Source organism: Leptospira saintgironsiae (assembly GCF_002811765.1).
GTDB lineage: Bacteria > Spirochaetota > Leptospiria > Leptospirales > Leptospiraceae > Leptospira_B > Leptospira_B saintgironsiae.
The window spans coordinates 576,714-807,399 of the sequence record NZ_NPDR01000001.1; the positions used below are offsets into that span (position 1 = coordinate 576,714).

Here is a 230,686-nt window from a genome sequence, read left to right on the forward strand (position 1 = left end):
ATGGCGACATGAAAACCTTAAACTCTGACTCTGAAGCAATTTTAGAAAAAAGATTAAGAAAGGATTTTTGTTTAGAAAAATTTAAAGAATCCAAAGTGTATACATTAGCAGCACAAGAACCTAAATTGGTTTTGAATAAGACTATTTCTTGTTTGAAAGCAGCAACGGAAGCAGATTGCCATTTAATCAAAAAAGGAGTATCTGAACTTTCGGAAGATTGTAAATGGTTACAAACTCTTCAAAACTCTAAAGAGTAAAAATATAAAGGTCTAAAAAGACCCGGGTTATAAAACCCATCCGTGGACAAAAGATACGATCTGAATTTTTCGGAGGCGAACCTTGCTCAGAGGTATCAAAAGACTGAATCGATACGAGAAAAGATTACTCAGGATCGCAAAACTGGGTGGCAAACTCGTAAAAATCAACCAAGCAGGTTTTTCCAGAAGGACTGACGAAGGTTTTCGATTTCCGATCTATAGTTTGGAGATAGGAACTAAAGAAGGTTTAGAAAAACATCCTGTAGGGATCACGGCAGGTGTACATGGATTGGAAACCATTGGCATCCAGATCCTGATCGATTTTTTAGAATATATCATTAGTCCTAAATCCACAGGTTATCTTCCTGAATTAAAAAAAGGTAAATTAGGATTAGTTATTATTCCAATCGTAAATCCAGGTGGGGTGGCTGCAAAAACCAGATCGAATCCTGGTGGAGTAGACCTGATGAGAAACTCAGGCATAGACGCAGAGAAGCCTCTTCCATTTTTTGGAGGCCAAAAGTTTTCCAATAAACTTCCTTATTTTAGAGGACATGGATTGGAGCCTGAGTCTAGAACACTTTCACGAACTGTTTTCGAAAGATTTTTTCATGTACAAGATTCTATTCTGCCAGTTTTAGACCTACATTCCGGATTTGGAACTGTGGATAATGTGTGGTGGCCATATGCTTATACACATAGGCCTTGTACAGATACTGCTTTGTACGAAAAGATAGCTTCTCACTTTAAAGATCATTGTGGTCATATCAATTTTGCTTATGGTCCTCAGAGCGCGAGTTATACAACTCATGGAGATCTTTGGGATAAATTTTACGATCATTACCAAGAATTGTATTCCGAACAAGAGAGTTGGAGTTCCAGATTTCTTCCTTTAACATTGGAAGTGGGAACTTGGTCTGATATTAAAGAAGAGCCTATGAAGTTATTTTCTAAAAAAGGAATATTTAGACCTGCTGAACATAATAAAAGCGAAGTTCTTACTAGATACAGAGGTTTCCTTAGAGACTTTGTACGCCTAGGTTTAACTAAGCCGAAAGATTGGATAGAAGCTCAGTAATTTCTGAGAGTTCAGAAGATAATTAAGAAGAAGGTCCCAGTTTTTCTAGAATTTCCTTGGGAGTTTCGTAAATTCCTTGGCTTTTATAGATCCAAGCAAGTCGATCCAGTTCTTTTAAATGTCCCAATACTTTAGAATCTTCTAAACTAGGATTTTTCCTTTTTAGTTTTTTCAGTTCTGTAAAGAAGGAAACATTATCTCGGTTTCTATTTAAAAGATGTCCTGATAATCCTATGCAAGGACATGCTTTATTATTATCTATCCACATCCCACATTCTTTGGATAAAAATTCGGATAGTTTCTTTTTGGAACGAGAAAGTTTTTGACGGAAGTTGTCGGAACTGATACTTAAAATTTCGGCTCCTTCTTCGCTACTCATACCATAAACTGAAGATAGAACGAATACTATCCTATCTGCAGAATTTAATTTTAATAAAACTGCATGTACGCATCCGAATCGGATCTCTTCTTCTAAAATTTTGTCTTCTACTTGGTCTTCTAAAGAGATAGAGTTTGGTTTAGATAGATATTCTTGTCGTATTCTACTTAAATGTACAATATTCTTAGGTCTTTTAATTGTGAGAAGATGGTTACTCGCGATAGAATATACCCAAGTAGTAAACTTACTCTCGAATCTAAACCCAGAAAGTTTATTAGAAATTTTGAGTAAGATCTCTTGGGTAGCATCTTCTGCTTCTTGAGGATCCCATAACATTCTTAACGAAAGATTAAAGATATAATCTTGGATCTTTTCTAAAAGAATTTCCATCGCTCTAGGTCTTCCCTCTAGAGCGATTCGGATTGTATCCGTAAACTCGTCTTGTATCGTTACGGATTTTTCCATTCTAAGCTGTTATCCCTTTTTTCCTAAGATAATGTTCTAAATTTCTGGCAGCTTCTGATCTTACCTTTCCTTGGACTAAAGGTGACCATCCCAAAAGAACTCCAGGAGTGCCTAATGCCATTCTGGTCCATTTCCAGAGAGGAAATCTATCCTTTTGTTTGACTACTTTTCCATTTTTAAATTGGAATTCGGATCTGATATGGTTCTGGACTTGCCTTCCTGTTTTTGAGAACAGATAAGTCGCCACCCAGTATGCTGTTCCTGAATCTGCGCTGGCGTTTGCCTCTACCAATTCTATCGTTGCATTTGGGTCCATTCTTTCTAAAAGCATAGACCACATACCAGATACTGCTCCGCCCTTTAATTTAGGAAATACTGGATCTGAAAATTCAACGTCTTGTGAATAGAAGTCTGCAATACTTGCAGAGTTTCTTGAATGAAAACTTTTATAAAAGTCTCTAATTTTGGCTTCGTTTGGATGCATGTGAATATCCTTTTTTGATTTCGCATGATAGGATCGAATTTGCGGATTTAGTGTGACTGGATTTCTGAAGAATTTTTAGAAAAAGATAAAAAAAGGCCCGCTAAAAAGCGGGCCTGAAAATCATTCGGACAAGCGGATTAAACTCGTCCGAGGCAAGGCGAATAGAAAACGCCGTCAAGGCGTTGGTGTAAACTCCAGTTAACGTTTATGAGTTAAGTAACAACTCATACTGGAGAGTAACATTTCGATAATATACTATATAGAATCGAAAATCGTTCGGAATTATATACATGAACGTTTTTTGTTTGCACCTAATTGAATTACGAAAAAATGTTTTTTAACGCATGATCCGAATTTCGATTTTTCTTCTCGTTCTAATTTCGAGTTTCGGTTCCATCTTCGCAAAAGAACTTCCGTTCAGTCTAAAAACAAACGAACATAATAAAAACATTACACCCGAACTTTATCTTTGGGAAAAAACCGATACAGAAAATATTCCTCCTCCATCGAATCAAAATGTTGGTTGGAAAAAAATTAGATCAAACGCCTTAAATTTCAATTTTTCCAAAAGATCGTATTGGTTAAAATTCCGAATTCGATTTCGCGAAGAAATTCGTGAAAATCTTTACTTCGTAATTCGTTGGAAGGCTCATGATTTAGCAGAATTATATACCCCAAATGGGGTAACTCCCTTACAAAGAGTTGGAGATACATTATCAAAAAGTAATTGGCCTGTTAAGAATGTTCTCTATCCAACCTTACTCTTGCAAGGAGAACCTGGAGAAGAAAAAGAATTTATCGTTCGGATCAAATCAGAATCCATTATGTCATTTCCAATTGATATTATGGATGAGGCTGGCGTTCGAGCCAATCTCGCTCTTGAAACTGGAGCGTTTTCACTTTCGGCCTGCTTGTATGGGATGCTTATCCTAGTTGCTTTATTCTATTATAGAGCAACGGAATATAAAGAATTTCTACTATATACCTGCTATGCTTTCTGTATGGGAGCTTCTTACGATGTAAATTATGGAAATGCGATAGAGCTTTTTTGGGAAGATTCCCCTCTTTGGACAGAAAAGGTGAATTATTTTTTCTTTAATTTGGGAGGCATTTTTGGATTCCAATTCATTCGAAAGTTTTTGGAAACAGAAACCTTTCTGCCTTGGGTAGATAGGACCTTATTCTTTTTTTCTGTTATTCTGGGTCTGACCCTTCCGCTCATTTTTACGATGGAAACGATTGCATATCTGACTCTGATCAACGAGATCATATATTCTATTTCTATTCCTATGATATTGATTGCTGGAATCTATCTTCGCGGCCGGGGAAATCGTAAATTAAATCTGTTTTTGGTCTCCTGGGGATTGTATCTTACTTTCGGATATATTAGTATTTTTTACTATATTGGGATTTTGGAATACGGGTTTTTTACTGTGTATTCAGTACCTCTTTTCTTTCCGGCGGATCTTCTCATTCTTCTTTATAATATTATCCAAAAGTATTCTCAAAACTTGGAAGAGAAGAATAGCCTTCTCGAGACATTGAGGGGTTTTATAAATAAGCCTAGATATGCTCGTTCTAAGATTTCAGGTTTGGATGTGGACGAATCATTGAATGCTCTGGAACATCTGATGAGCACTGAGAAATTATTCGCAGAGGAAGAAGTTACAATCCAGATGCTTGCTTCTAAGATCGGACTAAGCACTCACCAATTGTCTGAACTTTTGAATTCTAGACTTGGGATGGGATTTGCCGCTTATTTGAATTCTAAAAGAATAGAAGAAGCAAAACTTCTTTTGAAAAATGATACCGAGGACAATATTCTAAACATTGCATTTGCAGTGGGTTTTGGTTCTAAAACTTCTTTTAATGTGGAGTTTAAGAAGGCGACAGGCCTTACTCCTAAACAGTACAAAAGTTTCGTGCAAAAAGTGATTCTATAAGAACGCTGAGATTTTTTCGAGTCCAGACTGAAACAATTCAGTTTCAGAAATTAAACTGATAACTATACTTCCTGAATCTTCTTCGAATCCGAACATGGAACCTGGGTGAACCAGCACTTTCTCTTTTTCTAATAATCTAAAAGAGAATTCTTCATCGTTTAAGAAGGATGGAGATTGTAATACTGCATACCAGCCTCCTTTAGGAGATATGTAAGCAATATTTGGATGAGAAGAATGAAAACTTTCTAGAACCTGAAGATTTCTACCTATTCTTCTTAACACTTGGCTTTGGATCATATTTCTCCACTGAAATAATTCAGGAAGAGCGAGTTGGATAGGGGTTCCAACAGAAAGATAAGTATCTGAAATGATCTCTAATCTTTCCTTACATTCTTTTTTCCAGTTAGTGGGACCTCCAACATGGATCCAGGAAAGTTTCATTTGGGGAAGTGCAAGTATCTTAGAAACTCCATTTACTACGAACACCGGAAAATCAGTATGAAAAAAATCGATTTGATGAGGATTTTCTTTGTGAAGATAATCTGAGAATACCTCATCTAAAACCAATGTTATCTTTTTGGTTTTTGAAATGACTTTTAATTTTTCGAATTCTTCCGAGGTAAGCAGACTTCCTGTAGGGTTATTAGGCGAAACTAAGAACAGAATTTTAGTTTTATTAGTGATCTTAGAATTTAAATCTTCGAAATCTATTTTCCAACCTTCGCTTTGGTCTAGCTTATAAGAATTAAATTCTGCTCCATCAAGTAAGGATAAAAATTCAAAGAGTGGATATCCAGGAGAAGGGATGAGAACTTCTTCTCCCGGATTACATAATAATTTTATTAAATAAGAATACGCTTCGGAGGAAGAAGATGTTAAGAATAAATCTTCCTCTGAGATAGTATGACCTTTTTCTTTATAATAACTTGCGATCGATTTTCTAGCGTTGAGAGTTCCTTTCGGATCGGGATCATACTCTAGACTTTCCGGCTTTTCTAGTGAATGTAATATTGCTTCTCTTGGATAAACAAGCCCAACTTTTGTAGGATTGGAAATAGTAAGGTCGATCCAGTCTTGTCCGGCTTTTTTAAAAGATTCTAAGAGAGAATATAGATCATTCTCCCCAGGAATGAATTCAAATCGGTCGCTAAAGCGAGGAGCGTTTTCCAAATCCATACGTTTTTCTTAATGTATAAATCTGTTCCAAAGATACAGAAGAAGTGAAAGTCCGACGCTGATCAGAATAGAAGTTGCGAAAGGAAAATAGAATCTGAAATTTTCTCTTTCGATCTTGAAGTCTCCAGGTAGATTACCAAGAGAAGAGATAAATGGAAGTTTGGAGCCGAAAATGATAATGGCCCCAATAATCAGGAAGAATGCCCCGATCCAAAGAAATGTTTTACCTAGCGGTTCCATATTAGATCCACTGGAAACAAGAACTGGCGGAGAGGGGGGGATTCGAACCCCCGGTAGGTGTTACCCTACGCTTGCTTTCCAAGCAAGTACCATAAACCGCTCGGACACCTCTCCGGTTCTTGGTTGCGATTACGATGTTTTTCCAAGGAGCGGTCCGGTCAAGGAGATTCGACCCAAAAGTTCCGAGCATAGGCTCAGGACTTCTTCTCTGAAATAAATTGGGCAGCTCTTTTCGAGAATGCCATAATCGTATAGCTTGGGTCCACAGAAACCGCAGTAGGAAACACACTTGAATCGCTTACATATAAATTCGAAATTCCATGTACCTTATGTTTCCAATCCACAACTGAAGTTTTAGGATCTAATCCCATTCTACATCCTCCGGCAGGATGAGGAGCAGCCATCGCCATAGAAGCAGGAGTTAATGGAAGTGACTCCACAACATTTACTTCCTCTGGTTTAGTTAATACAGTTCTTTTTAGATCCGGAAGTATTACTTTGTAAGCGCCCGCTTTAAAGTTTAGAATGACTTGTTTGCGAATACAATCTTTAAGTATCTCTTTAGTAAGTGGTCCGAAACTGTATTGGACTTCTCTTTTACCACCTGACTTAATTTCTATTCTCCCTAACTCAGTATCCGGATCGTCTATCCAACCTATGGTTCCTCCTAGTCTAGGAAGTTCTTTCATGATCTCGAAATGTTCTTCTCCGAATCCTGGGACAAGTGCACCTATCGCTCCTGGTTGCAATTGATTGGCCATAATTAGATAGCCGCCTTCTCTATATGTTCCTCCTGCATAACGTGCGAGTCTAAATTCTTCTACCCCGTATGCAGATGGAATATTTCTCCATTGTATAATTGATTCTTTATAGAGAGCATGAACAAATGGAGAAGGATTGATTGCTAAAAATTCTCCTAATGCTGGTAACTTTTTCTTGAGTCCGTTTTTAAGAAGAAATGTAGAACTTCCAAATCCTCCGGCAGCAACGACAACTGTGTCCGCTTTAAAACGTAATTTCACTTCGGATTCTTTTTGAGAAGGTCTGTCGATTACAACTGCTTCTAGTCCGACAACCTTATCTCCTTCATATTCCAATTCTAATGCTTTAGTATCCGCGTAAAGATCTGCACCTAAAGCTATTGCCATCGGAATATGAGTGATTAGTTGGCTTTGTTTTGCTCCGAACATACAACCTTGCATACAATGCCCGGATTTTTGGCAGTTCTTACGAGCTTGTGGAACTGGATTTCCTTCCCAACCTAATTCTTTGGAAGCTTTACGAACCAATTGGTTCATTCTATTATAATTTTCTTCCTTGGCGGGATGGACATTTAGTGTGTCGTCTAACTCTTTCCAAAAAGGTTCTAGATCTTCTGCGCTATGACCTAGTATTCCAAATTTATCTTTCCAAAGTTCTAATCTGTCATTAGGAGTTCTATAACTATCAGCCCAATAATGGACTGATGCACCGCCTACATTTTTCCCATACACTATATTTACTGTTCCATCTGCAGTGGTGGCCATATTTCTTTCTGCAGAAACTTTGCCAGCCATATTCAATTCATGATTATCAAAGGATCCTGTATGGTAGTAACCTCCTTCTTCTATTAAGGTTACCTTCTTTCCCGCCTTAGCTAGTTCGTAAGCAACAGTTGCACCTCCACAACCTGTCCCGATCACTAAAACTTCAGTGCGGATCTCTTTGGATTCGCCTAAATTTTTCCATTCATAAATTTTACCCGACATCGGAACCTCCTACTAGTTTGCGATAATAGATCCTGGATTCGCTTAATTTTTCAGGAGGATTTAAAAAAGGTCCGTCATACGAAATTGTTTTAAAAGTGGACTCGTGTCCGTAATACATTAGAAAAATAGGCATTCTTAAATTTGCCCAAACTGCTCTTACAGTGTCTGAGTCAGAATGATTCAATTCTGATAAAAACTTTCTTCTGGATTCTAAAGAAAGTTTAGAGAATCTAGAAAACTTCCAATGAAAGAATGGAAGATACTCTAAAACCATTATTAAAGTTTTAAAATCATCGGATAAGAAAGGGTCTACGAAATAAAATTCTTCATCTAATCTTTCTAATACCTTTGCTTCCTTATATGTTGGAGCGTTAGCAGCTTCAGGTAAGATAGCTTCTGATAATGCAGCTAGGGTTTCTAATTCTGATTCGGAGAAGAATAGTGCTTTAGGCAGTTGCCTGGAAGATCTGTTTAAGATACAAATCGATCCCCCAAGTACTAGGGCTCCTGAACCTGCGAGTCCCAGTCTCAGGAATGTTCTGCGAGATAAACGCGGGGCTGAATTTGCCATTGCAGTGTTTTCCTTCGATTCTTGGACTTGTCAATCCTATCCTACCTGTTTCTATATAGAAAACCAACTTGACGTTCCAAACGTTCGATAATCCTTAGTATTCATGGCAGATAAGAATGACAAAGTTCCGGAAAACGTTCCGGGAAAATTCTATATTGATAATAGCTGTGTGCCTTGTAACGACTGCTTGGAAGAGGCTCCTCAACTTTTGAAATATACCGACGATGAGTCTAAGGTATATTTCCATAAACAGCCTGCCAGTCCGGAAGAAGCGGTTGCCGCTCGTAAAGCTATGGAAATCTGTCCAGTAGAAGCGATCGGAGACGACGGAGAATAATCAGGCCGAAGTTTTTCGGTCTTATCCAGATCGGAAAACTTCCCTTAATAAGCGAATTACGTTTTTTTAATTTACTTTTCCTCTTTTTAATTCTTCTAAAAGAGATAAAACCCACGCGAAAAATAGTTCTTTTTTCGGAACTGAACCCTCAAAAACAGACCACTCGTTCTAGGACAAAAGGTATAGTTCCGAGTGAAATTTGAAATCTTAGATCAGTTTATTTTGCGGAAATATATTCCTTACATTTTAGGATTTTGGGACTTTTTTATTCGCAATGTACTCGTATAAGTCGTCTTTTTATGTATTAGTTAATAGAGCAAGTTCTTGCAGTTTATGGAAGAAAGACTAGGTCAGGAAGGAATCAAATTGGATCAAAACCAAGATTTGTACCGGATCTTGATCGAAACAAGCCGAGAACTGATCTGCTTACATGACCCAGAAGGGATTTATCTTTATGTAAATCCTATCATCGAGACTCTTACTGGTTTTAAACCGGAAGAGATGTTAGGGCGTAATCCTTACGATTTTATTCATCCCGATGACAGAGAGCGTATCCTAAGAGATTCTCATAATCCTGCAAAAGAGGGAAGACCTACAGTCGCTTCCCAATATCGTTTTTTAAAAAAGAATGGTGACTACATTTGGTTCGAAACCTTAACTCAGCCATTACGAAATAAAGAAGGCAAAGTTACTCACTTAAATACTACTTCCAGAGATGTTACTGACCAAGTGCAACTAACGGAGAGTTTGCAGCAGGAAAAAAAATTCTCCTCCATCATGTCGGAACTTGCAAAGGTAGGGGCTTGGGAATCAAATATTGAAACAGGCCATTTGTATTGGTCTTCTGAAATTTATAAGATCTTGGAAAGAGATCCTTCTCTAGGAATTGATAGGGAAACTGTTTATCGAAAATATTCTTATGCAGAAGATATGGAAAAGTTAAGAGAGAATAACTTACGAGTCTACCAAAAAGGTGAGACTTATTCTGTAGAACATAGGATGGTAACAGAAACTGGAAGAGTAATTTGGGTTCGTACCCAAGGTAAGCCTGCATATTCTGAAGGAAGAATCGTAGGTGTATACGGTGCGATGCAAGACATCACTCTTTCTAAATTGGTAGAAGAAGAGATCCGCTTAAGTGAAAAAAAATTCTCGGAAGCATTTCATAGTTCCGGTAATGGGATCATTCTATTAGATAAGAACGGACACTTTTTAGAACTCAATCAATCCTTCGCTAAGATGATAGGATACGAACCTGACGAACTTCTTTTCAAATCTTTCCAAGATATTACTTATCCTGAGGACTTAAACGTAGGTGCAGAAGCATTTCGTAAAATTATCGATGGAGAAAGAAACGGCGCTCAATTCGCAAAAAGATACATCCACAGAAAAGGACATATAGTTTGGGTATTTATTACTGGAGTTGCAGTTCGAAAAGATTCTGGAGAACTGATGTTCATCGTTGCTCAGATCCAGGATATCTCTCGTAAACGGATCTTAGAAAATATCCTAAGGGAAAAAAATGCAAGGCTTAGATCAGTAGGCACTCATTTAAAAGAAAGGATCTCCCAACTAGAAGAATTTAACCAGATTGTGTCCCATAATATGAGATCTCCGATCGGTAACATCTCCACGCTAGTAAAGTTTTTAGAAGAAGCGGAAACGGAAGAAGAGAGAGTCGAATACATGGACTATCTCAAGACAACCTCTGACCAATTACTTACAACATTAAACGAAATCGTAGAAGTTATTAAAATAAGACAAAGTCCAAAGGTTGTTTCAGAAGAAATCTTATTCGAGTCGGTATTTTCTAGAGTAAAGGCCATGTTTTTAGGCCAAATATTGGAATGTGATGCAGAAATCATTGCGGATTTTTCCGAATCTCCTTCAATTGTCTACCCTCCGGTATATTTGGAGAGTATATTCTTAAACCTACTTTCTAATTCTTTGAAATATAGATGTGAATCCCCTCATCCGGTGATCCGATTTAGGACCTATTGGTCTCACGGAAATCACGTTTTGGAAGTGCAGGATAACGGTTTAGGAATTGACTTAAATAAACATGGGGATCAAATTTTTAAATTACACAAAAGATTTCACCGAAACACGGACGGAAGAGGTTTGGGTCTGTTTATGACCAAAAACCAAATCGAATCCTTGGGTGGAGAAATCCATGTGGAAAGTACTCCCGGACAGGGCACGAAATTTATAATTCATCTTTCTAAAGCAAATGAATTCGCTATCTAAAAAACAAAAACTTTTACTCGTAGATGATGATGCGATCTTTGTTGAGATCGCTAAAAGAACCATCGAAAAGACCGGCGCTGTCGAAAGTTTAAAAGTATTTCCGGATGGAGAAGGTGCTATTAGCTTTTTGAAAGAACACCAGAGCGAGCCTGATATCATTCCTGATTTTATCTTTTTGGATATCAACATGCCGTTTATGGATGGCTGGCAATTTTTAGATGAGTATGCAAACTTTGTGAATTCGCTTAGCAAAAAGCCTGAAATTTACATGGTTAGCTCTTCTGTAGATGATTCTGATCTAAGAAGAGCCAAAGAAATTCCATTAGTAAAAGATTATATAACTAAGCCTGTGTCCCTGGATTCGTTTAAAAGAATACTATCTAATCAACCTTAATTATTCTCCGCCACCTAAGGAAAATGCTCTTTTTCCTTGGAACTTATATAAATTATCCGTTTGGATACTGTCTAATCCAGCTTCTGAAATTCTAAGTAATAATTTTGCGATCTGTTCTGGTTGTATTTTTATAAAACCATCCCCTGATTCGCTATCTGGAGTTTCCGGATTTACGAATCTACATCTCCAATGATCTGTTAAAAAAGTTTCAGGAGCACCATTAGGATAAACTTTTACTCCTCTGTTGGTGATCATTCTGAGTTTTAAATCTCCAGAGACTGCACTTAGTTTTTTAGCGAGGTCCTCAGAAGTTCCAGGCTCCCAATCTAAAAATACATCCACGCCCACTAATTCTTTTTGAAGAGCTTTTCTTTTGTACTCTGGAATATGGATCGCCTTTGCTTTTCCGAAAGAGATTGGTTTGAATTTTTCTGGAAGATGACCAAGGTTTCCAATAACTGCTTCTCCGAATTCTTTAGTACCAACTTTGATACGACTTACTCCTGCTTTGTAAATATCTCCAGTATGAATTCCTTCTTCGATAGTGAGTAACCAAGCGTTTTGTATTTTAGCTGCGATATCAGGCTGTCCTAAGTGAACAAGCATCATCACTGCTGCATTAATAAGTCCACTTGGGTTTGCGATATTTTTTCCTGCGATGTCAGGAGCAGAACCGTGGATTGCTTCGAACATGGAGACAACTTCTCCAATATTTGCGGATCCTGCCATTCCAACTGATCCAGCTACTTGAGCGACTATATCAGATATGATATCTCCATATAAGTTTAATGTCACAACAACATCATAAACCTGAGGTCTTTCCGCTAAATGGGCCGCACCAATATCTATGATCTCACTTGCTGCTTCTAAATCAGGATATTCTTTTGCAATTTCTTTGAATATATCATGGAACAATCCATCGGACTGTTTCATGATATTGTCTTTTACCATTGCAGTTACTTTTTTTCTGCCATAAGCTTTAGCGTATTCAAAAGCATAACGTATGATCTTTTCTGATCCAGGTCTCGAGATCAGTTTTAAACATTGGACAGTGTCCGAAGTTTGTTTGTGTTCTATTCCAGTATAAAGATCTTCTTCATTTTCTCTTACGATGACTACATCTAATTTAGGATGTTTTGTATCTACATAAGGATAAAGTGAAATACAGGGTCTAACGTTAGCAAAAAGTCCTAAGGTGGTCCGAACGGTTACATTCAAACTTTTGTAGCCGCCTCCTTGAGGAGTAGTAATTGGAGCTTTAAAAAATACTTTTGTGTCGCGGAGAATGTCCCAAGACGCAGGTTCAATTCCTGCGCTATGGCCTTTTTTATAGACTTGTTCTCCGATATCTATAAAGACCGGTTCGATGCTCGCACCCGCCGCTTCTAAGACTTTAAGAGTGGCGTCCATAATTTCCGGACCGATCCCATCTCCCTTAGCAACAGCGATTTTTTTCTTCGAGCTCATACTGACCCTCCGATGTAGGAGTTCCTACAAAATGTTTTTGAGATAATTTACAGTCTTATTTCAATCGATGAGCTACCCTGCGTCAATCTGGATTAGGCCCAAGGATAGAATTCCAACAAATCTCCCTCATGCAGATTTTCCGTTTCGGAAAATTGGACTCCTAGTCCGTCCGAAAAAATTCCAGCTCGAATATCTCCGCTTCCGTTAAACTTCTTTTCAGATAAAAAGGTTTGGACTTTGGTCTCATAAGAAACCGGGAAGAACTCGGTCAGTTTGTTTTTCTTTTTTCTTTCTCCAGCAAAAGGCAGATAGATAGGTTTCTCTAAAGAAAGTCCTAAAAATTTTCGTATATATGCTTCTACAAAAATCCGGAAACAAACCTGGACACTGAACGGATTCCCAGGTAGACCAAAGACTGCCTGCTCATTCTTCTTACCAAACCATATTGGTTTTCCAGGTTTGATCTTTACTTTATGAAAAACTTCCTTCACTCCGGAAGTTTCTAGAATTTTCGGGACTAGGTCTAGGTTTCCCATGGAAACTCCACCTGAGAGAATGAGAAGATCAGAATCTAAACCTTCTTTTACTGCTTTTTCTAAAAGGATTGGATCGTCCCCCACACGAGTAACAGACAACGGAGTTATACCATATTTTTGTAATAAAGATCTGATAGAATATGAATTAGAATCTCTGATCTGCCAAGGTTTTGGAATTTCTCCAGGGCCTACGATTTCGTTTCCAGTAGAGATTACTCTCACTCTAGGAAGTTTAGAAGTTTGAATGGAATATTTTCCTAAAGAAGAAAGTAAAGAAAGAACAGGAGCACTGATCAATATTCCTTCGTTTAAGATTTCTTGATCTATTTTTAGGTCTTCTCCTTTGATTGCTATATTGGAGAAGGAGCTGGATTTTTCAGTTTTAAAGCGGACCTGCTTCTTTCCATTAGAAATTCCTAAATCTTCGGAATCTTCTATCTTAATAACTAGATCGAAACCTTCTGGAACAGGGGCGCCTGTCATTATGCGGATGGCTTCTTCTCCGCTTTCTAATTGGAAAGATTCTCCAGCATGTAATTCTCTTGTATAAGAATAAATTCGATCTTCTGAAAAACCTTCTGACTTTAAAGCAAATCCATCCATGGTTGCTCTATGAAAAGGAGGATAATCTCTATCCGCGTAGATCTTTTCTCTTAATACTTTACCAAGAGAATTTTCCAAGTTTGTATTTTCAGGAGAAGATTCACTAGCAGAAGATTCTACGAGTCTGAGTGCCTCTTGGACGGAGATCAATGTCCTTCTCCTCTCATCATTTTTTTTGCATGGAATACTGCGGGAAGAATTGCTTGTAAACTTTCAGTAGCACCATTCGTACTTCCCGGAACGGACACTATTAGTGTTTTGCCAATTCTGCCTGCGATGGATCTAGATAACATTGCAAATGGAGTTCTGTCTTGTCCGAAAGATCTCATTGCTTCTGCAATTCCAGGAATTTCCTGCTCTAAAATTTCTTTTATTGCTTCAGGAGTATTATCTCTGGGCCCAAGTCCCGTTCCACCAGTGGTAACGATAAGATCTAAGCCTAGTTTAGACCATTCTAATATTGTATTTCGTATTTGTTCAGGCTCATCAGGAAGAATTTCTGATTTAACAGTTTCTACATCATGTTCCTTTAATAGATTTAAAATAGCTTTTCCGGAACCATCTTCTCTTTTTCCTTGGAAAGTGGAATCAGAACAAACCAGAATGCCAGCTTTGGAGCCTGCTGCAAATTTTGTGATCTGTGAATCCGTTTTTCCACCCTTCTTTTCTAAAAGGCGAATAGAAGAAATTTCTAATTCTTTATCTATAGGTTTTAGTAAATCATAAATCACTAATGAAGCTACGCTTACACCTGTCAGAGCTTCCATCTCTATGCCCGTTTTTCCGATGGATTTGGCAGTGGTTAAAATGCGGACAGCGTTTTTGTCGGAAATAACTTCGAATTCAATTTGGAAAGAATCTATGGAAACAGGATGACAATGAGGTATTAGTTCAGAAGTCTTTTTAGAACCAAGAAGTGCGGCTGCCTTTGCCACTCCGAAAAGATCTCCCTTGGGAAGAGTATTTTCTTTGATCCTAATTATGGTTTCCGGTTTGCAGAATACAAAACCTTCTGCTTGGGCAGTTCTAAGAGTTGTCTTCTTTCCGGTAATATCGTTCATGCTTCCTCTTAGCGGGAATCCGCAGGAATCAATATAATTCCGCTAAGGAAAACTGCGAGTAGTTTTCCTAACAGTAGGAGATCTTACCTTCTTCTTTTAACCGTTGCAGCTCGGTGTAGAAATTTACGATTTCCCCGAAGATCAACAACGCGGGAGTCTTGATCTGGAATTCTTCTGCCTTTTCCAAACAGGTATCTATATTCGCTAAGATCAATCTTTGGTTGGGAAGAGTGGCATTTTCTATGAACGCCATAGGAGTGGAGCCAGAGTTTCCGGATTCTAATAAATTCTCCCGAATACTTTCCAAACTATTCAGCCCCATATAAACCAAAACGGTTTTACCTTCCAAGTTTAGGTCTTCGAAACTTTCTGGATTTTTACCGGTCTTTTTATGTCCGGATAAAAAAAGTATCTCTCTCGCGTATTCTCTATGAGTGAGTGGAATTCCTAAACTGGAGGCTGCTCCGGAAGCAGTTGTGACTCCAGCTAAAATTTCACATTCAATTCCTAAAGAAGCGAGATGTTCTATTTCTTCTCCAGCTCTTCCGTAAATAGAAGGATCGCCACCTTTCAAACGAACTATATTAGAATATTGTTTAGCATATTCTCCTAATTTTTGATTAATCTCTGTTTGAAGGCAGCTATGTTGTCCGATCCTTTTTCCTACGTATTCCAAGACTGCAGACTTTTTACAGTATTTTAAAACTCCTGCAGAAACAAGATCATCGTATAGAACTACATCTGCTTTTCTTAATAGTTTTACTGCTCGAACAGTGAGAAGGTCCGGATTTCCTGGACCAGCACCTACTAGATATACTTTTCCTGCGGCAGAATTCATGATCTCAACCCTGAGTTCCTGGACTTTCGATCCCGATATAAACTGTCCCGTCCTCGATATGAACAGGAAATGTTTTTATAGAATATTCTTCTCCGCTGATACAAGCACCGGTTCTAAGAGAGAAAGATTTTTTATGCATTGGGCATGCAACCTTAGGTTCTCCTTGAGAATCACCAATCATTCCTCTTGCTAAAACCATGTCTCCTGTATGAGGACATTTGTTCTCGCATGCAAACCATTCGTTTCTAGAACTGAAATGAAAGATCGCGATTTGTTCTCCGTAAACTTTAGCGCAGACTCCTCCGTCTTCCGGAAATTCACTAACTGTACTAACGGGTATCCAAACAGGTTCTTTTGTAGTTGTATTCATTTTTATCTCCTAGTTCGAAACCAATTCTTTTTTAGGCCAGTCTACTGGACGTTTTTGTCCTCTTTCTTCGATGAAACGAACTGTAGGATCTGAATCTTCGCTGTTTATGAAATGTTTATATTTCTTTTGTTTTTCAGGGTCATCTACTACGTCTTTCCATTCGCATACATAGGTCCCAACAAGATTGTCCATTTCTTCTTCTAACATTTTGTTGATACCAAGTCTGTCATTGATGATCACATCTTTCAGATATTCTATTCCACCCTCTAATTGTTCTAGCCAGGCAGAAGTTCTTACGAGTTTATCCGCAGTTCTGATATAAAACATCATGAACCTGTCTATGTATTTAACGCAGGTTTCTTCATCCAAATCAGCTGCGAGAAGGATTGCATGTTTAGGATTCACTCCTCCGTTTCCGCCAACATAAAGGTTCCAACCTTTTTCAGTAGCGATAATACCGAAGTCTTTACCTCTTGCTTCCGCACATTCTCTGATACAACCTGACACTGCTGATTTTAATTTATGAGGCGCTCTGATCCCTCTATATCGTTCTTCGATACGAATTGCGAATGCAGTACTGTCTTGCACTCCATATCTACACCAAGTAGAACCCACACAACTTTTAACGGTTCGCATCGCTTTACCGTAAGCGTGTCCACTTTCGAAACCTTCTTCTACTAGATCTTTCCAGATATCGGGAAGTTGATCCATTCTTGCACCAAGTAGATCTATTCTTTGACCCCCGGTGACCTTGCAGTAAAGATCGTACTTCTTCGCGATCTGACCGATCACGATCAATTTATCCGGAGTAATTTCTCCACCAGGAATGCGAGGAACAACGGAGTAAGTTCCACCTCTTTGGATGTTTGCAAGATACTTATCATTAGTATCTTGGATCTCTCTATACTTTTGGATTGGTTCGTTGTAAATACTTGCGATGATAGAAGCTACAGTAGGTTTACAAGACTCGCAACCATTTCCCATTCCATGAGTGCGGATCATCTCTTCGAAAGTTCGGATACCTTTTACCTTTGCGATCTGAAATAGCTCTTGCCTGGAATATTTAAAATGTTCGCATACATGTTCAGTAACCACTTTACCTTGAGCACGAAGTTCTTCCTTCAAGATTGAATTCATCTGAGGGATACAGCCACCACAACCAGTTCCAGACTTAGTACATTCTTTTAATCCTTTAAGATCAGAACAAGCACCCGAACGGATCACACCTAAAAGATCTCCCTTAGAAACGTTATTGCAAGAACAGATCTTTGCATCATCGGGAAGAGATCCTAATGCAGAACCTTCTTCTGATGGAGTTCCTACGATTAAGGATTCTGGCTCGGCAGGAAGTTCTACGTTATTCAAGTAAAGAGTGAGAAGGTTAGAATATGCATCTGCATCTCCTACCAGAATTCCTCCTTTTAGCTTTTTACCGTCTTGAGAAAGAACTAATTTTTTATACACGCCTGTGCGTGGATTTGTATAAGCAATTGGAAGGTGTTCAGTTTGACCTAAAGCATCTCCGAAAGACGCAACATCTACTCCGATCAGTTTCAGTTTTGTTGAAAGGTCTGAGCCCGCATAAGATTTTGTTTTTTGTCCAGGGCTACAAAGATTATAAGCGAGAGTCTCAGCCATCTCATAACCTGGAGCTACAAGTCCGTAGATCATTCCTTTATGAAGTGCTACTTCCCCGATTGCATAAACTCCGTAGACATTAGTTCTTAATTCGTCGTCTACGATGATCCCACCTCTTTGTCCGACTTCTATTCCAGAATTTTTTGCCAGTTCATCTCTGGGCCGGATACCAGCGGATACGATCAACATCTCTACATCTAAAACAGAACCATCTACAAATTCTAACCCTTGAAAGTTAGTTTCACCTAATGCTTGTTTGGTTTCTCTATTTAAATGAATACGAACCCCTAAAGATTCAATTTTGGATTTTAGAACGGAAGAAGCTGCCTCATCCAATTGTCTAGGCATCAAACGTGATGCGAATTCAACTACATGGCTTTCTTTTCCCATGTCTAATACTGCCTTAGCTGCTTCTAAACCTAATAAACCACCACCAAGTACCGCTACTTTGGAAACTTGTTTAGCATAAGACATGATCTTTTCTAGATCTTCAATAGTGCGATAAACGAAAACTCCCTGTTTATCTACACCTTCGAAATTCGGAACGAAAGCAGAAGAGCCAGTAGCAAGAACTAATTCATCAAAAGGTAATTCAGTTCCTGCAGAAGTGATTACTTTTCTAGAAACTGTATCCACAGAGATCGCTGGCTCAGAGAGTAGTAAGCGGATCCCATTGGTTCTGTACCAATCAGAAGGAGAAAGATAAAGAGAATCAGCGGATCTATTTGTGAAATATTCGGAAAGATGAACACGATCGTAAGCTCTTCTAGGTTCTTCTCCTAAAATTGTTACTTCAAATTTTTCTGTTCCACCGTACTCAGCGACTTTTTCGGCGAATCTATGGCCCACCATTCCATTTCCTAGAATTACTAACTTCCGTTTCATTTTTATCTATCTCCTTTCCCTTTTAAGGAGCCGGCTTAAGCCGACTCCAATTCTAAGGATTCGTTTTTTCTATTTCTTTCCCAAACATAAGTATTCATCATGAACAGAAGGAAGGCGGATAACGCAACTACCACCGACAATACTACGAATCCAACAGAGAAGCTCCCAGAAATCGCTTTCAAACTTCCTAATAGATTCGGAACGAAAAATCCTCCCAAACCACCGAATGCTCCTATAAAACCTGTGATGATCCCGATCTCCTTGCTGAATCTAAGTGGAACGAGTTGGAATACTGAACCATTTCCTAAACCTAAGAAGATCATTAAAGTGATGAAGGTAGGAAGTATGATATCTACAGAAGGTAACCAAGAGACTGCAATCAAACAAGAAGCAACTCCAGCGAATACTCCAAGTAGAACGGTAACTCCGCCAAATTTGTCCGAAAGATATCCGCCGATAGGGCGAACCAAACTTGCACCCAAGATACAATAAGAAGTATAAAATCCTGTAGTGACCTTATCCACACCGTACTGGTCATGAAAAAAGATAGGAAGGAAGCTTGCGATACCTACGAATCCACCGAACGTTACGCTATACAGCAAACAAAAGAATAAAGCGTCTCTGGATTTGATCGGTACCAAATATTGTTTTATAGGTTTTTTAGAAATTGTTCCAGGACAATCTTTTGCAAAGATTAAGAAGAATAAGAAAGTAAAAGCTAAAGGAATAAGGGCGATACCAAAAACAGAATGCCATCCGAAGTTTCTTGCAAGATCAGGAGCAAAGAATGTAGCGATCACTGATCCACTGTTCCCAGCCCCTGCAATTCCCATTACTAAGCCTTGGTGCTCTTTAGGATACCATCTGCTAGCTAAAGGAAGAGCAACTGCAAAGCTTGCTCCTGCAGTTCCTAATAGTAAACCAACAAGGATCACTTCAGAAAGAGTATGAGCGAATTTCCAACCCAACAACAGAGTGAGCATTGTGACGCCCATTCCGCAAAGACCAACGATCTTTGATCCGTAACGATCGGAAAGTAATCCCATTGGGATCCTTAATAGTGTTCCTCCTAATAAAGGGACAGAAACCAACATACCCTTTTGAGCAGGGCCTAATTTGAATTCTTCTGAAATAAAGACGCCTAAAGCGGCAAGGAGCATCCATACCATGAAGCTGAAGTCAAAGTATAGAAAGGAGCTCACGAGCGATGGAAAGTGACCTATAGATAGAAATTCACGAAATTTTTTCATTTAAAGCTCTCCGTTAACGAGCAGAAACGCTCACATATGCTTTTAGCAAAAGTCGTGCCAAATTATTGGAAGAGTTTTTGAAAAATATTATATTAAGATATAATCATACAAAAATTTAAATAAAGGCCTCCTTCTTCGACCTCACCTTAAAATCCTCATAGTATCGAATCAAAGAATAGAGGACAGAATTCCTAGAATTTACGCATATATCGTACAACATGCTTAATTAAAATACTCACAATTCAAAATAGCCTATTTTCTATTCGTAAATACTGCAAGATTAGATGAGTTGAACATAAAATTTACAAGTTGGCATAAAAATTGCTAATAATCGTTTGTGAATACAGAAAATGGATTTCGAAGCACCTGTTCTTACTGCGGAGTCGGATGTGGTGTATTAATTCAAAAAGAAAGCGAGACCAGTTTTACAGTCCAAGGAGATCCGGATCATCCTGCAAATAAAGGAATGCTCTGTTCCAAAGGGATGAATTTGCATCACACTGTTTTGGATAAAAGCGATAGGCTTTTATATCCAATGGCAAGAAATCCTAAAACAGGAGAATTGCAAAAGACAGATTGGGATTCTGCGTTAGGGGAGATCGCTTCTCGTTTTAAAAATTTAATTAAAGAATACGGACCTGATTCGGTAGGATTCTATGTTTCCGGACAATTATTAACGGAAGAATATTATGTGGTGAACAAACTCACCAAAGGTTTTTTAAATACAAATAATATAGATACAAACTCCAGACTCTGTATGAGTTCCGCCGTTGTAGGTTATAAGATGTCCTTGGGTGAGGACAGTGTTCCTATTTCATATGATGATATTGAAATTGCAGATTGTTTTTTGATTGCCGGAGCCAACCCAGCCTGGTGTCACCCGATTCTTTTTAGAAGGATAGAAGCCAGAAAAAATTCAAACCCAAACGTTAAGATCATCGTGGTCGATCCTAGAAAAACTGAAAGTTGTGAGAATGCGGACTTACATCTTCAGATTATACCTGGAACTGATATATTATTATTCAACGCAATTGCAAGAAGTCTTATAGAGACAAATTCCTTAGATCCTAATTTTATCAAATCGCATACAGAAGGTTTCGAAGAGCTGAAAGAAAAAGTATTTTCTATCAGTATGGAAGAATATGCGGACTCTTGCGGAGTTCCAAAAGACTCCATTAGAGAAGCAGCAAACCTGATCTCAAATTCAAAAGGATTTTTAACTCTTTGGGCGATGGGCCTGAACCAAAGTGTTGTAGGGGTAAATAAAAACTTAGCATTAATTAATTTGAATCTGATTACAGGTAAAATCGGTAAGCCGGGATCAGGTCCATTCTCTTTAACGGGGCAACCGAATGCCATGGGTGGAAGAGAAGTAGGCGGATTATGTAATCTTCTTCCTGCGCATAGAAATCTTGCAGATGAAAATCATAGAAAGGAAGTAGCAGATTTTTGGGGAGTGGAATCTATTCGGGACAAGCCTGGCTATTCTGCTACAGAGATGTTTGAAAATCTCAAAAACGGAAAGATGAAAGCTATATGGATTGTATGTACAAATCCAACGGTAAGTCTTCCGGATGCAAGGACAGTAGAGGCTGGACTTAGAAATGCAGAGTTAGTAGTTGTCCAAGATATTTCAAATAATCATGAGTCCATTCCATTTGCTAATTACGTTCTTCCTGCTGCAGGTTGGACAGAGAAACAAGGAACCATGACAAACTCAGATAGGAGAATAACGTATCTACCTAAAATTTTCAATCCTCCTGGAGATGCAAAGGCGGATACTTGGATACTAACAGAGTTTGCGGAGAAGATGGGATTTGGTCCTTCTTTCAATTATAAAAATGAAGAAGAAGTTTTTCTAGAACATTGTCTTCTTACTAAGGGTACAAATCTGGATATTGGGGGTTTGGATTATTCTATTTTACAAGAAAGAAGATCAGTGCAATGGCCTTTTCCTTCCAAGGATCACGAAGGAACCCCAAGATTATTTTCTGACGGAAAGTTTTATCGTCCTGGTGGAAAAGCAAAAATACATTCGGTGGAACCAGAAGATAGTTCAGAAAAAACAACTGAGAACTTTCCATTAATTCTTACCACGGGAAGGATCAGAGACCAATGGCATACAATGACTCGTACCGGGAAGGTACGAAAACTTAAAGAGCATAAGAAGGAACCATATTTAGAAATCCACCCGATTGATGCAAAAGAAAGAGAGATTATAGAATCCCAAATCGTAGAAGTTAAAAATGAAAGAGGAAGTGTTCGAGTCAGAGCTACGATCACTGAAAGTATCCGACAAGGGACTGTATTTTTACCTATGCATTGGGGAAGAAAGAATGGAAATGATGAAGCTAGAGCGAATAATCTTACTAGTTCTAAGTTTGATCCATTCTCTAAACAACCCGGTTTTAAAATTTCAGCAGTAGAAGTTCTTCCATACAAAAAACCTAAGGAAAAAATTCTGATAATAGGTGGTGGTAACGGAACTCTTGCTTTCCTCAGAAAATTTAGAGCGATCTCTCCAGCTGATGAGATCACTGTTTTATGCAAGGAAGAACATCCATTTTATAATCGTATTCTATTACCTGATCTGATCAGCGGCGATAAACAATTTTCTCAATTATCTGCAGTTAGCGAAGAAGAGATAGGATCTTGGAATATAGAAGTTAAATCATCTATTTCTGTTTCAGAGATACTTCCAGAAGGGAAGAAGGTTAGAGATTCCCAAGGTAATTTATATTCTTATAATAAACTGATTATTGCAACCGGAAGCAGGCCTTCTATCCCTAAATATATTCCAGAGAAGATGTTGGGGATTTTCAGCCTTCGTTCCAAAAACGATGCGGATCGGATCAAAGGATTTTTTGTTCCAAATACTCATGCTTTGATTGTAGGCGGAGGTTTACTTGGGCTAGAGCTTGCTGCTGCATTAAGATCTCTGCATGTAAATGTGACAGTTCTCGTAAGGACAGATCGATTGATGTCCAAACAATTGGATGAGATCTCTGGAGAAATTTTAAGAAAGGAAGTAGAAGCAAGAGGAATTCAGATCTTATTCGATACTGAAATTTCTAAAGTATATGGAACAGAAAGACTGGAAAGTGTTAAGTTCAGAGATGGTTCCAGTATTCGTCCGGATGGTATCGTGTTTGCCGTAGGTACAGTCCCTAATCTGGAATTAGCAAAAGAAGCGGGAATCAATTGTAAGTCTGGAATTTTAGTGAACGACTTCTTACAATCTAGTGATCCGGATATTTACGCAATAGGAGAAGTCGCTGAACATTCTACCGGAATGTACGGAACTGTTGCTGCTACAGAAGAGCAGGCTGAGTTTGCAGCTTGGCATATGTATGGATATAAGATTGGTTCTTACTCAGGATCGATGCATTCGAATCTGCTTAAAATACCTGGTTTAGAATTGGTCTCTTTGAGATTGCCAGATGTTCCAATGGATGAGGTAGGTCCTGAATATGAAGAGATTGTATTCTTCGATAAAAGAAAGGGACGTTATAAAAAATGTATTATCAAGGGAGATCGTTTAGTAGGAGCGATCTTAGTTGGAGACAAGTCTGAGTTTTCAGAATTCAAGGCGATGATCTCTTCCGGTATTGAGCTAGGAGATAAGAGAGATAGGCTTTTGACCGGATCTTCTCCGCTTAAACCTCCAATAGGTGCGTTGGTCTGTTCTTGTAATGGAGTAGGAAAAGGTAATATAGAAGAAGAGATACGAAATGGTGTCTGTGATCTTAAAACTATATCTGAAAAGACAGGAGCAGGAACAGGTTGCGGAAGCTGTAAGCCTGAGATAATGAAAATTTTAAGAGAGTCCGGAGCAGTTGCCACGGCTTAAAGAACTTTCGAAAGATAGAAGAAGGATTAGATTACTCAATATCCAGATCTATATCGGGTTTTTCCGCTATAAAATCGTCTTGGGAGTAGATCACTTCCAAAACATCGTCCATCCAATCAGGGGAGCCGTCGAACAAAGTGTCCTTTGTTCTATATTTTTCTATGATACGGCTATGCTTAATGATCTGCTCTTTGGTCACTGCGTTCATATTATTAGCTTCGGTCGAAACGGTGGTTATATTTCGCCTACGTTGGAAAAATAGAGAAAGATATTTCCAAAAAGTACAAGAAAAATTTGTTATAATCCTGAATTTTTTCTCCGACAAGAACGTCGATCAAGAAGGCTCTTTATATAGAACGAATGTTAGGTTGTTGTATATTAGAAGATAATAATAAAAAACCCGGTGGTCTTTTTAGGGACACCGGGTCTATAAAAGAAAGGATCGGTTCTATTAGAACAGTTCGTTTCCTTTGAAGAAGAAGCTGATCTCTAATGCAGCGTTATCATCTGAGTCAGAACCGTGCACAGCGTTTGCTTCTTTGCTCTCTGCAAATAGAGCTCTGATAGTGCCTGCAGCAGCTTCTTTAGGATCTGTAGCTCCAATTACATCTCTCCAGTGTTGAACTGCATTATCTCTTTCTAAAGCAGCAGCAACGATTGGTCCGGAAGACATATAGCTGCAAAGATCGTTATAGAAAGGACGAGCAGAATGCACTTTGTAGAATTGTTTTGCGTCTTCTAAAGAAAGTTTAAGATATTTAAGTCCTAAAATTTTGAATCCTTCTTTTTCGATTCTTTGTAGGATATCGCCGACATGTTTGTTTTTCACTCCGTCGGGTTTGATCATGATAAATGTTCTAGCCATTTTTATTCCTTAGTTACTTGTTGTATAATTTTTTAAGTAATGCTTTGCTAACGTGCTCCGGCACTTGAGCGGATACATCTCTTCCATGCCTTGCAACTTCTTTTACGATTGTAGAAGATACGAAAGAATAGTCGTTCGAGGACATTAGGAAGATCGATTCTATGTCAGGAGCAAGTTTCCTGTTCATTAGAGAAATCGCATATTCGTAATCAAAGTCAGTGACTGCTCTTAGTCCTCTGATGATACTTTTAGCTCCTCTCTTTTTACAATAATCTACAGTCAGTCCTTCGAAAGTATCTATCTCCAGATTTTCCCAACCTTTGGTTGCTTCTCTGATGAATTCTATTCTTTCTTCGATTGAAAAAAGAAAACTTTTATTGGAGTTTACCGCGACACCTATGATTACTTTATCAAATAGACCTATGGACCTATGGAGAATGTCCAAATGCCCTCTAGTTAAAGGATCGAAGGAGCCAGGATAAACAGCAATTCTTGTCATTTTTTTCTCAGCCTTGCAGCTTCTTTTGCAGGAAGTCCATATAGGTTAATAAAACCTTCGGCATCCTTTTGGTTATACAGTTCTTCTTTTTCGAAAGTTGCCATCTCAGGATTATAAAGTGAAACGGAGGATTTTCTTCCTACGATTATGCAGTTTCCTTTATATAGTTTCACTTTTACAGTTCCAGTTACGAATCTTTGGGTTTCGGAGATGAATGCTCTGACTGCGGCCATTCTGGAAGAGAACCAATGTCCGTTATAGATTAACTCAGCAAATTCTGAAGATAATTTATCTTTATGATGTTGTGTATCTCTATCGATTGTAATGGATTCCAAGTCCCTATGTGCATGGAATAGAATTGTTCCGCCTGGAGTTTCGTATACTCCTCTGGATTTAATTCCTACGAGTCTGTTTTCTACTATATCCACTCTTCCAATTCCGTGTTTTCCACCGATTGTATTTAGAGTGTCCACCACTTCGTAAGGATCCATTTTTTTACCGTTCACTGCTACACAATTTCCCTCAACAAAGTCGAGTTCTACGTATTCTGCGGAATCAGGCGCCTTCTCCGGAGAAACAGTAAGAAGGAACATATCCTCATTCGGTTCTCTATAAGGATCTTCTAATATTCCACCTTCGTAAGAAATATGCATTAGGTTCCTGTCCATAGAATATGGTTTGGAAGCTGTTACCGGTACTGGGATACCTTTTGATTTTGCGTATTCTATTAGGTCGGCTCTTCCTCCGAAGGACCAGGTCCTCCAAGGAGCTATAATTTCTTTTTCAGGAGCTAAGGATTTGAAAGCTAATTCGAAACGAACTTGGTCGTTTCCTTTTCCTGTTGCGCCGTGAGCGAAAGCATCTGCTCCTTCTTTCTTACCAACTTCTGCCATTGCTTTTGCGATTAATGGGCGCGCTAAGGAAGTTCCGAGTAAGTATCTCATCTCATAGATCGCGTTTCCTTGGATTGCAGGATAGATAAAGTCCCTTGCGAATTCTAAACGAAGATCTTCTATATAAACTTTGGAGGCTCCGGTCTTGATACCTTTTTCTTCCAGGCCTGTGAGCTCTTCTTTTTGGCCTACATCAGCGGTAAATGCTACCACTTCACAACCGTAGGTTTCCTTAAGCCAGGTAAGAATTACGGATGTGTCCAATCCGCCTGAATATGCTAATACGATTTTCTTTATGTTCTTTTGAGCCGCCATTCTAAGGATAGGGAAATCGCTGGACCCCTCCCGACAAGTCCGATTTTGGTTGGAATTCCTACGGAAGAATCGATCAGGAAGGATTTGTTATAATTTTTCTGGCCAGTTTAACTTCTCCGCTAAAGCCCTAAGGATTAGGATCAAAGCGTAGGTATCCATCTTGCAATAAGCAATCAGGTCTGACTCCACTCTTATTCTTTCCTGGTCCGAGACATTCTCAGTTTTGATCCTTAAAAATTCGGAGTTAGCGATATGACCCGCGTTGATCGTAAGTTCTTTGTAATTTGCGCCTGTAAGAACGGGGAGAACAACCTTTAAAGAAGTGGTCCCTCCTTGGGCGGGATGATAATAATCGTAGTCCCAAAATGGTTTTGCTAGATCCGAAAAATCAGGCTCTATGGATTGGAACCATTCCTTATATTTTGGATAAGCTTGGACTGATTCCTTCAAACAACGTTTTTCGAAACTATCATTGAATGCAAGAATGGTCCCTCCTGGTTTGATCTGAGAAGAGAGAGATTCTAAGATCCCAAGCCTTGGATCCTTTTCATGATCGTCTATATAAGTATATTCTTCTGGCTTTTCTTTTAGATCATTTCGGATCACATGCAAAGAATATAAAAAAGGAACATGTTGGAAAGGATGGGTATCCTTATAAACAGGAACAGGTGGATTGATTGTTTCAAAATCCAAACAATATAAAGGAAACTTTAATTTGTTAAGAAAAGCCAAAAGTGAATCTTTATCTAGATATTCTTTTCCGGTCTTTATAGCTTCTACTTGGATCTTTTGGCGATGAGTAAATTCAGAATCAGGCTCTACTTCGGAAAGGTTTCGGATCCCTTGATTCCAAAGAGTAAGAGTGAGATCTTTCCCTTCCCTTAATGTGAATAGATCTCCTGGAGGAGAATCTGAATAACAGGATTCTGGATGGATACAATTTCTGGGATGATCACAATGTTTGGAAGAGGTGATAGAAGGAATTTTATCTTTTTCTAATACTTCTAGGAGATTATATGCTTTTTCTTTGATATCTCCCAGATTTGCCAAAGTTTCCTTGCTACAATCTTTTTTATGAAATAATCGATTCGGATCTATTTCTGCTCCCGTATAAGAATATTCTGAACTTACTGTCCATACTTGGGTAGAACTTACCTTATATCCTGCTTCTTCCAAAACCATTCTGATAAAAGAAAGTTCCGAGATATGAGTTCTTTTAGCAGAAGAGGATGCTTTGATGATAATTGCCTGCCAACCTTCTTCATTAGGAATTAGAAAGTCAGCTCTTGTATCAAAAAATTTTGTTCTAACACAAGCGCCTTTGACAGGTTGTTTTGAATCTAGATACGATCTGGTTTTTGAATCTTTATATCCTGCATGTTTTGCATCTGGAAAAAGATTACCTGCAATATCTTTGAGTAAGGACTTTTGTTTGGGAGAAATGAACTGATTGGAAATATCGAATTCATAATTCGGCTCTTTTAGAAATTTCCAAAATTGTAATTCACAATATTGTCCTGTTTGGAAAGCGGATCTTCCTAAGAGAGGAAGTTCTTTTTCCCTGTAGGGAGCCAGAACATCGAATAGAAGTTTTCGTCTGAGTGTTTCCGGAAAGAGAAAAGACAACCGCCGAATCGAGGTTCTTAGTAATTTAGGAACCGAATCCATGGCGGAGTCTTTTCTTGTCCGAGGGGAAAAATTCCCGAGATCGGAAAGTTTAAGCCAAAAGTACCTTAATGTCTTTCGGGCTGGATGCGCTGTAAATTTTGTTCTCAGAAGTTCCCAAGTTTGCTTGGGTTAGTTTTTGAGAAACAACGCTTGGTCCAAAATCGATACCGACTAACTTAGGAGTTTTAACAAAAGTAGTCGTTGCTTTGTCCCAGTAAAGAGCTTTGATCAGAACTTCTCTGAATAAAGGTAAACTGATGTCCGCTTCGTTCTGGTAATTTCTTCCATCAAAGATAGAATAAACTGGGATTTTCAGATCAGAACCTTTATAGCTGAATCCGATTCTTTCCATATCTTTTGGAACAGTTTTTTCAGTCTCGTCCATGATAGGGCAATGGAAAGGAGCAGTAGTTCTTAAGTAGACGAATTTTACTTTTTTCTCATCCATCTCTGCTTTGAACTTTTTGCGTAGAGCAAGAAGAGCTTCTGGATTTCCAGAAACGATATTTGAATCAGGAGTATTGAATAGAGAAACATAAATTGCTTTAGTTCCGCTGAGCCCAAGCTCTGTATTTGTCTGTTGAACTCTTTCTGAAAGTTCAGCAGCACTATAACCGATGACTGCAACCATTGGAGCAGGCTGTTTGTCTCCGATCTCTTCGTTTCCTTTTAGAACTTCTTCAGAAGGATTAAAAATTCCATAAAGTTCCTGAGCTCTGTATCCAAGATATAGAACGAATTTCAAAAACTTAGTATATTCTTTGTAGAAGTCAGCGCCTTCTTTTCCTAATGCAATTAATACTGCAGGAATAATCCCTTGGCTATGACCGGTTGCTCCAGAAGCATTTGCGATTAATTCAGAAGTAGCGAAACCTTTGTTAACTAAAGAGACGTAATTTGCTGTTTGTGTAAGGAAGATACCTACGATAGAAACTGTAGCGCTGCAGAGATAGTTTTCGTCTGGAGCGGATTCTGGATTTTTGATCCAAGATTCGAAATCATATCCTTGAGAGATGATATCTTTTCTTAAGCTAGGAACTTCCTCTGCTAGAGCTTTGAAAGCTGTATCAAACAATTCTTTTAAAGAAGGATCTGTTTCGTAAAGTTTGGAAAGTTCCTTCAACCAAGGAGAACCTTGGCCCCCAAATTGCAAAAATAGTTTATTGCCTTGAGCTTTTGCTTCATTCAAAAAGTTTGCTACTGCCATACAATGCCTTGTTATAAGTCGTTAGAAGATGCTTTTCTTTCTAGCCTTGGGTTCGCAATTCTTTTTTAATGAGCTTTTTTGCCATCCGTTGCTGTTCGTAAAGAACGACCGTTCCATTAAACATCCGTTTATTCCCTTGAAATCTCTCAAAACCTTGTGGTTCGGTCTTTCTCCGGGAAAATGATTGACCTAGTCGGGTCCGCATGAGGTTATTCTTTCCGAAACCCTTCTAATTAGAAATATCTTCCAATCTCCGGTAGGACCGGACAGAAAACAATATGATAAAAGTAAGGAACCTTTCCAAATTTTACGGAGAGAAATTAGCCATTGATCGCCTGAATTTCGAACTCAAAGAGGGAGAAATTGTAGGCTTACTTGGCCTTAACGGTGCAGGAAAAACAACCACGATCCGGATACTCACTGGTTACCTAATGGCGACCGATGGGTTATGCGAGTTCAACGGACTTAACACATTCGAACATCCTATTGATGTAAAGAAGAAGATCGGTTATCTTCCGGAAACTCCTCCTTTGTATCCTGAATTAACTGTGAGTGAGTATCTCACTTTCGCAGCTCGGATCAAACAGATCTCAGAAGAAGATATTCCTTCCGAGCTGAATCGAGTTTTAGGTCTTACTGATCTTACTCAAGTAAAAGAAAAGGTGATCGAAACTCTTTCTTTAGGATTCAGAAAGAGGGTAGGGATTGCTCAGGCTATTTTAGGAAATCCTGAAATTATTATCATGGATGAACCTATTTCAGGCTTGGACCCGAAACAAATAGTAGAAATTCGTAATCTAATTCATGGTTTGAAGGAAAAGCATACAATTCTTCTTTCTAGCCATATTCTTCCTGAAGTTTACAAAACATGTAATCGATTCCTTTTCTTGCATAAAGGAAGATTGGTATACCAATGTGATCGCCAGGAATTGGAAAGAGAGATGGAAAATCTTTCTGGTCTCGAAGTAACCTTGTCCGGAAAATCCAGATCGGAAACCGAATCCTATTTGAGCGGTGTTGCAAGCAAGTTAGGTGCGACATTCAAATTCGTGGGAGAAGATTCGGTAGGTTCTACATTCTTGATCAACACTTCTTCCGAAAGAAAGTTTAAAGAAGAATTATATTCGGGAATTTCTTCTTCCGGTATCCTGCCTGAATTTATTCGCAAGCAGGATGTGACCTTAGAACAAATCTTTATGAACAAGGTTTAATTCATGTTTCGAAATATTAAATGGATCTTCTGGAAAGAAGTCAGGGTATTTTTTGGTACCTACTTGGCTCCTTTGGTTTTAGGCGGGACTGCGTTCTTAAATTCATTATTCGTATTGATCTTGAATTTTAACTCAGGAACAAATTATACCGAAACCACAATCATTACTTTTATCTCTTTTATGAGTACAATGTTGATCGCGATGTTGATCGTAGCAATGGGCTCTATCACGGAAGAAAAAAACAGAGGAACGTTGGAGTTCCTATTCACTGCTCCGATTTCAGATATGGAGATCGTAGTAGGTAAGTTTTTATTCGGAACATTTGTTTGTGCGATCATCTCAATCGCTGTGGATGGGCTCTTTCCTATGTTCCTTTATTTTTTCTGGAAAGCTCCTTTATATATCGTTGCTTCCGGAACTATCGGAGTCTTCTTACTCGGGTTATTTACTTTTGCAGTGGGATTATTCGGATCCAGTTTGGGCAAAAATCAAATGATCTCTCTTTTGATCTCAATTGCGATCTTGTTAACTCTATGGGTGATCGGATACTTCTCCCATTTATTCGACGCTGCAACAAGAAGTGTTTTATTTCACTTACATATATTCACTCACTTTATCAGTTTTTCAAAAGGAGTGCTCCCTTTGAGCAGTACCGTTTTCTTTATCAGCGGAACGATCTTCTTTTTGTATCTGACCGTAAAAGTTTTGGAATCTAGGAGATGGAGAGGATGAAATCAAATCTAATTTCCAGAATTCTTTCCTGGGCATCGATCGTATTATTATTACTCTTCTTCCCGATTTATGAATCTTTTTCAAGTGCGGGGCTCAGATGGGCGACTTCAATCATCGTTTTATCTGTCATTGCTGGATCTGGATTTTTATCCTATATAGGATCCAAAAAAGAAGATAAAGAAATCAATTTACTCATTTCTTCCGGACTCGGAATTATATCTTTGGGAATTTATTTCCTGAGAGTTTATCTGGAAGATCTTTCTTTGCAAAAAGGTGGAACAGCTCCTGTTTGGATCACAAACTTTAGAGAATTCCTTTTGGTATTCTTAGTTCTTTTTGTATTAGGAAGTGTATTCTTAGGAATATTAAGAGAATGGGAAAGAAGTTCTTTTGAGAATCAATCCAGTCTTAAGGGAAGAAAACAAAGCCTTGTTCGAGACTTTTTCCTCGGAACAGGGATACTTCTTCTTATTTTAATATTAGCGAATTATATTTCTGTAATGAGAAATCATAATTTCGATCTAAGCTCCAAGGGAGTTCATTCCTTCTCCATTGAAGCTAAAAAGATCTTAAAAGAAATTCCAGAAGGGGCAGAAGTAGACGTAATCGCTTTTTATCCACGCCCACTCGATAGCACTGCAAGAAATGCAGATGGAAGTTCTTCTTTAGCTCTAAAAAGAATTCGCCCCGATCTTGAAATTTTACTCAGCCAAATGGTTTCTATCCATCCTGGATTCAAAGTAAAATTTATCAATGCAGATGTGGAGTTGGACGAGATCGCTGAATTTGGACAAGTCTCCAATGGAAACATTTTGATACGTTTTCGTAAAGCGGGTGCAACAGCTGGACCTTATCCTGAACAAAAGGTCGGAGTAAAAGATAAATCCGAATTAGAAGATTTGGAAAGAAGATTAGTCCAGGCTTTTATGAACGTTACCACAAAGGAACGTAAAGTTTACTTCACAGAAGCGAATGGAGAGAGATATTCTCAGACTTTCCAAAATCTTCCGAATGAAAAACTAGTTCGTTTTGCAGATGCATTATCCTTTTTGAATTTTAAATCTACAGGGATTGGTTTCCAAAACAATTGGCCTTCTAAAATCCCGGATGATGCAGAATTTTTAGTTATAGCAGGACCTACTGTTCCATTCTCTCCAGAGGCAAAAGTTTCTATTTTAGATTTTGTTTTTAAGAAGAAGGGAAAACTTTTCATTACTATCGAACAAAGAGGCGGAGAAAGTTTTGATTGGCTCTTGCAAGAAGCAGGTTATTCTTTTGCAAAGGGAAATCTTTCTCAAAGTCCAGGTAGGGCTCCAGGTTTGATCCTTACAAAGGCATTCAGAGATCATGCGATCGAAGAATCACTTTCTAAAAAAGATACCGGTATCGTATTCCCTTACGGAGGATATTTCGAGCAGAAACCTTCTTCGAATCCTTCTGATATGAAGTTAGATGCCTCTATCCTTTTGGAAACGGGTGGAGATGTTTATATAGATAAGAACGGAAATGGAAAACAAGAGAAGGAAGAAGAGAAAAAAAATCTTCCGATCGCTTTGGTATTAAAGACTAAAGCAGCAGCTCCTGTTATTCCAGCTGCAGATCCGAATGCACCTCCTACGACCTTGCCTGAAACAAAATCAGAAGACGAGGGCAGGATCGTGATCTATTCGGGAACTTCTTGGATTACGAACCAATATATTCCTTATGAAGCAAACTATGAACTTGCTGGCGCTTCGGTGACTTGGATGTACCAAGATGTTAGTCTTCCTGCGATCGCTCCTAAAAAAGAAGAGATCGAAACAGTTTCTTTAACAGACGGACAGAAAAGAGCAGTTTGGATTTTGGGAATGTTCTTATTCCCTGGACTCATTGCAGGTCTTGGATCCATTTACGTAATTAAACGCAAAAAGGCCGGACAGAAAGATGCGAAATAAACTCTATCTACTCGGCCTAGTTGTTGTTTTACTATTTCTGGCCTTCTTCTTATTAGAAAAAACAAAAGAAGATTCAACTGAAATAGAATACTGGAAACTTTCTTTAGATCGTATCGAATACTATCCCCCTACCGAACAGTGGGTAGAAAGAACCGGAGACAAATTTTATTCTAAACCTTTTACGATCTTTGTGAAAGAAGGGATCAAGAAGAGAGAAAAATTTTTTTCAGTATTGAACAAAGATACTGAAACAGGAAAAGATATAGAATACGAAGGCGGTTATAATTCTGAAAATACCGTCAGAGATTTTGCGACTTATAGAGTAAAAGGAACGGAAGAAGTTTTAGAAGGAATTCAAATTAAAGAATCCTTACAATTAGGAGAGGACTCTCCTAAATTAGTTTTTTATTCCGGCAGTACTTCTAAAACTTTAAGGATCGGAAAAAAACATTCTTTAGGTTCTACTCGAGTGGTCTTGCATGAAGGGCAGATCCGTAATATTCTAACTTCTTCTTCTTATCTGTTTGATAGATTCCAAAAAGGTCCTCAGGATTTCCGTCAAAAAAGTATCCTGACCTTGAATAAGGAATATGTAAAAGAAATTTCTTATATAGATGAGAGCGGGACTTCTATCCGTATCGATAATACACCGTTCGAATCCAATAGTATCAAAAAGAATTTCTGGCGCAGACTTTCCGGAGAGATTATCTTACTAGAGCCAAAGCTTGGAGAAGATCTCTACAGATTTATGACCGGTTTAAAGGTAGAAACTTTTCCGGATGATGAGAATGGCGCGGGATTCGGTATTGGGAATATTCTAGCTCCAAACGCGGAGAAGTCTGAATTTTCTTTAGCGAGTGTAAAGGTTTTGATTTCCGATGGGAACGAGATCGTATATCGTTTTCATAAGGAAACAAGTATAGGAGATAAAAAACTAACTCCTGTGGTCCGAATTATAAATTCTAATTTTAAAGAACCTCCGGTTTATGTAATAGCAAATGCATTTACTCAGATCCAAGCTGCGGCAAACGCAATCAAAGATGCAAAGGCGATTGTAAAACCTGCTAAAGGCAAAACAGGAAATACTTCTCGGAAAAAATAATGTTTTTGATCACGCCGAACTCAGAACTTACTGAAGCAGAAAAGTCTAAACTTTCTCTTTTAGAGAAAATTTTCAGGGCTCCTACGGAAGCTTTTGATCTGTATCTTAGAAATGTTTCTCTAGGTAGAAAGGAATTATTAAGATTACATTATGCACTTTGGGTGCTTGCTCCGATTTCTAAAATCGCAGGTAATCTGATCAAAATTGTTTTGGATCTTGTTTTCGGAAATGAAGTGGATTTTAATCCATTATCCGGAGTGATCACTTCTCTTATTATCTATCCTGTTTTACTATTAGTAGTTTCGCAGTATGATGTGGTCCGAGTGTTTTATAGAAAAGTGGATCGTACAAAAGGCGAGAATTATCCTGCTGCGGATGTTCTAACTTTGGCATTTTTAGCATTCTCTGCGTCTTCTGTATTTTGGATCTTGCCAAGCCCGATTAACTTAGGGCTGATAGGAATTTCCTTTTTGTATTCGGTTTATCTTTCTTATATTGGAATGAAACGAGTCAGCGGCGTGGACTCTAAAGAAATTCTAATATTCTTTCTTTTTGGAAGTGCTTATCTTTTAAGTATTTCTTTAGTCTTTGTATTCATCTATAATATCATTAGGACATTATTAAATTGAAAATCCATCTGATAGGGATAGGCGGGATCGCAATGGGAAACCTGGCTTCTATGTTAAGAAGTCTAGGTCATGAAGTTTCCGGTTCTGATGCTGGAGTATATCCTCCGATGTCCGATAAATTAAAAGAGTGGGGAATTCCTTACTCCGAAGGTTTTGATGCAGAAAGAGTCAAAGGTAAAGATTTAATTGTAGTTGGAAACGCGATCTCCAGAGGAAACCCTGAGGTAGAAGAAGTCCTAAATTCAGGATTGGAATATGTTTCCATGTCCGCAGCATTAGAAAGATATATTCTTGCTGGAAAAAAAGTAGTAGTGGTTGCGGGAACTCATGGCAAGACAACGACCACATTCTTAATTCATCACTTACTGAAAGAAGTTGGATTGAATCCTGGATTATTCGTAGGTGGAATTCGTAAGGACGGATTTCCTGGTTTCGAATTTACAAACGGAAACTATTTCGTAATCGAAGGGGACGAATACGACACTGCATTTTTCGATAAGGCTTCTAAGTTTTTACATTATAGACCTACATATGCAGTGTTGAATGCATTAGATTTTGATCATGCAGATATATTCAAAGATATCGGAGAGATCGAAACAATGTTTTCTAGATTGCTCAGACTTGTACCTGGAAATGGAAAAGTATATTACTGGGCCGGTGCTTCAAATCTAAAACGAATTTGTGGAGAAGCTTCCAAATTCATAAAATCAGAAGCATTTGAATTTAACAAAAAGGATTCAATTCTCACTTGGAAGAAGGGAGAATTATACTCTGGAGAGAGACTTCTCCGCCCAGGATTTTTCGGAAATCATAATTATAGAAATGCAGAAGTTGCTCTCAGGGTTTGCGAAGAAATATTAAAAAAAGAGAATATTCCTAAAGCCAAGGAAAAACTGTTGGATGCCTTGGAATCCTTTCCAGGTGTAAAACGTAGACAAGAGATATTATTCGAATCTGCCAAAAGTATTCTGATCGAGGACTTTGCCCATCATCCTGTCGCGGTAGAAGAAACTATCCGTTCCGTTAAACAGAGATTTCCTGGTTTTAAAATTATCAGTTTGTTTGAGCCAAGAAGCGCTACTTCTCATCGAAACGTTTTTCAAAAGGAATATTCTTTTGCGTTTAAGGGTTCTGCGGTAACCATGATTACCGAAATTTATAATTTGAAAAAGGTCTCTAAAGATAGCCGTTTGGACGTGAAAAAGCTGATTCTGAAACTTCCAAAACATTCTGGTACCCTTCCATTTTACTGCAAGGACCCCAAGGATCTGGTCCAGAAAGTTCGGAAAATCCTTCCCCAATTCGAGAAGGATAAAATCCTGATCCTAGCCATGTCCAATGGGGCTTTCGGCGGAATTTATCCTTCATTGAAGGAATTGGTCGGATCTAGAAAATGAATCTATCGGAAGAATTAGACAAAATTTTTGAAGAAGCAAATCGTTTGATCGGATCTTCCGTAGACGAAGCGGATCTAGACAAAAATAAGAATGAGTACCTTGGTAAAAAAGGAAAGCTTACTTCAGTACTTAAAAACCTGGCTTCTTTATCTATAGAAGAAAAGAAAACTGTAGGTCAAAAGGCAAATGATCTTTCTAAAAGTTTGGAAGAGATTGTTTCGAAAACTAGAGAAAATCTAAAGACCAAAGGTTTTAAAGAACAATCTGAAAAAGAATGGTTCGATGTTCTTCGTCCTTTGGGTGAAGCTGAACCAGGCACATTACATCCTATTACAAAAATACAATATGAGATCGAGGACATTTTCACCTCGATGGGTTTTGAGATCTGGGATGGACCAGAAGTAGAAACAGATTTTAATAATTTTGGTGCCTTAAATTTTACTGATGATCACCCTGCTAGAGATATGCAGGATACTTTCTATTTAGAAAATGGAAACCTTCTCCGCACACATACTTCTGCGATCCAAGTTCGTGCATTAAGAAAATTGAAACCGCCTTTCAAGATCATTGGACCCGGTCGTGTATTCCGTTACGAAGAAGTGGACGCTTCTCATGAAACATCTTTCTATCAGATAGAAGGTATGGTAGTTGGGAAAGATATCTCCGCGGGCAATATGCTTTATACGATGGAAGTCCTACTTTCCAAAGTTTTTGAAAAAGAAGTAAAAACAAGATTAAGACCTGGATTTTTCCCATTCGTAGAACCTGCATTCGAGTTAGATATTAACTGTCAGGTTTGTGGAGGAAGTGGTTGCTCCGTATGTAAACAATCGGGTTGGTTAGAATTAATGCCTTGCGGTTTGGTTCACCCTAATGTTTTCAAACTGAACGGTTTAGATCCTCAAGAATGGACTGGATTTGCATTCGGACTCGGACTTGATAGATTGGTAATGATGAAATACGGAATTCATGATATCCGTTATTTACATTCAGGCAATCTAAGATTCTTAAAACAATTCTAATATGATTATCACTCCGATCCAAACCAGATGGAACGATTTGGATCCTTTCGCTCATGTGAATAATGCAAGATACATGTCTTATTTTGAAATAGGGCGAGTGGATTATTGTTCTAAAAAATTTAATACAAAAGATATTTATGATGTTCCATTCTTACTTGCGAGAATGGAAGTAGATATGCTCAAAGCGGTGGAACTATTTCATCCAATAGAAGTTTGGACCTGTGTTTCTAAAATAGGAAACAAGTCTTGGGATTTTACTTCTTTGATAAGACATTCGGAAACCAAAGAAATTTTTACCAAAGCAAAAACAGTCCAAGTATCTTACGATCATCGTAATAAAACTTCGATCCCGATCCCTGATTGGATCCGCAAAATTTTGGAAGAAGATTTGGAGATATTCAAAACATCTTTCGAAAAAGGGAATTGAATTCTCCATTTACAATCATACCTCAAACCTATATTCTTAATCTTCTCCCATAGGAAGTTCTAAAGGTTTTCCTGTTTCTGCTAAACTTTTCATAGAAGATAAAACTCTCGCCCATCCTCCATCTGCAGAACGTTCGTAAGAAGGATCTCCTTCTTTGATTTGATCGTTCACAAGTTTTAATCTGGTTAATTTACCATAAGGTTCCAAGCTATAAACTGTTCTGGATTCAAAGTTTTTATAATGTTCTCCGTATACAGAACCTACTAAAAGAGTCATTGATAGAATTTTGTTCGGAATAATTTCTAAAATTTTTCCTTCTACATGGACTGTTTTATCTCCCGAAAGTCCAGGGCCGATGTATGCGTAATTACTTCCTGTTTTGAAATCAGATTCGATCCCACATCCATGAAAAATTTTGCTACTTTCTTCTTTAGAAACTAAAATGTTCCAAACCTGTTCTGGTTTAGCTGCTATATAAATTTCGTATTTGATTTCCATATTATCTCGTTTAGTTCGATCCGATCGATCTTCTCCCATTTTTGTAGGAAGAAGAATAACAGAGCACTAAACAAAAAGATTGTAAAAACGCGACAAATGAGGAGAATTTGGAAGAAATAATTCCAGGGTTCTATCTTGAAAACAGACTTAAACAGACCGAGAGGGATCATCAAATCCATTACAGGAGAGAATTGGAGTTTAACAAGAAGTGCTCCTTCTAAGGGTTTAAGTTTTTTCGTAGAACATTATTGGTCTGTTCGTTGGGACATGAGAGAAGCAGGACCAATGGTACAAGAAAATCTTCCTCATCCTTCTGTTCATTTGGTATTTGAAAAAGAGAATACTAAAATTTTCGGAGTGGTTAGCGGTAGGTTCGCACAAAGGTTAGAAGGAGAAGGTAGTGTATTCGGGATTAAATTTAAACCCGGTGCATTCTATCCTTTTTATAAAAAATCAGTTTCTGAAATCACTGATAAAACAATTCGAATAGAAGAAGTTTTTGGAATTCCAACAGAACCTTTAGAAAGAGAAGTATTTGAATTAGATTCTGAATCAGATCGTGTACAATTTGCAGAAAATTTTTTATACGATAGGCTTCCAGAAGAAGATAAAACGATCACCTGGATTAACGAGCTAACCGAAAAAGTTTCCAATGATAGATCTATATTAAAAGTAGAAGATATGGTGAAACTTTCTGGAATGAATAAACGATCTTTGCAAAGGATATTCAACCAGTATGTGGGAGTTAGTCCTAAATGGGTGATCAATCGATATAGAATGTTCGAGATCTTGGATCGTATTACCAAAGATACGGACTGGGTCGAGTTAGCACTCGAATTGGGATACTTTGACCAGGCCCATTTTATAAAAGATTTCAAAAGAATGGTAGGTAAAAGTCCGGAAGAATATTCCAAAAGTATTCCCGAATCTTAAATAGATCTATAACCGAGCTACTCCACGCAGTTTACCTGGCATTCTGCTCCTGCTTTTTTTAGGATCTTAACTATATTAGGATTTTCGTATCGATTCTTTTGGACAGCCCAGTCCATAGGAGTCCAACCAATATTATCTTTTTCGTTTACTCTTGCGCCTGCTTGGATCAAAAGTTTTAAGGATTCAGGATCTCCACTTTCTGCAGCCTTATGAACGGGTGTCCAACCCTCATCATTCTTCATGTTTAGATCGGCTCCTCTTTGCAAAAGTAATCTTGTGATATCCGGGTATTGAACTGCTAGATGTAAAGGTGTCATTCCATCGTTTCTAGTTGCATTTGGATCTGCTCCAGATCTTAAGAATAAAGTGCATAACTCATAAAAACCATGAAGCACTGCTCTATGCAGAGGTGTTTCTCCTTCTCCGTTTTTGGAATTTAATTCTGCTCCAATCTGTAAGAGGAACGAAGATACTTCATAATATCCAAAACCCGCTGACTTATGCAAAGGAGTATTATCCATATAATCTTTTGTATTCGGATCTGAACCTCTTAGCACAAATCGATTGATATCATCAATTTTTCTTTGGCGAACAGATTCGAAAAAGTCTGAATCCAAACTTGGATTTGTTTTGAGAGAATTTCTTAAAATTTTCAAAGAATCGGGACTGATCAGGATCGTATCATTTTCCGCTAATCTTTGTGCAGCGTTTTTGCCTGATTCAGGTTGGATAGAATTCGGATTTGCTCCTAACTTGATGCATGTATCTACCTGTGTTTTGGATTTTTTATCGATTCCTTCATGAAGAAGAAGGTTCGCAGTTTCTTGATCGAATAAGTTTTTACCAACCTGAGGAGCTGCCTTGGTACGGAAATGATTGAAATACTTGATCTGCTCTTCTGAAACGAATTCCGACCTCGCTAAAACTTCAAGGATCTGTTTGAAACCTTCTCCTATCTTTTCTATATAATTTTTTTGACGATCCGGATCTGATTCTAATGCTTCTGCAAGAAATGATTTTTCTAAACTCTGATATAATCCGGAAAGTTTACTTTGTAGATAAGATCTTCCTGTAGTTTCAGAAGTTAAAATCTTTCTTTCTACTCTTGATTTTAATGCAGAAGATTCTGGTCCGGATTTTAATTTGACAAGTTCACTGCGAACAGATCTATAATTTAAGATAGCTCCTGTAAAATCGAAATCTGAGTAGAGTCTATCTCCTTCTTTCTCTTGGAGACCAAAGATCAGAAAATTTAATTTTTCGATCCGATCATCTAATGCTTTTTCAAATTCAGACAATCTAAAAGAAGAAGGTGTTTTGGTTATATATTCTTTTTTAAGATCCTTATATTGCTCATTTAATCTTTTTAAAAAAGAAACTTCTCCACCTTTCTGAGCAGATAGGTCCATTTCGGAAAACTTGTCCTTATATATTAGGAAATATGAATTAGATATTTTGCCTCGGATATTTTTTAGATAATCCGACATTTCCGTTTTGGATCTATCTGAAAGCCTTTGTTCTAATGCATTTAAGGTATCCACATATTCTGGAATAGATTTTTCGTAGAGTTTTTCTTTTACTAGATCATCTGCTTTAGAAAGTTTTGGTCTGATCGTTTCTATAAAACTTTTAGCACTTTGATCCTCTATTTTGAAATTCAGAACATTGATCTCACCTGTTTTGTCGTCTTGGACCTTAAAACTGGGAAATTCTACCTTCTCCACTACTCCAGGAAATGCGGCTGCAAAATTGATTGCATATCTTGGATCGATTAGTTTTCGTCCTGCTTCAGAAGAATAATAATCTATTTGGTATTCCGGAAATTCCAGATCGAAAGAAGTTTTGATCGTATAAGTTAGTGCAACTGAATCTCTTTTTTGAGATCTTAAATTTATCTTATAACCTTTATTCGAAAGAAAGATAGTACCTGAAATTAATTCATCTGCATCGATTGCATCTGCTATCTGTTTCATGCAGATCTCGTCGCTACAGTTTAACTTTTGGTTTAACTCTACTTGTTTAAGAAGTGCAGCTAAAGAATCATCGTCGGCTATATTATATTTTCCTTCAAAATTTTTTAATATAGAATTGATGATCCCGTTCCTAAATCTACTTTCTAAATATTTTGGAACTCCATTCTCTAATTTGAGTTTATGGATATAGATCTTCTGGACTGAATTTTCTTTGGCGAAAAGTTCTGAACCGGAGAGAAGGAAAATTAGAGAGATACAAGCAATTTTTAAAAAAGCGCCCCTTGTAGGAGTTACAACAACGCGAGGCTGCCTATTGACATTCTCTTTATAGTCAACCTTTACATAGGCCCGCGGCATTACAGAAATCTTTTCCAAAGGACTATCTCCTATTTTCCAGAACGGAAATCATTTTGGACCAGTTTTCTTTGGTGTATCCATATTCTTTGAATAGGACGTTTTTCTTTTGGACCACCATGGTTGTAGGAGTTCCAGGGAATTCTAAAATTCTCATGCTGGTTTGTAGACTATCAAAATATAAAGAGGCTTGTTTTTTGATCCCAAGTTCGTTTGCCAATTTGGAAACAGAACTTGGATCATCTCCTACAAAAACGATCCAAAGATGTAATTTTGTTTTTGGATGAGAGCCGTTCCATTTTTTAGAATATTCTAATAGATTTGGAACTTCTTCTTTGCAAGGAGGACAATCTGAACTTGTGAAATTTAGAATGACTAGATCTCCTTCTGGGATTTGGTTAAGCTCTTGGTATAATGTTTTTCTTTCTAGATCCAAGGAATATAAGGGAATATTCGGAATCTCGTTTTGATCTTTTGGACCTGCAGTTAAATTTCCGATAGAAAGTAATGAGATTAGAACCCAGAGGATCGTTTTCATACAAAAATCAAAAGAGATTTCCCTTTTGAAAATTGGACCCAGGTTAGTGAAGATTTACTCCCAGGGTTTTTAGATTTAGAATGAAGTTCTAAAAATTAGGAATGGATTTGGGACCAGTTAATCTTCTTCGCTTGTGAATGTGAAAACGAAAGAAGCTAATATACTTAGGACAGATTGGTAGAATACCCAAAGCCAAACCAGTTTTACAGGAAAGGCTCCCGTAAATTGGGAAATTGCTAGAGCGGGAGCTACAAAGGCAGCGATCGAAAAACAAATCCCAGTGAGCAATCCACCTAAAAGTCCGTAAGGTAATGCCGGTCTAACAAGAGATGCTAATATTCCAATGAAGAATACTTCTAAGACGTCCGCTACGATAGGTCCGATCCAAAATACTTGGGACATAGGAACGAAGAAGTTTTTTAAGTTTGGATCAAAATAGAAAGTAGAGAATAATAAAGTTCGAAGGGAAACAGAGGCTACTTCCCAAATTCCAAGAGCTACGAAAAACCTAAGTAAGAATTGATTCCAATCTTTTGCTGTGCGTAAACCCATATAAACGAAAAGCCCGGGAATACCGGGCTTTTCCATTCTTTTTTTGTAGAAAGAATTTATTTTCCGACTACGAAAACGTAATTGGTGGTTGCTGATCCTCCGATATTGAGCATCAGTCCATTTTTAGCGCCTTCTACTTGGTAATCACCTGCGGTTCCAGTAACTTGTTTGTAGATGTCTAACATCATTCTAACACCGGAAGCTCCAACAGGGTGTCCCGCTCCGATAAGTCCACCGGATGGGTTGATTGGTTTTTTACCGTGGAAGTCGATCACTCCGTCTTCGATTGCTTCGTGCTCTTTACCAGGTTGAGTGATCCCGAAAGCGGAGATCGCTGCATACTCGGAAGAAGTGAAACAGTCGTGAGTTTCGAAAACATCGATGTCCTTAGTATTCATACCAGAACGATCGAATGCATCTTTAACGGTTTGACGAGTCCAAGGAAGAACCCATTTGTCACCTTTAGATTCAGCAACTTTTGCTTCAAAAGTGATTGGAGCAACTCTATGTCCCCATCCTTTGATCTTAGGATAAGCAGAAAGTTTAGTTCCTTTTTTCTTAGCGAATTCTTCTGCGTAATTTTTGTTAGCAAGAACCACTAACGCAGCGCCATCAGTTACTTGAGAACAGTCGGTGATCGCAAGGCGTCCACCCACTGCCATATTAAACTCTCCACCTCTTGTGTTTGCATGTTCATTGTTCATGAACCAAGAGCGAGTTTGAGCTTTAGGGTTACGTTTCGCGTTTGCGTAATTAATTCTAGAAATTTCCGCAAGAGCTCCCATATAACGTTTTTCATCTAACTTATAACGCTCTAAAAGAACGTCTGCGAGTTTTCCGAAAAGTTTAGGGAACGGGAATTGAACTCCCTTCGCTTCTTTTTCGTAATAAGCTGCTGTTCCTAAGAAGTCTCCTCCAACGGAAGAAGAAACTGTCTTCATGATCTCCATACCAACAACGATCGCTACATCATAATCTTTAGCGCGAAGTTTAGTTTGAGCTGCATCAAGAGCAACAGATCCGGAAGCGCAAGCTGCCTCATAACGAGCGCCTGGAACTCCGAAGAAACAAGGATCTACTTCAGTTAAGAAAGCGCCCAAATGTCCTTGGACTGCATATTGTTCTGCATCGAAGTTTCCAACGAAAACACCAATACGATTTTGTTTGTTTAATTTTTTGATTTCGTCAGGAGTAAGACCAACTTTTTCTAGTCCGTCTTGAACGGCTTCCCTGAACAAGGACATGAAGGTTTTTCCTTCTTTAGTCCAGTTACGTTGGAAGTCTGTTTGCTCTCCGCCGAGTACGTAAACTGCATCTTTCATGTAATCTTTCCTCCCTTATTATCCTTTAAAAAGAGAACGAGCGTCTAAAATATCTTTCAGTTGATAGAAAGGTTTTCCCGCTTTCGCTTTTGCCAATACTTCCGGAACAGGAAGCTTTGCTTTAGTGATTAGACTGATTGCTTCCTTAGGTCCGCCTAAGAAGTCTACGAATGCGGATGCAGGAGCCCAGTTAAATCCGGTTCCCATTGCAAGATCGGTCATTTCTTTGCTTTCCACAACTTCTCCCACGAGAGAGAGAGAGTAGCTTACGTAACGGGCAATGAAGTAACGAGCGATGTCTGCTTCCAGACCTTTCGCTTCTTTTACGATATTCATCGCACCGATATAATCGGCTTCTCCGATCCTGCGGTTTGCTTCTTTGATGAAAGGAATATCAAATTTAGGTACCGGAACAAACAGGTCACCTTTGATATCATAATATAATTTTTCTTTCTTACCGTCAGGAGTTTTGGTCATTTTGTAAAGACCTTGTCCGGACTTTCTTCCTAAGTCACCTTTATCGATTAACTTTTGGAAATAACCAGGAAGTTTGAATGTAGAATGTGCAGCATCTTTAGTCATCTCATAGAGGTTGTCTACGATAGCCTTGTGAACATCTAAACCAACGAAGTCAGCAGTATCAAGAGGAGCCATTGCTCTTCCAGTGTAACCACTCATGATCGCGTCGATAAGTGCGATACCACCTTTGTCAGAATATTCTTCCGCTTTGATAGCAGCTTCATTGATCAACTGGAATCCGATCCTGTTACCTGCGAATGCTGGAGTATCATTCGTATAAACTACAGCGCGTCCCAGAGTTTTATCCAGATACTCGCCTAACTTTTTAGTAACTTTCTTATCGTTTCCTGCGTGAGTTACTAATTCACAAAGGATCATTTTATACGGAGGGTTGAAGAAGTGAGTTCCGTAATAATGTTTTTTACCGTCTTCGTCGAAAGCATCTGCTAGACGAGCGATAGAAAGACCAGAAGAAACAGTGGATACGATAGTGCCCGGTTTACGAGCTTTCGCGATCCTTTTGTTGATCGGTTCTTTTACTTCATAACTTTCTGCAACAAGCTCGAAAACCCAATCGGATTCAGAGACTGCTTTTTCCAGATCTTGGTCATAAGAACCTGGAATTAATCTAGGACGAATAGTGTCCGTTTTAATAGAAGAAATTGCTTTTTCGATCCCTTCTTTAGCCTTGTTTACGTCACGAGCCAACATATGGACTTTCGCTTTGCCGAAAGCTGCTACGATAGCTGCAGATCCGGCGCCCATTGTCCCATTTGCGCCAAGAACGGTTACGGTTTTGATTTCCCTCATGGAATTATACCAACATCTCGGTTTTTGTAGAGTTAAGTCCTTGTTTAAAACAGGCTTTTAAGAGGGAAAGGCTTTTTTCTCCTCCGAAGCCCCTGCTTTAGCCGTTATCTATAAGACTTTGTAGAACGGTCGTTACGTTCGAAATAAACACTGTTCTTCAAAAAAATTCAATTTTCTCTCAAATCCTAGGAAGTTTCAGGGTTTGGAGAAGTGGTCAAGGTCCCTTTAGCGATTAGAACTTACTCAAGTAGGGGACAAACTTTCGAGATATTTATCTACCTCTTTGTTACATTCTTCTGAGGTTTCCCGCTTGCGTCTTGTTAGATTAGAATAAAATGATTCCGATAATTTACATTGATAAGCGAAACATATACATCAGGAATCATTCGGGGGAACCTTTTCTATGATCTTAGAAAAGAGCTTATTAGATATACTTTGGGTCTTGGTATGTTCAGGACTGGTGCTAATCATGCAAGGCGGTTTCCTTGTATTAGAGTCCGGACTTACTAGAGCCAAGAACTCAATCAACGTTGCCATCAAGAATGTGGCGGACTTTGGAGTTGCCACTCTTCTTTTTTACACATTTGGATTCGGACTTATGTTCGGAGTCACTTGGAATGGCCTCATAGGAACTTCTTTATTTGCTCCTGTGTTTCCAGAAGGTAAGGCTTGGCCTCCGACCTTCTTCTTATTCCAATTAGTTTTTTGTGGAACTTCCGCTACTATCGTTTCGGGAGCAGTTGCAGAAAGATTAAAATTCCATTCTTACTTATTCGCTACGGCTCTTATCTCAGGAGTGATCTACCCGATCGCTGGACATTGGTGTTGGGGAGGAAGTTTGACCGATGAGAATCATGGTTGGCTAGCCGCCAGAGGATTTCATGATTTCGCAGGTTCTACTTTGGTTCATAGTGTTGGTGGTTGGGTATCACTTTCACTTCTTCTTATCGTGGGGGCAAGGATAGGAAGATTTCCGGAGAATGAACCACCTAAAGCGGTAACTGGAAGTAATTTGCCTATGGCGATGTTAGGCGGAATCCTTCTTTGGTTCGGATGGATGGGATTTAATGGGGGAAGTACTTTAGGTTTTAACGAAAAAGTTCCAGGCATTATTCTAAACACTATCATCTCTTCCGGATTTTCTCTCATGGTTGCGATGTTGGCAGCATGGTTGATCAAAGGATTTCCAGAAGCGACTGCACCATTAAACGGATCCTTGGCTGGACTAGTCGCTATCACTGCTGGAGCAGATTGTTTTACTCCAGTTCAGTCCGCGATCATTGGCAGTATCGCTGGCTCCTTTGTTCTTCCGGCTGAAAAACTTTTAGAAAAACTGAAGATAGACGATGCGGTTGGAGCAATTCCGGTCCACTTGATCGGAGGAATTTGGGGAACGATTGCTGTAGGAATTTTTGGCGATCTGAATCTGATCGGGCATAATGAAAGCCGGGTCTCTCTTCTTCTTACCCAGATATTAGGAATTGTTTCAGTGGGAGGATTTGCGTTTGGACTTTCTTTGCTGATCTTCTATCTGATTAACAAATTTTTCCCTCTCCGGGTAGATGGGGACGAAGAAAGAATGGGACTGAATATCTCAGAGCATAAAGCAACTACTGAGTTGATCGATCTGTTCTTAGCAATGGATTATCAGAGAAAAACTGGCGACCTGGCAGTGGATGTTCCTGTAGAACCATTCACAGAAGTAGGTCAAATTGCAGAACGTTACAATTTGGTTCTCGGAACAGTACGCTCTACGCTCGCAGACAATGAAAAAGCAAGAATAGAGATCGAAGAAGCTTATGAGAAGGTGCGTATCGAGCAGGATAAGGCGGAAAAATTACTGCTGAACATTCTTCCTGACTCTATTGCACAGGAATTGAAGTCGAACACGGGACTCATCGCAGATAGTTATCCGAATGTTTCTATACTTTTTGCAGATATTGTTGGTTTCACTAAAATTTCTGCAGTGATGAAGCCTGAATCCGTAGTACGCATCTTAAACGAAGTATTCTCTCATTTCGATATTCTAGCAGAAAAGTACGGTTTGGAGAAGATTAAGACCATCGGAGACGCGTATATGGCTGTAGGAGGCCTTCCTTTACCGAATGAGGCACATCCTTTGCTTGTAGCTCATATGGCTTGGGATATGAAAGAACTCCTTTCTAAATTCAAACTTAAGAAAATGGGTACTAAACTGCGCATGAGGATAGGGATTAATACTGGTCCAGTAGTCGCAGGAGTCATCGGAACTAAAAAATTCATCTACGATATATGGGGAGATGCAGTAAATCTTGCTAGTCGTATGGAATCTCATGGTGTTCCAGGAGAAATTCAGGTCACAGAATCCACTGCTGAACTAATTAAATCCGATTTTGCGTTAACAGAAAGAGGAGAGATCAAGGTGAAAGGAAAAGGTTTAGTCAAAACCTTCTTAATTAGCCATCGACTACGTTCTCCTGAAGAAAGTTTTACTGATCTAGGATACTCATTCAGCACAACTTAAGATAGAAATGAAACATTATGAAATGTTTTAGATTGCTTTAATGAAATAAAATGAAAAAAGGTTTTACTCTTTTGGCTCTAAGTCTTACGAGTGGAAATTTACTCTAGGAATAACGGAAAGATTCCCCAGATACAAGGAGTATCTACCATGGTAGCTAAGAAGAAAGCAAAGAAAAAAGTCGCACCTAAGAAGAAAGCGGCAAAGAAGAAAGTAGCGAAAAAAAAGGTCGTTAAAGCCACTAAGAAGAAAGCAGTTAAGAAGAAGTCTGCGCCTAAAAAGAAAGTAGTTAAGAAAAAAACTGCTCCAAAGAAACCGGCGCCTCGTCCTGCTGCTCCAGTTGCGACCCCAGAACCTACGCCTGCACCAAGCCTGTTCCCAACTGGCGGTTCCAGCGAAGGAGAGAGCAACATCTAATTGCTCTTTTTTCTGAAGAAACTGGTCCCGCTCCCTTTTGGGAGCGGGATATTACTCTACCTTCTACTCTTCTCCCCCCTCTTATACAGCCAAAACACTCCTCCAGTTTACGCAAAAGTACTCTGCATTAACTCTCCAGAAGGTTGTGAATGTAAATTTCCTGAAAAGGAACATGGCATCCGTATATTTCACGGAGAAGCTGTCATTTTAGAAGATCCATTCACCAAGTCAGAAACTTCTAAGATACGTCGCTCTAAAGAGTCCTGTCTCTATCCAAGGACTAATTTGAAACCTTTGGCATACCAACATGCGTTTCGACCCATGCAGACGTCTCTGGATCATTCTCCTAAGCCTTTAGAAAGATTTCTCTCCAATGATGACCTGGAACGTTTGTCGGAATTCCAACCAATGAGTCTAGGAGCTTATTATCCTACGTATTATCATTTAGCATTGGAAGAAGCATTTCCTGGAACGGAAGTGGCTGCTTATTCTCCTTCTGGAAAAGAAATTGGCCGAGCATCTGCTACATTCTTAGAACAAGTACGTTGGGAAGGTTCTGGGATCGCAAAAGATGGGAAGAAGTACCATTTCGCAGGAGAAGGAAAATACGAACTCTATGACTTGGAATGGGGTTGGGGTGCTGGATATAATTATCAGGTATTTCCTTACCGCACCTTGGCTGTGAGTTTTAAGGATCTATGCGAGAAGATTGGATCTAGAATTTCTTCCTGCAATAAATCCAAGGTGATAGGTACATTAGCTTTTATCTCTAAAATCAAAGAGAAGAAGATCAAAATGCAGAATGGGAAGTACCATGATGGCTACTTCTGCCTGAACGATACTGGATCGCCTTTGTACATTCGAGACGATAGGGTGGACATGTTCGTAGGAGTTCACGGGGGAGGGAGTCCTTACCAGCCTCAGGAACTTTCCAGGAACCTATTTTTAGACGCTGGGATTAATCCTCTATATCCTTTCGATTGGAAATTGTATAGCTCCGAAAAGGAAAGATTCTGGTGTCCTAAGGAAAAACTTCCCCGCAATCCTTTTTCACCTTCTGAATCAGAATGCAAATTGGATTATCATGCCCAGGCTCCGGAGAAGGGAATGGAGATGAAAATTTTCTTCCGCAAGGATGGAAGTCTGGTCCGTTGCAGGACTTGATCCTAAATCAATTATGGCTACAATATTCTCTCACCCGGCAGTTCCGATCTCCCTCTTCTTCTTTTTTGGAAAAAAGAAAATCCCTGTATTACTTGCGGTTTTTGGAATATTCTTTTCTATTCTTCCTGATCTCGACGTAGTCGCTTTTAAATTTGGGATTCCTTACGAAAGTGATTGGGGTCATAGGGGTTTTACTCATTCTATCTTATTTGCTTTGATAATGTCTTGCATAGTTGTATTCTTCAGAACTAGGCTGAAAGCAAACTGGCTTACTATCTTTTTATTTCTATTTGTATCTGCGATCTCTCACGGAGTGTTGGATGCGATGACGACGGGAGGTTTAGGAGTTGGATTCTTAATTCCTTGGAGTTCTGAAAGGATCTTTTTTGAATATAGGCCGATCAGAGTGTCTCCCATTGGTCCAAAGAATTTTTTTACGGAAAGAGGTTGGATCGTGATCCAATCAGAAATGATTTGGATTTGGCTTCCTGCGTTATCGGTTTCTTTAATTGGTGTTCTTATGCGGAGGCTTATTAAATATAGGAACCACGATGAAAATTAAACCTGTTTCGATTACTATTATAAGTTGGATATTGATTGTTCTGTCCGGAGTCGGGATGGTTTCGAGTATTGTAACCTATTCAGTGAACGAGCAAGCTATCGAAATTTTAAAACAGACTAGTCATATTCCTCTACAGATCCAATTTTTGATTGCTGGAACTGCACTTATCGTCCAAGCCATTTGTGGAATTGGTTTTTTACAAGGACTGAATTGGTCCAGGATCTTATTCGTTGTTTCCTCGATTGCAGGAATACTTTATTCGTATCTTACTTCTCCAATTAAAGTGACTTTGATTTTTAGCGTGGTCTTTTTTGGTGTTGTCTGTTTCTTTTTATTTCGACCTATTTCGAATAAATTTTTTGGAAATCAGAAAGAGACCTAAATGTTTATAAAGGTTATAAAAATACTGGCTTATATTTTTTCCGGGATTTTTGTCGCTGAAATTTGTACATTATCCTTTTTTAATATGGATTCATCTCCGGAAGGATTTGAATTTAAAATTTTTTCTATCTGCGTGACTTTATTCGTAGTTCCACTTCTGATTGGATTAGCAATAGACCGATTTCAATCATGGGAGAGAGATTCTGGGATTATTATTCTAAGCGCATCAATTCTCTCTTTTGTTGCAATGAGTAGCGCTTATTTAATTGTATTTGATCCGGAAATACAGAAACTTCTTCCTAAAAACCAAAAGCCACTTACTCGGGATATTTTTACATTTTTAACCGGAGTTATTGTTTCCTTCTCCTTTATTTCGATAGGAGGAATTCTTTTATGGCTTGGTTTAAGGAAGAAGTCTTAAGAAACTAATCATTGAACCACTAAAAGATCTATCTTTCCGTGTTTATTATATTTTACGAAAGCTTTTCCTTTTTCATAGTAGTCATGATACTCGCCTTGTTTTCTAAACTTAGAACCCAAAAGTTTTTCTGCAGCAGGCTTAGAAGATCCTACAGTGATTCCTTGTCCTAAACCTGGACTATTATCTCCTACTACATTTACTTGAACTACGGTTCCCATATCTAAGATAAAAGCAGTCTCTTTGTTATCGTATTCGAAATATTCCAGACCGCTTTTTTTATCTGTCTTGATACGTGTAGGTTTTCCCCAGTTTTTCAGAAGATCTTCTAGCTTATCTCCGGGACCAACTCCACCAACTTTAAATGCATTCACCTCATTTGCAGGAGTAGGAGCGGTTAGTTCAATCGTATGGATCTTTGCTAATACTTTTGCCCAACCAGAAGTAGAATCATAATTAGTTAAATAATAACTTGCGAGCCCTTTGGATTTTGGATCTACCGCAGAATAAGATTCTACTAGCGCAATATTTAAGATCGGAGTGAAATTCTCATAAATATAATCAGGATCCACTTGTTGTTTTTGCGCGGTAGACTGACCGATCGTTTTTAGATATTGAGCTATCTGTGGATTGTTTCCACTTTGATTTGCAAGAGTTCTGATCTTTTGATCGATAGAAAGTGCAAGACGATTGAAAAGTTCTTTAGCCTCTTCTCTTTTATCTGTCCAGAATAAAACGACTCCCAAGTTATTTGCTAAGGCAACAGTTCCTTCTGCTTGGAAAGCTTGGTTAGCAACATTGACAGCTACATCTAGATCTTTTTCGTCTGCAGAATAAGAAAGTAAAACTGCATAATTAGAAAGAAAGTATGGATCATCTGTTTTTACGATCACATCTCTATATGCTTTGAGTGCACGATTGTATGCTGCTTCATTTCCAGGAACAATCCTCATGACTGCACGTTTACTTTTGTCTGGAGGAAATACCATTGTGTCTCTGAAAGAAGGCATATCCAAAACTGGTTTCAGTTTTAATTCTTCATTAGAAGCTGTTGCCATCCAGATCTTATGCATACAAACTGCGAGTGCTTTGCTTAAGTAAGTGTTTTCTGGAAATTTTTTGATCCCATCTTCTAAATTAGATCTTGCTTCATCTAAATTTCTTCCTAGTTGGATATCATCAAAAGTTTTTTCCATCTTAGCTAAGAAGCTATACAACTCTTGTTTATCCGTTTTAAGCCTGGATAATCTTTCATTTGGAGAAGGATGGCTGGAAAAATAATGAGAACCGATTAGTTCAGGTCTAGTTTTATCTGCTTTAGAAGAAGCTAATGCTTCTTTATAAGATTGTTCCACTTCGTTCAGAGTTTGAAGAGTGATGAGCATGAAGTCGCCACCGTAACCAGCCTTATCCAATAAGAATAAACCTGTTTGGTCTGCATCCAACTCTTGCTCTTGGGAAAATTTACTATTTTCTAAAAATGCTTTTCCAGATGGTTCATCTTTAAGTGCGTAAAACTTTTTTACACTATTGAAAACATGTCTATTATAGAAGTGAGCTAACTCGTGAGACAATACTCCCGCGATATATCTTTCACGATGGAAGTCCAACTTCTGAGCTGCATCTGCTTCTTTTTGTTTGATGATCTCATCTAGAGAATCCAAAGCCCCTGAATGAATGCAGAATTGTCCTCCAGCCATTGCAAATGCGTTGAAGCTTGCTTCCTTTACAATTTTATAAACTAGTGGAAAAGGAGGATTGCCCGAATTTTTGGAAAGTTTCCCGAAAGCTTTGTCTATCGGCTTCTTCCAGCCTTTATGATCTGCAAGAACAGTCTTGGACTTGATCAGATTTGTGAACTGAACATTACTTTGTCTTACTAACTGTGAATATAATTCCGAGTCGAATTCTCCCGGTTTGTTTTGAGAAAAAATTGGAGAGCCCGAGAATGATACTAAGCCTAAAACCACCAATAATTTCAGGACATAAGGGCGAACCGAATTCGAAAGATTGATCATGGAAAAACCTCTTGAGGAGAGAAAACTATCTGCTATTAAACGAATGTCAACTCTGAAAGGTTTAAAAAGTGAAATGAAATTTTTTGAGCGAAAAACTGGTTAGAGGGGCTTTTAATTAGGCTGCGATAGAATGATCGATCAGAATTAAAATATTGATTAAAAACAAGTGAAGAATGCTAAAGAAGAAAAATCCTCTGGCAAACTTAGGCTCAGGATTCTGAAATAATTTTACGGAAAGATAAAGTATAGAGATACTCAACGCAACGGAAGAGATCATATACAACCAACCCATGGAAGGTTCCGCCCAGTAGAACGCGATCACTGATCCCACATACAGAATTGTATAAAACAAAATTGAACGTCCGGTTTCCTTCACACCTTTTACAACAGGAAGCATTGGGAAATTAGCATCGCTATAATCTTCTTTCAAGAAGATTGCAAGCGCCCAGAAGTGAGCCGGAGTCCAGAGAAAGATCATCAGAAATAAGATCCATGCAGGTAAAGGTAAAGAATTACTAACGGCCGCATAGCCAATCAATGGTCCTACGCAACCTGCCACTCCACCTATTACAATATTCTGATGTGTTCTTGGTTTTAATAGAATTGTATAAAGAAAAACATAAGCGAGAAGTGCGGCAAATGCGCATATCGCAGTTAGTAAATTCGCAAAATAATATAAGATCGCAAATGCTACGAAGGTCATTGCAAAGCCAACGATCCAAGCCTGAGCAGTGCTGATCCTTCCTGCAGGAAGCGGACGATTTGCAGTCCGTTTCATTTTAGCATCCCTATCTATTTCAATGATTTGGTTGAAGATAAAAGATGCAGAAGACATCAAAAAAGTCCCAAGCATGGTCATAAAAACCAGAAGTGTACTTGGTGCAGAAGGACCGCCAAGATATAAACCAGGCACAGCAGTAGCCAAAACAAGGGAGCTTACCCTTGGTTTGATCATTTGGTTCCAGTCTGAAAGAAAACTATTCATACGATTAAGAAACCTTACTCTTAGAAAGCTCCGAAGCTCTCTGCACCCAAACTGCATACATGGATAAGAAAAGAAGAATGGCCACTCCAGTATGAGCAGCGGTCACTAATTTCGGAAGTTTCATGTATACGTTTACAACTCCCAATCCTATTTGAATAAGAAGAAGGATAATCGCTATTCTTACGTATTTTTTGGTCTCCGAGGAGAACCCTTTGAATATTCCATAAAGGTTTATTAGAAGAATGTAAAATGCCACTAAGTAAGCGCCCAATCTGTGTTGAACCTGGATTTGTATCTTAGGTTCCGGAACAGAAGGGATCCATTCCCCGTTACAAGTTGGGAATTCCAAACAAGCAAGTCCTGCGTAGTTGGAGCTTACTCTTCCCCCTAAAATAATTTGGAAGAAGATCAATAATACACCGATTAACAGCGGGATCTGGTCCTTCTGCAATAAACTTTGTTTAGTTACAAACTCATTTGAATTTGTAGAATCTGCAAGCTTGCGCGCTTTAAAAGTTGCCGTAACTATACAAAGTAAAAACAAAATCGCATTTAATAAATGAAGATTTACAGTAGCAGGATCTAAAGAAAGAAGAACTGTTAAACCTCCCAAAGTAATTTGAGAAGCAATCAATAGGATCCCTAAGATAAAATAACCTAAGAAAGATTTTCTTAATTCAGGAACGATTGCAGTCCAGATAGTGCCAGCAATCAGAACAATTCCTAAAAATCCGGAATAATATCTATGTCCGACTTCCATAAAAATATTAAAATCGAAGTCTGGAAAAAATTTACCGAAACAAAAAGGCCAATCAGGACAAGCGAGTCCTGAATCAGTGGCTCGGACAAGTGGTCCATATAATAAATTTAGAAAAATTAAAACTGAATAGAGGACTAGAAAGAGAGAAAATTTTCTGAAATGAGAATAAGTAGAAGCGATCATTCTGTTTTTTCGGAGAATCCGAGCTCTTCTTTACCATACTTGAGCGAGATTGATTTGGGGCAAGAGATTTGATGTTTGAAAATCGAAAGCTTACATTTTGATCTGAGACTTATTCTCATGCAAAGAACATTTAAAGATTCTAAAGAACGAACGTTCTAGTGTCCCGACCTAAGAATAGAAGCTTTTTATGTCGGTTCTATACGTATGAAAAGACTGAAAAGCAAAAACGCTTTCAAAAAAAAGACAGGTCTCCAAAACTGGCTGGTATCTTTCGCTTTTTACAAAAGTGAAACGTTTTTTTCTGATACTTTAGGAGTCATTCCATGAGCCAAAACGGAGACCATTACAACAAGGCAGGTTTTTGGACATTCGTGGTCGTGTTGACCGCTAACATTCTTTATTTCGTTTATCTTTCTGCATTCCACAAAGGTGTTAAAGATTATAATGAAGTAGTTCCTTCCCACACTTCGGCAGCGAAGTAAGGAAAGAATCCGGGATAGAACGTTGTTCTCCTCCAATCATCCGCGGCGATTTTCTACAATAGCTGCGGTTCTAATTCTTTTTCTACCATTCCTATCTGTACTATCCTTCGACACCGAAAGAGAACTACCTGCTCATGCTGTTCCTGCAGAACTCGAAGGTGTAGGTCTAGAAGAAAAATTAGGAAATCGTATAGATACCAATTTATCTTTCGTAGATGAACAAGGTAAACAAGTCCGCATAGGCGACTATCTGAAAGAAGGAAAACCACTTCTTCTTACCTTAGTATATTATAGATGTCCTACACTCTGCAGTCTTTATCTGAATGAGATCTCAACAGCACTCAAAGAATTGAATTTAGAAGTAGGAAAAGAATTCAATTACGTTGCAGTGAGTTTTGATCCAAAAGAAAAATCCGATCTAGCAAAAGCGAAAAAAGAAGTATATGTGAAAGATTATGGAAGAGGGGATGGTTCCGGTTGGAGTTTTTTAACTGGGAATGATCCTGAAATAAAGGCTTTGTCTTCCAGCTTGGGCTTTTCCTACAAATGGAATCCATATAATGATCAATGGGTGCATGTTTCTGTAGCCTATGTGATTACGCCTGAAGGACAAATTTCTAGGTATTTGAAAGGGATCCCGATGGATGAAAGAACTCTGAGATTATCTCTCGTAGAGGCTGGAAACGGTAAAATCGGCGATTTGACTGACAGTGTTGCCCTTTTTTGCTTCCAATTTGATCCATCCAAAAATAGGTATACATTATACGCATTCAATATCATGCGAATCGGCGGATTTCTTACCGTCGTTATCCTTGCGGCGTTCTTATTCCGCTTTTGGAAGAAACAAAACTCGTCTAGTACAGTATAAATAAAGGAAGGAGTGATTTCGATCCGATGAACTGGTTCTCTCTTATTACGGCGACAAGCTTCATGCCGGTTCCAGCGACTAAAGAATCGGGAGATGTAGATAACCTCTATATCTTTCTTCTTGTTTCGGGCCTTATCTCTTTTATCATTCTCATTGGTGGAATGGTAATATTCATTTTCAAGTATAGAAGAAAAACTGAAGATCAGAAAAGTGCGTATATCACGCACAATACTCTTGCTGAGTTCCTTTGGTCCTTCATACCTTTCGTGATCATGATGGTCATCTTCGCTTGGGGATGGAGTGTATTTCATGATCTTCGCAGAGTCGGAGAGAAAGGTGATGTTGAAGTTCACGTAACTGCTCGTCAGTGGGCTTGGACTTTCAAATACGCGAATGATATCGAGATCAATAGCCCAACTGACAAAAAGTTGTTGGACGATCCGGATTCTACTCTTCTCAAACCTGAGATTGTAGTAGTTCCAGTTGGCAAAACCATTCGTTTTATTCTTACTTCTGATGACGTTCTACATAGCTTCTATGTTCCTGCATTCAGGAACAAAATGGATGCGGTTCCTGGCAGAAGAACAACTTTCACTTTCACTCCGATTGAGAAAGGGGACTTCACAGTATTCTGTACTGAATATTGCGGAACTAAACACTCCAATATGATGGCTACGATTCGTGTGGTGGACGGAGAACAATTCGCTGCTTGGCAGGCAGAAAAAATCGCTGCTAACGCGGGCGCTAACAACAAAGGACCTGCAGAAAGAGGTGAAGCTCTTTTCAAAGGAAGTCTTGGATGTAGCGGATGTCACTCCATCGACGGATCCAGAATTGTTGGACCAAGTTTCAAAGGTCTTTATGGTAATAAGAGAGACTTCGCAGACGGATCTTCTGTGACTGCGGATGACGCTTATATCAAACAATCCATCCTTGTTCCAACAGCTAAAATTGTAGCTGGATTTCCTCCTGCGATGTCTTCTTTCCAAGGAAGGATCAAAGAGGACGAGATCAAGGACATCATCGAATTCATTAAGACGCTTAAATAGGATTACGGACAATGGCCCACGAGCAACATAATTACCTGAATCACCAAAAGGGGATTTGGTCCTGGCTTACGACCTTAGATCATAAGCGTATCGGGATCATGTACTTTGTCGCGATCATGAGCTTCTTCTTTTTAGGAGGAGTTTTCGCTCTATTAGTTCGCGCTGAATTATTCACACCTGGAAAAACCCTTTTTTCCGCAGACGTTTATAACAGAATGATGACCTACCATGGAGCCATTATGGTGTTCATGGTAATCGTTCCTGGTATTCCTGCAATTTTCGGAAACTTCGTACTTCCGATCATGATAGGAGCAAAAGACGTAGCTTTCCCAAGATTGAACTTAATGAGCTGGTACATGCTGATGATCGGAGCTGCGATCACTGGCTCCACACTATTCTTGGAAAACGTAGATACTGGTTGGACCTTCTACACTCCATACTCTTCCATTAAGACTGGATTAGGAGTGATTCCGATGGTTCTTGGAGTATTCATTATTGGATTCTCTTCGATCCTGACTGGTTTGAACTTCATCGTTACTACTCATAAACTGAGAGCGCCTGGAATGACCATGAACAGAATTCCTCTCATGGTTTGGGCACTTTACTCAACTGCGATCCTGCAAGTATTGGCAACTCCAGTTCTTGCGATCACTCTGCTTCTACTTATTGCAGAGAAAACTCTCGGAGTGGGGATTTTCGATCCTCAATTGGGAGGAGATCCGGTTCTATTCCAGCACTTCTTCTGGTTCTATTCTCACCCTGCAGTTTATATCATGATTCTTCCTGCGATGGGAGTGATCTCCGAGTTGGTTGCTACTTACTCTCGTAAAGTAATCTTCGGATATACTGCAATCGCTTACTCTTCCTTAGCGATCGCTGGGGTTTCCTTCTTAGTATGGGGACACCACATGTTCGTTTCTGGACAATCTGAGTTTGCGGGAGTTCTGTTCTCCTTCATTACAATGCTTGTAGGGGTTCCTACAGCGATCAAATTGTTCAACTGGATCGCAACCATGTATAAAGGAAGTATCCGTCTGGATGCTCCGATGTTATTTGCGATCGGGTTCATGTTCTTATTCACCATCGGTGGTTTGACTGGAGTGTATCTGGCTTCTACTGGTATGGATATTCACTTCCACGATACTTACTTCGTGGTGGCTCACTTCCATTACGTGATGGTTGGTGGAACTTTGATGGCTCTTATGGGAGCATTGATCTACTGGTTCCCTAAAGTTACCGGTAAAATCTATAGCGATTTAGTCGGAAGAATTTCCTGGGTGTTTATCTTTACTGGATTTAACGTTACCTTCTTTCCTCAATTCATCTTGGGAAATATGGGAATGCCTCGTAGATACTACGACTATCTTCCTACATTCACCGAATTAAACCAAATGTCCACTTTTGGATCTTGGTTGATCGGAACAGGATTCTTGGTTGGACTTTACGGAGTGATTTACGCACTTCTTAAAGGAAAAGAAGCAGGAAACAATCCATTCGGAGGAAAAACTCTGGAATGGACCACTGCTTCTCCTCCACCTCATGAAAATTTTGAATCGACCCCAGTACTAACCGGAGGGCCTTATGAGTACCGCTAATCACTCAGGTGGTTTTCATCACGCACATCATTTCGATAGCGCAGAACATCAATACGATGCATCCAAACAAGGAATCTGGTTATTCCTTGTTACAGAAATTCTAATGTTCGGTGGATTATTCGTAGGATATTCTATCTACCATTCTCTATACCCTCAAGTTTTCCACGCAGGAAGTAAGCAGCTTTCTGTAGTTTTGGGAGCTTTGAACACAGTAGTTCTTCTATTCAGCTCATTCACTATGGCTCTTGGAATCAACTATGTGCAAAGAGGTCTTAGAAACAAAGCGATCATCGCTCTTGCAGTGACTATCGCTTGTGCTGCGATCTTCATGGTCGTAAAGTTTTTCGAATACACTCACAAGTTCCATGTAGGTACTGTTCCTGGAAAATACGCTTACACTGAAGAGTTAAGCGCTTCCGGCGAGAAGGTAACTAAAGTAGGAGCTCTACTTGCAGAGGCTAATAAACTTAGCGTAGTAGAAAGAGAGCACAAACTTCATCTGGACGAAACTGAATTCGAACACCTGACTCTTTTGGAAAAAACCAAAAACTGGCCTTTGTTCTTCGGATTCTATTTTGTAATGTCCGGTATTCACGGTTTGCACGTTCTTGCAGGTGCATTCCTTATCTTCTGGGTACTTTTGAAAGTGATCAAAAACCAAGTTGGTCCTGAATATTACACTCCTGTAGAAGGTGTGGGTCTATTCTGGCACGTGGTAGACTTGATCTGGATTTACCTCTTCCCTCTTCTTTATCTGGTGGGATAAGTAAGTCCATATCGCAAGCAAGCAACCGAAAGGTTGTTTGAAAAAAGCCGGGGTTTCTCTCCGGCTTTTTTATTTTCTGCCTGAATACACCGCGTAAAAAAACTGCGAAGAAACGGCGAATCCTGCCGATATTTGAAGAGAGACAAGTTTTCCCGGACGCAATATGCAAAATATAGATTATTCCAGAAGACTGAGACAATCCGGAACCAGAGGTCCGGCTCCACGTCAGGGAGAGTCTTTTCCAACCGTGCAAACAATCCAGCATGTGAGGGGAGGAAATTCTCCGATCCGTTCTTTTCCAAGTTCCAGATCCATCTTTTTGGTTTTGGTGGGAGCAATTTCTCTTTTTACTGGTGGGGTAGTAGTCGGTCTTAGATTGGATCAGAAGGAGCAAGCATTTGCTCAAAACGAAACCCAGTCTTTTTATAATGCAGGAAAAAGTGTAAGAACGGAACAATCCGTAGAAGAGAGAGAAAATTCTTCTGCTGAAGCAGTAAGCTCAAATACAGCAGAAAATTCTGCTGAAACTTCTTCTTCCCAAAATTCTAATCGAAATCCTGGACTCAAATTTCCAGCCAGATCGGATAAGGAAAATTATTTCCTATCTATCCCAACTGAGGATTCTGTTGAAGCGATGGAAATTGGAAAAAAATTGCTAAGAGCAAAACCTGAATTCCAAGGAAGATTTTTCAGATCCAAAGACGGAGAATTATTCTTAGGATATTTTTACGGAAAAGAAGAAGCTACCAAGGCCCTGGAATCCATTCGTCCTCTGAACGATCCGATTTTTCACAAAACATCCATTCACAAACTTCAATTTTGATCTAAATTTTCGAACTATCTTCAGTCTAGAACGATTCCTTATTTTTTCCTTGACTTTGCCCCAAAATTTGCTATATTTTTGGGCAGAGTTTTAACGGAAGTCTTAATACTAATTGGCTGGCAAAAAGAAACAATCTGGCTACGATCATGGCGTAGGCGATTACGTCGTATATCCGATCCACGGGGTAGGTGAAATCACCGAAATCTCCAAAAAGGTTATCCTGGGAAAGAAAAAAGAGTGCTACGTAATGGAAATCCAGGGTAGCAAGATGAAGGTGATGATCCCGGTCGATAAAGCAAAGCAGGTCGGAATTCGACCGATTATCGACAAGAAGGATATCAAAAAAGTTATCAATCTACTCAAGAAAGACGAGGTCGATACTGAAGAGGACTGGAAGATCAGGTACCAAAACAACCTGAACAAAATAAAGTCCGGATCGATCTTCGAAGTGGCGGATGTGTGCAGGAATTTATTCCGCAGGGCAAATGGTAAAGAACTGTCCATCATGGAACGTAAATTGTACGAAAGTGCGTACAATCTAGTGAAGATGGAAGTCGCCCTAAGTAAAGGAGTTTCCCAAGAAGAAGCTGGGAACCTTGTGTCAGATGTTTTAGCTAGTACATTCGCTCCGGGAGAAAGAGTTCCCGTAGCTGCAGTCGACATAGACGAAGAATAATTTCCGATAAAACTCGAATCTTATTTAAAAGGATTTGAGTTATGGCGTATTTTTATAAAGGTCTAACGGCCGTCCTACTCTCCTTAGTGTCGTTCTTTGTAACGCAAAAACAAACTCAAGAGTTTGTATTTTCAGGCTCTAGTGCTGGGCTTGTACTCGTAATTTCTCTCGTACTTTTGTTCGGTGAAACTAAACTATTTCCAAAACTTCGCGGAGACGTTATTTTTTGTGTAGGTGTGGGTGCATTATTAGGATTTGCCCTAGCTTGGTTTATTGGAACGATTATTCGTTTTGAGGAATTGAATCTTGCATTGTACCTGATCCTAGGCCTCTTCGGAGCTAGAGCAGGTAAGTCGTTCGCAAAAGAGCCTGGCCTTTCTGTATTCGGAGGCGGGGGTGGAGGATCTTCCTTGGTGGATCCTTTCGGCGTAGCTTCTATAGGTAAAGATGAAGTCAGAGATAAAATTCTAGATACTTCCGTCGTTATCGACGGAAGAATATTAGATATTGCTGATACACATTTTATCGATGGTCCGCTTATTCTACCTAACTTTGTGTTAAGAGAGATCCAGCTTATTAGTGACTCTTCTGACCCGATCAAAAGAGCAAGAGGACGCCGTGGTTTGGAGATGTTGAACAAACTCCAAAGAAAAGGTTCTATCGAAGTTAAGATCACTTACAAAGATTATTCTGACACTAGAGAAGTTGACGCTAAGTTGATCAAACTTGCTAGGGACACCGGTGGAAAGATCGTAACTAACGACTTCAACTTGAACAAAGTTGCAGAACTCCAAGGAGTGAAAGTTCTCAATCTGAACACCTTGGCTAACGCATTAAAACCTGTTGTTCTTCCTGGTGAAGAATTGGCTATCCAAGTCATTAAAGAAGGAAAGGACGAAAACCAAGGTATCGGCTATTTAGAAGACGGAACCATGGTAGTGATAGAGAACGGCGGACATCTAGTTGGTAAAGAAGTGAAAGTTACTGTTACTTCTATCATCCAAACTGCTGCTGGAAAAATGATATTCACCAAAGCTAATGGAAACAGTGGCTTTGACAAAGGTGAACGCGCCCCTGAAAAAGAAAACAGAGGTGGTAAGGGCGGAGAACGCGGAGAAGATCGTGGAAATAGATACGATCGTGGTGACCGAGGAAACGAGGAAAGAGGCAATCGTAAAGATTACCAAAACAAAAACCAGAACCGTAGCAATTTCCAAGACAGAGGCGATAAAGGCGAGGGTCGTGGAGATGATTTCGGAAATCGTAAAGACGTCCAAGATCAGCAGCAACAGCAGCAATAACCGGTCGCTAAAGTGACAGAATACGGGTTGGATTAGGAATTGCCTTCAAATTCGACCCGGTTCCGAATTGACGGTATCCTTACCCGAAAAAAAATTGAAATACGATCTCAATAAGGAGAGCCAAATGCAGGCCCAGACGCAAGTGAAGGGACTGAAGGAGCTCGGTATAGAGCCCTCCGAAGTCTTCCATAACCTTTCATACGACGAAATTTTCGAACACGAAAAGAATAACGGGGAAACTGTCCTTTCCTCTAACGGAACCATGATGGTGGATACCGGTATTTTCACCGGACGTTCTCCAAAAGATAAATACTTCGTAGACGAACCTTCTTCTAACAAGAATATCTGGTGGTCTCATATTAACTTTAAAGCTTCCGAAGCAGTTTTCGAAGAGCTTTATCAAAAATGTGTAAACTATCTTAGCGGAAAAAAACTCTATGTATTCGACGGATACGCAGGAGCAAACCCTGAGACCAGAATTGGTCTTCGTGTAGTTTCCGAAAAAGCATGGCAGCACCATTTCTGCACCAACATGTTCCTTCGCCCTAGCAAGGAAGAGTTGGCTAATCTTCTTCCTGAATTCACTATCATCAACGCTTGCGGAGTGAAGAACGAAAAATACAAAGAGCATGGTCTGAACTCAGAAGTATTCGTGATCTTCAACCTTGCAAAAAAACTTTGTATCATCGGTGGAACCGAGTACGGCGGAGAAATGAAGAAAGGTATCTTCTCTGTAATGAACTATAAGTTACCATTACAGGGAATCGTTTCTATGCATTGTTCCGCAAATATCGGAAACAAAGACGGAGACACTGCTCTGTTCTTCGGACTTTCCGGAACTGGTAAGACTACTCTTTCCACTGACCCGAACCGTAAACTGATCGGGGACGATGAGCATGGTTGGGACGATAACGGAATTTTCAATATCGAAGGCGGTTGTTACGCGAAAGTGATCAACCTTGATCCTAAAACAGAGCCAGAAATTTTCGAAGCGATTAAAAGAGACGCTCTTTTAGAGAACGTAGTTTTCGATGAAAAAACGAAAGTTGTAGATTATACTTCCGCTGCTAAAACCGAAAACACCAGAGTTTCCTACCCGATCTACCATATCAAAAACATCCAAGTTCCTTCTAAAGGTGGCCATCCTAAAGTGATCATCTTCTTGACTTACGATGCATTCGGAGTTCTTCCTCCAGTGTCTCGTCTGTCTATCGAACAAGCGATGTATCACTTCCTTTCTGGTTACACTGCGAAAGTTGCGGGAACTGAAAGAGGTGTTAAAGAGCCTACCGCTACATTCTCAGCTTGTTTCGGAGCTGCGTTCATGACACTTCACCCAACTGTTTATGCTCAGTTATTAGGTGAGAAGATGCGTAAACATAATGTTCGCGCATACATGATGAACACAGGACTTGTTGGTGGAGCTTACGGAACTGGTAAGAGGATGAATCTTCCTTCTACTCGTAAAATTATCGACGAGATCATGAACGGAAACATCGACAAAGCTGAATTCATTAAGCATCCGATCTTCCAAGTAGAATATCCTAAAACCGTAGAAGGTGTAGATAGTTCTATCCTGGATCCTCGTGAGGCTTGGACTGATAAAGCTGCTTACGATGAGTCTTCTAAAAAGCTTGCTGGCATGTTTATTGAGAACTTCAAAAAATATGTAGAAGGCTCTAAAGACTTCGACTTCACAGCGTTCGGACCTCAAATATAGGCTGATCTTTAAAAAGTCGGATCTATTTCCGGAGGAGTAAGTGGGATTTTCCCCTTACTCCTTTTTTATGCCCTCGCGGCGTCGGTAAGTTGTTGACAAGACGTTGTGCGGCGCATAATCATCTTACAATACATAGGGATCAAAAGTATGGAAAAGGAAATCAAAGAAGCACTGAATTTCGCGATCGGAGCGGCAAAAACCCTGAGAGAACAAGCGGACAGTATTCTTTTAAAAGTGGAAAAAGAATTTAAAGAACTCTCCACAAAAGGTTCTCAAGACCAAAGCGATGTTGCAAATAATCTTAGAAAGTATATCGAAGACGCATTACGTTCTGTGGAAGGACTTGCTGGCCAAGTTAATTCTAAAGTAGAAGAAGCTAAAAAAGAATTCGGTAAGAAAAACTCTAACGACTGAGATATCACCTCTTTTCGTTTATCCTGCCCCGCCTATCCAAATCAATTTATAAGATTAAAGCCTGGGATCATCTGATTCCAGGCCCAACCATTTCGCCAATCTTTCTTTGAAAGAGATGGGAGGTGGACTTTCCATATCCAGCTCGAAAGAAGTATTCCATAAAGAGATATTCTGTTCGAATTTGATCTTTAGAATTTTATGAATAGTTTCTCTTGAGCCATTAAACCATTCAGAAGAAGGGATCCCTTTTTCTGTTAGATAACCTTCGATTAGATCAATACTTCTATAATCAGAAGAAAGAGAAGAATAAGAAAAAGAATCATCTGCAAATTCGGAAAATATATTCTCCCATTCATCTGCAAAATTTCTTTCTTTGTTCCTACAATCGTAGGCTTGGCAGATGGATGCTCCATAAAAGGAATAATTCTGGCTACGTGGATCTCCCGTATAAATAGGATGGATCATACATCCAATTCTACTTCTGACTTTGACGTCCGGAGAAGTTCCGCTCACTTCTTCTGTAAGCATTCCTAAGAAGGGACAATTATAGGTGAGTGGGTCTTTCTTAATGTAATTTTTTTCTGCTTCTTCCCGAACCTTTCTGAATTCAGCCATCGTATATGGTTTGGAGAAGTCGACAGATTCTTTGAAAGTTTCAGTTCTATCTTTTAAGAGAGTTCTGAACTGATCCGGCTTTAATTCTAGATTGAATAATCCGCAGCAGGCTCCGCAAGAAAACGGAACGTCCGCAGAAGGTTGGCAAAGCCCCACTTATAAACCGCCGTGAGGCAGATTCCCAGGCTTAGAAGGAAGAAATCCTAAAAACGAGAGTTCCAATTCTTTTGTTTCAGGATTTTCTACTATATTGCAGTTCAGAGGGAAGATCTGCATTCTATCTTCGTGGAAAACAATTACCTTTCCTCTATACTTTTCGATCTGTTCTCCAATAAAGTCTTGTTTGATCATAGGAGCGGCAACTAAAGAAGATTCGGATTTTATTCCGCGGAAGAATAGATGATTGTTCGAGTTGGTAGAAACTAAGAAGATACTGATCCTCTCCAATTCCTCTAACTCTGTAAGAAGATTTTCAAAATAATACTGGAATGTGATCAGATATCCGTCTGCGGATTCTGGCTGGATCTGACCTTTTGAATACAGATCGATCCATTGGATCATCTTGGAGATCGTATCTTTGTTCGCAAAAAGTATTTCAGGAAGATCAGTAACTACAGGAGTGATCTCTAACTTTCTGAAATCATGAAGGCATTGGAACATCAGTTCCCACCATCTCTCAGTATTATATGCATCGTCCGGATTGTTAGGGATATATTTTCCTAAAGAGTGATTCTGATGATCGCTAAATAAGATCCCTCCAATCACCTTGGAAAATTCCTCAAATGCAAAGATCAAGTGTTCCATCAATTGATAGGAAGTAAGTGCTTCTTCTTTCTGTTTTTCAGTGAACTTGTAATAAGACGCTGCAATCGGATTTGGATAAAATTTGAATATTAAAGAAGGATTAATGATCTTATGGACTGGTTTTCCTTTTGTAGGATCGGAAACTACCCTGATGACCGGTTGTCCATGTAAGCTATAATTGGTCCAAGTAAGATCGCTTGGATCATAATTTCTTCTAGCGTGTTCCTTTGCTAAATACAAAGACTCGCCTATACTTTTATCTGCAAATAAGTTCGTATAGAATTGGATCGTGAAATCGATCGTATTCTGATTGTCTGCGATTTCCCAATTGGTCCCGATAAAACTTTTTATTCCGGACATCAAAAAGGATCCTGCAAAATTGTTCATTAGATCTGCGTTCAGATTTCTAGTCGCACTTTTGTTGGATTGGCAAGAGTTAGAGAACACCATATCTGTATTAAATCCAGAGTTTTTGATCTCTCTTGCTTTTAGGATTTTTCCTTCAGAGATCAGCCATCCGTTTTCTAAAGGATCATCGGAAAAATATAAATGTCCTGAGTAATGGATGATATTCTTTCCTTTGATGAGAGAAAGAAGTTTTAATTTAGTAACTTGGCGTCCGCCTATAAATTCGATTTCTAATCTAGAACTTGGTACCTTCTCACTTAGAACCCTAAAGATCTGTTCTCCTTCTTTCTGAGCCCATTCTAGATCTTCGGTTGGATCCGCGATGATAAGCATGCGGAGCTTCTCCTTTTCTTTGAATGCACCGCTGCTTGATTCTCCTCTTACAGTTTTTCCTATGTAAAATTTATCTGAGAGAAAACAAGTGCCGTCATGTAGGAGCTCCCACGGGATCACTCCTAGTTTAGGATCTATATTAAAGTGAAGGTATTTTTCAGTAGTAAGTCTGAGTTTTTCTTGGATAGCTGTTGGAAAAAACTGATCGTAGAAAGTTTCTCCCAGGATCTTTAGATCATGAAGAATATCAGTTTCTAGAGTTGGGGTATGCCCTGATTTTTGGTGGATCGCAACGGAAACTCGAACTAAGTTTTCGATTTCCTTAATATACTCTAGGATTAGATCTTCGTCCATAGTGGACTGAAGATGTGATTCTGATCCGCTGCCGGAACTATCCAGAATATTGAATACGTTTACGGCACCGACTCTGTCTATGATTAGGTTCAGCATTGGATCTAAAAACTGCGCCTAAGAAGTTTCCTCGCCGTGACATAAGAGTCAGGAAGGAAACTGGTTACAACGCTCTTAATCCAAAAGGATAAAGAGATCTATGGATTTAGACAAGTCTTTTCCCTGAAACTCTACTGTGTACTTTCCTTCTCTCAATCCGGAGAAATTAGTGATCCCTTCGGAGTTGAATTGGTTAGAAAGTATGAATCTTCCGTCCTTAGAAAGATTTACTCTTTGGAAATCTTCCGGTCTTGGACATTCGATTTTGACACTTAAGTAAGCAGTTTCTTCAGTTTCTTGTACGACTTGGTAAGTGAACTTGCAGTCCTTATCCATTTTTTCTTCAAATACAATGAACTCGGAAGAAGAAGGCGATTTTGCTACTGCAGAACGCATAGCAGGCGCATAATCTACACGAGTGTTGATTTGAAGAGTTTCAATTAAGCTTCCGAAAAGTTGTGCTCCGGATTTTCCTAATTTAACTACGATGGATTCTTTTCCTTGTGCCTTACGGGCTAATTCCATTTCCACATATCTTTTCAGATATTCCGGAAAAGGTTTAACCTGCCAGCCTTCGTTTAGTTCGGCCTTATTCAGATCCAAATCCTCTTGGAAGGATTGGAAAGAATGTGTACGTGAAGCTGAATCGAAGTAGGACTCACCGGCAGCTTTTAGGGTAGCCTGGAGCGCTTCTTCCATTCTAATAAGTTCGTTTTGTAGTTCGGTGTCTTTTTCTAGTTTAGTCAGAACTTCAGGTTTCCCTTCAAATAGTGACTGGATTATTTCTGGCACCGAGTTTTCGCGGTTGGATTCCATTTGAGTAAGATTCTCCAATAGGTTTTAAGACGATTCTTTCTACTCAGACAATTCCGAAAATTTGAGTTTTTTTTGTATTTTTTCGATCAATCTAAGTAATGTAACGCTCACATTCCCCTCGGTTATCCCTAAAAGGTCAGCAACCTCTCGATACGGGGTCCTAGCTAGGAAATGGCCTTTTTTGCGCTTTTCTAATAGTTTTTTGCGTTGTTCGTATTTCTTCTTTAATGCTTGGGAAGTTTTATCTATTTCTTGAGGAAGTAATGGAGCTTTCTTAACAGTTACAGTCTGCTTTTCTTTCAGCTCTAAAATATTTAAATATAGAGACGTAATCTTGTCTTCCATACGGATATTCTCTTCTTCCCGCTTAGAAAGTTCAGAGCGAAGACCCAAAATTTTCTTTTTAATTTCCTCTACACCCAGGTTTGTTTTTTCGATCAGGAATTGGATCTCTTCCTCGTCTAGGTTGAGGTAATATATATAAGAAAGTTTGAAAATAACTCTCTTTTCTACGCCTATCTCCCCCAAAACTTGGTGGAAATGTTTGGTCAGCTCTTGGGCTTCTTCTATTAAATCAGGGCGAAGATCAGGCTCATCTTCGATAGTTGCGTATTCTTTTCCTTCCTTGTTGATCTTTCCAAGGTTGGTCATTTTCAGCTCTCGTTTGGTTCTTTGCCAATCGATGAGCATATTACGTAGAACAGAGTAAAACCATGTTCTAAAACTTGATTTACCTTTGAAGCTAGAGAATCTCGCTCCGGTTTTCAGTCTTTCGAACGCGTATAGGAAGAAGTCTCCGGCGTCATCTTCACTTAGGTGAAAGATCTTCATCGGAAAATTGTAAATATCTTCGGAATAGGACTCGAAGAATAACTTGAGAGCGGCCTCGTCTCCTTCCCCGCAACGGGTAACTAGGTCGAGGGTTTTATCCTTTGACAAATTCATTCTTTATGTAACCTTGCACCTGAGAGCCAACGATATGAGACGTAGTATATCCCTCGGAATTATCTTGGCCGCGTTCCATCTAAGCACCTTTGCGCAAAACGATAAAGTAATAAATTTTCTTTTCCCGGTGAAAACAGACGGAATCGAAAATAAGGTCACCTCAGTGTTCGGAGAATCCCGGGGGGACCATTTTCATAACGGAATGGACATCGCTTCTACTGGAGAACCGGTTTTGGCGATGGCAGAGGGAAAGATCCTCTATTCACGGTTTGGCGAAGATGATCCTTTCGGGGAAGAATTCGGGACTGGGAATTCTGTTTGGTTGGATCACGGAAATGGGACGTATTCTTCTTATTACCATTTGAAAGACGGACGACTTCCAGGTTTATTAGAAGAGCGTCTAGTTGCCGGGGGAGAAAAGATCGCTTACACCGGAAACACCGGTCACTCCAGCGGCGCCCACCTCCATTTCGTCTTACTTAAAGATTTCGGAAAAACCATCCAAGATCCTATGAAGGTTTTGCCTATCGTAGAAGATGAAAATCCTCCAGTGATCGGAAATTTACTTATTCACCACGACGAGTACAAATACAGCCAGGTAAATGACGGAGATAATATTAATATTTCTAGAGCATTTCCGGTTACTGTCGGGATCCAAGATGCAGGAAAAAAATCCGGTCAGAGAAGGGGTGTTTCTCAGATCCAGGTTTCGTTAAACGGGCAATTATTGAAGAAGGCAAGCTTCTCAAATCTACATTACGAAAAAGGAGAATGGAAAAACTCAGAAGGGTTCCCATTTTCAGATCTCTATTTTAAAGATCAATACTTGGTCGGTAATTTGGATTTTCGTAATGGAGAGAATGTAATCAAGGTTTTGGCTTGGGACTTTCGTGAAAACCTTACAGAAAAGACATTCACTTTCTACGTAAGCCGAATTCGTTAGTTTATCTGTAGCAGTTATTCGAATTATAAAAAATTAGAATATTCTGTTTTTCCAATCTTTCTCTTAAATTGCTTTGTTGCAGATAAAAAGCCTGGTCCGTCCAATAGGTCATCTTCCGGTCTTTCGGAAAATAGGGTGCCCTTATGTTTGAAATCGTAGATATCCCAGGTTTACCTCGCAAAAAATTTCTTTTTGGTATCGCGATTGTAGTAGGCTTTATTTCCTCCGGGATCTTAGGCTTTGAGTTTTTAACAGGCAATCATACATTCAGGCCTGGATATACAGTCGCCGGAATCACTTCAATTCTATGTTGTTTTCTACTTTATAAGTCTAGATACAAAGAAGCAGTTTATCTTACTTCTTTTTTATTCACTTTAGCTTTAGGACTTGGGGTTGTTTATGGTCCTGGTGTTAAAAATGCTGCGGTCTGGTTTCCAGTTTTAGTTTTTTTCCAACTCTATTTTTTCAATCGTAAGATGGCAGTGGTTGCGATGTTTTACTGTTTAGGGCTTATCTTTTGGAAGACCGGACTTTCGATCGGATCGACTGGAAGTGAAATTTATACAGATTCAATAGCATCACTTTGTGTTCTTACGTTATTCGCCGTTTTAATTGGCGCGAATATGGACAAACTGATCTTGGACAAAGATGTTCTTTTGAAAGAGCTTTCTCACCGGGTCAGGAATAATATGCAAGTGATCTTGGGTATGGTTTCTTTTCTAAAAGACTCGGAACATTCTATGGAAACTAGGAATGTTTTACAAATTTTAGAAAGAAGAATATTGGCTCTTGCCTCAGTTCATACGGTCTCTCAAGACGCAGAACATGTACAAAGTGTTTCTATGGGAGAAGTGATTGATAATTATCTAAATCGAATCGTTTCTAAATACAAGGCTCTTCCAAATGTAGATCCGGTTGCAAAACATTATCAGTTAGATGTGAAAGAAGCGAACCTTCTTCTTTTAGTTTTGGGAGAGATAGTATCAGCCACTTCTGACTCGGTTACGAATCATGTAGAAGATCTAAAGATCAGTTTTAGGAATCCTACAGTTAAAACTTTAGAACTTCAAGTAGAAGGCGCAAGTTTAGTAGAAGGAGATTGGAGTCGTTTTTCTAGAGATCTGCTTAGCCATTCCGGTGGAGATCTAAAAGTGGATCCGAGTGGTGTCGGGAGAGTTTCGGCTAGCTTAGTAACTTTAAGAAGGTAAACTTTAAATTCTGTTTTTTAGAAGCCGAAAGAATTTATATCTTAACGGCTTGTTTGGTCCCGTTCGTTCCGTAGAGTCTTACATTGTCTCCGAAACTTTCGAAAACTGTATCTTCCCCGAGTAAGGTAACCAATCGATTCATTAGCTCAGGATTTGGCTGCACAGAGTAATGATTATGAGCACGGATCACCTTCTTCTCTTCGTCCCCAGAGATCAAATGGAAATATACTTGGGAGTTTCCTTGGTAGGCAGCAAGTAGAGTATGTAGTTGGGCAATGATATCCGGCATTTTTCTGTGACGGTCACCAAGTTTGATATGAAGTGCTTTCTCCATCTTATCTTCGATGGTGGCGTCATTTAGGATCTCAAAGCTATTTACTTTGATCTGCCCTCTAAGTTCGGATTCTCCGGCTTCTATCCTGTCTAGATCTCCTTTTAAGAATACAGCCTGATCTTCTTTGATGATCTCTTTGAACTTTTGATACACTTTAGGGAAGGCCACACATTCTATTTCTCCTGTGCGGTCCTCCAATTTGAAGTTTACGAATTCTTCTTTTTTCTTGGTGAATTTGATCTTTAAAGAAGTAAGGATCCCGACTACTTCTACCTTATTGCCTGCTTTAACATTATCTAATGTTTCAATCGGAACTGAGTTTAGACTTTTTAAGTGGCTTTTGTATTTATCTAATGGGTGCCCGGAAAGGAAAAGGCCTGTGACGGATTTTTCTCTCTTAAGTTTGTCTTCCATCTCCCATTCGTCTGCGTCTTTAGGAAGTTTTAATTCGTAACTGAGTCCGCTATCTCCAAAAAGTGAAAATTGGCCTTCTCTGGATCGTTCCTGTTCTTTTTGTGCGAATGAAACTAAACTATCCATGGACTCGAATAAACATTTTCGAGTATAACCGAAAGAATCTAATGCACCACCTTGGACTAACGCCTCGAGAATTTTTTTGTTCAATACTCGAGTGTCTATATTGGTCATGAACTCGGTGATCTCTTTGAAACCTCCGAGGTTTTTTCTGGCTTGGATAATATTTTCTGCAGCACCTTCTCCCACACCTTTCATTGCGGAGATACCGAATCGAATTGTCTGGTCATCGATTACGGAGAAAGATACATCGGACTCGTTTACGTCAGGAGTCAAAACGTTGATCCCCATTTCACGAGCGTTATTGATATATTTTGTGATATCAGTGGTTTTGGAATGATCTCCAGCTAGTAATGCTGCCATATACTCTGTTGGATAATTGGCCTTCATATAAGCTGTTTGATAGGTGACTAATGCATAAGCCACGGAGTGGGATTTATTAAATCCATATCCACCGAATTTTTCTAACTGATCGAAAAGTTCTTCTGCGAATTTTTTTGCATGGCCTTGTGCTTGAGCTCCATCGATAAACTTGATCCGCAGTGGATCCATAAGTTCTTTTTTCTTCTTGGCCATAGCTTTTCGAAGCATGTCCGATTCGCCCATGGTATATCCGCCGACAACACGTGATATACTCATCACCTGTTCTTGGTAAACAGTGAGTCCGAATGTTTCCTTTAAGATAACTTCAGTGGAAGAATGTGGATAGGTGACAGGTTTTTTGCCACTCTTACGTTCTAAGTATTCCTCTAACATCCCCGATTCCATTGGACCAGGACGATAAAGTGCGATTAAGGCTACGATCTCATCAAAGTTGGAGACCTGGCTTCGGGCCACAAGATCAGTAATACCGGTGGATTCTAACTGGAAGATCCCAAGTGTATTCGCTTTTCTTAATAATGCATAAGTGTTTGAGTCATCCAGAGGAATTTTATCTAAATCTAATTCGATGCCTCTTCTTTCTCTTACAAGTTTGATCGCATAGTTTAGGGTCGTTAAGTTTTTGAGACCCAAGATATCCATCTTGATAAGGCCGACGGATTCCAAATTGTTTTTTTCATACTGAGTTACGATTGAACGGACGCCTGGTTTGTCCTTCTCAGCAACTGTGGAAAGCGGAACCACTTCTTCTAGAGGGAAGGGAGAAATTACTACACCCGCGGCATGGCGCCCCGGCTGCCTATGGTTTCCTTCTAGACGTTTTGCGATCGCGAATATCTTTTTGTTTAAGTCGTCTTTTTCACTGGCTTGTTTTAAGTCACCGGACATAGCCAAAGCTTCGTCGATTGTGATACCAGGTTTGCTTGGACAATAACTTGTGAGTTTATTAGATTCTTCGTAAGGAAGATTCATCACTCGAGCAACGTCTTTGAGCGCAGCTTTAGCGCCTAAAGATCCGAATGTGATAATCTGACCGACTCTATCTTCTCCGTACTTTTGGCGGATATAATTGATTACTTCTTCTCGGCGTTCCACGCAGAAGTCGGTATCTATATCCGGCATGTCCTTTCTGTCCGGATTTAAAAATCTTTCGAAGAGTAGATTGAATTGTAAAGGTTCTACGTTCGTAATTCCAAGCGCATAAGCTACGATGGAGCCAGCTGCGGAACCCCTACCTGGACCTACTGGGATGCCGGTTTTTTTAGCGTAGTTAATATAATCCTGAACGATCAAGAAATAACCTGCAAAGTGCATGCTCTTGATCGTGTTTAGTTCGAATTCGACTCTTTCTTTGATCTCGGAAGTAACTTGGGGATAACGTTGGCGAATTCCTTCCCAAACCAGTTTTTCCATAAAACCGTATTCGTCGAAGCCATCGGGAACCTTAAATTCAGGTAGAAGATAATTTCCGAATTTTAATTTGAGATCTACTTTATCACGAACTTCTAATGTGGAGTAAAATGCCTGAGGAAGTTCAGGAAAGAGTGATTTCATCTCCGCAGGACTTTTAACGTAGAAGTGTTGGTTGAATCCAAACTCCATCTCGTCTTCGATGTTCTTTCTCATTCCAATACGAAGAAGAATATCCTGAGCCTCTTTATCGTCTTTTTTCAAGAAGTGAGAATCGTTTGTGACTACTAATTTGATCCCAGTCTTTTGAGCGAGATCATATACACCTTTTGCAACTATGTCTTGCTCTGGAATTCCATGATTCTGGATCTCTAAGTAGAAGTCTTCTTTATTGAAAATTTCGTTTAGTTTACCTGCAAGCTGGAAGGATTCAGGAGTTTTGCCTTCTAAAATTTTGCGGTTCACCTCTCCCGCGAGACAAGCGGTCAGACAGACAAGACCATCGCTATGTCTGTCAAGAAGGTCGTAGTCTATCCTTGCCTTCTTATAAAAGCCTTCGGTATAAGATTTACTCGCAAGCTTTATTAGATTTTTGTAACCTACTTCGTTTTTAGCGAGAAGGATGAGATGATATGCGTTTCCATCGGCAATCTTAAATTCTTCCGTTTCTGCTTTTCTGTTAGGAGAAACATAAAATTCGCAGCCGATAATGGGCTTAACCCCTGCTTTGGTCGCTTCGTTATAAAATTCTATGGCGCCGAACATGTTTCCATGGTCAGTCATTGCCACAGAGCTCATACCAAGCTCCTTAACATGCTGCATTAGCTCTTTGATGCGGATCGCCCCGTCGAGCATTGAGTAAGTTGTGTGGAGATGAAGGTGGGCGAAGTCTTCCATACCAAGGGACATAATAGAAATTGGGTCCTACCTCCGTCAAGCGGAGTAGCCGGAAATCTTAAAAACCGGCTTGGGATTTCTGTATCGAAATGTCAGAATTTCCCGAAGCCTTTCTCCTGCGAATCATAATGGGAAAAAATAATAAAATCCACTTTTTCTAGAATGCCTCGAAGAGGCTATCCACTCCGGTCTAACACATCCATTTTAAAAGACCCTCTTGTAGTAGTTCCCACTACTTATGGATCTAAAAATATTCCAAAAATGAAAGAAAGCGGATGAAAGATTCCGAAATCTGCAAAGTAGAATGTATAATTTAGAAAATCGAAATAGACTTTAAAACCTATAAATTGTTTTTATTGCCTTCGCAAACAAAATGCAAAAAGAAAATTTAATCAGCCTAAGAATTGCCAGTCGTTCCGATTTAGAAGAACTTTCGGAATTATTTGACCTTTATCGTAAGTTTTACGGATTTCCTTCCAATCTTACAGGAGCTAAAAAGTTTTTGGAAGATAGACTTTTGCATAAGGATTCCGTTTTGATCGTTGCAGAAGGAGGGGGAAGTTTACTAGGTTTCGCACAACTTTATCCAATCTTCTCTTCTTTATCCATGAAAAGAGATTATATACTCAACGATTTGTATATTAGAGAAACTGAACGTAGAAAAGGAACTGCTAAAAAAATCCTAAAAGAAGCAGCGAATCATATAATAGAACATGGTGGCAAGGGAATGGGATTAGAAACTCATCCTGACAATCGTCATGCTAGGCATTTATATGAACGTTTTGGATTTAAATTAAACGAAGAATATTTGCACTATTATTGGGCGGTTCCTAAGGAGAAATAAATTCTCCCTAAGTAGATAAATCGCCTGATAGTTTTTCCTATCAGGCATGCTTTCTGAAAATCAACCTTTAGGAGGCAGAGGTCCTAATTTATCCAGTAACATCTGGTTCACTAAATTCGGATCTGCTTTTCCCTTAGAAACTTTCATCACGTATCCGACGATTGCGCCTAGAGCTCTGTCTTTACCGGATTTGTATTTTTGGACAGCGTCTTCGTTTGCAGCAATTGCTTCGTCTACGATCCTTTCGATCTCTTTATCGTCACGAACAACGATCAGATTTTTTTCGGTCACGATTGTTTCCGGATCTTTATCTGAATCGAGCATTTCTTCGAAGACAGTTTTACCGATCTTACCTGAAATTTTTCCGTCAGCGATCAGTTTTACCAAACCGCCGATTCTTTCCGGGCTTACTTTGAATTCGGAAATGGTAATACTTTCTTTATTAACAATTCCTAATACTTCGTCTTTTACCCAGTTGGAGGTCTTTTTTGCGTCTCCAGAAACTTTAAGAGCGCTTTCGTAATAGTCTGCGATTTCTCTTTCTGCGGTTAAAACTTCTGCATCGTATTTAGGAAGTCCTAGTTTTTCTACAAATCTGTCTCTTCTTGCATCAGGAAGTTCCGGAAGAGATTTGCGGATATCTTCGACCGTTTCTTTGGTAAGAATTACAGGAGGAAGGTCTGGATCTGGAAAATATCTATAGTCATGGCTCATCTCTTTGGTTCTCATTGTGAGAGTCACATTAGATGCTGAGTCCCAAAGTTTAGTTTGTTGAGGGAAAGTTTTTCCCTGAGTGTACATATCTCTTTGCCATTCGACTTCGTAATCGATAGCAGCTTTAACAGCTTTGAATGAGTTTAGGTTTTTGATCTCTACTCTTGTTCCAAATTTGTCAGAACCTTTAGGGCGAATAGAAACGTTTGCGTCACAGCGAAGTGAACCTTCTTCCATATTACAATCGGAGACTCTAATATATCTAAGAACTGATTTAAGAGCCAAAAGATAATAGTATGCTTCGTCGGAAGAACGCATATCAGGTTCTGAAACGATCTCTATCAGAGGAGTTCCTGCACGATTCAAGTCTACATAAGACTGAGGAATTTTAGGATCAGCAGAGTGTATTAATTTTCCGGCATCTTCTTCTATATGAATGCGTGTGAGGTTTACGAATCTAGGTTTATCTTCTCCCTTAACCGTAAAAAAGATTTTTCCACCTTCGCAGATCGGTCTGTCGAATTGTGAAATTTGGTAACCTTTTGGAAGGTCAGGATAAAAATAATTTTTTCTATCGAACTTAGTATGAAGAGTGATATTGGAACCGAATGCAAGGCCGGCCATGATTGCCTTAGTCAAAGCTTCTTCGTTTAAAACTGGCAAAGAACCTGGGAGTCCCAAACAAACTGAGGATACCTGGGAATTAGGAGGGGCTCCGAACTTGGAAGGGCTATCGGAGAAAACTTTGGAATCCGTGTTTAATTGAGCATGTACTTCCAAACCGATGATTACTTCGTATTCCATTAGGGCTCCCTTGCCTCAGTTCCGGAAGAACAGGAAATTTTTCCTTATTCTTGAAATTTTAGAGGCCTATGTAGTTATTCTTCTAAGAGGACCAGTACCGGCAACGGATTTTTGAATGAAACAAACTCTTTGTATAGCCAATCAAAAAGGGGGAGTGGGGAAAACCACTACATCCGTCCATCTTGCTGTCGGTCTTGCCAGGAAGGGAGAAAGGGTTTTACTCATAGACCTGGATGCCCAGAGCAACGCGACTTCTGTATTTTCGGAATCTTCTTCCAAAAATGGTAAGGACTCTTTTTTACTTTTTAGCGAGAAGGTCCCAATTCGCGAATTGATCATTCCTACCCGGACCCCGGGGTTGAGTTTGCTTCCGGCTTCTTCTAAACTTTCTCAAATAGATGTTTTACTTTCAGGAAAAATGGACGGATTTTTTGTTCTGAAGGAAGCCCTGGAAACTGTCTCAAATGATTTTGATTGGGTGGTGATCGATTGTCCTCCTAGTCTTTCTTTGATCACCATGAATGCGTTTGTCGCCGCGACTGGACTTATTGTTCCATTGCAGATCTCTAAGTTTTCTTTGGATGGGATAGAAGCGATTTTAGAAGCCAAAAATCATACAGTAAAAAGGTTTAACCCTGATCTGAAAATTTTGGGAGCATTATTGACCTTATTCCAACAAAGGACCACGATGTCTCAAACGGTGGTTCCTATGATTGAAGAACATCTTCGTTTATTCGAATCTAAAATTCCTCCTTCTGTCGCTGTAGAAGAAGCACATCTTTTGAACCAGTCTTTGTACGAATACCAACCCAAAAACAAAACGACCAAGGCCTACCAGCAATTCACAGACGAGGTCTACTCTTTTGGCGGGTAAGAAGGGCTTATTAAAAAAAGCGGCAGGAGCAGCCGTCAAAAAAACATTAGGAGGAGAAGTTTCTCAGCCTGAGGTTTCAGAATCTGTTTCTACAACGCAAGCTTCTTCTGAACCGTCTCGTTCTGTTCCTGAACAAAGTCCTAAGTCAGAGACTTATTCTGCTCCTTCTGAATCGCCCGAAAGCCGGGAAAAACAATTGCCCAAAAAAGAGCCCATTTTCAAGCTAAACAACGGTATGAGGATAGAAGAATACACACAAACGGGACTCCGCGATTCTAACGGAAATAAAAAATGGATCCGCATTCTCGGTGTCTTCTTGGTATTGATCTTTGTTTGGTGGCTCTGGCCTTCTAAACATGAGATCTATATGGACGTGGATAAGATGACTCCGGATAAAGTTTCCGGAATGGGTTCCGAGAAAGAATACCATTTCACTCACGGACAAGACTTTTTCATTTATTATAAAAGAGGTGGTTGGTTCTCTCCTGATAAGATCAAACTTACGATCTATAAAGTGGATGAATCCAAAGAAGAGATCAGCGTTCAAGAAAAAGAATTCAAACGCAGATTCGATAAATTCCAAACTTACTATGATGATTCTTTCTTCGACGACGAAGGTTCTTACGAAGCAGAGATCAAAGACGAGAATGGAGAAATTCTCGTGACTAAAAAATTCACCATCGATTAGATGAAATTTTCAAAATTTATAATATTCTTCATTTGCCAATTTGCGTTCTTTTGTGAATCCGCAGAAAAACCCCAAGGTCTCCCTGCGGGTGCAAAGTACGATAAAAACATGAACGCTTATATTCTGAATGAGCCTGGGCTCGCTAGAATATATTACGATAATGGAAAGTTATATTTCGAATGTCCCTTAGATGAAAATAAACTCTATCACGGACTATGTAAATCCTATCTCAGATCCGAAGAAGGTATCTCTTCTATTGGAAAATACGAACACGGCTCCAAGATTGGAGATTGGGTTTGGTATTTTGCGGACGGTAAACCATATATAAAACAAAAATTCGGAAGTCAGATCAAAGACGAATTCGCTCAAATTAATGGAGACGAAGGAAACGAAGAAGGTCCGTACGAGAGATATTACCCGGAAGGTTCTCTGGAAGTAAAAGGCAATTATAAGAACGGACAAAAATCCGACTTCTGGCAAAAATACTTCAAAGACGGAGAATTGGAATATTCAGGTTATTATTCCAAAGGAAGAAAGATCCGCACTTGGTTCTATTATTTCCCAAACAGACAAACAGAGTCTGTCGAAGTTTTTGATGAGAATGGTAACTTCTTATCCAGAACTATCTTTTCCCCTACTGGAAAAGTTCTCTGCGAAGTTCAGAAAAAAGAATCTCATTGCGGATAAACCTTAGTGGATCCTAAACATCTCAAACTGGAGAAGTTTGCGGCCTGGGGATTTATTATAATTACAATTTACTTAAGCGTTTATCTTACATTGAATCATTATGCAGGAGAAGGTCTTATACTTTCTCTAATTATAACTCATCTAGGGATATTTATCACATTCAGACGAGTGTTGCATAGACTAAGCTATTCTGCTTTAGCTTTCTCTCATATTGTTCTTTGTTATTGGTTAGGAAAGAACGCTTTAGAGATTCTGTCTACTATCGATGGATGGAAACAAGGATTCTAAGATCCCGAAATTGATGGTAAGTAGATTGAATAAGAAAAGAATAAATACAATGACCAGAACTAAAACTAAAAGAATCATCAAAGCGATCCTGATAAATCTGACCTGCAAATAACTGATCCCTAATGTCAAGTTTTGGTAAGTGCTTAACTCAGGACTTTTCCCAAATTTAAGATAATTTCGGATATAAAATGCAGAAACGGCGATAACCGCACCTGCGATCAAGATCCCGAAAGGTTCTGAATAATTTTTTTGGAGAACGAATAGTGGAATATAAACTATATTTCCGATCAAAGTTCCCAGTGCTACAATTCCTAAAAAGTGAAGAAGTGCAGTAGCAAAAGAATGGTTTCGATTACTTTCAGATCTAAATTCTGATTCGTCTTCGCTCAGATTTTTAAGAGAATAAAAACGATCCGCATCATCTTGAGAGAAAAGTTTTCCGATGGTGATCATAAGATAAATCATACCTATGATCCAAGCGAATGCTAAGAATAGAGAAGGTATTACCCAAAAAAGATCTTCTGTTCTTCCTGAACTTGCTCCTGCCAACGCGATATTCGGCATACTGAAAAGCCCATGAATAAAACCGAAAAAGTATAAAACCCTATTTAAAAATGCATAGAAAAATGCTCTGAAATAAAGAGAAAGAAAAGAAGTCAGAGAAAGAACTGCTAAGAATACATAAAAGAAGATCTGCAATCTTTGTCCGAGTAAAACTCTTCCCAATCTGTTTTTGATCTCATCAGGTTGAGAATCGCTAGGAAGACTTGGATCTTCTATTTCTTTTAAGATCTTTTCAGTCAGAAGCATTTGAGAGATTGCACCGCCCTGGAAATAAAATCCAGAGATTGGCTCTCTTGCGGTTCCATCTAATAACGCTTCCATTGTGGAAGTGTCGTTTGTGTTCAGAAATGTAGGTTGAAGGAAAAGTTGAAATCCGCTGACCAATAGAAGAACGAAAGGTATAATGTAAGTAATGGTCAATTTAATGCGAGATTTCATATCGTAATCCGTCTATAGGGCTATGATTTTACTAAGCTGGATTCTCTCCATCTAAAAAGTTGTGAGAAGAAGGACCTGATTTAAAGTAAGAATACAAAAATCGCGATCATTCCAATTCCCACAACCCCCAAAGCTATGAGTACAGTCAGAAGTAGACTGGATTCTCCCGCTTCTAAAGAAGCGTTGGAAGCTGTAGATGTGTTTGAACCGCCAGATTTAGAAACTGGTTTTTCACCGGTGTAAAGTCGGACTTTGATTGAATTTTCTTCTTCGTAAATTTTACCAAAGACATCATTGCCTATTTTGACAATGGTTTCGTTCTCCACACCTTTGTTTTCGGTGGCAACAACTGTTGCTGGAATAGGTTTGATACTTCCGTCTTCCGTTTTGAGTTTCATAGAATCTATGATCCCCATTGTAGTAGGATCACTTCCTGTGAGTTGTACTACAATTTGATCACCAGGTTTGAGTTGGTTGACCGGGATTCCGGAAACAGGAGAAAGAATAAATTTGAACTGAACTCTTGCAGCAGTTGGTGGAATAGAAGCATCTATCCCAGTTGGTACTCCAATTGGGATAATAGGAGCTTCTTCCGGACTAGAATCTTCTTGTGATTCTTCAGAATCCAAAGATTCAAAGGAAGATTTTCCTGAACCAGCCTCATCAATCTTGTCGCGATCGATCAAAGAATACCAAAGACTGATATCAGGTTTGGAATTTCCCATAGCTTGGTTTTGGATCTGGTTGATCAGATATTTGATCTTATCGTCTTCACGTTTATTGATATAATGAATGAGCTGCTCCATAAAATCATCGGAGCGTCCGTTGTTTGAGAATAATTCCTGAAGTTTATTCGTAAGGTTTTTAAGTTGTTTACCTTCGTATTTGATCTTCTGGCAGACATTGGTGATGTCTTTGAAGGTGGTTCCGGATAACGGAATATTGATCAACTCGCTATTTCCTACGGCGATTACCTCGAATCTATCGATTCGACTGGAAACCGGGTCTACGATTCCCCCAAATAAGATGTATAGAGAGGACGCCCCGTCCCTAGACTGAAATAATAAGGAATATACTTGTTCGGATGGCATAAAATTTCGAATGAAACACCGATACTACTATGAGGCCAAATCGGTATCGACTTTTTTTTGACATCCTGCATCGGAATCTGATAATTGTCAAACTAAGGAAATCTGCGGATTTGTTTAATTTCAACCGCCCAACTGATGAATTTCTTCTTTCATAGATCCCCCCTAATCCTACTTCTCACTTCCCGATATATCCGAGGATCCAGAGTCACCGGATTGCTTTCGATCAAATCCAGGATTTCGTTTATCGTCATGGCCGTCGGAGTCGCCCTTCTAATCGTTGTACTTTCTATCTTTAATGGATTCCAGAAGCAACTTAAGGAATCCTTGTGGCAGGGCGGAGAACATATTACAATTGAAAGTAGTTCCAATGGCGGAGAGATCCGAGATTACCAAAAGATCATCAAATATATACAAAACGATCCGGATCTGAAAGACAGGATCATTTCTGTAGAAGGTGGGATCCAAAGCCACGGACTCATCCAAAGATATAACGTATTTTATCCAGTTCTAATCAAGGCAGTCGCTGTTCCAAGCGTGGATGAATTGATAGAACATAAACTTCATAACTTTCCTAGAATAGTTCATTACGATAGGGAAGAGTTAAGCCATCTGAACCGAGAAAGTTATATCATTCTGGGCAAAGAAATGGAGGATCTTTATAATTTCAGTTTGGGCAAACAACTTACTTTAGCTGTTCCAGGCGGAAGATTCTCTCTCGGAAAAGGAGTCGAAGTAAGCGTTCAGAATTTCAGAGTATCTGGATTTTTTAAAACTGGGAACTATAAGTTCGATTCCAGTTTTGTTTATATGTCCTTACCTGTTGCACAGAAATTTTTCAAAATGAAAGATTCTGTAAATCAGATCACTATCAAAGCAAAATCTTTAGATGATCTTGCGATTAGCAAACGTAAACTCTACAGACTTTTTAATAGTTTAGAGTTTGAACAAGAAATAGATGCAGCTTCTTCTTTATCCGTTAGAACAATTGCAGAAGAACAAGAAAATCTTTTAGCAGCTCTGCAGTTAGAAAAGACGATCATCTCCATTATCGTTTTCTTATTTATTATCTTGGCAGCGCTTGGAATGGTCGCTTCCGTATATTCTTTAGTAAGAGCAAAACGTAAGTCTATCGGAGTTTTAAAAGCACTCGGACTTCCTGCTTCCGACATTCTTCTTATCTTTACATTAAATGCAATGCTTGTGGGGATCTTAGCTTCTTTAACTGGTGGAGTTGGAGGAGTATTCTTAGCAAACTCACTCGATACAATTATAGGTTATATAGAAGAGATCATTAATCTTTTGGGACCTTCTTTCACTGGTTCGGATTGGACTCCTGTGGAATTAGTTCCTAAACGGATTTATTATTTTGATAAACTGCCTGTGGATATCAATATACCTTTTATTTTTATGGTAACTACTGCGGCTACAATACTTTCCGGGATCGCCGGATACTTCCCCGCAAGATGGGCCGCAAGTTTGAATCCTGTCGACACCATAAGGAACGACTAACGTGAGCATTATTAAGATCCGGAATCTGGTTAAAAAATATCATATCCTAGAAAAGGAATTTTCCGTACTAGATGGATTGGATATGGACGTGGAAGAAGCTGAAATTTTTTCCATCGAAGGAAAATCCGGGATCGGAAAATCCACTCTTCTAAATATTCTGGGAGCAATGGACAGTTTCGATTCAGGTGAGATTGAAGTCTGCGGAATTAATCTAAACAATCTGGATGAGAAAGGCAAAGAAAGTTTCCGTGCAGAAAAGATTGCATTTATCTTTCAACATCACCTTCTTCTTCCTGACTTTTCAGCTTTAGAGAATGTGAGCATTCCACTTTTGATCAAAGGTTATTCTACTTCTAAAGCGGAGAAGGAAGCTGCCTCCATGTTAGAGAAAGTAGGACTAAAAGAAAGGATCCACAGCCATCCTTCTCAACTATCGGGGGGAGAAAGTGCGAGAGTTGGAGTGGCGAGAGCACTCGTCGCAGGAAAAAAACTCATACTTGCGGATGAACCTACTGGAAATTTGGACAGAGAAAATTCTAGAAATCTGATGGGTCTCATCCAAGAATTGCAAAAGGATCTTAGATTTAGTCTAATACTTGTGACCCATGATATGGAACTGGCAGCACTTGCTCATAAGAGAAACCAGATTTTCCAAGGAAAACTCAAACCCGCAGTGGTTCCTCAAACGGTATAAATATTTATGGATGGCTGTATTTATTGCGGCTTATCCCTTCTCGACTGGAAAAATCGGGGAAAGATAGGATGTGCTCATTGCATCCAATTTTTGGGAGAAGAATATACCAAGTTTATTCCGATCCAGGCAGCTTCTGATTGGGAACCTCCTTCTCATTTTACTGCAATTGATACCTGGGAAAAATTCAGAAAAACAAATTGGGAAGAAGGTTTGTCCTATATAGATTCTCACAGGTTACCGTTTACATATAGGTTCCGAATCGCCAGAAATCCGAAACATTCAACTTATACCAAACGAACAGAGAAGACGGACCAGTTTCTAAACAGATTTATAGAAGAGTCTACTTCCCAGGTGGAAGATCTAAATTCAGGAAAAAAACATCCGAACTTAGAATTAAAACAAAGAATTCCCTGGAATTCAGGGACATTAGTAATGGGAGACGAGGATCATATTCGTTGGGAATATGTGACTGATTCTCTGGTTGAGTTAAACTCTGTCCTAAAATCTGATTTTTTAACGAAATTCGAGGCGGAAGATAAGTTTGATTTTCAAAAAGGGATCGGATTCATCAATTCCTGTCCGACAAATTCTGGTTTTGGAGACAAACTTTCTGTTTCTATTCCGGCGAGACTTGCGGACTCGGGAGAGTTAAGGGATTTCAGGCTGCCTACAGACTGGGGCTTCTATCGGGAAGAATTGAAGGGCAGATTGGTTTTTTTCCGAAAAAATTTCGGCCCAAATAGAAAAAATTCCTTTTTCAATTTGGTTTCGTATTTAGCCTTACTGGTAATAAGCGGAAAAGAAGGGACAAAAGCCTCATTTGCCCCGTAATCCTTTTTGGTTAACTAGTCCGATATATTCTTTAAGGGAGATTCCGGCTCCCAGTTGGAAATTGGATGCGAATACAGTCTAACCTACAGAACCCATCAGGAAGGGCGTGCAATTATGTTGGAATTTACTAAAAGAGCAAAACGAGTAATCAACGAGATCGCGCAAGACGAAGCAAAACGTCTTGGTAGCGAATTTATCGGCCCTGAACATATCTTACTAGGATTGTTAAAGGAAGAAGATTCGGTCGCGATAAAAATACTGAATAACCTGAACATCAACCTGAACGAACTTCGTAAAGAAGTAGAGCGCAGGACCAGGGAGAACTCCGGCACATTGTTGATGGACATGGCCCAAGGACAGGATCGATACCAAAAAATTATCGAACTCTCTAAGGAAGAAGCCAAACGTCTTAAACACAACTATGTTGGAACTGAACATATTCTTCTAGCATTATTGCGAGATAATAATAATATCGCAGGCGGAGCGTTATACTCCTTTAGCGTGAATTATAATGTGATCAAAGGAGAGATCTTACGTCTATTAGGCGCTCCTCCTACAAGCACAGTTGGAGTATCCAGCCAGCCAACTGCTCAACCTGGAACTCCTCGCGCTGAAAAAACTAAAACTCCTATCTTGGATGAGTTCGCAAGAGATCTTACTCAATTAGCTAGAGATAAAAAACTGGATCCAGTTGTAGGAAGATCTAACGAGATCCAAAGGGTGATCCAAATCCTTTCTCGTAAAACTAAGAACAACCCAGTATTAGTTGGAGAGTCCGGAGTTGGTAAAACAGCAATTGTAGAGGGTCTCGCACTTGCAATAGTAGAGAAGAATGTTCCGGATCTTCTATTCGATAAACGTGTACTTTCCTTGGATCTGGCAAGCCTGATCGCAGGAACCAAGTATCGCGGAGAATTCGAAGAAAGATTAAAGAAGATCATGAAAGAAATTTCTTCTTCTAATAATATCATCATATTTATCGACGAGTTGCATACTCTGATTGGAGCGGGAGCAGCAGAAGGAGCGGTAGACGCCGCAAATATCCTGAAACCTGCGCTTGCAAGAGGTGAGCTGCAATGTATCGGAGCTACTACCAGCACAGAATACCGCAAGTATATCGAGCGTGATTCTGCATTGGAAAGAAGGTTCCAAGTAGTAAAAGTTGCAGAACCTTCTGTAGACGATGCTATCCAAATCCTTACTGGACTCAAAAAAGCATACGAAGCTCACCACAAGGTGCGTTATTCCGAAAGAGCTTTGGACCAGGCAGTTAGATTATCTCATAGATATATCAATGATAGATATCTACCTGACAAGGCGATCGACATCATCGACGAAGCGGGTGCAAAAGCAAGACTTGCAAATTGCGCTCGTCCTCAAGCAGTAAAAGACTTAGAAGAAGAGATCAAATCACTTTCTCAAAAGAAAGAAGATCTAGTTCGTTCTCAAGAGTATGAAAAAGCTGCTGGAGTTCGCGACGAAGTAAATCGTAAGAAACAAGTTCTGGAAGAAAAGATCAGATCTTGGCAGGAGAAACTGGATGATTTCGCAGTTTCTATCGACGAAGACGATATTCTTTCCGTAGTTTCCCAATGGACCGGTATTCCATTACAAAGAATGGAAGAGAACGAGTCTGCAAGACTACTTCGTTTGGAAGAAGAGCTTAAACTTAGAGTTGTCGGTCAGGACGAAGCGATCCAAAAAATTGCAAAATCCGTTCGTAGAGCAAGAACAGGCTTCAAGGCGGAACGCAGACCTACTGGATCCTTTATCTTCCTCGGACCTACTGGTGTGGGTAAAACCGAGCTTGCTAAAGCGCTGGCTGAGTTCTTATTCGGAGACCAAGATGCTATGCTTCGCGTGGACATGTCCGAGTATATGGAACCGCATGCAGTCAGTAGATTGATCGGTGCTCCTCCAGGTTATGTTGGTTACGATGATGGCGGACAATTGACTGAGTTCGTTCGTAAAAAACCGTACTCAATCATCTTGTTGGATGAGATTGAAAAAGCTCATCATGATATTTTCAACGTTCTTCTCCAAGTAATGGAAGAAGGTAACCTGACTGATACTAAAGGTCGTAAGGTAAACTTCAGGGACGCGATCATCATCATGACTTCTAACATCGGTGCTAAGGAAATTTCGAGCAGTGTAAGACTCGGATTCGAGGACCGTTCCGGAGAAGAGGATAAATACAAGTCCGACCAAGCTCGTGAGCAGTTGAAAAAACATTTCAACCCAGAGTTCTTGAACAGGGTGGACGAGGTTGTTTACTTCAAACCTCTCAAAAAAGAAGAGCTTATGGCGATTATGGATATCATGATCAGAGACACCAATAAGAGATTATTGGATAAGAAGATCAAGATAGACCTGACTCAAGAAGCGAAGGATCACTTCATGGATATCGGCTACGACGAGAAGTTCGGAGCACGTCCATTACGTAGAGTATTCCAACGCGAGTTAGAAGATTATATGGCAGTCCAAACCTTGAAAGGCGCTTACAAAGAGCCTACTAAGATCACAGTTGCTTTCAAAGAGGGTAAACTGGACTTCTTAGAAGAAGTTTGGACAGATTATAAACCTGCAGATCAAGGTTCCGACGGAGGAAGTTCTCCGAACAATCCGGAGCGTTCCGAAGAACCTGCGCTAGTGTAACAGATCTTTGCCCCCTGAACGGAAACGAAAAGGGGGCTTTTGATCTAAAAAGGGAGACTTTATTGGAGAGGTTCTATGCCGTACCTGCTTCCCATTATATTTGTGCTCCTTTACCTTTTAGTCCGTAAGGTATGGTTTCACTTACGTAAGATCAGAACCGTAGCTGGGATCGAAAAAATTTCCCTATGTGTTTTCCAGCCTGATTTATTTCTTCCCGAGGTACGCGTCCTCTACAAATACTACTTCCAAGGCGGGGTCTACTTCGGATCCGGTTATATGCTGTTGACTGATTTCCTCGATCAAGAGGAATACGAGATCTACAGAAACTTGGACGGTTTGCCTGTTTTGGAAACCGGGGATTTTCAGATCGTATCTGAGGAAAGAATAGAACATTTCCTTTCTATACGATATCCGAGTATAATCGTTTTCATCGACCCGGTGGAGCCATTTCATTCCTCAATTGATTGTCTAAATACAAAATCAATGGGGGTCCCCACCTAAAAATTATTCCCGCCAATAAAAAGTGACCAAAAGATGCACAAAGGAAAAATACTCCTACTTACACTGATACTATTTGTTTTTTCCGCGGGGAATACTTTCGCTCAAAGCGAACCGGATTATCAAACAGCATTAGCGGAATTCCAAAAAGGAAATTCAGAAAAAGCCCTAGAGATTATTCGTGTACTTCACGAACAAGGAAAAAGATCCTACGATACTCATTACTTAGCAGCTTTCTGTCATTATAATGCAGGAAGAAATAAATCCGCTGCTACTCATTGGTCCGAAGCATTAAAACTAAAACCTGGAGATCCTGCTGTAAGTGTGGATTTTGCCAGATATCTGATCCAAGCAGGTAGGAATCCCGACGCATTAGAGATCATTTATAATTCTTACCAAACTAATCCTAAAAACAGAGAAGTAAGATTATTATACGCAACTGCTCTATTATATAATAATAAAGCTCGAGAAGCACTATACATCATAGAAAAACTAAAAGCAGAAGATGGAAACGATTACCGTCCTCTCGTTTTAGAAGCTCAGGTATATTTCTACTTAGGAAGTGCAGAAAAAGCAGAAGTCAGTTTGAAATGGGCTCAGTCTTTAGTTCCTAATAATCCGAATGTATTGAATAACCTTGGGTTAGTTTACGAAAAAGCAGGAAACCAAGAAGCAAAAAGAGGGAATATTAAAAAGGCCCTCGAACAATTAAGAAATGCTAAAGAACAATTGGATTCTGCACTTAAGTTAAAACCTGACGACGAAAAAATAAAAGGTAATATCAGAAGAATTGAGGCAAGGATCAATGCCCTTTCCGCCGGCTGAAAAAAAGGTATTATTTCATACCTTAGGTTGTAGGCTCAATTTTTTTGAGTCGGATGGTTTATTCTCTTCTTTGAGTAAACACGGATACTCCGTGGCCGCTGGGGAAGATATTCCAGACGTGGTGGTGGTCAATACATGTACCGTCACAAACAAAGCAGATTCAAGAAATCGTAATATTATTCGAAATGCGATCAAAAGATATCCAGGCGCTCAAGTTTGGGTCACAGGTTGTTACGCACAAACTGATAAAGAATCTATAGAGTCCATTCCTGGTATCGCAGGTGTTATCGGTAATGAAAACAAATCCGATCTACCTAGATTGATCTTAGAAAAAGAAGGCTCAGATTTTTCTCATATCCAAACTGTTTCGGATAGATTTGCATATTCTGATGTTCTACCAAATGGACATACCAGAGCTTATCTTAAGATCCAAGATGGTTGTGATCGCCAATGTTCTTATTGTAAAATCCCTCAAGCAAGAGGCAAGGGTGTTTCCCGAAACTGGACGGATGTACTAGATCAGGTTTCCTTTTTACAAGACAATGGAGTAGGAGAGATCATACTTACGGGTGTGAATCTTGGCTGGTATAGAGATGGAGAAGGTAGAAAAGCATTTCCTAAAATGCTGGAAGCCATCCTAAATAAGTTAGAATATTCCAGACTTAGACTTTCTTCGATCGAACCACCTGATGTTGGTGTGGAACTTGCGGAACTTCTTACTCATCCTAGATTTACTCCATTCTTACATGTTCCTTTACAAAGTGGAAGTAAAGAGATCTTAAAAAGAATGAAACGTAGTTATAATCCTGAAACTTTCCGCAAAAGAATAGAACTCGCTAAATCCAAAGTTCCGGATCTGTTCTTAGGAACCGATGTGATCGTAGGCTTCCCTGGCGAAACGGAAGAAGATTTTAAAGATTCAATATCTATCTTAGAAGAATTAGGTTTTTCTAAAATACATGCTTTTCCTTTCTCTGTTAGAAAAAATACTTCTGCGGAGCAATTTCCAGAAACAGTTTCCAAAGAAACTAAAAAGGAAAGAGTTCATTCTCTTATGGATCTTTCTCAAAAACTGCATCGTAAATATGCAGAAAGCCAATTCTCTAAAAAGAGAGAGGCTGTTTTGGAAAACGGCGGGATCGCAGTTACTGATAATTATCTAAAAGCAGTAATTCCCGAAAACGATCTGAAAAGTTTAAGCCCAGGACAATTTTTGACTGTAGAGATCGGAGAATATATCCCCGATGCCAAAGACAAAGAAGGTAAGGTCTCTGCAAGAATCCTTGCTGCGATCGGCTAAGATCTGATCAATTCTTCGGAATAAGTTTCTTCTTCTCTTAGATCGTAATAACCATATTCGAATTCAGGACCGGATTGGATCTCTAAACCGTATACATTCTCACTTATACGAACAGTTTTAACAATTTCTAATTTATATTGTTCTGCTAAGAACTTCATTTTATCTAAAGAGATCTTGTCATTGATCTTTGGGCCGACTGGATACTCGTTTTTGACCCAGTCTAGAACGATTAATTTGCCACCCTTCTTCATAGAACGAACTAGGCCGTCCATTGCTTGGCCAGGGTCAGCAAAAGTCGAAAGTACTAAAGAAGCAAAAACTACCTCAGGGACAGGGATCCATTCCGGCAATAGAGGACGATCCGCTTTTTCCATATAAAATGGTGTAAATCTCTGGATATCTTCTCGGTTTTTCCAATGTAATACTTCGTCCAAGAAGTCTTGGTTACATTCTGCGCCCCAGACCCAACCTTCTTTATGGATAGATTTCAGAAGAGTTTCCGTCCAGAAACCCAGGCCCATCCCGAAATCTACGATATTCTGCACATCCTTCAGGGAAAAATGTTTCAAAACGGTTTCCGGAGGGGTAAGCTCACGTCTCTTACTAGAGAGGAGGAAATTCTGATATTCTGGGTCGTAATAATATTCTATATCGATCATTTATATGCCGGAAGTCGTATTATGTCTTATGAATGCTTTCATTAGTCAAGATCAAACTGAAAGGATAAGTTTCCGTATCTTGTGCATTTTATATTATTTTCCCCACATTCTGCTAAAAACCGAAGTAAAAATTTGCATTGTAGCAACCGATAATCTAATTCGGAACCTTATTTCCAGATGAAAATTCGACTCAGGATCCTATCTATATTCTTCCTAATGGCATTGGGAAATTCTATCTATGCCCAGGATACCTTTCGTCTGGACAATGATAACGCAAGTGTCGCAAATTCTATCAATGTAGAAGTCCTTAAAGATGGCCGATCCGTTCGTATCTCTTGGGAAGCTCCTAGAGAGACAGGAGAGATCATCGTAGCTCGATCTTCTTCTATCATAGATAATCCTGAAAAATGTTATATCTCTGATTCTTTAGGAAAATTTCCGAGCGGTGTAGCTAACGGCGTGAATCAGATCTACGATTATAATCTTAAACCTGGAACTTATTATTACGCAGTTGTATTAGCAAATCATGTAAGGAAGAAGGATGCAAGATTAGTAGCGAATCGTAATTATACTACGATCCCGATTGTGATAGAAAACAATCCGCCGCCTCAAACAAATTATCCTCCATCCAATACTCAGAATAATTATCCTCCTTCTACAAATACAAATCAACCTCCGCCTGAAGAGCAGAAGTATCTTTCTGATAATGCGAGAGTGACTGATATTTCTGTAAAAAGAGAAGGTCAGTTCTTGCGTGTTTCTTGGGAGCCTTATCCGAAAGGGATCCAAGGTGAGACCATCTATACTATTTATAAATCTGCAGAGCCAATGTCTAGTATGACATTGATGAGAAAAGCGGAGAAGTTAGCAGAAGTTTCTCATCCAGAAAATACTTTCTTGGATCAGGATCTGACCAAGTCTCAAACTCTTTATTATGGTGTTTCAGTAAAACAAGGTCTGAAAGAAGTTTTACCTTTGGTTCAGAACCAATCTTTCATTCGTCAGTTTTATGTTTATGATCAGGATAAAAGAAAACCTCCTAAAGAAGATGATGTAGTTACTAATCCTCAATTTGCGTACGATGAAATGCATGTTAAGGATTTAAAGGCGAGCATCGTTGATGGAGGAGTACGTTTAGATTGGAAAGCTCCTGATCGCGCAGATGAAAATACTGTTTATGCAATTTACCAAGCAGGCAAACCATTGTCTGGTGGAGTTTCTACTTTCTTAGGCGGTAATGTTAGAAAATTGGGAGAAGTTTCTCATCCTGATACAAACGTTATGGTTAAGATGAAGCCATACTCTGGGACAATGTATTTTGGTATTACGGTCAAACGAGGAGATCTAGAAGATTTCACTCTGACTCAAGATCAGTCTTATGTGGCAATTGGCGGCCCAGGTGCTACTGATAATAATACACAAACCGCAGATAATAATAACGATAAGCCTAAGAAAGAAGAGCCAAAAGAAGAAGATAACAGTCCTCAGGATAATCAGCAGAACAACCAAAATGTCCAAAATAACGAGAAACAACCTTTAATCGTTGAGCAAGAAGAGCCTAGCGATGAAGAAATAGACCGCGTATTAAAATCAACGTATTGGAAAAACGAATACGGAGAAGCAGTAAAACAGTTGGCTGCTTATGCTAGTTCAAACGATATCGATATAAGAGGAAAGGCCAAGTTTTTCCTTGGGATGTCTTTTTATAAAAAGGGCGAATATAACAAAGCTCTAAAGTTCTTCGTACAAAAAGAAACAAAGAACTATAATCCGGAACGAACCGAGTTCTGGACCAAACAATGTCTGGCCCGGATCGGCGGAGGAAGAAGATGAACCGTTCCATTATTTTAGTCACAGGATTTTTATTCGTATGCGCAGGTCTTCTGACGGGGATTTACACTGCGGTGATCCAAGACACTGATTCCACAAATAAAGGGATCATTGAAAAAGTTAGGGAAGGAGAGGAATTCTTAAAACATTCCAATCCTAAATCCTCCGAAAAGGCTCTGGATATTTTTGCAGAATTATCCTCTAAAGATGTGGGTTCGGATCTTTCTTTCCGGATCCAATATGATCTAGCGACCGCTCTGGATAAAACCGGAGATAAAATGAGGGCACTTGGTATCTTCAGAGAGTTAAACCAAAAAGAAGGTTTAGCCCGTGAGGAAAAAGCTAGGGTTGCTTATGGCCTTGGGAACCTTCTTCTTTTATTAAACAGAGACGAAGAAGGTAAAGGTCATTTGGAAGAAGTTCTCAGAACTTCCGGAGACAATAAACTAAGATCTAACGCATTATCTGCAATTGCTGACTATTACATGAAAAAAGGTAATTATGATCAGTCTAGAAAGAACTACGTATTGGCCCTACAAGAAGATCCTGAAAACGTAAAAGCTAGAGTAAGATGGGGAAAATCTTTGCGTAGAATGGGCAAAGATTGGTCCGCATACGATGTGTATGAAGATTACGTTCAGTCAGATGCTTACTTTGATCCCGATAAGATTGCTGTAGATAAAGAATTCCGTTCAGGACTCTTGGAGAAAGGAAGAGAATTATACGTACGCAAAGAATATTACTCTGCTATCGAAACCTTGAAAAAGGCATTGGACATAGGCGTTAGCGAAAGAGCTAGAGAACAAGCCTGGTATTATATCGCAGAAAGTTACGATGCTTTAGGAAAATCAGAACAAGCAATCCAATATCTGAACAAAATGTTAGAGAACTCAGATGGAACTATGGATCAGGCTGCTATGTTCAGAAAAGGAACTATCTATTTCAGAGGTGGAAAGTATGAGAAGGCCGCTGCGGTTTTCCAAGAATCTGCTGATAGAAATCCTGATACCCCTGTTGGTAAAAAATCTGCTGCTTGGAAGAAGGAAGCCTTGGATCAGGTCGAAGACGATCTTAGATACAAGGACGGAGAAGGCGGCGGAAAAGCAAAACCAAGTGATGACGATCGCCAAGACGACGACTGGAAATATTAAGAAATTTCAATTAGAAGATGTCTGAATAAATTCTTGTTCAGACATTTGGATTTGTACTCCCAAACAATCGTAGATTGCATGTGGAATATCTTTCAAAGCGTGGATCTTGTCTTTCATTTGATCTGTATATTTACCATACAGAATAGTTGGCACTGGATTTACAGTATGTACATCCACACTCAGATCTTCTAGATTTCCATGATCAGATGTTACAATGAGCTGGTCTTGTTCCGGATCCATTGCATCCAAAACTCCGAGTAAAAAGTCCTCCAAGTCAGAGATACATTTCTCGGCGCCTTTCCAATTCATCTTATGACCTACTTTATCCGTGATAAAGTATTCATAGATACATAACGTATGATCCTTCATTGCAGGAATGATCTCATTTCCTGTTTTGTAAGGGTCTTGGATCTCTAAAACTGGATCATCTTTATCTATAAAATCTTTTCCGAACTTTCTGAGAAAATCACGGCTGATGTCCATATAGAGACCTTTGCCATCTCTAAGATCATCCATATCTTTTAAAGGTTTGTCTGCAGCCATTTGGATGAGAGTAGAAGCGGAAACATGTCTAGGATGTTTTTTTATATGTTCTGCAAATCCTGGAGTATAACAGTTCAATAGATCTGCTTTAAATCCGTTCTCTTCTAAAATCCGAATGATAGAATATTTAGCGATGATACGTTTTAAAGTGAATGTAGGAAATCCACTCATGTGCCGGTTCAGTACCTGACAAGCGTTGATACCAGTCCAAAGAGAAGTCTGTCCAGTTGCGCTTTGGGGAAGTCCTTTGATTCCCATACTTGCGTCCGTTTTGAGATAAATAAGTTCTTGGAGGCGGGAAGGAGAATCTGCCGGGATTGATTTACCGCCTAAGGGTAAAAAAATACCCTTTGAATACTTGGAGAATGGATTTTTATCAGGATTGTTTTCCCCAAAGCCTATTCCGTCTATAAACACATAAAATATCATTTTATTGGCTCGAGAAGTATCGATTATCCTATTGAATTAGACTGATTCTTTATGATGGAATCGCCGATACTAGAAAGGTGAACCCGCGCAAACATAGCAAAAGATCTCGAATTCTAACTCTGATACTGCTATGTATCGTATTGATTTCCATCCCTTTTTTTCCGGGGGCTTGGAAGGATTCGGTTTTCTTCTCTCCTATTCAAATTCTTAGTTTGTACCCTAAACTGAAAAAGGAATCTTTTCTAGACTTAATCCTAGAAAGATTTCAGAACAAATACTATGACCTGGGTTATAGATTTGAATATCTGATGAGAGAAGTTCCTAAACTTGAAACAGACAAGGACGCGGAAGCTTTAGGAAAACTTTTCAGCTCTTCTATCAAATTAAAACAAATCCGTATTTATGATTATAATTATAGAACAATGTATTCCTCAGATCCAAAAGGTCCTGGATTTCATAAAGGACTCAGATTACTCGGAATGCAGGTGCCCAGATCCAGTTGGGTAGAAGATACGGATGGGTTTTTATTATACAGAAATTCTTCCGGAGATCTATATCTTCAAATCTTGAAAGAAGATGGAGATCGAATTGTACAAGAAGCAAGCGGTTCCAAAAAATCATTTTTGCCTCGAGACTTTTCAGAAGGGATCTTGTATTGGGTTTATAAGAAGAAGGAAGAAGATTCCGAACTTTTAGAAACAAATTTGAATCCGGATAGTACATTACTTCCTGATGCTGAAGTTTCTAATTCTGAAGAATCAAAGGCAATGATACATGCATTGCTGGATAAAAATTCCAAATCCCAAAACTTTCTAGTTCGCCCTATTTGGGAAAAAACAATTGCAGATGATCTAGAAATTTTTCTATCACAACCTAGAAAGACAAGAGCAGAAGAGTTATTATTGATCTTAAGTGCTTTCGGAATTTCTTTAATCTCTTTGGTTTGCGGGATACTCGCTTCTAGGATTTTATTCACAATAAGAATGGAGAATCGTTTTTCTGAAAGAGAAGAAGTGATCCAAGTAAAAACCGAGTTGATTCGTTTACTCGGACAATTTAGGGAAAAGACAAAATGATCGGCTTTAAATTCAGACTTATACTCGCTCTTTCTTTTATATTTTCCGTTTCAGTACTTCTTTTGGAACCATACTTTCCTTCCGGGATTTTTTATAAGTCTAGATTGGAATCAGTATTCTCTTCTTTTAATAAAGAGATCTTAGAGTTAGAAAAAAAAATCAGAGAATCAGATCCGGAAGAATTAGATACTAATAATCTATTCCTTCCTGTAAGAACCTTTTTATCTTGGGACTCAAATCTAAAAAACACTCCTAACCTGGAATTTTCAGGAGATAAAGAAAGATATCTATTATCCCAAGCTTGGGAAGGAAAGACTAGTCGTTTTCTTTCTTTAGAGAATGAGCCTGTATTATTTGTTCCATTATATTCAAAGTCAATCGCTGTACTTGCGGTGCTGGATAAGGAAAAATTCAAAATTTCCCTGGACGATAAAATAGAATATTTCGTTCCTGAACCAAGACTTGGGACTTTCCAGGACTGGGAAGAAAAAGGGGACAAGACAGATCCGCGAAAAATTTCAGAAGAAGTTTTGAAGTCCATGAAGGACGGAGGAACCGACTTTAGAGAGATACGCTTAGGAGATAAATTATACAGAGCCTATTACGCATTCTATCCGGAAGATAAGATTGGATTTATCCAAGGGATCTTGCTCTTAGTTCCTTATGAACGTAATATTTTCTTAATATTATTCCCTGTATTTTTTGGGTTATTATTCCTACTGGATACATGCATTCTTTTAGTCAGAAAGAATAAGTCCTCTTCTTCTTATGCAAAAGCAGATGTATCCAAACTAATCCAAACTCTTTCTCAAAGGATAGAAGAAAGTAATTTTAAACAGGTGGAAGCCGCAAAACTGCACGAGATCGCCGATATTCCTGAAATAGTAACCGTTCCTCCTGTTTTAGAGACGAAACCGAATGCAAGCGGCACATTCTATGTTTTGCCTTTTGATCTACCTGGAGATTCTTTTCTAACTCCTAAATTTTTAAGAGAGAAGAAGGAGCCAATTCATATAGAAAGAGAGGTGGCATCTGCTCCTTCTGCTGTATCCGTTGCGGAAATGCCGGAAGCTCTACAGAAAAAGAGAGATTCTATCTTTACTGATGAACTCGCAAGGCTTGTGGAGAAGGTTAAATCTACTTCTCCTGAAATTCCTCAGATAGAAATTTCAGATCGCCCTAAGGATTCAGGCCTTTTAGCAAAAGCGCTTAGAGTAACTGGACTTGCCGAGATTGGTCTGAAGGCAGCAAGGGGACTTGCTCCTCAACATAAATCCAGGTTTTTCCTTTGGGCGAGAGCTTGGTGGGGAATTCGTAAAACTGATCCAAATGAAGAACTTCCTCTTTCTGAAAAATTCAGAGGCTGGTTGGATAAACAGCCTATCCGCGAAAAAAGAAAGATCCTAGAAGTATTAGATGAGATCCATCAAGGTTTGGATTCTCCTATATCTTCCTTATTAAAATATTATCTTACAATTTTCTCTTCTCTTCATTTGAAATCTTTTAGTATTCATTTTTACGATAGAAGAAGAGGAGCTTACCTTCCTGTAGTATCTTATGGATTACAACCTTATAGCCGTCAGAATATGATTTTCTTATATGGAGATCAGTTCCTAGGAAAAGAAGTGGGAGATGTTTCTATCATAGACGTTACTGAAGAAAGACGTACTGATCATTTTTTCCGTAAAAAATTTGACTCCGCGGATTTGGATGGGGTGATGAGGATTGTTTCCTTCCCACTTTTTAGATCTGGTTTGGATTTTAGATTCTTTCTGATGTTCCCAGATCCACCTAATAATGATTTGGCGGAACAAATTAGAGAGAATGTAGAAAATTCTATAGAACCTGTAGAAGATGCATTTTTACAATTGGAGATTGAGCAGGCTTCTCATGCCATTCAGGACAAAAGAGATTTAGTCCAAATTCAATTTTTACTTCTTCGTTGGGCAACCCATGGTGAAAGAAGTAGATGTAATCTATACAAGATCAAATGTACAGGTGACTTGGATTATTCTTCCATAGACAAATGGAGAAAGGATGTTCTGGAGGAGGTCCAACCTAGGCTTGGATCGGAAGATTATGGTTTTGGAGTTTCTCCTTCTGAAATTTTTGTTCTGTCCAGAGAAGAGAGAGAATCTGAACTGAAAATGATCCTGGATTCTATAGGTAAAGAATATAAGATCACTCCACTTCCTTATCCGGAAAACGGAAAAAATTTATACACTTATATTTAATATTTTCCTGTCGGATAGGATCTAATCTGAAATGCGCGCCTTCTGTTATATCATTCTGTTTTGTGTAAGTTTATCTTCTTCTTATCCCCAAGAAGAAAATAGAAGAGAATGGAATAAGGCCGCAAAACAAAAAGTTCTACTTCTTCATCAAAGTGGAAAAGAAGCCGAGAGCCTTCCTTTCTTAGAAGAATACGTCAAAAAAAATCCAAGCGAGTTGATCTATAAACTGTATCTGGCTCGGGCTCTTTTTTGGAGAGCTGACTTGGAATTGCCTGGCCATTCCGAAGACGTTTTTTCTAGAATGGAGAAGGTCCGAAAGATTCGAGACAATTACCTCCGAGCGGCGAGTCTTTTCGAAGAGAATGTTGGATATTTAGTTAAGGTAAGTCCTAGAGATCCTGATTTGGGAAAATGGACCTTTTTATGGGCAATGTCAGAATGGTATGCTGGCAGGGAAGACCGGGCAATTCAGCTATTTAAGAAGTCTTTTAAACATGATTTTCGTTTGAACCAGGCAAACTATAATATCGCCGCCATTTACGAAAACCTGGGACAGATACTAGATTCTCAAATTTATTACGGAACCTACTTGAAAAACGAAAAGGAACTGAAAGAAGAGGAGTAATGGCCCGTGTCGAAAGAAGATTTCAGATGCTCCTCACCGAGGAAGAATTCGAATTATTAAGGACTGAGGCGGAGAAAAGAGACCTCTCCGCTTCTGAGTTACTTCGCTCCTGTTTTAGGAACGAAGTTTTTAAATCAGATTCCTACCAAAGATTAGAAGCTTTGAGAGAATTATCTAAAATTTATCCGGAAGCGAAAGTTTGAAATTATTAGTCTCTTCGGATTGTTTTAGGGAATTGGTGCTTGGAAATTCCTCTTCTCGTCGTTCAGTATCGAACGCGATCGAATCACTTACCAAAAAAAATCATATTTTCGTTTTGGCCCTTCCAAGTTTGGATGCTGTCCTTGAAAAAGAATCTGATCCCTTAACAAGAGAGATCATCTGGAACCAATGTAAAAATTTATTCTTGGATTTTCTTCCTATTAGAAAGGAAGAGATCTCACTTGCGATACGACTTTCTTCTTCTAAGAGCTTAGAATGGAAAGAATGGCTGGAGATTGCTACAGCTTCTTTGGCTGATTTAGATGGGATTTTATGTACGAATCCTAAATGGAAAGAGCAGAATCTAGTAAAGATCTTACTCGCTCAGGAAATAGACCTCGACGGGGTCGCTTAAAGGACTGAGTTGATCCGGTCCATTTTCCGGATCGTAAACTGCGTTATAAGCTGCAACTTTGAAATAATACGTTAGTCCCTTTTGGAAGAATAAAAGTTTTTTGTCGTAAGGGTCCTTACGAGGTTTCTTTTTTTTCTTTTTGGTTTTTGGACTTTCGTCCTCATCATCATTTTCTTCCGGTTTTTCTGCGTTCAAAGAAATGAGTCTATTGTCGATACACTGACAAAGTTTTGGACCACTCATATCGTTACGCTTAGGACAAGTGGAATCATCACCCAAGATCGGATCCAAATACTCGCTCATTGGATGTTTGGTCTTACCTTTAGTGGTCAGAACAGGCATCTTACCTTTCGACAATTCTTTGCTAGTACCTTTTAAGATACCAACCATACGATTTGGGCCGACTCCATAATGGATTACATAGCCACCTTTTTGCTGCACATTCCTTTCTGGGTTTTGGGTCCAGCTTAAACAAACTTTTGGACCTCCAGCTTCGGAATCATAATCATCGAAGTTTACTATTTTTAAACCGGCTGGTCTGACCGGAGGAACTGTTTCTCTATAAGAAAATGTTAATGCTTCTAATTCAGGACTAGATTTTGATCCAGAATCAGTCTTAAATTTTACCTTTACTTGGTAATATTTGAAATAAGGGAGTTTGTTTCCCCAGGCTTTATCCAATGGAATACGATAGCTGGAAGATTTTCCCTTAGGAGAACTTTCTTCTTCAGTTTCTCTATATGGATCATCTTCTTTGAATTCTTCTTCTATCTTTCTTAGATCGATTGATCTCCAAGCAGGATATTCTTCCGTTTTGGAGAAAATTTTAGGAGAAGATCTGAAGTATAATTCTAATACCGAGGATTTAGGAACATTCGCTTTTAATAATACTGCTTCAGGGATAGAATTGGAAAATTTAGTTTTATAAACAGGAGAAATGGCAGTTCCAAATTTTGCATCTGCCGTAAAGGAAGCCGGATCGTATTTTTGTCCATCATACTGAGTGGATAAAACTTCCGGATCTGGACTTCCTTTGGAGACCAGAAAGTCATCTAACCAACCGTAAAAACTTTCTCCAATTTTAAATGGAGTGCTGTCTTCAGGATGAAAACCAATTCGAATGATTGGTTCTTTGGAAGAAACAGAAGCTCTGTCTGTTTCTTTTCCATTGATATATAATACGATCTCTCTTTGAGCCGGTTTGAAGTGAATTATAAAATGATTCCAATCTGATCTAGAAAGTCTATAATTTCCTGCGAGTTTTAGAGATAGATGTGTTTTGTCCGATTTTTGGAAAAAATTACGAAATTCTAATATTGGAATTTCATCTTTAATTCTAAGATCCCAACCGAATTTTTTCCCTCTGGTGTATAAGTCTTTGGAAAGTAAGATTGCTTCCTTGTCTAGGTTTCCAGGTAATAAGAAGAAGGAGATATAAAATTCTTCTTTAATATCTGGACTCGTGAGAATTCCTTTTGTTTTTCCAGAAATTTTGATCCCGGATCTTTTCCCCACAAAACCTGCTGATCTTTTTCCGGAATGTGCTTTTGCCGCATCAGGAAGATAAGAAGAAGTTAATATTCTGTAACCGCCAGCCTTATCGTCCAGGTCCGCGGCTTCTTTCTCTTCAAAATCTAAAAAAAGATCTGAACCTTCTTTGCGATCGCGAGGGCTTAATTCTAATTTGGAAGCCCCATTTTCGGTGCTTCCCAAACGAACATATTTAAGAACAAATGCACTTAGGGAGAATGAATTGGATTCGGCTGAAATAGAGCCGGAGAAAAAGGAAACAAGACCGACCAAACCTAAGAGATAGACCGGATAAAGGATCTTGTTTCGCATTCTTAAAAGGGGTGTTCCGTTTTTATACGATGGTGTCTAACTGACCCACTCTTCTTTCATGACGTCCTGCTTCGAAAGAAGTATTCAGCCATTTCTGAGCGATGCGGGTAGCAAGTTCTTTGCCTAAAACTCTTCCGCCTAATACCAATACGTTTGCATTGTTATGACGACGAGACATTTCCGCAGTGAACTCGTCATGGCAAAGAGCAGCTCTGATTCCCTTATGACGGTTTGCTGCGATAGAAGCCCCGATGCCTGTGCCACAAAGTGCGATCAAACCATCCACTTCTTTAGAGAGTACTTTTTTGCAGGCGTCTGCGATTACTATAGGATAATCCACAGAGGTTTCGTCGTTAACGCCTAAGTCCAGGATCTCAATCGAGTCCGCTAATTCTTTGCGAAGGAATTCTTTGAGTTCGAATCCACCGTGATCGGAAGCGATGCCAATTTTTTTCATGTTCTAAAGGTACCGTACCTACGTGAATTCTCCGATTCAAGCAATTTACAGCAAGGATCGGAAAATAAGGAAAAGTTTCTTAATCGAAGAGTCCTTCTTTCAAGAAATCGGGAGCAGTCTGGTAGAATTCCCAATGTTGGAAGAAGAGGGCAATATAGGTGTTTTGGAAAGTGGATAAGGGTAGAAGTTTCTCAGATAAGGATTGAAACTCTGCCTGGTGTAATCTTGCTAAAAGTTCTTTTTTGGCTTCTAAAAAGTTGCGCAGATTTTTCTCTTCGAAGGCGGATAGGCGAATAGTCTTCTCGTCTGAGAGCAAAAAGTTTTCGTAATAAGAAAACATAAGCTCTTTAGTTTCTCTATGATGAGAATGGTCTGCGAGTAAGGTCACTTGTTCTTCTTTAGTTAGCCCGGCCATACGAATACATTCTAAACTTTGGTAGGCAGATTTGGCTTCTTGTAAGGCAAGATTTTCAGCGATCTTGGTTCTTTCTTCCGGAGAAAGTTTAGAAGTATAAAATTCCTTCAATTCTTTAGAGGTACTGCCTTGAGATAAGCAATGTCCTATCTTCAGTTTTGTAGGGAAAAATAAAGGAGAAGCGGATATCTGAACGATACCCGCACATAGAAAAGTTAAGATCAGAAGAAAGTGTTTCATTCTATTCTTCCAGAAGATTTAGGCCTTCTTCTCGAATTCCTTCATATATTCTACTAAGGAAATTACACCTTCTTTAGGCATAGAATTATAGATAGAAGCTCTTAGGCCACCGACTAGTCTGTGACCCTCTAGACCATGAAGTCCTTTTTCTTCTGCGCCTGCTAAAAACTTAGATTCTAAATTTTTGTCGTGTAAAGTGAAGACAACGTTCATTACGGATCTTGAATTCGGTTTTACCGGAGCATTATAGAAGGAAGTGGTTTCCAAATAATCATAAAGAATTTTGGCTTTTTCCTCATTGATCTTTTCGATCTTCTCTACTCCACCCAGATCCTTTAACCATTCGAATACAAGTTTGGCCATATAGATAGAATATGTAGGAGGAGTATTATACATGGATTTATTTTTTGCAGTAAGTGCATAATCCATCAGTATAGGAACAGTTCTACTGGAACGTCCAAGTAGATCTTTACGAATGATCAGAACGCTTAAACCGGAAGGTCCGATATTTTTCTGTGCTCCCGCAAAAATTGCACCGAACTTACTTACATCTATCTTTCTAGAAAGAATTTCAGAAGTCATGTCCGCGATTAGAGGAGCCTTAGTGATAGTCGGAATGGTTACATAACGAGTTCCTAATAAAGTATTATTAGAAGTAATATATATATATGCCGCTCCAGGATTTACCATGGAGTCATTTAGTTCAGGAGACTCTGTATACTTATGATCTTCTCCGTCATAAATTTTTTTGACAGGATTGAATCTAAGTGCTTCTTCCATTGCTTTCTTAGCCCAGATACCTGTGACAGCAAAGTCAGCAGACTCTCCATCTTTCAGAAGATTTAAGGGTAGGGCGGAGAAGTGGAGGCTAGCTCCTCCGGAAAGAAACATAATTTCGTAATTTTCCGGAACAGATAATAATTCTCTGAGCAAGGAAAGGGAAGTATCCAGGACTTCTTCAAAAAGTTTTCCCCTATGACTATCTTCCATAATGGACATACCGGATCCGCGGTAGTTCAGAAACTCGGAGGCTGCCTTCTCCATGACTGGAGTAGGTAACATCGCAGGACCTGCGCAAAAATTGTAGATTCGGCGCTCAAATTTGCTCATGAGGTTAGGGTAAAAACCAGGTCTTGGGAGGCAACTTCTTACTGTTCCTACATTCTAGAAGAATCGAAAAATCCTTGGCAGAGTCCTATCTAGAATCATAAGATAGCCATTCGTCTCTCCCAAGTTTGGGGGTATTCGTTTTTCAAAGGAGTTCCATAATGTCACGGATTCGACTGGCCGTATTTCTAATCTTCCTCGGAAGTTTTAGCTTTCCGATCTTCGCCCAAGAGGGGCCTAAACTTGGAGAAAAGGAAGTTCGTTCTTCCGGAAAAGTGAACTTCGTCAATAGGTCTGCTGCAAGAGCAGATGAAGAGACAAAAGGAAGTAACGCAAGAACCGGTGCTGGACTTTCCGAAGCATTAAAAAAAGATCCTAAGTCAGCAGCTTCTGCAGATGGGATCACTGCGCTCCGTATTCTTCCTGATGAGAAAGAAAAAAAGTTCGGAGCGGACTTGATCAGCATCGGTAAAGATGCAGATTACGGACATATTAACTCAATCCAAAGGATACTTTCAGGATATGTGAAAGCAAACTTCGGATATTCAGAAGCAAACTCTGATACATTAGCAACTTATATACTTTATTATAATGCGATCCATCGTAAGGGTGCAGATTATGTTAAACGCAAATACAATACTGAAGTTGTAAAGAACTCGCAAAACGATAAGATCGGTATCGGTAGACGTTATACGGAATGGCCTGGAAAAACTCAGATCATTATTCCAATCGTAACCAATATTCTTTCAGATGATGGAAAAGATCTGGATACTGATGAGCTTGAGAAAGAAGTCAATAAAGACCTGGATAAAAAGAAAGAAGGTCAAGACGATAAGAAGAGAATGAACGACCTTCAAAATGAGAAGGCAGAAGAAGAAAAACGTAAACTCCAAGATAAAAAAGAAGAGAATAGAAAAAAACAAGAAGATGCTTCCAACAAAGAAAGGAACGCAGAAAGAGAGATCCAGGAACTGAATAAAGATCCTGTTAAGAATAAACAAAAGATCACTCAAAAACAAGAAGAACGTAAACAGGCCCAACAAGAACAACAGAAGGCCAAAAAAGAAGAACAACAGATAAAAGAAAAAGAGAAGGAGATCGCTAAAAAAGAAGAATCTCGTAAATCTGATTCTAAATCTTCCTCATCTTCTTCTGATTCCAAAAGTTCTTCTTCCGGAGATTCTAAAAAATCCGAAGCTAAGTCCGACGACAATAAGTCCAAGGAAGAAATCAAACAAGAGCTGAAGGAAACTAAAAAAGAATTAGAAACAGTTAAAGAAGAACAGAAGAAAAAAGAAGAATTCGACAAGAACGTTGTCGGAGGAAAAATTCTGTTTCTCAAAACTTTGAAATATACTTCAGATGGACATTATAGCAACGAACTTCACGCATTAGACCCATCCAAAGATGATACAATTTTCAAAGGTGATTTTAACAAGATTTGTGGACGCACATTTGAAGTAGTAGATGGGAAAGCACTTGTAGTTGGTTACGAATCTGATCACTCTGCTGCTCACAAACTTATACTGATCGATCAAGAAACTTTAAAACCTGCTGTTTGGTCCGGTGATTCAGTATTCTGGCGAACTCCGATGATCGTCAAAGGAGACGAGATCTATGCCTTTGAAGAAAGAAATGGAAAATATTATTTAAGCCGTTATGACAAAGGTTTAAAGAAAACTGCTGGAAGTGAAGAAGAGATCAGCCCGAACTCAAACGTTACTTTCTTCGGTGAAAAAATTTACGTTACCGGTAAGGAAGAAGGTTCCGGAAAAACGGAAATCGCAGTGTTCGGTAAAGCGGATCTGAAATTGATCAAGAAGATCAAACCTTAAGATTAGCTGATTGTTAAGAAGAGAAGGCGGGTTTTCACCCGCCTTTTTTATTTCTGGAGAAGCTCCGTGTTTCTTAATTTTTCTTTAAAAGCCAAGCGCCTAAGAATACGGAAACAATTTCAGTAGCCATGCTTAAGTAGATATATTCATTTCCTGGTCCGTCCAAGAAAAGAGTATATAATCTTGCTACAAACAATCCTGCTGCGCTTGCAACCGAAAGAAGAATTGCTTGGGTTTTGAACTCTGGCTTTACTAAACCATAATATACAATAAGCCCAACTCCAAAACATAGGCCTGAATACATTGCTCTGAAGTCCGCGAGCGCAGCACTCGAATGTATTGTATATCCTATCGCATTTGCTAATGGAACTGGAAATAGAAGAAAGGCGATTGTAAATCCGGCATACACCGCCAAGTTTAAAGCCAGAAAAATTTTAGTGATCCAACTTATAAGTGAACCGGTTTGATCTGAAATAGAGTGAGTTTGCATCTTTGTCCTCTCGTTTGGGATGAGAATAAGATACACTGTTTCTGGAAGACAGTCGTCCGGCGTTATAAAGGCTTACACATTTTTCGATAGGAAATCGGAGTTTTTTGAGTAAGTTTCAAAAAAGCCTCATTAAAGGAAGAACGGTTATTAAAACCAACTGTCATTGCGATCTCTAAAACAGTTTTATCAGTTTCAGACAAAAGTTGTTTTGCATCTTCTATCCGATGGTGGTTGATCAAAGAAAAATATCCTTTTCCGATCCTATTATTGATCAGTTCTGAAAATTGGTGAGTTGTCAGAGACAATTCTTTTGCAAGTTCTGCTAAGGACAAATCTTCTCTGCGATGGATCTTTTCTGATTCGAATAGAAAGTTTAATTTTTCTAATATAGAATCAAGTTTTAGACCTTCTAACCTGGTCCTTGAATATTTTGCCTTTGCTAAATCGGATTTAACGGTTTCTGGAAAATCGAAATATTTTCTGCGGATATAATATACAAGTGAAACAGCAAGAGTTACAGTTAAAAGTGCAAGTTTTAGAAAGATAGGACTGAATATGAGTCCGATCATTCCGAAAACAGAAACGATCAAACAATCTAGAGCAAATATCCCAAATAAGATCTTAAATTTCGGTTCGGAGATTTGAGGAAGTATCTTAAAGATTGGAAAAACAAAACTTAAAGAAAAAATTCCTGCTCCCAAGTAGAGGATCCCTGTTCCAGAAATCGGGTCTAAAATATTCCAGTGGATCTGCACGGATGATGGAGATCCGGCATATTCTCCTAATCTGAAAAACAAAATAACTCCCAAACAAAGTAAGAATGGAAGGAAGAAGAGCATATGGACAGACTTATATCTGAAATCTTCCTCCAAAAAAGCTAGAAGAGCTAAAAACGCAAAAGCTGGTGGAAGATAGAGAAGAGGAATATTCCAAAGTTTTAGGTTTAGATCCTGGCCAGCATTCGGATTTAAAACCAAAGAACCGGAAAGTTGCATAAATCCTAAAGAGACTAGAGTAAGAGAAAGTAAAACCTGGAATTTATGTTTTCTGTCGGAAGGAAATTCTCCGATTGCGAGCAAAAAGGAAAGAAATCCTCCGAAGAGGATCATCCCGTCAGAAAACCATCCCAATAATTCAGGCATGGTCTTATTGTATTTTAGGAATAGATTAGTCTAATCGAAATTCGAATTAGAAAAATTATCTCATGGAAGTAAGATCTCTGTAAGCTCTTACAACTCCATCAGCTAAAGTTTTAGTGAATGTGAGTGCCACTCTTGCTTTTTCAGAAGCTACCATCACTTCATGAGCGTCCACACTGTTTGGGTCATATACCATTTTTTGAGTGAGTTCGTCAGCTTCTACCTGTAGTTCGTTTACAGAGTTGAATGCATTTCTCATTGCTTCTGAAAAACTTTCGGCAACATAGTCAGGAGCAACTGGCTCTTTGACATCTCCGTAATGACGTTGGTCATCTATCTTTACGGAAACTTTATCTCCCTTAGGAGAAAGAGGAAAACGAGAATCGGAATATCCCGAGTTATAGTTGTACCAAAGTTTGGAATTAAAATCTACGTTCATTCTTCTCTCCTATTAAGCTCTTCCGATTTCTAGGGCCTTGTTGAACATTGCCTTGGATCCGTTGATCATCTGGACGTTTGCCTCGTAAGATCTAGAAGCAGAGATCATGTCCGTCATTTCGGTGACTATATTTACGTTCGGCATTTCTACATAGCCTTTTTTAGGTCCGATCTGGATCGCGTCTGGGTGGGTAGGATCATAAGTTAATCTTAAAGGACTCATATCCTTCTCGATTTTCATTACTTTCACACCTTTACCTTCTCCAGGAGAAAGACCAAAAGGATAAACAGGGCTTTTCCATTTGGTTCTAAGATTTACAGGAGTCAGGATCACTCTGTCCCTGCGGAAAGGGCCATCACCATTTGTATTTCTGGTAGTGGTTGCGTTCGCGATATTGTTTCCGATCACATCCATACGGAGTCTCTGAGCGGAAAGTCCAGTGGCGGAGATATTAACTGCGCTAAATAGTCCCATCTTCTTCCTCTAAATCTTAGCTATGTCTCTATTGAGATTAAGCTAACCTCATCACGTTCTTCAAATCACGGAAGTTCGCATTCAGTCTTTCGACCATCATCATGTATTGCATTTGAGAGTTGGAAGCTTCCATTACTTCTTTCTCAGGATCCACGTTATTTCCATCTGCTCTGACTGTGGTCAGATAATCTATACTCGTCTTAGGCTTTACGGATTTATAATCTAATGGAGTGAAAAAGGAAATATGACGTTCATCTTCGATCCTAGTTGGGATCGCTTTAGAAGCTTCTATCTTTTCGGATTCCAATGCTCTTTTGATCATGGATTCAAAAAGTACTTCGCTTCTTTTAAAATGGGGAACATCCGCATTTGCGATATTGTCTGCGAGGACTTTTCTTTTCATAGAGGCGGCGTTCATTCCCTTCTCTAGTAAGTCCTGAGTCTTCATGAAATGTGTTTTTTGGAACATAAAGCTCTCCCATATAAAATTTCGGTTGAATTTCAAAATTCCCAAAGATAAAAAAAGAAATCTGGCCGAAAATTTCTCAGAAAAGGCCAAAAAAGGACTCAAATCGAAAATGGGTGAAAATTCGGAGATTATCGAGATCAAGCCGGAGCTGACTGCCCTTTTTAACGACTATTACGCATTTCGAAACCAGTTGATGGACGCAATTGCCAAAAAACCGGTTAAAATCGTCTTGGATCTGGGCAAAATTCCTGTGATGAATTCCATTTCTATCAGTTCGCTGGTTTGGTTTTGCAAAAATGCGAAGTTAGAAGGGATTGAGATCGATATTAGAGAGATACATCCTGATTTGATGAAAACTTTCGAAGTTCTCAAGATCGACGAATACTTTCAACGAATCTAAAATTCTCAAGACCAGCTTCTCGCAATACCCCTGCTCTTAGGCTTAAGGGCTTCGGGAATTCCCTGGACATCCTTACTACGCGGTATAGCTTGGCTTCCATGAAAAAAATTCTTTTTTCCATAGCAGTCTTATCCTTATTCATAGGCTGCCAACCTCCTCTACAGGAGAGAATCTTAGGTATATGGGAAAGAACTTCCGTTTGTACAGCAGACGGACAGTGTAAAAATTCAGAGCCGGGCAAGGCTCCTAAACTTTCTATCTTCAGACCTGGACTTGCGATTTACGAGAATCCGGAAGATCCTGAAAACCAACGCAGAATAGAATATGAGTTTTATGAAAAAGAAACCAAGTCGAGAGAGCCTGAACTTATATTTAGGTTTTTGAATCTAGGATTCGATATTCGTTATATTGTGAAAAAAGCGAATAAAGAAACTCTGGAGTTATCCAATCCGGATCTGAACAATACCGAAATTTATAAAAAATTAGGCCCTGCTCCAGAATGATTTTTTGTCGGAAGAAACTTTCTGCAATCCTCCTAGGCTCTATACTTCTATTCGGAGTTGGCCTAGGATCTAAGGAAACCGAAACTTCCGACGAAAACCAATCCATACTTGCCCCTTCTCCTGAAGGGGAATTGCCACTTCCTCCTCAGCCCACAGACCAAAGCGAAGTTTCTAGAAGAAAATACCTGATCTTAGCTTTAAATACGGAAACAATCAATCTATTAAGATCGAATGCTTTAGCTCGTGCCCAAGCGAATATAGAACGTTTGAAAAAGTTAGATCCGGATTGTTTAGAATATCATTATCTTAACGGCGCATATTTGTACGTGATAGGAAGATATCCGCAATCCAAAAAAGCACTTTTGAAAGCTGTGGAGATTAACCCAAGTCACGATCCATCTTATTATCTTCTTGGAATGATTTTTGTAAGAAGAAGTAAATGGGAATCTTCTGTTCAATACTTCCAGAAAGCAGTGGAACTTGCGAATTATAATCCTTTTTACAGATTGAATATGGCTCTGGCTTATTTTGAAACAGGGCAATATCTAAAAGCAAAAGCAGAAGCGGAGAAGGGTATAGAACTCAAACCTAATTACAGGAACTTAAAACTGATCTTACTAAAAGTGAATTTTCTTTTAGGAAATAAAGCGGATGCTTTGGCTCAGTGTAAGGAATTTGCAAAAGAAGGTTTTGTTCACAGAGAATTTGCTTATATCTACGCAAGACTTGCAATGGATATAGATAAGAATTTCCGTAAAGCGATCAAACTTTATAATCAATTTCCTGATCTTCCATTTAACGAAAAAAGATTTTTAGCTCATGCATACTTTCATACTTCGAATTACAGAGCTTCTGCAAATGTGTATTCTATAATTTCAGGATCTAAAATACTATCAGAAGAAGATAGAGTAAATTATCTCAGGTCTTTAGTGTATATCAAAGATTATAGAAGACTAGAATCTTTTGTAGCTTCTTGGATGTTAGAAGAGCCTGAAAAAAAATTAAAGATCCAAGAAGCTTTGGATACTGCGGAACTTCTGAGAGAGAACGATCCAAAAGTGTATCATATGCTTCCTTCTCGTTCTCCTTATTAATAATTAATTATTCCGTTACTTCTTCCTTTTTAGTAGGAAAGCGAAGAATATAAAAGATTACGCATATACCAATTATTGCCATTCCAATTCTTACATAAATGATCGGTGCAAAAATTGCACTGATAGTCATAGTAATCACTATTGTAGAAACAGAGATGATCTTTGCTTTAAGAGGGATTGCCTTATGGATTCTCCAGTCTCTGATAAAACTTCCGAAATATTTATTATTCATCAGCCAGTTATAGAACTTTTGAGAAGCCCTTGCATAACAAGCCGCGGTTAAAAGTAAGAATGGAGTGGTGGGCAGAACCGGGGTGAAGATACCGATAATTCCCAGAATCAAGGATATAGTTCCTATTATGATTAATAAATAACGAACGAATCCATATTTATGAAGTTTTACTTCGTGGCTATAATCCTTTTGTTCTGCCAATGGGTGCCTCTTGCCTAAGTTCTGGGACTTACTACAATAAAAAAGGGAGGCTTAAAGCCTCCCTTTTGCAAGAATCATTTCCGTTGTTTTTCGGAAAATTCTTATCAGGTATCCTTGAGTGCAGTCACGATTTCTTGGGTGGCTTTTTTACCATCTTGGAAATACATGAGGCAGTTTTCTTGGATGAATAGCGGGTTAGGAACTCCTGCAAATCCTGGGCTCAAAGAACGTTTGATCACGATGATGGTTTTTGCTTTATCCACATCTAAGATCGGCATTCCTGCGATAGGAGAACCTGGATCTGTTTTTGCCAGAGGGTTTACCACGTCGTTCGCACCGTTGATGATTACTACGTCTACAGTGTTGAAAGTAGGATTGATCTCATCCATTTCTTTCATTTTGTCGTAAGGAATATCAGCTTCTGCTAATAGAACGTTCATATGACCAGGCATCCTTCCAGCAACCGGGTGGATCGCGAATTCAACTTCGATACCTTTATCAGTAAGTTGGTTGTAAAGTTCACGAACTGCGTGCTGAGCTTGAGCAACTGCCATTCCGTAACCAGGAACGATAACCACTCTTTGTGCCATATCCAGTAACATTGCCACTTCTTCTGCAGAAGTTGCTTTTGTTTTTCCTGTATAGATATCTCCAGAATCCGCGGAAGAAGGAGCTGCTCCAAGTCCTCCGAAAAGAACGTTTGGAAGAGAACGGTTCATCGCCTTACACATTATCTGAGTGAGAAGGATACCGGAAGCTCCTACAAGAGATCCGGAGATGATAAGAACATTGTTTCCTAAAACGAATCCAGTTGCAGAAGCTGCAAGTCCTGAATAAGAGTTAAGAAGAGCGATTACCACCGGCATATCCGCTCCACCGATTGGAATTACTAACAGAACTCCAAGGATAGAAGCTACAAGTACGATGTACCAGTACCACTCAATCTTAGTAGGCTCGATTACATTTAAATAACCTAAATAAAGTGAACCAATTAAGAATAAAACTTTTACGATCTGGTCTCCGAAGTAACGAACCGCTTTTTCAGAAATCAAACCTTGTAGTTTTCCGAAAGCGATCAAACTTCCTGTAAGAGTCACAGCTCCGATAATTCCGGTTGCTGCAGTAGAGATTGTGAACTGAAGATCTGCAAGTTGTGCAGTATCATGACCGGGTTGTAGGATCTCCATCAAAGAGTTTCCACCAACTAAGAAGGAAGCAAGTCCTCCAAGTCCGTTCAGAAGTGCCACTAACTGAGGCATTCCAGTCATTTCTACTTTAAGAGCGATAAAAGTTCCGATTGCAGTTCCTACTAAGAGTGCCGCACCGATAATAATGATATCGCTTTGGTTGATAGTTCCGTATTCGAAGAATACTCCTACAACTGCTAGGAACATACCAAATGCTCCAGTAAAGTTTCCCTTTACTGCAGTTTTAGGATGAGAAAGTAACTTTAATCCAATGATAAAAAGGATACTTGAAACTAGATAAATGAGGTTGATATACGCTTTTTCCATTTATACATTAATCCTTTTTCTTGAACATTCCCAACATGCGGTGAGTTACTACGAACCCTCCGATCACGTTGACGGTTGCTGCAACGATTGCGATAAATCCTAATACTTGAATAATCCAATGATTTGTAGTATGAAGAGTTAATATCGCTCCGATGACTGTGATCCCCGAAATGGCATTAGAGCCTGACATAAGAGGGGTATGTAATAAAGGGGGAATACGGTTGATGACCTCGATTCCTACGAACACTGCGATTAAAAATATCGTCAGGTAGCTTACGAACTGTTCCATATTAGCTTCCTATGGACGGCGGCGGGAGAAAATTCCTCAAAACCGATGCCTTAAAATCTGTTCGTTCACTTTTCCGGGATGCCTGCTTCCTGAAAACCCTTTTTTCGAAGCAAGCAGGAGTCGCATTTTCCGCAGGGTTTGCCTCCGACGGGATCATAGCAAGAATGAGTCATTGAAAACGGAACACCTAATTTAGAGCCCAATAACACGATCTCTTTTTTATCTAAGAATTGCAAAGGTGTGCAGATCTCAAGTGGATGACCTTCTGATCCTGTTTTGGTCCCTATACGGATCGCATCAGAATAGGCTTTTATAAATTCAGGTCTACAATCTGGATAACCAGAATAATCCAAAGCATTCACTCCAATATAGAGTCTTTGGGCTCCGATACCTTCCGCCAAAGAAACTCCGAAAGATAAAAACAAAATATTCCTTCCAGGAACATAAGTGTTTGGGATCTTTGAATGCCCCAAAGAATTTTTAGGCACCTTGATCTTCTTTTCAGTAAGAGATGAACCTTGGAAAAAATCAGGATTCAATTTTTGGATCAGATGTGGTACTTCCAAAAGTTTTGTGATCTTTTTGGCAGATTTGAGTTCTTGTTTATGTTTTTGATTATAATCGAAGGAAAGAGCAATAGGAGAATAACCATCTTGGATTGCTTGGTACAAACAAGTGGTAGAATCTAATCCGCCTGAGAAAAGAACAATAGCCTTCGGATTTTTAGATTGAGATTTCGTTCGAACACTGTTCGACTTGGAAGAAGAACTCATCTTTTATTTCTCAGAAGGTCCGTTATAAACACATGCACTAGTACAGGTTTCGTTTAAAGTGATCTTGTATAAAAGAGAAAGTTGAGGTTTTAGTTTTTTCCACAACCAGATGCTGATATTCTCGCTGGTTGGATTTTCTAAACCTTCTATTTCGTTTAGAAGATAATGATCTAAATAGTTTTCAAGTAAAGGTTTAACAACCTTGCTGACTTCTGCGAAGTCCATTAACCAACCAGTTTTTTCGTCCACCTTACCTTTCAGATGTAATTTGAATCGAAAGCTGTGGCCATGCATCCTTCTACACTTATGACCTTCCGGAACGTTCGGTAAGAAGTGAGCGGCATCGAAACGAAATTCTTTGGTAAGTTCTATTTCTTCCATTTAGATGTTGGACGAATGGTTGATTCTGAAAAATGAAAGTCCGGTTTCGGAGTACCGATCCGGAAACACGCAGACCGACTACGAAGTCGGTCTTAAGAAGGTTCAGTAGCGGATTACTTTTTAACCAGTTCTTTCAGGATTTCCTGTTTTTTCTGGTCCTTCTGAAATTCGTTTAATACCAGCCACTCACGTTTGATTTGTTTCTCGTTAATACCTTTTGCTTCCGCGTATTTTTTGAGAAGTTTAGCTGTTTTTTGGTTCATACCAACCAAAATCCGGGCTGTTTCCCCACTGTCAAGTATAGAAGGTTTGTTCTAAAATTGCCGAATTAAAATGAGTTCCAGCTTATCAGGTCAAAATGAAATACAATTATGTCCTAGATGCTTCCGATCGGGGAGGGGAAAGTTTACGTTTGTAAGGAGCCGATAAGGGATAGATTTCTTCAACCAAAAGTTGAATATCGTAAGTATTGATAATTTTCAAACATAGGAATCGTTAATTTAGATCTTTTGCCTCGTCATAATCAATCCAAAGAGTTAAAAAATATTCGCAGCGGGGAAAGATGAAAAATTGGAAAATCTGGCAAAGGCTTTTATTTTTATCCGCATTTCTTTCCCTCCCTTACCCATTCATAATTTATTTTTTAGTTTCAGAGCAAAACATCCGGATCGGGTTCGCGGAAAAGGAATTATCAGGCGTTCATTTATTAAGAAGCGTAATGCGTCTTTGGAAGGATCAAAAAACCGATTGGTCCGATAGGATTGCAACTTTTGATCACGATTACAAGAATTCGGAACTGAAAGAGGGGATAGCGTCTTCTTGGGAATCATCCAGAAAAGAATTCCCCGATAATGGAACTTCCGAATTGTCGGAAAAACAAATCTCCAATCTTTTAAAATTGAATAATCATATCGGTGATATCTCGAATCTTATATTAGATCCGGATTTGGATACGTACTACTTAATGGACATCGTACTCATACGGATCCCTATGCTTTATAAATTGCTGGAAGAGATCGAGCGACTGAATCAGGAACGGGGCACTAAATTCGAAAGTTTCCAAGTCCGTCTTGTCGCTAAATCCGGAGTCTTAACTGAGACTATTTCTGGCATGGATAGAGGGCTTTCGGTGATACTTGAATCCAGTCCGGAGTATAAAGAACGCCTTCAAGTTCCTTATTCGAATTTTAAGATTGGATTGGAGAACTTAAACGAGCTGATATCAAATGTAATCGATTCAAATGATTATAGGCGACTTTTATCTGAAGAATTGTATAAAAATTCTTTAAACACGGAAGAACTATACAAGGCAGCTTCCAGCTCTCTACAGGCAGGTTTAGTAAAACGAATAAGCGGTTTAAAGGTCCGCAATTATTCCATACTTGCCTTCATTTTCGTTTTGCTTTCAATCCCTGCTATTGGACTAGCGATTACTTTATTCAAAGTATCTTCCCAGATCAGGAAAGTCGTAAAAAGGATGGAAGGTATCGCTGTAGGAAAAGGGGATCTAACTCAACGATTGGATGAGAATGCCGGCGCGGAATTCGGAGAAATAGCGGTAAGTTTTAATACCTTCGTCGAAAGAATTAAATTGGTCTTAACTGATGTAATCAAAGTTACGGAAGGATTAAGGGAGATAGCAGATTTAAATATGTCCGTTTCCGATTCTTTAGAAAAAACTTCTACCGATAATTTTTCCTCGATACAAGAATTGAGCGCTACTACAGAAGAAATCGCTTCCTCTTCGGAATTCGTAACTGGCACGGTTAAACAAGAGATCGAAAGTTTATCTCTTCTAACTGAGAAAGCCGGTGAGCTATCGATCCTCATCGAAAAAATCTCGAACGGGATTCAAATTGTTAAAAACGCAACGGAAAGTATGAAACAAGTCGCAAACGAAAGTGAATCGGATCTAAGTTTCCTTGTAAAGACGATCGAGGGTATTTCCAACAGTTCGGACAAAATTGGAAAAATTGTGGATATTATAAATGAAATTGCAGAAAAAGTGGAATTGCTTGCGCTTAACGCATCCATAGAATCTGCAAGGGCCGGAGAAGCTGGGAGAGGGTTTGCCGTGGTTGCTTCCGAAATAACGAAATTAGCCGATCAGACTTCTCAAAGTATATTAGAAATACGGAAAATAGTGGCGAATAATTCGGAAGAGGCTAAGGCAGGCAAGGTTGCAGTAGATACTTCTGTAAATTCGTGGAGGGTGATCACCTCCGGGGTCGATTCTATTTTTTCAGGATTGAATGAAATGATTCTTCTTCTTCCAGAGGAATTGAAAATTAAGGATAAATTGGAAGAATCTATAATTGCGATAAAAGAAAGATCGATGTTGATCAACGCGAGTACAAACGAACAAAAGAGCGCATTGCAAGAAATAGCATCCAAAGTATATCGGATCAATGAGTCAGTCGAGGAGTCGAACGGGTCGGCAAAAACTTTGAAAGCTCGGGCTTCCGAAATGAATTCGCAAACAAATAGGCTTAGGGACTTAGTCGATTCATTTAGGATTCATTGATCAGCATTCTTGATAAGGACATTCTGCGCCTGCTGGTTCTACTTCCACAGTTGCATGAGGGATATGAAACTCTTTAGTGATATTGCGGATCTTCTCCTTTAATCTCTGAGCTTGGGTTATAGAAGTTTCCTGAACACCCACATGAAGAGTTAGTACATGATAATCTCCATCCATGGACCAAAGATGAAGATCATGAACTGAACGAACCCCTTTCAATTTTAAGATCCGATTTTCTAATTCTTTTGTATCGATACCTTCGGGAGAAGACTGAAGATGTAAAAGAAGTATCTTTCTTAAATTGCGGAAGGATTGGATCCCAACCCAAAGAGAGATAACGATAGATAATACAGGATCCACCCAAGACCATCCGAATACGATCAAGGCAATACTGCCGAAGAATACTGCAACCCATCCCAATACATCTTCTAGAAGATGAAGGAATGCAGTTTTTGCATTTAGACCTGAACTATTCTTTAATTTGAATAATGCTGCTCCGTTTACGATCACACCTAAAATAGAAAGTCCTAACATTCCCCAGCCATTAGGGGAACCTGGTTCATTCAATTTGGTAATAGCAAAGAATAAGATCCCGAAGGATCCTAAAAATAGAACAAAAGAATTTACTAATGCAGCAGAAAGACTGAGTCTTCTGTAACCGAATGTAAATGTTTGGGTCCTTGGTTTTGCTGCGATCTTTTGGAAGATCCAAGCAAGAGCTAAGAAACCACTATCTCCCAGATCATGTAGAGAATCAGAAAGAATTGCTAAGCTATCGAAAAAATATCCGCCTACAAATTCTATCCCTGCAAATCCAAAGTTTAATAGAAATGCAAATAAGAATGCTCGAGAGTTTTCGGGCATAGAACTAGAATGAGGATCACCCGAATGTGAATGAGAGTGTCCATGATGATCATCGTGAGAATGATGATGGTGCCCGTGCATGGATCTAAAATAAAGAACATGTCGAAATTCTTCCAGTCACTTTTTTAGAAATTGGTTGCAGGATAACGGGTTCTCTTTATCGATAAGAGCTGGTATGAGTGAAACTTCGAAAGAACAAGAGTTGGAGATCATCGCAAAAGAAGTGGCTCCTTGTGTTCGATGCAAATTGAATACTACTCGGACCCAAACCGTCTTCGGAGAAGGAAATCCAAACGCTGAAGTCATGTTCATAGGAGAAGGTCCAGGAAAACAAGAGGACCTGACAGGCAGACCATTCGTAGGAAAAGCAGGAGAATTATTAACTAGAATTATAGAAAGAGGGATGGGTGTTCCGAGAGACAGCGTCTATATCGCGAACGTAACTAAATGTAGGCCGACCGTAGATCTAAAATTCGAAAAAGACAGACCTCCAGAAGATGACGAAGTAATCGCATGTTCTCCTTTTTTGCTCAGACAAATTTCTATCATACAACCAAAGGTAATCATAACCTTAGGAAATCCTTCCACTAGATTCATTTTAAGAACAAAAGAAGGGATTACCAAACTTAGAGGACATTGGGGAGATTTTCATGGCATCCCTGTTATGCCTACTTATCATCCCAGCTACGTAATCCGCAACGGTGGGGAGAATAGTCCCTTAAAAAGAGATGTTTGGGAAGATATAAAAAAAGTCTTGGAACGGCTGGATTGGAAACGTCCGGGATAGTATAAACAGATCCGATCCCAAGCAAAAAGAAGCCTCTTGTAAATTTGTTTCTTGCAGATGGGAAAACTCAGATCTAATCTGACCCTCTATTTGTAATCTTTGGCATAACCGCCTGATCTTCGAATAGGGAACTCTTTCAGGAGAATCGAATGGAAAATTCAACGACTCGCGCCAAGTTTGACGGGGCCGGATGGGACCTATTTAAATTATATCTTTTTAATGCTTTAGCTACTATTAGTACATTAGGCATTTATTCTTTTTGGGCAAGAGTAAGAGTAGAAAGATATTTAAGACAACATACTGTCTTTTTAGGACAAAGATTCGATTTCCACGCTACCGGTCTGGAAAGATTTTTAGGATTTTTGAAAGCGGCTCCGGTCGCGATTATCTTATTTTGCGCGATTAAATTCCCTTTACAGTGGTGGGTCTTTAGTACTGAGCTTGAGCCTCTTTCCAATTTAATTCCGATCTTTCTTCTTCTTTATATTTTAGGACCTTTTATCTTTGTAGGAAGATTAAGATTCCATTTAAGTAGGACTTCCTATAATAATATCAGATTTCATTTTGCGGGAAGAGTTCTGGAACTTGTTAAAATTTTCTTAGTAGGACTTCCACTTACGATCATCACTTTCGGATTTTATTCTCCTTGGTTCACGGTCCGTTTGAAAAGATTCCAAATAGAAAATACATATTACGGAAACGCAGGATTTAAATTTGATGGAACAGGAGGATCTTTATTTTGGATCCATCTGAAAGGTTTCCTTCTACTTATACCTACATTAGGATTTTATGCTTCTTGGTGGCAGGCAAATGTTTATAATTATTTTTGGAATCAAACAACAGTAAACGGGATCAGATTTAAGGCCAATTTAAAGGGAGAAGATATACTGGTTTATACCATTCTCTCTTATATGGCGATCTTATTCTCTTTAGGTTTGGCATTTCCTTGGATTGCAGTAATTTGGTATAAATTATTCTACGAAGCGATTTCTTTAGAAGTGGAACCAGATCTAAGCCAGATCCAGCCTGAATATGACAAAGGAGCTTCCGCATTGGCAGAAGGATTTGAAAGTTCTTTAGAAGCTCTGGCTGATATATTCGATTAATTCCAGTCCAATAAATACACATGAAAGATAAGCTATACGATGGAAAAACCGCAATTCCTTTTGAAGGAGAACTTGTTCCGGAGAAAGACAGATTAGTCTTTCTTTCGGAGTTAAAGTCCTTTAGTTTCCAATATTCTGATATTCTAAACTTAGATCCAGTAGGTCGAGAATTCAGATTAGAGATCCGGAATCCGGAAAATCCTACGTATAGTTACATGGTAGTATTCTATTCAAAGGAGAGTTATAGTTCTGTACTTGCGGGCAGAAAGTCCCAAAACAAATTCCCTCTTTTAGATTTATGGCAGAATACTCATTTTGCTCTTAAACTTGGTGCTTTAGCTCTGACTGCATTTTTAGCTTTTTCAGTTTATAATGTAGGGCTTTCTTATGCTTATTTTTTCGTTCCAACCAGCTACGATAAAAAACAATCAGAAGTAATGTCTGGATGGGTGCGAGATTATTTTTCCGAATGTTCTTCTCCTACTTTAAAATCTACAATGAAGAAGATCAGCAAAAAGTTGAAGGATGCAGATGATCCATTTGATTATGATATAATTGTAATCGATGATGAGGTGTTTAATGCATTCGCTATGCCTGGCGGAACAATTGTAGTTTTTACTGAGTTATTAAAAAAGACAGAAACTCCGGAAGAACTTGCAGGAGTATTGGCCCATGAGATGGCCCATATTCATAAAAGACATGGAGTTCGCAGGCAAATACGTTCTGCAGGGAATGTTGTATTATTATCTTTAGGTATTGGTTCCGGTTTCGAAGGAGTAGACATGTTAGAAAACATGGATTCTCTTTATGAAGTCTTGAGTGTTACCATCTACGATCAAAAATTTTCCAGAGAATATGAATCAGAAGCAGATGAGATCGCTTTAGAAAAATTAAAAAAATCGAATCTAACCGGAGAAGGATTTTTAAACTTCTTTAAAAGGATCCAAGAAGAATACGAGGTTCCTCAGGAAGAAGAGAGCGAAGAATCTGCTAATGGCGAGAGAGCAGTAAAAATCCCAGATTTTTTAAGTTCTCATCCTGCCACAGAGGACAGGATAGAATATGTGAAGAATATCATTTCTCATCCGAATTACCCTAAAGGAAAATTAGGAATTTCGAGCAAAGAATGGAATCGTATCCAAAAACTTTGCTCTCCAGTTAAGCCGCGAAAAGAATTTAAGAGTCCTTTAGATCTATAGAAACTCCAACATCAATTTTTCGAAGCAGGTCTTGTATTACTCTCCCTTCTTCTTGGCCAACCAATCTGCGATCTTTTGGTAAATATCAGAAGGAGCAGACTCATGCGCGAATAAAGAAAGGTGGTCGTAGTCTATCTTTCCACCGTTGTCTCGTCCCGCTTCGAAAAATTGAGTGAACCCTCTTTTTCTGCGATAAACCGGATGGATAGATTCGGAAGTTGAGATATTGTCTAATTTGCCAGCAACGAATAGAGTTGGAAAATCCATTAATTCGAAGTCTGCCCAAACTTTTGGATTTTCTTCTAAAGAAGGAAGATAATTCCATAATGTTTGGTAGAGATATAAGGTAGTAGGATTGTCTTCGTCTAAGGAGATAAATCTAGAACAGAAACTATCCTTGTTTTTGCAAGAATTGGAAAGATCAGTTCCGAATCGTTTCTCTTTTTTCATATCATCTATGAAGCTATCGTTGTACTTATAATCCATTCCGGTTCCCAAAAAGAAAACCTTAGAGATTGCAGGATCCTTTTTAGATCGGATATAATGTAGAATTGCCTGGCCTCCAACTGATACTCCGCCTAAAATATAATCTTTACGATTGCTTAGGCTTTGTACTTGAGAGACTGCTTGAGGGAGCAGTTTTTCTCCCACTTCTTTCAGATCTAATCCAGGATATACTTCGAAATGTAAAAGGAAAACAGAAAATCCATTTCCACTCAACACGCCGATCAATCCGTTATAATCGCCAAGATATAAAGACTTTTTATTCACAAGAATTGGATCCAAAAGTAGAACAGGTGGATAATCAGAACTATGTTTTAAAAAGTTTGTAAGATATACGTTAGACGCAATATTTGCAGTTTGATTTTTGAAAGCTTCTTCTGTGATTACCGCATATCGAGTGCAAGAAAAAGACAGAACGATGGAAAATAAGAAGAATATGATTTTATTTTTGAATTTCATTTTATAATCCGGAATTAATTTCTTTTGTTTAACCAGTGGATGATTGTTGGAAACACTTCGTCATCCGCCTTCTTGCCTACTACTAGGTCAGTGTGACCATAGTCTTCTGAAAAACCTTTTCCTTTAGAAAGTACGAACAAAGTTTTATCTGTAGAACCTAATTGGTCGTAAACATATCTGAGAGAGTATGTGAATCCTAATTTGTCCCTTCTGCCCGCGACTAATAACACAGGGATCTTGATATTTCCGAAAGCTTGTGAATATACTAACTTTCCATCTTCTGAACGAAATTGTCCTGTCTCTACGATCTTATCCATCTGTCTTGCTTCTCTTTTAGAAACTGTTGCGATGGAGTCAGTAAAGACCCCGGATACAATTTTAGGTTCTATGTTCGGTGCGTGCCAGAAAACTTCTTCGAAACTTCTTTTAGGAAAGATTGGGAGTCCTGTTCCACCTCTGACTCCGGACCAAGTTTCCGTTGGAACAGCAGGCCATAAATTTAAAGCCCATGTAAAGCTAGACCATAATTTTAAAGCATCGGATGGAGGATCCATGATTGCTGGAGAACCGATCGCTACGAAGTTCGCCACTCTGTTCTCACCTAAACTTCCGAGTCTTGCGTATTGGAGCATTCCTCCCATACTATGGCCGATCCAGTTTACTTTTTCTTTACCTGTGTTTTTTAGAACATATTGGATCGCAGCATCCGCATCTTGTTTGATATAATCATCAATTGAATAATCAAAAGTTTTATCTCCCCAGAATAAAGAAGGAGACCCAGCTTCTTGTTTTCCTCTTAACTCTAAAAGCCAAACATCATAACCTTCTTTTTGAAGATGTGCTACTATCGATGACTTTTCGTTGATCTTAAGATAGATACGATTCGCTATGAATCCGTGACAAAGTATCACAGGATATTTTTTATTAGCGGTTCCTTGAAGAGGAGGGAAATGTTCTAGAGTGATGTCCCAACCATCAGAGGTTTTAGGATGGAGGATCTCGCCTTTTAGTGCGATATTCGCGGAGCAAGAAACGATTAGCGGTACGCATACGAAGAATGCGAAAAGAAAACGAAGCATACCCGCGATCCTCCTCTTTGCCGAAATGGAATCAAGGAAAATTCAAAACTAAATTTGAAGTAAAGAACGATGTTCGTATTATCCGATGCGGAGAGAATTTAGAATATAGTCCACCGACTTCTTCACAGTAGGAAAAAATCGGATCTTATGAAGTAGCGGATTCCACCAACCAGTCGTAATACAAAAATACGTATCGTATGGAGCCGTATGATGTATTTTGTGATGTTCAGGAGAAAGTATCCAACGTTTTTTTTGCATGTATTTAATGAGTTTATTTGGCTCATCTTGGTGGGCCCATTTATGGATTTGATTAGTAAAGAAGATCCCGATTAACACAAGTATCCAAAATGTTCTGGCCCAAGGAAAGTTACCTGTCTCTAACGGAGCAAAAAAGCAATATAGAAGAATGGGAAGAGACACTAGACAATTATTCCCGTTAGTCTCCACAAAATCATGTCGAGTGATACCTTTTGGATCTACATGATGATCTCTAAAAGGAAAAATAAAAGCAGGTCCGATATAAGGTGTGAATTCGTTCCCGAAACTATCTCCTAAAAAATGAACAAAGCCCGAAAGAAAGTCAGCAGTAATATAAGCTAAGAATAAGAGAGTTACAAGTTCAGCTAAAAAAATCCAGGGAGAATCTTTCAAGATTAATAAGGATAAGGTTCCGAACTCATACAGACATAGTCCGGCAAAAACTAAGAATAAAAGTATACTTAGAACTTCTACTAGCCTGTGGACCTTAAACGGAGTAGGGAATAAAATTCTCAGGAAGTTCATAGTTCTTATTTAATCTATATCTACTGGTTTACAAAATTTTTTTTACCAGATCTGTTTGCTCCGGCAAAAAAAAATCCTTTCGAAACCGATACATAAGAGATAGGTCGATTAAGAATTTAGATATTTCGGATTAATGGAATGTTCTCACAACTGTTAATTTTATTCGGATTTTTAAATCCCGCTTTTCAATCCCACCCAAGAAATTCTTATTTGAATGTCTACGGCCTTAAGAATGAATCTACAACGTCTTAAAAGATCGATTTATCCTCCATTATCCGCCGACCCGGAAAAAGACGTTTCGATCAAACTTCTTTATGGTCTGATGTATGTCACCTTCATGGTTGCGGTTTTATATCGAATCATTCATCCCCTTATTTCTGAAAAACCTAAGAACGCTTATTATTCTTTTTATTTAATTCCAACTGCAGTGATCATTTGCCATATTCTTGCCAAATCGGGAAGGATAAAATTAGGCGCACATATCATGATCTTTTTACAATGGTTGGCGCTTTGTATTGTATCTATGAGAGAAGGTGGAGTTTATGCCACCTCATTCTCTCAATTCATGATCATTATAGTACTCGCCTCTTTGATCTTAGGACAAATTGGATCCTTATTCTATGCTCTTCTTTCCTTTTCTATAGGGCTCTTAAGTATTTATTTAAAATCCAAAGGAATGATACCTGCTCCAAATTATCCGACAGGAGAATGGTCTGCATTCATAGGAAATTCAGTGGGCTTCTTTATGTCTTGGATCCTGATGAAATTTGGTCTATCAGGATTATCTAAAATACGAGAAGAATTATCCAGAGCGCAAATCCATGCTAAGTTAGGTGGGATCACTCTTAACTTAGAGACTAGGGAAGTGACCTTATCTAAAGAATATAGAATCATGTTGGGAAACAAAACCGCAAACGGATCCATTACTATGTTTATGGATCAATTTATGGAACGATATGTAGAAGGAGAAGATAAAGAAAGAATACCCGCTATCCTACTAGAAGGAGCAAAACATTTTAATGATCCTTCTTATTCTACTGAATTTGTTTTTAGAGCCAAAGGAGACGATGGGAAGACCAGATATATTTTGGCGAAGGGTAAATATAAAGATTCCATAATGGGTTATGGGACAGGCCAAGATATTACAGAAAAACATATTGCAGGCGAAGAGATCAAAGCCAGCCAAGAATTATTTTCTAAAGTATTTAAACTGAGTCCTTATGCTACTTCTATCTCTAATTTCGAAGATGGAAAGTATGTAGATATCAACGACGGCTTTACAGATTTACTTGGTTTTACAAGAGAAGAGGCGATCGGGCGAACTAGTGTGGAGCTTGGGATTTGGTTGAGTTCTGACGAAAGAGAATACTTCAAAGAGAAGATCAAAAAAGACGGATTTTTATATAACGAAGAGGTAACATTCAGAGCCAAGGGTGGACGTTTTATACAAGTAGAATTTTCTACTAGGTTCACAGTGATCGACGGAGAAAAACGTATGATCAATATGGTGAAAGACGTTTCTTCTAAAAAAGAAGCTGAAAAATTAAGGATCTTGAATAATGAGATCTCTACACAAAAGGAATTGATCGAAAAACAAAAAATAGAGTTAGAATCTACACTTGAATATCTTCAAAAAACCCAAAACCAATTGATACTTTCCGAAAAGATGGCATCGCTCGGACAACTGGTTGCAGGGATTGCTCACGAGATCAATAATCCGATCGGAGTGATCCGCGCAGCAAATGAATCTGTTAAAAGTCATTTTGATCGTGTATTAGATAGAATGCAAGAGGCCGCTTCCGTTTTGGAAAATCTTGGTAGCGAAGCCAAGATTGAATTCCAAACCTTATTAAGAAAAGGAAGAGCTTACCAAGAAATTATTCCTCCTAAAGAAGTAAGAGCTAAAACTAAAATTTTAGAACCTAAATTAAAGGGACTTGGTATTTCCGAAGCTAGAAATCTAGCAGAAGGTTTGATAGAAGCAGGATTAGAAGCTGCGTTAGAAGATTTTCCCAAACTATTTATCGGAGAAAAAATCCAACAAGTGCTCCAATATGCTTTGGATGAGATCCAGGCAAGTAGGAGTTCCAAATTGGTGGATATGTCCGTAGACAGGACTTCTAAGATTGTATATGCCCTTAAAAACTTCTCCCATTTTAGCAATGGTGGACCAAAAGCTCCTGTGGATATAAGAGAAAGTATAGATACAGTTCTTACAATCTATCAAAACCAATTAAAGTCTGGAATTGAGATCATAAAAGAGTATGAAGCTGAAACTCCGGTTGTTCCAGGATATTCTGATGATCTATTACATGTTTGGACTAACTTGATCTATAATTCAGCCCAAGCAATGGGATTCAAAGGAATCCTAAAAATAAACGTAGGCAATAGAGAAAAAGATAAAATCTGCATTAAGATTTCGGATAACGGACCTGGGATACCAGAAACAATACAAGAAAGAATTTTCGAACCTTTCTTCACAACCAAAGCTCCTGGAGAAGGTTCGGGACTTGGCTTGGACATAGTAAAACGTATCGTGGAAAACCACGGTGGAACTATAGGATTCGAAACTTCTTCCAATGGTACTGCTTTCTTAGTGATCCTGCCTCAGTGAGTTTTATTTTTCAGAAATTTTTCTATCTTAGGACGGATCACATAATGACAGTAAGGCTGTCCTGAGTTTAGTCTGAAATAGTTTTGGTGATAATTTTCAGCAGGGAAAAACTTTTCTAAGGCCACAATCTCAGTTACAATAGGAGAAGCAAATTTAGGTCCAGCTTCTGTTCTGGAAACTTCTGCAATTTCTTTTTGGGATTGGTTTTCATATAAGATGATACTTCTATATTGAGGGCCTTCATCGTTACCTTGTTTATTCCTGGTAGTAGGATCATGTGCTTCCCAGAAAATTTCTAAAATATTTTTGTAGGAGATCTTATTTGGATCGAATCCGACTCGGATCACTTCTGCATGACCTGTAAGCCCAGTGCAAATGGATTTATAATTTGGTGCAGGATCATGTCCTCCCGCATAACCGGAGACAACGGATTCTACCCCATCCACCAATTGGTAGATTGCTTCGACACACCAAAAACATCCTCCACCTAAAATTGCGTATTCCAGATCTTTTTGTTCTGACATTCCATCCTCCTTTCTTATTAGATTTGATTCCGGCCAGAAAGTCGGAACACGGAAACATTTTTCTGAATTTCTTCTGAAAAAACGTAAGCGGCCAGCCAATACTGAGACCGGGACGGGTATGAAGTTGAAACTAATATTAAACCACAAACTGATCAAAAGTAAATCTTGGAAGGCAAAATCTCCTAGAGAATCCATGCCAGTCTGCACTTTGATCCTTCCAAATAAGTTGTATAAAAATTACCTCAAAAACTGGAACGGATCCAGGCCGGGAGCAACATGTTTGAAAGATTTATTGGAATTATACGGACCAGATTTGCAATTCCAAGAAAAACTAAATCCGGACTCCGCTTTGATGATGTATCAAAAGAAGGAAGAAGGTAGTCAGAAGGATTGGAATCGTCTGAACTTCAGACCGGATCTGGAAGATTGGAATCTTTTAGGAAACTATGCAAGAAAACACGGAGTTTCTAAATGTTACTTGTTTACGTTTTTATTAAATAGATACTTTTCTGATTCTCCTTCTTCAGAAATTTTCAAAAAGAAGAAGGCAGCTTGATCGAAAATTAATCTTTGCTACGGATCGGATGGATAGGTTGCCCTGAACTTAATTTTGCAATTTCATCTTCTACAGAAACCAATCTTTGGATTGTAGTATTTAGAAGTAGCGAAAAGAATTTAGGATTTGTTTGTCCGATCCTATAGAACATTTCCTGGTCCAAAATACCTATTTTTGCTTTTTCAGTGATCACTCTTGCAGTTGCTGCTCGAGGAACATTATTGATCAATGCGATCTCTCCGAAAAAGGATCCTGGTTCTAAATTTCGGATTACTCTTTATTCTCCATCGTAAGACTTTCTGATTTCCAGAGAGCCTGTGAATACGAAGTACATCATTCCGTTGGAAGGATCTTTTTCTTTAAAGACATCCTCTCCAGCGAGATAGGTTTTAACTGATACGTTATTAATGAATTCTAAAATATTAATTCCCATCTTATGATTCCTTGTTTACTGCTGTCTCTGCGGTAGCTTGATCTTGGGTAAGATCAGTGTCTGTTGTTTCAGAAGTTTCTGAAACTTCCGCTTCTCTCGCGACCGATGACGTTTCTGAACCTTTGGACTCTTCTTCTTTTTTATGGATCTCTGTATAAAGAGCTTCCAGTTTCATTTCTGCTCGATTCAGTTTTTCGAAAGTGTTTTTAAGAAGTAAGAGAAGGAATTGAGGACTTGTTTTTTCGAGTTTTTCGAAAACGCCTTTATTTAGAACTCCAAGCTTTGCAGAAGGAGAAAGGACTTGGACGGACATAGCTCTGGCTCTTCCGGAAATCAAAGCGATCTCTCCAAAAAATTCTCCGGGAAAAACTTCCTTGATGGATTTGTCTCCAGAGTCTGGGCGATTCTTGCTGACCTTTAAATGCCCCTGGAAAAGGAAATACATGTTTCCGTCGGATTCTTCTCCTTCTTTGAATATGAAGGAATCTTTGGGATAAACCCGGGTAAAAACGCTATGAACGAAATCCAGAATGGTCGGCATTTTATGTAAGACGGTAAAAATCCTACATATCCAGGCCGGATCTGAATTTTTTCAAAGTTCAATTTTGATGAGTCGTTCTAAAATACAGTTCGACTAGGTTTCAGTCGAATCCGTCCAAACTAGCCAATGTAAGAAATGAAAGCATGAAACTAATATAAACTATAATTTGAAATACTGCCGTAAAGATCAGATAAACAGATCTGAATTTTAAACCGATCGTTTTCGTCAGAAAATTTTCCCAGGTAGCTACAAAGATAATTGGAACCGACATTAGAAGTTCTGGAGTGCTGATCTCTGTTTTAAACAAACTTCCTAGCTTGGAACCGACAAGAAATAATGTAAGACTTACAACACTGAAAAGCAAAGCCTTAAGACTTCCTAAACCTTCTTGCGCTTCTGAAAATTTCTCTAAGAATAGGTTTCGAAAAGAAGCAATTCCTGCATTATATAAAATTAATACAGTAATAACTAACCAAATAAGTCCTATAATCTCTGTATTCGTTGCAGATGCTTGGCTCCTCACAGTGGGGGAAGAGTAGGTCATCACGAAAATGAATATCGATATTGCGGAAACGATAGATAGAATGAAAAGAATTAGAACAGGATTTAAAAATTTAGACTTCAATTGCGCCTTCCGGTTTCGGAAAGGATCTAAACGTCTGTATTTTCAGGCAAGGAAAAGATAATATTATAACGAAAGACCGCCTGTTTTAAGTAAGGCGGCCTTATGTGTATAACGTTATTGAAAGATTAAACTCTTATTCTTAAAATATTGTACTCGGTGTATAGTTTTGTTCAAACTTCGATCCGATTTTCAATTTCCTTTTCTTAAGATTAGAAAGGAGAGTCCTTGCCTATCCAACAGAACTGAGTGAAAGGATTTATAGGTATTATAATCCAAAATTGCAAGGTTCTTGGTTTGGTCTGCGGCAGCATTCAAAGAAAATGGGATCCAAGGTTTGAACTGATTTGTTTGTCCGATTCCAAACTCAGACTGATTGACTCCTGAAAGAACAGGGATCGGTTTTTCTATAAAAGTAGAAAGACCAGAAGAGAATGGAAATAGAGGAGCAGAATCTAAACCTGGAGAATAAATAATTGGCTCGATCGGAGCAATCAATCCATTATCAGCAAGAACCGCTATGTCCAGTTCAGATAAATGTCTAAGCACATCTCCTACTTTTCCTCCGAGTAGATTGTCGGAGAATAAAGAACGTGCTGCACCTAATAGAAGTAAATCGATCTCTTTACTTTTTGCGATCTCTACGATCCCTGGTACAATCCAGTCAGAAGGAAATCCTACAGTTTCAAAACTGAATTCCGAACCTGCAGCTTCTTCTCTAACTGCTTGGAAAATTTCATCTTCTTCTAATATAGGAAATCCTTCGGATTTGGATTCTACTGAAACAACGTGTAACGCTACTATGAAAAGATTCTCTTTGGATTTGGAGAATAGGGCCCTTGTTAGCCCGAAAAGTTTTGCTCCCATCTTGGGATTGGCAAACGAAATTAGAACTTTCATTTTCGCCTCCTAGGTTATAAATTCCCCGGAACTATTTCAATGGATGAAAAAATCCCGAAGTCAGAATGAGCCGGGAAGATTGGAAGGTTACTCCTGTCTTCTCTCCATGCTTACGAAGTTAGCTGACGGGCTAGGAAAGAGAGATTTCCCCCGTAAGAAACGGTTAGCCCCAAAAAATTGGTTCCTCCGCTCCGACTTCTGTCGGATTAAGCAGACTCTGAACGAAGTGTAGCTAGAAAAACGAATTTGTCAAGTAGTAGATTGAAGTGATTATATAACGACTTCAGGACAAGAGAGATATAGGATAAGGTTTAGTTTAGGCCGATTTTCTTTTTCGAAACAACCAAGTGGTTGGGACCAAATACATTAGGATCAATATCACAAATCCTGCGATACTCAACCACACATTTATAAATGCGAGAAGAGTTACAAAAGAATAAATATAAGGACCTTTTATAAAATGTTTAGAGATCATCTCTACTTCTGCAAGATCTGCTTCCGGATTTCTGAGATATTCTTTTTTAACTCCGTATCTCCAGACTAGATTGAAAGGAATTCCTCCCAAGGCAATCCAGCCACCGTAGATCAAAGCTGCAATCTTTGAATTCTCGTTACCCAGAAGAATATATTCTCCTAACATTTCAGAACAAAAAGGGATAATGATTATATTCAATAAAAGTAAATTGTTTAAAATGGTCAGGTTATGATCCACATACTTTACATATCTGAAAATTGTATGGTGATTTGTCCAAACGACCGTGATAATCATAAAGCTGATCAAAAAACTTAAGTAAGCTGGCCAAGCTTCTCCCAGGGCAATCAATAGATTTCTAGAACCGATCTGTTCAGGAGTAGGGATCTTTATTTCTAACGCCATTAAAGTTAATGCGATAGAAAAGATCGCGTCGCTATAAGCAACAGTCCGTCCCGATTCAGTCAAAACCGGAGCGAGTTGCGAAGATCCGATACTCTCCGTTTGCTTTTTAGGTTTAGTTTTTTTCGCGGCCATCTTTTTCCTAAAAGCCGAGTTTCCCCGGCTCTACCAAATGATTACTTAAGATAGGAACAGCAATAGTCGCTGAGCTTTTTAACGTTCAGTTTGAATTTGGAATTTGCAGGAACCTCAAAGGATTGTCCACCTTTGATTTCCTTCCATTCAGGATTTCCAGGTAGTTGTACCAAAAGATCTCCATCTAGAATTTCCATAATTTCTTTATCATCAGTTCCGAATTCATATTCTCCAGGCATTAGAATGCCTAGTGTCTTTTTTTCTCCATTGGAGAATAATACAGTTCTACTGGTGACCTTACCGTCAAAGTATACGTTTGCTTTTTTAATTACCGTTACGTTCTCGAATTGTTGCATTATAGAATCAAGCTCCGATGCTAAAATTTAGTATGGATCTTAGAACGATACAAATAATTTCTTATTTGGACGTCAACCAACGCATTCCATCTTCTCTTGATGGAGTATTGATCAGATCTATATTTCCTGCTTTCATGGACTTAGTATCGATTGAAAGTTCTGATAATACTGATTGAGGTATCACGATCGCGATCTTTTTTAAAGGAGAAGCAATTGCTTTTGGAAACCACGTTTCGTTTACCCAGGTTTGCGCTTCCGCAGAAACAATTCCCATATTAGATGTGTCCGCCATCCATTTGGTAACTTGCTTTTCTTTTACAAGTTCCAGACCTTTCTCCAACATTTCACGGTAACCTTCATAACTGAAATTTTCAGTCCATACGATCTCAACTAGATCATACTTTTTAACATAATATAGTTTTCCGATCGCAGCTGCGAATTTTAGTTCATGGGTTTTGGAATCCAGTGCCTTCTCTGCTACTTTTGCTTTTGTAGCTATTTGGAACATTTGTACCGTATTTCCTAGTTTATCAGCAGTATTAGAGATTCCTAAAATTCTTTCCGCCAAAGTATCACTATTCTCTGAGTTATTCACTGCCAAAGCGCTGATAGAAGAAACAGAATCCACAACTTCTCTTGTAGCAGTATTATGCTCTGTGACTGCATTTCTGATCTCGTCAGAACGTTTGAGTACAAAGTCTGCTTCTTTTAAAACTGAGTTTCTAAGTTCTTGTTGAGAGTTTACTGCGGTTCTTACTTCTATAATTTGCGCGGACATTCTATCTATTGTTTCTATAATTTCTTGGATCTCTTTAGTAGTGATCTGGATCCTCTCCAAACCTTGGGCCATATCGTCTTGGTTTTTTTTCACCAATTCATTGATACTTCTTACACTTAGAGCAGTTCTTTCTGCAAGTTTAGAAACCTCATCTGCAACTACAGCAAAACCTCTTCCTGCGTCACCTGCTCTTGCAGCTTCGATAGACGCGTTAAGCGCGAGCATATTAATTTTTTCACTGATATCTGCGATATTTCCGATTGTCTTAGTGATCTCTTTGGAACTTTTAGAAAGATTATCTATGGCTTGTCCCATATAATTTAAGGACTGGGAACCCTTCTCCGCACGTTTAGAAATATCCTCAAAAGAAACTAAGGTTTCATCTACTTGGCCTTTTGTTTTTTCGATCGCGGAAGAAAGTTTTTCCACTTCAGAAACTAAATTGCTCATACTGTTCGCATTCTCTCCCGCGATGGAAGAGATAGAAGTTGCTACTCCTGAAATTTCTTCAATGGAGGCGGAGACCTCTTCAGTAGCTGCTGACTGAGATTGTATATTGGAGCCAAAATCTAAAACTACAGTTCTCATTTCTCCTGAATCTGTAGAAAGAAGTTCTGCAGTACTTCTGATCAGTCCGATCAGCTCGGATTGGCCTTGTAACATTCTATGAAAACTTTCGTAAAAATCAAAAAGTAGATCTTTTGAATTTGTTTCTATTCTGGCAGTCAGATCACCTTTACTGACCTTCTTAAATAGATCCTGTATGGTTTGGAATGTTTTAGCAAGCCAGGTGCCTGAAAAAATTCCCATACACAAAGAAAGGAAAACTCCGACTCCAGCAGAGATGGAAACAGCGGATCCAAATTTTTCAGCAGGGAGAATTCCTAAAATATAGAATGTCCCGAGTATAGAGCCTAGAACCAAAGAAGTGAAAATGGAATAAGAGAAAAAATAATAGAGCCTAAGTTTGAATAACATTGAGATTCCTTTCTGTATAGGACGGAGATCTTTTTTGGAACCTATTCTAAGTCAGTACTAAATTGAAAATAGATCTGAATCCTCGGGACCTTCTTCTTTCCTTTTGAAAGTATGAGGGTAGAAGTTTCACTGTATGGAAATTCAATTTTCATCCCTTATGGGATAAAAATTGAATATTTTTTCTGTCAGACGGGCGCCACGACTGCTTAAAATCCAAAATTCTTGACTTTTTTAGAATCTCAGGGAAACTTGAGAGGTGCATTAGCACTCTAACCTACAGAGTGCCAATAAGAATAGATATGGAACTATCCCAAAGACATAGGATGATCCTTAAGGCCACAGTGGACGAGTTTATCCAAGAAAACCGTCCGGTTGGCTCTAAAACCTTATTCGACAAACATGATATAGGTTTGTCTCCGGCTTCTATACGTACTGTTCTCAAGGAACTGGAAGAGATGGGGTATCTTGCTTCTCGCCATACTTCTGGGGGAAGGATTCCTACAGAAATAGGTTATCGATTCTATGTAGATTCGTTAGTGGTTCTTTATGAGCTAACCATTAAGGAAAAACAAAGGATCCAAGAAGAATATCTGAAAATGCAATTCAAACTGGATCAGATCTTGAAAGCAACTGCAAGCGTTCTAGCAAGTCTTTCTAATTCTGCGGGTGTTGTTTTAGGGCCTGCCAAAAGTTTGGACACTCTCAAACATGTGGAATTGATCCATGTGCACGGAGACGAGGTCCTGATGATCATGGTAATGAGATCCGGGGCAGTGTTGAACCGTAGTGTATTCTTGGATCGGAATTATAGTCAGGAAGAATTGTACCAGATTTCAAAGTATCTGAACGATAACGCGAAAGGTTATGATATGTTCGAGATACAGGAGAAGGTAATTCCTTCTCTACTATTGAGAAAAGACGGACCATTAGATTTTTATAAAGTGTCTGGAGTGATCTCAGCGGCGATGACGCCTGATAATTCAGAAGTATCTTTGTATATAGATGGTCTTAAAAATTTATACGGAAGATTTAGAGACGAAGAGGAACAACTCAACCAGGTTCTCTCGCTGCTGGATGATAAAAGATTCCTCACCGGAATGTTTGGGGATTATTCTGAACACGATGGAGTGTATACCGTCATAGGAAAGGATGGGGACGGAAGAATGGGTGGTGTGAGTATCATCACTTCCGGATATAGAATGGGAGAAAAACGGATCGGCGCTATGGGGATCATAGGTCCTCAAAGAATGGATTACCATAGAGCGCTTCCACTTGTGGATTTTACTTCGAAACTAGTTTCGGAGATGATCACGCGTATTAGTAAGTAGTAATGAACCATGCAAGGAAATGATAGAGAGATGAGTCAAGAAGAAGCGGTCGCAACGCCTACCGGAGACAATTTGGATGATTCCCAAAAACCGGAAAGCGTAGAGGAAACTTTACGTAAGGAATTGGATATTGCGAGAAAAGAGATCGAATCCTTAAAAGATTCTTGGACTCGCGAAAGAGCCGAGTTCCAAAATTATAAGAGAAGATCTGCACAAGAATTTTCTAATATAAAAAGGGAAGCTGTCAAATCTTTGGTAACAGAGTTTTTGAACCCTATCGATAATTTGGATCGTGTAGCTTCCGGTGTAAATGTTACGGAAGAATTAAAACCTTTCGTGGATGGAGTCACAATGATACAGAAGGAATTTTATTCCGTGCTGGAAAGATCCAATGTATTCAGACAATATCCTCAGGGAGAGGCGTTTGATCCAACTTCGATGGAAGCATTGTCTTCTGAAGAAGGGGATCAATACAAAGAAGAAACTGTGATCGAAGTTTATCAGGCAGGATTTTATATTAAGGAAAATGAAGATAAATTCTCCTTAAGACCTGCAAGGGTGAGAATTGGAAAACCTAAGGCTTAATGCTTTGGGCCTTAAGCGCCATGGCGCTTTGAATAGAAAGAATTAAATCATGAATAACCGCCGAGGAAGGATCCAAGTGCGGAAGGAGAAACCAAAATGTCAAAAGAGAAGATTATCGGAATCGACTTAGGAACTACAAACTCTTGCGTTTCCGTTATGGAAGGTGGAGACCCGGTAGTAATCCAAAACTCCGAAGGTGCCAGAACTACTCCGTCTATCGTTGCTTTTACTGCTAAGGGAGAAACTTTAGTAGGCCAGTTCGCTAAGAACCAAGCAATTACGAATGCGGTAAATACAATACGTTCCGCGAAAAGATTTATTGGGCGCAGATTCAACGAGACAGAACAAGAGATGAAGCATGTTTCCTATAAAGTGATCAAAAGTGGAAACGACGGATTAAAATTCGAAACTGCTACTGGAGAGTTCACCGCTCAAGAGATCTCTGCACGTGTTCTTCAGAAGATGAAACAAACTGCAGAAGATTATCTTGGTCAAAAAGTAACTAAGGCAGTGATCACTGTTCCTGCTTATTTTAATGACGAGCAACGTCAGGCTACTAAAGACGCAGGTAGAATTGCGGGTTTAGAAGTAGAAAGGATCATTAACGAACCTACTGCTGCTGCACTTGCTTACGGTTTTGATAAGAAGAAAAGTAACGCTAAAATCGCTGTTTACGACTTAGGAGGAGGAACCTTCGACGTTTCTATCCTTGAGTTGGGAGACGGAGTATTCGAAGTTAAATCCACTAATGGTGATACTCACTTAGGCGGGGACGATTTCGATATGGTCATCATGGAATGGATGATCGAAGAATTCAAAAAACAATACGGAATCGATATCTCTCAAGATAAAAATACCGTTCAACGTTTGAAAGAAGCTGCGGAGAAGGCGAAGATCGAACTTTCCGGAACCATGTCCACTCAAGTGAACCTTCCGTTCATCACTGCTGATGCAACTGGACCAAAACACTTGGATATGAATCTTACTAGAGCTAAGTTTGATCAGTTGACTAGCCGTTTGGTAGACAGAACTCGTATCCCATGTGAGAACGCGCTACGTGATGCAGGCTTAAAAGCTTCTGAAATCGACGAAGTGATATTAGTGGGAGGATCCACTCGTATCCCAGCAGTTCAAGAACTTGTAAAAGGAATTTTCGGAAAAGAACCGAATCGTTCCGTAAACCCAGACGAAGTAGTAGCGATCGGTGCTGCTATCCAAGGTGGAGTTTTAGCGGGAGAAGTTTCAGACGTTCTTCTTTTGGATGTAACCCCACTTTCACTCGGTATCGAGACTTTGGGTGGCGTGATGACCAAGTTGATCGAAAGAAACACTACAATCCCAACTAAAAAATCTCAGGTGTTCTCCACCGCTGCGGATAACCAAAATGCAGTTTCTATCCATGTTCTCCAAGGAGAAAGAGATATGGCTGCAGGTAACCGTACACTTGGAAGATTCGACCTGATTGGAATTGCACCTGCACCTAGAGGAGTTCCTCAAATCGAAGTTACATTTGATATTGATGCGAATGGTATCGTGCATGTTTCTGCAAAAGATCTTGGAACTGGTAAAGAACAGAAGATACGTATTGAATCTTCTTCCGGACTAAGCGAAGATGAGATCTCTAAAATGGTAAAAGATGCAGAAGCTCATGCTGCTGCAGACAAGGCCGCTAGAGAACTTGTAGAAGCTAAGAACGAGTTAGATACGATCACTTATTCTTTGGAAAAAGCGGTTACTGACGCTGCGGATAAACTTTCAGACAGTGAAAAACAATTGGCGAATGACGAGATCAAACGTGCAAGAGAAGCGATCGAATCCGGTGATATCGGTCGTATCAATGCTGCGAAAGAGTCCATCACCAAGAGGGCTTCGGAAATAGGTACTAAAATTTATTCCCAAGGTGCTCCAGGTCAGGAAGAAGGTCCAGGACCTAACGGTGCGGGACCGGGAGAAGGCGCAGACAATTCCCAAGCTAAGGGAGAAAAGGTCGTGGACGCCGACTATACCGTAGTGGACGATGAGAAAAAGTAACTAAGACATGAGTGACAAAAGTTACTACGATATACTCGGAGTTTCCAAATCCGCGACTGATGAAGAGATCAAGTCTGCGTATCGGAAGTTAGCTATCAAATATCACCCTGATAAGAATCAGGGTGATAAAGCTGCTGAAGAGAAATTTAAGGAAGCTACCGAGGCCTACGAAGTTTTAAGAGACGCTAATAAACGTCGCATGTACGACCAGTACGGCAAGGCCGGAGTGGGTGCAGGCGCCCAAGGCGGATTTGGTGGAGGAGCGTATACTGACTTCTCCGATATCTTCGGTGATTTTGGAGATATCTTTGGCGACTTCTTCGGAGGAGGAAGAGGAGCTGGTGGCGGCGGTGCTCGCAGATCGGGTCCTCAACGCGGTTCAGATCTTCGTTATAATCTAGAAGTTTCCCTCGAAGACGCTGCTCTAGGCAGGGAATATAAAATCGAAATTCCAAGATTAGAGACCTGCGTAGATTGCGGAGGTTCCGGTGCAAACAAAGGAAGCACTCCTGCTACTTGTCCGGACTGTGGTGGTTCAGGACAGATCCGTAGATCTCAGGGATTCTTCTCCGTTGCAACTACTTGTGGTACTTGTCGTGGAAAAGGAACAATCATCTCTAATCCATGCAAGACCTGTCATGGACAAGGCCTAGTAGAAAAAAGACGTACCATCAATATTAAGATCCCACCTGGTATCGAGTCTGGCAGCAGACTAAAAGTTTCCGGAGAAGGGGAAGCAGGACCTAACGGTGGTCCTCATGGTGATCTATATGTGGTAACACATATTAAGAAACATGAATTATTCGAACGCCAAGCAAACGACTTGATCTTGAATAAAAAGATCAGCCTGACCCAAGCAATCTTAGGTGGAGACATCGAAGTTCCAACTATAGACGGCAAAAAGGTGAAGATGAAAATTCCGGAAGGAACAGAATCAGGCCAAGTGTTCCGTTTAAAAGGTCATGGTATTCCGTATCTGGGTGGATATGGAAAAGGGGACCAACATGTGATCGTTCGCATTGAGATCCCTAAAAAACTGACTAGACGACAAAGAGAATTGATCGAAGAATTTGCCCGTGAATCCGGAGAATCTGTTTCTGGTTCTAAGGGTAAAATTTTTACGAATAAGTAATATCCACAAAAAGGAAGTTTCATGACTAACAAAGTCAAGATTGGAGTAATCGGAACAGGCCATATGGGCCAATACCACGTTAACGTGGCGAAAACATTAAGCGATGCGGAGTTGATCGGTATTTACGACTCCGATTCCGAAAGAGCCTCTCAGATGGCGGAAAAACATAAAACTTCCGCTTTCTCTACTGTAGATGATCTGATCAAACATACAGATTCAGTGATCATTGCGGTGCCTACATTCTTACATCATGAAATCGGTAAGAAGGCACTTCTTGCAGGCAAACATGTTTTGGTAGAAAAACCAATTGCAGAAACTTTAGAACAAGCAAAAGAGCTAGTGGACCTTGCTTCTAAAAACAATTTGGTCTTACAAGTTGGTCACGTTGAACGTTTTAATGGAGCAGTTCTTGAACTCGGAAAGATCGTTACTGAACCTCTATTGATCGAATCCAGAAGATTAGCCCCTTTTAATCCTAGAATTAAGGATGTGGGAGTAGTTCTGGATATGATGATCCACGATATAGATATCGTTTTGAATCTTGTAAAATCTCCCGTCAAATATCTAAGTGCAGTTGGGACCAAAGTGGTTTCCGGTCACGAAGATATTGCTTCCGTTGTTCTTCATTTTGAGAACGGTGCGATTGCGAATATTTCCGCGAGCAGAAATACACAATCCAAAATTCGGACCCTGAATATCACTCAGAAAGACGTGTACATCACATTGGATTTTAGCGACCAAGAGATCGAGCTTCATAGACAGGCAACTTCGGACATTCTACTTAGGACCGGAGAGATCAAGTATCGCCAAGAATCCATTGTTGAGAAAATTTTTGTTCACAAGGATAACCCTTTAAAACAGGAACATGAACATTTTGTAAAATGTATCCTGAAAGAAACGGAACCTTTAGTGGATGGAAGATCCGATATCCAAACTCTGGAAATCGCGTACAGAATTTTGAAAGAGATACATAAAAACTGATCGGGTAGTATGGAAAACGGATTCAGCGGAAAAGTATTAATTTCTAATTCATCTATCGTAACGGATTATTTCAATCGTACAGTGATCCTAATGGTGGAACACGATCAATCGGGCGCATTCGGACTTGTACTGAATAAGAAGATGGATGTTGCATTGAGTGAAGTGATCCAAGGAATTCCGGAAGGAATAGACGGTTCTTCACCGATCTATTCTGGAGGCCCTGTAGATCCTACATTTGTCTCCATTCTTCATGATAATCCTAAATTAAAACAACCTGGGATCGAAGTTATCCCTGGTGTGTTTCTCGCCAGAAGTTTCGAAGCTTTGGTGGAATTATTAGAACATCCTGATAAAACAAAGTTTAACGTATACCAAGGATATTCCGGTTGGGGAGCTTCTCAACTAGAAGGTGAGATGGAACGTAAATCTTGGGTGGTTCACGATCCGAATGCAGAGTGGATCTTTACAGAAGATCCTGAAGCAACTTGGCAAGAAGCCTTAAAGAGTAAAGGCGGACTGTACAAGTATTTCGTGGAACATACTAAAGATCCAATGCTGAACTAAGATGCTCTCTTCTTTGATCGGAACGGAAATTTTAGCGGGTATGATCACTCCGGCCGTTTTGATCTCGGCCAGCGCTAGTTTAATCTTTTCTACTGCGAATCGATTGGGTAGAATATTCGATCGAGTTAATTTACTTAAAAATGAGATAGAAGGTGTCGTGGACGGAAAACTTTCTTTTCCGGAAGAACGACAAGCATATCTAAGAAGACAATTAAAGATCCAAAAGAAAAGGGCAAATCTGATCCAAAGATCTATGGCTGCACTTTATACTGCGACTTTGTTTTTTGTTTCTTCCAGTTTGAGTCTGGGGATAATTGTAGCGATATCAAGCCCAGCTTCTTGGATTGCTACTGGACTTGCATTAGTAGGTGGGATTTTCTTGTTTGTTGCAAGTAGTCTTTTGCTGTACGAAAGCCGTTATAATTTGAACTTTATCCAAGGGCAGATAGAATTTGCAGAATTTCTGGAAGATAAAGTGGAGAAGAAGTCGGACATCTCCGTAAGTAAATAAAAGCACTGCCCAATGGCGTGGCATTTGGAATCGAAGCCGAAAAATAAGGAGTTTTATTTGAAAACGGTATTATATTCATTTTCTATCATATTCTTTTTGGGCTTTGCGGGATTTACCCAAAGTCTTTCTGCAGACGGTTGTTATCTTTGTTCCGTAAATAGTTCTGATATTTGCAGAGATTATTGTAGATTTTCCGGATCTGATTCTTTCGACACAAGAAAACGTTGCGAAACAAAAGGATGTAAGATCACTGGAACAGCGGCCTGCCCGACCGCTTCTAATTATAAGGTTTGTTCTGTGAGAGTTGATTTGAAACCGGCAGATCTGTTAGCGGGCCGTTCGAAATAATTCATTTCATCCTACAAAGGCATTTCACTACCCAATCCATGCACATGACGGGCGCTCTAACTTAAACTTCCTTCAGATACAAAGTAGGACTTCTTTTCCATTCGTTCCTAAGAGCACCGAAATACATTCCTACTACTGCAATATTTAAAGAGATATAAAAGATCCCAATTTCTAACCAAGGAACACTTGCTTGTATCTCAAATATCATTTCAGACATATAAGAAGAAACTCCCCAGACCAAAATAAAAGCCAATACGAAAGATAAATTAGCGAGAAGCAAGGATTCCGCCAAAAAATATTTTCGTAAGAATGTTTTGGTTCCACCTATGATCCGGAGAAGAGAAGTTTCTTCTAATCTTTCCTTTCTGCTCAGCTCTAAAGAAGAAAGTATCAATAATAAAGAAGATAAAACGATAAGTCCTGTCATCCAACGGATTGCAAATGACATCTTTTCTAAAATTCCTAAGAAAGATTGAACTGCTTTTTCAGTGTCTACGATCGTAAGATTTGGAAATTCATTCGATAATTCTTTTTGGAGAGAATATCTGGAATCGGAAGATTCTAGTAAAAACGAACTCAGATAAAACTTAGGAGCTTTTTCCAAGATCCCTTTTGAAAACAGAACCACGAAGTTCGGTCTCATATCTGACCAGTTAACAGTCCTGAAATTTCGGATAGTTCCTGTGACTTCTACCCCGCCAATGGAGAATGAAAGTTTATCTCCTAAATCCACTTTTAAGTTTTTAGAAAATTCTTTTTCGACTGAGATCTGGTCTTCTTCTCCTTTTCTCCAAAAATCACCGTCTGTGACTTTTTCAGTAGGATATAAATTCTCTCTATAAGATAAGAAATATTCTCTGGTCCTTGCAGTGGATCTCCAATCTCTTCTGAGAGCAGAAAGTTCCATGTCTTCTTTTTTAACAAGCTCTCCGTTTACATGAGTGAGTCTTGCTCCGATCACAGGTGCAGTTAAAAGTTTTTCTACTTTATATTTCTCTGCCGTTTGTTGGAAACTTTCCAATTGTTCAGGTCGTATATCCAACACGAACATATTCGGTCTTCTTTCCTTGTCTTTTGCTCCGCTATATTCTAATAAGCTATCACTTAGAAAAATACTGAGTAATAAAACGAAAACAGAAGAGCCAAGTCCCACGGATACCCAAGATAGTCCTGTTCTAGGTCTATCTAGTTTTCGTAATGCCATTCTTACACTCGCAGAGAATTCAGATCTTTGTAAAAGAAATCTGATCGCAAAACGAATCCCTAAAATTCCAAGATACACAACAACAGGTAAGAAGAGTAGAGTTGCACAAAGGATCAATCCTTTGATCCAATCTCCAGTTTCCCACCAAGCTAATACAAAAAATAATCCAAACACTGCGATAAATGAGATCGACTGTTTTAATTTTAGTTTAGGAACAGAAGAAAGTTCATTTGCAAAATCTGACTTAAGAGCATACATCGGGCTTAGGTTACGAGTAGCGGAAAGACTTTCCCAAGCAGAAACTAATGGTACTACCCATGCTAAAACAAATGCCCATAAGAATGCTTTTAGATCAGGAATTAATTTTGGTTCAAAAAGGAATTCTTTATCTGCCATATTTGGGATCTGAGTTTGTAAAAAACTTCCGAATAAAAATCCGAATATAGCACCAATTGTTGATAATATTAGAAGTTCAGAAAGTACAAGACCTAAAACCAGATTTGGCCCTGCTCCTAAACATTTATAAACAGCGAATGTTGTGGATTTTGATCTTACGACTGCTCTGCTTGTGAGAAGTATAGAAATACCTCCCAAGAAGAATGCACATAATGCCAATAAGGAGAAAAAATCTAATGTATTCGTAAGGAATTTTTGAGATCCAGAGTTTGCTTCTGTGCTTTCAAATAAGATCAGATCATTCTTTGCGAATTCTGAAAATTTACTTTTTTTGAATACATTTGCGTCTGTTCCACTAGGAAGAAGGATCGGCACCTGGTAGCTAATCCGTGAACCTCTTTGCTCTAATCCTGTTTCGGCTAAAGATTCTTTTTTTATAATGGAACTAGGTGCCATGGATAGAAAGTTCCCAGCCATTCCTGGTTCTTTTAAGATACTTCCTTTTAATACAAAGTTACTTTCTCCTAATTGAACCTTTGAACCTACTTTAAGTTTTAGATTTTTGATCAGTCCACTTTCTAAGAGTATTTCTCCCGGTTTTAGTTTGCGAAAAAGTCCTTTTGGTTCCGTTTCTAATTCGCCAAAATAAGGATAATCTCCTTGGATCGCCTTGATCAACGATAGGCTAGAATCCTGGGAATCAGGGTTTCGAAGCATAGAAGGAAATTGTACTAATTCGGATAATTTGCTTCCTTTTGGCAATTCCTTCGAAAGAAACGCTGTTTGTTCAGAGGTAAGTGGAGAAGGGCTCGTAACCACAAGATCCGAACCCATAATGTTTTTGGCTTCTCTGATAATAGAAGAAGTAAATTGATCCCTATACGAATGAACTGCGAGAACGGCGCCTGTTCCGATGGTGATTGCAAGTATGATCTGTAAAGAAGAAGTCTTTTTGGAAAAGATTTCCCTGAACATTACCCTTAGAAAGAATCTGATATTCATTTTTTCTTCCTGGATACAGTCTTCTTCGCAGTAGCTTTAGGCTTTGCACCGTTTAATATGACTCCATCTCTCATTTCTAAGATCCTATCTGCCATAGAAGCAACCTTGGGATCATGAGTAACAACTAACAAAGTAGATTTACGGTCTCTATTCAGTTGTTTCAAAAGAGACATTATGTTCTCACCATTCTTCTTATCTAGGTTTGCGGTAGGTTCATCCGCAAAGAGAAGTTTAGGTTCATGTATAAAAGAACGAGCGATAGCTACTCTTTGTTCTTCTCCACCTGAAAGTTGGCTTGGAAAGTTATGTGCCCTATGCGCGATACCAACTTTCTCTAACCAATACATAGCCTTTTCGTGTATCACTTTTTCTGAAAGGTTTGTTGTCAAAGCAAGAGGAAGGGATACGTTCTCTAAGGCGTTTAACGTCTTGATCAGTTGAAAGTTTTGGAATACAAATCCTATTTGTTCTCCTCTGATCTTCGCTAATTCGTCTTCAGACTTGTCAAATAGAGATATTCCATCTAATGATACTGTTCCTGAATCAGCTTTATCTAATCCAGCCGAAACAGCGAGCAATGTAGACTTGCCTGAACCGGAAGGACCTATTACTGCTACGAATTCTCCAGACTTTACTTGGAATGAAACATCTTTTAATACATTAAATGTTTGGTCTGCAACTGTGTAAGACTTGTTTAAGCCTGATATAGATAACAAATTATCACCTTCCTTTCGTTTTGACTGACCTAAACTCGGCACTTGACTGGAAATTTATTTTTACCTGAAAAAAACCACTCTTGAAAAACTATTCCAAATAAAACCGCACTCAGAATTTTTTTTAAAAAAAATTGCAGTCATTTTCACAAACTTCCAACCTAATTTTTTTTGACTCTAGAGTGAGCCGATTTTATAAAGTAACTCTCGACGTACGGAGAGAAGTTCCGAAAGCAAGTATCAATCTTCGGACTTATTTACACTCCGTAAATAAAAAGACAATCGATGGAATTTTCTGGGAGCAAAATGCAATTATTAGCAGTGACGGATTTGAACGAAGAAGAAGCGGAACTTACACAAGCGCAAAGTAAGCAATATACATGCAAAGGATGCGGTAAAGAAACACCGAATCTCTTTCAGTACGACCTATGTCGAGATTGTTTGAACCAAACATTTCGTCGACTTATCAAGGTTATTGACTCAGTACGTAAATAAGTCAGAATCTCATCCAATATTTTTGTCCGTTTTCTAAGCAAGAGCTTAGAATTTCACTCCCAGAGAAAGCCGGTTTCCATCCGGCTTTCTTCATTTCGGACCCAAATTGATGTCTTTGGTTCCCGAGAATTTAAAAACACTTCTTCTAGTAACAATTTATAATGCCTTTTTTCTTCCTAAAAGGAAGGAAACCTTCTGATTAAAGATTTTTCAGCTCTATAATCACCTTCCAGTATAACAAAAAAGAATTGGATTCTAGGCCCGAGGAAAAAACTTCACGGTATGGACTATCCGTTTCGGAAAATTGAATCAAAATGGCAAGATTATTGGGAAAAGAATTCTTCCTTTCGAACGGATCTACGATCTTCTAAACCCAAGTTCTATTGTTTAGATATGTTTCCTTATCCCTCGGGCGCGGGATTACATGTTGGTCACCCCGAAGGTTATACAGCCACAGACATAATTTCTCGTTATAAGAGAATGAAAGGTTTCGAAGTTTTGCATCCAATGGGTTGGGATGCGTTCGGTCTTCCTGCAGAAAGATATGCAATGCAGACAGGGATCCATCCAGCGATCACTACAAAGCAGAATGTGGACAATTTCAGAAGACAGATCAAATTGATTGGTCTTTCTTATGATTGGGATAGAGAAATCTCTACCACAGACCCGAAATATTACAAATTTACCCAGTGGATCTTCCTTAAATTATATGATTCCTGGTATGATTTTCAGGCTTCTAAAGCTAAACCAATCTCTGAATTGATCCAAAGGCTCGAATCTAAGGGTTCAGAAGGGTTTGAGGATCTCGAAACCTTCTCCGCAAAAGATTGGAAAGAATTTTCAAATGCAAAGAAAGAAACCATTCTTTCTGGATTTCGTTTAGTATATCAGGCAGAAATTCCTGTTAACTGGTGCCCAGGTCTTGGAACAGTTTTAGCAAACGAAGAAGTAGAAGAATGGGTTGGAAAAGGTTACGAAGTAGTTCGTAAACCAATGAGACAGTACATGATGCGTATCACTGCATACGCAGAAAGACTATTAGAGGATTTATCCTTAGTTTCTTGGCCAGGCTCCACCCTTGAAATGCAGAAAAACTGGATTGGAAAGAGTGAAGGTTTGGAGTTAATCTTTCCTTTTGAAGTATCTTCTTCGCAAAACGGGATCAAGGTGTATACTACTCGTCCTGATACCGTATTTGGGGTAAGTTATATGGTGCTTGCTCCGGAACATCCTTTGGTGGATTCAATCACTACCAAAGAACAATGGGAGAAGGTTCAGGAATACAAAAAGGTTTCTGCTTTAAAGAGTGATCTGGATAGAACAGAACTTTCTAAAGAGAAGTCCGGTGTATTTACTGGAGCTTACGTTTTAAACCCAGCAGATCCTTCTAAAAAGATCCCAGTATGGATTGGTGATTATGTTTTATATGGGTATGGAACTGGTGCTATTATGGCGGTTCCAGCTCATGACCAAAGAGACTATGAATTTGCAAAAGCTTTCGGGTTGGATATCCTACCAGTAATCGAAGGAGATCTTTCCGGGGGCGCTTTCGATTCAAAAGAATCAGTTTGTATCAATTCTTCTTCTTCCGAAGTTTCTATTAATGGTCTGAAATATAAAGAAGCATTTTCCAAAACTGCTGATTGGGCAGAGAAAAAAGGGATCGGAAGAAGAAAAACCCAATTCAAACTAAGAGATTGGCTATTTGCTCGCCAAAGATATTGGGGAGAACCTATTCCTTTGGTTCATTATCCTTCCGGAGTCACAAAGGCGATCCCTGAGTCTGAACTTCCATTAGAACTTCCTAATTTATCTGAATTTAAACCTTCTGGAACTGGAGAATCTCCTCTTGCTTTAGCTGGAGATTGGTTAAAATATAAAGATCCTGGAACTGGTGAGATCGGAACCAGAGAAACGAATACTATGCCTCAGTGGGCGGGTTCTTGTTGGTATTATTTACGTTATATAGATCCTGAAAATCCGGACAAGTTTGTAGATACAAATTTGGAAAAAACATGGATGCCTGTGGATCTATATGTGGGAGGAGCAGAACATGCGGTTCTTCACTTACTCTATTCACGTTTTTGGCATAAGGTATTATTTGATTTAGGTTTTGTAAGTACACCTGAACCTTTCAAAAAATTGGTTCACCAAGGTTTGATCTTAGGCGAAGACAAAAGAAAAATGTCCAAGTCTTTAGGAAATGTGATCAATCCGGACGAAGTTGTTACAAATTTCGGCGCTGATAGTTTGCGTCTTTTTGAAATGTTCATGGGACCATTTGAAATGGTAAAACCTTGGAGCACTAGAGGTGTAGAGGGTGTATTTCGTTTCTTAAATCGTGTTTGGAGATTATATCATTCAGGTGCAGAAGAATCTTTCCGTTTGGAAGATATTGAACCTAATGAAGACGAATTAAAGATCCTACATAGAACTATTAAAAAAGTGGATGATGATATTAATAATTTCTCATTCAACACTGCTATTTCTCAGTTGATGATCTTTGTGAATGAGTTAACTCCAAGTTCTCGTAGACCTCGTAAGATCTTAGAGCCGTTTTTACTTTTGATTGCTCCATTTGCTCCTCACTTAGCAGAAGAACTTTGGTCCTTAGCAGGAAAGTCTGATTCTTTAACCTACCAAGGTTTTCCTGGTTATGAGGAGAAGTATCTGACTGACGACGAGATATTAATCGTAGTCCAGGTAAATGGAAAGTTAAGAGCAGAATTCAAGGCAGCAAAAGAGATCGCAGGTGACGAAGCGATTAAGATTGCAAAGTCCTTGGATAAGGTACAAGTTTTCTTGGATGGAAAACAGATCCGAAAAGAGATCTATGTTCCTGGAAAACTGGTGAATCTAGTAGTTGGATAATGGAATAAGCGATGTAGGAGTTCCAACATCGCACGCAACCTTAAACGATACTTGCGGGAATCTAATCCAGATCGCTTAACTTATTTAAGAAGAATAAACGCAAGTAATCCGACTAACAAAACAACTCCAACTAAAATCGCGTAGTTAAGAGTATTGCTGCCTTCGGATTGTTTTGAGCCCATACCTGCAGGGCGAGGCGCATTTGCTGCAGTTTTAGGTCTAGCTAAACGGACTGGTCTTTCTTCGAATGCTTGTAAAAGAACTCCTGCAGGACCTTTTGCAAAAATATGATATTCATTTTTACCGGAAGCGATTGCTACAAAAGAACCGATTACAGGTTTTACATTCCCATCTTTGTCCATAGCTCCTAAAGTTTTGGCCAAGGCTTTTTCTTCAGGAGAAACAGAAGGAAGTTGTAATAAGATCTTATCACCTTCGTTTAGATCGTCGAAGTCTATTCCATTTACTGGAGATAAGATTGTTTTTGCTAAAACGACTCTTCCGAAACCTTTTCGAATGGTTTCGATCTGACGCATTACCGCAGCTTTTTCTGGATCTAAATTTTCTACAGGAGCAGTACCCTCTGCAGGATCTTCAGGTGGTTTAGGAATAGATTGGATAATACCTGCAAAAAAACTTTTGCCTCTACATTTCAAACTAGATACATATTCCACGTCAGCTTGGACACGGATCATATTGATCTTCATACTAGTTTTGATCTGGTTCTCTAACAAGTTAACTAGAGCAGCGGTATCATTACGATCCCACATTGGATAATATTGTTCTAATATTTGTTTTGTTAATTTAGTATGGAGAATTCTCGCAACTTGATCAGATAAGCCTGGATCTGGAGCTTCTTGTCTAGCAGCTTCTGCAATATCATGAGAGATCTGACCGAAGTCTTCAAAGGTTCTGATCTTGCGGATCACAGAAGAGTTGGAGAATAAGGAATATAATTCTAAAAATTCGTTTTTATATCTGGATAATAATCCTAAAACTACGCCTGCTTTGTTCTCAACATCGATCCTTAATTTTAAAAGATAGGCGTCCTTGATTTTTCCTTGGATAAGTTCGATCGCTTGTTCTTCTGTATGAACGGATTCCAAGGCAAGGTTCATTTGATTCGCTTGCTCTTGGAGTTTACTTGTCTGAGGATTCTGTTCCATATTGCTAAAGACCTAACTGAAGTAAGGAGAACTTTAGGTCATGTTAGGCCGCTAGCCTTTTCTTGTAACCATTTTTGGTATCTTTGTCTTCTGGGCACATAATTCTGATCCAAGGGGATTTCGACTCTAGCCACTGTTCTATTTTCCGTCTGGCGACTATAGATCGTAAACAAATGGCGGTCATAGCCGCTTTGGGCTACTAAAATTTCCACCATTGTGATACCCATACCTGCACCTTCTGTGGTATCACCATATTTCATATAGTACTCAAATAGATTGTCAAATTCTTTAGAATGAACGAACTTCTCCCGGATCCGTTTCTCTTCACGGACGGCAAGAGTGAAATTATTTTGAACAAATAGAATGATCCGATCCGAACTAAAGCTAAGGGTAACTTTTACAAATAGACCATGCTCTTTCATTTTCCTACGATAGTAGGGAAACTTTCTACTGACTAGATTTTCCTTGAAAGACTCCATTCCCAAATCATACTGAGAAGGATCTGCGATATTCAGCCCTAGTTCCTTAAATAGAACTCGTTTAATTGCTGCTTTGGTCGCATTGACGATCAGCTCTTTTGCGGAAGTAAATATAAGTTCGGTCAGGTCCTCTCTTTTATATTTAGAAAGAACGGTTTGGATGATATGTTTGAGCTTATTTTCGCCCCGGGTACTCAGGACGTAGGTAATGATAGAAATTGGCTCTTCTTTTTTTACGGCCGTCTCGACCTCGAAGAGGAATTCCTGAGGAAGTTCCTCGATTCCCTCGTACATTTGGATTCTCGATTATATGGACCCCGGCGAGCTTACGAGAAAAAAACGAAAAACGCCCAGGAAAAAAGAACGGGAATTTCCAGTGGGAAATGAAAAATTTTAACCTTTCAATTGTAGGAAACCGCTGATTTCGTCCATGACGGCTCCCACTTCAGGTTTGCAGGACCGAATAACGTTAACCAGTTTCTGATCGATTCCAGGGATTTTTCCTTCATGGAACTTGAGTTTAAATTCTGTGAATTTTAAACCATGGGCAGTAGAGATTACGACCACCTGATCACCTTTTGCGATAGTTCCCTTGCCCATGAGCTTGTATAGTGCAGCAAGTGCCACTCCAGTATGAGGGTCATTGTACAATCCAAATAGATCGGTTTTGGCAGAAGCTTCTGAAAGTTCGGCTTCACTTGCTTGTTCCACAACCCCATTGAATTTTTTTAATGTACGAATTGCCTTTTGGACAGAGACAGGATTACCGATTTGGATTGCAGAAGCAAGAGTAGGCTTCGCATCCACCGGACTGAACTCTTCAAAATTTTTAAGATAAGAAAGATAGAGTGGATTTGCATTTTCTGCCTGTGCCAAAACGATCCTAGGAAGTTTATCTATTAGCCCTAATTCTTTTGCCATCTCGAAACCTGCTCCGAGTGCAGAAACGTTTCCTAAATTTCCTCCTGGAATAATGATCCAGTCAGGAACTTTCCATTCCAATTGTTGAACAATCTCCGGTGCGATTGTTTTTTGACCTTCGATACGAAGACTGTTCATTGAGTTTGCAAGATAGATACCAGCTTCTTTGGTAACTTCTTTAACAATCTTCATACAACCATCAAAGTCTGTTTCGAGTGCGATTACTTTTGCACCGTTAGAAACAGGTTGGATCAATTGTGCTTGGGAAACTTTTCCAGCAGGAAGAAAAATAATAGCAGGGATCCCAGCCTTAGCAGCATAAGAAGCAAGTGCTGCAGAAGTATCTCCTGAACTTGCACAAGCTACCGCTCTGATCTTGGCTCCCTTATTCAACATATGTTTTACTTGGGAAAGAAGAACTGTCATGCCCAGGTCCTTAAATGAACCTGTGTGGGAGATCCCACATTGTTTGATCCAGAGACCGCCTAGACCAAAATGTTTTGTAAGTCTTTCTGAATTGAATAGATGAGAAAGACCTTCGCCTGAGCTTATGATCTCAGAATCTTCTACATGAGGAAGAACCCATTCTCTTTTATTCCAGATACCTGAACTGTTCGGAAATTTTACCGAGCCCAATCTGGAATCGAATAGGTCCTTCCATTCCTTACCTGATTTTTCTTTAAGAGCTCCCATATCATGAGAAACCTGGAGAAGGCTTCCACATTTACGACATTCGTATACGATATCATTCAGATCGTAAGTTGCTCCGCAAGAATCGTTGATGCAGCGGAATTCCGCTTTCAACTTGGTGAAGGTAAGGCTCATACTTTAGATAGAATTTAGAATGTCCTTTTTTTTGGCATCAAATTCTTCCTGAGAAATCAGGCCCTGGTCCAACATACTCTTGAGTTTCGTAAGTCTTGCAGTTGCATCGTTCTGGTTGGAATTCCCACCGGCATTATTCTGGCCAACCATACCGGCCATCATATTGCCCATATTCATTCCCATTCCGAGTCCCATTCCTGCAGACATTCCCTGACCGGCGTTCCCGCTCTCGTTCTTGGCTGCTGCTTCTCCTATATCCAACATTCTTTTTTGTTGGTACATTCCGCCCAAAGCATCGATCTCGAATTTGTCTGTAAGAATTTTTTGGATCTTTTGGAAGTTTGGATCGTTTTGATCGAAGTTGATAGATTGAACAAAAAAATCTAAAACTTCTATCCCATATTTGGAGAAGTCAGGTTGGATTTTTGTTTTTCCAGCAGAAGAAGCTTCTTCCAAATGTTGGTTGAGTCGAGTGATTGGTTCGCCGGATTTTAAAACAACTTCTGCCAAGAAATCGCTTAGCCTAGTTACGATCATAGGTCTTAAGAAATTATCCACCTCGTCTTGTGAATAAGCTCCTCTTGCACCAACTACTCCAACTGCAAATGCTTTGGAGTCAACGATCTTGATATTATAAGCACCGTTTGCTCTGACTCCCAATGTGATCGTGTATTTAGGATCTTCTACTTGGATGGGCGCAGGAGTTCCCCATTTTAATTGGATGAGGGCCTTATTGATATAAACTATTTCCGCGGTAAAAGGAGTTTGGCCTCCGAAAGGAAGGTTCACTAAGTTTTCTAAAATAGGAACGTTCCCTGTTTTTAAAGTATGAGTTCCTGGTCCGAAAATATCCAGAGCCTTACCTTCTTTAAAGAAGATAGCTTCTTGGCTTTCGTTCACTACCAATTGTCCGAAGGTACTTATATCGTTACGGGGAAACTTCCATACGATCTCTCCCGGTTTACCTTCGTATTTTATTACGTCTATTAATGCCATAAGAACTCCTTGGAAATATATTATTCACTACTCAACATTCTGCAAATCAAAAATAAAACTATCGTTTTAAGAAGACATCCTTTCTGCTTTTTAACGCAGAATCGAATTCATCTAACTCGGATCTAAACTTACTAACCCAATCCCTTACGGTGTCTACTGAAACTTCTGGAGGGAAGTTCGGAGATTTTACTTTTGTGGATAATTCGTCTGCATGATGGATCAAAGAATAATCCCATTCTGCCAAAGCTTCTAACTCTGATTCAGTTGCTTTAAATCCAGCGCCCAATCCATTCAGACCGTAACTTGCTCCAATAATTTCGTTTTTGAGTCTTTCTATGATGGAGAGTAAGACCTCGGTAGAGCCGATTAGGTCCATTCTTCTTTCTCGGACGAAATTTTCTTCGATCCTGCGAATAGGTTCTTTGAGAGAATCCAATTTTTTGGACAATTCATTTCGAGCCACCCTGTCTGCTTCGTAATATTGATGGTTCTTTAAAACTTCTCCATAAAAAGGGAATGCAGAAAGAAAGGATAAGATCTTTCCCTTCTCCGCTTTGAATCTGGAAACATATTGTGAGATCGGGCTATTCGAAGTCATATACAGAAGAATGATCCGGAATTTCTTCCCAAGCAAGACAAATACTTCTCTTTTCGTATCATATCCATGAAATCGTAACCTAAGGTCTAAGGATTCTTCGGATTTATTTCTTGCTAGCAGATACCTGGATAGTTTTTAATTCAATTCAGGAAACAGAATCTTTTCATTATGAAATCCTATATACTGTCTATCTTTGCTTCCAAAAAGGGAGAAATAGAATCATTAAACGGAATCAGGGCAATCGGAATTTTGATGGTAATGACAAACCATCTTTGGGTTTCCAAACAGCCGATCATGGGCGAAATGCCCTTCTTGTTATCCTGGTTCGTAGAGAATCAAACCACCATTGTGGATGTGTTTTTCGTGTTGGGAGGTTTTTTAAATTACGGAGGTATACTTCAATCTTATAAAAGAGAAAACAGTTTTCCTTATCGCAAATTTATCACTAATCGTTCTTTGAGAATACTTCCTGCTTATTATGCTGCATTAGCGTTTTCTTATTATTATTTTTTCAAACAAGTAGAAGTTCTTAAAAACATTCCGAATCCAAATGCAGACCTAGTTTGGTTAATTGATAAAGGCCAGAAGGCGTTAGATTATGTTTGGGCAGACGGGATTTTCTTATCCAACTTTTTTCCAAGAGTTTTGGATGTCGGGTGGTATATTTCCGTAGAGCAGCAGATTTACTTCTTGATGGTGGTTCTTGGTCCATTCTTCTTATTCTCTAAAACTAGAAAGGTAAGAGTAATTATATTATCGATCATATATATTATACCTTTCTTATCTAGATGTTATCTGTATTCTAAAGGTCAGATGAATGCCGAGGCTCTTTTCTGGACTGAGAATCGATTCGATTCATTGATTGCGGGAATGCTTTTAGCAGAGTATGTGGATTATAAGCCAGTAGCCGAAAGTTTAGGAAAATTGAAATATTCCCTGATCGGGATCACTGCGATTGTTTTCATATTGATATCTTATTCATTTGGTTGGACACATTTCATTCGATTGACCCTTGCAAATAATTTTTATAATATTGCCTTGGCTTTAATTATTTATCTAGCAATCCAAAAAGAAGGAATATTTAAAACTATCTTGGGATTACCGATCTTCCGTCCGTTATCCAGGATCACATTTACAGTATATTTATGGAATATACCTTTGATGGGGATTGCGACTAAATGGGCTCTCAAGGGAGAAACATTAATTACCTTAAGTGTATTACCTAAACTTTATTTCATCTGTTTTGGGTTTACGATACTAGCTGCCTGGCCAATTTTTTTACTGATAGAGCAACCTTTTATCTGGTGGAAAGAAAAACCGAAAGTTTTGGAAAATAAGAACGAGACTAAGACTGCATAGTCTCGTCCAATCAATACGAAACCATAATGAAATTTGATTCGGAAATAATTCGTTCAATCCGGCAGTCTGCATTCCACTGGATCAAACTTTCTTTTCCGATCTTATTTGCCATATTCTTCATATTATATTTTAGGATTTTCATAATCCAATTCTATCTGATCAGCGGCACGAGTATGATGCCTAGCTATAAAGAACATGATTGGGTCTTGGTTAAAAAATGGGGCTTCCCTGCGCAGGTTGGTCCTTGGGTTTTATATATTTTAGAACCGGATGTAGATAGATTTGATGTATTAGTCTTAGATGGGATTGGAGCAGAACTAAGTTTAAAAAGAGTGGTTGGACTTCCCGGAGATTTTTTCAGATTTTCAGAAGGCAGAATTTTGATAAACGACTCTTCCTTAGAGGAACCTTTTTTAAATTCAGGTTATAAGACCCAAGCGCCATCTGCATCCATTCTTCCTGTGATCGGAGTTTCCGGAAATATAGGCATTGGAGATTCAGGCAGGATCCCTCCGGGTTATGTTTTGGTTTTGGGAGATAACAGAGAATTTTCTACAGATTCCAGAAATTATGGCCTAATTCCTTTCAAAAAATTGAGAGGAAAGGTAATCGCCAGCTTTTAAACCATTATTCCAACTCGGATTTCACTTGTACTAGAAAAGCTCTTTAATCATTCTGAAAAAGACCGAAATGTATAAAAGCGGTTCACTCACCGATGGATTATAACCTTCTCAATCGAAAAAGATTCACCATATTATTCGTTCTATTATGTGTATTCTTCTCTGGGCTTTTGGTTCGAGTAGGTTATCTAGTATTTTTTAACGATAGAGAAATCGCATTCAAGAATGGTGAAAGGATCTTAAGAGGAGCCATTTACGATAGAAGGGGAATTGAATTGGCATTGTCCATAGATTCTTCTACAATCGGGATCTATCCGGGGAACGTTTATGATCCGAATTTTACTGCAGTACAAATCTCTCCGTATCTGGACATTCCTCCTGAAAAGATAGAATCGCTTATTAGAGAAAAAAGCAGATATTTCCTTTTGAAGAGGGAGATAGATGATACAACTGCAAGTCGTATCATGGAGATGGCCCTTCCCGGAGTAAGAAGAGAAAGAGAATTTAAAAGAGTTTATCCTCACGGAAGTTTGGCAGCAAGTCTTGTTGGCTTTACAGGAATGGATGATGATAAGGCTCTCTCAGGTTTAGAATATTATTATAATCAAGAATTGATGACACCTACTGAAGCAGACTCTGCAAGAGGTGCAAATGTTCATTTGACCCTGGACGGACTTATCCAATTCAAATTAGAAAAATCTCTGGGAAAAAGATTCGAAGAAGCAGGAGCCAAAAGAGCAGTAGGCCTTTTAATGGAAATCCACACTGGAAGAATATTAGCGATGGCTAGTTTTCCTTCTTTTGATCCAAATCGTTATTCTTCTTTCGAAGAATATTCTCATACTAACTGGGCGATCCGACATGTATACGAACCTGGATCTACCATGAAAATTTTCCTAGCAAGTATACTTCTTAATGAAAATTTAATACATCCAAATGAAAAATTTGATTGTCCGGGATATGTAGACTACGGAAAAACCAGGATCAAATGTACACATGTCCATGGAAAAGTGAACCTGGAAGAGATCCTACAATATTCATGTAATGCAGGGATTATAAAAGCAGCAGCAAAGATCCCGAATGATGTACTTTATGAATATATGAAACGATTCCGTTTTGGAGATAGGGCTGGACTTCTGCCGAACGAATCCGTGGGTTATATGCCTATCTTAAACAAATGGACTCCTACTACTCCAATGTTCATGGCGATTGGACAAGGAATTTCAGTAACTCCAATACAATTAGTAGCATCTGCAGCTTCAATCGTAAATGGAGGAAGATTTATTACACCTAGAGTAGTTTCCCATATCACCGATTCTTATGGAGAAGTTTTACAAGAATTCCAGTCCGAAGAAACTCCCGTAGGTATCAAAGAATATTCTACCGAAAGATTATTAAAAGCAATGACTAGGGTTGTCCAAGCAGGAACTGGAAAGAACGCATATATACAAGAATATTCTATCGCTGGAAAAACAGGAACAGGACAAAAGGCAGTATCCGGTCGAGGTTACCAAGACGGATTATGGTCTGCTTCCTTCTTGGGATTTTTTCCTGCAGACAAACCTAAAGTAGTTGGACTTATTCTTTTTGATGAACCTAAAGGGGATAGCCATACTGGAGGAGGACTCGCCGCTCCTGTATTTAGGGAAGTGGTAGAGAATATCATACCGATCATAGAACAAGGAGAAAGAACAGTGAATGTTAATCTCCCTAAATTAGAAAGAAAACCTCTTACAGGAAAATCAGAACGTATACCTGATCTGGTTGGAAGAAGTAAGAGAGAAGTCGTAGAATTATTAGCTCCTTTAGGAGTTCCTTATAAACTTCACGGAAGCGGTTTCTGCTATGAACAAGATCCTTCTCCTGGTTCGTCGTATGAAGGTAAAAGGATAAACGTATTCTTCCAATGAAAGAATTCAGGTCGGATTTACTCGAAAAAAATTTGGCCTCACTTCGTAGCTTCGCACCGGAAGCTTCCGAAAGAATAGCTTCTTCTCAAATTACCTTTGAGATTATTCCTACAAAAACTGAAGATCCTAGTTTGAAGATCGGTAATGTTCTTTTGCATAGCTCTATGGATCCGCGCAAGGAAGCTGAAAGACAGCTAGTGGATCTGAAAAAAGGAGATGAAGAAAGAGCGTTTCTGTTTTTTGGAGCTGGCCTCGGTTATTCTATACAATATACATTAGGATTTGATAAAATAATCTGCGTATGGATGGAACCTTTTCCAGAGATTATCAAGGCGGCATTTTCACTTTTCGATTTTTCACCTATGATCCTTTCCGGCAAGTTGAGGATCTTTCTTCCCCCATATGAAGAATCTGCATTTTATGAGGGCTTTAAGGGGATCTCGGGATATCCTGTAAGCTTTATCCCTCATAGAGGAAGTCTTCAATGGAAACAGGAAGAATACCAAGAACTTAGATTTTTAGCTGAGACATTCTTCCACAAAAAAGATGTAAACACTGCTACATTAACTAGATTTGAGAAGGTCTGGACTGGAAACTTTATCAGAAACCTTCCTGAACTTGTGGATATGCAGCCTATAAATGAATTATTCGGTTTATGCAAATCCAAAGTGGACGTAGTTGTTTGTGGGGCTGGGCCTTCTCTCTACCTATCCTTGCAAGAACTGAAAGAATATAGAGAAAACTTTTTATTGATCGCAGTGGATACTGCACTTCTGATCCTACAAAAATCTGGAATAGATCCTGACCTTGTATTTAGTGTGGATCCTCAGCCTTTAAATTCAAAATATTTAGAAGGTTATACCGGAAATGCAAAATTTATATTTGATCCTACCACTTCTTATCATTCATTAAGAATGCCTTATATAGGAAAAAATCATTTTCTGACTTCTTCTCCTTTTCCATGGATCAAACTTCTGGAGAATGCTTCCGAGAATGGGTTGGGGGCCGTGGACTTTGGAGGTTCCGTTTCTACAAATGCTACCAGTCTTGCGGAGAAGATGGATGCAAGATCCATTTTACTTTTAGGGCAAGACCTTTCTTTTCCTGGTTCCCAAGCACATTGTAAGGGAGCAATCTTAGAAGAAAGATTGAATTTTTTAGAATCCAGAACCCAAAGAAGAGAACATCATAATTATAAACAAATGACTGCTTTGCCACCAAAGTGGATCGAATCTGTAGAAGGAAAAAAACTCAGAACAAACGAAAAACTTCTAATCTTCAAAAAATGGTTCGAAGAAAGACAGAAGGATCGCCCTTGGGCCAATTTAGGAAAAGAAGGAGCTAAGTTAGAAGGGATCAGTAATATTACGTTTCAAGAATGGTTTAAACAAAATCCATCAAATAAAAAAGAGGTTTCTGAGGTCAAAGAGAAGATCCGGACACTTCTACCCTCCAAAATTAATGGAAAAAAAGTATCAGACGAATTAAGTAAGATATGTAAAGAGCTAAAAGAATTCGGAGTGCAGGTCTCCACGGGAGAAATTCTTTCCGAAAAAATATACAACCTCATTCAAAATGGCGAGAAGGACAAAGAATCCATTCGAAAAGCATTACATGAGATTTCTGTAATAGACGATCGTATCAGTTCTAAAAAAGGACTTACCGAATTTTTGGGGATCAGTTTGCAAAGAGTGATCTTGGCAATCACAGAAGGATACGATACAGAACTCACATTAGAAGAGAAGAAAAATGAAAGGCTTGCAGTCGCTAAAAAGAGCCTATTGCTGTATTCTGGTTTAAAAAAGAGTACGGAAATGAACATTAGTTTACTCAATAAATCTATAATTCGCTTTTCTTATGACAAAATTTCCGATTAAACAATCGTTCACTTTTTTCGTTCTAATTTTTTCTTCTCCATCCTTGACAATCTCTCACTTTTGTAGATAATTTGGCTCCAAAGTATACGGATGATTCTATTCGGATCGCTTGTATATTATAAATATATAATTGAAGAGAATTAGTATGTATAGGGATTTTTTCCGACCGATGGCAAGCACGTTTGCCTTGTTACTTAGTTTTAGCTTTCTGTTTTCCGACTGTAAAAAGGAAGAAGAAGATTCGATAGGTCAATTGACAACAATCCAAGCTGCGATTGCATGTAAGACTTTAGACGAATGTTTTGACTCGACTGCTTCTTTGTCTAAAAGCGGAGCATCTTTCCAAGTTTTTAAAAAAGACGGGACTAGGGTTTATTTTAGAGAAAGAGGCCTGTTGACTGCGGATAAGGTAGGGCCGATTTTTTCCGCTTCTAAATTAGTAACTGCTTCCGTGATCATGGCGTTTCTAAGCGGAACTTGCGGATCTTCTGCGAATTCTATGAATTTAAATACTACCACCGGAAACATCCTAGGTTGGACCGGGGTAAAAGGAAGTATTACCTTAAGACAGTTATTGTCTTTTACTTCCGGATTATATTCTAATAATGGATCCGCTGAAATGGGGAGTTGTGTTTTCACATTGCCGAACGGGGCAAGTGCTGGAGATAAAAATTCGTGTACGGATTATATTCGAGACAATACGCAAACGGATGATCAACCGGGAGAAGTGTTCTATTATAATTCTTTCCATATGGCAGTGGCTCAAAGAATGGCGGAAATAGATTCGGGAAAAAATTGGCAGGATCTTTTCGAAGATTGTATCGCTTCTCCTTTGAGTATCGTTGTCGATTCAGGAACTGGAAACGGAATTTGGTACGCTAATATTTCCAATAAGACGGGAGATGGAAGTCTTGCCGGAGCTTACGGATTATATCTTACTGCAAATGACTATGCGAAAATAATGCATATGCTTGCGAATGAAGGAAATTCAGGCGCGATTATATCCGCCTCGAATGTGAATGAAATTTTTAAGGACCAATACGAAGTGAATACTAAAATCAAATATTCACAGTTCGCATTGTTCGGATATTATTGGCATTACGGATTAGGAAATTGGAGATTTTGTTCTCAGCCTAACGATTCTGCCGCTTGCGATCAGGACGTAAACAATCATAGTTTTGGAGCAAACGGTTTCTATCCTTGGATAGATCGAAATAAGGAATATTATGCTGTCTTCGGTGTGAACGAATTTAATTCGAATCCATTTAATATCATTAGCATATTACAACCTAACTCTGCTTCGTTATTTTTCGGAGAAGATGCTAAGAAATATATTCCGGCACTTTTAGAATAAAAACTGTAGATAAGTTTGAAATTTGCAGGAATTCCTACAAAATCCTGTCATAATTGCGTCGCATTTCTTAAATAAAGTAAAAACCCACCTTTGAAACTTTTTTTCGTTTTTTGGTTGACTGCATTTGTGCTACGCACTACAAATGGATTGTGCGCCGCACAACGGTGTGCCAAGGAGCTAAAAATGGAAAAACAAATTCTAGATGTACTGAACGCAGGTCTTGGTTTGGTTAAAAGTGGACAAGAAGGTCTGGATAAAGCGAAAGCAGAATTTACTAAGAGTTTTGAACAACTCGCAGCTAAAGGCGCTTCCGACAATTCCGAAGCATCTGTTCGTGTTCGCGAGTTCGTAGACAAATTCTTAAACGAAGCTAAAGAATTATCTACTGCTGCTACTAAAACTTACGAAGATTCTCGCGCTAAGGCACTTGAAGTTTATAACCAGATTGCAGAAGAAGCTAAGAAATTAGTTCCTGCTGAACAAATCGAAGCTATCAAGGCAAAATTTAGCGAAGTTACTGAGACAGTTAAAAAGACTGCTGCTCCAACTAAAAAAACTGCTTAATCAAAGCCTTTTGAACCTCCCAATATCGGCGGGGGATTCCTCCCGCCGAAAATTTTTCCCTCTTCTTCTCTGTTTCTTGTTACTTTCTGAATGTTCTTCTATATTAAGAGATTATGATTTAATTTCTGCGGGGATCGATAGTCGACAGAGACTATATTCCAACGGTGAAACTGATTACTTTGATTCTTTATTAGTAAGTGGAGGGTATTATTCCTCGGAAGCTTTTTTTATTGAGACAGATCGGCTACCTCTGCTATTACGAGATCAGAATAATCAGGAATTAATTTTTTATAATAACCCAACGGATCTCGAGAAGGATGCTGACTATTTGTTATGGGAGATTTGCGGTTTAGACTTGGATCGCTCGAAACAATATTCTTTTACTTTAAACGGCAATGCCGCTCAGTTATTAGTATCTTATAATTTTAAATATCCATATACTATACTCGGAAATGGAAAACGGAAATTTTTTCCACGTAAACCTGCTGGACAATATGTTGATCAGGGTGAGGCAGTCGGAATTATTCCATGTACTAGATATTTAATAGTTGCTCATGAGCAAGGTCAAGTTGAAGGAAAGAATTTCTTAGAAATCAAAAGTCTGCCGAATAAAATTTATGTTTTTACTTATTTTTATAAAAAAGGTTTTGTTAAAAATTACAAAAAATTTCTTTAATTACCGTCCATCCACCATCTCCGCTAATTTCTTAGGCGCAAGTTGACAATAACTTTCTTTTAATAGAACCTCTACCTCATCCCAATCCACTGATTCATCGATTACAAGTCCGATGATATCTTCCCACCAGACCGGTTTAAAAAATGGATATTGTTTAAATCGAGAAACATCTAACTTTTTAGGAGAAAAACGAAAAGTTAATAAACAAGTAACAGTATCTAGGCCGGAAGCCTTTGCATAAGCAGGAGGATAACCATTCTGCAACATCAATACATGGGCAAAGTTTTTCTTTTTGATACACCAACGAGTTCCAATCCAAGCCTGTTCTTCATAAGCTTCCGGAAGATCCAAACAAATTAACCGAAGTTTGGATAGAATTGTATTTGGGACTGAAATATGATCCGACATTTTAGTACTTAGGGAAGAAGGATTATATATCCTCGAATACAATTTCGCAATCTAAATTTAAAAGCAGGTTGTTCAGAGAGATTATTCTAAACTCCAGCCATGTCTTTATAAACTTGAAATAATCTTTCTACTCCAAGTTTTGTTTCTTCTTGGGAAGCATTGGAGAAGTTCCAGCGCAAATGATTTCTTTCGGGTTCACCAACGAAAAAAGAAGATCCTGGAACCGTAGCGAGTCCTTTTTCTAAACATTTTTTGAAAAGAAGATTCGTATTGATGTCCTGTGGGAATTCCAACCAATAGAATAATCCTCCTTTAGAAATTTGTAATGGAAGTGAATCTCCGAAATTATTCCTAAAACATTCAAATGTATGCTCCGATTTCTTTTGGTAGGTTTTTCGGATCAATGATAGATGTTCTTCGTATTTAGAAGAAGATACAAATCCATAGACTAATTCTTGGTTTAGAGTAGGTGAATGTAAGTCCATGGATTGTTTTTGTATGATTAGATCCTTTAGGACCATTTTAGGAGCCTTGATCCATCCAACTCTTAATCCAGGCGCAAGTGTTTTGGAGAATGTTCCAATAGAGATCGTATGTCCTGGGCCTATCTCGCATAAGGAAGGAGGAAGCACTTCTTCGAAGTATAATTCTCTATAAGCAGTATCTTCTAAAATAGGAACTCCATTTTCTAAGAGTAATTTTGAAATAGAATTTCTAATCTCTAAAGAATAAGAATATGAAGAAGGATTTTGGAAATCGGGAATACAATAAAAGAATTTAGGTTTTTCAGAAGAAGTCGCTAATGTGTATTTTAATTCTTCAATATTCGGACCTTCTTCTCCATAATTGATCCCTATGAAAGATGGAGCATAAGATGAGAATACTTGTATGGCTCCCAGATAACTTGGTTTTTCTAAAAGTATCGGGGAACCTTCTTCAATAAAATAACGACTAAGTAGATCCAGTGCTTGTTGGGACCCGGAAGTCAAAAGAATTTCGTCCGCAGAAGAACCTGGATAATATCTATCTGCAATCCACGCACGTAAGTCGGAATGTCCTTGGGTATCTGCGTATTGGAATAGTTTCGCACCTTTTTTTGAAACGGAAGTTTCGAAAATATTTTTCAGATTTTGGATAGGGAATAAAGAATCATCAGGAAGTCCTCCCGCGAATGATATCATTCCTGGTGTATCGATTACCTTCAAAATATCCCTGGTAACCGATGCAGGAGTTCTTTCGGTCCTTGCTGAAGGTCTGAAAATTTCGGAACTATTTTCTAGAATTAACTTGCCCATCTTCTTATTTTATTTATACATTAAGTTGAGCTTACCATACAGATACAGAAATTGTTTTTATGACCGATACAGATAGGCTTATTACTAAATATTCTAAGATCGCAAATTCTTTGATGGGAAGGATAGAATCTGGAGAATTTCCTCCAGGTTCCAAATTACCTTCTCTGCGAAAGATCTGTTTATTTGAGGAATGTAATCTTTCTACTGCAGTGGAGGCTTTTGGTATTCTACAAGAAAGAGGTTTTATCAGCGGAAGAGAAAGGTCTGGATATTTTGTTCTTCCTAGGCCGGAACTTTATCCTAAATACAAATTAGAAAAACCAGTAAGAGTTCCAAATCCTTCTGTTCCCGAAGAGGTGAGTTCTTTGATGTCTGAACTTGCAGATCCTGGTTTTATTCCTTTTGGAGCAGCGGTCCCTGATCCTCAATTTCTACCTTATTCTTCTTTACAGAAATCATATAAGAAATCCTTAAAAGACTCTCAGGTTTATAAATATTCTGATGCCGCTGGAATTTTAGAACTTAGAAAAAAGATCGCGATCCGTTCTTCTGGTAAAGAAAGAAGAGTTCGTCCTGAGGAAGTGTTTATCACATTGGGTTGTTCAGAGGCTGCGTTTTTGGCTTTGAGTCTTTCTGCAAAACCTGGTGATAAGGTAGCGGTAGAAAGTCCTCTTCATTTCGTTTTATACCAAATTCTTTCCGAGTTAAAATTAAAAGCGATTGAGATCCCTACGGATCCTTTTACTGGTTTAGATCTTCAATCTTATATTTCCGTAATAAGGAAAGAATCTCCTAAGTTCTTAATTACAATTCCTACTTTTTCAAATCCTACCGGAAGTCTTATGCCTTTAGAATCTAAAAAAGAACTTCTGAAAATTTCTTCTAAGTATGGTGTGAAGATTCTTGAGGACGATATTTATGGGGACTTGCAGCATAACGGAGGCATTCGTCCTTCTTCTTTATTATCTTTAGATATGGAAGGTATTGTAACTCAGGTTTCTTCTCTTTCTAAATCGGTGAATCCAGGTCTTAGGATTGGTTGGATGATCAGTGATCAGATTAAAGTAGAGAATGCTAGACGTCTTCGTTTAGCTGAGGCAATTTCTTTGCCTGCGATACCTCAACTTGCATCTTCTTATTTTATAGGATCTCTTGCTCACGAAAGACATTTAAGAGAATTTAGACGAAGGTTAGGAGGTTTGGTACTTTCTTATGCAGATTCTTTTTTGGAATATTTTCCAAAGGGGACCAAGGTCGCAATTCCGAAAGGAGGTTTTCTTCTCTGGATAGAACTTCCTAAAGGAAAAGATTCTAGAGTTCTTAGATTCCAAGCTGCAAAGAAGAAGATCAGTCTTGTTCCAGGAAATCTTTTTTCTCTTTCTGGCAAGTATGTGAATAATTTTAGAATTAATGCAGGAGTTTTAATGGGACCTAAGGTGATCTCTGCTATCCAGACTCTAGGAAAAATTGCAAAAGAAATTTAGATTGTGGGTCCGTACAGGCTCGAGTTATTGTCCATTGAGAGCATGAACTTAGAAACAGAAATCCAACAACCTACTATTTTATGTGACCCTTCCGGCAGAGTGAATCGGAATGCGATTGGCTGGTCCAAAACTCCCTTACATAGATGTAATGTACAAGGCCACTGGCTTCGTAAGAAAAAATGGAATTACTGGTGTTTTTACGATCAAAACTTTTTAGCTTCTTTCACTGTTTCCGATATTGATTACGCAGGTGTGATCTTTTGTTATTGGTTGGATCGAAGGACCGGCGAATTCCAAGAGGCCACAGTTATCACTCCTTTTGGTAAGGGAACTTTGCTTGGGCAAACAGTTTCCAGCAACGCTCGTTACGAAGGTAAAGAAGGATTTTTAGATTTCCATATCGACGAAGATGGAAATTACAAGATCAAAGTGGATTTTTTAAGGGGAACTAAAAAAGCTATCCAGGCAGATATCACATTAGATATTCCTAATCAATGGGAAAGTTTAAATGTTGTAGTTCCTTGGAATCGAAATCGTTTTCAATTCACTCACAAATTATTCGCATTAGGAGCAAAGGGAAAAGTTACAACTGCTTCTAAATCATATGAATTCAATCCTAGGGATTCATTTGGGGTCCTGGATTACGGAAGAGGCGTTTGGCCTTATTTCAGTAAATGGAATTGGGCATCTATGTCTTATCGCCCTGGCGGAAATGAAGTTTATGGAATGAACTTAGGTGGTGGCTGGACAGACGGAACAGGAACCACTGAAAATGCACTTCTCATCAATGGTAGAATTTATAAAATTCCTTCTGTCATCGCTTTTGAATTCGATAAAAAAGATCCAAAAAAACCTTGGATGATCTATTCCAAGGAAAGTAAGGCAGTGGAGCTTGTATTTACTCCTGATTTTCACAGAAAAGCTTATTCTAATATGGGTTTGATTGCTTCTAAAGTGAATCAAATGATTGGAAGTTTTGATGGTGTTTTCCGGGTAGGCAAAAGTGAATTTAGGATTGAAAGCGGACAAGGTTGGGCAGAAGATCATATCGCTCGCTGGTAGGCTAGAATGATTAAACTTTCCGAATATTCCACAGAACCGGACAAGGATCTTTCCAAAGAAGAAGCGGAAGAACTTCGTCTGAAAGAATTAGAAAGGATAGAAGAGTTACAGATCCGTCTTTTTGCGGGTAAAAAGAAATCATTACTCATCGTGCTTCAGGGAGTGGATGCTTCCGGAAAAGACGGAACGGTTAAAAAACTTTTTTCCGCATTAAACCCATTGGGTTGCACATGCAAGGCTTGGAAGGCTCCTACGCAAGAAGAATTGAGCCATGACTTTTTATGGAGAATTCATAAAGAACTTCCCGGGAAGGGTTGGATCCAGATTTTCAATCGTTCTCATTATGAGGATATTCTGGTTCCTTTCGTTTATGAAAGTTTATCTAAGGATAGACTTAAAGATAGGTTAGAGTTTATCGATTCTTTTGAAGAGTTTGTATCCGAAGAAAACCATACTCATATCTTAAAATTTTTCTTACATATTTCCCAAGAGGAACAGATTAAAAGGATAGAAGAGAGATTATCCAATCCTGAAAAGAATTGGAAGTTCGATCCAAGCGATCTAGAGGCTCATAAAAATTTCAAAAAGTACCAAAACGCGTATGAGTGGATATTCTCCCATTCTAAGGAGAGTTTTCCTTGGGTGATCGTTCCTTCTGACAAAAAATGGTATAGAGATTATCTGATCGCCAAGTCAGTTCGTAAAGAATTGGAAGATATGGATCTCAAATATCCCAAGCTGGAAGTCCAACCAGCCCAGATCTGACCTAATTTTCTTTTTCAATTTTTTCTAAAATTTTGTAATTTAGGGGTTGACCTCTATGGTGCGGTGCAATATGAATGGATTGTGCGCTGCACTAAAGGTGTGGCGGAAAAGGAGAGAAAAATGGAAAAACAACTGTTGGACATTCTTAATGCTGGAATCGGACTTTTGAAATCTGGACAAGAAGGATTAGACAAAGCGAAAGTGGATTTAGAAAAAACCTACGGAGAATTAGTAGCTAAAGGTGCTGCAGACAATTCTGAAGGTTCTGTAAAAATTCGCGAGTCTGTGGATAAACTTTTGAACGAAATCAAAGAAGTTTCCACCGTTGCTGGCAAAAACTACGAAGAAACTCGTGGTAAGATCGTTGAGAAGTACAATCAAATCTCCGAAGAGATCAAAAAACGCGTTCCAGAAGGCCAATTAGACGCTGTTAAAGCAAAATTGACCGAAGTAGCTGAAACAATCAAAGCTACTGCAAAAGGAAAAGCTTAATTTCCGACGAGCGGGCGCAGGGAAACCTCGCCTGCTAATTTCTTCCTTCCTCTCAGTCTCCACTGCTTGACATTTTCTTCTTTCGGGTGTCTTTGCTTAGGGATGTTCTCCCGTCCAAAATCAGCCTCACCTTTTTCCCCAATTTTATCTGTTCTACTTCTATTCATTGTATCTTCGCAGGTTTGGACCCAAACTACGGAACCTTCTCCTGATAAAACTATAGAGCAGAAACCCAGTCCTATGAATGGACTTCCTCCTGAAAAAACTCCAACAGGACCAAGCCAGTCAGAACTTAGAGAAAAGTTCAAGAACCAGATAGGTGGTTTTGGATTTGGAAGTTCCGAAAAGTATTATTCTTTGCAGGTTGCCAGGATGTTGGATTCCCAATGGGCAATCGGGATCAATGGTTATACTAATAATTATGTGAATCGTTTTGATAATGATACGGCTTATTCTTATTTTCTTCCCCCTCATGATTTTTACGGAAGGTTAAGAAACCACCAAGAGAAGTATTGGGGAGGAGCGCTCTTTGTCCAAAGGTTCATTGCCGATTCTCCTTTTTTTGTTTCTCTTTGGTTAGGAAGGGAACATTACCAAAAAAACCAAACTGCTCTCTATTGGGAATCTGCAGGTAATACATATCGTTTTGAAAAAGATTCTTATAGTTCCGGTCCAAGGAATTATGCGGGCTTCGGTGTTGGATTCAGATTCCAAACTACATCCGGTTTCTTTTTAGGATGGGAAGGTGTATGGAGTTGGTATGCTCCTTATCATAATTCATTCTCCACTTCCGATCTTTATTATTCAGATAGAACTGCAAGTATTGGAGATCTATTATATAGAAAGTATGCTTATCAGAATTCAGAAAGATTGCCGGGTTCTAGCTTTGGCCTAAATCTTTTTGTAGGCTGGGCCTTCTAATGAATTCGGATCCATTCCTTCTCCCTAAACCTTGGGTAATCGCTCATAGAGGAGATAGCGGAGAATATCCTGAAAACACAATGAGTTCTTTTCGAAACGCCTGGGAACTCAAGGCAGATTGGATCGAGCTAGACATCATTCATTCTTCCGACGGAAAGATTGTAGTCATCCATGATGATACATTGGATAGGACTACGGATCAAAAAGGAGAAGTGAAACTTCTTCCATTTAATATGATCCGTAAGGCGGATGCTGGATCTTGGAAGCACCAAAGGTTTAAAGGGGAGAAGGTACCGGATCTTTGGGAAGTCTGGGACTATTTAAAGTCCAAAAATATTGGACTAAATGTGGAGATCAAATCTGGCGCTTACGAAGAGATCCCGATTGAAACTCCTATCGAACAAGAACTGATTGATTATACAAAAAAGAATTCTCTCTTTTATAAAACCTTATTCTCTTCTTTCTGTTGGGATTCTTTAGCGCGTATTAGAGAATTATCCGTAGAGGCAAAACTTGGCATCTTGATCGGAGAAGAAACTTCTTCTTGGATGGAAGCATTGGAACTTGGTTTTAGATTGAATGCATTTAGTTTAAATCTTTCCGCAAAGGGATTGGACAAGGAAACAGTTTCCAAGATCCAAAAAGAAGGTTTTAAAGTTTTAGTTTATACTTTGAATACGGAAGAAGAATTGAAGTTCGGTATTGATCTAGGAGTAGATGGGATCTTTACGAATTATCCTAAAAGAATGAGATCCTTGCTTACTTGATCTCTATTCTTGCAAATTGGTCCAGTTCTACCTGCCAATGATCTATCATATTTTTTAAAACTGTTACTACCTTTTCAGAAGGAACATCATAATGATCAGAGGAGAATGCGTCAGTTTCTTTGAATCCGACTACGTTCTTTAGATCTTCTCCTTCTGCTCTGAATCTATAGATCTCAAATTCTTCTGCGCCTCTTGCTTCTCCATTTTTAATGAAGAAAGGTTTAATGAGACTCATTCTATATTTTCCAAAACGAAAGTTCTGTAAAGATTGCAGAAATTTATAAGTTCCAAGAGCTAATTCCAATTTCATATGATCTGAATATTTTTCTGAGCCTAAGAACGTAAGTGCAGAAGTTCCGCCGAATCCTAAATAAACTTCGAATTTAGATCCCTTCTCGTCTTGGACTTTGACTAGATCAATTTCTTTCAGCCTCTCGCCGAATAACGCGAATGCGGCCATTTTGATCTTTTCTTCTTCGTTTAATTGTGCGTCTGAAAGTATCGTTTTTACTTTTTCTTGAGGCGACTTAGAACAAGATATTAATTGGGAGAATACCAGAAAGATCATCAATATATGAACAATTGTTTTCATAATAATTCTAAAACCGATCTGCCATATAATATGACTTATTTTCTGAAAAAAATCTATCGTTAAAAAATGCAATTTTGGCGTTCGAGCCTTCAAGTAACGAATTTTTATATAGGTATAATATCCCCTTCTTTATCCCTTAAGGCTCGGCTTTTCATCGTTAGCTTAATCCTTTTCGGTTTACTATAATCGTCTAATGGAACATCCGTTATATGTCAGCGCTTTGGAAATAAATTTCCACATTTATTGAGAATTGATGTAAAACGACTTAACGTTGCCCCGGGCGAAATAATCGATTATTTTAATTGTTAATCGTTAGCCGAAACAGAGAATCCCCAGACGAAGAAATTTATTAAAAAAACAGTAACCTAATGCAAGTTTTGTCAAAAAATTTTATGCTGTGTTATGCGGAAAATTAAAAACACTTTACGAACTCTGTAAGAATATAACTGTTGTTACGTCAGTTAACATTTATGAAACCAAAGAAAGTCACTAACGATGATTTGGAAAAGATCATCGCCGGGGTAAAAACTCAAGCTGTTGAAGCGATAGGTAATTACCTCTACAAAGGATTTCGCATTCAGGTTAGTAAATACAACCTGTCTGGGGCGGAGAGGGTTCAGCTCCTTTATCAAAGGAGAAGGAAAGAAGGTCTTTGTATCGTCTGCGGCACTAAAGTAGGTAAAAAAAATCCTTCTACTGGCAGGTTATATCGCCTCTGCGAATTCCACCGTAAGAAAATAGATAAAAAAAAGTAATTCATAAAATCCGGAAAACGACAGATAATCTATATAGAGCGTAGCTCTGGTAGGTACTCTTGTTTTCCGGATTTTATTTTAAGGGCATACATTTTCCCTTTTTCTCAAACGCTTCTTCTAAAACATTTGGCCTCTCCCGAATTTTAGTCTTATTTCTTCTTATTTTTTCATTCTCCTTCTCTGCATTTGGCCAAGGGGAAAATCCTTCCAAACAAGGACCTTCTGATCCTGACATTTTGTTTAGGATCGCTGAAGAAGCTTATAAGGACCGTCGCTTTTACAAGGCAGCGGAAAGTCTTCGTAACTTCCTGGTTCTTTATCCGGGAAATCCTAAAAAAAACAGGGTGCTTGGCCTTCTTAAAGATTGTTTTCTGAAGTTGGATCGTCCCGAAAAAGCTTTAGAAGTGAGTCTGGACCTTTATAAAATGGAACCGACTGGAGAATTTGGGTTAGAATCCTACTTGGAAGCCGGGCGCCTTCTGGCTAAGATGGGAGAAATCGACCAGGCGAAGCAGATTTTCTCCTCTATTTGCAGACAATCTTACTCCAGAGCAATGGCAGAAAAAGCCGCCCTGGAATTCTCAGGTATCGATCTACTTTCGGAAGGGGAAGAATCTTCTCCGGAAGGGGAATCTTGTCGCGAAAAATAAGGAAATACTCGGATTTCAGTCCGAATTCCCACATTGCGAGCCGATACTAGTTTATAGTTGAATTCCCACGGAAGAATTTTTTAATCTCTGGTAAGTATGTCCAACGGCTTCTTTCAAATCGTGAATTACCCGAAAGGGTCCTATGTCATCGTCGAAGGCAAGAAAGAAGCTCATAATTTCTTTATTATCCGACAGGGCAAGGTCAGAGTTACCCGCGAAAACCAAGTGGTAGGCGAGGATCCAAATCAACTTTTGGGACCTGGGGATTTTTTCGGAGTGGTTGCTGCAATGAGTCAGCACGCTCAGATCGAATCCGCAATTGCTCTCACTGATGTTTCCTTAATTCAAGTAAGTTACGATCAGTTCGGGACTCTGATCCAAAAAAATACTCCGGTAGCAATGAAGATCATTCGCTACTTCTCTATGAAACTCAGACAGTTCGACTCTACGATCACACGTCTGTCTTTCCGCACAGCTATCGAAGAAGATCCGAATCAGTTATTCGCGATCGGAGAATATTACTTCAACCAGAAGAACACTCTTCATGCTGCTTACGCTTTCCAAAAGTATCTGCAATATCTTCCTAATGGTCAATTTGCTACTCAGGCAAAACTGAAATTACAAACAGTCAATCAACCTGTTGCTCCTCCTCCGATAGATTATACTAAGTTTAACCGTGCATACGGCGATAACGAAATGATCTTTTGCGAGCACGAACCTGGTAGAGAATTATATATCATCCAACACGGAAAAGTAAAGATCACTAAGATCGTGGATTCCAACGAAGTGCTTCTCGCTGTTTTACAAAGTGGGGACATTTTCGGAGAAATGGCATTATTAGATAATAAACCTAGATCCGCTTCTGCAATTGCTTGGGGAGAAGTTCAACTCCTTGCGATTAACAAGGCAAACTTTGAGGGAATGGTTAAGGCCCAGCCACAATTGGCAACTAGGCTGATCACACTTCTTTCTGAAAGGATTTGGACAGCTTATAAGCAGCTGGCTAACTTACTTATTTCTGATCCTCAAGGAAGGGTCGCTGATACTTTACTCACTCTTGTGGAAAAAAATAGAGTTAAGGTTATTCCTAAGTCTACTTACAATTTCGAGATCGGTACTAAAGACTTGATCAAGATGGTAGGATTGTCTTATCCTAAGGATGAGAACTTGGTTCTGGATCTGATCTCTAAAAACAAATTTATCAAATTAGATCAGGGGAAAATTTCCTGCACGGATCTTGTTGAATTAGAGAAGTTAGTACAAGCGTTCCGTAAAAAATCACAGATAGACGCTAAGATCAAAAAACGCGCTTAGATATTAATCCCAGCAGCTTTACAATCCGCTTTGATCATGATCTCTACTAGTTCTTTGAATTTAACTTTAGGTTCCCAACCAAGTTTTGCTTTTGCTTTTGCAGGATCACCTATCAAAAGGTCCACTTCGGTTGGTCTGTAAAAATTAGGATCTACTTCGATTAAAAGTTTTCCGTCTTTTTTATTATAACCTTTCTCTTGGTCACCTTTTCCTTTCCATTCTACTTGGATGTCTAGATGTCTGAAAGATTCTTCTATAAATTCTCTAACTGTATGTGTTTCGTTGGTTGCTACTACGTAATCATCCGGCTCTGATTGTTGTAACATCATCCACATCATATTTACGTAATCTGGTGCATAACCCCAGTCTCTTTTTGCGTCAATATTTCCTAAATGGATCGGGCCACCTTTTCCAGAAACGAGTCCAGCGACTCCAAGGGTGATCTTTCTGGTTACGAAACCTTCTCCCCTTCTTGGAGATTCATGGTTAAATAAAATTCCGTTAGAAGCATGTAATCCGAATGCTTCTCTATAATTCACAACTGCCCAATATGCATATAATTTTGCGACTGCGTAAGGTGATCTCGGATAGAATGGAGTTTTTTCGTCTTGAGGAACTGCCTGGACTTTTCCGTACAATTCAGAAGTAGAAGCTTGGTAGAATCTGGACTTCACTCCAGTTTGTTTGATTGCATCTAAAATTCTTAAAGTTCCGACCGCATCTACTTCTGCAGTGTATTCAGGAACTTCAAAAGAAACTCCTACGTGAGATTGAGCTGCTAAATTATAAATTTCGTCTGGTTGGACTTTTTCTAAAACCCTGTTTAGGTTACTGGAATCGGTTAAGTCTCCGTAATGTAGAAAAAGGTGAGGGTTCCCTCTAAGATGTTCGATACGATCCCGGTTTAAAGAGCTGGTTCTGCGGACGATCCCGTGTACTTCGTATTTTTTTTCCAAAAGAAGTTCGGTAAGATAGGATCCGTCTTGTCCAGTGATCCCTGTAATAAGCGCCTTTTTCATTCTGGAACCAAAAACCCCGGCTTTGTTATTGGGGCAAGAAGGATTAGATTATCAAACTGGTCTGAAATTCCAAGTTTTGTAGGACTTCCAACAAGGGCTTAAACTGTCCCTTTTACCCAATTTTTCTTTCTGAATTCATAGATGAAAATAAAGGAAAGTGATGCAATCCAAACGAATATACCAGCCCAGATCCCAAGAGTCCCACCTTTCCATACGATCCCAAAAAGATAAGCCAACGGAAGCATTACTAGATAGGTGAGAAGAATATAGATCCTAAAGACATAGTTCTGCAAACCGGCTCCTCTCAAGGCCGCACCAATCACCATATGATATGCGTCTCCGATCTGGATAACTCCTAATAATAAGAGCACAGGATAACATTCTTCTACCAAGGCTTGGTCTCTGGTCATCGCATACACGATGATCTTTCCTAAGAAGATAAAACATAAACCTATAAATCCCATTACGTGCGCAGAAATGAATGCGGAACGAAATGCAGAATGATATGCTAATTTATATTTTTTAGCCCCCATTGCCTGTCCTAAGATCGTTGTGGCCGCCACTCCAAATGCGTATCCAGGTAAAAATGCAAAACTTAATGTAGAAAATAAAACATTGGATGCAGCAACTGCGAGCACAGAGATCAATCCTTGTATTTTGGAGAAGATCACGAATGCAACGTTGACTAATCCTTCTTCAAAGCCTGGAGGTATTCCTACTTTAAAAATTTCTATTAAATGATCTTTGCTTGGTAGAAGGTTTACTCCTTCGAAATATTTTCCAAGTTTATAATAAAAAAAGAATATAGGAAATACCAATAATCCTGCAAATCCGGCTATCGAAGACGCAAGTCCTGCTCCTCCGATTCCCATAGGAGAAAATCCTAAATTCCCGTAGATCAGTATCCAATTAAGAATTATGTTTGCGATAGTGGTTACTGCCATGGAAACAAAACCTGCCTTGGTTAATCCAAGACCATCCATGAATCCTCTGAAACAAAATCCTAAAAAGTAAAACCCACTTCCTATAAATCTAAAATATAAATAATCGGTTCCGAGTGCATTGACTGTTTTTTCAGGACCGACCCAAAACATAATCCATTCTGAAACCCAAGGTCCGGATATAGATAAGAAACTTCCTAAGAGTAAAGAAAGATAAAGTGTAGAAACTCCTACTTTTCCTATTTCGGATCTTTTACCTTCTCCAAACCTTCTCGCGACTATAATCTGAACTCCCATTGAAAATCCGATTAGGAATGCAACGAGAGTGTAATAAGAAGTTCCACCAATACCTATCGCTGCGATTGCATTTTGGCCAAGATATCCGACCATCACAGTATCCGTAATCCAAACCAAAGATTGGCTAAGCATTCCGAAAACAACAGGCAATGCTAAGGAAAGGATTTTAACGTTCAATCGACTAGGGCGATATAGTTTGAGTATTTTTTTATATAAAGGAACCAAGTAGTTTCCAGCTTTGAGAGGAGGGTTGTGCAAACAACATTTTTTCCATGAAAAACGGTTTATCCCCGTAACGATAGAGTTAGGATGACTTAAAAGCGTAGAAGATACATGGATTCGAATCTAGGATTTGCAGACCTTCATAATCATCTATACGGTAGTCTGAAACCTGAACTTCTTAGGCAGATGGGATTGAATAATCCATCTCCTCGTTGGGAAATTTTTACAAAACCTTTCCAAGAACTTTACGGAAAGTCCATCAATACTGAAACATTCTTCGAAGATCATAAGTCTTTGGAAGATTTTAAGAAGATCTATTTATTTAATCATCAAGGTCCTTTTCCTGAGTTCCAAGCAAAGTTCAATTTGATCATTGCACTTTCTAAATTCGATCCTCAAGAGATCAAATTTGTATCCAAACATATCACCAAGGATCAATACGAAGAAGGCGTTGTGTTCGGAGAATATCGTATTATGTATTCCCCTCTCGATACGTATGAGGGAATTTATTCAAAAACTTTGGCTGCTTGCGAGGGTTTTGAAGAAGCAGAATCAGAACTTTCCGGAAAGGCAAAATCTCGTTTAGTAGTTTCTTTACATAGAGACGGAGAAGTTTTTAAAGAATACGAAATGTTAAAAGAGATGATGGAAAAAAATTCCCTCATCAAAAAATATCTAGTCGGATTAGATTTTTGTTATATTGAAGAAGGTTTTCCTCCTAAAGATAAAAGGGGATTTCTGAAAGAAGTGCAAAAAGATAATATCGCAGAAACTTCTACAGCTCTTACTGTTCTATATCACGTAGGAGAATCTTTTTTAGATAAAACTCTTCTTTCTGCATCTCGTTGGGTTCTAGAAGCCGCTGAATGGGGAGCACATAGACTTGGACATGCTATCGCAGTTGGTTTAGATCCGAACGCTTATCTTGGAAAAAAAGTTTTAGAACCTGTTTCCGAAAGAGAAGATACTCTAAAATTCCAATTAGATCATTGGGAAGAAATTTCCAAATATGGCGAGTTACCTCCTAAAAAAAGATTAGAATCAGAATTAGATTCGATCCGACATAAGGAGAAGGTAGAAATTTCCGTTACTGAAAACCTGGTCTCTGAAACAAAGGCATTTCAAGAGTATTGTATGGATCGGATCAAAAATACAAATGCAGTCATTGAGTCTTGCCCTAGTTCCAATGAGTATATTGGAATGGTAAGAGACAAGGCTCATCATCCTTTGATCAGATTCGCAAGTAATGATCTGAAATTTACAATCTCTACTGATGATCCTGGAATTTTTGGAACCAATATCAAAGAAGAATATGATAAGGCTGAGAGTTTAGGATTGGATACCGAATATTTGGAAAAGATCAGAAAGAATTCATTTCAATATACATCTGAAATTCTTTCCGGAAGAATAGAATTCAGACAAGGAGCAATTCTCTAAAGATGAGATCTTTTTCTAAATTAAACAAGTTCCTTGCTCTTTCTATACTTTTTGCATTTTCTTTTCCTTTGTTTTCTCAGAACCAAAGTGATTTTTCGGATCCTTACGATTATAATTTAAGAAATTATAAAGATGAAAAATCTCCTGATGGATTTAGGGAATATTCTATTCCCCCAAAAATGGATAAACCGACTTTAGTAAATCCTCGAAACGTGCAGGTTCCTTTTCAAACAGGTTTGCCTACCACTTCAGGAAGCCAAGGAACTAGAAGGACTACGAATCCAGTTCAAGGTAGAAGTGATGATGGACTCTTTAATCCAGTCACTGGAGAAGTGAATACTGAAGCATTACAAAGACAACAAGACCAAGCAAGAGATCGCAAAAGAAAATTAGAAGAATTCGGCACTGATCCTCAACCTTATACTGAATCCAGACTTCGTCGTTTTTCGATTATATTTTTTATGACACTTCCTATCGCTGCCGGTGTAACATATGGTGCGTTAGCTGCTGCAGAGCCAGGTTATCAAAAAACATTCGAGGGAGGATGGATTGTATTTGGTGTGGCTTCTACCTTAGCTCTTACAAATGCTTGGTTGGATTTGAGAGATTATGATCGTATGAAGTTGGAGAACCAACCGCAGAGTCCTACTCCGAATCCAACGGTGCCCGATAAACTTTCTGAAACGATATATCCGAGGCAAATGCCTGGGTACGGATTCTATTCCAGAAATTTCGAATATAGAATGGAATTCGAATTTTTTAACACTAGTTTCTGATCAAACATGAATCCTTTTCTTGGTCCTGCGTTACAGGAAAAATTGGTTTCCGAATGGGGGCGGATCTCACTCTTCTTCGAAGAGAATATAAAACCAATCTTAAGAATTATATTCGGAGCCTCAGGAGTAATTTCTCTTTTTATACTTATTTTTTTATACGGATTTTATTATCCACCTGAATGGATCCATCCTCTTCGTTTAATTACTATGACCATAGTTTGGTACTTGGTAATTTATGAATGTTTAAGTTTTTTATTCACATTAACTCCATATCGCGCCTATTTAAAATTTCATAAGATAGAAACATTTGTTGTCTTACTGGTGATCTTGCAGTTTTTTTTCGAAGAAAAAATAGAATCTATTCTTTCTCAACAAAGAACAGAAGAAGCTGTACTTTTATTTTTATCCGTAAGTCAATTAACCTTAGCATTCGGAGGATTTGCACATTTTTTAAGAAGGGCCAGACTTTCTCTCGGGAAAATTTCTCCTTCTTTGGTGATGACTGGAAGTTTTGCGATCTTGATCTTTTTAGGAACCGCTGCATTATGCCTTCCTAGAGCAGAAGCAAGGCCGATCCAATTGGTGGATCTTTTTTTCACCGCAGTAAGTGCAGTATGTGTTACTGGCTTAAGCACGATAGATGTTTCTCAAGATTTAACTGGAACAGGGCAAGTCATCCTGATGGTCCTTGTCCAACTCGGCGGTTTAGGGCTGATGACATTAACTGTATTCTTTGCATTGGTTTTAGAAGGACAGGTTTCAGTTACAGAAAAGCTGATCGTCAAGGATCTATTTAGCCAAGAATCTATAGGAAGAGCTGGCTCCATCTTAAAACAGGTTGCTTATCAAACATTTGCGATAGAAGGAATCGGTTCCATCTTTCTATATTTAACATTTCCTAAAGAACTTGGGTTTTCCCAGAAAGAACTTATATTTCAATCTGTATTTCATTCTATAACAGGATTTTGTAATGCTGGTTTTGCTCTTTTTCCTAAAGGACTCGCAGAACCTTATTTTAGAGAATCGTATTCATTTCTTTCTATATTGATGATCTTGATCGTATTTGGTGGTTTAGGTTTTCCTACAGTAAATCAACTTTTAAAGAAGATTAGATTTGATGGAGAATCTTTTAGGCATCGCTTTTCTTTGGGCTCTAAACTGATCCTGATCACCACTATATTTTTATTACTTTTTGGTTGGATATCCTACTGGGTCTTAGAAAGAAATTTTAGTTTGAAAGATTTGAACTGGTATGATCAGGCATTTCATTCTTTATTCTATTCAGTCACAACAAGGACAGCGGGATTTAATACCTTGGATATTTCTTCCATGGGGATCCCGATGGTATTCGTAAGTTTATTTCTTATGTGGGTGGGTGCTTCTCCAAATTCTACTGGGGGAGGGATCAAAACTTCTACATTGGCACTTGCAGTTTTACAGTTTTATCAATTCTTCACTGGGAAGGAAAGAGTGGATGTATTCGGAAGAACAGTAGCAGAAAATTCTCTTTCCAGAGCGTCTGTTGCGATCGTACTTTCTATGTTTATAATATTCATGGGCATCTTATTTTTAATCTGTTTCGAGAAACCTTTGCCTTTTCTGGATATTTGTTATGAAGTAGTTTCTGCTTATGGAACAACTGGACTCACCCGAGGGATTACTTCTAAATTTGAGACTCCCGGAAAATTGCTTTTATGCTTTGTGATGTTTGTGGGAAGGGTTGGAGTTTTAACAGTATTATTGGCTTTTGTTCCAAAACCTAAACCCAGAAGATATTGGTATCCTGAAGAATATGTCGTGGTCGGTTAAAGGAAGGTTCGAATGAGAAAGAAAAGGATCGCCGTCATTGGCCTCGGAGATTTCGGGATAGAACTCGTAAAAAGACTTTATGAAGACGGACAAGAAGTCACTGCAATCGATCAGGATAAAAACAAGATAGATCGTATTAGAGAATTTTCTACTTACTGCGTTGCGATAGATTCTACCGACGAGTCTGAATTGAAAGAACATGGTTTAGATGAAATGGACGCTGTAGTTTTAGCGATCGGAGATAATTTCGAAAGTCTGATCGTAACAGCGGATGCTTTGAAGAAGATCGGTGCAATTAATATATTCGCTCGTTACCAATCTGATCTGAACAAAAGAGTATTGCAGATGTTAGGGATTGAGAATTTATTCAATCCGGAAGAACGAGCTGCTCATTCTATGGCGGAACAACTTGCAAATAGCAGTGTCAAAGATGTTACCTTACTCGGACAAGATTATAGAATTTTAGAAGCTATGGTTCCGAAACATATGCAAGGCAAAACTGTCCAAGGCGCCAAGCTAAGAGAAGATTGGAATTTAAATTTGATCACTGTCAAAAGACCCAAAAAAAGCAGAAGAAAATCAGATCGAAAAGACGAAGAAGTTTTAGGAATTCCTTCTCCCAATTTGGTATTATCAGAAGGAGATATCTTAGTTCTATTTGGAAAAGCAGAAGATCTGGAACAGATGATCGGAAAACGTTAAGGTCCGTTTTCCAAAACTTTTAAACAAAATTAGAGAATTTTAAATGAAAACGATCCGATTTGGGAGTAAAATTACATTCGATCCGGTCGAAAGAATATAATGCCATGAGAGTTCTGATCCTTTTGCTATTATTAGGATGCAATTTTTGTTCTCCTCTCCAAGTAAAATCCCAGGTAGAGGTAGAAAGATCAGACCATATCCGTTACTACGAAAAAACCTACGCATTCCTTCCTTTTTTTGGCCAAGCACCTCCTATTATCATTCGCGAAAACGAGGATCTTATTCGCGAAAAACTTACGGAGAAGGGTTACAAAGAAGTAGATATCTCAAGAGCCGATCAATTGATACATTACGATATATTAATATTTCCAAGAGGAAGTGTAATCGATCGTAAAACCGATCTGGGCGCTTTCGGAGGATGGACTAGTGCAAGAGGGATGAGATATCATTCGTATGGCGGAACTTCCAGTAGATTAGCAGCAGTTCCTATTTTGGGAAGTGTAGGAGGATATTCTCCTTTTGCATTTATGGGAAATTTTGGTAATTCCAGGATTTCAGGTGGAAGTCCTTATTACGAAAATTTTTACGATGTGATCTTTAAGTTAGTGATCTACGATGGAAAACGTTATAGAGGACTTCCTTCCAGCGTACTTTTAAAAGCAAACGTGGAAGGAGAAGGTAGATCCGGGCCGATGTTCGATGTGATCCCTTATCTAATCACCGGCTTCTTTAAATCATTCCCTAATTTTGCAGGAGAAAAAAACGAAATTATCTCCGAAGAAGAAGTTTGGGGAGGCCATTGATCATCCCATAGGATAAGGAATTTTTTTAGAAACCTCGTCTATCTTTTTCAAAATATCGTCAGACAAGATTAGGTCTGATGCCTTTAAACTTTCTTCTAATTGTTCTACAGTATTAGCTCCAATAATTGTAGAAGCAACATAATCATGTTGTTTGGACCATGCGACTGAAAGGGCGGTCACACTAATCCCCGCTTCCTTTGCAATTTCTATCAGTTCTTTTGTAGAAGCGAGAGTTCCTTCATTCAAAAAACGATGCGCCATTCTTCTTTGTCTTTCTGTGGGAAGTTTTGAATAACGTGTGAATCTTGCGTTTTCAGGTGGAGTAGGTCCATTATATTTTCCGGTCAATACTCCTCCTGCTAAAGGAGAGTAAGGAAGAAGGCTGATTTGTTCTCTTCTGCAAATATCAGAAAGAGCATCTTCGAATCTTCTATTCAAAATGCTGAAATTATTTTGGATAGATTCATATCTTGCAAGTTTGTTAGTGCGAGAAACTTCTAAACTTTTCATGGTTCCCCATGCGGTTTCGTTACTGCTTCCTATGTATCTGACTTTACCTTCGTCTATCAATTCGGTCAAAGCTTCTAAAGTTTCTTCGAATCCGAAATCATGATCAGGCCAATGAGTTTGGTATAAGTCTATATAATCTGTACCGAGTCTTTTCAAACTTCCTTCGATCGCCACTTTGATATTTCTGCGATCTAATGCTGTCTTACCTTCTCTTACTGGAGGAGTGAACCATCCATGCCCAGGCCCGCAAACTTTTGTTGCGATCAAAATAGATTCTCTCTTTTTAGTCTTTAGCCAATTCCCAAAAATTTTTTCAGTAGCATGAACATATTCTGCTTCTGGAGGAACTGGATAGATCTCAGCAGTATCATAAAAATCTATTCCTGAATCGAAGGCCTTGTTTAAAATTCGATGTGCTTCTTTCTCATCGCAACTGGAGCCGAAAGTCATGGTTCCCATACAAATTTCGGAAACCACCATCCCTGTTTTTCCAAGCCTTCTTTTTTTCATTCTTGCCTCTTTTATTTTCCTTCTGCCCAGGATTCTTTCCTTGGATCGGCTCCGCCATATAAAATTCCTGTTTTAGGATCTTTTAAAGAAATACAAGGAGCCCCAAAGTCATATTCCCATTTTTCTCTTTCTTTGACTTCGTAACCAAGTGTTTCGAGTGCTTTTCCTTCTTTTTTATAGATATCTTCTTCTAATTCTATTCTTCCCGGATAATATTTATGAGGGGAGAAGGCATCGGGCCAGTTCAATGATCTGAATCTAGGAGCGTTAACTGCATCTTGGGGATCCATTCCGAAAACGACTAAATTTAAGAATACTTGGACCACTGCTTGGGTTTGCATATCTCCTCCAGGTGTTCCGAAACTCATCCAGAATTTTCCGTCTTTAAATACCATTGAAGCGTTAGGCGTAATCGTAGGCCTTTTTCCAGGAACCAAAGCAGATGGATGATTCGGATCTAATCTGAATTGGGTCATTCTAATTCCTAAAGTAATATCGCCTTCTATGATTGGAGACTGAGGAAAATCACTTGGAGTGAGGGATAAAGAATTTCCTTTAGAGTCGATAATGCTTAAGTAAGTTGTATCCCTTCCTATTTTTCCTGATTCTGTTCTTTCCCAAAAACTTGGAGTAAGATCAAAGAAAGGTTCTTCATTCATTGATAGAGAATTTTCTTTTTGGTATGCGATCTTTTTAGCGTTTGCAGGAGATTCGAATAAGAATGGATTTCCCGATGGAGGAGTTTTCCCAAACGCTTTAGATTGTAGAAGTTTTCTTCTTTCGGAAGCGTATTCTTTACTGAGTAGTCCCTTCTCCGGAACGGAAACATAAGCAGGATCTCCAAAATATTTTTCGCGATCCGCCATCGCTAACTCAATCGCTTGGATTACTGTATGAACGTACTCCTTAGAGTTATGGCCCATTGATTTTAGATCGATACCTTCTAAAATTTGTAGAACGATCGGAACAACTGCACCTTGGTTCCAAGTTCGATTAGAGAAGATTGTATAAGGCCCATAATTTCCTTGTAATGGAACTTCCCAGTCAGCGCTGTATCTAACCAGATCCGATTTAACCATGGTGCCATCGTTTTTTTCATGAGCCTTTGCGATCTTGTCTGCTATTGGACCCTTATAAAAATAATCTCTTAAAGCTTCCAGTGATTCTATACGGTTTTTTCCGGAAGAAGAAGCGGCCTTCTCCGCTTCTGCCAGCTCTTTCAGTGTTGCGGATAACGCAGGTCTATTAAATCTTTCTCCTGCATGAAGTGGCTTCCACCATTTATCCCCCACATAAATTTTTGCATTATAAGGGAGCAGGAATTTAAGACCTAATCTTTTAAATACTCCTATATTTAAATTCCTCATTAGAATTCTGTGAACAGGAAAACCTTCTTCAGCGATTTGAATTGCCGGTTTACTCACTTCTTCAAAAGATTTTGTTCCGTATTTTTTGAGTAATGCGACGATCACATCAGGAGAAGCCGGAACCAATTGAGAAGAATATTTCAGCATCGGAATGGATTCATGTCCTCGAGATTTGAAATATTCTATTGTGGCTTTTGCGGGTGCAGTCCCAACTCCGATATAACTATGAACTTTTTTATCTGCTTGGTCATAATAAAGTAAAGGAGCCACTCCTGGAAAAGATGCCTCTTCTCCTTGGGTCACATTTAGAACTAAAAGAGCTGCTACTCCTGCATCGGCTGCATTTCCACCTTTCTCCAAAATTTCCAAAGCAGCTTTGGTGGCTAAAGGATGACCACTTGCTACCATCAGTTTAGAACCTTGAGCCGTTGGTCTTTCTGTATGATATGGATCTTGGAAACTTATGGTTTCTCCAGGCCCAGAAGTCACGTAATAGATTATTACAAGAACTAAGACGGCGAGTAGGACCCCCGATAAAGAATACATTAGGATTTTTTTCATGATTTCCTCTTCACTGCAGGAGGATCTTTCTAATTCTTCCGAAAGATCGAGCAAGGTTTTTTTATGTTGAAAAGCCTCGAAAGGAATGAACGGAATTTATAACTTTTAAATTATAGTATAGTCAAATCATAGATAGGGAATTCGAAAGGATCTCCCGGTCGTAGTTATAAGAGGCTTAGATTGAGCAGACGTTTTCCTTTTCATTATGCTTGGATCGTTTTGATTGTTACATTTTTCACTTTGATCGTTGCTGCTGGAGTAAGATCCATGCCTGGAATTCTGATCGTTCCTCTTGAGAAAGAATTCGGTTGGAATCGATCTGCCATCTCTTTTGCAGTTTCTGTGAACTTATTATTGTACGGACTTGTGGGACCATTCGCTGCAGGACTCATGAATCGTTTTGGTATAAAACGAATTATGGTATTTGCACTTGGGCTATTGATCTCAGGAATACTACTAACAACGATTATGCGAACAAATTGGGAATTAGTAGTTCTTTGGGGAGTCATGGTTGGATTCGGTTCCGGAATGGCTGCTTTGGTTTTAGGAGCAACAGTGGTCAATCGTTGGTTCGTTTCTCATAGAGGACTTCTCATGGGAATTTTGACTGCGAGTACTGCAACAGGGCAGATCATCTTTCTCCCATTTTTAGCTTCTCTTACAGAACAAGAAGGATGGAGAAATGCTGTCTATGCAGTGGCATCCATATTAGCGATACTTCTTCCTACAGTATTCTTCTTGATGAAAGATTCTCCTAAACAATACGGACTCTTACCTTACGGAGCAAAAAGTGAAGAAGATGGTATCCTACCTGTTTCCGGAAATCCATTCGTGGAAGCGATCTCTGCACTAAAAGTTGGATTGAGATCCAGAAATTTTTGGCTTCTTGCAGGAAGTTTTTTTGTATGTGGTGCAAGTACAAACGGACTCGTAGGAACTCATTTAGTTCCTGCATGTTCCGATCATGGGATCCCAGAAGTAAGAGCAGCAGGCCTTCTTGCATTGATGGGAATTTTTGATCTGATTGGAACAGTTGGCTCCGGTTGGTTATCTGATAGAGTGAATAACAAAATTCTGTTATTTATGTATTATGGATTGAGAGGTATCTCTCTATTATTATTACCCCAAGCATTTGATCCTGAATCGAGTAAACTTTCTATATTTGCGGTATTTTACGGATTAGATTGGATTGCTACTGTTCCTCCTACTGTTGCATTAACAGCTAAAATATTTGGAAGAGAAAAAGTAGGATTAATGTTCGGTTGGGTAGTTGCATTTCACCAGATCGGAGCCGCAGTTGCTGCATTTGGAGCTGGTTATATCCGAACAGTGCAAGGAGAATACGATCTTGCATTTATATTCGCAGGAGCTTTATGTGTGATCACTGCACTTGGGATATTTGCAGTATCGACTGAAAAGGAAGAAGGGAAACTTTCTGAAACACCTGAATTTGCATCATAAAATCATAATGCAATGTGTGCGCGGAAATATGTAGGACTTATTCTAGAAGTTCTACTTTTCCGGAGATTGGAGTAATAGAGCGGATCTTATCTTTTTTATAATCTAATTCATATAGAGTATAATTATTATAAGGTCTGTATTCTTGGTCCTTGGATTGTTTTACTAATTCAGGATCTCCTAAAAAGTAAACGGATCCGTTTTTAATCACAGGAAAACAACCTACAAAAGAAGAATCGTATCTTTGTTTTGTTTTTAGATCTACAACTACGATATTCCCCAATTTTCCGTCCGCTCTTTCAGTGAAGGACAAAACTTTTCCATCAGGACTGAAACTGATATTAACTTGTTCTTTATTCTCTCTTGGCTCTTTGGACTGAGGATTTATCGGAAAAGGATAAAACGGATCTGAGAACTTGACTAGTTCTCCGGTTAAAGAAGGAAGTTTATAAAGTCTGTTTTCCTTCTCTGTTGCTACACGTACTAAAACCAGATCTTCTGCAATTGTATATACATCAGTGATCTGTAATTTCCCACTTTCTATCCAAGCTAAAGTTTTTAATTCGGAAGTTTCGAGAGAATATTTATGAATTGGAACTCTTAGAGAATCTTCTCCATGTTCAGAGTAACGAACTTCGTTACCAATCAATACTATATTTTTTTGATCGGGAGAAACATAAGGTTGGTAACCTGGAAGAGATTTTATCTCCTTCTCCTTTTCATAATCGTATAAAACGGTTTCCCATCGATCTGCATTTTTTCTGGAGAAGATCACGATGGATTTATCTTTCAAAAATCCACTATTCCCTGGAAATGCATCTCTTGTTCCATGGATTGTTTTAACTTTAGAGTTCGCTAGATTTAATAAATTAAGATCTTTAGAAGTTTTAAAAAGAATATAGTTCTGTTTTCTAAAAACAGGGATCCCTTTTTCTTGGGTTCCTGTATAAACAAGTCCAGTTTTTCCATTAATAGAGGAAATAGAGATAAGTCTTAAGATACCTTTGTCTTCTTGAACTGCATACACAGGACTCATAAAAGAAACAGGAGTAGGAGTGACTGAGAAGATCGGGTTTTGTAAGATAGTTATGATGAAGATAGATCCGAGAATTCGGAGGAGAGCAAGGTTCAGAAATTTATTTTTATATGTATCCTTCGCTCGCATACAGTCATTCTCCGAAAAAATCCAGGTTTCGTCAGTAAAATTTATCCGATCGGCCCGGATCGATTTCCCAAAGGGATATTAGATCAGCGTTTTATCTCGAAAGTCCTAAACGTACCTTTAGCATCTTCCCATTGGATTGTGGCTTCCGTTACTTTTGCTTTAGAAGGTCCTCTTTGAACTGCTTTGTATAAATCTTCGATAAAAACTTTGTCTCCTTCAACTACAACTTCTACTTCGCCAGTAGGAAGATTCATAGTGTAACCTTTCAGTCGGCATTCTTGTGCTCTTTGTAGCACAAAATATCTAAAACCAACTCCTTGTACGGTTCCTCGGATCCTAATTTTTGCTCTAGATTCGTTTTTTGCAGCCATTCACGTTGTAACTCCCACAGCTAAATTATACTCCCTCATTCTTGAGAAGAAGCCTTATTTACCATCCAGGAGGAGAAATCCTGCAAAAACTGCCAAAGTATCTCTTTAGATTCTTCGTCTGCTTCCCAATCCTTTATCGCTTTGCGGTAACAGGAAAGCCAAGACCTTCTAGCTTTTTCGTCGATTGGAAATGGAAGATGTCGAGCTCTCATTTTTGGAGGCCCATATTTTTGAACATAATAGGGCGGACCTCCTAGAACTTGAACCATAAAGTCAGCTGACTTTACTTTGCTCTCTTCTAGATCTTCTGGAAACATTCCACGAATTTCGCTGATAGCTATTTGATCATAGAAAACAGAAACAAGTTCCCTAATTGAATTTTCTCCAACCTTTGAGAATAATTCTCTGAGACGAGGACTTGGGGGAGGAGGTCCTCCTGCAGGAGTATAAAATGTTGCACTCATGTAGAAGATCCATTCTTCATAAAATCTAAGATCTTAGGTTCGAACTCTTGGACTAATTTTTGGTACACATCTTTTTTAAATGGGACCACGGTCGACAGGCATTCTTGAAATGGAATGAATCTAACTCTCTCAAACTCTTGCTCATGAGCCGTTAGATTGCAGTCTTCTGTTTTACCATTCCAGTATAGAAGATACCATTTTTGGGTTTGGCCTCTATACTTCTTTAGATTAGAGCTTAAATGTAAGGATTCAGGAAAATCATAATTGATCCAACTAGGATATTCATATATGATCTTAGCGTCTTGGATGCCTACTTCTTCTAAAAGTTCTCTTTGAGCGGCTGAGTTAGGATCTTCTCCATCATCTATTCCACCTTGAGGAAACTGCCAAGAGCCTTTAAAATTCAGTCTTTCTCCTACTAAAACCTCTCCTTTAGAGTTGAAGACTACCATTCCTACGTTCTTTCTATAAGGTTTGTCCATCTAAGTAGAGATTTACATCATATATTCGACAGACAAGCCTATAAAAAAAATGGACCTAAAGTAATACGCGTTTAGTAGAAAAATATGATAAATCAATTGAGGATGGACAAAGAGAGGCCATAAGATTCTTTGGATTAATATTCCGATTCCTTTTGGAGGATGTGTTTCTAACGATGTCGGTCAGATATAAAATTCGCAGACCTCTAGTATTTTCAGAAAAGGATTTCGAAATTAGGGAATCCGAGATACCCGGAATTGGAATGGGACTATTCTCCAAGCAAGACTTGGTTAAAGGTGATACTGTCGGATTTTATACCGGCAGAGTACTTAACGACAAGTCTGCTAACTCATCTAAATACTGTGAGTCTAAATATTTACTTTGGATCTGTAAAGATCATTGGATCTACGGAGAAGGTAAAGAGTCCAACTACACTCGTTATATCAATCATAGCTCTAAACCAAATGTAAAATTAGTAGTATCTACTCGTTGGAAGACTGCAAGATTCGAAGCAATGCGTAAGATAAAAGCAGGCGAAGAGTTATTCTTCGATTATGGAGACGAGTATTGGATCCATATAGACATCTCTCCTGTTGAGCAGAACTAAGTTCTGCTTTTACGCTATCAACGATCGTTTAACAACGAATAACACAGTTTTTTTCCCATAGGAAACAAAAAGTTTCAGGGATCTTCCATTAATTTTATCCCTATTTCCCGCAAAGAGTGGATTCCGTTTAAACAATAAGGAATATTGGAACCTGGGAGCCGGTTCTGAATTTAATATCCGACATAAAGAACGGCGGAAGAACTCCCTATTTAGAAAATAAGGCATTACCTTATTGGACTTGGATCCTTCCGTTAATACTGTTTCATTTCGCTTCCAAGGCATCCTTAGCCTTCCAAGTGGATACCGGTATCTCCATATCTTATCTTCCCATTCCTATCGGTATCGTTTTATGTTTTTGGTGGGGACCGGCACGTACATTACCCGCTCTTTATGCAAACGCATTGTTCAATGCTAATCTCTGGGGACTTCATGATGTAGATAAATATCCTATCTATTCTCTTTGGGAAGTTCTGGCAGTGGGAATTTCTTGGTTCTTTTTTATTAAATGGAGAAAGGGAAAAGTTTGGATACCTGATCTAAGAGAAACAGTACGATTTTTACTTTGGGTAGCCTTCCCCGCGGCAATATGTAATGGGTTTTTAGTGGCAGAAGGTCTCGTCTTATTCGGAGATCTTTCTCAGGATAAGTTGCTCGTATCTTCTTTGCAGGGAATGAGCGCCACGTTATTCGACACATTAAGCGTTTCAGTTCCGATCTTATTATGGGTAACTCCTTGGATGGAGCTTAAGGGGTGGGCAAGAACAGAAGGCGCCTGGGAAAATAGAGAAACAAGCTGGGACAGAAGCAGGCTTAAAAATCTAAAACCAAGAAAGATCGCAGAAATTATCTCTGTATTTTTACTCTGCGGAGTTTTCGGTGCAATTATCCCTACTTTAGAATATTGGTTCGTATTTGCGTTATTCGTTCTTTGGGCCGCATTAAGATATGGTATCACAATGGCCCTTACCGCAAATATTTGGGTGCAGATAGTCACCTTGGTATTTCCTGTATTATTTGGCCGGTCAGAACATTACCAATGGTTTAAAGACGATAAAGAACTTATCTTTTTAGTAAACTTGGGGATCTTATGCGTGGTTGCTTTGATCACAGGAAGGGCAACGAGCGATTCCAGAAAAGAGTTACAAAAAAGAAGAAGGATAGAAGGTAAACTTCTACAAAGCCGAGAACAATACCGAAAATTTTTCGAAGAAAACCTTTCTGCAAATTTTATCACAGATAGTTCCGGAAATATTTTAGCTGCCAATTCTTCTTTTCTGAAGATGTTCGGACTCGAAACACAAACAGAAGTTTCTCTCAAGAACTTTGCAGATCTTTTTCCTTCTTATGATGATTATTCGTTCTTCTTACAAAAAATACAGATCAGTTCGACATTGGGAACTCACGAAGAATTTTTTCAAGACAAGAATGGACTTCCTATCCATACGACTGGAAATTATTTCGCTACATTTACTAAATCAGGAAGTATAGATTCTATCAGAGGATATCTATTGGATGATACTCTTCGTCGTAAGTTAGAAAATCAGCTAATAGAATCCAAAAAATTAGAAACGATCGGGACATTAGCGGGAGGGATCGCTCACGATTTTAATAATATTCTACAAATCATTTCCGGATACGCGACCAGAATACAATTGGAATCTTCCAAATTCGCTTCACTTACGGACATGTCCCGTTCGATTAATGCTGCTGCAGCGAGAGGTGCAATTATAGTTCGGAGACTTCTTTCCTTAGCTAGAAAAGGAGGAGGCGGATTCAAGACGATCTTTGCAGATCAATTGATAAATGAAACGGTAGATCTATTAGTTCCTACATTCTCTGAAAAAATTAAATTTATTAAAGAATGTAAAGAAGGACTTCCTACAATATTGGGAGATTATTCACAGCTGGAGCAGGTGCTTATCAATCTTTGTCTAAATGCAAGAGATGCACTTCCTGACGGAGGAGAGATCTCTATACGTGCATTTGGAGTACAAGGCGCCAATATTAGAGAATCTTTTCCACTTTCAGAACCAGCAGAATATCTTTGTATAGAAATTTCAGATAATGGAGAAGGAATGAGTGAAGAGACTCGAAAAAGGATCTTCGAACCATTTTTCACTACAAAAACCAAAACACAAGGAAGTGGACTAGGAATGTCCATGGTCTATGGGATCATGCAAAACCATGAAGGAATGGTGCAGGTAAGTTCCCAATTAGGAATGGGCACGAGTATTCGATTATTCTTCCCAGTAGCAAAAACCAGAACTTCTCAATTGATAGAAAGTTCAGGAAAAGTTTCTCAAACTTCTACCGGCATTATGTTAATAGTGGAAGAATCACCTTACTTGTCTGAGATCTTGCAAGACCAAATGTTGGCTTTAGGTTTCAGATTGATCAGTGCAGATAGCGCTAAAAAGGCTCAAGAAATATTAAATAAGTTTAAATCAAATACAGTTTTAACAGTGGTAGATCTGGATTTCGAAAATCTTTCTTCTTTGGGATTTTTGGAAACAATCAAGAAAGAATGTCCAGAACTGAAAATTTTTGTCTCTGGAACAGATTTCGGAAAGGAAATTAAGGAAAAACTTTCCGCACTTGGAATTAACGATCTTCTAGAGAAACCCTATAAGATTAGGGACCTGATCGAATTCTTTTACACGAAAAGTTTTTAGATTAGGCTGCTTTCTTTTCTTTCACATTTGCATTCTTAAAGAAAAATGCAAAACCCTGCACTAAATCATAGATCGCAGGTAACTGAGCCAAAGAAATTCCAACATCACCATGAGAGATCAAAGGTGTTAGCACCAAGTTGGATTTTTTGTTAGGAAGATTTTCTTTTAAGATCATAGCTTCTTTTGCAGGAACTACATTGTCTCCTAAACCATGAACGATAGAAACATGGCAATCTAAAAGATGAAGTTTATCTTTTACTTGTAATTCTTGTAAGAATGAACTTTGAGATCCTGCATTTGCTACGATCTCTTTCCAGATTTTTTCTCTGAAACTTTTATCTTCTCTAAGTTTTAAGAATACTTCTTTGTTTTCAGCGCTGATATTTTCTAAAACAGTAGGAAGTTCCAAAGTTTCTCTGGAAAAACTTCCATCTAAAACGCATGCCTTTAAAGCAAATTCCAACTCTTGGTTATCAGATTTGAGAGCGAACCTTACGAAATTATAAAGAAGGATCATTCTTCCGTATTCGTCTCCCTCGTCAGAAGTCATCACATAATCCAAAGTGGATTGAACATCACAATAAGCACCAATTGTAAGAATGGAAGAGATCTTTTTTCCAACTTCAGGATCAGAAGCAGCAATGAGTCCCATACTTCCAGAAAAGGAAGGAGCAATATAAGAAAGTTTTTGGTCCTGACAATATTCTTTATTGGAAGAGATATGAAGTATAAGTTCTTTTATTTTTTCTACTGTCTCTTTTTTAATTCGGAACTGAGTAACTTCTACCATCAAAGGAGAAATAACAGTGTATCCTACTGCTGCAGCAGATTTACAAACTGCTGCGAATCTTGGGTCTTTATTTCCTAAATAAGCTAAGCCATTTACTGCCAAAATGGTTCCGCAGGATTTTCCTTTCGGAGTGTAAAGAATCGCAGGAATTTCAAATTTATCCGTTCTAATTGTTATCTCTTGTTCTGAGACTTTAGGAGGAGTAGGTAATTGGCAATGAAGGGCAAACTTGGCAGCCTTCCAGAAATATTTCATATTTGTATCCAAACCCGAACTCGTTAAGATCGGATAACAATTTTATGACGATTTGAAATGTCGTGGAATGGAGAATCCAAGTTCCGATGGATCATCAACTGGCCCTCTGGTAACCACTATTCCGCAAATCAATCGATCGAATTAGCAAATTCTACTTTGCAGACATTTTCACGAATCCCATTCTCCGAGAAAAAAATTCACATGATCACATTAGGGTATTCGAATGAAAAAAGAAAAAGGAAACAGAACCAAAATTCTGCCTGAGGACAATCCGGCCTTAAGCAAGGAAGAAATTCGGCTGCTTCTAAACGCATCCAGGACTCACGAAAATCATTACCTTTGGTTTAGGATGTTATATTCTTTCGGACTCCAGCTTTCCGAATTGGTCTCCCTAAAGGTGGAAGATTTGGATTGGTCCCATCATAAAATATTGATCCATCATTCCCAAACCTTAAACCCCAGAAATCCTTCCATTCCATATTCTTTACGGAGGGATCTTTGGTTTATTTCTCAGGGCAAACAGGGAGATGATTTTTTGTTTTCTGGCAGAATGGGCAAACTTCGTCCCAGGACTGTTCAAAAAATGTTTTCTAAGCTAGAAGAAATGACGGGTCTGACAATTTCAGTTTTTAGATTGAGGAGAAGTTTAGCTTCTCACCTGATCGAAGCTGGCTGGGACCTGGAAAGTATCCAAGAACAGTTGGGGCTTTCTTCCCAAAAATCCCTGAAAGATTTGCTTGGGCAGAAACCTAAGCAGGCTTCGCTCAAAAAATTTCCATTGGAGGAAATTAACGGATCAGCGGCATAATATTCAAAATTTAGGATTTTCCAACTAGAGGAGAATAGATGAGATGGGAAAAAATTCTTGTAAAACCCCATTTCCTCACTATTTTAGTCTACGGCGAACTTTCCGTTCCCCTTTTGTAACTAAAAAAGGAAATTTTCTTTGTCGGAATATGATCTTATGGATCGTCGCTCGGAGCCTAGCTTGGAAATTAAAACGAAAAAAGTAGGGAAACACACCCTAGTTCAATTAGATGGCAGGCTGGATATCACACATTCGGACGAGGTAGAAGCAAAACTTCTAGACGATGTCCAAGCTGGAACTGGTGATATCGTTATTAACTTGCAAAATATTTCTTATATATCTTCTTCCGGGATCAGGATCTTTGTAGGAATGGTCCGGGAACTAGAAAAGCAGAATCGAAAACTCAAACTTTGTAATATCACACCTAACGTTAAAAAAGTTTTCGACGTTGTGGAATTGCTGGATCTTTTCGAAGTCTACGAAACCGAACAAGAAGCATTAGCTACCTTAAAATAATCAGCCGGGGGCACTTTGTATCATGGGTTCCCCCGCTAGCACAGAAGACCGATCTTCCGAAATTTACGGACTCATCGGTCTTTTCTTTTTATCCATACTTTCACTTTTAATATTTAGGATCTCCGGGTTGGAGTTCCCACCTGTATGGCCTGACGAGGTTTTATTCTATTCTCCTTCCTTAGATTTTGCAAAGAACGGACTCTTCCGCACTGATGTGCTTGACGGTTTAGTAAAAGGAATGGAGACCAAAACACTTTGGATGCCTCCAGTTTTCTTTTTATTAAATGGTTGGGTTCTAAAATTTTTGGGAGAAGGTCTCGAAGTCCTAAGATTATTCGCTGCGATCTTATCTATTGCGAGTATCTGGATATTTTGGTTTATACTGAAAACATTCGATTATTCTCCAATCGCAAGACTGGGCGCTTCTTTACTTTTATTCACTGATCTATTGTTCCTAAGAGTTGGTTGGACTGCAAGAATGGAAGCGCTTTGTTTGTTTTGGGCACTTCTATCTTTACTAGTACTTGCAAGAAAAGCAAAATGGAAGGGAGAAATTCCTCTCCAACAATACGAGGCATTCTTATCCGGATTCTTTTTAGGGATCTCATTTTTGTCACATCCATTCGGCGCAATTTTTGGGGTGCCTGCATTACTTTTGATCCACCAGGCAAAAGCATGGAAGGTATGGATGTTTTGGTTGGGTGGTGCATTGCCAATACTTGCTTGGGGAATTTGGATCCATCCAGATTGGGGAATTTTTTTCTATCAATTCGGTGCGCAGTTCGGACGTAAAAAAGATTTATTCCAATCTTTCTCACCAATTACAAAGATCAAAGTTCTATTGGGTGGATATGAATCTCCAGGACTCAGATTATTCTTTTATCTTGCATTAGCTTACGGACTTTGGGTTGTAAGAGGAGAAATTAAAGATAAACCTAAGTCTGCGTTCTTCTTCTCTGTTTGGACAGTTTCTATCCTATTCTTTTTGATCTTATCCACTGAATATTATTATGTAATGTATTTGTGTATCCCTTTGTCTGCTCTCGGAGGATTCTTTTTCGAAAGGATCAGAAGTAGAAGGGTACAATTTATCGCAGCTATATTAGTATTTTCAAATATTGCAATTTTAGTGAATGCTTATAAAAGAATAGGTTTTGGAAATCCTGAATTCGATCTGAAAGATAGATTTTACGAGGTTTTAGGGCCGGAATTAAAGGGTTCTAAAAAACTGTATCTGCAGGCGATTCCTGATCCTTATTTCCATATTCGAAAAGAATATCCGAATCTAAAGGTTCTTGAATTTATTCCTGGAGAACTTCCTATTCCGAAAGAAGATTTTATCCAGTCCCTAGATTCAATCGATACATTCGTATTTTCGGATCGCCAGAAAAGAAATGAATTCGTTCAGTCTTATTTAGAAGAGAATTCTTCCAAGTTCAGAAAATTCAAAATTACTGCAGAACCTTCTACACTTAGAAAAGTAGCAAATGTAGAAGCTGAAGTATATCGCAGAAGATAATTAAACTTTTCCGTTATCCTTGATCTTTTTAACAAGGTTTCGATTTGCCTCTTGTCTCAAGATCGCGTTTTCGTATCTTCTTGTCTCTGTTTCCGTTTCTGGTTTTATTTTAGGAATTGGGCAGGGCTTCTTATTCTCATCCAATGCAACGAATGTGAGATACGCAGTTGTTGCCCGAGTTACTATCCCTGTATAAGGATTTTCTTTAGAGACTTGGACACCGATCTCCATAGATGATCTTCCTGCATAATTTGCAGAAGCCTTTAAGATTACATGATCCCCCAAAGAAATCGGTTCCAGAAAATTCAGTTTATCTACACTTGCAGTAACTGCTTCCCTTCCACAATGTCTTTGGGCGACCATTACGGCGATCGAGTCTATCCAAGACATTAAGGTCCCTCCGAAGAGGGTTCCATAATGATTGGTATGGTCGGGCATAACTATATGCCTGGTTTCCACTGCGGATTGTTTTGGTGTTTTTACAATTTCTTCCGACATCTATGGTTTAGACTAACAACCCTAGTATTACGTTCTTATAATTGGCATTGCAGAATAAAATCGTTGAATACTTGAGCGATATAAACTCTTTCCTTATACGAAAGTGCAGTACTTCCTGCAGAGATCAATTCACCAGAGTTAGAAAAAATTTCTCTAATAGAATCGTCCGGAGAAATCGTAAATATCTTGGTAGGAGAATGAGCTTCTCCGTTGCTTGCATGTTTTAGGAATTTCATTACAGACGGGTGAGTTACAGTAAAGATCGTTCCTTTTTCGTCTATTTCCAGATTGTCCGGTCCACTTCCGAGTAGGATCGATTTAGGTTCTCCTAATACGATTTTACCGTTCTCTCTTTTGATATCGAATTTTAAAACAGTACCTTCGTTAAACGCAGATCTATATAAAACTTCTTTTCCATCCGGTCTTTTTACATAAAGGATCCCATTCCCCAAAGAGATTGAATTGCCCAGAGAAGACCAAGACTTTCCGTCGTAGTAAGCGATCTCAGAACGTTTCATTCTGAAAAGATCATGGAATAGATAGAGCATAAATCCTCCTTCTCCATGATCATTAGAAACAAAAATTTCATTTTCAGAAGCGACTGACAGATCATTAGGACTTGTAACCAAAGGATCTTGTAGAGTTTGGATATGTTTCCATTTTCCAGCCTTTGCTTTTGCGGAAGGTTTTTCCGTTCTTTCAAAAACTTCTATAGAATGTTCTTTGTATAAAGTGATATGAGAGATCACATATAGCCTGTACTTTCCATTTTGGTTTAAAAGACTCATCCCATGAGGTCTGAAATTTTTAGGATATTCTGTTTCCAGTAGTTTTGGTTCGAGTGTAGAAGAGTTCAGATCCAAAAAGTAGATCTTTCCTTCTTGGTCCTTGATCCTTCTTTCGTGGGAAGATACATACAGTAATCCTGCCTCTCTATCGATGGCTAAATCTTCCGGGCCGGGCATTCCTGAAATCTTGGAGCAGCCTTTTAATGGGATATCTTTGATATCTCCGGAACAATTACTGAAAAATAGGCCTAAAACGGCGAATACTAAGGGTAGAATGGAAACTCGCATGGGGTCCCAAGATCTGCCTTAAATCCGGCACTGGCAATCAGATTCAAGGCCCGAGTGGGAATTTTATTCTTGCAATTTTTGTGCAGTGCATAAAAATGGAGTTAAAAAGGAATAGCAAGGCATGGACAACCAAAAACTAAACGATATAATCAATGCCGGAATTGGGGCCGTCCAGACTTCGAAAGAGATTTTCGATAAACTTCTCCAGGACTTAAACGACGGAAAGGAGAAGGTGGAGCAGAGATTCGACGAATTAAAAGCACAGGGAGAAAAAGACCTGAGCGATAATGCGTTGAAATTCAAAGTTCCTCTGGCTTGGGGAATCGTTAAAATTGAAGAAATTCGTGAGAATATCTTAAAACAATTTTTAAAGAAATGATGGGCGGATTTTTCCCCTCGAATAGGAAACGATCATGTTTCGATTTTCAGAGGGAAAAAATTCAGCTCTAGGCCGCTTTTTACTCTTTCAACTCTCTTCTCTCTTTCTTTTCACTCCATTAAATTCCCAAAATTTTTCTCCAAAGACCATAACGACTAACTCAGAAGAATTGATCCTTGTGACTGAGGTAAGTTCAGGTAAACCCAGATCAGAAAAGGTTTATGGAAACGCTGATTTTCTAAAAAGGGAATATTCTCCTGCTTCTACCTTTAAAACATATTTGGTTTTGTCTTTATTAGAGAATAATATTATCGATCCAAAAGAAAAGATAGAATGTGCAGATAAACATATTCCTAATTCTCCTAGACTTTTGGATTTAAGAGACGCATTGTTTTATTCTTCGAATGATTATTTTGAAAAAGTTTTTCCAAAATTAGGAAAGGAAAAATTGGATCTTACCTTGCATAAGATCGGTTATTTAGAAAATTATAAATCGGATCTTAAAGTTCAAGATTGGTGGATCGATCTTACAGGTTTAAAGCATGGGGGAAGGATTAGATTAACTCCTAAGAGTGTACATTCTTCTTGGTCCAAAATTTTTGAAAATGGTTACGGATTACCTAAAGATCTTATAGAAGAATGGAAAAAGACTCTTTTCTGGTCTGAATGTCCGGAAAAATCGGCTAACGTGTATGGAAAGACCGGTTCTTGGGAAGGAAGTTTTTGGTTCCAAGGTGCCTTGGTCAAATCTGAAAACGATTATATAATTTATACCATCTTAAATAGAAACAAATCTGGATCCAGAACAGGAACAATCATTAGATTTTATGAATTAGCAGGATGCAAGGTTCCGAGTTTGGAATGAACAGGATTAAAAATAGTTTCTTCGGCTTCAGTGTGAAAAGATCAGCAAAGAAAATCAGGAGATACAAACCAAATGATCTGTCCTCCTTGGAATTTTTCGCGGGGAATATTCACTGCAAGCGCAGAACCAGGAGTGAATAGAAAAGATTTTCCTACTCCTGAAATTCCCAAAAGAGTTTCTGCAAACACACTCACATCAGGGCTATGACCCACTAATAGGATCGCATCCGAGTTTGAATTATCTTTAAGAAGAGGACAGATCCGAAAGTAATCTTCGCCGGGAAGAAGGTATTCTGCAGATTCAGTTTCTAATTCTGGTTTTAGGATTTTAGAATAAATTTCCGCTGTGGCCTTTGTGCGAACATAAGGGCTATGATAGATCTTTTTGATCTTGAAACCGGTTTGAAAAAACCGAGCCATCTTTTCTATATCGGTGATTCCTTTAGGAGTAAGGACCCTAGATGAATCTTTGCCGTCTTCTGAATTGGGATCGGCTTCCCCATGTCTGGCTATGATAATCTTCATAGAATAAATGTAAAATTGTGGATACGTGTTCTAATAAAAAGGATTGCTTCGAGAAGCAATGGAACTATCGTTTCCGGCACCTGGTCTAAGGATTTTTGAATGCCTCAATTTGCAATTGAAATAGAGCACCTACGCAAATTTTATCCGAAAGTAAAAGCATTACAAGGAATTGATCTGAAAATTCCGCAAGGTGGGATTTTTGGTCTACTCGGTCAGAATGGAGCCGGTAAAACTACCTTGGTTCGCATCCTACTTGGGTTCTCCAAACAGACCGAAGGTTACTGCAAAGTTTTAGGTTTGGAACCTTCTCCACTTGCTAGAACTAAAATAGGTTATCTTCCAGAAAGAATGGCTGTCCCTACTTATTTGAGTGGGAGAGAATTTTTAGAAGCAAGTTTCAAACTTGCATTGGTACCTTCTTCCATCGCAAAAAAGAAAAGTAATGAATTCCTCGAAAAGTTGGGATTGGCAGAAGCTGCTGATCGAAAAATTTCCACTTACTCCAAGGGAATGTTACAAAGATTGGGGCTTGCAAATGCACTTGGCGCAGAACCTGAACTTTTACTTTTAGATGAGCCCGGTACAGGTTTAGATCCTGCAGGTTATAAAGAATTTCGAGAATTAATTTTAGAGGAGAATAAGAAGAGAGGAGTCACTATTCTAATCAACTCTCATCGTTTATTAGAAGTGGAACAAATTTGTACTGAGATTGGGATCCTTCATAAAGGAAATCTAATGGCTCAGGGTAAGTTGGACGAATTAAAACAAGGAAAGGATAGGATACGTATTCGTTTGGAATCTGCTCCTGAATCCTATCTGGAAGAGATCTCTTTGGAACATAAAAAAGATGGGAAGACTTGGGAAATTCGTCCTAAACCGGATGTGGATCTAAAAAAACTTCCCGCAATTTTAGTGGAGAAGGGTGCAGAAATTTTCCTCTACGAAAGAAAAACTGAATCTTTAGAAGATGTATTCTTCAGGCTTACTCAAGGTACCGAGAATGGAGGATCAAATTGAGCTCTCAAACTGATTTCAAATTTTTTATATCCTCCGCTTTTCAGCAAATAGGAACTCTGCTTCGGCTAACGTTTGTCCAAATTATCAGGCGTAAGGCAATATTCTTTTATTTTTCTCTGCTTGGCTTTTTCCTATTGGGAGAATGGACCTGTACTACTTCTGTAGGAGGAGAGACCAGTCACGGTGTTTCTTCTTATATGTATTTTATCCTGACTTCTTTTTGGAGTTTAGTATTTCTAGTGATCCTAACTTCGGACCTTCTCCGCCAAGACATGGACTCTCAGGTCCATACTTTATGGTTAAGTCGTCCAGTGGATCCGTTCGCTTATGTAGGAAGTAAAGGACTCGCATTGCTAATTTGTGTAGTGATGTTTGTGCTTTTGGCTTTCGGGATCAGCTCTTGGTTCTCTTTGGAAATTCCTTGGGAATTTCTTTGGTATCAGGGAACTATGATGTTGGTTTATTCATTTTTTGTTCTATTGGTTCTTTTGGTGACTCTATTCTCGAACCAATCTCTCGCGATCGTAAGCTCTCTAGGTCTTATACTTTTCAGCTGTATTTTGGATTTTGTAGCCTATAACCAAAACATTGATATGTCAGCAGAGGCGGGCGATGTCAAAAAATTCGTTCTAAAAACGATCTACTGGGTTCTTCCCCAGGTCGGGACTGTTTTTTATCATTCTTTCGCGCTTTTTTTGGGGAAGGCTGATCCTAAAAATTTCTACGGACCTTATTCTTTCGTCCAAGTAGGAGCATGGATCGTAATTTTAAAATCTACACTTTGGTTGACCACTCGACACAAGGAGATTTAGGCCCTAAGGGATTCGGGGAATTTAATCTAGGGTTGACAAAACCTGCTCAGCAGTAGGATATAGCAGGCCCTTCCGCCGAGCGAAAATGAATATAAACTGGTACCATTTCGAAAAGGAAGGATACTATCTGAGCGTTCGTAACGTAAACGAACGCATTGAAAAGCTAAATCCTCTCTATATTCGGTTTACCACTTTGAACAAAAGTGTGGATAAACTAATCAGCGTTCTTTTGGATAGGTACCTTGTCTATTTGGATGCGATCACCCTGAAAGAATCCGTTTTTTCTATCTTAAGAGAAAGCGCGATGAACGCCGTTAAGGCAAATTCCAAACGTATCTTTTTTGCCGAAAACAATCTGAACATTTCCAATCCTGATGATTATGTAAGAGGGATGGCGAATTTCAAAAAGGAAATGATCAAGGACAAGGAACGATATGCTGCCTTGTTGGAAAAAGTTAAATTCCATTGTTTGATCACTCTTGCTTTCAATCGGACTAGCTTTCTGATGAGGGTCTCCAATAACGCTCCTATCATTGCAGAAGAATTAAAACGTGTAGAGAATCGGATCGGCAAGAGTAAAGAGTATAATGACCTGGGCGAGGTTTTTGCGGACCACGCAGACGATACGGAAGGTGCGGGTCTTGGACTTGCAATGTCTCTTCTGATGTTAAAGAATGAAGGGATTACCGCTGATTCTTATAAATTAAAGGCAGAAGGTGGTATCACTTCGGCTTATATAAAAATTCCGTTGGACTTCAAACATAGAAATATTTCTTACCAACGTACCGTTGAAATTATAGCAGAGATAGATAAACTTCCTACATTCCCGGAAAACTTGAATCAGATCATGAGCCTGATCAATAAACCCGATTCTTCTATCCAACAGATCACGGAACAAGTTGGAAGAGACGTTTCCTTATCTACCAATATTTTAAAACTAGCAAACTCTGCTTCTTTTGCACAAGGAAGAAAAGTAGAAACTTTAGATGACGCGATCAAATTGATTGGTCTATCAGAATTAAATAATATTCTTTTGAGTCTTGGAACTAAGAAAATTTTGGAAGAAAGATACAAAGAGTTCGAGCATATCTGGGAAATGTCCAGTCTCTCTGCTTATATTTGCAGAAGGCTCGGAGAAAAAATGGGCTGGAAGAAAACATTCCTTACCAATTTGGTTTGTGCCGCTCTTCTTCATAATATAGGACTTGTACTTTTATTATCTCTCGAAGGAGATACAATCGAAAAGTTAACCGATATCTCCGGCAAAAAACTTTTACCTTCTACCCTTGGGTTGGAAGAAGCTGCACTTGGTATCACCCATACTTCTTTAGGAGGTATGATCTGTGAAAAATGGAATTTTTCAGATACGATCAAGGTTGCTGCAGAATACCATCATAGACCTTTGATGGCTAAAAAAGAATCCAGAGACGTTGTATTTGCGGTCTATTTATCTGATTGGATCATAGATTGTCTGGATGGAAAAGCGGATCCTGCGGCGATCCACTGGGAAGTGCTTCAACATTTCGGTTTTAAAAAAGACGAAGAATGGTTGGAGTTCGGTAAGAAGGTTATAGAAGAATATAAAGCCTTCCAGAAACATTCTACCTGACCGTTTTCTTCTCAAAAAAAACTTTACAACTCTATATAAGCCCGAGAGTCTAAAACTTAAGTTTGCATATGATTGCCTGATTGTTTACAACCTTTTCCTCAAAGGACCCTCGTATCACGAGGGAGTTACATGAAATAGTCTGATTGACTACCTATACTTTTATAGGTTTGGGCAAAATAAATGGATCAAAAACCATCTTTGAATTTATCCGTATGGGATGCGGATAGAGAAAAAGAATTTATCAAAATTTCAGAGGACCTAGGTGTCTCAGACCCGATCTCTGCAAGGATTATCGGAGAACAAGGACAAGAGTTTCGTCTAGAATTAGGAAGTATAAAAGAAGAAGGTACCGGAACACTGACTGGTGCACTTCGCTTTAATGCAGATTCTAGTTTGGATCTTCCTGTCGCAGGGGATTGGGTGCTCGTCACAAAACTAAGCGGAGAAGAATATCTAATCCACAAGGTTCTTCCTAGAAGAAGTTTACTCGTAAGAAAAACCAAAGGAGAAACTTTAAAGCCGGATCCGATCTGCGCAAACATGGATCGAATTTTTCTTTTGCAAGGTTTGGATGGAGACTTCCAACCTCGAAGATTGGAGAGGACTTTAATACAGATCTGGGAGAGTAAGGCAACACCAGTAGTTGTACTTACTAAGAAAGATTTGTATTTGGAAAAAGAAGAAGAACTAAGGGAGAAGATCGAGATCGTTCGAAAATCTTGTCCTGGTGTAGAAGTATTCTCCGTTTCCAATCATAGACGAGAAGGTTTGGAAGAACTGGAAATGTTTTGGAAAGACGGATCCACTTCTGCTTTTATAGGATCTTCCGGAGTCGGCAAATCTTCTCTTCTCAATTTATTGATCGGAGAAAGAATTAGATCAGTAAACGAAGTTAGAGAATCAGATTCAAAAGGAAGACATACCACCACGAATAGATGGATGTTCCGTTTGGATTCCGGTGCTTGGATCTTGGACACTCCAGGTATGAGGGAGATCCAACTTTGGTCCGACGGTTCTGGTCTGGAAGAGACCTTTCCTGAAATTTTCGAAGAAGCTTCTAATTGTAGATTCCAAGATTGTTCCCATATCAGTGAGCCTGATTGTGGAGTAAAACTTGCGATCGACTCAGGAAAAATTTCGGAAGAAAGATTCAAAAGTTATTTGAAACTCAAAAGAGAATTGGAAAGGACTGCGAACTTGAGCTCTCCAAATTCAGTTGAATTCAGAGAACAAAAAGCAAAGTGGAAATCTATCCACAAAGAACAAAAAAGAATGCAACAACAACGAGACCGAGAAAGATATCGTTAGTTTTTGAGAAGAGCAGGGGAGATTCTCCTCTGCTCTTTTAATTGATCGGAAAACGATCTATAATCTTGTAAAAATCTTCTGCGTTTAATTCTTCAGGCCTTTTGTCTAAGGAAATTCCTGCAGATTCTATACATTCTTTTAATTTAGATCTTAAATTTTCTTCGGAGATTGGAAGAGGAAGGCCGTTCGGATAAAAAGAGTCTAATGGAGCTTCTTTGATAGAAGAACCTATCTTTTTTCTTTTTCCCCAAAATAAGGTTCTACATAAAATTTCTAAAACTTGGTAGGATTCCTTTTTAGAAAATCTTTTGTTTGAAATAAATGTAAGTACACTTGAATCCACATTTGGAGAAGGATAAAAACATCCAGCCTTGATTGTTTTTTTGCTCTGGAATTTTCCATAAGCTCCTGCATAAATTGAAAGAGAAGAAATTTCCTTAGTAATCCTTTGGGCGAATTCTTTTTGGACTAAAAAAACTGCTCCTTGTAAATTTGGGAGTTTTTCCAAAGAAAGAAGTATAAGTTCAGAAGTGATATAATAAGGCAGGTTACCGAATAAAAAGCAGGAATTCTTTTCCTGATCTGATAATGTGTCTCTTGCATCTCCTAAAATGATCTCTGTTCCCGGAAGGAATTCATTTAGCCATTTATAATATACTGGATCTATCTCGTACAATCTTAGCTTTTTGCCGAGTCCGTAAAGTATATGAGAAAGTGCCCCAAGACCTGGACCGATTTCCAAGATAAGTTCTGATTTTTGTAGAAGTTCTGGTCCCGCACTGGAAAACAAAGTTTTCACAGCGTTTGGATCTATTAGAAAGTTTTGCCCCCATTTTTTAAGAGGAGCCGAAGATCTTTCGGATAAAAATTCCCGGATCACATTTGGTTTATAAAACGGGTATTCCGGGGAGCTCATCACTTCCAATAAACTTCCAACCGGGAGCGATTCCAAGCTGTTTTCTAAATCGATTCCATTCTCTCGGATCTTCTTTCATCCCAAATCTTGGAAGGAGCAGTATGATCCCTTCTCCGCTTTTTGTTCTGTTTGTTAATAGGAGAAGTGAATCTTTTCCAATATCAAATCGGATCAGTTTTTGGCCAGGATCTGGCAAATGAAATTCTACTAATTTAGGAGTTAAGGTCCATTTTTCAAAACCAGCAATCTTCGGTTTTTCTTTCCCTCCGTATTTCAGGGATAGATTTTGATTTCTTTTCAAACATTCAGAAATCCAATCCAGACAGGATTCGTGTTCGATGTAGATCTCATTTAAGGTTTTTGAATTTCCACAGAATCTTTCCGGATCTTTTCCCAAAGACTTATATAGAATTTTAGAACTATACTTACATCTTCCTGCTAGAACCAATCTGTTCTTTTCTTGGAGAAAGAAGGTGAATCGATCTCCGAAAAATACATCCGGAAGCCTAATCCAAGTGGAAGAATTTGCTAATAGAAATTGGAAACCGCAGCAAATACAAAATCCGAGGATCCAGATCTTTTTGGAGAGCGCTACTTTGTTAGTTTTATCCTTTACCGAATTAGAAAGATCTAATATGGAATTTTCTATTTTGCCAGAAGGGAGTAATTTCCAAAGAAATAAAAAGATTAGGAATAAAAACCAAATTCCTAATCCGAAAAATTTTGTATTACCTCTATAATAATGTATCCAATTCCAATCTGATTCTCCCCAATAGAGAGTTGTTTTTTCTAGTATTTCCAAAAGAAATAAAACGATCTGCCAGATGGGTCGGGCAAATAAGGAAAGACATATTGTTTCCAATACTAAAGAAAAATATAATAAAGGAAGTAAGATCCCGCAGATCGGAACTAAGATCAGATTTAAGCCTAAAGATCCGAAACTATAACTACCAAAATAATAAATTAAAGAAGGTAAAGTGCCTATTCCCGCGGACAAGGAAACTAAAAGATTTTCTCTCCAAAATCCAATAAATCTAGTTAAGATCGTTTTATCTTCTGCTGCCGGAGGGAGACATTTTTGAAAACAAGGGAGCAAAAGTAAAATGCCCGAAACCGCTCCAAAAGAAAGTAAAAATGAGACTCCAAAAGAACGAACAGGATCCCAAATATAAACTATTCCAGCAGAAGCGATTAATAGATCTGCCGGTTTAGATTTTCTGAAAAACAAAGATTGTAAAAGTATCCACGCAGAAAATATCCAAGCCCTCGCAAGTGAAATTGGAAAACCTAAACATGCTAAATACAATAGTCCAAATAATACAGGAAGTATTCTCGGAATATAATATCCTAAGAAAGGAATTCGTTTTAATACAGCGAACATACATCCTATTAAAATCCCGAGGTGTAAGCCGGAGGCGGCGAATAAATGTAAAATTCCTCCTTCTTTAGCATTCTTTTTGAATTCTTTATCTAAACCTTTTGCGTCTCCTAAAACTAAACCTATAGAAATTTCTCTGGCTCTACCTTCTATCTTTGCTTTGTCCAAGACTTGATTGATCTTTTGGGAGAATTCTTTTTTCCAAGTACTGGATTTTTCTAAAAGAGGGGCGGATCTTTTTGTATAACCACAAATTGCCAGAACAAAAAATAGGATCACTCCCCAAGAAAGACACGGGATCTTTTTGCCAAAGAATAAACTCGAGAATAGTATTATATTAATTGAATGTATTGCGCCCCAGGCTAAGACCAGGTCTGGAAAAAAAGTATCTAAAAATAAGGTGGATAGAAGCCCTAGGACAAGATAGGAAAATAAGGAGGAGGGAATCCAGTCCTGGTAGTTTTGTTCCAAGTATTCGCCCATACGAATACCTGTTTTGGAGAATTTGAATTGTGTGCGGAATTCTCATTCCGCTATAAATTTTGCTATTAAACCGAAACTTTTGAGATTCCGATTCCCAGCTTTCCTCTTACATTATCTAGGATCTGAGAAGAAGCCGCTCTCGCTTTGTCCGATCCTTTTTTCATTACGGATCTTACATAAGCAGGGTCTGCTGCAATCTTCTCTCTTTCCTTTCGATAAGGACCGAAATAATCTAATACAGTTTCTAATAATGCTTTTTTGAGATCTCCATAACCAGTTCCTGGGTTTGTGAATCTGGATTGAAGATCTCTTTTCCCGGATTCATCTAAGAAGAGAGAATGGATAGAGTATATTATACTTTTCTCATAATCTTTCGCTTCGTCTACTCCTGCAGAATCAGTTAGGATCCCCATTACGGATTTTTTTAACTTCTTCTCATCATCAAAAAAGTTAATCGTATTTCCATAAGACTTGGACATTTTCGCGCCGTCCACTCCTGGCACGATCGCAGTCTCTTCGTCTATTTCAGGTTCAGGAAGTTTGAAAGTTTCTCCATATTGAGAGTTAAACTTCTCTGCTATATCTCTTGCGTATTCTAAATGTTGTTTTTGGTCTTTTCCTACTGGAACCTTATCGCTATTAAATGCGAGAATGTCGGCTGCCATTAAAACTGGATAAAAGAAAAGTCCCCCGCTTGGAACGATTCCTTTCGCGACTTTATCTTTATAAGAGTGTGCCAATTCCAATTTAGGAACTGTTATGGACATGCTAAGATACCAGGTGAGTTCAGTAACTTCTGGAACTTCTGATTGGATCCAGAATGCACATTTGTCTGGATCGATCCCGAGTGCTAAAAAATCACAAACGGCATCATAAGTATTTTCTGTTTGGTTTTTTGCAGAACTAAAAGTGGTTAATGCGTGTAGGTCAGCTACAAAACAAAATAGATCAGACTTGTTTTGATAATCGACTAACTTGCGTATAACAGAGAAGTAATTTCCTAAATGTAATTTACCAGAAGGTTGTACCCCGGTCAATATCCTCATTGTTCCTCCGAGGGAGCGAATCGGTTTTGTGGATCGTCGAAAGTTTTTCCGGACAGACGTTCATACTCTGCTTTTAATGCGTTGAGTTCTGCATCCAATTTTCTATGAGCTGTCAGTTTGTTTACAGTAAACTTGTCTTTATAGATGACTGCGTAGTTAAATAATAACTGAGCCATATCCACAAAAACGTATTCCAAAGTTTTACTGTTTAAACGATTTCCGGATACCATCGTGGAATCATAAAATGGAAGAAATCTATGAAGGACTTTCACTTCTTCTAATACTTTTTCTTTAGAAGCTAAAACTCTTTCGTTCAACTGTCCTTTGGCTTCGTAATCTTTTGCCAATAAGTGGTTCTCAACCAATACGTTGATCCTCTCTGCGAATTTTCCCATAAAAGCAGAAGCTTCCGCAAGTAATCTTAATAAGTTTACTGTGATCTGGTCTTCTACTGAGCCGCCGGAAGTGTTTTGGTTAAAATTGGAGAAGGTATACTGAAAGCTAGGATACTTTTTATTAAACGCATCCAATTGTCTGAGAAGATTATTAATCTCTTCTATCTCAGTTTTGAATAAGCCTGGTTGGGTTACTAACACATCTCTGTTATGATTTTTGGTCCCTATCTTAACTGTTCCCTCTAAGAGAGGAGTGTAACAGGATTGAAAGTCACGGAGAAGTATATGGATCAGCTTATGAGGCATTCCCTTGTAAGAAGACTTGAACGCAGCTGAGTTCATATTCTCAGGCATATGATGAGCGAAATAATCATCCACGACACCGTTCAAAAAGTCGAAAGAAATTTTTCCGTTATCATCTATTTTGAAATAACGTTGTCTTAAACCGTGTAACTCTTCTTTTTTATTCATTCTTGTCAGAATATCGTCTGACAATTTGATCAATGTTGTTTCTACTTCCTTGGTTATGTCCGGAGATCCCTGGAATTTGGTTTCATTAATCGGAGGAACATTCAAAGAATCTAATATTTCTTCCCAGCCAATTACCTTTTTGTTGGAAACAACATAGAATGCTCGGATTGCATCCGTAAGTTTAGGTCTTCCGTTTTCCAGATTTAATCCGTAATTCAATCCAGAGATGATAGAAGGAAGTTTTACAGATAATTTTTCGTCCTTCTTCACTAACTCAGGAACATGGCCTAGGATAATATCTCTGGCGTCATTTCTGGAAAGATGGCGTGCGTAATACATCTGCATCTTCAAAGATCTGTTCAAAAAGATCTCTGGAGAAATTTCATCGATGAATAGTGAATCTAATGAGATGAAGTTATTAAAAAATTTATTAAAATTCAAGACTACATTATAAACCAAAGGTCTCCAATGTCTCCAGCCTTGGCTTTCTGCAAGTCTGAGAGCTTGTAATGTGGAGATGATCTGATCTTCTTTTAATGCTTTGAATAATCTTTCTACAGAAGGAGCGATCTTTGAATTTCTTCCTAAGAAACCGACTTCGACTGTTCCGGTGTCTTTCGCAAATTTTGTAATATTCGCATTTCCACCGAAAAGGTTGGCAAGAAATCCGAGGCCTGGTCCAGCATCCGGTTGTTTTTTTACAGGCTTAGGTGCTGTTTTGGAAGCAGAGGAAGATTGAGAAGATTTGGAAGACTTGTCCTCTCCTTCAGGTTTTTTATCTGATTCTTCTTTCTTCTTCTGTTCGAACTCTTCGTCGACTTTTTTCATCAAGTCGATACGTATAAATATATCGTTCGATTTTTGTATGACTTCGTCTATCTTCTGTTGATGTTCCGGAGAACGTGTCTTTCGATAGAGGTCTGCGAAGACCTTATGGGCGTCTGTGCGAGAAGTAGACAAACTTATTCCCTCTCGTTAAGCGGGTTCTCCACAATTTGCGCGTTTGCAGGTGCTCCGAAATTGAAGAGAGACGCAGGTAAACCTATACCGGTTTGGACTCCGGAAAAACTTACTGAGGTATATTCTCCGGTGGATCTGCTCTTCATTCTGAGAGAACGAGGAGTGTTATCCGGGCCTAAAGTGACTACAATCTCTTCGTAAGTCCTTGTCGCGGATTTTAGTCGAAGTGAACCTCCCACTGGAGTTACTTCTTCGTATCCGGAGAGTAGGCCGGCCATTCCACCAGTCATACCTTTTACGTCTTGTTTTCCTACAATTCCTCTGGAAGGGGAATAAAACCAAAGATAACGTCCGTTGGAGGCAATAACCCTTCCATCCGAAAATTTTACATGTATATGATTTGGTCTTTGATAAGAAAGAGTTCCGGTGAGTTCGTTATTGATCGTAATACTCGCCCGAAAGCTGGAAATTTCGGCCATCTTTCCGATGACGCCGTTTAACCTTTCCTTGCCAGGATCGGATAAAATAGAAGTGCCGCAGACCAGTAGAGCTGCGGCACCCAAAAAGGATAATATACCCTTGGATGAAGCCATAATCGTTCCTACTATGGCTTCATTAGACGAAATTATCCAAGTACTTTTTTAAACTCGTCGGTTAGTGCCGGTACGACTTCAAAAAGGTCTCCTACGACTCCGTAGGTAGCTACTTTGAAGATTGGAGCGTCTCCATCCTTGTTAATAGCCACGATATACTTAGAAGAGCCCATTCCGGCCAAGTGCTGGATCGCTCCGGAAATTCCGCATGCGATATAGCAGTTCGGGGAAACGGTTTTACCAGTTTGACCCACTTGATGGCTATGAGAAATCCAGCCAGCATCGACCGCAGCACGGGAAGCTCCTAAAGCTGCGCCTAAAATGTCCGCCAAACCTTGGAGAACAGGCCAGTTTTCAGGTCCTTTAATTCCGCGTCCACCAGATACGATGATAGAAGCTTCTGCCAATTGAACTTTGTTCCCGCCGCTTAGGTCGGAAGAAACGATTTTAACTTTCGCATCTCCTGCGGATGGACTTGCAGCTTCAGCAGCGCCTGCTCCAGCTTTTTGTACTACTTCTTGAGAGTTTGGACGAACAGTGAAAATAGCGATTGGGCTGGTAACTTTGAAATTACCGTATGCTTTTCCAGAGTAGATTGGCTTTTTAGCCACTACTTTTCCGCCGTCTACAGAAAGACCAACTGCGTCAGCAATGATCCCTGCTCCTACTTTTACAGCTACTCTTGGAGAATAATCTTTTCCTTGAGAAGTGTGAGGAACTAAAACTACAGAAGGATTTTTTTCCTTAATAACTCCGGCTACTAAATTCGCCCAAGTTTCTGCGTTGAAGTCTCCTGCATTTACAGTAACTACGCTGTCTGCTCCGACTGCTCCCAGGTCTCCTGCGAATTTTTCAACTCCGGATCCGATGAGAAGAGCGGTAACTTTTCCTCCGAGTGCGTCCGCAATTTTGCGGCCAGCGGAAGTGATTTCTTTGGAGATCTTTTTGAGTTCTCCGTTTTTGAGTTCGCCTACGATTAAAACGTTGCTCACGGGTGTTCTCCTTAGATAACCTTAGCTTCTTCGCGAAGAGCTTTTACTAATTGTTCAGCGTAACCTTTCGCATCAGCCGCTTCTAACTTGCGACCAGGAATACGAGGTGGAGGTGGCTCCAATGCTACTACTTCAATTTTACTTGCAGGGTTTCCTAAATCAGCTGGTGTTTTGGTTTCGATAGGCTTTTTCTTAGCTGCCATCAAACCTTTCAAGTTAGGATAACGAGGTTCGTTTAATCCTTTTTGAGCAGTGATTGCTACTGGTAGGCTGGTTTCCACAACTTGGGTTCCACCTTCTACCTCTTTAGTAGCTTTTACGGAAGTTCCGCTAATCTCTAAACTAACTGCGAAAGAAATATGAGCGATTCCAAGTCCTTCTGCAACTTGGATCACTACTTGGGAACTATCGCTATCGATAGATTGGCGTCCGCCGATGATGATGTCTGCATTTTCAGCTTTCGCGAAATTTGCGATCAGTTCTGCGGTTAAAACGGTGTCGAAAGGAACGTAATTGTCCACTTTGATTTGAACGGCACGGTCCGCTCCCATTGCGTATGCTTGGCGTAAAGACTCTTGAACGCGATCTGGTCCTAGAGAGACTGCAATAACCTCTCCACCATTTTTTTCACGTAATCTAAGTCCCTCTTCAATTGCGAATTCGTCGTACGGAGAGATAATCCATTTAATTCCGGCTTCATTGATGGACTTGTCCCCGACTTTGATATTCGTTTCGGTGTCAGGCACCTGTTTCACTAAAACGATGATCTTCATGAACTTTCGTTCTCCAAATTAATTAATAGGGCTATAAACACGAAATTTCTGAAAAGCTTGAATGCAAACTACTTTTTTGCACGTATTCCGGAAATCTCGCCTATCGAAACAGAATGAGTGTTCTGCTCCAAAAATAGATCCAAAATAATCCTAAAATGATAACCAACACATTGGCATCTGATTGCAGGAAGAAGGTTAGCCCCCAAAAAAACGGCAAAAGGAAAAAGCTGATCAGGAATAAGAACCAGATCCAGGACTTTCCGCTAAAAGGGGTAGCGAATGATGCCTCGATCTCTGAGCGGATCTCTTCTAAACTTTTGGGAAATTTTCCTAGATTGCGGATCGCAAGAACCAAAGCGAGAAGGCAAATCAAAGTTAATACGACAGAATACAGCATGTTTATCCTCGTTCAGGGAATTCTAGATAATTGCAGGGACTTAAGAACCGCTTGCCTGTCCTTTTTGGTATGGAATCTGATCTGCACATCATCTGTTTCTGGATTTTCTACAGAAAATTCGATCTTCATCTTCTTATCATCCCCGATACCTAAGGACTCAGGAAAGATTACGGAAGAAGATTGGTTAGCAGTTACGCTGAAAGTTGCCTGGTCTAAGGCTTCTCCTTCGAATTCTACCCTGAATTTTCCTTTAGGATCATTCGGAATATAATGATCGTAGGCTTTTACTTCTTCGTAAACATTTGGTTGGATCTTACGTTCAGATCTTATCGTTTTCAGCTTATAAGTGTATTCAGAAGGATCTAGAGAGACTGATTTTTTTGCCTGAATAGAAGTTTTAGGATCTAATCCTAATTTATAAACCTGTAAGAAAGTTCCTCTGTATAGTAGCGTATCCGGGTAACGATTCACAGTATCCACAGGATAATTTCCTTCTAAATGGATCTTATCAACTTTTTCTAAAGTAACCGACCCATCTTCTAGGTTAAAGTCTTCGTCGATCAGATAGACATTCCAACCGGATGCGATTAGTTTATTTGCCTTTTCTAAAAACGGGCGGGTCTTACGGATAAGATAAGTGTCTTTCCCACTTAAATAACGAAGAGGACTAGCGAGGTCTTCTTTTTTAGTAAAATAAATTGCCTTTTCGCTTGGAAGGGATATTGATAATCTTTCGAATTCTTCAGAATAACCGGATAACATTCTCTCGAAAAATATCAATCTATCTCTATTATAAAGATGATAGAGATAACCTGCAAAAACTAAAACGATCAGAGCGAGCTTAATTACCTGCTGTTTGATAGGTAAAGAATAAAGCCCCATGACTCCCATAATGCATAAAAAGGGAACAGGAAATAAAACCCAACGTCTAGATGCCCAGAAATGATCCGGATAAATACTTGGTTCGTAAAAATAAATAAAAGAAAGAAGAGAACCTAATAAAAGGAATACCAAAGATCCAGAAGATTGTTTTCGGAAGACTAATAGATCGTAACCCCCGATACCAAGCAACACTAGAAGCAAAGGAACATAAAGTAAGAAGAATAAGAATCCATTCTTTTTAAAATATGCAAAGTCATTAATTGTATCAGAATTGCTGATCACTGGTTGGATAGAATATCCGAATACGATCAAAATAAGAAAGAAACAGAATGAAAGAACTCGTAGAGTATTCCTGTTTTTGAGGACAGTATTTCTGATGAACTCAATGAAAATGCTTCCTCTTTTTAGATGAGGCAAAATAAATAAGCCTAATAAAAATAAAGAGAAGAAGGCGCAAAGTATAGTCAGTTTAAGTAATTGTTTCGTTCTCCATAGATCTACCATGTACGGTTTGGAATTAATATAACCGTGTAAGATGCTTAAGATTGAAATTACCGAGTACCCAAAAAGAAAGTTAAGTCCTTTCTCTAGAGATTTTTTTCTTAAGAATAATAGATAGCCTACAAAGATCACAATTGCAGGGAAATATATTAAGCTATCGATCCGATTAAAGCTGCTTAATCCTAAAATTCCGCCTGCAAAGAACATCCATCCTTTGTTCTTCCGAAAAAAATAAAGAGCTAAATACGAAGAGAATAAGATCAGCAATTGCCCTAACGGTTCGGACAGAGTTGTCCTAACATTCCAAAGTTGGGCCGGATTGAATGCACAGAAAAAAACTGCGACCAATGCTCCCCAGGGCCCTATCCATTTTTTTACGATCAGAAATATAAATACTAAGGATAATACTGCGAATATTGAATTCACTCGGAACATCGCATCTAATCCGAATAGATCAGCAGACAGCGCTAAATAAGTGGGGAAGAGGGGATAGAAGCGGGGAGACAGAGAACCAATTGGAATAGTTGGGTCTTGAGGAGAATGGTCGGAATGGATCGCAGGATAACCGTAAATGATATTATTCCCTAAAACCTGAGTTAGGTCTTGGTAACGGAAATCATCGAAATTCAGACCGCCTGTTTTCTGGATCTTACTTCCAAAAACTACATATACTCCGTGGTCTCTATCTCCTTTGATATATTCAATTGGAAAAAGAGAATACATTGCTCCCGCACTTAAGAGTAATAAAGCGAGAATAATGTTAGTAAATAAATTTCTGGAGTTATTCCAGCCTAAAACTGGATTCAATCTCAGATCAATCTTACGAAAGAATATGTATCCGATGAATGATCCGGAAACTAAAAGTTGGATCAATGCGACAGATAGAATTTTGTAAGACTCAAAAGAAACTAAAAGAAGTGCAATGGACCCTGCGGTTAAAATGGAAAGGGTAATGGAGACTAAGTTTCTGGATAGGGGTTGTGGAAGTCCTTTTTTATGAAGAATGACCGATATAAAATAAGCATTTAGAATGATGCCTAAAAAAAATAAGAAATTTACCAAGGAAACCACTGCCTAATACGAAATAATATCTTATACTCGATTTGTAAAGCTTGTATTTGCAGATCGTGATTTAGGTCTTCTTAAATACACTTAAGTTCAGTAACTCGGTTGCAATTTACAGTGGGTCCCAAATACTTAAGTTGAAACTGAATAGGGCATTAGAATGAAGGGAACCCAAGAAAAAAAAATGGATCTATATAATCCAACTGATGATCACCTTTCCTTGAGAGAAAATGTAAGTGCTTTCGCGAAAGAAAATCTGGATCTGCAGGCAAAGGATCATGACGACGAAGAATCCTTTAATAAGGATCTATTTCGTAGATTAGGAGCTGAATTAGGAATTTTCGGAGTTACTGTTCCTCAGGAAGACGGAGGAATGGGATTAGACCCAGTCGCAAGTGTGATCATACATGAGGAATTCTCCGCTTATGATCCTGGATTTACTCTATCATATTTAGCTCATGAAGTACTTTTCGTAAACAATTTCTATCATAGCGGCAATCCGTCCCAAAGAGCGAAATATATGCCTAAGGTTCTCTCGGGAGAATGGGTCGGCGGAATGGGAATGACCGAGCCTGGAGCGGGGACTGATGTTCTTGGAATGACAACCGTTGCCACTCGTAAGGGCGACAAATTCGTGTTAAACGGCAGAAAGCAGTTTATCACAAATGGTATCGTGGGCCAGGTATTTTTAGTATATGCAAAAACTAGCAAAGACTCTCGCAGGACCACTTCCTTCATTGTAGAAAGCTCATATCCTGGATTTAGTTTTGGCAAAAAAGAAGAGAAGATGGGAATGAGATCTTCTCCTACTACTCAATTGATTTTCGAGAACTTAGAAGTGCCTGCAGAAAATCTGATAGGTGCAGAAGACGGAGCCTTAACTCATATGATGAGAAACCTGGAGATTGAAAGAGTAACTCTCGCAGCCCAATCTTTAGGAATTGCTAAACGTTGTATTGATGTGATGTGCGAATATTCTATCCTTCATAGAGAAGCCTTTGATAAAAAACTGATAGAATTTGGGCAGATCCAAAGGTTGCTCGCAGAATCTTATGCAGATTACCTAGCCGCAAGAGCATTGGTATATGATGTTGCTTCTAAGATCCACCCTGAAAATCGTAACTCATTAGGAGCTGCTTCTGCAAAACTTGTATCTACCCAAATGGCAGAAAGAGTTTCCAGAAACGCAATCCAGGTCTTAGGCGGTTATGGTTATTGTAGAGAATATCCTGTAGAAAGATTGCATAGAGATGCGATCTTACTTTCTATAGGTGGTGGAACGAACGAAGCAATGCAAAAGAATATAGCTGCTGACTTGAAGAAGTTATACACAAGCTCCGGACTGTAATAGAATATCCGGGAGCAGTCAGGTCGTTCTTTTAGAAAGATGGCGGGCTTTATAAGCTCGCCTCGTAAAGTTCTTCCCGTATAAGAGCCCTTTAATAAGTTCTGTCTGCAAGGGCATATAGTGTCCAGGGGATGCAGGATTTCATGAGAAAAAAAGGGCCTAGTACGGTCGTTTTAAACAAAAATAAAAAGAATCTATTCTTAACGGTTTTATTCATTTGTTCGGTTTTCTATCTTATAGATTGTTCTGCCGGCCAAGGCCAGGGAGATCATTCAGTATTCGGAAGAAAGGCTTCTTTAACTAGAGAAGGCCTACAACTTGCGGCAATCGATACTCCTCCTGCAGATCGTCATCTTCATGCAGAACATTATCCTTCTTCCAATGAACGAAGATTGGACCTATTTAAATCCAGAGTAGTGGGTTTAGGTGGCGGGTATATGGGAGTCGGGACTGATCAGAACTTAACTTTGATCGCTTGGGCAAGAAGTGAATTCGCTTATCTTTTCGATTTTGATCCGGTAACAGTTTCTATTAATCGACTTCATCTTCACTTTTTAGAAATTTCTCCTACTTATCCTGAATTTGAAAAACTATGGGATCCTAAAAATAAGGATACTGTTCTTCCTATCATTGAAAAAAGATTTTCGAATGATCCAGAATATCAAGTAATTCTAAAGTCTTATCAAATCGCTCTTAGAAAGGGAGCGGTTCCTCAACGTTTAGGAGATTTACATAAGATCTCTAAAGTGTATCCTCAATTTACTTCTTTCCATAACGATACAAAGGATTATGATCATTTAAGAAATCTGATATTAGATGGAAAAATAATCGCGATCGACGGGAATTTATTGGGAGACAAGACCATAAATTCAATTTCCGAAAAAGCAAAAGAACTAGAGATCCCAATCCGTATTTTATACACTTCTAATGCAGAAGAATATTTTAGATATCCGGAAGGGATGAGAAAGAACTTCCTAAATTTGTACGGAGATTCTAAAACAATAGTGATCCGCACTGTTACAAAAGGTGCTAAGGTATACGGATTTCCAGACGGAGAGATGTTCCCAAGAGAATTTCCTTTCCATTATAATATCCAATCTTTGGATAACCTAAAAACTTGGCTGAACAAAGAAAATGTTCTATATACAACGATACTTCTTCGTAATCGTAAACCGATCGAAAAAGGATTCTCTTTGATCGAAGCCCTCCCTCCGGAACCTAAAAAATGATCCGAAGCTGTATCTTTTGTTTTGGGATTGCATTTTTTGCGATCCCTTGTTCTTCTCAGAACGTTAAGACAGGTTCTTCGACTGATGCAGTTAGAATTGTAGCAGTTGGAGATATCATGTCTCACCAAACTCAGATTGATACAGCCTACGATAAAGAATGTGACTGCTGGAAATTCGATGAGGTATTCCAAGAAGTATCTTCCATGATCTCTGAAGCGGATCTTGCAGTTGGAAATTTGGAAACCACTCTTCCGGGAGACCCAAAACAATATACTGGTTATCCTCAGTTCGGAGCTCCTGATTCTCTTGCAAAAGCAATTAAGGATATCGGCTTCGATGTGTTGTCTACTGCAAATAACCATTCCTGTGACAAAGGGAAGTTGGGAGTTACGAGAACTCTTTCCGTATTAGACCAGTTAGGTCTGAAACATTTGGGTACTTACAAAGACAAAGAAGAATATGAAAAAAATAGAATATTGTTCGTTTCTGTAGGAAATCTGAATCTTGCATTTTTAGATTATACTTATGGAACTAATGGTTTGGAAATCCCTGCTGGAACAGTAGTCAATCTAATTGATAAAGACCAGATCGCTTCTGATATAACTCTGGCGAAAAAATCCAAACCGGATGCAATTATCGTAATGTATCATTACGGAACAGAATATCTGCACCAACCAGATCCTTTCCAAGTGGAAATGGTGGATCATGCGTTTTCTTCCGGAGCAGATATAGTTTTGGGGGGGCATCCTCATACTCTCCAAAAGTTCGGTAAAAAGACGATTAAGGATAAATTTGGGATCTCAAAAGAAAGATTTTATATTTATTCTTTGGGTAATTTTATCTCCGGACAAGACAGACGTTATGTAGATGGAGGATTGATCCTCAAATTTTCCTTATCTAAGGAAAATGATAAATTAAATATTTTTGATATAGCTTATGAGCCAGTTTGGGTATATATAGACAGAACTGGATCCAGAACTCAGTTCAGATTATTGCCTGTTAAAAAATATTTAAACAATGACCAGGAAAGAAAACTTCCTGAAACTTCTTACCAAAGAATGAAACAATTCTATAAAGATACTGTAGATCTACTCGGCCCTTAATTGCAGTCGTGAGTTGCCGATTGAACTTAGGTCGGCGAAAAATTCGGTGTCTTCTTCTTATCTTTTCTTTGTTGCTTTATATAAAAAAGGTTCACTCATGAAGTATTTTCCTGTCTAAGATCCGAGGCAAGAAATGAACCTATTATTTACCGAATATACATTAGGAAAGAATAAGCTAAAAAACAGAACCGTTATGGCTCCTATGACCAGATCCAGAGCGATCGGAAATATTCCGAACGATTTGATGGCCGAATATTATTCCCAAAGAGCAGGCGCTGGTCTTTTGATTACAGAAGGTGTTTCTCCTTCTCCAAACGGTTTAGGATACGCAAGGATCCCAGGAATTTTTTCAGAAGAGCAAGTTCAGGGTTGGAAGAAGGTTACGGATGCAGTGCATACAAACCAAGGTAGAATATTTGTGCAGCTCATGCATTCAGGAAGAGTAGGGAATCATCTTAATCTTCCTAAGGGCGCAGAATTAGTAGGGCCTTCTGCGATTGGATTGAAAGGAACAGTTTGGACAGATGCAGAAGGAAACCAACCTTATTCTGCTCCGAGGGAAATGACTTCCAAAGATATCCAAGTTGCGATCCGAGAATATGTAATTGCTTCAGAGAACGCAATCAAAGCTGGTTTTGATGGAGTGGAACTTCATGGCGCTAATGGATATTTTATAGAACAATTCTTACATCCAAGTGCAAATCATAGAACCGACGAATACGGCGGAGATTGGAAAAAAAGAAATAAATTCGCTGTAGAAGTTGCTACCGCTGTTGTAGAAGCGATCGGTGCAGATAAAGTAGCAATCAGACTTTCTCCTTACGGCGTATTCAACGATTTAGAAATTCATAATGAAATAGAAGAACAATATAAAGACCTAGCTACATCTTTAGGAAAACTGGGACTCGTTTATATTCATATCGTGGATCATTCTTCTATGGGAGCTGTTAAGCCGACTGATTCTGTGGTTACTTCGATCAGAGAATCTTATAAATCCGGAAATCCAACCGGAGCTTATATTCTTTCAGGTGGATACGATGTTGATCGCGCGAATTCTGATCTAAAAGAAAAGAATGCAGATCTAATTGCGTTCGGCCGTAACTTTATTTCGAATCCAGATTTAGTGGAAAGATTGGAGAAAGGAATCCCTCTTACTGAGCCGGATGCTTCTACCTTCTATACTCCAGGAGAAAAAGGATATACTGATTATTCTGTAGCTTCTCTTTCTAAAGTTTAAGAAAGATCAAAATCCCGCCGTTTATATGAGCGGCGGGAACCAGAGAAGGTTAACAGGCGTCTCCTGCTCCTCTTAATAATAGCTGCAAGGTCCCATTCTTTAATTCGTATAAAGATTTAATAGAAGAGTCGTAGCCTATATCAGTAAATAATAATATAGGAACTGGATCTTCTTCTCTATAGATGACTCCGATCAAATGATAAGAACCTCCGTAAAATCCTAAATCTTCTGTAAGTTTTTCGGATTTTTCGTAAGAGATCAGAACTCTATCTGTCCCAAATTTACGTCCTAATAGATAAAGATATCTTCTTTCTGCGCCTTTTTTATGATAAGCGACCCTACCAGAGAGGAAGGTTTCCTTTTTACTATTTTTGAAAGAGTAAACTTCTTCCATTGTAGAATGAAGCCATTCTGTTTCAGGATATCCTCTTGCCTTCCAAGTAGTTTCCGCTAAGTTTTTGAAAAGAGTGTAATCAGGATCCGTTTTAGATAATTCTTGGAGTGGAATGGATTGTAGTCCTAGATCTGGAGAATATACCAACCAATCTTTTTTGGCTTTAATATCTCCTACAGGTTTTACTTTTAACGCAGGAAATTCTTGGCATCCATATGTAGTAGGCGCAGCCGCGGAAAAGGAGGGTCCCTTATCTCCTTCTAATAATGAAAAAGAAGGAAGAGAAGTATTCACACCACTTCTGAATTTATAATCAAATTCGTATTCGTCTTTTGCTTCTTGCCAACCTTTTGGGCTAAAGAATGCGAGTGGTACAAAGATTGGAAGATCTTTTGGATCATATCCGGACCACACAAATCCAATCAGTTTATATTCATCTAATGTGTCCGGTGGTGTAAGTCCTAAATATTTTCTAGAAACAAAACCTGTTCTACCATCTTCTGTTTTGATTTTGCTCCAATCGATTGGACCTTTTGTTTCGTCGGGGACGATTTTGACCTTACTTCCCCTGTTTAAGGTAAAGATGATCTTTCCGGTTTCAGGAGTTTCTCTAACGTTTAACACGCCTGATGTGATTAGAACATAGTGATATGGATCTGAGGTCTGAGCGACCAAAGAAAAATACAATGGAGGTAGAAGTAATACTAGTAAGATCCGGAATTTAAGCGCCATTGCAGCCACAGCATCGTTTTAAGATCCGGGCCCGCAAGAGCTTTTTAATCTTGGATCAGTCTTTCTATCGTTTTCTCGGATAGCTGCTTCATCTGAATATCTTTGCCGGAAAGGTTTTCGATCGATTTCCGGAAATTTTCAGGGTTCTTAAGCATTCCGACGGAGAGCACATTCTCGGATTCCACTTCGTATTTGCGGATAGAATCCATTAGTTGGTCCTTCTTCACTTGGACCTGTTCTCTCAATTGGTTTAGATCCTGATTTGGATTTTCTACCAATTCTCTGAACAAAGGAGTTTCGCCGAAAAGAATATTGATTAGATCATCTTTAGGCGTGCTCTTAGCTTCGCTCAGTACTCCGAGTTTCATTTGTTCTTTAGAAAGTTGTTCTTGGAGAGTCCCCAAGGTTTCTTGAACTTTCAAGTATCTAGAAGTCAAGCTGCTAGAAAACTCGGTTTTGTCGGCTGCGTTTTGGGCTTCCGAGGGTACTCCCGTCTTTCCTGGAACGGAAGATCTCTTGTCGCGGAGAAGTTTCTCTGCTGATGAGACTAGATTCGTAAGTTGAACGTCCATGTTCTTTACCCTCCTTTCGGCGTATCCGGCGACCCTTGGAAAAATCGGTAGATAAACCCGATTCTTCATTTTCCAAAGAGTTTATGTCGCATCTAAGCGGTTACTCCCTAGGCATATCTGTACTAAGTATCGGTCAAACTTTAGAGAACCAATGAATTTTTTTCAAAATATTCAGTTTTTTTACAAAAAAATCCGAGTAGGTTAGTTGGGCTTTTTAAGGTAAAAACAGCCTGTTCACCTTCTTCTCTTATACCCTTGGTCCCTTTGGAAACGTTGACAATCTCCAAATGAAATAAATTATTCACAATTTGTCTCGGAGAAGGTTTTTCGGGGATAAAAATTGAATAGGTTTACACGGAGTTGAACATGAAAAAAAAAACCGATATCTTTAAGGCAGTATCCATCTTTGCCTTGTATTTAAGTTTATTTTCTACGGGGGCGTTTGCAGAAGAGGATGATCATTACATCCAGCCAGACGACTATTTTGTTTCCAGAGAAGAATATAACGACCAAACTTATATCAACGTATATATCGCTAAGGAAATGACTCCCGCTTCTGCCACCAAAACAAAGGGAGAAGGGGAATTCCTACAAGTGACTGACGGTAAGAAGTATTGGACCAAAAACTTTTATATGACCCGTCTTGCTACAGACAAAGATCTGAAGTTGGGAGTAAAAGTGATCATGTTCGATATGGGAACAGAAGACGGATACAGAGCACCTGAATCCAAGGAAGAAGCTAGAACCGGTAGCTGGTTCATGGCGAAAATTACAGATACTTCTGATCTATTCAAAGGAATTATTACCGTTTCCGGAGGATATAAGATCCAAAAGAATAATATAAGAGTGATTGTACCGAAAGCGACTGTTACACCTAAGGGTGGAAAATAATATTTAAAAAACCGAATTCTCTTTTTATGAGAGAGTTTCGAAAGCCTCCTTCGGGAGGCTTTTTAATTTTAGGTCAGACTTTAAGTCTTTTATAAACTACGTAGAGTCCTGATAAGAATAACATTGGGGTGATCCAACTTGCTAGCCAGATCGGAATTACTTCATTTTCTCCCAAAGATTTGAAAGAAGGGTCCATGACCATATAAAGAAGTGCTACTCCGATACTCACACCAAGAGAAGATACAATCGCCATTCTTTTTGTAAAAAATCCACTGGCGCATCCTACCAAAGTTAAGACTACAATTAGCAAAGGTTCCGCAAATAATGTATGTTTTGCTATATCTACATCTCCGTAAGATAAACCTTTGCGCATACGGTTCTCTTTCTCTTCCGAAAGTTCAAAGAAGTTCATTTCTTCTACAGAACCTTTTAACTTTTTGAAATAGTCTGGCTTTTCAGGAAGAGTGTATTCCTTCTCCGCAAATTTTTGTACAGAAACAACTTGTAGTTCGTCGTCAAATTTGGTCTCTTCTACACTTTTTAAGACCCAAACTTCTTTTTTGTAATCGAACTTTGCTCTTTGTGCTACTAAAAGATAATCAGGAGTTTGTTCCTGAGTCAGGCAGATATAATTGAATCCACCTTTGATCTCTTCTTCTTTCGTATCATAATAATAAATATAATAAAAACCTTCTTGGCCCTTGAAATGTTTTTGGTAGACCACTCCCACTAAAGTGTTTTGGTCTCCTTCCTTTAACATTTTATGTTCTTCGTTTGCTCTAGCGTTTAATGGAGCTACAACGGTTTGTTTTAAGAAAAATGCGGCAAACCAAAGTACACAACTGAATGCCACGATTGGAGTCACAATCCTTCTGAAAGAGATCCCTGCTGCCATCATTGCCACTAATTCTTTGTTTGCAGAGAACTGACCCACAGTGAAAGACACAGAGAATAGTATAGCGATGTTCATGATGTACTGGATGAGCATCTGAGGGAGTCGGAAGAGTATAAAAAGCCAGCCATGGATCTTTCCCCCTTTGGAGGAAGCCAAGTCTCCTTTGATGTCGCTGTAGGAGGACATGAGGGCTAAAAATCCTAATGTGACCAAAGCCCCGACAAATATTTTTACGAACTCTGAGAATACATACTTATCCAAGATCCTAGGAGGGAAAAATTCCTCCTTAATTCGATGGACCCATTCTTTGGGGCGGATTTCGGGAAGACTGAATTGCATTCCGAATCCATCATCAAAAGGTCGAGCGATTCCTACGAACCATTTATTTGGGTTGACGATCTTGGCTCTTAAGGGAAGATTTCTCGGTCACAGGAGGAGATCATGAAAAAAAGCGCCATTACGCTCGCAATACTCGCCACTCTTATTTTTACCGTTTCGGTTTCTGCCGAAAAGAGTACGGAAGATCATATTAAGGCACTTTCCAGCGGATCCGATCAGGAAAAAATCGAAGCTTCCCGTTATTTGGGAGATAAAAAAGAAAAATCCGCAATTCCAGAATTGATCAACCTTCTAAACCGTTCCAACGATCCGAAAGTTGCAGTTCCTGCAGGGATTGCTTTGGGCCAAATCGGAGAAGCTGGTGATACTACAATCGCTTTGAAAAATAAAGTGATCAGCTCTGATAACGGAGACATCGTTTACACTGCTCTAGTTTCTATCCTAAACATCGTGATCAAAAATGAGAAGGCAGAAGACGCAGCGAAAGAAGCTCTTGAGTTTGCGGATAAAAACCGTAGATCAGATGAGTTTGTTTCCGACTTCTTAAACGTTCTCACTAAAAAGCTGAAGGGTTAATCCTTTTCGGTGTTGAGTCCGGAAGAACTGAGTCGCTATTCCAGGAATATTCTTCTAAACGAAGTTAAGCGTGCAGGTCAGGAAAAACTCAAAAAATCCGTAGTAACGGTAATCGGAGCCGGGGGTCTTGGATCTCCGGCTTTGTTGTATTTAGGGGCAGCCGGAGTAGGAAATATCCGGATCATAGACTCTGATATCGTCGAAACCACAAATCTACAAAGACAAATCATATTCAAACATTCTGATATAGGAAAATCCAAATCAGAAACTTCTTCCGAAAACCTTAGATCTTTAAACCCTTTTATAAATGTAGAAGGTATACATACCAGGCTAAACAAGGAAAATGCCAAAGATTTGCTGAGCGGATCGGATTTTGTGTTAGAAGGTTCTGATAATTTTGATACTAAGTTTTTAGTGAATGATATTTGTGTAAGTGAGAAGATCTCTTTTATCACGGCAGGTGTTCTACGTTTTGAAGGAATGGTGATGGGAGTTCGTCCTGGAAAAGACGCATGTTTTAGATGTGTGTATGAAAATCCCCCAGCTCCGGAACATGTGCCTTCTTGCGCAGATGCTGGAGTGATAGGTAGTATGGCCGGAATGATAGGAACCATCCAAGCCACAGAAAGTATTCAATTTTTATTAAGTGATTTTGAGAGAAATTCAGGATTATTCGGTAAAATTTTACAAGTAGATTCTAAATCTATGGAATTCAGGAATATCTCAACAGTCAGGCGCAAAGATTGTACTGTATGTGGTTCTCTTCACTGAGTTTCTTTTTTAGAGAAGTCTAAAGAATACCCTGCTCCTACATAAATCGCTTTCGCAATAGAATTGTTTGCGAGCCCTTGAGTCAAAGATTGAATTAAAATGGAAGTTACGTAAGCAGAAACCGGATCTCCACTTAAATTCAGATCTCCTCCATAACTTTCCATTTTGTAGGATAATTTGGAATATTGAAATCCGGTCCAAAAGAAGACTGAACTTTTCCAATGGTAGATCAATTTTCCAGAAAGGTTTAAACCATCCACTTTCCATTCGTTATTAACTGCGGTCCTATTTTCGAATGCTCCCCCCAGCAGGAACGCGATTTGATCTCTTGTGAAGATCGAATTTCCATGTAAAAATTGTCTTTGTAATTCAAAGCGAGTTTCCCATTTTTCATTCCATTTGGAATCGATTGACAGACCGACTGACGGGCCGCTTAAGTAATCGCTGAAACTTGTTCCATATCGGATTGCCCAATCCACACTGCTGGAATTGTTCGGATCTTTAGGAGAAATATCGTAAGTAGAATTATCCTTTCCGGTCTGCCATATTTTATAATAACCTAGTATAGGTCTAATTTCGAAAAGGGAATGCTTATATACCGAATAAGAAATTTGAGCATTTATCTGTTTGTAGCTGATCGTATGCAAAGGAGCCTGAGCGGTAAATGCTCCTTGGCTCACCACATTTGAAGAAAGATCCGGATAGACTATATATCCAACGCTAGTCGTAGATTCCAAAGAATTCATATGTGATCCGCCGATATCTCCTACGAAACGTTTCCAAGAATATCTGAGATTGATCGTTTTTGCGTCCGAATCCTTACGAGTTGGAGCGCTATTAAAAAATCCTCCGTTGCCTCCTAGTACGGTTGCGTATCCCTCTACTCCTCGATGAAAATTCGAGACCTGGCTTTCATATTGGCTTCTGCCTATACCTGCAAGTATTTCTAGTTTATGAAATTCTGCAATCGGGGAAGGTTGAGTTTCTAATTTAGGCTTTTCTTCGGTTACGATTTGTTTATTTTCTTCTTCTTGTTTTAATTTGGCTTCCTGTTCTTGTTTAAGCTTTGCCTCTTGTTCTTGTTTTAACTTAGCTTCCTGTTCTTGTTTAAGCTTTGCCTCTTGTTCTTGTTTAAGCTTTGCCTCTTGTTCTTGTTTAAGCTTTGCCTCTTGTTCTTGTTTTAACTTAGCTTCTTGTTCTTGTTTAAGCTTTGCCTCTTGTTCTTGTTTTAACTTAGCTTCTTGTTCTTGTTTAAGCTTCGCCTCTTGTTCTTGTTTTAACTTAGCTTCCCGTTCTCGCCTTAACTTAGTTTCCCGTTCTTGTTTTAGTTTTGCTTCTCGCTCTCGTTTTAATTTAGCTTCCTGTTCTTGCTTTAGTCTCGCTTCTAATTCCTGCCTTTGTTTTTTATATTCTGCCTCGGCATTTTTAAAAATGATTCTTTTGATAGAGTGTTTTAGTATTTCTTCTTCTTTTCCTTCTTCGTCCCTGAATTTGATTTTGTCAGCGCTTTGATGAAGAACTTCTCCTTTGAGAATCCTTCCATCTTTCATATACACGTATTGTGTTTCTGAAAAAATATTTATTGGAATGAGGACGAGTAGGCTTAAAACGAAAATTCGTTTCAAATAAATCATATCAGAGAAATTGGACGATTTTATTTGTTAAAGTCGTACGAGTAAGTAGCCCCGATTTGGATTGTGGTAGATTTTGTTTCTTTGAGTGCGCCCGGGCCGATAAGAGATTCGAAAAGTAATTTTCCTAGTGCATAACTCTCAGGATCTACTCCGGAAGAATCTCCATTGCCCACGCTCAAAGCGGTCTCTGACATAGTATAAGTCCAACTCATACTATTTAGTCCCATCCAAAAGCTGACTCCATATTTCCAAGGGTACAAAAATTTTAGATCTAAAATCACTCCTTTTGCGACCCATTTATTGTACACGTCTATATCTTCTGCCTGGCCTTGACCGCTTACAGGTGCATAAGCATTTAGTTGTCGATCGTAAGTTCCAAAACCTTTCATTTGTAGAATATGTAATCCGGTACGGATCTCGAACTTTTCGAATTTTACATCATACTGGATCCCGTAGGAAAAACCTTTTAGAACTTCTGCAATAGAAGTTGGAACAATTCCGAAATACTGATCACTAAACACAGGAGCAACTCCTGCCCCGAACGTTAAAGAATTTGAATTTTCCGTTTTTGTCCAGAATTGATGGTATCCTATCACTGGGCGAATATCGTATTTAGGATGTGGATAGACTGAATAAGAAAAATTTCCATAAACATGTTTCATAGAAACATCGTAATTGCCGTTGATTAATTTAGGGAAAGTGCCGCTACTTGGACCATCTACCCCGATAATCGTTTGGGTTGCAGTAGATGTTACGGAACTTGCACCCACTTCTCCTACAAATCTGTTCCAAGAGTATCGAATATCAAAAGATCTCGCTTTTCCACTTTTAGGTTTTGGTTCGATTGGATATTCGAATTTACCGCTGTCTTGGCCTAGGGTGCTGCCGACAGCGATTACATGATCATAAAAATTTGCATTTTGAAAGTTTACTGTTCCGGATCCTGTTCCTAAAAATATATCTAAACGATTTCGTTTTGATTCTTCGATCTGTTTTTTTCTTTTTTCTGCCTTCTCATCTAGGACGGCTTGCTTTTTAGAATCTTCTTCCTGTTGTTTTGCAATTTCTTCTGGAGTAAGGGTAGGAGGTCCAACAGGGGTTTTATCTTTAGGTTCCGGAGTCTTTGCTTCTTTGAATGCTACTCTTTTGATATCTTGTTTTGAAATTTCTTTTGTGGAACCATCAGGTAATTTGATCACCATCTTGAATGCAGTTTGGGAAATGATCTCTGCGTTGATCACTCTTCCATCTTTCATATAGATGACTTGATCGTTTGCATGGACAGAAGTTAGGGAGAAGATCATACATCCGAAGAAGATTGCCGCTTTGATGTTATTTTTTAGTCTTCTCATTTCCTATCTAGGTCTCACTCAGTTTTGAATTCTGGGAAAGAATCCTTGGACTGAAAGTAGGATTCAAGCAATAAATTGACATCCCTGAAAACTAAAGGCGGCTATCGTATAACAAATACTACATTCGTGAAAATATACTTCGGTTAATAATTTTCCTCCGGTCCGAAGTTTAGAGTTTTGGAGACTCCAAATTGTATGGAAGTTGCTCTAGTTGTAGCATTTATAGTTTGGGCTAGGAGTTTCTGGCCTAGATTCCAACTTATAAGTTCAGACAAAGTAGGAGTATCGGAATCCAATGAAAGTGTGATCGGAAAATTTCCATCTTGAAGAGAATAACTCCATTGGTAAGAATCATATTTGATAAAAAATCCAATCCCCATTTTCCAAAAATAACTTAGCTTTAATGAAGCGTGAGTTCCTTTGGCCTTCCAATCGAAACTGTAATCTGCAGGTAATACAAATAGAACGTTAGGAGGACTTAAAGAAACCGCTGTATAATCTTGATGGATGGACTGAGAACCTTTCATGGTTAAGGATTCAAATTCAGGTCTTATTTCGAATTTAGATCCAAACAAATACGCAAAGCCTAACCCGACAGAAGTTCCACTTAAACTTTCAGAAGCTTGGAAATTGGATTTTCCAGCTACACTATCCGCCTGAAAGACCTGTGAATTCGAGTCCTTTGTCCTATTCCAAGTTCGTATATAACCTACACTCGGATACAATTCGAAATTTGATTTGGAAAATGCAGAATATGATCCTTTTAAAAAAGCTACCTTCATCTGTTCCGGATAAGATCCATAAACTATAATCGCTTCTGCCTCAGGACCTATATTTTTCGAACTTGTAGAAGTATTAGTTTCCATTCCTCCAGCTTCTACGGAGAATTTTTTAAACTTATAATTGATCCCTGCAGATACGGATGTACCTGCAGTGCGGTTTGGGCTTCCTGCTAAATAGAAAGGAGTCGCGTCTATGATTAAACTTCTGATGTTTTGGTATTTATAATAAAAGTCTATGGTTTGAGGGGAGAAGGTCCCATTTCCAGCCGCCAAATAGAAATCTATATAATGTCTTTCTAATGGACTTCGGACCACTCTTTTAGCTTCTTTCTGGACCGGAGGAGGGGAGACAATTTCGGGTTCTTGTTTTTTGGGCTCCTGTTTTTCTACAGGGACTATGGGAGGTTCTGTCTTTTTAGGGTCTTCTTTTTGAGGTTCTCTATAAGAAATCCTGAGTATAGTCTCCTTTTGGATACGTCTTGTTTCCCCGTTTTGTAATTTCAGATCTATAAAGGTCGCCGTTTGGTTGATGACATCTCCATGTAATATTTGGCCGTTACGCAAATATACAGTTTGGGGTTCGGCAAATAGAACTACAGGTAGAAATAATAAAACTAGAAACAAAATTTTGGATTTCATTCAACCTTCTTCAAAAATCGTTTAAGATTTTAGTAAAAAATTTATTTCTATTCACTATATTCTTACCTATATCAAGGGAAGAGTAAAGAATCATACTATTTTTTAGGAAAAGAAAAAGTCTTTTTATTTGTTTAGATGAAGTTACGAATGGAACTTATCAGTTTAGATTCATTTTCCAGAACGGTTTCTAATCTGAGATAAAACCAGTTGGAAAAATCCATGTCATTTTTAATAAGCGAAGTGATCTTCACTCCATCTTTTTCTGTACAGATAATGTAATCTTGGCCAGAAGATTTTTCTGAGATCTGAATGAGATCTCCTTTTGTATAAGAATAATGATCTGGATATGATTTAGTTTTTAGCTCGAATAAATTTTGATCTTTTAAGGAAGAATAAAACGATTCTGGGTTTCCCAAACCTGCAAAGCCGAACACTGATTTTCCTGTTAATTCTTTAATAGAAACTTCGGATTCTCCTAAAGAAAGTGGAACAAGCTTTTGTGGGGAAAATCTAAATCTTAAAGTTTGAGAAGGTTTGTATTTTCCGATCCATTTCGAAAGTAAAACTTCCCATTCTCCAGAAAACTTAGATGCGATTAAAAAATTTGCTCTGGATACTGAACTGTAAGATTCTCTTAATAAACCAAAAGGAAGTACAAATTCCATTTTAGAAAGTTTTGTACAATCCAATAAGACTAGATCTAAATCTCTGTTTAAAGCGTGGTGCTGGAATCCATCATCTAATAATGCAAATACCTTTTGATCGGTTGGTATTTTGTTTTCTGATCTGAATTGCAGATAAGAGTCGTATCTATTACTTCCTACATACACTTCTGCAAAAGGAAGATTCTTTTTTAAAAGAAGAGGTTCATCTCCGACTTCGGTGGCGGAAGAATTTTCTATAACTCTTCTGGTTCCTTTTCCTGAGGAGCCGTATCCTCTGCTTAAGATCACGATTGGAATATTCGGAAAATTAGAATGAAGCAATTTTGCTAAGTGTAAAGTGAAAGGAGTTTTCCCTGTTCCGCCCACACTGAAATTTCCTACACTGATTGTTATAGAAGAAGGAAGAGTTCTTTTTTTCTTTAAGCTTCTATCTAAAAAAAATAAGATCTTATAGATCAGGCTAAGTAAAAATAGAATCGGAAAAAATAGGATCTTTCCAAAAGAAATCATCTTCTTTTCTTAAACCGGAGATTCAGCGAATTGCATCTCGTATAATTTCTTATACTTTCCATCTAGTCGGATCAGCTCTGAGTGAGATCCTGATTCTACTACCTTTCCACCTTCCATTGTGAAAATTGTGTCTGCGATCTGAACTGTAGAAAGTCTGTGAGCGATGATAATGACAGTTCTATTTTTGTATAAAGATTCAAGTGCTTGTTGAACTACTCTTTCTGATTCCGTATCTAAAGCAGAAGTTGCCTCGTCCAAAATAAGAATTTCAGGATTATTCAATAACGCTCTTGCGATGGAGATCCTTTGCCTTTGGCCTCCAGACAGCATCACTCCTCTTTCTCCCACTACTGTATCGAAACCGTCTTCGAAAGATAAGATAAAGTCAGTTGCAAATGCGAGTTCTGAAACTTCTCTCATTCTTTCTTCCGTAACATTTTCAGTTCCGTAGCATATATTCTCACGGATACTTCCGTTGAATAAGAATACTTGTTGGTTTACGATAGAGATTTTTTTTCTTAAGGAAGCCAGATCGAAATTTCTGAGATCTGTTCCGTCCCAGGTGATAGAGCCGAGGGTTGGGTCGATTAGTCTTGGTATTAGATCCACTAATGTGGATTTTCCTGCACCGGAAGAACCAACTAACGCAACTGTAGATCCTTTTTGGATAGAAAGATTCAGATCTAATAATGCGGAACTTTTTGCTCCAGGGTAACTGTATCCTACTGAATCAAATTTTAATTCTTTAGAAAGTCTTTTAGGAAAGATAGGGTTTGGAGGATTTTTAACATCCGTTTCACTATCCAACATTTCAAAAACTCTGGTTCCTGCTGCCACTGCACTTTGGATCGAGTTAGATAACATTCCCATTTGTTTGAATGGTCTTGTCAAAAACACCAAAGTTAAGAAGAAGATCATAAAATGACCTAAGGTTAATTTTTGGAGTTCGATCAAATAGGCGCCGAAAGCTAAAAATATTACGGCAACAATAGAGCTGGAAAGTTCGACCAAAGAAGGGCCAATCTGATGATAGAAATGTCCTTTGAAAGTTTTATCTGAAAGATCATTATTGATCTCCCAAAATCTCCCTGCTTCTGTTTTTTCCATGGAGAATGCGCGGATAACTCTGATGCCAGAGATCACTTCTTGTAAATGACCATTTAAGGAAGATAATCTTTCTTGTTGGTTGCGAGTCGCTTTTCTGATCCTATCTGCAAAAGAAGTTACTGGGCCCATGATCAGTGGAACTACAACTAAAACTGCGATGAACATTTCCCAACTTAAGACAAGAAGAATGAGCAAATGTATGACTATATAGAAAAAATCTACGATAGCATCTTTTAGATCTGAGCTGATGACTTTTGCCAAAACTTCTACATCGTTAACGATGCGGCTCATGAAGATCCCTGTCTTCTCTTGAACAAAATGATTGAGAGGAAGTTCTTGTGCCTTAGAATAAAGTTCTAAACGTAGATCTCGGACAGCTAGATAACCGCCTGAGTTGATGCAGTATACTGCACCTGTTAAGAACAAAAGTTTAGCTAGATAAATTGGAAATATGAATAAACAAAAAATTAAAACGAGCTGGTCTTTAGGAAAAGTGGTTAAATAAAAGTTAGTCTTGATCTTTATATCTGCGACTAGGGCTTCTATCTTTTGGATTGCTTCTAATTCTTTTCCTTCTTCCCTTTCTTTTAAAGCGATACTTTCTTTTTTGGTGAGTGTAATTTGAAAGTCAGCTTTTCCGCCTTTTCCAATCGCGTTAAAAATTGGAATAACGCTAGTAAGAGAGGCACCATTGAGTATGGATACAAAAAAGGATAGTACGATCCCGGTGATTAATCTGTATTTATACTTGAAGGAATACCCCAAGAGGCGTCTATAGACGTTCATAGGTCCGGAATGTTTTATCCTAGATTTCTAGACTCGGTCACTTCCCGATTTCAGGTCGGACCGAAACCGACTCTTACCTTTTCCCTGGCTTTCCTTCTTTTGTCCCTTCTTTTTTATGATTGTCGAAAAGCGGAAAGAAGTCCCGGAAAACTGGTATTTTCACTACCTTCTGATCCAATCTCTTTGGACCCGATCAGATCCACTGACTTATCTTCTAGAATTGTTCTCAAATATATCTACCCTAGACTTTTTGAAATAAATGGAGAAGGTACAATCCTTCCTTCTTTAGTAAGATCATATAATTTGGCAGAAGGTCCGTCATCCAAGATCAGAAGATTGATCTTGGAACTTCGCACTGATTCGAATTCGAATGTAGGAGCTCAAACAGTTTTAGGATCTTTAGAAAGATTAAGAAATACTCCTGGCCCAAGGAGAAGCACATATTCTTTTTTAAAAGGTGGAAAGGTTCTCTCCGATTCCAGTTTAGAAATTTATTTTGAAGGAGGCCTTAGAGAAACTTTAGAAAAACTTTCTTTGCCACAAGCTTGGATCTATTGCGGCCCACCTGAATCAACTTGTGGAAATTTCAAATTAGCAGAATGGAAAAGGAACAATCATCTTAGATTAGTTGCAAATCATCCCAATGATTTGGGTTCTGAGATATTGTTTAGAGTTCTTCCTCAAGCAAGCACTGGATTGTATTTATATTTCAAAGACGAATTGGATCTGATGAAATTGCCTGTTTTTCTTCTCAAAAATTCGTTAGTAAAAGAAGATCAGATCTCTGTTCGAAAAGGAGGCGGTGTTCAATACATAGCGATCAACGCAAAAGAACCTTGTTTCGATAAGAACTTTAGAAAAGCATTAAATTATTCAATAGATAAACGTACAATCATTCAGGTTTTATTAGAAGGAAAAGGAGAAGTCTCCGTAGGCCCATTTCCAAAATCAATTTCGGACACCTGGACTTCTTCCGAAGAAATTTATCCTTATGATCTTGCAAAAGCAAAAGAATTGCTTACTCAATCTGTTTGTTATCCTAAAATTTTAGAAAGAGAATTAGAATTTAGAATGAGAGGAGATGAGGAGAACCAAGCAAATGGTGCTGCAATCGTGCAAAACCTAAAAGAGTTAGGATTAAAAATTAAAACTCTCCCAATGGAGAAAGCTGCATTATATAAAGAGAATGGAGAAGGTAGGGGAGATCTAACATTACTATTTTGGTATGCAGATCTTCCTGGGCCATTTGCATTTTTAGATCCATTGTTTGCAGGAGACAGGTTTGGGAATGGAGGAAATCGCGCCTTCTACTCTAATCCTAAAATGGAAAAAATTTTCCAAGAGATCAGATCCACGGATAAAACGGATATAAGTCCTCAGATCAAAGAAGCATTTTCACTTTTATCTGAAGATGCTCCTTGGATCTTTTTATGGTCCCCTTATGAATTGTTTCTAGTCGGGGACCGCGTACCAAAAGATACTAATCGTCGTTCGGATCTTCCTTAGCTTCAGGAAGTTCTAATTCTACTGCGTCTTCTCCAGAAAGCGCTTCTTCAGTACCATTTGTAGAAGTCGCGCCCTCCGTTGCGGTAACTGTAGGAGTTGCCGCACCTCCACCAGGTTGGTCTCCCACATAATAATACTGTCCATAAAGTGGATGTTTACATTCTGCTTCGTTAGATAAAAGTCCGCCGGTCTCTGCGCAGATATCCACTTTCACATAATCTCCATTAAATGGAGTAATTAGACTATCACCAAATCCTAATGTTCTGGCTACATGAGAAACATATCTAAACCAAATAGAACCACTTGTCCCTGATCCGGAACCAGGGAAAGGTGCACCTAAATCGTTACCTACCCAAACTGCAGTGACTAAATTTGGATTCACACCCGCAAACCAAACGTCCCTTACACCTTTTCTGGAGCCCCAACGTTTTTGTGCTTCTTTAGGAGATTGAACTGTTCCTGTTTTTCCACCGAGTGGAAATTTTTCTCCTTCTTTTAATGCGATCTTGAGTGTACCTTCTTCAGAGACAACTGCTTCTAGTAAGTTTAAGGTCATGGCACAAGCAACAGGGTCTAAAATTTGTTCTGCTTCTTTTGGATCAGGTAGAAGGTTTACATAAAGTTCCGATCCTTCGAAGTCAGTAATCCTTAAGATCTCCACAGGTTTTACTTTTTTACCGTTATTTGCAATTGTTGCGTATACTGTTGCCAGCTCTTTAGGAGATAATTCTCCGGAGCCGAGTGCTAATGTAAGATTATGTTGGAACCTTCTGCTCAACTCTGAACTATCGAGATCCAAAATTTTTCCAAGAGTATGGATAAAATCACCAACGCCAATTTCATCCATGAACTTGACT

At 38.8% G+C, this 230,686-nt stretch carries 220 protein-coding genes, 1 tRNA gene and 1 riboswitch (2 of these 222 only partly in view); of the genes, 113 read left to right on the top strand and 108 right to left on the bottom strand.

The annotated features are described in order from the left end of the window. Together CH362_RS02640 and CH362_RS02645 are read left to right on the top strand one after the other, a co-directional pair. On the top strand, window positions 1-257 hold the 3' portion of the coding sequence (locus CH362_RS02640; RefSeq protein WP_100708784.1) for an LA_2478/LA_2722/LA_4182 family protein. Its footprint begins 205 nt before the window's first position; 257 of the gene's 462 nt are visible here — the last part of the coding sequence; its start codon lies beyond the left edge, outside the window; the stop codon is at window positions 255-257. Window positions 258-339: 82 nt separating this feature from the next. After that, the gene (locus tag CH362_RS02645) at window positions 340-1,335 is read left to right on the top strand and encodes a M14 family zinc carboxypeptidase (RefSeq protein ID WP_100708785.1); all 996 of its coding nucleotides are present in this window, start codon (window positions 340-342) and stop codon (window positions 1,333-1,335) included. A 22-nt stretch (window positions 1,336-1,357) separates the two neighbouring features. Here the strand turns inward: CH362_RS02645 and CH362_RS02650 are convergent, their stop codons facing one another. Together CH362_RS02650 and CH362_RS02655 are read right to left on the bottom strand one after the other, a co-directional pair. After that, window positions 1,358-2,179 carry an RNA polymerase sigma factor gene (locus tag CH362_RS02650; protein ID WP_100708786.1) on the bottom strand — a complete coding sequence of 274 codons (822 nt, stop codon included), beginning with the start codon at window positions 2,177-2,179 and terminating at the stop codon, window positions 1,358-1,360. A gap of 1 nt (window position 2,180) precedes the next feature. Further along, on the bottom strand, window positions 2,181-2,663 hold the full coding sequence (locus CH362_RS02655) for a nuclear transport factor 2 family protein (RefSeq protein WP_100708787.1): 483 nt from the start codon (window positions 2,661-2,663) through the stop codon (window positions 2,181-2,183). Between the two features lie 344 nt (window positions 2,664-3,007). Here CH362_RS02655 and CH362_RS02660 point away from each other — a divergent pair, with 344 nt between their 5' ends. Further along, a complete protein-coding gene (locus tag CH362_RS02660) occupies window positions 3,008-4,606 on the top strand; it encodes a 7TM diverse intracellular signaling domain-containing protein (protein ID WP_100708788.1) in 1,599 nt (532 codons plus the stop codon). Here CH362_RS02660 and CH362_RS02665 read toward each other — a convergent pair. The 5 genes from CH362_RS02665 to CH362_RS02685 all read right to left on the bottom strand — a co-directional run bounded on the left by CH362_RS02665 (window position 4,601) and on the right by CH362_RS02685 (window position 8,341). After that, window positions 4,601-5,782 carry a pyridoxal phosphate-dependent aminotransferase gene (locus CH362_RS02665; protein ID WP_100708789.1) on the bottom strand — a complete coding sequence of 394 codons (1,182 nt, stop codon included), beginning with the start codon at window positions 5,780-5,782 and terminating at the stop codon, window positions 4,601-4,603. The two genes, CH362_RS02660 and CH362_RS02665, sit on opposite strands and share 6 nt — an antisense overlap. A gap of 9 nt (window positions 5,783-5,791) precedes the next feature. Next, window positions 5,792-6,022, bottom strand: coding sequence for a DUF2905 domain-containing protein (locus tag CH362_RS02670; protein WP_100708790.1), 231 nt, complete (start codon window positions 6,020-6,022; stop codon window positions 5,792-5,794). A 24-nt stretch (window positions 6,023-6,046) separates the two neighbouring features. Next, window positions 6,047-6,136, bottom strand: a tRNA-Ser gene (locus tag CH362_RS02675). Between the two features lie 80 nt (window positions 6,137-6,216). Then, window positions 6,217-7,770 (bottom strand): FAD-dependent oxidoreductase, encoded by a 1,554-nt coding sequence (locus CH362_RS02680; protein ID WP_100708791.1) that lies wholly within the window; start codon window positions 7,768-7,770, stop codon window positions 6,217-6,219. Beyond that, the gene (locus CH362_RS02685; protein WP_100708792.1) at window positions 7,760-8,341 is read right to left on the bottom strand and encodes a hypothetical protein; all 582 of its coding nucleotides are present in this window, start codon (window positions 8,339-8,341) and stop codon (window positions 7,760-7,762) included. The genes CH362_RS02680 and CH362_RS02685 overlap by 11 nt, the downstream gene beginning before the upstream one ends. Before the next feature lie 103 nt (window positions 8,342-8,444). Here CH362_RS02685 and CH362_RS02690 point away from each other — a divergent pair, with 103 nt between their 5' ends. The 3 genes from CH362_RS02690 to CH362_RS02700 all read left to right on the top strand — a co-directional run bounded on the left by CH362_RS02690 (window position 8,445) and on the right by CH362_RS02700 (window position 11,319). Then, window positions 8,445-8,678: a ferredoxin gene (locus CH362_RS02690; RefSeq protein WP_100708793.1), complete on the top strand. Its 234-nt coding sequence runs from the start codon at window positions 8,445-8,447 to the stop codon at window positions 8,676-8,678. Between the two features lie 333 nt (window positions 8,679-9,011). Next, the gene (locus CH362_RS02695) at window positions 9,012-10,925 is read left to right on the top strand and encodes a PAS domain-containing sensor histidine kinase (RefSeq protein WP_100708794.1); all 1,914 of its coding nucleotides are present in this window, start codon (window positions 9,012-9,014) and stop codon (window positions 10,923-10,925) included. Further along, complete coding sequence (locus tag CH362_RS02700; protein WP_100708795.1) at window positions 10,909-11,319, top strand: response regulator; 411 nt, start codon at window positions 10,909-10,911, stop codon at window positions 11,317-11,319. Before CH362_RS02695 ends, CH362_RS02700 begins: the two co-directional genes overlap by 17 nt. On the opposite strand, the gene CH362_RS02705 is transcribed toward CH362_RS02700, so the two are convergent. The 7 genes from CH362_RS02705 to CH362_RS02735 all read right to left on the bottom strand — a co-directional run bounded on the left by CH362_RS02705 (window position 11,320) and on the right by CH362_RS02735 (window position 19,967). Continuing rightward, complete coding sequence (locus CH362_RS02705) at window positions 11,320-12,786, bottom strand: NADP-dependent isocitrate dehydrogenase (RefSeq protein ID WP_100708796.1); 1,467 nt, start codon at window positions 12,784-12,786, stop codon at window positions 11,320-11,322. It lies immediately after the preceding gene. 92 nt (window positions 12,787-12,878) lie between these two features. Further along, complete coding sequence (locus CH362_RS02710) at window positions 12,879-14,075, bottom strand: molybdopterin molybdotransferase MoeA (RefSeq protein WP_100708797.1); 1,197 nt, start codon at window positions 14,073-14,075, stop codon at window positions 12,879-12,881. Continuing rightward, a complete protein-coding gene (moaCB, locus tag CH362_RS02715) occupies window positions 14,072-14,986 on the bottom strand; it encodes a bifunctional molybdenum cofactor biosynthesis protein MoaC/MoaB (RefSeq protein WP_100708798.1) in 915 nt (304 codons plus the stop codon). The genes CH362_RS02710 and moaCB overlap by 4 nt, the downstream gene beginning before the upstream one ends. Window positions 14,987-15,053: 67 nt before the next feature. Continuing rightward, window positions 15,054-15,824, bottom strand: a complete 771-nt coding sequence (cobA, locus tag CH362_RS02720; protein ID WP_100708799.1) for a uroporphyrinogen-III C-methyltransferase — start codon at window positions 15,822-15,824, stop codon at window positions 15,054-15,056. A gap of 4 nt (window positions 15,825-15,828) precedes the next feature. Next, window positions 15,829-16,194, bottom strand: coding sequence for a nitrite reductase small subunit NirD (gene nirD, locus CH362_RS02725; protein ID WP_100708800.1), 366 nt, complete (start codon window positions 16,192-16,194; stop codon window positions 15,829-15,831). 9 nt (window positions 16,195-16,203) lie between these two features. Continuing rightward, window positions 16,204-18,717, bottom strand: a complete 2,514-nt coding sequence (gene nirB / locus CH362_RS02730; protein ID WP_100708801.1) for a nitrite reductase large subunit NirB — start codon at window positions 18,715-18,717, stop codon at window positions 16,204-16,206. Between the two features lie 35 nt (window positions 18,718-18,752). Continuing rightward, the gene (locus tag CH362_RS02735) at window positions 18,753-19,967 is read right to left on the bottom strand and encodes a nitrate/nitrite transporter (RefSeq protein WP_100708802.1); all 1,215 of its coding nucleotides are present in this window, start codon (window positions 19,965-19,967) and stop codon (window positions 18,753-18,755) included. 337 nt (window positions 19,968-20,304) lie between these two features. Between CH362_RS02735 and CH362_RS02740 the strand changes: the two genes are divergently transcribed. Then, complete coding sequence (locus CH362_RS02740) at window positions 20,305-23,817, top strand: nitrate reductase (protein ID WP_100708803.1); 3,513 nt, start codon at window positions 20,305-20,307, stop codon at window positions 23,815-23,817. Window positions 23,818-23,848: 31 nt separating this feature from the next. On the opposite strand, the gene CH362_RS19215 is transcribed toward CH362_RS02740, so the two are convergent. From CH362_RS19215 to CH362_RS02765, 6 genes are all read right to left on the bottom strand, one after another. Further along, a complete protein-coding gene (locus CH362_RS19215; RefSeq protein WP_165780219.1) occupies window positions 23,849-24,025 on the bottom strand; it encodes a hypothetical protein in 177 nt (58 codons plus the stop codon). 243 nt (window positions 24,026-24,268) lie between these two features. Further along, window positions 24,269-24,682 carry a nucleoside-diphosphate kinase gene (locus tag CH362_RS02745; RefSeq protein ID WP_008593886.1) on the bottom strand — a complete coding sequence of 138 codons (414 nt, stop codon included), beginning with the start codon at window positions 24,680-24,682 and terminating at the stop codon, window positions 24,269-24,271. Between the two features lie 13 nt (window positions 24,683-24,695). Beyond that, window positions 24,696-25,181 (bottom strand): pantetheine-phosphate adenylyltransferase, encoded by a 486-nt coding sequence (gene coaD, locus CH362_RS02750; protein WP_100708804.1) that lies wholly within the window; start codon window positions 25,179-25,181, stop codon window positions 24,696-24,698. Beyond that, window positions 25,178-26,389 carry an argininosuccinate synthase gene (locus CH362_RS02755; protein ID WP_100708805.1) on the bottom strand — a complete coding sequence of 404 codons (1,212 nt, stop codon included), beginning with the start codon at window positions 26,387-26,389 and terminating at the stop codon, window positions 25,178-25,180. The genes coaD and CH362_RS02755 overlap by 4 nt, the downstream gene beginning before the upstream one ends. Window positions 26,390-26,476: 87 nt before the next feature. Then, window positions 26,477-28,057 (bottom strand): DUF2779 domain-containing protein, encoded by a 1,581-nt coding sequence (locus CH362_RS02760; RefSeq protein ID WP_100708806.1) that lies wholly within the window; start codon window positions 28,055-28,057, stop codon window positions 26,477-26,479. A gap of 49 nt (window positions 28,058-28,106) precedes the next feature. Further along, window positions 28,107-29,264, bottom strand: a complete 1,158-nt coding sequence (locus tag CH362_RS02765; protein ID WP_100708807.1) for an ACP S-malonyltransferase — start codon at window positions 29,262-29,264, stop codon at window positions 28,107-28,109. 278 nt (window positions 29,265-29,542) lie between these two features. Here CH362_RS02765 and CH362_RS02770 point away from each other — a divergent pair, with 278 nt between their 5' ends. The 8 genes from CH362_RS02770 to CH362_RS02805 are packed head-to-tail and all read left to right on the top strand — an operon-like array spanning window position 29,543 to window position 37,718. Further along, the gene (locus CH362_RS02770) at window positions 29,543-30,475 is read left to right on the top strand and encodes an ABC transporter ATP-binding protein (RefSeq protein WP_100708808.1); all 933 of its coding nucleotides are present in this window, start codon (window positions 29,543-29,545) and stop codon (window positions 30,473-30,475) included. A gap of 3 nt (window positions 30,476-30,478) precedes the next feature. Beyond that, complete coding sequence (locus CH362_RS02775) at window positions 30,479-31,207, top strand: ABC transporter permease (RefSeq protein ID WP_100708809.1); 729 nt, start codon at window positions 30,479-30,481, stop codon at window positions 31,205-31,207. After that, a complete protein-coding gene (locus CH362_RS02780) occupies window positions 31,204-33,141 on the top strand; it encodes a motility-associated ABC transporter substrate-binding family protein (protein WP_100708810.1) in 1,938 nt (645 codons plus the stop codon). The genes CH362_RS02775 and CH362_RS02780 overlap by 4 nt, the downstream gene beginning before the upstream one ends. Continuing rightward, the gene (locus CH362_RS02785) at window positions 33,131-34,243 is read left to right on the top strand and encodes a DUF4340 domain-containing protein (RefSeq protein ID WP_100708811.1); all 1,113 of its coding nucleotides are present in this window, start codon (window positions 33,131-33,133) and stop codon (window positions 34,241-34,243) included. Before CH362_RS02780 ends, CH362_RS02785 begins: the two co-directional genes overlap by 11 nt. Continuing rightward, a complete protein-coding gene (locus CH362_RS02790) occupies window positions 34,243-34,872 on the top strand; it encodes a hypothetical protein (RefSeq protein ID WP_100708812.1) in 630 nt (209 codons plus the stop codon). The genes CH362_RS02785 and CH362_RS02790 overlap by 1 nt, the downstream gene beginning before the upstream one ends. Further along, the gene (locus CH362_RS02795; protein ID WP_100708813.1) at window positions 34,869-36,269 is read left to right on the top strand and encodes a UDP-N-acetylmuramate--L-alanine ligase; all 1,401 of its coding nucleotides are present in this window, start codon (window positions 34,869-34,871) and stop codon (window positions 36,267-36,269) included. Before CH362_RS02790 ends, CH362_RS02795 begins: the two co-directional genes overlap by 4 nt. Then, window positions 36,266-37,291, top strand: a complete 1,026-nt coding sequence (gene pheS / locus CH362_RS02800; protein WP_100708814.1) for a phenylalanine--tRNA ligase subunit alpha — start codon at window positions 36,266-36,268, stop codon at window positions 37,289-37,291. Before CH362_RS02795 ends, pheS begins: the two co-directional genes overlap by 4 nt. Window position 37,292: 1 nt before the next feature. Continuing rightward, a complete protein-coding gene (locus CH362_RS02805) occupies window positions 37,293-37,718 on the top strand; it encodes an acyl-CoA thioesterase (RefSeq protein ID WP_100708815.1) in 426 nt (141 codons plus the stop codon). A 36-nt stretch (window positions 37,719-37,754) separates the two neighbouring features. Here CH362_RS02805 and CH362_RS02810 read toward each other — a convergent pair whose 3' ends face one another. Continuing rightward, window positions 37,755-38,216, bottom strand: a complete 462-nt coding sequence (locus CH362_RS02810; RefSeq protein WP_244280457.1) for an SRPBCC domain-containing protein — start codon at window positions 38,214-38,216, stop codon at window positions 37,755-37,757. Window positions 38,217-38,351: 135 nt separating this feature from the next. Between CH362_RS02810 and CH362_RS02815 the strand changes: the two genes are divergently transcribed. Continuing rightward, entirely contained in the window at window positions 38,352-39,149 is a 798-nt protein-coding gene (locus CH362_RS02815) for a helix-turn-helix domain-containing protein (protein ID WP_100708816.1), read from the top strand. A 17-nt stretch (window positions 39,150-39,166) separates the two neighbouring features. On the opposite strand, the gene CH362_RS02820 is transcribed toward CH362_RS02815, so the two are convergent. The 5 genes from CH362_RS02820 to CH362_RS02840 form a co-directional block, all read right to left on the bottom strand. Further along, window positions 39,167-41,497, bottom strand: a complete 2,331-nt coding sequence (locus tag CH362_RS02820) for an ankyrin repeat domain-containing protein (protein ID WP_244280458.1) — start codon at window positions 41,495-41,497, stop codon at window positions 39,167-39,169. 4 nt (window positions 41,498-41,501) lie between these two features. After that, the gene (locus tag CH362_RS02825) at window positions 41,502-42,014 is read right to left on the bottom strand and encodes a TlpA family protein disulfide reductase (RefSeq protein ID WP_100708817.1); all 513 of its coding nucleotides are present in this window, start codon (window positions 42,012-42,014) and stop codon (window positions 41,502-41,504) included. A 117-nt stretch (window positions 42,015-42,131) separates the two neighbouring features. Then, on the bottom strand, window positions 42,132-42,566 hold the full coding sequence (locus CH362_RS02830; protein WP_208859517.1) for a hypothetical protein: 435 nt from the start codon (window positions 42,564-42,566) through the stop codon (window positions 42,132-42,134). Window positions 42,567-42,622: 56 nt separating this feature from the next. Then, complete coding sequence (locus CH362_RS02835) at window positions 42,623-43,888, bottom strand: acetyl-CoA acetyltransferase (protein ID WP_100708819.1); 1,266 nt, start codon at window positions 43,886-43,888, stop codon at window positions 42,623-42,625. A gap of 18 nt (window positions 43,889-43,906) precedes the next feature. Continuing rightward, window positions 43,907-45,217, bottom strand: coding sequence for a 3-hydroxyacyl-CoA dehydrogenase family protein (locus CH362_RS02840; RefSeq protein WP_100708820.1), 1,311 nt, complete (start codon window positions 45,215-45,217; stop codon window positions 43,907-43,909). A gap of 403 nt (window positions 45,218-45,620) precedes the next feature. Between CH362_RS02840 and amt the strand changes: the two genes are divergently transcribed. Then, window positions 45,621-47,720 carry an ammonium transporter gene (gene amt, locus CH362_RS02845; RefSeq protein ID WP_100708821.1) on the top strand — a complete coding sequence of 700 codons (2,100 nt, stop codon included), beginning with the start codon at window positions 45,621-45,623 and terminating at the stop codon, window positions 47,718-47,720. Between the two features lie 98 nt (window positions 47,721-47,818). On the opposite strand, the gene CH362_RS02850 is transcribed toward amt, so the two are convergent. Beyond that, the gene (locus CH362_RS02850; RefSeq protein WP_100708822.1) at window positions 47,819-48,130 is read right to left on the bottom strand and encodes a hypothetical protein; all 312 of its coding nucleotides are present in this window, start codon (window positions 48,128-48,130) and stop codon (window positions 47,819-47,821) included. 4 nt (window positions 48,131-48,134) lie between these two features. On the opposite strand from CH362_RS02850, the gene CH362_RS02855 reads away from it, so the two are divergent. Genes CH362_RS02855 through CH362_RS02870 form a run of 4 tightly spaced genes read left to right on the top strand, consistent with a single transcriptional unit; the run spans window position 48,135 to window position 50,662 of the window. Next, window positions 48,135-49,298 (top strand): RlpA-like double-psi beta-barrel domain-containing protein, encoded by a 1,164-nt coding sequence (locus CH362_RS02855; RefSeq protein ID WP_100708823.1) that lies wholly within the window; start codon window positions 48,135-48,137, stop codon window positions 49,296-49,298. Between the two features lie 13 nt (window positions 49,299-49,311). After that, window positions 49,312-49,860: a metal-dependent hydrolase gene (locus tag CH362_RS02860; RefSeq protein ID WP_100709250.1), complete on the top strand. Its 549-nt coding sequence runs from the start codon at window positions 49,312-49,314 to the stop codon at window positions 49,858-49,860. Next, complete coding sequence (locus CH362_RS02865; RefSeq protein WP_100708824.1) at window positions 49,850-50,242, top strand: hypothetical protein; 393 nt, start codon at window positions 49,850-49,852, stop codon at window positions 50,240-50,242. Before CH362_RS02860 ends, CH362_RS02865 begins: the two co-directional genes overlap by 11 nt. Continuing rightward, window positions 50,243-50,662: a hypothetical protein gene (locus CH362_RS02870; RefSeq protein WP_100708825.1), complete on the top strand. Its 420-nt coding sequence runs from the start codon at window positions 50,243-50,245 to the stop codon at window positions 50,660-50,662. An 8-nt stretch (window positions 50,663-50,670) separates the two neighbouring features. Here CH362_RS02870 and CH362_RS02875 read toward each other — a convergent pair whose 3' ends face one another. From CH362_RS02875 to CH362_RS02885, 3 genes are all read right to left on the bottom strand, one after another. Beyond that, entirely contained in the window at window positions 50,671-52,677 is a 2,007-nt protein-coding gene (locus CH362_RS02875) for a M48 family metallopeptidase (RefSeq protein ID WP_100708826.1), read from the bottom strand. 115 nt (window positions 52,678-52,792) lie between these two features. Then, window positions 52,793-53,662 (bottom strand): heme o synthase, encoded by an 870-nt coding sequence (cyoE, locus tag CH362_RS02880; protein ID WP_100708827.1) that lies wholly within the window; start codon window positions 53,660-53,662, stop codon window positions 52,793-52,795. A 4-nt stretch (window positions 53,663-53,666) separates the two neighbouring features. After that, complete coding sequence (locus CH362_RS02885; RefSeq protein ID WP_100708828.1) at window positions 53,667-54,605, bottom strand: COX15/CtaA family protein; 939 nt, start codon at window positions 54,603-54,605, stop codon at window positions 53,667-53,669. A 323-nt stretch (window positions 54,606-54,928) separates the two neighbouring features. Between CH362_RS02885 and CH362_RS19220 the strand changes: the two genes are divergently transcribed. The 10 genes from CH362_RS19220 to CH362_RS02930 all read left to right on the top strand — a co-directional run bounded on the left by CH362_RS19220 (window position 54,929) and on the right by CH362_RS02930 (window position 64,299). Further along, on the top strand, window positions 54,929-55,087 hold the full coding sequence (locus CH362_RS19220) for a hypothetical protein (protein WP_165780220.1): 159 nt from the start codon (window positions 54,929-54,931) through the stop codon (window positions 55,085-55,087). 58 nt (window positions 55,088-55,145) lie between these two features. Continuing rightward, window positions 55,146-55,955: an SCO family protein gene (locus CH362_RS02890; protein WP_425269018.1), complete on the top strand. Its 810-nt coding sequence runs from the start codon at window positions 55,146-55,148 to the stop codon at window positions 55,953-55,955. 26 nt (window positions 55,956-55,981) lie between these two features. Next, the gene (gene coxB / locus CH362_RS02895) at window positions 55,982-57,004 is read left to right on the top strand and encodes a cytochrome c oxidase subunit II (protein ID WP_208859518.1); all 1,023 of its coding nucleotides are present in this window, start codon (window positions 55,982-55,984) and stop codon (window positions 57,002-57,004) included. Between the two features lie 11 nt (window positions 57,005-57,015). Next, entirely contained in the window at window positions 57,016-58,599 is a 1,584-nt protein-coding gene (ctaD, locus tag CH362_RS02900; protein WP_100708830.1) for a cytochrome c oxidase subunit I, read from the top strand. Further along, entirely contained in the window at window positions 58,586-59,365 is a 780-nt protein-coding gene (locus tag CH362_RS02905; protein WP_100708831.1) for a cytochrome c oxidase subunit 3 family protein, read from the top strand. Before ctaD ends, CH362_RS02905 begins: the two co-directional genes overlap by 14 nt. Window positions 59,366-59,528: 163 nt before the next feature. Further along, window positions 59,529-60,188, top strand: a complete 660-nt coding sequence (locus CH362_RS02910) for a hypothetical protein (RefSeq protein ID WP_100708832.1) — start codon at window positions 59,529-59,531, stop codon at window positions 60,186-60,188. Window positions 60,189-60,300: 112 nt separating this feature from the next. Then, complete coding sequence (locus CH362_RS02915; protein WP_100708833.1) at window positions 60,301-60,864, top strand: CarD family transcriptional regulator; 564 nt, start codon at window positions 60,301-60,303, stop codon at window positions 60,862-60,864. A gap of 41 nt (window positions 60,865-60,905) precedes the next feature. Continuing rightward, window positions 60,906-62,165, top strand: coding sequence for a PIN/TRAM domain-containing protein (locus CH362_RS02920; RefSeq protein WP_100708834.1), 1,260 nt, complete (start codon window positions 60,906-60,908; stop codon window positions 62,163-62,165). A 124-nt stretch (window positions 62,166-62,289) separates the two neighbouring features. Next, complete coding sequence (gene pckA, locus CH362_RS02925) at window positions 62,290-63,885, top strand: phosphoenolpyruvate carboxykinase (ATP) (RefSeq protein ID WP_100709253.1); 1,596 nt, start codon at window positions 62,290-62,292, stop codon at window positions 63,883-63,885. Between the two features lie 147 nt (window positions 63,886-64,032). Beyond that, window positions 64,033-64,299: a phasin-related domain-containing protein gene (locus CH362_RS02930; RefSeq protein WP_100708835.1), complete on the top strand. Its 267-nt coding sequence runs from the start codon at window positions 64,033-64,035 to the stop codon at window positions 64,297-64,299. Window positions 64,300-64,353: 54 nt separating this feature from the next. On the opposite strand, the gene CH362_RS02935 is transcribed toward CH362_RS02930, so the two are convergent. The 4 genes from CH362_RS02935 to CH362_RS02950 form a co-directional block, all read right to left on the bottom strand. Then, the gene (locus tag CH362_RS02935) at window positions 64,354-65,070 is read right to left on the bottom strand and encodes a hypothetical protein (RefSeq protein ID WP_100708836.1); all 717 of its coding nucleotides are present in this window, start codon (window positions 65,068-65,070) and stop codon (window positions 64,354-64,356) included. After that, on the bottom strand, window positions 65,071-66,909 hold the full coding sequence (locus CH362_RS02940; protein WP_100708837.1) for a CHAT domain-containing protein: 1,839 nt from the start codon (window positions 66,907-66,909) through the stop codon (window positions 65,071-65,073). A 75-nt stretch (window positions 66,910-66,984) separates the two neighbouring features. Beyond that, entirely contained in the window at window positions 66,985-67,725 is a 741-nt protein-coding gene (locus CH362_RS02945; RefSeq protein WP_100709254.1) for a hypothetical protein, read from the bottom strand. 39 nt (window positions 67,726-67,764) lie between these two features. Then, window positions 67,765-68,670 (bottom strand): sigma-70 family RNA polymerase sigma factor, encoded by a 906-nt coding sequence (locus CH362_RS02950; RefSeq protein WP_100708838.1) that lies wholly within the window; start codon window positions 68,668-68,670, stop codon window positions 67,765-67,767. Window positions 68,671-68,704: 34 nt separating this feature from the next. Here CH362_RS02950 and CH362_RS02955 point away from each other — a divergent pair, with 34 nt between their 5' ends. Both CH362_RS02955 and CH362_RS02960 read left to right on the top strand, forming a co-directional pair. After that, on the top strand, window positions 68,705-69,613 hold the full coding sequence (locus CH362_RS02955) for a M23 family metallopeptidase (protein ID WP_165780221.1): 909 nt from the start codon (window positions 68,705-68,707) through the stop codon (window positions 69,611-69,613). Between the two features lie 143 nt (window positions 69,614-69,756). Then, window positions 69,757-70,821, top strand: a complete 1,065-nt coding sequence (locus CH362_RS02960; protein ID WP_100708840.1) for a histidine kinase dimerization/phosphoacceptor domain -containing protein — start codon at window positions 69,757-69,759, stop codon at window positions 70,819-70,821. A gap of 34 nt (window positions 70,822-70,855) precedes the next feature. On the opposite strand, the gene dnaE is transcribed toward CH362_RS02960, so the two are convergent. Then, window positions 70,856-74,377 (bottom strand): DNA polymerase III subunit alpha, encoded by a 3,522-nt coding sequence (dnaE, locus tag CH362_RS02965; RefSeq protein ID WP_208859534.1) that lies wholly within the window; start codon window positions 74,375-74,377, stop codon window positions 70,856-70,858. Window positions 74,378-74,750: 373 nt separating this feature from the next. On the opposite strand from dnaE, the gene CH362_RS02970 reads away from it, so the two are divergent. Continuing rightward, the gene (locus CH362_RS02970) at window positions 74,751-75,221 is read left to right on the top strand and encodes a GNAT family N-acetyltransferase (RefSeq protein WP_100708842.1); all 471 of its coding nucleotides are present in this window, start codon (window positions 74,751-74,753) and stop codon (window positions 75,219-75,221) included. 60 nt (window positions 75,222-75,281) lie between these two features. On the opposite strand, the gene gatB is transcribed toward CH362_RS02970, so the two are convergent. Beyond that, window positions 75,282-76,739, bottom strand: coding sequence for an Asp-tRNA(Asn)/Glu-tRNA(Gln) amidotransferase subunit GatB (gatB, locus tag CH362_RS02975; RefSeq protein WP_100708843.1), 1,458 nt, complete (start codon window positions 76,737-76,739; stop codon window positions 75,282-75,284). Between the two features lie 115 nt (window positions 76,740-76,854). Here gatB and CH362_RS02980 point away from each other — a divergent pair, with 115 nt between their 5' ends. Genes CH362_RS02980 through CH362_RS02995 form a run of 4 tightly spaced genes read left to right on the top strand, consistent with a single transcriptional unit; the run spans window position 76,855 to window position 79,276 of the window. Next, on the top strand, window positions 76,855-77,613 hold the full coding sequence (locus CH362_RS02980) for a ParA family protein (protein ID WP_100708844.1): 759 nt from the start codon (window positions 76,855-76,857) through the stop codon (window positions 77,611-77,613). Next, on the top strand, window positions 77,603-78,301 hold the full coding sequence (locus CH362_RS02985) for a hypothetical protein (RefSeq protein ID WP_100708845.1): 699 nt from the start codon (window positions 77,603-77,605) through the stop codon (window positions 78,299-78,301). The genes CH362_RS02980 and CH362_RS02985 overlap by 11 nt, the downstream gene beginning before the upstream one ends. Next, a complete protein-coding gene (locus CH362_RS02990; protein ID WP_100708846.1) occupies window positions 78,302-78,988 on the top strand; it encodes a toxin-antitoxin system YwqK family antitoxin in 687 nt (228 codons plus the stop codon). A gap of 6 nt (window positions 78,989-78,994) precedes the next feature. After that, window positions 78,995-79,276, top strand: a complete 282-nt coding sequence (locus CH362_RS02995; RefSeq protein WP_100708847.1) for a hypothetical protein — start codon at window positions 78,995-78,997, stop codon at window positions 79,274-79,276. On the opposite strand, the gene CH362_RS03000 is transcribed toward CH362_RS02995, so the two are convergent. Next, entirely contained in the window at window positions 79,232-80,278 is a 1,047-nt protein-coding gene (locus tag CH362_RS03000) for an LIC_10230 family protein (RefSeq protein ID WP_100708848.1), read from the bottom strand. The two genes, CH362_RS02995 and CH362_RS03000, sit on opposite strands and share 45 nt — an antisense overlap. Window positions 80,279-80,358: 80 nt before the next feature. Continuing rightward, the gene (locus CH362_RS03005) at window positions 80,359-81,369 is read right to left on the bottom strand and encodes a hypothetical protein (RefSeq protein ID WP_100708849.1); all 1,011 of its coding nucleotides are present in this window, start codon (window positions 81,367-81,369) and stop codon (window positions 80,359-80,361) included. A 135-nt stretch (window positions 81,370-81,504) separates the two neighbouring features. Between CH362_RS03005 and CH362_RS03010 the strand changes: the two genes are divergently transcribed. The 7 genes from CH362_RS03010 to mtaB all read left to right on the top strand — a co-directional run bounded on the left by CH362_RS03010 (window position 81,505) and on the right by mtaB (window position 89,681). After that, window positions 81,505-82,878 (top strand): ABC transporter permease, encoded by a 1,374-nt coding sequence (locus CH362_RS03010; protein WP_100708850.1) that lies wholly within the window; start codon window positions 81,505-81,507, stop codon window positions 82,876-82,878. A gap of 1 nt (window position 82,879) precedes the next feature. Beyond that, complete coding sequence (locus tag CH362_RS03015) at window positions 82,880-83,572, top strand: ABC transporter ATP-binding protein (RefSeq protein WP_100708851.1); 693 nt, start codon at window positions 82,880-82,882, stop codon at window positions 83,570-83,572. 6 nt (window positions 83,573-83,578) lie between these two features. Beyond that, a complete protein-coding gene (locus CH362_RS03020; protein ID WP_208859519.1) occupies window positions 83,579-84,403 on the top strand; it encodes an ATP--guanido phosphotransferase in 825 nt (274 codons plus the stop codon). Window positions 84,404-84,517: 114 nt separating this feature from the next. Continuing rightward, window positions 84,518-87,058, top strand: coding sequence for an ATP-dependent Clp protease ATP-binding subunit (locus CH362_RS03025; protein ID WP_100708853.1), 2,541 nt, complete (start codon window positions 84,518-84,520; stop codon window positions 87,056-87,058). 75 nt (window positions 87,059-87,133) lie between these two features. Next, window positions 87,134-87,559, top strand: coding sequence for a hypothetical protein (locus CH362_RS03030; RefSeq protein ID WP_100708854.1), 426 nt, complete (start codon window positions 87,134-87,136; stop codon window positions 87,557-87,559). A 33-nt stretch (window positions 87,560-87,592) separates the two neighbouring features. Then, the gene (locus CH362_RS03035) at window positions 87,593-88,381 is read left to right on the top strand and encodes a tetratricopeptide repeat protein (RefSeq protein ID WP_100708855.1); all 789 of its coding nucleotides are present in this window, start codon (window positions 87,593-87,595) and stop codon (window positions 88,379-88,381) included. Then, complete coding sequence (gene mtaB / locus CH362_RS03040; protein WP_100708856.1) at window positions 88,362-89,681, top strand: tRNA (N(6)-L-threonylcarbamoyladenosine(37)-C(2))-methylthiotransferase MtaB; 1,320 nt, start codon at window positions 88,362-88,364, stop codon at window positions 89,679-89,681. Before CH362_RS03035 ends, mtaB begins: the two co-directional genes overlap by 20 nt. On the opposite strand, the gene CH362_RS03045 is transcribed toward mtaB, so the two are convergent. Beyond that, on the bottom strand, window positions 89,678-90,340 hold the full coding sequence (locus tag CH362_RS03045) for a class I SAM-dependent methyltransferase (protein ID WP_100708857.1): 663 nt from the start codon (window positions 90,338-90,340) through the stop codon (window positions 89,678-89,680). The genes mtaB and CH362_RS03045 overlap by 4 nt on opposite strands. A gap of 177 nt (window positions 90,341-90,517) precedes the next feature. On the opposite strand from CH362_RS03045, the gene CH362_RS03050 reads away from it, so the two are divergent. Both CH362_RS03050 and CH362_RS03055 read left to right on the top strand, forming a co-directional pair. Beyond that, window positions 90,518-92,173, top strand: a complete 1,656-nt coding sequence (locus tag CH362_RS03050; protein ID WP_100708858.1) for a tetratricopeptide repeat protein — start codon at window positions 90,518-90,520, stop codon at window positions 92,171-92,173. Further along, entirely contained in the window at window positions 92,170-93,321 is a 1,152-nt protein-coding gene (locus tag CH362_RS03055) for a tetratricopeptide repeat protein (RefSeq protein ID WP_100708859.1), read from the top strand. Before CH362_RS03050 ends, CH362_RS03055 begins: the two co-directional genes overlap by 4 nt. A gap of 6 nt (window positions 93,322-93,327) precedes the next feature. Here the strand turns inward: CH362_RS03055 and CH362_RS03060 are convergent, their stop codons facing one another. Continuing rightward, window positions 93,328-94,293, bottom strand: a complete 966-nt coding sequence (locus CH362_RS03060; RefSeq protein WP_100708860.1) for an alkaline phosphatase family protein — start codon at window positions 94,291-94,293, stop codon at window positions 93,328-93,330. 212 nt (window positions 94,294-94,505) lie between these two features. Between CH362_RS03060 and CH362_RS03065 the strand changes: the two genes are divergently transcribed. Genes CH362_RS03065 through CH362_RS03085 form a run of 5 tightly spaced genes read left to right on the top strand, consistent with a single transcriptional unit; the run spans window position 94,506 to window position 98,844 of the window. Then, window positions 94,506-95,369 (top strand): hypothetical protein, encoded by an 864-nt coding sequence (locus CH362_RS03065; protein ID WP_244280459.1) that lies wholly within the window; start codon window positions 94,506-94,508, stop codon window positions 95,367-95,369. Then, entirely contained in the window at window positions 95,366-97,603 is a 2,238-nt protein-coding gene (locus CH362_RS03070; RefSeq protein WP_100708862.1) for a hypothetical protein, read from the top strand. Before CH362_RS03065 ends, CH362_RS03070 begins: the two co-directional genes overlap by 4 nt. Window positions 97,604-97,634: 31 nt before the next feature. Further along, a complete protein-coding gene (locus CH362_RS03075) occupies window positions 97,635-98,228 on the top strand; it encodes a tetratricopeptide repeat protein (protein WP_100708863.1) in 594 nt (197 codons plus the stop codon). Beyond that, a complete protein-coding gene (locus CH362_RS03080) occupies window positions 98,228-98,431 on the top strand; it encodes a hypothetical protein (protein WP_036089237.1) in 204 nt (67 codons plus the stop codon). The genes CH362_RS03075 and CH362_RS03080 overlap by 1 nt, the downstream gene beginning before the upstream one ends. Beyond that, window positions 98,428-98,844: a hypothetical protein gene (locus CH362_RS03085; RefSeq protein WP_100708864.1), complete on the top strand. Its 417-nt coding sequence runs from the start codon at window positions 98,428-98,430 to the stop codon at window positions 98,842-98,844. Before CH362_RS03080 ends, CH362_RS03085 begins: the two co-directional genes overlap by 4 nt. On the opposite strand, the gene CH362_RS03090 is transcribed toward CH362_RS03085, so the two are convergent. The 4 genes from CH362_RS03090 to serC all read right to left on the bottom strand — a co-directional run bounded on the left by CH362_RS03090 (window position 98,806) and on the right by serC (window position 102,908). Further along, window positions 98,806-100,686 carry a hypothetical protein gene (locus tag CH362_RS03090; protein WP_100708865.1) on the bottom strand — a complete coding sequence of 627 codons (1,881 nt, stop codon included), beginning with the start codon at window positions 100,684-100,686 and terminating at the stop codon, window positions 98,806-98,808. The two genes, CH362_RS03085 and CH362_RS03090, sit on opposite strands and share 39 nt — an antisense overlap. Before the next feature lie 22 nt (window positions 100,687-100,708). Further along, window positions 100,709-101,143, bottom strand: a complete 435-nt coding sequence (gene rpiB, locus CH362_RS03095) for a ribose 5-phosphate isomerase B (RefSeq protein ID WP_100708866.1) — start codon at window positions 101,141-101,143, stop codon at window positions 100,709-100,711. 79 nt (window positions 101,144-101,222) lie between these two features. Further along, on the bottom strand, window positions 101,223-101,798 hold the full coding sequence (locus CH362_RS03100; protein ID WP_100708867.1) for a hypothetical protein: 576 nt from the start codon (window positions 101,796-101,798) through the stop codon (window positions 101,223-101,225). 18 nt (window positions 101,799-101,816) lie between these two features. Then, entirely contained in the window at window positions 101,817-102,908 is a 1,092-nt protein-coding gene (gene serC, locus CH362_RS03105; protein ID WP_100708868.1) for a 3-phosphoserine/phosphohydroxythreonine transaminase, read from the bottom strand. A gap of 158 nt (window positions 102,909-103,066) precedes the next feature. Here serC and CH362_RS03110 point away from each other — a divergent pair, with 158 nt between their 5' ends. Continuing rightward, window positions 103,067-104,740, top strand: a complete 1,674-nt coding sequence (locus CH362_RS03110; protein WP_100708869.1) for a P83/100 family protein — start codon at window positions 103,067-103,069, stop codon at window positions 104,738-104,740. Window positions 104,741-104,813: 73 nt separating this feature from the next. Here the strand turns inward: CH362_RS03110 and CH362_RS03115 are convergent, their stop codons facing one another. The 5 genes from CH362_RS03115 to flgB all read right to left on the bottom strand — a co-directional run bounded on the left by CH362_RS03115 (window position 104,814) and on the right by flgB (window position 107,751). Next, window positions 104,814-105,230, bottom strand: a complete 417-nt coding sequence (locus CH362_RS03115; RefSeq protein ID WP_208859520.1) for a DUF4345 domain-containing protein — start codon at window positions 105,228-105,230, stop codon at window positions 104,814-104,816. A gap of 62 nt (window positions 105,231-105,292) precedes the next feature. Continuing rightward, window positions 105,293-106,372, bottom strand: a complete 1,080-nt coding sequence (locus tag CH362_RS03120; protein WP_100708871.1) for a helix-turn-helix domain-containing protein — start codon at window positions 106,370-106,372, stop codon at window positions 105,293-105,295. A gap of 55 nt (window positions 106,373-106,427) precedes the next feature. After that, entirely contained in the window at window positions 106,428-106,808 is a 381-nt protein-coding gene (gene fliE, locus CH362_RS03125) for a flagellar hook-basal body complex protein FliE (protein ID WP_100708872.1), read from the bottom strand. A gap of 12 nt (window positions 106,809-106,820) precedes the next feature. Then, window positions 106,821-107,282 (bottom strand): flagellar basal body rod protein FlgC, encoded by a 462-nt coding sequence (gene flgC / locus CH362_RS03130; protein ID WP_008594730.1) that lies wholly within the window; start codon window positions 107,280-107,282, stop codon window positions 106,821-106,823. A gap of 37 nt (window positions 107,283-107,319) precedes the next feature. After that, window positions 107,320-107,751, bottom strand: a complete 432-nt coding sequence (gene flgB, locus CH362_RS03135; protein ID WP_100708873.1) for a flagellar basal body rod protein FlgB — start codon at window positions 107,749-107,751, stop codon at window positions 107,320-107,322. A gap of 109 nt (window positions 107,752-107,860) precedes the next feature. Between flgB and CH362_RS03140 the strand changes: the two genes are divergently transcribed. From CH362_RS03140 to CH362_RS03150, 3 genes are all read left to right on the top strand, one after another. Continuing rightward, the gene (locus CH362_RS03140; RefSeq protein ID WP_036089317.1) at window positions 107,861-108,151 is read left to right on the top strand and encodes an STAS domain-containing protein; all 291 of its coding nucleotides are present in this window, start codon (window positions 107,861-107,863) and stop codon (window positions 108,149-108,151) included. A gap of 98 nt (window positions 108,152-108,249) precedes the next feature. After that, window positions 108,250-108,654: an LIC10301 family lipoprotein gene (locus CH362_RS03145; RefSeq protein WP_244280460.1), complete on the top strand. Its 405-nt coding sequence runs from the start codon at window positions 108,250-108,252 to the stop codon at window positions 108,652-108,654. Then, on the top strand, window positions 108,651-109,748 hold the full coding sequence (locus CH362_RS03150) for a tetratricopeptide repeat protein (RefSeq protein ID WP_100708876.1): 1,098 nt from the start codon (window positions 108,651-108,653) through the stop codon (window positions 109,746-109,748). The genes CH362_RS03145 and CH362_RS03150 overlap by 4 nt, the downstream gene beginning before the upstream one ends. Before the next feature lie 7 nt (window positions 109,749-109,755). Here CH362_RS03150 and CH362_RS03155 read toward each other — a convergent pair whose 3' ends face one another. The 6 genes from CH362_RS03155 to CH362_RS19225 all read right to left on the bottom strand — a co-directional run bounded on the left by CH362_RS03155 (window position 109,756) and on the right by CH362_RS19225 (window position 113,401). Beyond that, window positions 109,756-110,181, bottom strand: coding sequence for a YbaN family protein (locus CH362_RS03155; protein WP_100708877.1), 426 nt, complete (start codon window positions 110,179-110,181; stop codon window positions 109,756-109,758). Between the two features lie 104 nt (window positions 110,182-110,285). After that, complete coding sequence (locus tag CH362_RS03160; RefSeq protein ID WP_100708878.1) at window positions 110,286-111,695, bottom strand: NAD(P)(+) transhydrogenase (Re/Si-specific) subunit beta; 1,410 nt, start codon at window positions 111,693-111,695, stop codon at window positions 110,286-110,288. 7 nt (window positions 111,696-111,702) lie between these two features. Beyond that, window positions 111,703-111,984, bottom strand: coding sequence for an NAD(P) transhydrogenase subunit alpha part 2 (locus CH362_RS03165; RefSeq protein WP_008594681.1), 282 nt, complete (start codon window positions 111,982-111,984; stop codon window positions 111,703-111,705). 65 nt (window positions 111,985-112,049) lie between these two features. Beyond that, window positions 112,050-112,757, bottom strand: a complete 708-nt coding sequence (queC, locus tag CH362_RS03170; RefSeq protein WP_100708879.1) for a 7-cyano-7-deazaguanine synthase QueC — start codon at window positions 112,755-112,757, stop codon at window positions 112,050-112,052. A gap of 3 nt (window positions 112,758-112,760) precedes the next feature. Further along, window positions 112,761-113,138, bottom strand: a complete 378-nt coding sequence (gene queD, locus CH362_RS03175; protein WP_086447840.1) for a 6-carboxytetrahydropterin synthase QueD — start codon at window positions 113,136-113,138, stop codon at window positions 112,761-112,763. A gap of 113 nt (window positions 113,139-113,251) precedes the next feature. Continuing rightward, window positions 113,252-113,401, bottom strand: coding sequence for a hypothetical protein (locus tag CH362_RS19225; protein WP_008594055.1), 150 nt, complete (start codon window positions 113,399-113,401; stop codon window positions 113,252-113,254). Window positions 113,402-113,700: 299 nt separating this feature from the next. On the opposite strand from CH362_RS19225, the gene CH362_RS03180 reads away from it, so the two are divergent. After that, complete coding sequence (locus CH362_RS03180) at window positions 113,701-115,662, top strand: methyl-accepting chemotaxis protein (RefSeq protein WP_100708880.1); 1,962 nt, start codon at window positions 113,701-113,703, stop codon at window positions 115,660-115,662. Here CH362_RS03180 and CH362_RS03185 read toward each other — a convergent pair whose 3' ends face one another. Continuing rightward, the gene (locus CH362_RS03185) at window positions 115,663-116,604 is read right to left on the bottom strand and encodes a cation diffusion facilitator family transporter (protein WP_100708881.1); all 942 of its coding nucleotides are present in this window, start codon (window positions 116,602-116,604) and stop codon (window positions 115,663-115,665) included. It lies immediately after the preceding gene. 94 nt (window positions 116,605-116,698) lie between these two features. On the opposite strand from CH362_RS03185, the gene CH362_RS03190 reads away from it, so the two are divergent. The 3 genes from CH362_RS03190 to CH362_RS03200 all read left to right on the top strand — a co-directional run bounded on the left by CH362_RS03190 (window position 116,699) and on the right by CH362_RS03200 (window position 119,615). Beyond that, window positions 116,699-117,310: a uracil-DNA glycosylase gene (locus tag CH362_RS03190; RefSeq protein ID WP_100709255.1), complete on the top strand. Its 612-nt coding sequence runs from the start codon at window positions 116,699-116,701 to the stop codon at window positions 117,308-117,310. Between the two features lie 149 nt (window positions 117,311-117,459). Next, complete coding sequence (locus tag CH362_RS03195; RefSeq protein ID WP_100708882.1) at window positions 117,460-118,416, top strand: YjgN family protein; 957 nt, start codon at window positions 117,460-117,462, stop codon at window positions 118,414-118,416. A gap of 20 nt (window positions 118,417-118,436) precedes the next feature. Next, complete coding sequence (locus tag CH362_RS03200) at window positions 118,437-119,615, top strand: M48 family metallopeptidase (protein ID WP_100708883.1); 1,179 nt, start codon at window positions 118,437-118,439, stop codon at window positions 119,613-119,615. Window positions 119,616-119,651: 36 nt separating this feature from the next. Here the strand turns inward: CH362_RS03200 and CH362_RS03205 are convergent, their stop codons facing one another. From CH362_RS03205 to CH362_RS03215, 3 genes are all read right to left on the bottom strand, one after another. Beyond that, a complete protein-coding gene (locus tag CH362_RS03205; RefSeq protein WP_100708884.1) occupies window positions 119,652-120,578 on the bottom strand; it encodes an alpha/beta hydrolase in 927 nt (308 codons plus the stop codon). 14 nt (window positions 120,579-120,592) lie between these two features. Then, window positions 120,593-121,657 carry an alpha/beta hydrolase gene (locus tag CH362_RS03210; RefSeq protein ID WP_100708885.1) on the bottom strand — a complete coding sequence of 355 codons (1,065 nt, stop codon included), beginning with the start codon at window positions 121,655-121,657 and terminating at the stop codon, window positions 120,593-120,595. 78 nt (window positions 121,658-121,735) lie between these two features. Then, window positions 121,736-122,440, bottom strand: coding sequence for a fatty acid desaturase CarF family protein (locus tag CH362_RS03215; protein WP_208859521.1), 705 nt, complete (start codon window positions 122,438-122,440; stop codon window positions 121,736-121,738). 232 nt (window positions 122,441-122,672) lie between these two features. On the opposite strand from CH362_RS03215, the gene CH362_RS03220 reads away from it, so the two are divergent. Then, a complete protein-coding gene (locus CH362_RS03220) occupies window positions 122,673-125,054 on the top strand; it encodes a PAS domain-containing sensor histidine kinase (RefSeq protein ID WP_100709257.1) in 2,382 nt (793 codons plus the stop codon). Here the strand turns inward: CH362_RS03220 and msrA are convergent. Next, window positions 125,048-125,578 (bottom strand): peptide-methionine (S)-S-oxide reductase MsrA, encoded by a 531-nt coding sequence (msrA, locus tag CH362_RS03225; RefSeq protein ID WP_100709258.1) that lies wholly within the window; start codon window positions 125,576-125,578, stop codon window positions 125,048-125,050. The two genes, CH362_RS03220 and msrA, sit on opposite strands and share 7 nt — an antisense overlap. Window positions 125,579-125,696: 118 nt before the next feature. On the opposite strand from msrA, the gene CH362_RS03230 reads away from it, so the two are divergent. Continuing rightward, on the top strand, window positions 125,697-126,134 hold the full coding sequence (locus CH362_RS03230; RefSeq protein ID WP_100708887.1) for a DUF1564 family protein: 438 nt from the start codon (window positions 125,697-125,699) through the stop codon (window positions 126,132-126,134). 7 nt (window positions 126,135-126,141) lie between these two features. Here the strand turns inward: CH362_RS03230 and CH362_RS19345 are convergent, their stop codons facing one another. From CH362_RS19345 to CH362_RS03270, 8 genes are all read right to left on the bottom strand, one after another. Next, window positions 126,142-126,405: a cyclic nucleotide-binding domain-containing protein gene (locus CH362_RS19345; protein ID WP_279628960.1), complete on the bottom strand. Its 264-nt coding sequence runs from the start codon at window positions 126,403-126,405 to the stop codon at window positions 126,142-126,144. A 6-nt stretch (window positions 126,406-126,411) separates the two neighbouring features. Further along, window positions 126,412-126,567, bottom strand: coding sequence for a cyclic nucleotide-binding domain-containing protein (locus tag CH362_RS19350; protein ID WP_244280462.1), 156 nt, complete (start codon window positions 126,565-126,567; stop codon window positions 126,412-126,414). 1 nt (window position 126,568) lies between these two features. Next, a complete protein-coding gene (locus CH362_RS03240; protein WP_244280463.1) occupies window positions 126,569-127,012 on the bottom strand; it encodes a Crp/Fnr family transcriptional regulator in 444 nt (147 codons plus the stop codon). 196 nt (window positions 127,013-127,208) lie between these two features. Beyond that, a complete protein-coding gene (locus CH362_RS03245) occupies window positions 127,209-127,733 on the bottom strand; it encodes a hypothetical protein (RefSeq protein WP_100708889.1) in 525 nt (174 codons plus the stop codon). A 189-nt stretch (window positions 127,734-127,922) separates the two neighbouring features. After that, a complete protein-coding gene (locus tag CH362_RS03250; protein ID WP_100708890.1) occupies window positions 127,923-128,630 on the bottom strand; it encodes a universal stress protein in 708 nt (235 codons plus the stop codon). A 93-nt stretch (window positions 128,631-128,723) separates the two neighbouring features. After that, window positions 128,724-128,853: riboswitch (cyclic di-AMP (ydaO/yuaA leader) on the bottom strand. A 93-nt stretch (window positions 128,854-128,946) separates the two neighbouring features. Next, window positions 128,947-129,639 carry a TMEM175 family protein gene (locus CH362_RS03260; RefSeq protein ID WP_100708892.1) on the bottom strand — a complete coding sequence of 231 codons (693 nt, stop codon included), beginning with the start codon at window positions 129,637-129,639 and terminating at the stop codon, window positions 128,947-128,949. Window positions 129,640-129,680: 41 nt separating this feature from the next. After that, window positions 129,681-129,995 (bottom strand): pyrimidine/purine nucleoside phosphorylase, encoded by a 315-nt coding sequence (gene ppnP, locus CH362_RS03265; protein WP_100708893.1) that lies wholly within the window; start codon window positions 129,993-129,995, stop codon window positions 129,681-129,683. Window positions 129,996-130,056: 61 nt separating this feature from the next. Beyond that, window positions 130,057-131,751, bottom strand: coding sequence for a methyl-accepting chemotaxis protein (locus CH362_RS03270; RefSeq protein WP_100708894.1), 1,695 nt, complete (start codon window positions 131,749-131,751; stop codon window positions 130,057-130,059). A 299-nt stretch (window positions 131,752-132,050) separates the two neighbouring features. Here CH362_RS03270 and hrcA point away from each other — a divergent pair, with 299 nt between their 5' ends. The 8 genes from hrcA to CH362_RS03310 all read left to right on the top strand — a co-directional run bounded on the left by hrcA (window position 132,051) and on the right by CH362_RS03310 (window position 139,231). After that, the gene (gene hrcA / locus CH362_RS03275) at window positions 132,051-133,079 is read left to right on the top strand and encodes a heat-inducible transcriptional repressor HrcA (protein WP_100708895.1); all 1,029 of its coding nucleotides are present in this window, start codon (window positions 132,051-132,053) and stop codon (window positions 133,077-133,079) included. 9 nt (window positions 133,080-133,088) lie between these two features. Beyond that, window positions 133,089-133,664 (top strand): nucleotide exchange factor GrpE, encoded by a 576-nt coding sequence (gene grpE / locus CH362_RS03280; protein WP_425269008.1) that lies wholly within the window; start codon window positions 133,089-133,091, stop codon window positions 133,662-133,664. A 96-nt stretch (window positions 133,665-133,760) separates the two neighbouring features. Next, on the top strand, window positions 133,761-135,695 hold the full coding sequence (dnaK, locus tag CH362_RS03285) for a molecular chaperone DnaK (RefSeq protein WP_100708896.1): 1,935 nt from the start codon (window positions 133,761-133,763) through the stop codon (window positions 135,693-135,695). 7 nt (window positions 135,696-135,702) lie between these two features. Beyond that, window positions 135,703-136,827, top strand: a complete 1,125-nt coding sequence (gene dnaJ / locus CH362_RS03290; protein WP_100708897.1) for a molecular chaperone DnaJ — start codon at window positions 135,703-135,705, stop codon at window positions 136,825-136,827. 21 nt (window positions 136,828-136,848) lie between these two features. Then, window positions 136,849-137,808 carry a Gfo/Idh/MocA family protein gene (locus CH362_RS03295; protein ID WP_100708898.1) on the top strand — a complete coding sequence of 320 codons (960 nt, stop codon included), beginning with the start codon at window positions 136,849-136,851 and terminating at the stop codon, window positions 137,806-137,808. A gap of 9 nt (window positions 137,809-137,817) precedes the next feature. Continuing rightward, window positions 137,818-138,372 (top strand): YqgE/AlgH family protein, encoded by a 555-nt coding sequence (locus tag CH362_RS03300; RefSeq protein WP_086447857.1) that lies wholly within the window; start codon window positions 137,818-137,820, stop codon window positions 138,370-138,372. A 1-nt stretch (window position 138,373) separates the two neighbouring features. Continuing rightward, on the top strand, window positions 138,374-138,883 hold the full coding sequence (locus CH362_RS03305; RefSeq protein ID WP_100708899.1) for a DUF2721 domain-containing protein: 510 nt from the start codon (window positions 138,374-138,376) through the stop codon (window positions 138,881-138,883). A gap of 12 nt (window positions 138,884-138,895) precedes the next feature. Continuing rightward, on the top strand, window positions 138,896-139,231 hold the full coding sequence (locus CH362_RS03310) for a hypothetical protein (RefSeq protein ID WP_208859522.1): 336 nt from the start codon (window positions 138,896-138,898) through the stop codon (window positions 139,229-139,231). Between the two features lie 61 nt (window positions 139,232-139,292). Here CH362_RS03310 and CH362_RS03315 read toward each other — a convergent pair whose 3' ends face one another. Together CH362_RS03315 and CH362_RS03320 are read right to left on the bottom strand one after the other, a co-directional pair. After that, the gene (locus CH362_RS03315; RefSeq protein ID WP_100708900.1) at window positions 139,293-141,833 is read right to left on the bottom strand and encodes an ABC transporter permease; all 2,541 of its coding nucleotides are present in this window, start codon (window positions 141,831-141,833) and stop codon (window positions 139,293-139,295) included. Continuing rightward, window positions 141,830-142,549 carry an ABC transporter ATP-binding protein gene (locus CH362_RS03320; protein ID WP_100708901.1) on the bottom strand — a complete coding sequence of 240 codons (720 nt, stop codon included), beginning with the start codon at window positions 142,547-142,549 and terminating at the stop codon, window positions 141,830-141,832. Before CH362_RS03320 ends, CH362_RS03315 begins: the two co-directional genes overlap by 4 nt. A gap of 303 nt (window positions 142,550-142,852) precedes the next feature. Here CH362_RS03320 and CH362_RS03325 point away from each other — a divergent pair, with 303 nt between their 5' ends. Both CH362_RS03325 and leuS read left to right on the top strand, forming a co-directional pair. Further along, the gene (locus tag CH362_RS03325) at window positions 142,853-143,041 is read left to right on the top strand and encodes a PIN domain-containing protein (RefSeq protein ID WP_033271995.1); all 189 of its coding nucleotides are present in this window, start codon (window positions 142,853-142,855) and stop codon (window positions 143,039-143,041) included. Window positions 143,042-143,323: 282 nt separating this feature from the next. Next, window positions 143,324-145,912, top strand: a complete 2,589-nt coding sequence (leuS, locus tag CH362_RS03330; protein ID WP_100708902.1) for a leucine--tRNA ligase — start codon at window positions 143,324-143,326, stop codon at window positions 145,910-145,912. 80 nt (window positions 145,913-145,992) lie between these two features. Here the strand turns inward: leuS and CH362_RS03335 are convergent, their stop codons facing one another. The 5 genes from CH362_RS03335 to CH362_RS03355 form a co-directional block, all read right to left on the bottom strand. Beyond that, window positions 145,993-147,078 (bottom strand): LIC10486 family protein, encoded by a 1,086-nt coding sequence (locus CH362_RS03335; RefSeq protein ID WP_100708903.1) that lies wholly within the window; start codon window positions 147,076-147,078, stop codon window positions 145,993-145,995. Window positions 147,079-147,116: 38 nt separating this feature from the next. Continuing rightward, a complete protein-coding gene (locus CH362_RS03340; protein WP_100708904.1) occupies window positions 147,117-147,851 on the bottom strand; it encodes a hypothetical protein in 735 nt (244 codons plus the stop codon). A 99-nt stretch (window positions 147,852-147,950) separates the two neighbouring features. Then, window positions 147,951-149,303, bottom strand: a complete 1,353-nt coding sequence (thrC, locus tag CH362_RS03345) for a threonine synthase (RefSeq protein WP_100708905.1) — start codon at window positions 149,301-149,303, stop codon at window positions 147,951-147,953. A 3-nt stretch (window positions 149,304-149,306) separates the two neighbouring features. Continuing rightward, on the bottom strand, window positions 149,307-150,299 hold the full coding sequence (locus CH362_RS03350) for an SPFH domain-containing protein (protein WP_100708906.1): 993 nt from the start codon (window positions 150,297-150,299) through the stop codon (window positions 149,307-149,309). A gap of 58 nt (window positions 150,300-150,357) precedes the next feature. Then, window positions 150,358-150,897 carry an LIMLP_15305 family protein gene (locus CH362_RS03355; protein WP_100708907.1) on the bottom strand — a complete coding sequence of 180 codons (540 nt, stop codon included), beginning with the start codon at window positions 150,895-150,897 and terminating at the stop codon, window positions 150,358-150,360. 168 nt (window positions 150,898-151,065) lie between these two features. Between CH362_RS03355 and CH362_RS03360 the strand changes: the two genes are divergently transcribed. The 7 genes from CH362_RS03360 (at window position 151,066) to CH362_RS03390 (ending at window position 159,257) form a co-directional block, all read left to right on the top strand. Beyond that, complete coding sequence (locus CH362_RS03360) at window positions 151,066-152,256, top strand: acyltransferase family protein (protein ID WP_100708908.1); 1,191 nt, start codon at window positions 151,066-151,068, stop codon at window positions 152,254-152,256. 26 nt (window positions 152,257-152,282) lie between these two features. Then, the gene (gene lepB, locus CH362_RS03365; protein WP_100708909.1) at window positions 152,283-152,879 is read left to right on the top strand and encodes a signal peptidase I; all 597 of its coding nucleotides are present in this window, start codon (window positions 152,283-152,285) and stop codon (window positions 152,877-152,879) included. A gap of 92 nt (window positions 152,880-152,971) precedes the next feature. Next, the gene (locus CH362_RS03370) at window positions 152,972-154,786 is read left to right on the top strand and encodes a penicillin-binding protein (protein WP_100708910.1); all 1,815 of its coding nucleotides are present in this window, start codon (window positions 152,972-152,974) and stop codon (window positions 154,784-154,786) included. Beyond that, window positions 154,783-156,663: a motility associated factor glycosyltransferase family protein gene (locus tag CH362_RS03375; protein ID WP_100708911.1), complete on the top strand. Its 1,881-nt coding sequence runs from the start codon at window positions 154,783-154,785 to the stop codon at window positions 156,661-156,663. The genes CH362_RS03370 and CH362_RS03375 overlap by 4 nt, the downstream gene beginning before the upstream one ends. A gap of 169 nt (window positions 156,664-156,832) precedes the next feature. Beyond that, entirely contained in the window at window positions 156,833-158,017 is a 1,185-nt protein-coding gene (locus CH362_RS03380; RefSeq protein WP_165780222.1) for a serine hydrolase domain-containing protein, read from the top strand. A 183-nt stretch (window positions 158,018-158,200) separates the two neighbouring features. Further along, window positions 158,201-158,581: a phasin-related domain-containing protein gene (locus CH362_RS03385; RefSeq protein ID WP_100708913.1), complete on the top strand. Its 381-nt coding sequence runs from the start codon at window positions 158,201-158,203 to the stop codon at window positions 158,579-158,581. A 76-nt stretch (window positions 158,582-158,657) separates the two neighbouring features. Further along, window positions 158,658-159,257 (top strand): hypothetical protein, encoded by a 600-nt coding sequence (locus CH362_RS03390; protein ID WP_100708914.1) that lies wholly within the window; start codon window positions 158,658-158,660, stop codon window positions 159,255-159,257. Here the strand turns inward: CH362_RS03390 and CH362_RS03395 are convergent, their stop codons facing one another. After that, complete coding sequence (locus tag CH362_RS03395) at window positions 159,258-159,665, bottom strand: MmcQ/YjbR family DNA-binding protein (protein WP_100708915.1); 408 nt, start codon at window positions 159,663-159,665, stop codon at window positions 159,258-159,260. 86 nt (window positions 159,666-159,751) lie between these two features. After that, window positions 159,752-160,960 carry an aminotransferase-like domain-containing protein gene (locus CH362_RS03400; protein ID WP_100708916.1) on the bottom strand — a complete coding sequence of 403 codons (1,209 nt, stop codon included), beginning with the start codon at window positions 160,958-160,960 and terminating at the stop codon, window positions 159,752-159,754. 59 nt (window positions 160,961-161,019) lie between these two features. Here CH362_RS03400 and CH362_RS03405 point away from each other — a divergent pair, with 59 nt between their 5' ends. From CH362_RS03405 to CH362_RS03430, 6 genes are all read left to right on the top strand, one after another. Next, window positions 161,020-162,444 (top strand): aminotransferase-like domain-containing protein, encoded by a 1,425-nt coding sequence (locus tag CH362_RS03405; RefSeq protein WP_100708917.1) that lies wholly within the window; start codon window positions 161,020-161,022, stop codon window positions 162,442-162,444. A gap of 42 nt (window positions 162,445-162,486) precedes the next feature. Next, entirely contained in the window at window positions 162,487-163,506 is a 1,020-nt protein-coding gene (locus tag CH362_RS03410; protein WP_100708918.1) for a DUF2804 domain-containing protein, read from the top strand. A 6-nt stretch (window positions 163,507-163,512) separates the two neighbouring features. Beyond that, window positions 163,513-164,271: a PPK2 family polyphosphate kinase gene (locus CH362_RS03415; RefSeq protein ID WP_100708919.1), complete on the top strand. Its 759-nt coding sequence runs from the start codon at window positions 163,513-163,515 to the stop codon at window positions 164,269-164,271. 120 nt (window positions 164,272-164,391) lie between these two features. Then, complete coding sequence (locus CH362_RS03420; RefSeq protein ID WP_100708920.1) at window positions 164,392-164,763, top strand: phasin-related domain-containing protein; 372 nt, start codon at window positions 164,392-164,394, stop codon at window positions 164,761-164,763. Window positions 164,764-164,865: 102 nt separating this feature from the next. Beyond that, on the top strand, window positions 164,866-165,684 hold the full coding sequence (locus CH362_RS03425; RefSeq protein WP_100708921.1) for a hypothetical protein: 819 nt from the start codon (window positions 164,866-164,868) through the stop codon (window positions 165,682-165,684). Beyond that, the gene (locus tag CH362_RS03430; protein ID WP_100708922.1) at window positions 165,684-166,451 is read left to right on the top strand and encodes a glycerophosphodiester phosphodiesterase; all 768 of its coding nucleotides are present in this window, start codon (window positions 165,684-165,686) and stop codon (window positions 166,449-166,451) included. Before CH362_RS03425 ends, CH362_RS03430 begins: the two co-directional genes overlap by 1 nt. On the opposite strand, the gene CH362_RS03435 is transcribed toward CH362_RS03430, so the two are convergent. Next, window positions 166,444-167,043, bottom strand: coding sequence for a hypothetical protein (locus CH362_RS03435; RefSeq protein WP_100708923.1), 600 nt, complete (start codon window positions 167,041-167,043; stop codon window positions 166,444-166,446). The genes CH362_RS03430 and CH362_RS03435 overlap by 8 nt on opposite strands. Window positions 167,044-167,513: 470 nt before the next feature. Here CH362_RS03435 and CH362_RS03440 point away from each other — a divergent pair, with 470 nt between their 5' ends. The 3 genes from CH362_RS03440 to CH362_RS03450 all read left to right on the top strand — a co-directional run bounded on the left by CH362_RS03440 (window position 167,514) and on the right by CH362_RS03450 (window position 169,762). Then, complete coding sequence (locus CH362_RS03440) at window positions 167,514-167,798, top strand: LIC10235 family protein (RefSeq protein ID WP_010513869.1); 285 nt, start codon at window positions 167,514-167,516, stop codon at window positions 167,796-167,798. Window positions 167,799-167,857: 59 nt separating this feature from the next. Then, entirely contained in the window at window positions 167,858-168,448 is a 591-nt protein-coding gene (locus tag CH362_RS03445) for a tetratricopeptide repeat protein (RefSeq protein ID WP_100708924.1), read from the top strand. A gap of 96 nt (window positions 168,449-168,544) precedes the next feature. Beyond that, on the top strand, window positions 168,545-169,762 hold the full coding sequence (locus CH362_RS03450) for a Crp/Fnr family transcriptional regulator (protein WP_100708925.1): 1,218 nt from the start codon (window positions 168,545-168,547) through the stop codon (window positions 169,760-169,762). Here the strand turns inward: CH362_RS03450 and gmd are convergent. Together gmd and CH362_RS03460 are read right to left on the bottom strand one after the other, a co-directional pair. Further along, entirely contained in the window at window positions 169,759-170,781 is a 1,023-nt protein-coding gene (gene gmd, locus CH362_RS03455) for a GDP-mannose 4,6-dehydratase (RefSeq protein WP_100708926.1), read from the bottom strand. The two genes, CH362_RS03450 and gmd, sit on opposite strands and share 4 nt — an antisense overlap. Before the next feature lie 98 nt (window positions 170,782-170,879). Then, the gene (locus CH362_RS03460; RefSeq protein WP_244280479.1) at window positions 170,880-172,151 is read right to left on the bottom strand and encodes an MATE family efflux transporter; all 1,272 of its coding nucleotides are present in this window, start codon (window positions 172,149-172,151) and stop codon (window positions 170,880-170,882) included. A 201-nt stretch (window positions 172,152-172,352) separates the two neighbouring features. On the opposite strand from CH362_RS03460, the gene CH362_RS03465 reads away from it, so the two are divergent. From CH362_RS03465 to CH362_RS03485, 5 genes are all read left to right on the top strand, one after another. Then, window positions 172,353-173,678, top strand: coding sequence for an amidohydrolase family protein (locus CH362_RS03465; protein WP_100708928.1), 1,326 nt, complete (start codon window positions 172,353-172,355; stop codon window positions 173,676-173,678). Between the two features lie 2 nt (window positions 173,679-173,680). Next, window positions 173,681-174,454, top strand: a complete 774-nt coding sequence (locus CH362_RS03470) for a hypothetical protein (RefSeq protein WP_100708929.1) — start codon at window positions 173,681-173,683, stop codon at window positions 174,452-174,454. Window positions 174,455-174,460: 6 nt separating this feature from the next. Further along, window positions 174,461-176,263 (top strand): TrkH family potassium uptake protein, encoded by a 1,803-nt coding sequence (locus tag CH362_RS03475; RefSeq protein WP_100708930.1) that lies wholly within the window; start codon window positions 174,461-174,463, stop codon window positions 176,261-176,263. 12 nt (window positions 176,264-176,275) lie between these two features. Further along, on the top strand, window positions 176,276-176,965 hold the full coding sequence (locus tag CH362_RS03480; protein ID WP_100708931.1) for a potassium channel family protein: 690 nt from the start codon (window positions 176,276-176,278) through the stop codon (window positions 176,963-176,965). Window positions 176,966-177,069: 104 nt separating this feature from the next. Beyond that, on the top strand, window positions 177,070-177,768 hold the full coding sequence (locus CH362_RS03485) for a DUF4136 domain-containing protein (RefSeq protein ID WP_100708932.1): 699 nt from the start codon (window positions 177,070-177,072) through the stop codon (window positions 177,766-177,768). Here the strand turns inward: CH362_RS03485 and CH362_RS03490 are convergent, their stop codons facing one another. Further along, complete coding sequence (locus tag CH362_RS03490) at window positions 177,769-178,788, bottom strand: aldo/keto reductase (protein ID WP_100708933.1); 1,020 nt, start codon at window positions 178,786-178,788, stop codon at window positions 177,769-177,771. An 11-nt stretch (window positions 178,789-178,799) separates the two neighbouring features. After that, window positions 178,800-180,716 carry a gamma-glutamyltransferase family protein gene (locus CH362_RS03495; RefSeq protein WP_100709263.1) on the bottom strand — a complete coding sequence of 639 codons (1,917 nt, stop codon included), beginning with the start codon at window positions 180,714-180,716 and terminating at the stop codon, window positions 178,800-178,802. A 180-nt stretch (window positions 180,717-180,896) separates the two neighbouring features. Here CH362_RS03495 and CH362_RS03500 point away from each other — a divergent pair, with 180 nt between their 5' ends. Beyond that, the gene (locus tag CH362_RS03500) at window positions 180,897-182,177 is read left to right on the top strand and encodes an MFS transporter (protein WP_100708934.1); all 1,281 of its coding nucleotides are present in this window, start codon (window positions 180,897-180,899) and stop codon (window positions 182,175-182,177) included. 37 nt (window positions 182,178-182,214) lie between these two features. Here the strand turns inward: CH362_RS03500 and CH362_RS03505 are convergent, their stop codons facing one another. The 4 genes from CH362_RS03505 to CH362_RS03520 all read right to left on the bottom strand — a co-directional run bounded on the left by CH362_RS03505 (window position 182,215) and on the right by CH362_RS03520 (window position 184,656). Beyond that, window positions 182,215-183,339 (bottom strand): TolB-like translocation protein, encoded by a 1,125-nt coding sequence (locus CH362_RS03505; RefSeq protein ID WP_100708935.1) that lies wholly within the window; start codon window positions 183,337-183,339, stop codon window positions 182,215-182,217. 83 nt (window positions 183,340-183,422) lie between these two features. After that, window positions 183,423-183,710, bottom strand: a complete 288-nt coding sequence (locus CH362_RS03510) for an acylphosphatase (RefSeq protein ID WP_008595830.1) — start codon at window positions 183,708-183,710, stop codon at window positions 183,423-183,425. Between the two features lie 35 nt (window positions 183,711-183,745). Further along, entirely contained in the window at window positions 183,746-184,174 is a 429-nt protein-coding gene (locus tag CH362_RS03515; protein ID WP_100708936.1) for a globin domain-containing protein, read from the bottom strand. Further along, window positions 184,171-184,656, bottom strand: a complete 486-nt coding sequence (locus CH362_RS03520) for an RNA pyrophosphohydrolase (protein WP_100708937.1) — start codon at window positions 184,654-184,656, stop codon at window positions 184,171-184,173. Before CH362_RS03520 ends, CH362_RS03515 begins: the two co-directional genes overlap by 4 nt. Window positions 184,657-184,829: 173 nt before the next feature. Between CH362_RS03520 and CH362_RS03525 the strand changes: the two genes are divergently transcribed. Continuing rightward, the gene (locus tag CH362_RS03525) at window positions 184,830-185,261 is read left to right on the top strand and encodes an SET domain-containing protein (protein WP_100708938.1); all 432 of its coding nucleotides are present in this window, start codon (window positions 184,830-184,832) and stop codon (window positions 185,259-185,261) included. Between the two features lie 296 nt (window positions 185,262-185,557). After that, entirely contained in the window at window positions 185,558-187,933 is a 2,376-nt protein-coding gene (locus tag CH362_RS03535) for an ATP-binding protein (protein ID WP_244280464.1), read from the top strand. Between the two features lies 1 nt (window position 187,934). Here CH362_RS03535 and CH362_RS03540 read toward each other — a convergent pair whose 3' ends face one another. Next, window positions 187,935-188,978 carry an alpha/beta hydrolase gene (locus tag CH362_RS03540; RefSeq protein WP_100708941.1) on the bottom strand — a complete coding sequence of 348 codons (1,044 nt, stop codon included), beginning with the start codon at window positions 188,976-188,978 and terminating at the stop codon, window positions 187,935-187,937. A gap of 223 nt (window positions 188,979-189,201) precedes the next feature. Between CH362_RS03540 and CH362_RS03550 the strand changes: the two genes are divergently transcribed. The 3 genes from CH362_RS03550 (at window position 189,202) to CH362_RS03560 (ending at window position 191,821) form a co-directional block, all read left to right on the top strand. Further along, entirely contained in the window at window positions 189,202-189,786 is a 585-nt protein-coding gene (locus tag CH362_RS03550) for a tyrosine-type recombinase/integrase (RefSeq protein WP_100708943.1), read from the top strand. 180 nt (window positions 189,787-189,966) lie between these two features. Next, the gene (locus CH362_RS03555; protein WP_020769420.1) at window positions 189,967-190,302 is read left to right on the top strand and encodes an STAS domain-containing protein; all 336 of its coding nucleotides are present in this window, start codon (window positions 189,967-189,969) and stop codon (window positions 190,300-190,302) included. Window positions 190,303-190,324: 22 nt separating this feature from the next. Beyond that, on the top strand, window positions 190,325-191,821 hold the full coding sequence (locus CH362_RS03560; protein WP_100708944.1) for an ArnT family glycosyltransferase: 1,497 nt from the start codon (window positions 190,325-190,327) through the stop codon (window positions 191,819-191,821). Here CH362_RS03560 and CH362_RS03565 read toward each other — a convergent pair whose 3' ends face one another. Together CH362_RS03565 and CH362_RS03570 are read right to left on the bottom strand one after the other, a co-directional pair. Then, entirely contained in the window at window positions 191,822-192,319 is a 498-nt protein-coding gene (locus tag CH362_RS03565; protein WP_100708945.1) for an acyl-CoA thioesterase, read from the bottom strand. A gap of 35 nt (window positions 192,320-192,354) precedes the next feature. After that, the gene (locus tag CH362_RS03570; protein WP_100708946.1) at window positions 192,355-193,395 is read right to left on the bottom strand and encodes an SMP-30/gluconolactonase/LRE family protein; all 1,041 of its coding nucleotides are present in this window, start codon (window positions 193,393-193,395) and stop codon (window positions 192,355-192,357) included. A 121-nt stretch (window positions 193,396-193,516) separates the two neighbouring features. Here CH362_RS03570 and CH362_RS03575 point away from each other — a divergent pair, with 121 nt between their 5' ends. Beyond that, entirely contained in the window at window positions 193,517-193,774 is a 258-nt protein-coding gene (locus CH362_RS03575; RefSeq protein ID WP_100705174.1) for an LIMLP_16025 family protein, read from the top strand. Window positions 193,775-193,808: 34 nt separating this feature from the next. Further along, the gene (locus tag CH362_RS03580; protein ID WP_100708947.1) at window positions 193,809-194,639 is read left to right on the top strand and encodes a penicillin-binding transpeptidase domain-containing protein; all 831 of its coding nucleotides are present in this window, start codon (window positions 193,809-193,811) and stop codon (window positions 194,637-194,639) included. Window positions 194,640-194,680: 41 nt separating this feature from the next. Here the strand turns inward: CH362_RS03580 and sixA are convergent, their stop codons facing one another. Beyond that, window positions 194,681-195,163, bottom strand: coding sequence for a phosphohistidine phosphatase SixA (gene sixA, locus CH362_RS03585; RefSeq protein WP_100708948.1), 483 nt, complete (start codon window positions 195,161-195,163; stop codon window positions 194,681-194,683). 99 nt (window positions 195,164-195,262) lie between these two features. Between sixA and CH362_RS03590 the strand changes: the two genes are divergently transcribed. The 4 genes from CH362_RS03590 to rsgA all read left to right on the top strand — a co-directional run bounded on the left by CH362_RS03590 (window position 195,263) and on the right by rsgA (window position 199,909). Further along, a complete protein-coding gene (locus CH362_RS03590) occupies window positions 195,263-196,180 on the top strand; it encodes an ABC transporter ATP-binding protein (RefSeq protein ID WP_100708949.1) in 918 nt (305 codons plus the stop codon). Further along, window positions 196,177-196,992, top strand: coding sequence for an ABC transporter permease (locus CH362_RS03595; RefSeq protein ID WP_100708950.1), 816 nt, complete (start codon window positions 196,177-196,179; stop codon window positions 196,990-196,992). The genes CH362_RS03590 and CH362_RS03595 overlap by 4 nt, the downstream gene beginning before the upstream one ends. 85 nt (window positions 196,993-197,077) lie before the next feature. Continuing rightward, entirely contained in the window at window positions 197,078-198,601 is a 1,524-nt protein-coding gene (locus tag CH362_RS03600) for an HDOD domain-containing protein (RefSeq protein ID WP_100708951.1), read from the top strand. A gap of 180 nt (window positions 198,602-198,781) precedes the next feature. Next, a complete protein-coding gene (gene rsgA / locus CH362_RS03605; RefSeq protein ID WP_100708952.1) occupies window positions 198,782-199,909 on the top strand; it encodes a ribosome small subunit-dependent GTPase A in 1,128 nt (375 codons plus the stop codon). Between the two features lie 37 nt (window positions 199,910-199,946). Here rsgA and rsmA read toward each other — a convergent pair whose 3' ends face one another. The 9 genes from rsmA to CH362_RS03650 form a co-directional block, all read right to left on the bottom strand. Beyond that, window positions 199,947-200,825, bottom strand: a complete 879-nt coding sequence (gene rsmA / locus CH362_RS03610; protein ID WP_165780223.1) for a 16S rRNA (adenine(1518)-N(6)/adenine(1519)-N(6))-dimethyltransferase RsmA — start codon at window positions 200,823-200,825, stop codon at window positions 199,947-199,949. Continuing rightward, window positions 200,797-202,686, bottom strand: a complete 1,890-nt coding sequence (locus tag CH362_RS03615) for a ComEC/Rec2 family competence protein (RefSeq protein WP_100708954.1) — start codon at window positions 202,684-202,686, stop codon at window positions 200,797-200,799. Before CH362_RS03615 ends, rsmA begins: the two co-directional genes overlap by 29 nt. Window positions 202,687-202,751: 65 nt before the next feature. Continuing rightward, on the bottom strand, window positions 202,752-203,732 hold the full coding sequence (gene trpS / locus CH362_RS03620; protein WP_100708955.1) for a tryptophan--tRNA ligase: 981 nt from the start codon (window positions 203,730-203,732) through the stop codon (window positions 202,752-202,754). Beyond that, window positions 203,729-205,558, bottom strand: coding sequence for a hypothetical protein (locus CH362_RS03625; RefSeq protein WP_100708956.1), 1,830 nt, complete (start codon window positions 205,556-205,558; stop codon window positions 203,729-203,731). Before CH362_RS03625 ends, trpS begins: the two co-directional genes overlap by 4 nt. 2 nt (window positions 205,559-205,560) lie before the next feature. Then, entirely contained in the window at window positions 205,561-206,151 is a 591-nt protein-coding gene (locus CH362_RS03630; RefSeq protein ID WP_100708957.1) for a LolA family protein, read from the bottom strand. Between the two features lie 32 nt (window positions 206,152-206,183). Then, window positions 206,184-207,143 carry an electron transfer flavoprotein subunit alpha/FixB family protein gene (locus CH362_RS03635; protein WP_100708958.1) on the bottom strand — a complete coding sequence of 320 codons (960 nt, stop codon included), beginning with the start codon at window positions 207,141-207,143 and terminating at the stop codon, window positions 206,184-206,186. 11 nt (window positions 207,144-207,154) lie between these two features. Further along, window positions 207,155-207,916 (bottom strand): electron transfer flavoprotein subunit beta/FixA family protein, encoded by a 762-nt coding sequence (locus CH362_RS03640; RefSeq protein WP_100708959.1) that lies wholly within the window; start codon window positions 207,914-207,916, stop codon window positions 207,155-207,157. A gap of 100 nt (window positions 207,917-208,016) precedes the next feature. Beyond that, the gene (locus CH362_RS03645; RefSeq protein WP_100708960.1) at window positions 208,017-208,313 is read right to left on the bottom strand and encodes an LIC10362 family protein; all 297 of its coding nucleotides are present in this window, start codon (window positions 208,311-208,313) and stop codon (window positions 208,017-208,019) included. 12 nt (window positions 208,314-208,325) lie between these two features. Continuing rightward, on the bottom strand, window positions 208,326-210,767 hold the full coding sequence (locus CH362_RS03650; protein WP_100708961.1) for a glycosyltransferase family 39 protein: 2,442 nt from the start codon (window positions 210,765-210,767) through the stop codon (window positions 208,326-208,328). Between the two features lie 154 nt (window positions 210,768-210,921). Between CH362_RS03650 and CH362_RS03655 the strand changes: the two genes are divergently transcribed. The 4 genes from CH362_RS03655 (at window position 210,922) to CH362_RS03670 (ending at window position 215,678) form a co-directional block, all read left to right on the top strand. Beyond that, entirely contained in the window at window positions 210,922-212,109 is a 1,188-nt protein-coding gene (locus CH362_RS03655) for an acyl-CoA dehydrogenase family protein (RefSeq protein ID WP_100708962.1), read from the top strand. A gap of 143 nt (window positions 212,110-212,252) precedes the next feature. After that, window positions 212,253-213,338: an LIC_10091 family lipoprotein gene (locus CH362_RS03660; RefSeq protein ID WP_100708963.1), complete on the top strand. Its 1,086-nt coding sequence runs from the start codon at window positions 212,253-212,255 to the stop codon at window positions 213,336-213,338. Then, a complete protein-coding gene (locus tag CH362_RS03665) occupies window positions 213,335-214,441 on the top strand; it encodes a CapA family protein (RefSeq protein WP_100708964.1) in 1,107 nt (368 codons plus the stop codon). The genes CH362_RS03660 and CH362_RS03665 overlap by 4 nt, the downstream gene beginning before the upstream one ends. A gap of 133 nt (window positions 214,442-214,574) precedes the next feature. After that, window positions 214,575-215,678 carry an alkene reductase gene (locus CH362_RS03670; RefSeq protein WP_100708965.1) on the top strand — a complete coding sequence of 368 codons (1,104 nt, stop codon included), beginning with the start codon at window positions 214,575-214,577 and terminating at the stop codon, window positions 215,676-215,678. 49 nt (window positions 215,679-215,727) lie between these two features. On the opposite strand, the gene CH362_RS03675 is transcribed toward CH362_RS03670, so the two are convergent. Together CH362_RS03675 and CH362_RS03680 are read right to left on the bottom strand one after the other, a co-directional pair. Next, the gene (locus CH362_RS03675) at window positions 215,728-216,813 is read right to left on the bottom strand and encodes an SH3 domain-containing protein (RefSeq protein WP_100708966.1); all 1,086 of its coding nucleotides are present in this window, start codon (window positions 216,811-216,813) and stop codon (window positions 215,728-215,730) included. A 35-nt stretch (window positions 216,814-216,848) separates the two neighbouring features. After that, entirely contained in the window at window positions 216,849-217,376 is a 528-nt protein-coding gene (locus CH362_RS03680) for an LIC10415 family protein (RefSeq protein ID WP_100708967.1), read from the bottom strand. A 366-nt stretch (window positions 217,377-217,742) separates the two neighbouring features. On the opposite strand from CH362_RS03680, the gene CH362_RS03685 reads away from it, so the two are divergent. After that, entirely contained in the window at window positions 217,743-218,267 is a 525-nt protein-coding gene (locus CH362_RS03685) for a hypothetical protein (protein WP_100708968.1), read from the top strand. A 73-nt stretch (window positions 218,268-218,340) separates the two neighbouring features. Here CH362_RS03685 and CH362_RS03690 read toward each other — a convergent pair whose 3' ends face one another. Next, window positions 218,341-219,501: an LptF/LptG family permease gene (locus CH362_RS03690; RefSeq protein WP_100708969.1), complete on the bottom strand. Its 1,161-nt coding sequence runs from the start codon at window positions 219,499-219,501 to the stop codon at window positions 218,341-218,343. A 102-nt stretch (window positions 219,502-219,603) separates the two neighbouring features. Between CH362_RS03690 and CH362_RS03695 the strand changes: the two genes are divergently transcribed. Together CH362_RS03695 and CH362_RS03700 are read left to right on the top strand one after the other, a co-directional pair. After that, on the top strand, window positions 219,604-220,077 hold the full coding sequence (locus CH362_RS03695; RefSeq protein ID WP_100708970.1) for a HEAT repeat domain-containing protein: 474 nt from the start codon (window positions 219,604-219,606) through the stop codon (window positions 220,075-220,077). Window positions 220,078-220,086: 9 nt separating this feature from the next. Further along, complete coding sequence (locus tag CH362_RS03700) at window positions 220,087-220,848, top strand: HesA/MoeB/ThiF family protein (RefSeq protein WP_100708971.1); 762 nt, start codon at window positions 220,087-220,089, stop codon at window positions 220,846-220,848. On the opposite strand, the gene CH362_RS03705 is transcribed toward CH362_RS03700, so the two are convergent. The 5 genes from CH362_RS03705 to CH362_RS03725 all read right to left on the bottom strand — a co-directional run bounded on the left by CH362_RS03705 (window position 220,842) and on the right by CH362_RS03725 (window position 228,323). Further along, entirely contained in the window at window positions 220,842-222,482 is a 1,641-nt protein-coding gene (locus tag CH362_RS03705) for an LA_0442/LA_0875 N-terminal domain-containing protein (RefSeq protein WP_425269010.1), read from the bottom strand. The genes CH362_RS03700 and CH362_RS03705 overlap by 7 nt on opposite strands. Before the next feature lie 20 nt (window positions 222,483-222,502). After that, on the bottom strand, window positions 222,503-223,834 hold the full coding sequence (locus tag CH362_RS03710) for an LA_0442/LA_0875 N-terminal domain-containing protein (RefSeq protein ID WP_100708973.1): 1,332 nt from the start codon (window positions 223,832-223,834) through the stop codon (window positions 222,503-222,505). Between the two features lie 143 nt (window positions 223,835-223,977). After that, window positions 223,978-225,255 carry an LA_0442/LA_0875 N-terminal domain-containing protein gene (locus CH362_RS03715; RefSeq protein WP_100708974.1) on the bottom strand — a complete coding sequence of 426 codons (1,278 nt, stop codon included), beginning with the start codon at window positions 225,253-225,255 and terminating at the stop codon, window positions 223,978-223,980. 131 nt (window positions 225,256-225,386) lie between these two features. Beyond that, window positions 225,387-226,430, bottom strand: a complete 1,044-nt coding sequence (lpxK, locus tag CH362_RS03720) for a tetraacyldisaccharide 4'-kinase (protein WP_100708975.1) — start codon at window positions 226,428-226,430, stop codon at window positions 225,387-225,389. A gap of 9 nt (window positions 226,431-226,439) precedes the next feature. Next, window positions 226,440-228,323: an ABC transporter ATP-binding protein gene (locus tag CH362_RS03725; RefSeq protein WP_165780224.1), complete on the bottom strand. Its 1,884-nt coding sequence runs from the start codon at window positions 228,321-228,323 to the stop codon at window positions 226,440-226,442. Between the two features lie 9 nt (window positions 228,324-228,332). Between CH362_RS03725 and CH362_RS03730 the strand changes: the two genes are divergently transcribed. Beyond that, window positions 228,333-229,829 carry an ABC transporter substrate-binding protein gene (locus tag CH362_RS03730; RefSeq protein ID WP_100708976.1) on the top strand — a complete coding sequence of 499 codons (1,497 nt, stop codon included), beginning with the start codon at window positions 228,333-228,335 and terminating at the stop codon, window positions 229,827-229,829. Here CH362_RS03730 and CH362_RS03735 read toward each other — a convergent pair. Next, window positions 229,804-230,686: the end of a transglycosylase domain-containing protein gene (locus CH362_RS03735; RefSeq protein ID WP_100708977.1), read on the bottom strand. It continues 1,511 nt past the right edge of the window; only the last 883 of its 2,394 coding nucleotides appear in the window; its start codon lies off the right edge, out of view; it ends in the stop codon at window positions 229,804-229,806. The two genes, CH362_RS03730 and CH362_RS03735, sit on opposite strands and share 26 nt — an antisense overlap.

Coding starts and splice junctions, on each gene's coding strand:
- CH362_RS03145 (WP_244280460.1), top strand. CDS start 108,250: ATGAAAAAAATTCTTTTTTCCATAGCAGTCTTATCCTTATTCATAGGC.
- CH362_RS03185 (WP_100708881.1), bottom strand. CDS start 116,604: ATGCACGGGCACCATCATCATTCTCACGATGATCATCATGGACACTCT.
- CH362_RS03300 (WP_086447857.1), top strand. CDS start 137,818: ATGGAAAACGGATTCAGCGGAAAAGTATTAATTTCTAATTCATCTATC.
- CH362_RS02680 (WP_100708791.1), bottom strand. CDS start 7,770: ATGTCGGGTAAAATTTATGAATGGAAAAATTTAGGCGAATCCAAAGAG.
- CH362_RS03165 (WP_008594681.1), bottom strand. CDS start 111,984: ATGGAACAGTTCGTAAGCTACCTGACGATATTTTTAATCGCAGTGTTC.
- CH362_RS03210 (WP_100708885.1), bottom strand. CDS start 121,657: ATGCTTCGTTTTCTTTTCGCATTCTTCGTATGCGTACCGCTAATCGTT.
- CH362_RS02835 (WP_100708819.1), bottom strand. CDS start 43,888: ATGAAAGATGCAGTTTACGTACTCGGCGGAGAGCAAACAGACTTCCAA.
- CH362_RS02980 (WP_100708844.1), top strand. CDS start 76,855: ATGAAACAAACTCTTTGTATAGCCAATCAAAAAGGGGGAGTGGGGAAA.
- lpxK (WP_100708975.1), bottom strand. CDS start 226,430: ATGATTTCTTTTGGAAAGATCCTATTTTTTCCGATTCTATTTTTACTT.
- CH362_RS03010 (WP_100708850.1), top strand. CDS start 81,505: ATGAATTTCTTCTTTCATAGATCCCCCCTAATCCTACTTCTCACTTCC.
- CH362_RS03140 (WP_036089317.1), top strand. CDS start 107,861: ATGGGTGAAAATTCGGAGATTATCGAGATCAAGCCGGAGCTGACTGCC.
- moaCB (WP_100708798.1), bottom strand. CDS start 14,986: ATGAACGATATTACCGGAAAGAAGACAACTCTTAGAACTGCCCAAGCA.
- CH362_RS03460 (WP_244280479.1), bottom strand. CDS start 172,151: ATGCTTAGCCAATCTTTGGTTTGGATTACGGATACTGTGATGGTCGGA.
- CH362_RS03335 (WP_100708903.1), bottom strand. CDS start 147,078: ATGGAACAGAATCCTCAGACAAGTAAACTCCAAGAGCAAGCGAATCAA.
- CH362_RS03395 (WP_100708915.1), bottom strand. CDS start 159,665: ATGTCGGATCATATTTCAGTCCCAAATACAATTCTATCCAAACTTCGG.
- nirB (WP_100708801.1), bottom strand. CDS start 18,717: ATGAAACGGAAGTTAGTAATTCTAGGAAATGGAATGGTGGGCCATAGA.
- lepB (WP_100708909.1), top strand. CDS start 152,283: ATGAAATTTGATTCGGAAATAATTCGTTCAATCCGGCAGTCTGCATTC.
- CH362_RS02685 (WP_100708792.1), bottom strand. CDS start 8,341: ATGGCAAATTCAGCCCCGCGTTTATCTCGCAGAACATTCCTGAGACTG.
- CH362_RS02875 (WP_100708826.1), bottom strand. CDS start 52,677: ATGATCAATCTTTCGAATTCGGTTCGCCCTTATGTCCTGAAATTATTG.
- CH362_RS03325 (WP_033271995.1), top strand. CDS start 142,853: ATGCAATTATTAGCAGTGACGGATTTGAACGAAGAAGAAGCGGAACTT.
- CH362_RS03355 (WP_100708907.1), bottom strand. CDS start 150,897: ATGACTTCGAATAGCCCGATCTCACAATATGTTTCCAGATTCAAAGCG.
- CH362_RS02695 (WP_100708794.1), top strand. CDS start 9,012: ATGGAAGAAAGACTAGGTCAGGAAGGAATCAAATTGGATCAAAACCAA.
- CH362_RS03260 (WP_100708892.1), bottom strand. CDS start 129,639: ATGGCCGCGAAAAAAACTAAACCTAAAAAGCAAACGGAGAGTATCGGA.
- CH362_RS03505 (WP_100708935.1), bottom strand. CDS start 183,339: ATGCGAGCGAAGGATACATATAAAAATAAATTTCTGAACCTTGCTCTC.
- coaD (WP_100708804.1), bottom strand. CDS start 25,181: ATGACAAGAATTGCTGTTTATCCTGGCTCCTTCGATCCTTTAACTAGA.
- CH362_RS03230 (WP_100708887.1), top strand. CDS start 125,697: ATGAAGTTGAAACTAATATTAAACCACAAACTGATCAAAAGTAAATCT.
- thrC (WP_100708905.1), bottom strand. CDS start 149,303: ATGAGCCTTACCTTCACCAAGTTGAAAGCGGAATTCCGCTGCATCAAC.
- trpS (WP_100708955.1), bottom strand. CDS start 203,732: ATGAGGATATTGACCGGGGTACAACCTTCTGGTAAATTACATTTAGGA.
- CH362_RS02885 (WP_100708828.1), bottom strand. CDS start 54,605: ATGATCGCTTCTACTTATTCTCATTTCAGAAAATTTTCTCTCTTTCTA.
- pheS (WP_100708814.1), top strand. CDS start 36,266: ATGAATCTATCGGAAGAATTAGACAAAATTTTTGAAGAAGCAAATCGT.
- CH362_RS03660 (WP_100708963.1), top strand. CDS start 212,253: ATGAGAAAAAAAGGGCCTAGTACGGTCGTTTTAAACAAAAATAAAAAG.
- CH362_RS19220 (WP_165780220.1), top strand. CDS start 54,929: ATGAGCCAAAACGGAGACCATTACAACAAGGCAGGTTTTTGGACATTC.
- CH362_RS03025 (WP_100708853.1), top strand. CDS start 84,518: ATGTTGGAATTTACTAAAAGAGCAAAACGAGTAATCAACGAGATCGCG.
- cobA (WP_100708799.1), bottom strand. CDS start 15,824: ATGAATTCTGCCGCAGGAAAAGTATATCTAGTAGGTGCTGGTCCAGGA.
- CH362_RS03670 (WP_100708965.1), top strand. CDS start 214,575: ATGAACCTATTATTTACCGAATATACATTAGGAAAGAATAAGCTAAAA.
- CH362_RS03400 (WP_100708916.1), bottom strand. CDS start 160,960: ATGGGCAAGTTAATTCTAGAAAATAGTTCCGAAATTTTCAGACCTTCA.
- CH362_RS03590 (WP_100708949.1), top strand. CDS start 195,263: ATGCCTCAATTTGCAATTGAAATAGAGCACCTACGCAAATTTTATCCG.
- flgB (WP_100708873.1), bottom strand. CDS start 107,751: ATGTTCCAAAAAACACATTTCATGAAGACTCAGGACTTACTAGAGAAG.
- CH362_RS03310 (WP_208859522.1), top strand. CDS start 138,896: ATGGCGTGGCATTTGGAATCGAAGCCGAAAAATAAGGAGTTTTATTTG.
- CH362_RS02865 (WP_100708824.1), top strand. CDS start 49,850: ATGAAAATTAAACCTGTTTCGATTACTATTATAAGTTGGATATTGATT.
- CH362_RS03480 (WP_100708931.1), top strand. CDS start 176,276: ATGAGAAAGAAAAGGATCGCCGTCATTGGCCTCGGAGATTTCGGGATA.
- ctaD (WP_100708830.1), top strand. CDS start 57,016: ATGGCCCACGAGCAACATAATTACCTGAATCACCAAAAGGGGATTTGG.
- CH362_RS02790 (WP_100708812.1), top strand. CDS start 34,243: ATGTTTTTGATCACGCCGAACTCAGAACTTACTGAAGCAGAAAAGTCT.
- CH362_RS02780 (WP_100708810.1), top strand. CDS start 31,204: ATGAAATCAAATCTAATTTCCAGAATTCTTTCCTGGGCATCGATCGTA.
- CH362_RS02960 (WP_100708840.1), top strand. CDS start 69,757: ATGTTTGAAATCGTAGATATCCCAGGTTTACCTCGCAAAAAATTTCTT.
- CH362_RS03730 (WP_100708976.1), top strand. CDS start 228,333: ATGTTTTATCCTAGATTTCTAGACTCGGTCACTTCCCGATTTCAGGTC.
- grpE (WP_425269008.1), top strand. CDS start 133,089: ATGCAAGGAAATGATAGAGAGATGAGTCAAGAAGAAGCGGTCGCAACG.
- CH362_RS03640 (WP_100708959.1), bottom strand. CDS start 207,916: ATGAAGATCATCGTTTTAGTGAAACAGGTGCCTGACACCGAAACGAAT.
- CH362_RS02830 (WP_208859517.1), bottom strand. CDS start 42,566: ATGGGTTTACGCACAGCAAAAGATTGGAATCAATTCTTACTTAGGTTT.
- CH362_RS02950 (WP_100708838.1), bottom strand. CDS start 68,670: ATGAATTTGTCAAAGGATAAAACCCTCGACCTAGTTACCCGTTGCGGG.
- CH362_RS03295 (WP_100708898.1), top strand. CDS start 136,849: ATGACTAACAAAGTCAAGATTGGAGTAATCGGAACAGGCCATATGGGC.
- CH362_RS03475 (WP_100708930.1), top strand. CDS start 174,461: ATGAATCCTTTTCTTGGTCCTGCGTTACAGGAAAAATTGGTTTCCGAA.
- CH362_RS02765 (WP_100708807.1), bottom strand. CDS start 29,264: ATGGCAGTAGCAAACTTTTTGAATGAAGCAAAAGCTCAAGGCAATAAA.
- CH362_RS02810 (WP_244280457.1), bottom strand. CDS start 38,216: ATGGAAATCAAATACGAAATTTATATAGCAGCTAAACCAGAACAGGTT.
- CH362_RS03200 (WP_100708883.1), top strand. CDS start 118,437: ATGAAAGATAAGCTATACGATGGAAAAACCGCAATTCCTTTTGAAGGA.
- CH362_RS03540 (WP_100708941.1), bottom strand. CDS start 188,978: ATGAAATATTTCTGGAAGGCTGCCAAGTTTGCCCTTCATTGCCAATTA.
- CH362_RS03705 (WP_425269010.1), bottom strand. CDS start 222,482: ATGATTTATTTGAAACGAATTTTCGTTTTAAGCCTACTCGTCCTCATT.
- CH362_RS02700 (WP_100708795.1), top strand. CDS start 10,909: ATGAATTCGCTATCTAAAAAACAAAAACTTTTACTCGTAGATGATGAT.
- CH362_RS03005 (WP_100708849.1), bottom strand. CDS start 81,369: ATGCCATCCGAACAAGTATATTCCTTATTATTTCAGTCTAGGGACGGG.
- CH362_RS03425 (WP_100708921.1), top strand. CDS start 164,866: ATGTTCTCCCGTCCAAAATCAGCCTCACCTTTTTCCCCAATTTTATCT.
- CH362_RS03380 (WP_165780222.1), top strand. CDS start 156,833: ATGGCAAGCACGTTTGCCTTGTTACTTAGTTTTAGCTTTCTGTTTTCC.
- CH362_RS03550 (WP_100708943.1), top strand. CDS start 189,202: ATGAAAAAAGAAAAAGGAAACAGAACCAAAATTCTGCCTGAGGACAAT.
- CH362_RS02955 (WP_165780221.1), top strand. CDS start 68,705: ATGAGACGTAGTATATCCCTCGGAATTATCTTGGCCGCGTTCCATCTA.
- CH362_RS03685 (WP_100708968.1), top strand. CDS start 217,743: ATGAAAAAAAAAACCGATATCTTTAAGGCAGTATCCATCTTTGCCTTG.
- CH362_RS03190 (WP_100709255.1), top strand. CDS start 116,699: ATGAGTGAAACTTCGAAAGAACAAGAGTTGGAGATCATCGCAAAAGAA.
- CH362_RS03435 (WP_100708923.1), bottom strand. CDS start 167,043: ATGAAAACAATTGTTCATATATTGATGATCTTTCTGGTATTCTCCCAA.
- CH362_RS03690 (WP_100708969.1), bottom strand. CDS start 219,501: ATGCAATTCAGTCTTCCCGAAATCCGCCCCAAAGAATGGGTCCATCGA.
- CH362_RS02920 (WP_100708834.1), top strand. CDS start 60,906: ATGGCGTATTTTTATAAAGGTCTAACGGCCGTCCTACTCTCCTTAGTG.
- CH362_RS03580 (WP_100708947.1), top strand. CDS start 193,809: ATGTTTCGATTTTCAGAGGGAAAAAATTCAGCTCTAGGCCGCTTTTTA.
- CH362_RS03160 (WP_100708878.1), bottom strand. CDS start 111,695: ATGGAAAAAGCGTATATCAACCTCATTTATCTAGTTTCAAGTATCCTT.
- CH362_RS03150 (WP_100708876.1), top strand. CDS start 108,651: ATGATTTTTTGTCGGAAGAAACTTTCTGCAATCCTCCTAGGCTCTATA.
- CH362_RS03520 (WP_100708937.1), bottom strand. CDS start 184,656: ATGGACAAACCTTATAGAAAGAACGTAGGAATGGTAGTCTTCAACTCT.
- dnaJ (WP_100708897.1), top strand. CDS start 135,703: ATGAGTGACAAAAGTTACTACGATATACTCGGAGTTTCCAAATCCGCG.
- CH362_RS03215 (WP_208859521.1), bottom strand. CDS start 122,440: ATGAACTTCCTGAGAATTTTATTCCCTACTCCGTTTAAGGTCCACAGG.
- amt (WP_100708821.1), top strand. CDS start 45,621: ATGATCTTAGAAAAGAGCTTATTAGATATACTTTGGGTCTTGGTATGT.
- CH362_RS03465 (WP_100708928.1), top strand. CDS start 172,353: ATGGATTCGAATCTAGGATTTGCAGACCTTCATAATCATCTATACGGT.
- rpiB (WP_100708866.1), bottom strand. CDS start 101,143: ATGAAAAAAATTGGCATCGCTTCCGATCACGGTGGATTCGAACTCAAA.
- CH362_RS02825 (WP_100708817.1), bottom strand. CDS start 42,014: ATGAAAACGATCCTCTGGGTTCTAATCTCATTACTTTCTATCGGAAAT.
- CH362_RS02945 (WP_100709254.1), bottom strand. CDS start 67,725: ATGGAATCCAACCGCGAAAACTCGGTGCCAGAAATAATCCAGTCACTA.
- CH362_RS03195 (WP_100708882.1), top strand. CDS start 117,460: ATGGAAAATTCAACGACTCGCGCCAAGTTTGACGGGGCCGGATGGGAC.
- CH362_RS02910 (WP_100708832.1), top strand. CDS start 59,529: ATGCAAAATATAGATTATTCCAGAAGACTGAGACAATCCGGAACCAGA.
- CH362_RS02665 (WP_100708789.1), bottom strand. CDS start 5,782: ATGGATTTGGAAAACGCTCCTCGCTTTAGCGACCGATTTGAATTCATT.
- CH362_RS03110 (WP_100708869.1), top strand. CDS start 103,067: ATGTCACGGATTCGACTGGCCGTATTTCTAATCTTCCTCGGAAGTTTT.
- CH362_RS02870 (WP_100708825.1), top strand. CDS start 50,243: ATGTTTATAAAGGTTATAAAAATACTGGCTTATATTTTTTCCGGGATT.
- CH362_RS03055 (WP_100708859.1), top strand. CDS start 92,170: ATGAACCGTTCCATTATTTTAGTCACAGGATTTTTATTCGTATGCGCA.
- CH362_RS03600 (WP_100708951.1), top strand. CDS start 197,078: ATGAATATAAACTGGTACCATTTCGAAAAGGAAGGATACTATCTGAGC.
- CH362_RS02650 (WP_100708786.1), bottom strand. CDS start 2,179: ATGGAAAAATCCGTAACGATACAAGACGAGTTTACGGATACAATCCGA.
- CH362_RS19225 (WP_008594055.1), bottom strand. CDS start 113,401: ATGAACCAAAAAACAGCTAAACTTCTCAAAAAATACGCGGAAGCAAAA.
- CH362_RS03020 (WP_208859519.1), top strand. CDS start 83,579: ATGGATGGCTGTATTTATTGCGGCTTATCCCTTCTCGACTGGAAAAAT.
- flgC (WP_008594730.1), bottom strand. CDS start 107,282: ATGGGACTATTTAGCGCAGTTAATATCTCCGCCACTGGACTTTCCGCT.
- CH362_RS03070 (WP_100708862.1), top strand. CDS start 95,366: ATGATCGGCTTTAAATTCAGACTTATACTCGCTCTTTCTTTTATATTT.
- CH362_RS03090 (WP_100708865.1), bottom strand. CDS start 100,686: ATGCGAAACAAGATCCTTTATCCGGTCTATCTCTTAGGTTTGGTCGGT.
- CH362_RS03420 (WP_100708920.1), top strand. CDS start 164,392: ATGGAAAAACAACTGTTGGACATTCTTAATGCTGGAATCGGACTTTTG.
- CH362_RS03115 (WP_208859520.1), bottom strand. CDS start 105,230: ATGCAAACTCACTCTATTTCAGATCAAACCGGTTCACTTATAAGTTGG.
- CH362_RS02990 (WP_100708846.1), top strand. CDS start 78,302: ATGAAATTTTCAAAATTTATAATATTCTTCATTTGCCAATTTGCGTTC.
- CH362_RS03645 (WP_100708960.1), bottom strand. CDS start 208,313: ATGCTGTATTCTGTCGTATTAACTTTGATTTGCCTTCTCGCTTTGGTT.
- CH362_RS03695 (WP_100708970.1), top strand. CDS start 219,604: ATGAAAAAAAGCGCCATTACGCTCGCAATACTCGCCACTCTTATTTTT.
- CH362_RS03080 (WP_036089237.1), top strand. CDS start 98,228: ATGGCCCGTGTCGAAAGAAGATTTCAGATGCTCCTCACCGAGGAAGAA.
- CH362_RS03045 (WP_100708857.1), bottom strand. CDS start 90,340: ATGATCGATATAGAATATTATTACGACCCAGAATATCAGAATTTCCTC.
- queC (WP_100708879.1), bottom strand. CDS start 112,757: ATGAGTTCTTCTTCCAAGTCGAACAGTGTTCGAACGAAATCTCAATCT.
- CH362_RS03000 (WP_100708848.1), bottom strand. CDS start 80,278: ATGAAATCTCGCATTAAATTGACCATTACTTACATTATACCTTTCGTT.
- pckA (WP_100709253.1), top strand. CDS start 62,290: ATGCAGGCCCAGACGCAAGTGAAGGGACTGAAGGAGCTCGGTATAGAG.
- CH362_RS03680 (WP_100708967.1), bottom strand. CDS start 217,376: ATGGACGTTCAACTTACGAATCTAGTCTCATCAGCAGAGAAACTTCTC.
- CH362_RS03575 (WP_100705174.1), top strand. CDS start 193,517: ATGGACAACCAAAAACTAAACGATATAATCAATGCCGGAATTGGGGCC.
- fliE (WP_100708872.1), bottom strand. CDS start 106,808: ATGAACGTAGATTTTAATTCCAAACTTTGGTACAACTATAACTCGGGA.
- CH362_RS02705 (WP_100708796.1), bottom strand. CDS start 12,786: ATGAGCTCGAAGAAAAAAATCGCTGTTGCTAAGGGAGATGGGATCGGT.
- CH362_RS02655 (WP_100708787.1), bottom strand. CDS start 2,663: ATGCATCCAAACGAAGCCAAAATTAGAGACTTTTATAAAAGTTTTCAT.
- CH362_RS03050 (WP_100708858.1), top strand. CDS start 90,518: ATGAAAATTCGACTCAGGATCCTATCTATATTCTTCCTAATGGCATTG.
- cyoE (WP_100708827.1), bottom strand. CDS start 53,662: ATGAATAGTTTTCTTTCAGACTGGAACCAAATGATCAAACCAAGGGTA.
- CH362_RS02735 (WP_100708802.1), bottom strand. CDS start 19,967: ATGAAAAAATTTCGTGAATTTCTATCTATAGGTCACTTTCCATCGCTC.
- CH362_RS19350 (WP_244280462.1), bottom strand. CDS start 126,567: ATGGGAATTAATATTTTAGAATTCATTAATAACGTATCAGTTAAAACC.
- CH362_RS03430 (WP_100708922.1), top strand. CDS start 165,684: ATGAATTCGGATCCATTCCTTCTCCCTAAACCTTGGGTAATCGCTCAT.
- mtaB (WP_100708856.1), top strand. CDS start 88,362: ATGCCCTTTCCGCCGGCTGAAAAAAAGGTATTATTTCATACCTTAGGT.
- CH362_RS03615 (WP_100708954.1), bottom strand. CDS start 202,686: ATGGGCGAATACTTGGAACAAAACTACCAGGACTGGATTCCCTCCTCC.
- hrcA (WP_100708895.1), top strand. CDS start 132,051: ATGGAACTATCCCAAAGACATAGGATGATCCTTAAGGCCACAGTGGAC.
- CH362_RS03060 (WP_100708860.1), bottom strand. CDS start 94,293: ATGATATTTTATGTGTTTATAGACGGAATAGGCTTTGGGGAAAACAAT.
- CH362_RS02970 (WP_100708842.1), top strand. CDS start 74,751: ATGCAAAAAGAAAATTTAATCAGCCTAAGAATTGCCAGTCGTTCCGAT.
- CH362_RS03220 (WP_100709257.1), top strand. CDS start 122,673: ATGAATCTACAACGTCTTAAAAGATCGATTTATCCTCCATTATCCGCC.
- rsmA (WP_165780223.1), bottom strand. CDS start 200,825: ATGAGCTCCCCGGAATACCCGTTTTATAAACCAAATGTGATCCGGGAA.
- CH362_RS03180 (WP_100708880.1), top strand. CDS start 113,701: ATGAAAAATTGGAAAATCTGGCAAAGGCTTTTATTTTTATCCGCATTT.
- CH362_RS02905 (WP_100708831.1), top strand. CDS start 58,586: ATGAGTACCGCTAATCACTCAGGTGGTTTTCATCACGCACATCATTTC.
- CH362_RS03360 (WP_100708908.1), top strand. CDS start 151,066: ATGAAATCCTATATACTGTCTATCTTTGCTTCCAAAAAGGGAGAAATA.
- CH362_RS02760 (WP_100708806.1), bottom strand. CDS start 28,057: ATGGATTCGGTTCCTAAATTACTAAGAACCTCGATTCGGCGGTTGTCT.
- CH362_RS03410 (WP_100708918.1), top strand. CDS start 162,487: ATGAACTTAGAAACAGAAATCCAACAACCTACTATTTTATGTGACCCT.
- CH362_RS03075 (WP_100708863.1), top strand. CDS start 97,635: ATGCGCGCCTTCTGTTATATCATTCTGTTTTGTGTAAGTTTATCTTCT.
- CH362_RS03240 (WP_244280463.1), bottom strand. CDS start 127,012: ATGTATTTCCTTTTCCAGGGGCATTTAAAGGTCAGCAAGAATCGCCCA.
- CH362_RS02840 (WP_100708820.1), bottom strand. CDS start 45,217: ATGAGGGAAATCAAAACCGTAACCGTTCTTGGCGCAAATGGGACAATG.
- CH362_RS03415 (WP_100708919.1), top strand. CDS start 163,513: ATGATTAAACTTTCCGAATATTCCACAGAACCGGACAAGGATCTTTCC.
- CH362_RS03370 (WP_100708910.1), top strand. CDS start 152,972: ATGGATTATAACCTTCTCAATCGAAAAAGATTCACCATATTATTCGTT.
- CH362_RS03725 (WP_165780224.1), bottom strand. CDS start 228,323: ATGAACGTCTATAGACGCCTCTTGGGGTATTCCTTCAAGTATAAATAC.
- CH362_RS03495 (WP_100709263.1), bottom strand. CDS start 180,716: ATGAAAAAAATCCTAATGTATTCTTTATCGGGGGTCCTACTCGCCGTC.
- CH362_RS03315 (WP_100708900.1), bottom strand. CDS start 141,833: ATGAATATCAGATTCTTTCTAAGGGTAATGTTCAGGGAAATCTTTTCC.
- CH362_RS03560 (WP_100708944.1), top strand. CDS start 190,325: ATGGGTTCCCCCGCTAGCACAGAAGACCGATCTTCCGAAATTTACGGA.
- CH362_RS03205 (WP_100708884.1), bottom strand. CDS start 120,578: ATGAAATTCAAAAATAAAATCATATTCTTCTTATTTTCCATCGTTCTG.
- CH362_RS02775 (WP_100708809.1), top strand. CDS start 30,479: ATGTTTCGAAATATTAAATGGATCTTCTGGAAAGAAGTCAGGGTATTT.
- CH362_RS03350 (WP_100708906.1), bottom strand. CDS start 150,299: ATGGCATTAATAGACGTAATAAAATACGAAGGTAAACCGGGAGAGATC.
- CH362_RS03340 (WP_100708904.1), bottom strand. CDS start 147,851: ATGTACGAGGGAATCGAGGAACTTCCTCAGGAATTCCTCTTCGAGGTC.
- CH362_RS03375 (WP_100708911.1), top strand. CDS start 154,783: ATGAAAGAATTCAGGTCGGATTTACTCGAAAAAAATTTGGCCTCACTT.
- coxB (WP_208859518.1), top strand. CDS start 55,982: ATGAACTGGTTCTCTCTTATTACGGCGACAAGCTTCATGCCGGTTCCA.
- CH362_RS02670 (WP_100708790.1), bottom strand. CDS start 6,022: ATGGAACCGCTAGGTAAAACATTTCTTTGGATCGGGGCATTCTTCCTG.
- leuS (WP_100708902.1), top strand. CDS start 143,324: ATGGACTATCCGTTTCGGAAAATTGAATCAAAATGGCAAGATTATTGG.
- CH362_RS03405 (WP_100708917.1), top strand. CDS start 161,020: ATGACCGATACAGATAGGCTTATTACTAAATATTCTAAGATCGCAAAT.
- rsgA (WP_100708952.1), top strand. CDS start 198,782: ATGGATCAAAAACCATCTTTGAATTTATCCGTATGGGATGCGGATAGA.
- CH362_RS03470 (WP_100708929.1), top strand. CDS start 173,681: ATGAGATCTTTTTCTAAATTAAACAAGTTCCTTGCTCTTTCTATACTT.
- CH362_RS03570 (WP_100708946.1), bottom strand. CDS start 193,395: ATGCGAGTTTCCATTCTACCCTTAGTATTCGCCGTTTTAGGCCTATTT.
- dnaK (WP_100708896.1), top strand. CDS start 133,761: ATGTCAAAAGAGAAGATTATCGGAATCGACTTAGGAACTACAAACTCT.
- nirD (WP_100708800.1), bottom strand. CDS start 16,194: ATGAATACAACTACAAAAGAACCTGTTTGGATACCCGTTAGTACAGTT.
- CH362_RS03630 (WP_100708957.1), bottom strand. CDS start 206,151: ATGGCTTCATCCAAGGGTATATTATCCTTTTTGGGTGCCGCAGCTCTA.
- CH362_RS02850 (WP_100708822.1), bottom strand. CDS start 48,130: ATGTTGCTCTCTCCTTCGCTGGAACCGCCAGTTGGGAACAGGCTTGGT.
- CH362_RS02770 (WP_100708808.1), top strand. CDS start 29,543: ATGATAAAAGTAAGGAACCTTTCCAAATTTTACGGAGAGAAATTAGCC.
- CH362_RS03450 (WP_100708925.1), top strand. CDS start 168,545: ATGTCCAACGGCTTCTTTCAAATCGTGAATTACCCGAAAGGGTCCTAT.
- msrA (WP_100709258.1), bottom strand. CDS start 125,578: ATGTCAGAACAAAAAGATCTGGAATACGCAATTTTAGGTGGAGGATGT.
- CH362_RS02755 (WP_100708805.1), bottom strand. CDS start 26,389: ATGGCGGCTCAAAAGAACATAAAGAAAATCGTATTAGCATATTCAGGC.
- CH362_RS03565 (WP_100708945.1), bottom strand. CDS start 192,319: ATGTCGGAAGAAATTGTAAAAACACCAAAACAATCCGCAGTGGAAACC.
- CH362_RS03655 (WP_100708962.1), top strand. CDS start 210,922: ATGAAGGGAACCCAAGAAAAAAAAATGGATCTATATAATCCAACTGAT.
- CH362_RS03120 (WP_100708871.1), bottom strand. CDS start 106,372: ATGCCTGAATTATTGGGATGGTTTTCTGACGGGATGATCCTCTTCGGA.
- CH362_RS03035 (WP_100708855.1), top strand. CDS start 87,593: ATGCACAAAGGAAAAATACTCCTACTTACACTGATACTATTTGTTTTT.
- CH362_RS03510 (WP_008595830.1), bottom strand. CDS start 183,710: ATGGCTGCAAAAAACGAATCTAGAGCAAAAATTAGGATCCGAGGAACC.
- CH362_RS03710 (WP_100708973.1), bottom strand. CDS start 223,834: ATGAGAAGACTAAAAAATAACATCAAAGCGGCAATCTTCTTCGGATGT.
- CH362_RS03525 (WP_100708938.1), top strand. CDS start 184,830: ATGTCGGTCAGATATAAAATTCGCAGACCTCTAGTATTTTCAGAAAAG.
- ppnP (WP_100708893.1), bottom strand. CDS start 129,995: ATGCAACAATTCGAGAACGTAACGGTAATTAAAAAAGCAAACGTATAC.
- gatB (WP_100708843.1), bottom strand. CDS start 76,739: ATGGAATACGAAGTAATCATCGGTTTGGAAGTACATGCTCAATTAAAC.
- queD (WP_086447840.1), bottom strand. CDS start 113,138: ATGGAAGAAATAGAACTTACCAAAGAATTTCGTTTCGATGCCGCTCAC.
- CH362_RS03515 (WP_100708936.1), bottom strand. CDS start 184,174: ATGAGTGCAACATTTTATACTCCTGCAGGAGGACCTCCTCCCCCAAGT.
- CH362_RS03490 (WP_100708933.1), bottom strand. CDS start 178,788: ATGAAAAAAAGAAGGCTTGGAAAAACAGGGATGGTGGTTTCCGAAATT.
- CH362_RS02785 (WP_100708811.1), top strand. CDS start 33,131: ATGCGAAATAAACTCTATCTACTCGGCCTAGTTGTTGTTTTACTATTT.
- CH362_RS03030 (WP_100708854.1), top strand. CDS start 87,134: ATGCCGTACCTGCTTCCCATTATATTTGTGCTCCTTTACCTTTTAGTC.
- CH362_RS03385 (WP_100708913.1), top strand. CDS start 158,201: ATGGAAAAACAAATTCTAGATGTACTGAACGCAGGTCTTGGTTTGGTT.
- CH362_RS02745 (WP_008593886.1), bottom strand. CDS start 24,682: ATGGCTAGAACATTTATCATGATCAAACCCGACGGAGTGAAAAACAAA.
- serC (WP_100708868.1), bottom strand. CDS start 102,908: ATGAGCAAATTTGAGCGCCGAATCTACAATTTTTGCGCAGGTCCTGCG.
- CH362_RS03485 (WP_100708932.1), top strand. CDS start 177,070: ATGAGAGTTCTGATCCTTTTGCTATTATTAGGATGCAATTTTTGTTCT.
- gmd (WP_100708926.1), bottom strand. CDS start 170,781: ATGAAAAAGGCGCTTATTACAGGGATCACTGGACAAGACGGATCCTAT.
- CH362_RS03100 (WP_100708867.1), bottom strand. CDS start 101,798: ATGAAACACTTTCTTCTGATCTTAACTTTTCTATGTGCGGGTATCGTT.
- sixA (WP_100708948.1), bottom strand. CDS start 195,163: ATGAAGATTATCATAGCCAGACATGGGGAAGCCGATCCCAATTCAGAA.
- CH362_RS03270 (WP_100708894.1), bottom strand. CDS start 131,751: ATGTTATTCAAACTTAGGCTCTATTATTTTTTCTCTTATTCCATTTTC.
- CH362_RS03305 (WP_100708899.1), top strand. CDS start 138,374: ATGCTCTCTTCTTTGATCGGAACGGAAATTTTAGCGGGTATGATCACT.
- CH362_RS02860 (WP_100709250.1), top strand. CDS start 49,312: ATGGCTACAATATTCTCTCACCCGGCAGTTCCGATCTCCCTCTTCTTC.
- CH362_RS03250 (WP_100708890.1), bottom strand. CDS start 128,630: ATGAAAGTTCTAATTTCGTTTGCCAATCCCAAGATGGGAGCAAAACTT.
- CH362_RS19215 (WP_165780219.1), bottom strand. CDS start 24,025: ATGAACGCAGTGACCAAAGAGCAGATCATTAAGCATAGCCGTATCATA.
- CH362_RS03440 (WP_010513869.1), top strand. CDS start 167,514: ATGAAACCAAAGAAAGTCACTAACGATGATTTGGAAAAGATCATCGCC.
- CH362_RS02660 (WP_100708788.1), top strand. CDS start 3,008: ATGATCCGAATTTCGATTTTTCTTCTCGTTCTAATTTCGAGTTTCGGT.
- CH362_RS02930 (WP_100708835.1), top strand. CDS start 64,033: ATGGAAAAGGAAATCAAAGAAGCACTGAATTTCGCGATCGGAGCGGCA.
- CH362_RS02805 (WP_100708815.1), top strand. CDS start 37,293: ATGATTATCACTCCGATCCAAACCAGATGGAACGATTTGGATCCTTTC.
- CH362_RS02690 (WP_100708793.1), top strand. CDS start 8,445: ATGGCAGATAAGAATGACAAAGTTCCGGAAAACGTTCCGGGAAAATTC.
- dnaE (WP_208859534.1), bottom strand. CDS start 74,377: ATGGAAGACTTCGCCCACCTTCATCTCCACACAACTTACTCAATGCTC.
- CH362_RS03715 (WP_100708974.1), bottom strand. CDS start 225,255: ATGAAATCCAAAATTTTGTTTCTAGTTTTATTATTTCTACCTGTAGTT.
- CH362_RS02940 (WP_100708837.1), bottom strand. CDS start 66,909: ATGCTGAACCTAATCATAGACAGAGTCGGTGCCGTAAACGTATTCAAT.
- CH362_RS03665 (WP_100708964.1), top strand. CDS start 213,335: ATGATCCGAAGCTGTATCTTTTGTTTTGGGATTGCATTTTTTGCGATC.